Raw genomic sequence first — 230686 nt, 5'->3', positions numbered from 1 at the left:
GAGAGAAAATAAACTATATGGTCTTTGGAATGATAATGGGCGTCTAATCAACTATTAGAGATAAAAACAGTTACCAAAGTAATTTGGTATCTTAATGATAAAGCATTAATGTTTCCTTTAAAAAGGATGTGTATTTATTAATATAACCTTTTGGTTCAATAATTTTTACTTTGTTACCGAACCCTGAGAGAAACTGATAAGCAAATTGATTTTCAGGTAATTCTATGTTCGCCATGTAAATCCTTTTAGTCTTCTTTACGACAGAATGTCTTCCATACCTTTCAATAAATTGATCTCTAACACTAATATCTATTTGTAATTTTACATTTGCCATAGTCGGTTTTACAACGGGTTGTTTTTCGTTTTTTTCTTTAATGGCATGATCAGGTCTAGGTGTAAAAAATCCTTTCTTCACTATATCTGTTATTCTCGTTAATTTAAATGTTCGATAGTCTTCACGTTCTAAACTATATCCAAATAAGTACCAGTGCATCTCAATTAGCTGTAACTTATAAGGTTCGACTACTCTATGCGTTATATTCCCTTTTTGATCCACATAATCAAACTCCATTAACCAATAATTTTCGATTGCTTGAATGACTAAAGACATTTCCTCATGTAATTGGCTTCTTCCTATCCAATCATAAAAGGTTAGATGTAGTTTAGGTGATAAATCCGCTTGACTCATCCCTCTAATTTTTTGTATCGTCATTTGAATGTCATCATTCTTTGTCAACTGCTCAAATCCATCTAGAGCTACAATAATATTCTCAATGTCTTTGTGATTTAATAAACGTTTATCAAATTTGTATTCTTCCATAAGTGCATAACCGCCCTCATGACCATATTTTGCATAAATAGGGATGTTGGCATAATTCAGTGTTTCCATATCACGTTGTATAGTACGTTTTGTTACATCAAAAAGACGACTGAACTCTGATGCTGAAACTACGTCTTTTTGTAGCAATATCATAAGAATTGAAATAAGTCGTTCAATTTTTTGCATAACACCCTCCCATATACGACATACTGTTGTCACCTATCCTCTATTATACTACTGATATACCAATAAGGAGGCAACAGCATATGAAAGCAATCGCTTATCTACAATTTAATGGAATTGCACAAGACGTGTTAGAATTTTATGAAACAGCATTACAAGGAACAGTAAAAAAGGTCAGCTTTGGTGCACTTCCTCAAAATCCATCTGCACCACTTTCGTTAGAAGAACAAGGCATGATTATGGAATCTCGCATTGAGTTTTCAGAAAACATATTAATGATTTCTGATGTATTACCTTCTATGCAAGCTGTAACAGGTGAAGTAACACAAGGAACGAATGTTATTATAAGCGTAATTGATGGAGACCAAGAAACGAACAAAATGTACTTTGATAACCTCTCTAAAGACGGAACGGTTATTATGCCGATCTCTTCTGTACCATGGTCATCTAGTTTTGGCATGCTAATAGACAAGTTCGGAGTTATGTGGAAATTCAACAGCGACGCAAGTCAATTTTTAGATAGTTTAGTCTAAAAATAGAAGTTCTAATATTTCAATCCATTTTTAAGGACATTATAAAAAGCTCAGTGAGGAAATATATCACTTAGCTTTTTTAATGTAATCATGTTCACCTAATATAAAAAAGCACCAAAGCTCTTATGGCTAAGATACTTGTCATCTTATTTATTTGTCTGCAATTGAGAGGAGTCGAACCTCCATGAGTTTAACCTCACTAAGCCCTCAATGCCATGGAAATGTGTGTCCCTTATCTAAGCTTTAAGAACTGGTTTAACGTACGTTCTGTATCATCCATGACTTCTTTGATTTTAAAAACGTGCGTTCAATATTCCAATGGTACGTAATGAAGAGTGGGAAAGCAAAAATAAAAAGATTATCGCGCTTTATAAGAAGATTTTAAGAAGTTGACAAAAGCAACTTTTTTTAAAAATTATAGATGGTTTAGTTAAAAAAAAGCAACTATTCTCTGATGTTGTAATCATGGCAAGGCTAAATAAAACCAAATGATGAACATAAACATCCTATTTGAAATAGCCGTAAACCTTAATCATCCGCTCAATCTATACCATTAAAGGAATTAAACACAAGGTAATTCGTTATTAAAAGATTTTAAAACAAATGATGTATATACCATCTGCGAACAATTAAATATTTCTGTAGTAAAGATGAAAATTTAAAAGTTATTAGACTGCATGATCTTAGACACTCTCATGTCGCTTTATTAATTGATCAAGGAGAAGAATATCATACAAAAGAAAGACTAGGACACGCATCTATTAGGACAACAATAGATGTATATGGACACTTATTTCCTAACAAACAAAAGGCTATGGCTGAAAAATTGGACGACATTATATAAAAATATCGATTTCAAACAAAAAAGTCCACTTACTTAAGGTGAGTGGACAAATTTTGGATAGATTCATTTAGAAGTTATAAAAAATAAAAATACCAAAGGTCTACAACCCTTGGTATCATTGATGCGGCCGAGAGGACTTGAACCTCCACGGGTTATTCACCCACTAGGCCCTCAACCTAGCGCGTCTGCCATTCCGCCACGACCGCGTGTATGATGTGCTCATATATTCATAAGTGCACTGTTTGAAAAAACAATGCGGGTGAAGGGACTTGAACCCCCACGTCATAAAGACACTAGATCCTAAGTCTAGCGCGTCTGCCAATTCCGCCACACCCGCGTGACAATGGTGAGCCATGAAGGACTCGAACCTTCGACCCTCTGATTAAAAGTCAGATGCTCTACCAACTGAGCTAATGGCTCATCTGCTATGCAGAAAAACATATAAAAAAATGGCTGGGCTAGCTGGATTCGAACCAACGCATGACGGAGTCAAAGTCCGTTGCCTTACCGCTTGGCTATAGCCCAACGAATCAAAAAACAAAACATGACCCGTACGGGATTCGAACCCGTGTTACCGCCGTGAAAGGGCGGTGTCTTAACCGCTTGACCAACGGGCCATAAAATAATGGCGGAGAAGGAGGGATTTGAACCCTCGCGCCGCTCGCGCGACCTACACCCTTAGCAGGGGCGCCTCTTCAGCCACTTGAGTACTTCTCCATTATGGCTCCGCAGGTAGGACTCGAACCTACGACCGATCGGTTAACAGCCGATAGCTCTACCACTGAGCTACTGCGGAATAATAAGACATGTTTCATTATATATATGCCAGAAAAATGTGTCAAGAATTTTTAAGCGTTTCATTCCTGCTCAATTTGCGACGGCTTTTATAATTTAACATATACTAATATAACAGTCAAGCCTTTTTCCATGCCATTTGTTTAACTTGGCAGAAAGCCCCCGACCTCTTCAAGTAGACCAAGGGCCTTGATGCAGCCTTCCATGAGATTAAGACAGATGAAACTTTCGCATCCACTTATAAAAAGTACTTCTTGGCACCCCTGCTAGCCTCGCTGCTTCTGACACATGACCTTTCGTTTTATGCAGTGCGTCTATCACTGTTTGCATTTGAATGCGTTCCCTGAATGTGAGTTCTTTTGGAGTCTCGGTACACTCTGCTGGATGCAGCTTCTGCTTTTTCTGATCAATCGCCTCTAATACTGAAGCATATTGTGATTCACCAATCCATCCGCCTTTAGGAAAGAGGACCCTTAGATGCTCAAACAGGTTAAAAAGCTCTCGTATGTTTCCTGGCCAATGATACTCCTGCAATTTCTGAAAAAATGATTCAGGAAACGCCGCATTCCAGTGGTGCTTCTTTTGGTAATAACGATATAAATCATGAATGTCTTCTTTTCTTTCTCTAAGCGGCGGGATATTGATCGGATAGACATGAAGACGGTAATACAAGTCTTCTCGTATTTTTCCTTCCTTCAGCAGTTCGTTCATATTACGGTGAGTCGCTGTAATGATTCGAATATCCAAAGGGATTTCGTGTGTCCCGCCGAGCGGTACGACTGCCCTTTCTTCTATCACCCGAAGAAGCGCTACTTGCATCGCATATGGGATTTCACCAATTTCGTCTAAAAAGAGTGTTCCTTTATGAGCTTGTTCAAATTTGCCTTTAGCTCCGTGACGTTTTGCCCCTGTAAATGCCCCTTCAGCATAGCCAAACAGCTCACTTTCTAACAGGCTTTCAGGAATGGCTCCGCAATTAACAGCAATAAACGGCCCTTTATGCCTTTCACTGGCGGAATGAATGGCTCTAGCGGCGAGTTCCTTCCCTGTCCCTGTTTCTCCCCAAATATACACATGAGCATCTGTTTGTGCTGCTCTCTTCATCGCGTTAAGCGTCTGTTGAAATACCTTACTTGTTCCTGATTCCCCGGGAAATTGAGCAAAAGAAACGGTGATGCTGCTTTTCGCTGCTTCTTCAAGGGAAAGTGACATGCCTAGCATCTTTCCGTCTTGCTCTGATTGAATGATCTGCTTTCCCCGGATAACAAATGGATAATCCTTAAGCCGCTCGACATCCATTCCATACCAGTCTGAAAATCGTTCTCTAATCGACCTGCTGGCAGAAACAATTTGCTTTTTTTCATTACAGACCACATACGGTTCGTCTGTTTCCACCTGCTGGAGACAATGAGTGATGAGCTCCAGCTCTCTCCTTTTTTGCTGGACTTGAATTTCTCTCTCGATGGCATAAGCAACCGTTGAAGCCATTCCAAGCATAAAAGGGTGCTTGTTATCCGTCATACAAGAGATGTCAATCACCCCTATGATTGTACCGCCTGCATCGCGAATAGGAGCGGCTGAACAACTCCAATGGTGAGAGGCGATAGAAAAATGCTCAGTTCCATTGATCGTCACTGCTTCTCCGATGACGAGTGCCGTTCCGATCGCGTTTGTCCCTACATCTGTTTCAGTCCAGCGTGAACCCTCCATAAAATTAATTCTTTTTGCTTCCACCATCGTTCTTTCGCTTCCTGTCAGACTTAGCACATAACCGTCTGCATCGATGAGTAAGGCCAGCATGTCAGATTCTTTTAATTGCTGACTGATTTTATTTAAGTAAGGAAGAGCCGCATTTAGGAATAATGAATATTTCTTTTTTTGGGCACTGAAACGCTCCTTTTCTAACAACGACTGTCCTTTATCTAAATACGGATTCACATTTGCCTGTTTACACCTGTGCCATGATTCTACCACTCTCTTATTCAGACGAGACTGATCAAGCAAACCTTCACGAACAAAACGTTTCCACGTATTTAAATAACAAGGCGTCGGACTCATTCCATCCTCTCCTCTAGGGGCTTTTTATTCATTATAGATAATTATAAAAGCGCTTTCAATTATCATTAGCTAACCCTAGAAGTCAATCGGATAGAAAAGAAGCCTTTTTCAGCAGTGCACCGCTCGTCCAATGGTTTGCAGCAAGGCTTCGTGTATCGCCTCTGAAAGTGTCGGATGTGCCGCAATAAACTGCTCTAATGTATCAGCGGTCAGCTCTGTATGCATCATCACCGCCGCTTGTCCAATCAGTTCTGTTGCATGCGGTCCGATAATTGAAACACCTAATATTTCTTGATATTGCGGTTCTACAATGACCTTTACGTGACCGGCTGGTTGATTTAAGATTAATGCTTTTCCATTTGCAGAAAATGCACATGTCCCTATCCGAATCTCCTCATATTGTTTTCTAGCACTCTCTTCATTTAAACCAACACTGGCTATTTCTGGAGAGGTGTATATGCACCTCGGAATCACTTGCTCATTGACCTTTACATGCTCACCTGATGCATGGGATGCCGCAACCGTTCCTTCATGAAAGGCAGTATGAGCAAGCTGGACCCCACCTGTCACATCACCGCACGCATAGATATGCGGGAGATTGGTTTGCATATGTTCATTGACGTAGATACCGTTTCTATCAAATGCAATACCAACCTGATCAAGATTCAACTCTCCAAGCCGCGGAGTTCTGCCAATGGCCACTAAGCAAAGATCCGACTGGATTTCACACTGCTCGCCTTGATTATTCTCCACCACTACTTTACTTGAAGAGGAATCAAGCTGCTTGACTGCGGCGGACGTCAAAATATCTACACCCGTTTCTTCGAGCTGCTCGTGAAGACATTGTGCAATATCACGATCTTCTTCAGGTAAAATGTGCACTGCCCGTTCAACCATGACAACCTTTGATCCCATTCTGCTAAAGATGCTCGCAAACTCACAGCCGATCACCCCGCCCCCAATGATACAAAGCGAATCTGGAATCGAAGAAAGTGACATAGCATCCTTGCTGTGAATAATCCATTCGCCATCAAAAGGTGCAAACGGTAAAGCAGCAGGCGCTGCCCCTGATGCAATAATGATTTGTTTTGCTTGAATGATTTCAGACTTTCCTTCACTTTCTATCAATAGCTCATGTGCTGATAGAAATGAAGCCTTCCCATTTACCACGGTGACTTTGTTTTTATTCATCAAGTAGCGAACACCATCAGTGAGCTGCTTGACGACAGACTGCTTCCGTTTTTGGACAGCATCCCATTGGATGGTAGGCTCATGTTCTGGAAGCTCAATTCCAAAATGTCCAGCCGATTTCACATGCTCATACATATCGGCGCTTTGCAAAAGTGCTTTGGTTGGAATACAGCCCTCATTGAGGCAAGTACCTCCCAGCTGACCTTGATCAATTAACACAACCTCCCTGCCAAAACGGGCGGCTGTTATGGCCGCCACATAACCTGCTGGTCCGCCTCCTATAATGACCAGTGTCATGGTACGTTCACCTTCTTCCTATAAAAGAATGGATATTGGTTCTTCTAAATGTGCTTTGACCGTTGATAAAAATGCGGATGCCGGTGCTCCGTCCAGTACGCGGTGATCAAACGTAAGACTGAGAGGCAGGATGGTCCCTTTGCACAATTCATCCTCTCGATAAACAGGGGTGTCATACATTGTTCCGACGCCAAGGATCCCCGCTTCCGGCGGATTCAAAATTGGCGTGAAATGCTCTACACCATACGCTCCAAGATTGGTCAATGTAAAGGTTGAACCTTGAATTTCATCATGAAGAAGCTTTCCTTCACGTGCTTTTTGACCATACAATTTAATGCTCTTCGCCAGCTCTATCAGCGTTAACCGCTCCGCATGCCGAATGACCGGTACAGCCAATCCGTTATCTAACGCAGCAGCAATCCCAAGATGAACATTCTCAAAGGTTTCCACAACTCCGTTATGATATTGACTGTTCATCGCAGGGTGTTCTAACAACGAAAGGATCGCTGCTTTGGCTACAAAATCGGTGATGGTCAACTTTGTATCGTAACGTGCTATGGCTGTTTCATTCAGCTGTTGTTGTAAGTTTGTAAGTTTTGTCACGTCCGCTTTCATCGTAATAGTTAATTGTGCACTTGTTTGCAGGCTTTCCATCATTCTTGAGGCAATTGTTTTCCGCATCATGTTAATAGGTTGATGCTCTGTTTCGTTTTGTTTTTTCTCTTCTTGTTTTTTCTCTTTCCGTTCAGGAAGCGCATGAAGCACATCCTCTTTCGTAATTCTTCCACCTGGTCCTGTCCCCACGAGCGTATCAATGTCTAGGTTTGCGCTAATAGCCATTTTACGGGCAACAGGTGAGATTTTCTTTCTCTCTTTCTTTGGTTTTGACTGGATGTCTCTATCTTTCTTTTCCTCCACTTGTTCATTTCCTTCACCGATATAGCAGATGACCGTGCCAGGCGGTACACCTTCTCCCTCGGGCACTTTTATATCCAATATGGTTCCTTCAGCAGGTGATTCGATCTCCATTTCAATTTTTTCGGAGTTGATGCTTGCAATGCTTTCCCCTTTATTTACGGTCTCACCGACCTCCTTATTCCAGACAGATACCGTTCCTTCTTTCATCGACATGCCCAATTTAGGCATCACAACTTCGACAGCCATCTCCCTCTCTCCTTTCTTTAGTTCAAGATCTTGTCATGGCTCTTGCCAATCATCTCTAATACGGTGTTCACAACTTTATCAGGTGTTGGCAGATATATATCTTCAAGAGGTGGTGAAAATGGTACCGGTGTATGAGGAGCCGTTACTTTTTTGATTGGAGCGTCAAGTAAATCAAATCCTTTATCTGCAATCAAAGAAGAGATATCTGCGGCAATTCCGCACCTTGGATTTGCTTCATCGACAATGACAAGTCGATTTGTTTTTTCTACTGAAGTCAGAATGGCCTCTTCATCGAGCGGCGACAAGCTTCTTGGATCAATCACTTCCGCTTCAATACCTTGAGCAGATAATTGCTCTGCCGCTTCGAGTGCTGTATGCACTTGTTTGCCTACTGCAAAGATGGTTACATCAGATCCTTCTCTCTTCACATCTGCTTTACCAAGCGGCAGTGTGTAATACCTTTCCGGCACATCTCCTGTGATATTGTAAAGCGTCTTGTCTTCAAAAAAGATGACAGGGTCCTGATCCTCGATGGCTGCCAGCAGCAGCCCTTTGGCATCATAAGGTGAAGAAGGCACAACTACTTTCAATCCAGGGATGCTTGTAAATAGTGCATACAAACTTTGCGAATGCTGGGCAGCTGCTCTAAAACCCGCCCCATGTGTCGTTCGAATCGTGATTGGCACCTCTGCTTTTCCGCCAAACATGTATCGGAATTTTGCGCCTTGATTCAGGACTTGGTCCAGACAAGTACCGATAAAATCATTAAACATAAGCTCCGCAATTGGTCTTAGCCCTGTTGAAGCAGCTGCCATAGCCGCGCCTACATAGCCAGCTTCACTAATCGGCGTGTCAAGGACACGCTCACGTCCAAACTCCTGAACGATTCCTTTCGTTACACCAAGAACACCGCCCCATGCTTCATCATCCTGTAAGTGATCTACATGAGCGCCACCCGCAACATCTTCCCCCATTAAAATGACATCTTCGTCTCTTCTCATTGCCAGTTTAATCGCTTCATTCAAAGCACTAGACATGCTGATTTCTCTTGTCATTTCCCTCTCTCCTTTCAGATTTATTAATACGAAACATACACATCAGTCAGCAATTCAGTATGATCTGGATATTCACTTTCTTCACTGAATCTCACGGCCTCATCTATCGCTTCTGCTACAGCCGCTTCAATACTTGATATCTCTTGATCCGTTAGCAGCTGCTGCTTTAATAATTCATTTTTAAAAAGAGTGATGGCATCTTTCTCTTCTTGATGTTCGGTTTTTTCTTGATTGGTTTTGTAGCGCTGGGCGTCTCCTTCAAAATGACCATAATTCCGATATGTCATGCATTCAATCAATGTCGGACCTTCTCCATTTTTTGCTCGTTCTATCGCTTGTTCTGCTGCTTGATAAACGGCTGTCACATCTTTTCCATCTACTTGAATACCCGGAATATCATAACTGGCGGCACGATCCACAATCGATTTGCAGCTTGAAGCATAGGAAAATGGCGTTGCTTCCCCGTAACCATTGTTTTCTGCGATGAAAATGACTGGCAGTTTCCAGATGGCAGCGAGATTGATTCCTTCGTGAAAAGTCCCTTGATTGTTAGCACCATCCCCAAAAAAGCAAACGCTTACATTATCTGTCTTTTTATATTTAGCTGTGAGGGCTGCCCCGCACGCAAGTGGAAAGCCGCCTCCAACAATTCCGTTGGCACCGAGCATTCCTTTATCAAAATCTGCAATGTGCATAGATCCACCTTTTCCTTTACAAAGGCCTGTGGCTTTTCCATAGATTTCTGCCATCATTCCTTTTAGATCACAGCCCTTAGCGATACAATGACCGTGGCCACGGTGTGTACTTGTAATACTGTCTTGTTCATTCAGATGAGCGCAGACTCCTACAGCAACAGCTTCTTCACCAGCATAAAGATGGACAAAACCTGGCAAGATCCCCTTTGTAAAAAGCGTGTGTACTTGATCTTCAAATTGGCGGATTTCCTGCATTTTTCGATACATCCAAACGGCTTTTTCTTTTGTGAGTGCCATTTCCATGATAAAACCTCCTATCTTTTTTGCTTGCACTTCTATACAAGCAAAAAGCGTGCCAACATCATGGCGCTTGAAAGCTTGGGTTTTTGAGCGATTCACACCGATCAAAAAAGAGACAAAATGAGACTTGCGTCTCTATTTGTCTCAATATGTCTACTTCATCTCACAAAAAAAGCATCCCATAAAGGTATGCTTATCACTCTGAACCGATTGTACGCTGCCATTTTAATTTTCCTTTGCAGACGCCGCACACATAACGAGAGGTATCAACTCGCCTTTTCCTGATAAAATACTGACCGCATCCTGTGCAGACATATTCTTGCCGTTTCTGTACACGCCGTTTATTTTGTACGGTCTTTAGCGGTGTACAAAAACGCGGGGCTCCTACTTGTTTTAATAACTCTTTAAAGGAACGGTCACGATGCTGATAGCCTTTTCCCTCAAGATGCAGATGATAATGACACAGCTCATGCTTGATGATCCCGATTAATTCTTCTCGTCCATGTTCCTCTAGGTATCGGCGGTTCAGTTCGATATTGTGTGTTCCAAGTAGATACCGCCCGCCTGTCGTTTTGAGACGGTCATTAAAAACAGCCTGATGGCGGAATGCCTTACCAAAGAACTGCTCAGAAATATGCTCTGTTAACTGCTGTAACTCTCTCTCCTTCAATCAAGATCGTTCCTTTCTATAAAAACATCGAACGGGACAATTTCCCCTTTGCATACATTGAAGGTACACCCACTGTTTCGATCAAAGGAGGAATGGGCGATGCCCAACTGGCTGAAAAATCAGATGCAGAAGGCTTTTTTCGAAAAAAATCATTACCAAATCAAGTTGTTGAATCAATGCTGGTACTTCTACAGAAAAAAACATTCAGTCGCATCAAGGCACACCCCATCCTGAGGTGCGCCTCGTTTTTTGTTTACTCTGGTTTCAGCATGGAGAGGGCAACGCGGCCTTTTGTCTGGTCAACGGAGTCCACCCATACAGTCACAATGTCACCAACTGATACAACGTCAAGCGGATGCTTCACAAAGCGGTTGCTGAGCTTGGAAATATGGACAAGCCCGTCCTGTTTTACACCAATATCAACGAATGCGCCGAAGTCTACAACGTTTCTCACTGTACCTTGCAGCTCCATTCCTTGCTTCAAGTCCTCTAATTTCAACACATCTGTTTTTAAAAGAGGTTTTGGTACTTCATCGCGCGGATCACGCTCAGGTCTTGTCAGCTGATCGACGATATCTTGTAGTGTAATGATACCAATATCAAGCTGCTCTGCTGCTTCGTCCAGCTTGACCTCTGCGATTTTCTCCTTTAACTGGTCTGTGCCAAGATCATTTGGTGTCATCTTGATCATGCGTAAGAACTGTTTTGTTTCTTTATAGCTCTCTGGGTGAATGCCTGTCCGGTCAAGTGGATCTTGTCCGTCTGCAATGCGCAGGAAACCGATACACTGCTCATAAGTCTTTGCCCCAAGTCTTGGAATGTCCTTTAGCTCTTTTCTGCTTGTGAATCTTCCAATCTCTTCGCGGCGCTTGATGATATTCCCTGCGACAGCTTTTGAAAGACCTGACACATATTGCAGCAGCGCCTGTGAGGCCGTATTGACGTTCACACCGACTTGGTTGACGACCGTCTCTACCACGAAGGTTAACGAGCTGTTTAATTGTTTTTGGCTCACGTCATGCTGGTATTGGCCCACTCCGACAGACTTCGGATCAATTTTCACGAGCTCTGCTAAAGGATCTTGTAATCTTCGAGCAATGGATATAGCACTTCGTTCTTCGACTTGCAGGTCTGGAAACTCTTCTCGCGCCAGTGCAGACGCAGAGTATACACTTGCCCCTGCTTCATTCACAATCAAATAGGAGACCGGCTGATCCAGCTCTTGAATGAGGTCTGCAATGAATTGTTCGGTCTCTCTTGAGGCTGTTCCATTTCCAATCGCAATGACTTCAATGTTAGATGATTGAATGATCTCTTTCACTTTTTGTTTCGCTTCCGCTTTTTTCTGTACAGGCGGGTGCGGGTAAATGACGCCTATATGATGGACTTTTCCTGTATCATCCACGACGGCTAATTTACAGCCTGTACGAAACGCAGGGTCCACTCCAAGTACACGCTTCCCTTTCATCGGCGGCTGAAGCAGCAGTTTTCTTAAGTTTTCAGCAAAAATATGAATCGCTTGTTCCTCTGCCTTTTCTGTCAGCTCTTTGCGTATTTCTCGTTCGATGGAAGGCTGAATGAGGCGTTTATACGCATCGTCAATTGCCGCTTCGATAAACGGTCTCGCCGTCGTCTGTTTGCCTTTTATGACTTGTTTGTCGAGATAGAAACGAATATTTTCAGCAGGTGGCTCGATGGCTGCCTTTAAGATGCCTTCTTTCTCTCCACGATTGACCGCTAGTACGCGGTGAGGCACTATCTTTTTGATGGGCTCTTGATAATCGTAATACATTTCATAGACATTTTTCTCATCGCTCTCGATGTCTTTTCCTGATGTGACCAGACTTCCCTTTTGGTACGTTTCGCTGCGAATCCATTTCCGCATATCAGGATCATCTGCCAGCTGTTCAGCAATGATGTGCTGCGCGCCTTCAAGTGCCTCTTCTACACTTGTTACTTCTTTTTCTTCGTTGATAAAAGAAGCGGCCTTCTTCTCGATCTCATCGCTTGGCAAGGTGAGTATATATTCTGCCAGCGGCTCGAGCCCTTTTGCTTTGGCTACATTCGCCTTTGTTTTACGTTTTTGTTTGAATGGTCGGTATAAATCTTCGACCTCTTGCAGTTTATGAGCTTGTTCAATTTTTTGTTTTAATTCATCCGTCAGTTTGTCTTGTTCTGCGATTAAGCGAATGACTTCTTCTTTTCGGTTCATGACATTTTGGATATATGTATAGCGCTCTGAAATGGTTTGAATTTGCACCTCATCCAGAGAGCCTGTCTGCTCTTTCCGGTAACGGGCAATAAACGGGACGGTGTTACCATCCTCTAAGAGCTTGATGACACTTTCAATTTGTTTTGTTGAAAGCTTTAATTCTGTTGCAATTTGTTTCAATAAAAAGTCAGATGTCTTCATACTTTGCATCCCCTCACTGTGTCTTCTCTTTTAGTGTATCAAAAAAATCGGCAAAACAGAAAAAAGGTCAGCTATTTTACGTGAGCTGACCAAGTACATAGGTGAGATCGTCCTTTTTGTCTTGTGTGTATGTTTCAAGCTGTTTGGCAATGTCTGCAACTGAATGACTATGCTTTAAACACATTCTCATGTTTGGCACATTCAGTCCGTCTGAATACATAATGAATGTCGATCCTTTTTCGTAGGAATAGGTGTATGTTTTATATTTTCTAGGTTTCCCTGATAAGTATCCTGATGTCGGAAGTGGATAAATATAGTCGCCAGAAGGGGCATTCAAGATGAACCGAATATTACCAACCGAACAATAGGTAAACTGCTGCTGGGAAAAATTCACCTTTAATATGGCTACAGTGGCTCCGCGTTTATTTTTCATCGCCTGATTGCATCTGTCGATGAGGGTCGTCATATCCTCATGTCCATATTCTTCGACAATTTCGCTGACTAAAGAAGATGATTCATTGGCGAACTGACCGCTGCCTAATCCGTCTGCCACAGCACAAATTAGTTCTTCATCATCTGCTTTAATAAAAAAACTGTCCCCGCAGCATGATTTCCCTTCTTTATTCGATTGATAGATAATGGCATTCACATGCTCATGCTGTTCAATCTGCTTCATTACCCTAGCTCCATAGACGCATCTTCTGATAATGCATCTCGTAGCTTTTTAACTGCCTTCCGTTGCAGTCTCGATACATGCATTTGGGATATCCCTAGTAAATCGCCTGTTTCTTTTTGACTCTTATTTTGCAAATAAGTCAGATTGATAATCTCTTTTTCCCGATCTGTCAGAACATGAAGCACACTCTCAAGCATCATTTTTTGGTTTACACGTTCGTAGCCCTCTTCCTGTGAGCCAACAACGTCTAAAATGGTGACTGTGCTTCCTTCAGAATCAGCCTCTACGCCTTGGTCAACAGACAGTGCTTGATAGCTTTTGCCCATCTCCATGGTTTCCAGTACTTCTTCCTCTGTCACATCTAGGTATTCTGCAATTTCTTGGACTTGCGGTGATTTTTGCGTCTCTGTTGTTAGATGATCAACAGCCATCTTGATTCTTGGTCCAAGCTCTTTGATTCGCCTTGGTACATGGACACTCCATGTTTTATCTCGTAAAAAGCGTTTGATTTCCCCGATGATGGTTGGAATAGCAAAGGCTTCAAATGATTTACCGACTAGCGGATCGTATCGCTTAATGGCGCCAAGTAAACCAATCATTCCAACTTGTCTGAGGTCCTCATGAAAGCTTTTTCCTTTTGAATATTTTTTTGCCAGCATATCAACCAAGTTTGTATAGCATTCGACCAGCGTGAGCTGCGCCTGCTCATCTTGGTTGGATTGATAGCTTTGGATAAGGCGATCCACTTCATCTTTAGTTAGTTTCATAGTTTTGGATGGTTGTGTCATGGTCAACTCGCTCCCTGTTTAAAAACTTTGTCATCGCAACGGTAACTCCGGAGTTTGCTTGCACCTCGACTTCATCCATCAATGTTTGCATTAAGTATAAACCAAGACCTCCTTCTGCCAATTGATCCACCGTATGAGCAGATGTATACGGCCCTAGGTCTTCCTGCTTTTGCTTAAAGTCAAAGCTACCGCCTTTGTCCGCGACAATGATTTCTAGACGATCTTCGTAGACAAGAAAGCGAACAGCTACCTCTCCATCTTCGCCATTTTCACCTTTGTAGGCATGCTGAACTGCATTTGTACAGGCCTCACTGACCGCAATTTTTAAGTCCTCAATCTCTTCATAGGCATAACCCATTCGACTTGCTACGCCTGAAAGAGTCAGGCGGATGATGCCTACGTATTCTGGTTTCGCTGGGATTTTCATCTCGATTAGATCTACTGATTCGTTCATTGTACCCCACCCTCTGTCTTTGCAGAAATGTCAATGATGTCCTTTAGTCCAGTAATTTCAAACAACCTTACAAGCCGATCTGACAAGTTCTCAAGCTTTAGTGTTCCACCTGCTTTTTGAGCCGCTTTAAACAGCCCAACAAATACACCTAATCCTGTACTATCCATATACGTAACATCCTTCAAACAGATCTCAAGATGCTCTCCCGCCTCGGCTTTAGGCATGAGTGTTTCTCTTAGCTGAGGAGCAGAGTACACATCAATTTCTCCGCTGACACTAATTTTCGTTTTTTGATCTATTTGATGCTCTTTCACTGTCATATTCATTATGCATTCACCTCGAAATTCTTGTTTCCTAGAATTTTATATACCCGCATCTTCACTTTCTAAACCTTTCTTTTGAGCACAAGTAAAGTGAAGTCATCGTGAAGCTGAAAATCTTGTAGCTTGAGTAAGCTGGCATAGATGGCATCGACCATTTCCTGAGCTGAGTAGGGTAGGTGCTCTGCTATAAGCGCTTTGATATCCTCCCGCTCTAAAAAGCCGTCCTCCGACTTAGATTCTGTAACACCATCGGAGAATAAGATCACCATATCTCCTACGTCCAAATGCTTCTCATACTGCTTATAATCAAAATCTGGTGCGATTCCAAGTACAAGCCCTTTTGCATCTAAATCGTAAAATTTGTTCTCTTTATTGCAATAGAAAAAGCCCGGCTCATGACCAGCCGATGCATATTTAAATTCATGCGTTTCTTTATTATAACTGCCATAAAACATGGTGATAAACATACTTGGGTCTACGTTTTGCTCGACAACACGATTAAGGGTTTTCAGCACTTTAGTTGGACCGCTCCCTGACTCTGGCAAGGAATCCATCGCATATTTAATCATCGACATACAAAGCGCAGCTGGGATTCCCTTTCCAATGACATCTGCGATCGCAATATTAATCGTATCGTGATCAGTGACGAAATGGTAATAATCTCCACTCATCTGTTTTGCCGGTACACTGATCGCCCCAATATCGAACGTATCTCCTTCTGGAATTTTCGTTTCCAGAAGGGTTTGCTGAACATTTGCAGCAATTTCAATTTCAGATTTAATTTCTTGCTGAATGCCTCTAAGTGTTAAATGTTCCTGATAGGCAAGTCCGTACCCAATCATGACTTCAATTAAGAAGTCTAGTGAATGAAAAACATCTTCCGGCAAATCAGGGTAAAGCTCCTGAATCACTTTTCGGTGAACACTCACTATTTCTTCAGGAGGTATTTGATGCTCAATGGTTTTACGGCTAAATTTTTGAGCTTGATAAAGCGATGTTTCAGTTAAATCACTGATATAACGACTGAGCAGCTGATGGTACCGCTGCTCCATTACCTCCTTAAAATCCATGGTTTCCCTCCTAGCGAAGCCACTTAACAGCTTGTATCTCCGTTCCTTGTTCTGGTGCAGAATCTAATTTAAATTCATCCATCAGTCTTCTGACGCCCGGCAAGCCTGCTCCGAGTCCGCCTGATGTAGAAAATCCGTCTTCCATCACTTTACGTATATCCATGATGCCAGGCCCCTCATCGGCTGCGATGACCTTAAGTCCACGCTTTCCGCGCTCCATCACTTCTTCTATACAAATCTGACCTTTACCAGCGTATAAATAGATGTTTCGAGCTAATTCTGAAATGGCCGTCGTAATTCTTGCTTGGTCAACTGTTCCAAAACCAAGTTCTTTTGCAACATTGCGCCCCAATTGTCTTGCTGCGACTATATCCCATTCCGTCAATATTTTCACACAGGATTGGTCTTTCATATCTATTCCCCCAATTCCCGCTTCAGTGTCTCAAGCCCTTGTTCAAGATCTAGTGCTGTTTGAATTTCTTCCAGCGATATACCAAGTTCAATAAGCGTCACAGCGACTGCCGGCTGTATTCCTGTTAATACAACTTTTGCCCCCATGAGCTTGGACATGGTGATCACATCGCCTAATACCTTTGCGATAAATGAATCAATCATATCGACGGATGTTAAGTCAATGACAACACCGTTTGCTCCTGTTTCATGAATTTTATTCAGTAAGTCTTCTTGAAAGTGAAGAGCTGTTTGATCATCAAGCTCCCACTGTATTGAGATCAGAAGACAATTATATAATTTTAAGATTGGAATCTTCGGGTGATTTCTCAATTGGTTATCCCTCCAATGAAACAATTTTTCGATTTGTCATTTCCAAAGCAGTTTGAATTCCTTTTTGAAGGGTATTCTTTGTTGTAACCTGAGATAAATCAATTCCAAGGTTAACGATCGTTTGGGCTATTTCTGGGCGAATACCGACAAGTAAACACTTCGCTCCTACTAATCTCACAGCCTCTGACGCTTGAATGATATGGTGGGCCACCATTGTATCTACGACAGGTACCCCCGTGATATCAATCAAGACGACCTGTGAGCGATGTTTGACGACACCATTGAGCAGATTCTCCATAATTTTTTTCGCACGATCTGTATCAATTGTTCCAACAAGTGGCATGACGGTGATGTGCTCAAATACAGGAATAAGCGGGGCAGAAAGTTCCTGTAGCGCCATTTTTTGAAGGCTGACGGTTTTTTCCCATGAGATGGAGTACTGGTTTAAGATCTCGTTATGGATGGGTGTGATGAATCGATCGATTTGCCAAATGAGGTCATGACTTTCTTGTGTTGTATCTTTGTCATCGTTCATTTTTTCATATAAATGTGTACGGATTTCCGTTAGACCGTTTGCCAGTAACTTAAGTGATATACCCATTTGAACAATTTTTAAAGCAAAATTTTGCACTTTTTCTTCAAAATCCTCACTATACCCCTCTGAAAGAGATGTAATGATTAGTTGAACATATTCCGAACAGATGGTTTCATACATTTTGTCGTTCAGCATCATGTCCGTTTCTTTTTCTCCGAGTCGTTTTAAAATGTCCGTCCACTCATTTTCTAATTCCTTTTGATGCTTTCTTGCAAAAGCTAACACGATATGATTCGACATGTTTTACCCCCTACTTACATTTAAAACTCTTCTTTAGTCTGTCTTCATTATAACGTTAATAAAAATTGAACACAAAAAAAGTTGCTCCCAGTAGAGCAACCATATCTCACCATATTAAAAATCAATAAGAGCCAAACTAACTTGTAAGGCTTCATCAACCTTCTCCATCATCTCATCATCAAGATGTGTGATTTTATCTGTCAATCTTTGTTTATCGATTGTACGAATCTGTTCCAAAAGAATGACAGAATCTCGTTCAAAGCCGTAGCGCTTTGCATTAATTTCGACGTGAGTCGGTAATTTCGCTTTTTGTATTTGGGCTGTTATGGCTGCAACGATAGCAGTCGGGCTAAAGCGATTTCCAATGTCATTTTGAATCACCAATACCGGGCGAACCCCGCCCTGCTCGGAGCCAACAACAGGAGATAAATCAGCAAAGTAAACATCACCGCGTTTAACAATCAAATGTTTAACCCCCGCTGACTAATCGCTCAACTGTATTCTCAGCCTCAAACTCTGCGTATTGTGCCTCTGAAGAGATATTCAGATTAATTTTCGCCATCTCCATGTAGCCGCGTCTCATCGATTCACGATTTTGTCGAATATTACGTTCACGAATATACGTTTTTGTCGCTCGGTAGATCAATTCATTTCTTGTTACCTTATCCTGCTCTGCTACTCGTTCGATCTCAGACATTAAAGCCTCCGGCAGTCGAATCTTCATTTCATTTGTTGCGCTGGATTCAGACAAAAAACATACACCTCCACAAAACTTACGGATACCGTATCGATCCATTCCAAGACTAATCATACCATTATTCAATGCACAAGCAAAGCTGTTTTTTCATGAATTCTTATTAGAACATGAAGCGGCTCGCCACCCGTAAATCAAGATGATAATGGAGTTCCTCTTTCCCATTATACGCTTTTTTCCGAAAATCATACGGTATTTCCAAAATCTCTAAAAAAGGGAGAATGTTTACCCTACTTTTGTCGAATAAAAAAGAACGAAGTCAGTTTGACTATCGTTCTTTTGAATGTTGTTTATAAAAAACTTGGCCCGCCTTGAAGGAGCGGATTCCGCACATGCACTCTTTCGCCGTCCTCTAAATATACTCTTGGGACGCGGTGGCCAATCGAGCAAGTGACTTCATAGTTAATGGTTTCAAGCCTTTTGGCGATTTCATCGACTGATACCATGTCTTCTCCTTGCTTACCAATCAAAACGACCGGCTCGCCTACTGGAAGCTTCTCATTCAGTTCAATCATGAATTGATCCATACAAACCCTTCCTGCGATCTTCCGGCGTTTTCCGCCAACAAGCACTTCCGTTGCTGCCAGCTTCCTGATCCACCCATCTGCATAGCCGACTGGAACCGTGCCGATCCACGTATCTTGATTGGCTGTATACGCCGCCCCGTAGCTGACACTCTCACCGTCTTGAATATGCTTTACATGGGCAAGCCTTGTATGAAGAGACATGGCTTCTTCGAGCTTGAAAGGCAATTCATCTTTGATTTCTTCAGACGGTGACAGCCCGTACATACTGATGCCGAGGCGAACCATATTAAACAAAACGTCTTTAAACCTTAAACCTGCAGCACTATTGGCGCAATGAACGAGCAGCTTGTCCGTATGAAGCGGCTCAAGCAGTGTTTGAAAGGTGTCGACCTGCCGATCAAAGTAGGCTTCATCCTTTTCATCTGCTGTCGCAAAGTGAGTAAATACGCCTTCCAGCTGTAAATAAGAGTGCTCGCTGACAAGCTTTTTCACTTCGTTCACTTGCTCTATCGTTTTCACACCTAATCGGTTCATTCCGCTGTCTATTTTCAAATGAAAACGTATCGGTTGTCCCATCTGCCCTTTCACCATTTTGGTGACGTCTCTCAGCCAATCGATGGAGTAAGCGGTCATGATGACATTGTAACGAGCGGCGACTTTGACATATTCCGGCGGTACTGCGCCGAGTACAAGTATTGGTGCTTTGATGCCTTTATTTCTTAAAGAAACCGCCTCATCTAAAAAGGCGACGGCTAATACGTCTGCTCCTGCTTTGAGAGCAGCTCTCGCCACTTCTATATCTCCATGTCCATATGCATTGGCTTTCACCACAGCCATCAGTTGAACACTTTGACCGATATGATTTTTCATATGTGAAACATTATGCTTGATTGCTGATAAATTAATTTCTGCCCATGTGTCTCTATAAAAGGCATTTGTGTCCATCCGTCACACTTCCCTATTGAATGATTCAATCCCCTCATATGATACTAAAAATCAAGAATAATGTGAAACAAATCAAAGAACATCAGCCCATGCATAGGGCTGATGTTTCATTTCTAAGGCTCTCGCCTGAGGTATTTATTTAGCTGACTGGCCTTCTACACTCTTTGCAACCATCAAGAGCTCTTCCTTCGATAGATCACTTGAAGAAATCAAGTAGTCCACTCCGTCAGATGTCCATGAAAGGGATTGATCTGTGAGAACCCCAACTGTCATGCCAAGGTCGACTGGCTCACCGTTCATTGTCACAGGCGTAGATGCTTCAGCGACTCTCGCTTTTTCCTGAATGAGTGTGAAGGATTTCTTTCCGCCATACGTCATGACATAACGCTTACCTGCATCTGTCATCATTTCTTTCTCTTCCATCTTCTTCACACCCTCTGGCATGTCAACTGGCGTTTTCACCGCAAAGCTGTCAGATGGGTCTGCACTTGTGGCAACATCCATTTGAGAGAGTGTCATGTTTTTCTTCTCATCAAATGCATCTTTGTCAAAGGATTTATTGAATTCAAAGTGAGAGAATTCCACTTTCACCATTGGCTTTTTGTCGCTATCCAGTACTTTCACACTGGCAGGCGCCATTGTTTTTTTATGAAAGGTAATCTCTTGGGTAGGCAGCATTTGGTTGTGCTGATAATTAGTTTTGGTTTCAAACACATACTTTGAATCTTTCGCTTTGAACTGAGCGGCACTGTCATTTTTAATGTCCTTCACGAGTGACTCAAATAAGTAGACCTGACTGCTATTATTTGGCCAATCACTGTGGAAACGGAAGCTCTTGTTCAATGAAGGTGTCAGCACAAACACACCATTGCCATTTCTTAAAATGACTTGACTCTGATCCTTTTTCGGATTTTCTAAATAGACACGGTAAAGTTCCGGCTTCTTGTACCAAATTTCTACTTGATACTCCTGCGGGTCATTTCCTGTCTCAATGGTCATTTTTGCTTTGGCTTTGTATGATGTCATTTCCCCTGCCTTTTTGTTTAAATCTCCAACGATATCCTGCTGAGATTTTTGACCGCATGCGGAGAGAATCAGTACAAAAAGGATTCCCGTTACAAGCAAAACAAAGCTTTTTCTCACCCTTTTCAACCCCTTCGTTAATTGTGTTAAAAGGAAGAAACCGCTTGTTTGACTTTAACAGTACGCCTCAAGAGTTAACTGCGTACCGCGAACCATCAAAGCCTGTTAGCAACTCGCCCTTCCTTATCGCACTACCCAATATATGAAGGGGGGACAAACAATATGCAGACTAGCTTGACAACCTTTCAATTAAAACTTGTGCAGCAGCATATTCTTTCGTGTGAGTGATGGACACATGAACCTGGTCACCCTTCGTCTTTTCGCTTTTGATGAAAGGTTTTCCAAGTTCGTCTTTCTGGATCTCCATATCATGAAAGCTTAAATGCCGGCCGATTCCCGTTCCGTATGCTTTAGCGAAAGCTTCCTCTGCTGCAAAACGTCCTGCCAAAAATTCCAGCTGCCTCTTTCCACTGAGTGTGTGAAAGATGTCCTGTTCACTTAACGTTAAAATCCGTTCTGGTAAACGAGGCTGTCTACTAAGCACGCGCGCGAGCCGGTTGATCTCTACTATATCAATACCTATTCCTTTGATCATGAGGTACCTCCTATGAGACTCGTACTAATTTGGATGTTCTCTTCATAAACGTGTTACTATAAACTTACCATTATCTAGTCAAAAGGGGTTTGTTATGTTTATTCGAACGGAGAGCTTTCAACAATTTATTAGATCGTATCCAATCGTCACAACGATCCTTGCTTTGCAATTTGGTCTATGGCTTCTATTTGCGCTTCCTATCCCTCTTATACAGCTTGGTCACGACCATCTCGTCGGTTTCAATTATGGTGTAGCTGCTGGAGAATGGTGGCGGCTCGTCACACCTATTTTCCTCCACGGAAGTCTGACCCATATTTTGTTCAATTCTATGTCTTTGTTCTTATTCGCTCCAGCGCTTGAGCATTTGCTTGGGAAGGTTCGATTTCTCATTATCTATCTTGGTGCAGGGTTCATTGGCAATCTCGGAACCTATTGGGTGGAGCCTTTAGAGTATGTACATGTCGGCGCGTCTGGTGCGATCTTCGGTTTGTTTGGCGTTTATTTATACCTTGTTCTATTTAAACCGCATATGATGGACCGCGGCAATTCTCAGGTGATCTTAACGATTCTTGCAGTCTCTGTCATCATGACGTTCGTCAACTCGAACATCAATATCATGGCTCACTTATTTGGATTAATCGGTGGCATGCTCCTAGCACCTCTTACGCTATTTTTCCATTCAAAAAAAAGACGCTACTAACCTCATAAAAAATGTCGATCACTCCTATGAACAGGAAGCGGATCGACATTTTTTGTTTAAGAAGATTTATTTTTTTCATACGAATACCAATCCATTACACGTGCTGCATCTTCTTCCTCAAGGTGATGCACACCAAAGGAATCAAGCAGCGCAGAGGATTTCACAAAGGTGTGAATACTCGCCACTCGGCCTTTCTTTTGGAAGAAAGATTGCGTCATCGTATAGTTTTGCATTCGTTTTCTCAAGACAATGCCAGTGGTTTTGCCAATGCCTCTTGATGTCAGTTGAATCAATGGATCTTTGATCTTATAGCCTGATTGTTTATAAGCTAAATAACCAAAAAACAAAGCAATAGGCAGCGGAATAAGTGCCAAATACCCCCATGGCGGAAAACGGACAGATAGGATTACGCCGACAAGTAATGGCACAAAACCGAAAGAGATCAGGTAGCGCTTGAGCGAACGTTTTGGCACCTTTTTCAGTTCAGCTTCTGGCGCCAAATGATAATCATCTGTGAATTGAGATAGCAGTTCGTTGATTTTTTTCTTCCGAATCAGTGGAAATAAGACGGAAGAGGTTTCTTTTTCTGTAATAGAACCTCCTGCACTCACAAGCATCACCGTCGCAAAGCCAAAGGGTTCACGAAGAATATTTTCTTTGATTTTCACTGCTTGAATTCTCGCAAGCGGAATGGTCATTTGGTGCCTCTCGATGAGCCCTCTTGTGATGATGATGTCTTTCCCTTTTCGTTTCGCGGTGAAATTCGCATATTGAAGGGCTGTTACCCCAACACTAAGAATCCAAGCAATCAATACGGCAATAAATATGAGAATCGCATAAATCTCAACACTCGCATGACTTAAAAAAGAAAACCGCTTGAGGAAACCGTCCAAAGGAAGAATTTCATCTATTTGTGTGTAAATGGCGAGGCACCCAGAAATAATGACTCCGATCCCGCTGGAAGTGGTCGCAGCCAAAAGCAGCTCTGGTACACCCATTCGGTAGGAAACATTGATTTCTTTTTCTACAGGTTGCTGCGCTGTCAGAGGATCATGCGGGACATCCCCATTTTCATCCATTTCTTCTTGCTGCAAGCTTTTCTTCCGGTTGAAAATCGATTGCTTTAATTGTTCCGCTTCTGCTTTTGTAATCGCCGTCAGACTCACTTCCGGACCGTCTGTTCCGCCAGCTGTTTCGATTTGGACCCGCACCAAACCAAAAATCCGTTGGAAGATACCTTCACTTGTATTCACCGTTTGAATTCGCTCTAACGAAATATATTTTTTCTTTTTTGTGATGACGCCCGATTCCACGCGAAATTCATCCTCTTCCATCCGGTAGGTAAATCGCCTCCATGCTAAAACGGTTGAAACAGCTTTCCATAAAAGAAGCACACCAAGAAAGATAAATGCATAAAAACGAATGCTCGAATTCGAGTTCACAAAAATAAGCACGAAAAAAGGGATAATGAAGTTTTTAATCATGGATACGGCATCTGATATAAAATCAATGAACATCGAGATTGGATGTACACGTTTTGGTTCAGACATCATCTTCCGTCACCCTTGCTAAACGAGATATGTAATCACGAAGCTCATCTGCTTCTTCTAATTCTAGCGCCGGTATATCATGAACTGTGGCAGCAGTCGATATTTGAACAGATGCCAAACGGTAGCGCCTTAAGAGCGGCCCTTGTGATGTATCGACATGCTGGACACGCACCATCGGTACAATCACACGTGTAACGCGAATGAGTCCATGCTGAATTTCAATTTCATTTTCGAATACTTCGTAGCGCCAGATGCGATGACGTATTTTCGGTATAAGCCAAATGCCAAAAATAACCTGTAAGACCCATAAACCGGCGAGGATGGCGCCAATCCAATATGGCCACTGTAGATAATAACTAGCAACAAATACCCCAATGATGATGAGTAAGAAAATCAATGAGATAATTCCATTTTGAAGACGCCATACCTTTAAACCATTTAAACTAATTTGACGTTGCGGCTGTTTTCTCACATTCTTCCCCCATTCTCTTACTTTTCTATCAATATATTACGAAAGAAAGCCTAAAAAGTTTCAGTAAACCTGTTAAAAAAAGCGAATCCTGCAAAGGATTCGCTTTTAAATTAGCTATTATAAGATTTCTTTTGACGGCGATCGCTAGAAGAACGATTGCGGTCATTTGAAGAACGCTTTTTATCACCGTAAGATGAACGACTTTTTCCGCGATAGCCGCCTCCGCCGCCACCGTCTCTACGTTTAGAAGAGCTGCGGTTGTTACGATTGCGTTTTGAAACCATTGGTGCTTCATCTGTCAAACGAACAGGCGTTGCATCTGGCTCTTTTGTCATCATTTTGATGGCAGCCGCAACCACTGTGACAGAATCATGATCTTCTAGCAATTCAGCAGCAGCTGTCATGTAGAAGTTTAAGTTGTTTTCACTGATGATTGTGCGCAGACGATCAATGGTTACTTGTTGTTGTCCCTCGATTGCCTCATCTAGTGTTGGTTCTTTCATACGATCCATTTTACGTTTAGTTGTTTGCTCAATCGCACGAAGCATATCTTTTTCACGCGGTGTGATAAATGTCACCGCCATACCTGTACGTCCAGCACGTCCAGTACGTCCAATACGGTGTACGTAGCTTTCTGGATCTTGTGGTACGTCAAAGTTATACACGTGTGTTACGCCTGAGATATCAAGTCCACGTGCTGCAACGTCTGTTGCTACAAGCACATCGATTGAACCTTCTTTGAATTTACGAAGCGCAACCATACGTTTCGCTTGAGTCAAGTCACCATGAATTCCTTCAGCTGTATAACCTCTAAGGTTAAGTGCTTCAGTCAATTCGTCAACGCGGCGTTTCGTACGGCCGAAGACAATTGAAAGCTCAGGTGATTGAATGTCAAGAAGACGAGTCAATGTATCAAACTTCTTACGCTCATGGATATCCAAGTAGAACTGTTGGATGTTAGAGACAGTCATTTCTTTCGCTTTTACTTTTACGTGTTCTGGGTTTGTCATGAAACGTTCTGCAATGCGCTTAATTGGTGCAGGCATTGTCGCAGAGAATAAAAGTGTTTGGTGTTCACTTGGTACATTTGAAAGGATCGATTCAATGTCTTCGATGAAACCCATGTTTAGCATTTCGTCTGCTTCATCAAGCACAACAGTTTCAACATTTTGAAGACGCATTGTACGACGGTTAATGTGATCGAGTAAACGTCCTGGAGTCCCTACGATGATATGAGGATTTTTCTTGAGCGAACGGATTTGGCGACCGATATCTTGTCCACCGTAAATCGGAAGTACACGCGCACGCTTGTCTTGGCCAATTTTGTATAGCTCTTCAGATACTTGAATCGCTAATTCTCTTGTTGGCGCAATGATAATCGCTTGGATATTTGGAGACGCTGGGTCAATTTTTTCTACAAGAGGAATACCAAACGCTGCAGTTTTTCCTGTTCCTGTTTGTGCTTGTCCAATGACATCTTTATTCTGAAGACCGAGAGGAATTGTTTCCGCTTGAATCGGTGTTGCTTCTTCAAATCCCATGCGGTTAATAGCTTTCATGAGACTTTCGCTTAATTGAAAATCTTGAAACGTTATAGTCAAATTATTCAAACTCCTTCTAATTGCTGTTTCAGTAATCTCGTGAATGATCATTAAAAACTGCCCTTACCCGAAAGGACAGGTCCATTATATACAAAGCCCGAATTACCCTACCTTATATCTTACCATTACACTATTTGTTTTTCAACAAGACAGAAATGGATATATCTACTGTTCCACAATGACAGATTCACCATCACTTTGATCGCCATCCATCCATTTCCACTTTTCGAACAGTTGAATTTTTCCGTTATCCAACTGCTTAGGTGTAGAATTGCAAGACCCGCTTCTCATGCTGCCGTCTTTGCTGACATGGTGGTATCTAAAATGAAGTGTTCCATCCTCATTTACAGTTCCTACAAGTACACCAGATACAATACTGCCGCCTTGATATGTGCCCGTTAATATATTCCCGTCCTGACGATATTGAAATATGGTGCCTGCCGATACTTCTCCGTTACTCGAATTAGACTGCGGGACAAAGGTTTTTCCGTCGTATTGAAACAACCGAATCAGCCACCTTTTCTTTCCTATTGTACCATAGGCTTGTCACTCATTCGACAAAAATGATGCAATTTTTAACAAGTGGGATTCAATTTATATTAGTTTAGCCACATTTTCGCTTTTCTATAGATTAAATTGTTTTTTTTAGAAATTGCTCTACTTTTTCAAACAATTGCTGTGCACACGGCTCGTGACAAACATGATGTTTACAGTCAGGTAAATAAAACACTTCTTTCTGACGAGACGGGATTTTATGATCAATAAATTGTGCACTTGAAGCTGGCACAATCCCATCGCTTTCCCCTTGAACAATTAACACAGGGAGGTGTAGTTTCTCAAGGGAGCTCTTCGTTTGCTTCACCAGCTTCATAAATTCAACAGCGGCTGACAGCGGTGTGCTCGTTAGCTTATGACGGTATCTATCATACAAAGGGTTCGTATCAATCAGCCCAGACAATGATTCTTTCACCAACTGCCTTGTGTCTTGAATCATTTGTTTTGGATTCACATATTTCGCCGCAGCACTTAAAAGGACGAGACGAGCAACTGGATACTTCGCTGCAAGATAAGAAGCAATCATTCCTCCCATGGAAAACCCGATCAAAAAAATGGTATCACATGTTCTGTAAAGAGAAAGAAGTTCTAATTCAGCTGTCGCAATCCATTCTTGATAGAGAATACCTTTTAGCTGAAGTTCATCTCCATGCCCCGGAAGCGTGACAGACTGAACGTTCCAATCTGTCTTCTGCTTTAAATATTGCGCTAGCGGTTCCACTTCATAGGGGGCGCCAGTGAATCCATGTATACATAGACAGCCAATCATTCTGTCACCTTCTTTGCCGCTCACTTTTTATAGCGCAGTAATGACTTCTTCTAATCTCATGCCGCGTGAGGCTTTGATGAGAACAACATCGTCAGGACCTGCTACATCAGCAAGTTTTTTCTTCAGTTTCTCTTTGTCCATAAATGAGGACACGCGCGCGTCACCGAATGATTTCTTTGCTCCTTCAGCGATGAATGCACCTAGGCGGCCATACGTCATCACATGATCAATGAATTCAGGCTTGATGTAGCGGCCTAGTTCATAATGATACGTTTCTTCCTCGCTGCCCATTTCGAGCATGTCTCCAAGGACAAGAATCCTATTTGCAAAGCCGTCCATATCTCCTACAAGATCAATGGCAGCTTTCATGGAAGTAGGACTTGCATTATACGCATCATTGATAACAGTGATTCCTTTTTCTGTTTTAAACAGTTCAAGACGCATTCCTGTTAACTTTGTTTGCATGAGTCCTTGGGCGATTTGTCTTTCATTCAGTCCGAAATGCTGGCCTATGGCAATGGCAGCAAGGGCATTCTTTACATTATGTTTCCCTAATACAGGAATGAGAAACCCCTGGGCATACCCTTCGACCTGAAATTCAGTTCCTTCTGCAAGCTGGTTGATATGCGTTACCTTGATATCACAGTCCTCTGCTTCTCCAAAGGTTTTCACTTGCTGCGAAAGTGCAGTCGCTCTCTCGCGGATCAAAGGTTCATCTCCTAAATAATAAAAGGTACCATCCTTTTTTAGCCCTTTTGTGATCTCACATTTTGCATCAGCAATGGCTTCTCTTGATCCTAAATCTTGCATATGAGATTCTCCGATATTGGTGATGACTGCTGCATCAGGCTCAGCTAGGTTTGACAAGAACTCGATCTCGCCTTTTGCACTCATGCCCATCTCCAAGACAGCTATCTCTGTACCTTCTGGCATCGCAAGAATAGTGAGCGGAAGACCGATATGATTATTAAAGTTACCGTCTGTTTTATGAACTTGATACGTTGTTTGTAAGACGGAATGAATCATATCTTTCGTTGTCGTTTTCCCGTTACTTCCTGTAATACCGACAACACGAGGGTTTTCTTCTTTTAAATATGATTTTGCCAATTGCTGCAGTGCTGCCAGTGTATCGTCGACAAGAATGACAGGTACACCGAACGGTGGATTGGCTTCTTTTTGATTCCAAAGAACGGCTGCGGCTCCAAGCTCCACTGCTTTAGAAGCAAATGTGTGACCGTTAAAATGTTCTCCAATTAAGGGGATAAACAATGCACCTTTTGATACTTTTCGTGTATCTGTCGTCACTCCGTAAATTTGCTCTTCGCCAAAAGCTTGATTAGATAGTGTCCCACCAGCCATTTGGGCGATTTGATTCACTGTACGTTTGATCATGATTTTTTCGCCTCTCTTTCTCATTTCACGTTTGAAGGAAAAGAGACACTACCTAAGGATAGTGTCTGCTTGTTGCTCACATTAAAAAGTCGTTTTAATGGTTTGTTTTTCTTGATGGCGTTCAATTGCAAGTGACACTAGCTTTTCAATTAGCTCTGGATACTCTACACCAGTGTGCTTCCAAAGAAGCGGGAACATACTGAATGGTGTGAATCCAGGCATTGTATTCACTTCATTGATCAACACTTCGCCTTTTTCTGTGAGGAAGAAGTCTGCACGAACAAGACCAGAACCATCTAGGGATTTAAATGCCTTAATCGCCATATCATGAATCGTCTTGTATTCATCTTCTGACACACTCGCAGGAATGATCAAATCTGTATCGCCATCTTCATATTTTGCTTTGTAGTCATAAAAATCTGTTTTAGGTGCAATTTCACCAACGACAGAGCACTTCGGCTCGTCATTTCCTAATACACCTATCTCGATTTCTCTTCCTACGACGCCTTCTTCTACGACCACACGACGATCATATTGGAAAGCCAAGTCGAATGCGGTTTGCAGCTCTTCTTTGCTGCGGCATTTGCTTATTCCAACACTTGATCCCATGTTGGCAGGTTTCACAAAGCATGGATAGCCAAGTACTTGTTCTACCTGTTCTAAGCTGTCTGCTGTGGCTTTCTCATAGTCTTTTTTATTGAAGGAAAGGTGCTTTGCTTGTGCAAGTCCTGCTTGAGCAAAAACATCTTTCATCATGACTTTATCCATACCCGCGGCAGAAGCAAGAACGCCGTTGCCGACATACGGGATATTTAGCAGTTCAAGTAATCCTTGCATCGTTCCATCTTCACCATTTGGCCCGTGCAACAATGGGAAGACAACATCAATCTTCTCATCAGCGGATGTAGGCTGTGGAAACATGCTCTCATTTAAAGAAGTTGGTAAAAACGTCTTTGCGTTCTGTTCAAATTGAAGCATTCTGACGTTTGATACTGGTTCAGTGAGTTTTTCTCCTCTTAGCCATTCGCCCTCTTCTGTAATATAAATTGGATGTATATCGAACTTCTCAGTGTTAAGTGCTTTTGTAACTGCAAGGGCTGTTTGCAGTGATACATTATGTTCGGCTGACTTTCCGCCGTAAATCAATCCTAAACTTATTTTCAATGGATACTCCCCCCACTAAAATTCATCTTTACTATCTTATCACTTTCAAGCAAAAATGCTCTAATTAATTTTTGTTGTTACGGAATTGAAATGATTTGTAAAGTTGTAAGCGCCTCCCGAGCATTTGTATGTCATTCGCCTTTATTTTATATTAAAATGTCATTGAAAAGGAGTTGTGACAAATTGAAAAAAATCACAAGTACTGAACAATTCAATGAAATCATTCAATCTGACAAAGAAGTCATCGTTAAATTCTTTGCAACATGGTGTCCTGACTGTACAAGAATGGACATGTTCATTCCAGACATCTTAGAGGCGTATGCTCACCATGAATGGTTTGAAATAAACAAAGATGATTTCCCTGAATTAGCAGAAACGTATCAGGTCATGGGTATTCCAAGCCTGTTAATTTTCAAAAATGGCGAAAAAACAGGTCATTTACACAGTGCAAACGCAAAATCACCTGAAGAAGTGACAGAGTTTCTTCAAGGGCACGTTTCTTAAATCGTGAAACGAAGGACATCAGCAAACACTTGCTGGTGTCTTTTTTTCTCTATCTCTTACATCAAATCTCTTCATAAGACGAATTGTTCAGTCAAAACGTTTCAATGAGCGAAAGAATGTTTTATATAGAGGCTTCTCTTACGACAAGAAATGACAGAAATTATTTCCTGGGAAAGAATGAGCGTCGACTAGGCTTCGAATTTGTCGATTACATGAATTTTCTGAATATAATCTTTACTTCCGGCATTGTGCTTTGTATAATAGAGGTGCTAATTGAAAATGATTATCAATTTCATCTATGTAGAATCCTATAGACGTCTATTCTTATAAAGGAGCGATGAGTCACATGTCTAAGAAGAAAATCAAAACGTATCAGCAATTGATTGAAGAAAACAAGAAAGCCATCATGCGCGATCCTAAAATGATGGAAAGTATATACGAAACCATCGACAAAAAGCATCAGAAGCAGCTTGCAGCTGCTGGACGTGAATCATAAACATAAGGGGGAGCAGTCAAAGCTGGCTGCTCCTCTCTTTTGTCTTTTTCAACAAAAAAAGCCGATAAAATCTATGCTGTGATTTTATCGGCTTTTGTTTTAATGTGATTTCGCTACACGGTCCTGCTTCATTCCTAAATAAATGAGCATATATGTGAGATAACCCATAGTCATTGTTAAACCACCGAAGAAGAACTGAGAAAAGACAGGCTCCTCAAATGTTGTGACAGCTGCAAGTATGATCCAGCTCGCATATAAATAAACCATGAACCATTTCATGTTTCTTTTAAGTGTATACAGAAAGAAAAGACCCGCTAACGAAAAGATCCCCAGCGCTAGTCTGAAATAAATAAGATGATCAAACTGGAAGGCAAAAGACACAAACGAAAACGACAGCAGCAACAAAATGGGTAAAGCCGTAATGAAATTTTTCACGATAGTGCCACCTCCAAGACTCCCTCTTATTATAAGACAAAATCAGCCGGTTATCGTGAAATGCAGACTCGTTTTCACAAAGATGTCACGAATTTTTCTTGTTATTTGACACAATTTTTACACATTTACATCACGCTTCCAAAAAAGAACCCAAGCCGTGCCAACAAAGAAAACAAAATGCGCCCCTACCATAAATAGAGAAAACAAAGGGCTCATGCCTTGGAACGGCGGCGGTCCTTGAAAGCTGTACTGAGTAAAGTCTGTATTAGCAAAAAGCAGGATTTTCCCCCACTGATTTTCTAAAAGAGACATAATAGGCACAAGTGATTTAGCTGCATATAAAACAAAAAACGAGGTCACAAGCGCAACGAGGCTGTTCCTAAACAAGCTGGAACACATAAAAGCGAAGCTTGCCATCATGATCACTTCCACCCACTGAGATCCGATAACAGCAAATGTATGCTCAAATAATCGTCCCGTACTTTCATCAAATGCAGTACCAAAGAAAATAAAGCCAAATAGGAAAGCAATGACATAATAAAAAACAAACAAATAGATGACCGTCAGCACAAGTGTGATGTATTTTGACAGGAAAATTTGCAGCCTTGTTTTGGGCCGTATCAATAAAAACTTGATCGTTCTTTTTTGAAATTCTGTTGAGATCAAGGTCGCGCCAATGACAACCGCGAGCACCTGTAAAATAAACACGACGTTTGTGGAATAAGCAAAATAGTTGGCGACAGTGTCTTGTCCACCAAAGCTGGAGATGACTCGTTTCAACGCTAGAGCCATCGCCAATTGAAACACAACAATCAATCCAAGTGCAATGAACGTGATCTTTTTCCTCGTAATTTTCTTATGCTCATTCTTGATGAGTTGAAGCATCTGCCGTCCCGCCTTCCGTCCATTTCATAAATGCCTCTTCAATTGATGGCTTTTGAGGCGTCATTTCAAGTACAGCAAATCCAGCCAGAACAAGCTGTTTGTTCAGCTCAGGCACTTGGTCTTTGTTCAATTGAAGTAATACATGCGCTCCGTTTCGTTCATATGTATAGGCATGTGTATCAAGCCACGCAGCCGCCTTTTCCACTGGCTGAATATTCATGAGCATCTGTTCTTTCCCCTCTATGTCTCGAAGCATGGCACTGGCTTTGATCTGTCCTTTTTGAATGATGATCATGCGGTCACATAGCTCTTCAACCTCATGCAATAAATGTGTGGCGAATAAGACGGACGTTCCTTCTTCTCTTACTAGCGTTTGCAAGTGCTCCCTGAATTCCTTCATACCTGCAGGATCAAGTCCATTTGTCGGTTCGTCTAAAATGAGCAGGTTCGGCTGATGTAATATGGCTTGTGCAATCCCAAGCCTTTGTTTCATCCCCAGTGAATATGTCTTCACCTTCTGATGAATGGCGTGCTCCAGACGAACTCTTTTCACCACTTCCTGTATTCGTTCCTCTGTCACTCCATCGTGCATCGCCGCATACAGTTCAAGGTTTTCGAAGCCTGTTAAATAAGAATAAAATTCGGGATTTTCTATGATTGCACCAACAGATGACATCGCATGTAGGAAATCCTCATCCTGTGAATATCCATTGATCATGATTCGGCCATTGTTTTTTTTCATCAAGCCAACGATCAAACGAATCAAGGTTGTTTTTCCAGACCCATTTGGTCCTAGTAAGCCGACGATTTCCCCTTTCCCTATTTCTATAGATATATCTTGTAAGATCATTTTCCGGCCAATTCGTTTATCGACTTTCTCTACTTTTAGAACAGCAGATTCCAACGTGGTTCCTCCTTCTGATGTAAAACCTAAAGCGGCAAATAAGACCGCTCATTCTGTTAAAAGTATATCACGCAAGACAAGGGACTCCATGAAAAAAAGGCTGATCGAGTCAGCCCTTCTTTTACATTACATGGATAGGTTCGGTGATGCTGCGTCTGTCTCGTGTTTTTTCTCCGTTTCTGTCACAATCACCGCACATGCGGCGTCACCTGTAATATTGACAACGGTTCTTGCCATATCTAATAAGCGGTCTATGCCAAGGATGAGCGCAATGCCTTCAACCGGCAGATTCACAGAGTTCAGTACCATAGCGAGCATAATGAGCCCAACTCCTGGCACACCAGCTGTACCGATACTTGCTAAGACAGCCGTTAAGACAACCGTCAGCATTTGGACAAGCGTCAGTTCAACTCCATACACTTGCGCGATAAAAATAGTCGCGACCCCTTGCATAATCGCTGTGCCATCCATATTAATGGTTGCACCAAGCGGCTGTACAAAGCTTGAAATCGGCTCCGGCACCTTCAAACGTTTCTGGGCTGTTTCCATCGAGACTGGGAGGACTGCGTTACTACTTGACGTACTAAATGCGACAACCATTGCTGGAGAAAATCCTTTGAAAAATGCCATCGGATTTCGCTTCGCTAAAATGGCGACAGTTGACCCATAAGTTAGGAAGAAATGCAGCACGAGCGCAACTAACACGACCGAGAAATAAAGGCCCATCGCTTTCATCGCATCAAATCCCTGACTGCCAATGGCAGTTGCGATCAAACCGAATGTTCCGTACGGTGCGAACTTCATCACTATGCCGACAAGGTACATCATTAATTCATTTCCTTGTTCAAACAGCTTTAGCAAACCTTCCGTCTTCTTCCCAAGCATGGCAATGCCAAGACCTAAAAATACACAAAAGACGATGATTTGAAGCATGTTTCCTTCAACTAAAGATTGGACTGGATTGGTTGGGATGATGTTGAGTAGTGTTTCTGCCATTGATGGGGCTTCCTCTGCGGAATAATCAGCTGCTTTCGTATCAAAATGACCGAATGCTCCCGGCTTGATTAATAAGGCTAATGAAATGCCAATGATGATGGCAAAAGTAGTAGTAAGCAGGAAATAAGTAATGGTTTTTACGCCGATTCTGCCAAGCTTTTTCGGATCACCTAGACCTGCTACACCTAGTGTGATGGAAAAGAATACGATCGGCACCACTAACATTTTAATCAGGTTTAAGAAGATTTGACCTAGAGGCGTAAATAGATAAGGGTCTAACACTTTGAATACATTTGGAGCAAAAATGTTAAGCAATAGTCCTGTGATTGCACCTACAAACAAGGCAATAATAATTTTCGTCGCTAGCTTCAATAAAATCTCCCCTTCCTCGTCAAAAAGACCCACGAGAGAGTTTTCTCGTGGGTCTGCGTTCCTTACATATACCACCGTTTACTCTCTTCACGCCGATGAGGTTAGCTGACGGGTTAGGACGAAGAGATGTCCTTTTTTCTCCACAGAGAAAAATTCACCCCAAAAACATGGGTCCCCCATTCCTTTAGAAGGATTAAGCGTGTGGTTATTATGATATTTTCATACTATTTATACCTTATTTTCGGAAAATTGTAAACAGGTTCATATGAACTTTTTAATTACTTTCTTCCTTATTCGTGACCTCCAAAATATCTAAAATGAACACAAAGATCGGGATACCAATAATCAGTCCCCAAATGCCGATGTAGTGTTCAGAGAAGATCAGCACAACAAATGTGAAGAAGATAGGGAGTTCTGTTTTTGCTGACATGAGCTTCGGGTTTAGGAAATAGGCTTCAATGGCATGGATGATGACGATCACAAGCACGATATACAGGACATACATGCCGCCTCCAAGCGTATACGCAATGATGCTGAGTGGAATAAGTGAGATAACCACACCTGCCACAGGGATTAAGCCTAGCAAAAAGACCATGACCGCTAATCCAAATAATTGCGGGAATCCCATAATACCTAGCGCAATGGTTGTTAAAACACAGTTAACAGTTGCAATAATAAACTGTGCTTCGAGTACCTTTCCGAACGTTCTGGAAAATTTACGTCCAAAGAAGGCGATTTCGTTATAGAACACAGAGATTTTACTCGTTTTGAACTTGTTCATGAATTGAATGAGGCGTTCCTTTTCGAACAGGAAGAACATGCTTAATATTAAGGACATAATGACCTGGATACTGAACGTACTGAAATCAGTTAAGTATGTATAGAGGAAATTAAACCCTTTCTCAAAGTAAGCTGATATTTTAAAATCTCCGAATACGTTCGTGATGACATCAATGAAGGGTAAATCTTGTGGATGATCTGCAATTTTCTTTCCTAAATGAAATAGCTGCTCCACCTGTTTGGCGATGATTGGCACAAACACGAATCCGCCAACCGTCAATCCACCAGCCAAAAGAATATACAAAATGGTAATAACCGATTTCTGCCCTATTTTCAGGAAGCGACTTAAAAAGCCTCTAATGACCTCTTCTAACCGATTCATCAAAAAGGTGAATATGAAGGTCAAGAGAATTAAATTCATCATTCCTCTTAATAAATATAAGGCTGTGGCTAATACTACAAATACAGAAAACCGCTTAACACCGGGTTTTTCGAACAATTTTAAAAATGCTGCCATTTCGTTATACACCTGCCAGGACTAAAGTCTATTTTTCATTGGATCTGATATACATTATATCGGATCTTTCTGTAAATTATATAACAAAAGGTCAATGAGGTCTTACGATTCGCACTAAATTTATCAAGCTTTCATGTTTTTTCTTTTTTTACACAAGAAAAAACCGAACCCCATGTAGACATAAGGTTTCGGTTTTTGGTTGTTTTTATACTATACAGCTTGCTTCATATTGCGCATTTCTTGAAGGGCTGTTTTGCTCTTCGCTTCGTCAAATTCACCTTCACTTTTCGCCACAACAATTGTCGCGATTCCATTTCCAATGAGGTTTGTGATGGCTCTTCCTTCGCTCATGAATCGATCTACTCCAAGCAGAAGTGCAAGCCCCTCTAGCGGAATGACCTGTAGTGCAGCGAGTGTAGAAGCCAGCACGATAAATCCGCTTCCTGTCACCCCAGCCGCTCCCTTTGATGTGAGCATTAGAACAAGGATAATGGTGATTTGCTGGCCGATAGACAAGTCTACACCAAACACTTGCGCTAAGAAGACCACAGCCATCGATAAGTAGATCGAGGTTCCGTCCAAGTTAAAGGAATACCCTGTTGGGATGACAAGACCCACAACAGACTTAGAGCACCCGTAGCGTTCCATTTTATCCATCATTCTTGGCAGCACGGATTCTGATGAGCTTGTGCCAAGAACAATTAAAATTTCATCCTTGATAAATCGCAGGTAACCAAACAGGCTGAAGCCATACATTTTACAAATGATATTCAGCACAACGAAGATGAACAGGAACATAGTCAAATAAACGGAGAGCATCAGACTTGCGAGCGGTTTAATCGACGCCAAACCAAAGTGACCGATTGTATAGGCCATTGCCCCAAATGCACCGAGCGGAGCTGCACGCATGATATATCCAATGATTTTAAAGAAAACAAGTGACAGCTTATCAAGCCACTCAATGATTCCTTTCCCCTTCTCGCCAAGTGCAGCAAGCGCAACACCGAATAAAATAGAGAAGAATAAGACCTGTAAAATATCACCCTTTGCAAAAGCATCTACCATGTTAGATGGCACAATGTGTGTGACAAATTCCATCCAGTCGATACCCTGTCCCCCGTTTTGGGTATACTGTGAAACATCCCCTTTTTCAAGCTTGCTATAGTCCAGACCTGCACCTGGCTTCATGATATTGACGACAAAAAGACCGATGACCAAAGCAAGCGTCGTGACGACTTCAAAATAAATAAAAGCTTTTCCCCCAACTTTTCCAACCTTTTTCATATCCCCCATCTTGGCAATACCAAGAACAATGGTTAAGAAAATAATTGGTGCGATGACCATTTTAACGGCATTGATAAAGGTGTCACCAAGCGGCTTCATTTCTTTTCCGACGTTTGGCCAAACCATCCCGACAATGATCCCGATAATGACAGCTGCAATCACCTGAAATGTCAGGTTCTTCAAAAGCCTCTTCATAAAAAATCAACTCCCTCACCCTTTGATGTAAACGCTTAACTGTTATCTGTAGCTAAATGATAGCGATTTCATCAAAGGCTGTGAAGCTTATGAACATATCGTACATTTTGGTCTTTTTGGTCTCTTAGTCAGAATGTACGATATATTTATTGACAGGCCGGCCTACCCCGCCATATTGCATATCTAATTTCAGCTCGCCTTCTTTCACTAAGAAGTCTAAATACCGGCGTGCCGTGACACGTGCAATGCCGAGTGCATTGGCAACTTCCTCTGCAGACTGCGGACCTTCCTGCATGCCCATATAGGCTTTAATTTCATTCATCGTATGCACATTCAGCCCCTTAGGGAGCCAAGTATCCTCCTGCTTAACAGCAGGCTTTCGTATGATATCATCCAGCATCTCTTGAGAAAATTCTGTTGCTGTACGAATTTTAGATTTAAACGCTTTATAGCTTTCAAGTGATTCTTTCATACGTTCGAACTTAAATGGCTTGATGATATAATCTCGTGCACCATTTTGAAGCATGGTGCCAATCGTCTCTTTGTCCTTTGCCGCAGAAATAACGATCACGTCCACCTGTATCTTTTGCTTTCTAATGTCTTGAAGCGTCTTTACGCCATCTTTTTTTGGCATATATACATCGAGGACAACAAGGTCTGGACGAATTTCTTTGATGAGCTGGATGCCCTGCTCCCCATTACCTGCGATTGCCGCCACTTGAAAGCCAGGAACACTCTTAATGAACTCCTTATTCACTTCTTGCACCATCGGATCATCTTCAATTAATAGCACCTTAATCTGAGTCATCTGTCTCTCTCCTCTATGATCATTGGGAATTCGATTGAGAAGGTGGTACCAATGCCGATGCTTGATGTGACTTCTACATTTCCCATCCCTTTGTCGATAATCGTTTTTACAATATACAGGCCATAGCCTGTTCCGCCTTCTTTGCCGTGTGTGAAGCCTTTATCGAAAATAGAAGGAATCATTTCCTCTTCAATCCCGGAGCCATTGTCTTCAATTAAAATCGCGAGGACATCCTCGGTTTGATCAATACTAATCGAAATGCGTTTTGTGTCTCTTTCAACAGTATCATAAGAGGCAAAAGCATTCTCGATCAGGTTGCCAAGCAGCTTTGTCATATCATGCTGATCCAGCCGCTCAGGGAAATCACACAGACAGCTATGTTCGTCTATTTCGACCTTTATGCCTAGCTCCTTGCCCCTTCTGATTTTACTCATCAATAATCCCGCAACGGCATCATGCTGTATGACGCGGTGAAGAAAGTCCAGCACATGTTCCTGTTCTTCCGTCGTTTGAAAGGCTAAATCGAGCGCCTGATCGGGTTTACCAAGCTGAATTAGCCCGGCAATCGTATGAAGCTTATTCATATGCTCATGATTTTGTACCCGCAGACCGTCAACAAAGTTCTTAACTCCGGTTAGCTCCTCTGCCAATTTTGCCGCTTCTGTCCGGTCCTGAAAAATGGCGACCGCTCCGATAATTTTCTTTTTCATGACAATCGGAATCCGGCTGCTCATAATCCGCTTTCCGCTCATATGAATTTCTTCATTATAGACAGGCTCAGCACGATCAATGATCTCTGGAAGTCTTGTGTCAGACAGCACATCCCAAATATTCCGGCCTACGACATCCCCTGTCACGCCAAAGATTTGCTTCGCCTTTTCATTAAAAATGGTGATCATGTGCTGATTATCAATGGCGATGACCCCTTCATTAATAGAGTGAAAGGTTGCGGTGCGCTCCTCTAGCATTCTGACAATCTCATGCGGCTCCAGCTTAAACATTTGCTGTTTAATATGACGAGCGAGTAAAAATGAACCTACAAGCCCAAAGCTGAGCGTCAGCAAAAGGATCATGAGGATATCCCGCTTCATTTCTCCTAATATATCGATCATACTTGGCAGCGTTCTCCCTACAAGGACGACCCCTGTTTGATTAAATTGGTCATCCTTCACTGGATAAAAGGCTCTGATGGCTGTCCCAAGCTCTCCCTCTGCTTCTGAGAAATAAATATGCTCGGCAAAAGCAGGCTCTTCATCTGTCCCCTCCGAACGCTGGCCAATCCTTGCGTTCACTGGATGCGTTAATCTCACATGCTCCATATCCATGACGACAATGTAGTCAGCGTCTTGAATAATCCGAATCTCTTCGATGGCATGCTGTAATCGGTCACGTTTCTTTGTTTGATCAGCTAACGCCTGCTTTACCTCATTCATCTCCGCAACTGTTCTCGCTGTGTTCATGAGCCTTTTTCGAAGCTCTCGTTCCTCTGTTTGCTGGATTCCCCCAACAAGGACAATTCCTCCGATTAAAAGGGCGAAAATGACAACGAAATATGTGAGGATGGTGAGCTTCCATCTAATAGATAATTGTTGTAATTTCAATCGATTTCTCATCATTTTTTTCACCTGTATCTTTACGAATTCTTCCTCGGTCAAGTATGCTTGACATAAGGGGGATCGGACGCATGAAGAATTTACTCGCCTATACACTATTGCTCTTGATCGGTTTTGTAACCGCTTTATACTTTGGTTTTTATCATATGATGCCAAAGGCAGCGACGACCTTTGACGATGAACAAACAGGGCTGAAGGATCAGCTTGTGTTCAAATTTAGCCATGTCGTGGCAGATAATACACCAAAAGGACTTGCCGCAAAGAAATTTGCTGAGCTTGTGCACGAAAAATCCGATGGGAAGATCACCATTCAAATTTTCTCCAACGGAAGTCTTTATTCTGATATAGAAGAAATTAATGCACTCAAAGAGAATCAAGTTCAATTTATCGCACCATCTACCTCGAAGCTCGGCATGCTATCCTCTGAGTGGCTGGCACTTGACCTTCCTTTTGCTTTTTCTAATTATGATGCGGTTCAAGAAGGCTTGCACGGTGCAATTGGACAAAGATTGTTTGGCACCCTGCAAAAAGACGGGCTAAAGGGAATGGCGTATTGGACAAATGGCTTTAAGCAAATCACCTCTAATAAGGGTCCAATCAAACAGCCTAGTGATTTAAAAAACCAATCTCTCCGCATTATGCAAAGCGACATGATTGAAAAACAATTCAAACTTCTTGGCGCAAAGCCCTATCAGGAATCGTTTAATTCGACGTTTCAGCTATTAGAAACAAAAAAAGTAGATGGTGAAGAAAATACCATTTCAAATATTTATTCAAAAAAATTCTATCATATACAAGACTATATGACGATCAGTAATCACGGGTATTTAGGCTATGTGGTCTTAACAGATCAATCCTTCTTTGATCGCCAGACACCTGAAACGAAACGAATTTTACTTGAAGCGATGGAAGAAACAACAGCTTGGAATGAAAAACATGCAGAACAGATGAACAAAGATCAGCTGGAGGACATTAAACGGGAATCGCAGATTGCCATTCATGAATTGACGCCAGCAGAAAGACAAAAATGGATGAAAGCCCTCGATCCTTTGTATGAGGAAGCCGAAAAAACCATTGGTTCTACCCTAATCAAACAGATACGTGAGCTGCGTGCGCGTTATGAACATTCTCCGATCCATGCTTTTCAAGAAGAGGATAAGACCAAATAAAAAATCCCTTTGAGAAAGGGATTTTTTATGCACCAGATTCACTCTGTTCTTGCTGCGTGAGCTCTTCTAATCTTGAGACAATTCTTCGCTTTCGGTATTGCATCATGCCTGTTTCGGCAATACTTTTTAGTTGTGAGCGGTTGGAAACTGCGCCAAATAAAATCCCTGCTACGGGAACAAGCTGAAACAGTTTCTTCCAGCCAAATGAATCTCGGTAATTATAGACTACCTCACGCCATCCTTGGATTTGTGAGAACATGTTTTCGTGTTTCCCTTCGGAAGCATGATAGCTCCTGAGTTCTTTTAATATCGATTTCTTCCCAACCACATCAGCAGAGGTCAACTGTAAGCATTTTATGATGAAGACCCGCTCTTCCTTGTTTTTAGGATCATAGCCATAGGTGACGGCAATATCCTGTAGTGTTTTAAGGGAGAGACCAAGTACCGCAGGAATATCTGCAGCCAGTGTAAACATACCACCGACACCCGTTGTCGCCCCTTGTACCGTGGCGAGATTCGTCCTATTTTTCCCCATATGTTCACTAATCGCATCCATGATTTCAATTGGAGCTTTTTCTATATCTTCTATACGCTGAATCGATTCGTCGGCACATTTCTTTTGAAATTGATGGATGATGCCTTTTTCTGATGTCAAATAGGCACCGCCTGATTGAATGTAATGCCCCATTTCATCTAGCAGCACACCGATTTTTTTCTGGATAAAGGCAGGCGTCAGCTTGTCCAGCATTTGAAATGGCAGGCGGCTGAGTTTCTCCCAAAACCATACCTTTTGCTGATCTTTCTCCCACTGTTCAATCTGCTTTAATTGTGCTTTTAGCCACTCTCTTTCCTCCATGCCTTTTTCCTCCTTAGATGCTGCTGAAGTATTTGTTTGTTATTATACACAATCCTTTTCCATCATACGTATAGAACATTGAATCGGTTTCGAAAGGTTTGAAACTTTTTCAAAACGGTTATTGCTTAATACACAAACAAAAAGAGGAGTGATCAACATGTTAGGATTTCTGATTTCATTAGTTGTGGCGATTGTCATCGGCCTTATTGGCAGTGCACTCGCTGGAGGTAGTGTACCAGGAGGATGGATCGGTTCAATGATTGCAGGACTTGCAGGTGCTTGGATTGGTCATGGATTACTTGGAACGTGGGGTCCTAGTTTGGCAGGCTTTGCGATCATTCCAGCAATCTTAGGTGCAGCGATCTTTGTCATCATCTTAAGCCTGATCTTCCGTAGTGTGGGATCAAGGGTATCTTAAAAAAACAAATAACAGAGGAAGCAGTAGGGACACCGTCTATAAAGGCGGTGTTTTTGTGTTAGATTGACAAGGTATCTATTTTTTTCACTTACATATGATAAACAAACCTATTAGTTCAGATAGTTGACTTTTCATGAAGATGGGCATATGATGATTAAAAATTGCATCAAGGAAACATTTTGTGCCCAAGCAAAACTTTGTAGAATCTAGGTGATGACATATGACAAACAAATACATCGAGGCACAGGCACACATGTCAGAGGCAGCTGAGCGTGCACTTGAAGGAAAAGTCAAGGGATTTAGAAGACTCCTTCCTTTTCTCGGTCCTGCTTTTATCGCAGCCATTGCTTATATTGATCCAGGAAATTTCGCCACCAACATTGCGGCTGGCTCCAAATATGGATATCTCCTTTTATGGGTCATTCTCATATCAAATCTCATGGCTTTGCTCATCCAGTCTTTATCCGCAAAGCTTGGAATTGCGACAGGCAAAAACTTACCTGAAATCGCACGTGAAGAGTTTCCAAAGCCCGTTTCGATCGGTTTATGGATTCAGGGAGAGCTCGTCATTATTGCCACGGATTTAGCTGAGTTTATCGGTGCGGCACTTGGTTTATACTTGCTCTTTCGAATCCCGCTGCTTGAAGCATCCATTATCGCGGCTATCGGTTCATTTGCGATATTGGAGCTGCAAAGACGAGGATATCGAGCATTAGAAGCAGGTATCACAGGCATGTTGTTCGTTGTCGTGATCGCTTTCGCTGTACAAACCTTTGTCGCCAAACCAGATATCGCAAGTGTCGCTGGTGGACTGTTCATTCCAAAATTTGATGGCGCAGACAGCGTGCTGCTTGCAGCTGGAATTTTAGGTGCCACTGTGATGCCTCACGCAATCTACTTACATTCAGCTTTAACCCAAAGAAGAGTCGTCGGCAGAACGGAAAAGGAGAAAAAGCAGATTTTTCGCTTTGAGTTTTTAGATATCCTCATTGCGATGATCGTCGCCGGGGCCATCAATGCCAGCATGTTGATTGTGGCAGCCGCTTTATTTTATAAAAATGGTCTCTTTGTTGAAGATTTGGATGTTGCGTTTCAGCATTTTGGTACACTCGCAGGGCCTGTATCAGCCATCTTATTTGGTGTAGGTCTGCTTGTAGCAGGACTATCCAGCTCTTCTGTCGGTACATTGTCAGGCGACATCATTATGCAGGGCTTTATTCAATACCGGATCCCGCTGTATGTTCGCCGGCTGATTACCATCATTCCTCCTATTGCGATTATTGCATCTGGAGTGAATCCGACCTCTGCGCTTGTGATGAGTCAGGTCGTCTTATCGTTTGGGATTGCTTTTGCTTTAATTCCGCTCATTTTATTTACAAGTAAAAAACGAATTATGGGTGAATTAACGAATGCCCGCTGGGTGACAGGAATATCTTGGGTGATAGCAGCTCTTGTTGTAGCACTTAATCTCTTCTTAATTGTAGATACGTTTATGTAAAAGAGCGTGTTGAGCTGTCTTTTTCTTTCCATTTGGTTATGGTAGAATTCCCCTGAGAGGATGTGGGTACATGTTTGTTTATCAGGATCAAGAGATATCCATGCGGCTGCTTGAGCCAAGAGACGCAAGAAGTCTGTATTTGCTCATCCAGCGGTCGAGAGAGCATTTACGTGAATGGATGCTTTGGGTGGATTCAACGCAAACAGAGGAAGACAGTATGGCGTTTATCCAAGGTGCGATGCAGCAAGCGATGCAGAACAACGGTTTTCAAGCGGGCATTTGGTCACATGGAGAACTTGTCGGCATCATTGGCACCCATCAAATTCATTGGATCAATAGAACCGTTTCAGTCGGCTATTGGCTCGGAGAAGGCCATCAAGGAAAAGGCATCATGACAAAAGCATGCCAAGCAGTCATTCGCTATTTATTTGAAGAGTGCGGGCTGCATCGTATTGAGATTAGGGCTGCTGTCGATAACCAGAAAAGCAGACGCATCCCAGAGCGATTATCCTTTTCGCTTGAGGGAATTTTAAGACAATGTGAATGGCTGGGCAATCGCTTTACCGATCATTGTGTGTACGCCCTTTTACAGCCTGAATATATGAAACAAAAAACGCATTCGATGAATCAGCCCACTTAATTGTGTCGATTGCATGAATTATTTTACAAAGTGAAGCTTTGTAGTATCCGTTGTGATCGGCATCTGATAAAATAGAAGGAAAAATCGAGGTATGATGTATGTCTCTTATTATTTTATTTTACTTATGGATTGTCCCTTTGTTATTTGGTATTTTCTTCTCCTTCCTAACAAAGAAAGCCACCTACAAACGCCGCTTTGTCCCATCCTATAGCATGATAGGACTCAGCATCGTTTTTCTCATTCTGGCACTCGTCTTTTCAGCCAGCCATTTTCTATTTATTTGCGGTATGTTCCTATTTGCCACCACCCTTGTTGGCACAGGCATTCCCTTATTCTTAGCCTTTGGAAAAACACCATCCTAAACAAAAACCACCTTTTCACGATGGAAAGGTGGTTTCTTTTTATTGAAGAGGCATTCGGTATGTCATTGTGGCATTTGGATGTTCTTCAATCGTCTTCATCATGTCTTGAAGGATCTCGGCTGCGCGATCATTTGAGTCATACTTGCCGAGCATCTTTGCCCAGGAAGTACTCCCCAAGATCATCCCTTCAATTTTTTTGCCGCTTACTGAGACTTCTTGGACATGAATCAGCGTTTGTTGGTTTTGTGTGAGGATCCATAGCATGGTTGTTTCTCCTTTTTTGTGGTGGTTGGATTAGTTTAACATATGATTTCCAATTATGTGTGGGGTGATTTGGTTTGCAACTGCAATTGCAGTTTAAAAAACCTTGATTTTATTAGAAAAATCAAGGTGAGTGTTTCATTCTGGCTTATTATATTTCTCAATGTATTGCTGAATGCCTGAAAATATCAAATCCTTTATTAATTCCGGGTATTGATTGTAATACTTTCTAATTTACCATCTAATATAAACGTAATTCCTTCTACGAGTTCACCCGGATTTTCATTTTCAAATTTCTCGGACATGATGCTTATTAGATGATCACTCATTTTTTTCTCCTCCATTGCTTTCAAAAAAAAAGAAACAAATCCACTTTATTCTTTTATCATATCAATCTTTACATGCATTTAAAGAAAACGATGGACCATTAATCCATCGTTCTATTTAAGCTCTCTAGTTATTTAAAAATTAATCTTCAATATAGCTTTCTGCTAGATCAATATCTTGTGTCATCTCTAATTCAGGATATTTTTCATCCAATTTACGCAAACATTTAATTAATTCCTTACTTTGTAAAACTTCTGATATGTCTTCAAACACTTCACTTATCCAATATAAATCTTCTTTACTGCAACGATCTAAATATTCTAACGTTCTCTCTTCGTTTTCCCCAAGAATTTCTATTATTTCATCCCAACTTTTCTGTATACCATAATCATCATTTAAATCTAATTTTTTTCTTTTATCTAATACTGTCCTTAATGCATTCTCAATATCCATATTGTTCCTCCATATTAAGGTTGTTTTGTAGCATCAGGAAAAATAGTTCCTACTTCTCCATTGGTTTTAATAACTCCAACCCTTACACCTTTATACTCACCAAAAATAGTCACTCCATTTTCCACTTTTGAAAAATCAGGTGATTTAACAATTTTGGCACCCGCTGCCGCAATATCAGATTCTGTCCAGTTTTCTGGGAACCAAGATTGGTTGGAGCCTGTTCGTTTTGCTTTCACCTTATGATCAGGTACATTCCCTATCCTAACACCGTTCTCATATACTTTATTTATATTATATTCTATATTATTTTCTTGTAAGAATTTTATATTGCTTTGTCCATGTCCCCCACCCTTCATTTTTGAAATATCACCTGTTTTAGGGTTTGTTGTGAAATCTCCTTTATTAGAATGATTAATGCTATTTTCAGGTATTTTATTTAAACCACTTGTTCTCTTAATCCCCATCTTCCCATTGAACCCCTTCGCCCCAAACGGCAAAAGCATTCCCAGAGCCGCATTCATACTCGCTTCCTGCTGTTCTTTTGAGATCTTATTCCCAAACATATCACGCCCTGTAATCGCTTCGCTGAAGCCGTTGGTGGCGGTGAGACCATATAAGCCTTTTTGAGAAGTTTTCAACGCATCAAAAGACTTTTGCGATGTCTTGTAAATGTCGACTGCTCTGACTGCGGCTGATGTGGCTTGAGTTGTTTTATAGACGGCTTTTCCACCTTTGAAAATACGACCTGCCCATCCGACGATTGGGATATAACCTGCTGCTGCCATGCCGCCTGCGGCGACGCGCTGTCCTGCGGTGAGCTCTTCACCTGTGATCGGGTCAACACCTGTTGCGGCACGTTTTGCATCGTTCACACCTGTCAATTCATTGACGATATTTCCGCCATAATCAAGTGCTTTTTCATACCAAGGACGGTTGGCGAGTGCTTCCTGTTCCTTTGCGATCTCGCGGGCTTTCTGTTGTTCTTTTTTAATGTTGAGATATTCGGAAGTTTGCTTCTCAATATCGCTTTTTGCCTTGTAGATTTCGCTATTTTGATACGCTTTCTTGTCAAAATTCATCGGAGAAATCGCTTTTCCATCATTTGTGGCATTCATCATTTCCGTATACAATGCCATTGTAGCTTGCTGCTCCGTTTCTGACAAAGCATATTCATCTTTTAAATTTTGATCAAGCTCTCTTAGGTCTTTCACTGTCTTTTTTCGCTCGTCTTCCGCATCTGCAATTTTTTCATCAAAGGTTTGACTATCAAATACTTCTAAAGAAATAAGGTCGTCGATGTCTTGAAAAATCGTTTTAAGCGCCTTTTTTTGATCCTTCACAATGCTTTTGGCATTTTTGATGCCCATATGTACAGCGTTGTCTAAAAAGTGTTCTTCTACGAAGGTTTCGCCGCCAAAACTCGTATCATCAAGTGTCCCAGAAACACCTTCATGAAAGGCTTTTTGCTTATCAATGAAGCTGATAAACATATCTACATTTCCAGCCAGTTCTTTATAAAAGCTTTTAATGTTATCGGCACCTTTTCCAGTGAAATCATCACCGAGGTTAGCCACGCCTTGAAGTGCCTTTTTTAAATCTACCATTTGTTCACGGAGTTCCTGGTAGTGTTTTGCCCTTGCATCCATGGCACTTGTTAGTGCTTTTGCATCAAGTATCTTGCCCAGAAGAAGTCACTCCCTCCATTATTGATCATAAAGTCTATTTTACCTTTCTCAGCGAATTGGAAAAATAGGCTTTAAGTTACAAAAATAATTTCCAAATATTTTAATAGAGATGAAGGCAAGTGACAATTGAAATGTTTTTCCTAATCATCACAAAAAAAGTCAGCCCTCTTTTCAGAAGACCGACTACTTTGTGTTTAGAAAAAGCGTTTGAGGCTTTTCTTGAGTGGAGGGATATCCAGCTCACCTTTTTCAAAGAATTTTTTCAATAAATATTTACTGAAGCCTGCTGCTTGGGTGTAAGTGATTTTCCCAGGTAACGGAGGTTCATTGGCGACAGCGACATCAATAATGACTGGTTTATCGGATTGAAGAGCTGTATCAAAGGCTGGAGATAATTCTTCATGTGATGACACGGAGATTCCTTTGCCGCCACACGCTTCTGCAAACTTAGCAAAATCAATATTCTCCAGCTCTATACCATAATTTATGTTTCCTTTTACCTGTTGTTCATATTCAATCATCCCTAAATTGTTGTTGTTTAAGATTACGACAACGATCGGCAGCTTATATTTTACAGCTGTCACAAAGTCTTGCATGACCATTGTGAATCCTCCATCACCACAAACGGCAATGGCTTGTCTATTCGGTTCATTCAATTTAGCTGAAATCGCACCAGGTAAACCGCAGCCCATTGTGGCAAGCCAGCTGGAGATAATGAAATCCTGCTGTTTCATTTCAAAATGACGTGCCATCCATACCGTCACATTACCAACATCAACTGAAAGAATGGCATTGTCCTCGACTGCTTCTTCTAGTCTAGCAATGACTTGCTGTGGTTTAATTGGTGAAGTAGCAACAGATTTTTCTTTATCCATTTCTTCTCGCCACTTCATCATATGCTCTGTACAAGCTTCAAGAAAGCCACGCTGTTCTTTATATTCAATGTAGGAAGTTAGTTCATGCAAACCACTCTTGCTGTCGCTCACAATTCCCACATCTACCGGATACCTTTTGCCGATTTGATCTGGTTTAATATCTAGTTGAATGGCTGACGTGTCCTCTGGTAAGTAGTCTCTATATGGAAAGGAGGTGCCAAGCATAATTAAGAGATCACATTCTTCCATCGCTTCATATGCCGGCTTCGTTCCAATTTGACCTAAGTTACCTAAAAAGTATGGATGCCTGTCTGGCACAACCCCTTTTGCAGGAAGCGTGATGACGATAGGAGCAGCTGCCTTTTCTGCAAATGAAAGAAGCTCTTCTTTTGCATGTCTTAATCCTTTACCTGCTAAGATGACTGGCTTCTTCGCATTGTTAATCAGCTGAGCTGCCTTTAGCAATTGATCTTTCTTCGCCCGTACTTCTCCCTCAACATAAAGAGGAGATGTATAGACGGGTTTACGCTTTATTTTTTGAGAAAATAAGTCATCCGATACGGTGAGAACTGCCACACCTTTATGGGTATAAGCTGCTTTGATGGCTTGATTCAATAAGTCAGGCAGCGCCTCTGCTGTCTGTACCTGCTGATTAAAGACAGCGACATCGTCAAACATTCGCTCCAATTTGATTTCTTGGAATGCGTCTCTGCCTACTTCGGCCGAAGCAACCTGCCCTGCAATTGCTAAAACTGGTGCACCATCTGCTTTTGCATCATACAGCCCATTTAATAAGTGGACAGCACCCGGCCCAGCGATTGATAAGCAGACACCAAGTTTACCTGTTAGTTTGGCATCAGCCGCCGCTGATAGTGCTGCCACTTCTTCATGTCTCGTTTGGATAAATTTTATTTGGCTTGATTCATGCCTAAGTTCTTCAATCAATTCGTTTATACTATCGCCGGGCATTCCATAAATATGTTTCACGCCCCACTCTTCCAGTAGCACTGTTACTTCTTTTCCTGCGGTTCTTTGCGGCATGTGAGAAAACTCCTTTTTTCTTACTCCATACCACCGCATCCTTTTGATCAAACGTTTCAACCTGCTTCTGCTACTTTTTAAAATGATAGGGCAGGGTTGCCACCACAATATCCCGCTTCCATAATAGGCGGAATCTTAATAAAAAGGCAGATTGATTATGCAAAATGGTGTGCCATCTTTTTTTCGGTATAAATTGTGGCACGAGGACCATCACTTTATATTGATGGGCATTTGCTTTTGTCTCAACTGTCTCAAGAAATTTATCTAGTGGGTGAATGAGGCTTCGATAGGACGAATGCAGCATCACAAGCCGTACACCGCTATTGAGTTTTTCCCAATCTTCTTCAATTTTCTTATCCTTTTCTTTATCAAAGGATACATGAACCGCTATGACTTGCTCTGATAAAGATTTTGCATACTGAACAGATTGTTCAACAACACGTGTGACTCCTGCTATCGGTACGATGACCACATTTCCTTTAATCTCAACTGGCTCTGTTTCATTCAATAAACGCAGTTGTTCTCCAACAGACAAATAATGCTTTTTAATGGAATGAAAGATAAATAAAACAATAGGCAGGAAAACAAATATTGGCCATACGAGATGGAACTTGGTCAAAATGAGAATCATAAAAACTGTAAAAGAAATCAGTGCTCCGACAATATTGATTGGCATTTTCGTTTTCCAGCCCTGCGGTTTTTCACGAATCCACTTCACACACATGCCGGTCTGCGACAGGGTAAATGGAATAAACACACCGACAGCATATAGCGGGATGAGATGTTCTGTCTTCCCATCAAACAACCAGATGAGCAGCATAGAGGCTACGCCTAGAAAGATAATGCCATTAGAGTAACCAAGCCGGTCTCCTCTTACAGTAAACATACGCGGCATATATTTATCCTTTGCTAAATTGACAGCCAATAACGGAAAGGCTGAAAAGCCGGTATTTGCCGCTAATATTAGAATTAGCGCTGTGACTGCCTGAATCACGTAATAGAAAAACGTACGTCCAAAAGTGTCTGACGCAATTTGTGATACAACCGTTTCTTCTGGCTTTGGCGAGATGCCGAAACCAAATGCAAGCAATGTGACTCCCACAAATAAAACAGCTAGCAATCCACCCATCATCAACAATGTTCTCGCTGCGTTTTGTGCAGCTGGTTTTTTAAAGGATGGAATCGTATTTGAAATGGCTTCTACTCCAGTCAGAGCAGAACAGCCAGATGAAAAAGCTTTTAATAACAAAAATAATGTAATGCCTTGTACGTGTGTGCCTACCGCTGTATGTTCAGGTGCTGGCGGTACGCCGCCTGTTAATAATTTAAAACCGCCTACTCCAATTAATATAAGGAGTGAAAATACAAACAAGTATACAGGATAAGCCAGAATAGATGCCGATTCTGTTAATCCACGGAGGTTGAGCACCATAATCACGATGACCAATACAATTGAGATCAAGACATGATATGGATATAGTGTTGGAAAAGCCGATGTGACGGCATCGGTCCCCGCTGAAATGCTCACTGCTACAGTCAAAATATAGTCTACAAGCAATGATCCGCCAGCGATCAATCCCGGTTTTTCACCTAGGTTTCTGCTAGAGACGATATATGCCCCGCCGCCTTCTGGATAAGCATAAATGATCTGGCGGTAAGACAGAATTAACGCCATTAAAAGAATTAATACACAACCTGCAATCGGGAGTGAATACCAAAATGCTGCTGCACTAACGACAGAAAGAACAATTAAGATTTGTTCTGTACCATATGCAACTGATGATAATGCGTCTGATGACAATAATGCCAACGCTTTGATTTTTGATAGTTTTTGTTCTCCTGCTGCCTGTGATTTTAATGGTTTACCAATTAAAATACGCTTCATCAAACTGTACATGTGATGCCCGCTCCTTTAGTGTCAAACGATTTAAGTTGCAAAAGATGGATCGCCAAAAAGACACAGAGGCAATAGAATGCCCCTGTGTCTATTGTTTAGATCACAGGTTGGTCTTTGCTCTCTTTAACGCTTACGAGGTTAGCTGACGGATTCGGGCGCATGAGACTTTGCCCTACCTTAAAAGGATTCACCCCACATGGTGTTTTATACCACCAAAATTGGTTCCCCCGCTCATCGAAATGATTCAGCGATTGGTCTTTTATAAAAGAGATCATACTCCCGTTTGACACCAAAGTAAAGAGATTTTTTCGAGGTCTTTTGACCGTTTATTAATCAGTCTTTTTGCGGTTTTTTCGTACGAAATAAACAATCATCACAACGACAAAAATGATCAGTACAGCGATACATGCAAAGTAAATCCAAGAATCACCGACGCCTTGCTTTTCACCTTTTTTAAGATCATTTTTTGCATTGCTGACTGTTTGGTGATTAGAGAACACATCTTTGTTTTTGCTTTCTATTGCAACTGTTGCGGTCTCAGTATTTGTTTGAAGGAATCGAATCACTTCATTTGATATATCAGCGTCAGCTGCCGTCATTCCTGAAAAAACGGTCATGGTTTGTTCTTTATTCCATACGGATGGCTGCGTCCATACAATACGAGCTGTTGTTTCGTTGATCATGCCAAATGAGGATACATCATATTGACCCTTTTTCGCTGGAACGATGAGATCATCTGCTTTTTCTTTTAAAAGAGAGAATGTTTGGATGCCTCCGATGAAAATGAGAGAGTTCTTTTTCAATTGTTCATTTGTCACATTCGATGCTTCAATTAAATGATATTGAGCAGCTTCCGGCTGACTAAATGATTCGGTCAGCATAGCCATTTGATTGATTGAGGCTTGATTGATTTGATCTGGCATAATGATCAATGTGTTTCCTTGCTCCGTTTCTGAAGTGTAAGGAAGCGGCCATGCGGCTAAGTCCGGTGTATCACTAGTTGTTCCTTCTGGTATTTGAAGAGAGCTGTTCTTATCAATGTAAATCCAGCCTTCTTCATCTGTATGTCTACAGGATTCCATGTTTTTAAAACCTGTTGTGACAAACTGTAAGTCCACATATTCGTTCTTTTGAAGCACTTGTGAATCTACTGGAATCGACACATGGTAGAACCCATTCTCATCTTTGTTTCCTAGTTTTGTTAACGGTACGTCGTGCGGTTCGTTATTGATCATCACTGTTAGACGCTCTGCTTTGTTCGCTGGATCTGATTTTTTAAATGATAGATTTAGTTTTGCACCTGATTTTTGTTGAGCCATTAATGCTTTCGGATAATAGTAATGATCAGATGCTGCCTTTTTGGTTCCAACTTTGACATCATCTGCGCCAAAATCTATTAAGGAAATATGATGAGATGGCTTAGAAGCACTAGCTGTCACCTTTTGCAGCAGCAAGTCGGTTCCAGTGAGCTGACCTGTCAGTTCTGGCTGAGTCAAGACATTGATTTTTTCAGCAATTGTCTTTGGCTGCTTAGCAGTGACAAATAAAATGGGCTGTTCTTTTTTCTTTGCTGTCAGGGTTCTCACCGCTAACGTAAGTTGATCGCCTTCTGTTTTAATTCCAGCCGCTTGCTCGAGCGATTTCATTCGTCCATTCCAGCTTCCTTTTGCTCCAACAGCAATAGTTGGGTGCGTAATTTGCTCGACGTCCTTTTCTTGAACGAGTTTGAGGTCTGCTAGGCGGTCTTTGTTTTTCAACGTACGATATACTTTCATAGCCGCTTCTAATTCAGCCGCTTCTGGTTTATTTGGAATCACAATATCTGTTTGTTCTTCCTGATCACCTGATGGAATAAATGGTGAAGGGAAGCTGTCTAACGTCACGTCTTTCGTTTGAACTCCTTTGAACGCCAGCTCACTTTCAGGATATACTTTCAGCCAATTGGCAGGCGTCTCTTGGTTGATACACACACCTTCTTTTAACACACCATAAAATGCGAGCTGAATTTGATGAGATCCTTTTTTCAGTTGCGTTTTGTTCAATTTGATTTGAATCGATTTTTTTGGGTTTTTCCCCGATACAGGGATCGTTTTTTCAATCTCTCCATCGATCATCACTGTGAAAGATGATGGCGATATTAGTAATGGTGAAGCCTCTATATTTAATGTAAGAGTGCTAGACTCTACTTTTTCTTTCTCCATTTGATAGGAAAATTCAGTGCGGTCTTCTTGACCATACAAGGTCACCACATCTTCTGATAGATGCTGCGTTTCTGTTTGATTTCCTTTTGATGAGTGAACCCAATCGTCTTTCACTTGTATTCGATTGGATTGCGCCATTGCTTGACTTGCCATGAAAAAAGGCTGAATGGCAAGGGATAGCGCTAATATTAAAAACATCCATTTGACCGATTTCAATTTGTCACCCGCTTTTCTTTTGTTGTTGATCGTAACGCTCTGTTTTGTACCATTTCACTTCTTGTTTCAATAATCGGCTCTTCACCTCTACACATAAGGAGTACACGACAAGCGCAATCCATACTTGAGAATAGGTGAAGTACATGAGGACCACAATGAGAATATTTTGTTTGGTGAGCTCTGTTTTCTCAATACTTAATGTAATCATCACTTCTGTTAGAAAGAGGAAGAAGGCTAATCCCCAAAGGATTAGTGCGACAGCCCCTACAGATAAATGAAGATCAACAAATAGGTTTACAATAAAGATGCCATTTGAGAGCAGAACGCCGAAGAAAAATAAGAAATACGTAAAGAAGAAATAAAACAAATCGAAAACCATTCGTTTTCGTTTCAGCTTCATAAACTGCCTTAAAAATTTAAGGACAACATATTGATTCCCTCTAGCCCAGCGCGTTCTTTGCCGCCACCAGACCTTCCATGTCTCAGGCTCTTGTTCCCATGTGATCGCAGCTGGAAAAAATCGAATCACATATCCCAGGTTATACACACGGATCGTTAATTCGGTGTCCTCGGCCAAAGCTTGGACATCCCAGCCGCCGAGCTCTTCTAAAATGTGCCGGCGGATGGCGAAGTTGGTACCTGGTATTGTTGCAATACCAAACCATTTCCATCTCCCGCCCTGCGCCATCCATTGGAAACAGATGGTCTCAATATTAATAAATTTGGTCAGCAAATTTTTGGTTGCATTGATCACCCTGAATTTCCCGACAACAGCGCCTGCTTTTGGGTCATTTAATAATCCAAGAACCAAATGATAGACAGCCTTTGGTTCAGGCATGTTATCTGCATCGTATACGCAAATCACTTCTCCTGTTGAAGCCTTCAAGCCTTCATTCAGTGCAGTGGATTTTCCCTTCCCTGCAAATGGCGGCTTCGTTTCAATCATATGGACATGATCATATTGCTCACTGAATGATTGCACAATCTCTCCTGTGCGATCAGAAGAATTGTCATTAATCACAATGATTTCAAGGAGGTGTTTAGGATAAGATAGCTGAACCATCGCTTTTAATGTCTGCCGAATGACGACCTCTTCATTATGAGCAGGAATCAGGATACTGACGGTCGGCAGCTCTTTCCCTTGTTTTGTCCATTTAGGCAGCACTTTTTCATAGGTGAGGTAATGCTGAAAGCCGCCCTGCATGAGAAACATGTGGTATAGAAGCATGATCCAAATGAGCATTAATGAAAGATAAAATAAGACATCAGCCACCTAATTTTCTCTCCTTAAAAATTCGTTTTTTCATTGTCAGTCTTAAATACAATGTGTATAAAGCAAATGCCGCAATAAACAGCATGACCACGACCGTGAGAATTCTCAGCATATTTTCCATGCCACTTCGTTTGACTGTTTTTGTTTCGGCGATGTTGGATTCCTCTACTTGAATATGTCCATTCCCAGATGTTTGGATTTTTACATGTGCAGTTTGGACCGTCTGTTTTGTTTTCTTTACATCCAGCCATTCGCTAGAAGGGATTGCCTCCATCTGTGTGATCAAATCCTGTAACCCTGCTATCCCTAACTCCACGTCATAGGACAGCCCGATTGCGGCTGATTGCAGATGCTGCACGGATTGAATCGTCTGTTCAGTTAAAACATTTGAACCTTCTTTGTCAGACACTTGCTCAACTTGCTGCTGAGGATATAAGGTCATGCCGTGTAACATGGCAGGAGACGTCACGAGCGGCGATGCACCGGCTGTTTTCCAAGTGCGGTCTGACAGCTGCACCTGTCCAAATAGACTGGACACATGCTTTGAAATTACTTCATAACCTTTTTGTGATATCGCATCATGCGGCACCTCGAACGCAAGAGGATATAAGCCTTGCCTAGCAAGAAGCTCAATGCCCTTTGTCAGTTTCTTTTCTGTATAGGCGACTTCTTGCTGCTGATTCAATTTGGTATACGTATGAAAGTCTTTTTCATTTGGGAATTGGCTTTTACTTTGTTTCTTCTCTGCATTTTTTGGATCATTTGTCGTGATGGGCTGATCATATTTTGCATCCCAGAACTCAAATCCCTGACCAGATTCCTCCGTTCGATACGTACGGCTAAAGCCATGAAGAATGATACTCGCTCCATTTTCTTGCAATTGTTTTAACACATTCACGAGCTTCGGGCGGTCGCTCAGTGTGACTTCATCACCTGTTGCTCGATCTATCCAAACAGGGGTCACTGCAATTTGATAAGGAATATGCTGTGCGGATACGTATTGTCCAAGTTCTAGTAGCTTCTTCTCGTCACTTGCTGGACTGATGTTCCCGAGCATTAAGTATTTTGTCTTCATTTGCACAGAAGATGGCATGTATTTTTCTAGCACTTCTGCAAGAAGCTTGTTGTGTTGCACGACATCTAAGATACCGATATATGCCGTACCTTCTTTTGTCTGGGTCACAAATGGCAGATCAGATTGACGTTTCTTCACTAGAAATTCATTTTCCAAGTCTGTCCCTCGAACCGTTAACACATTGATCCTTCTCTCTAGCTGACGGTATGTCTGATCATGTGTATGTTTCAATTGACTGATATGATCTTGTTTGTGAAAAGTAAGCTTGGAGAATGGGCGAAGCTGTTCCGCATTGTATCCAATGGCGATGAATTGCTGTGATTCGTTCATCGCACGAATGGTTTGTTTTGACAGGGTTCTCTTTATTTCTCCAAGATAAATGACTTGCTGAAATTCATTCATCCTCTTTTCAGCCAAATGTTCATCAGATACAATCGTCATCTGTTTTGAAAAATGACCGGCGAGTAGCTCCAGCATATGAACGGCTGGAGTCACTTCCCCCGATGGTGTGGAATAAACGATCAGTGTATTTGGCTGCGTGACGAGCGCATCGGCTGAAGCCATGTGTTTAAACGAAAGAATCGAAAAAAGCGTGATCATCAAACAACATTTCATCAAAGAATTAAAGTTCATTCATCATCATCTCTTTTTCTAGTTCTTCTAAAAACTGCTCTGGCGTACGATAATCCGAGCTGCTTGTTAAATGACAGACATGAAATGTCAAGGTCACTTCACGACCGTTTAATAGGACATGCGTTTGCAGTTTATCCTTTAGCTTATCAAGGACAACTGACACATTTTCTTCTGGTGTATGGGTTAGCAGCAAGCCCATTCGTTCTTCAGATAACCGAAATTTTTTATCGGTTTCTCTTACGCTTTCGCGTATCTTGAGACTTAATTGCTGAAATAGATGCTGCATTTCTTTTTCTCCATATAACGATTTGAATTCCGCTGCGTAATTCATATGAAGAAGGATAAAGACAAATGGCTGTTTGTACCGTTCTGCCCGTTTCATTTCCTCGGATAATTCGAGCTTCATCCGCTCAGCATTGTCAAATCCTGTTGTCGAGTCAATCGCCACAAATTGTTTGATGGCCTGCTTTTGTTGTTCAATGGTGTGACGCAGCGTATTGATCCTTTCATGCAAGCTTCCCGCTGAAATAGCGAAAAAAAGAAGTGCTACGCCCCAAATTACTACATCTTGCAATGTTTGATTTGAAAAAAGGGAATTTTCATGACCAAGCTCTGTAAAGAACATGACGCTTCCTATAAAGAACAAAAACAGTAAGGTGAAAATTAATGCTGGTAGGATACCAAATAAAATACCACAGCCTAACACGACAAATGTCAGTGCGATGATCATAAAGCTCTCCGCATCTTGTACGTTAAGGTAGCCCATAAACAAAATAAGGCCTGCAAACGTGAGGAGCAGAGAATAGTACAAGCGATACGTGTTACTGAACAACCGATTCATTTAGAAGCTCCCTTTCTGCAATTAAAGGCAATAAGTTATCAAATGAGTGTGTCTCTTTTTCGTTCATGTATCCTCCGTAATAAGGCTTGAGAGGATCTTGAGTTTGTAATTCTTTCATGCGGTGATAGACAGTCTTTGCGAATTTCAGCTCGTTTTGTTTAAGGGCATACAAAATGACGAGTGCATATACCGAAGGCGATTCATATGTGACAGATGGCTTCAATGTGCTCAGTTTGTATCTTCCGTACAGTTTGCCTTCTTGTTTAAACGACGTTTTAAGCCATTTCATGATCTCGGACGTATTCACCTTTGCATGATATGCATGTAAAGCTGTATAAAGTTGATCGATCATATTGATTTCTTGATCGAATGAATAGGTTTTTTTCTTTATGTCATAGGATTTAGGAAAGAATCCTTTTTTTCTCGATGCTTGTTTTAGAATGGCTAATTGGTTACTGGTCATTTGTTTCGTGAATATTTGGAGGGATTCCAATTCTTTGATTGCTTTTGGGTCTATATATGAGAGTGTGATTGTATGTGAAGTTCGATTGGTTGATGCATCATAATAATCGGACAATATGCCTTTGAACATGTTTTTTTCTTTTAACGCTTGAGCGATTTCTTTTGCTGTCGTTTGATACGCTGACTTCTTCCACAAATGATTTGCCTTTTGAAGTGCCGTCACTACACGTAAATCATCGACTAAAGCATTGGCCTTATTTTTTTGATCGGATTCAATTTGCCAGCTGAGAAGATGATGGTCTAGTAAAAATTGATCTTGCAGAACATCAAATTGTTGGTCAAATGAATTTTGATCTTTTTTTCGAACAAGATAATCCATCCAAAGTCCAAGTGATTCAGATAAGTAGATGTGCTGCTCTGCAAAAGAGGTGCGAATCAAGCCTTGATCTGTCATTAAGTGGTGAGTGATAAAATATTCTCCAGGCAAAACGGGCTGAGATGATACTGGATCAGCTGATTCTTTCTGCTGTTCCCAGGTACATCCGCCTAGTAGAATGACAATGAGTAAAACAATTGCTGTACGATATATGCGTGTATGCATTCGTGTCCCCTTTCAATTCCGCGTTCTCTAAGCATCTAACGATTTATTATAGAGCGTTTTTGTTTAAATTTAAATGAATATTTTATGCCAAATTACGAGCCTTTTCGCATATTTATTCCCATTTTCAGAAAAACAATATGTCTATGTACTTAATAATACTGAAAAACCCATGCGTTTCCGCACGGGTTTTTATAGAACTATTGATCTAATTTTAACTTCTTTAATTGTTCAGCTAGTGCGTTATTAATTGGTTCTTCCACTTTCTTTTGTTTCTTCATATATTTAGACACATCGTGCTTACTGGCTTTCTTTTGATTGGATTGAGATTTGCGTTTTTCGAAGACAGACAGTTTTTCTCTATGGCCGCATACACAAGCAAAGATTTTGCCATCGCCTTCTCCGCGCAGCTCGAGCTTTTTATGACAGTTCGGGCAGCGTGCGTTTGTTTTCTTCGCCACATTTTTACGATGGCCGCATTCTCGGTCCTGGCAAACGAGCATCGTGCCATGTTTTCCATTCACTTTCAGCATGAGTTTACCGCAGTCTGGACAATGGGTGCCAGTGACATTGTCATGCTTAAAGGTCTGGTTCGTCTGTTTGATTTCAGATACAGCTTGTTTGGCATATGACTTCATTTCACTCATGAATTGAGAAGCTTTCAATTGCCCTTTGGCGATTTTAGAAAGCTTTTGTTCCCATTCCGCTGTTAATGCAGGAGACTTTAAGTCCTCAGGCACTAACGAGAGCAGCTGCTTCCCTTTCGATGTGATGAAAATGTCTTTGCCCTTTTTCTCGATTAAGAAGCTATTGAACAGCTTTTCAATAATATCGGCTCTTGTTGCTACTGTTCCTAGTCCACCTGTTTCACCAAGGGTTTTCACTAAGTCCTTTTCCTCGTTCTGCATAAATGCCGCTGGGTTTTCCATAGCAGATAATAGGGTCGCTTCATTAAAACGTGCAGGAGGCTTCGTTTCTCCTCTTGTCTCTTTCAGCTGTCGTACATCTAGTGACTGTCCTTCTGAAAGCAGCGGCAAATGTTGATCTGCCTCGGCTGATTCCTCTTCTTCATATGAGTCATCGTACACGGCTTTCCAGCCAGCTGCTTGCACGGTTTTCCCTTTTGCTGTGAACGTTTCACTGCCTATTTTGGTGATGACCGTTGTTTCCTCATACTCGAAAGGATTCATGAGTACCGCAAGGAAACGTTTGGCAATGAGGTCATATAATTTACGCTCTTTATCGCTTAATACTCCTGGGTACAGCTCTTCCTCGGTTGGAATAATCGCATGGTGATCTGACACTTTGGCATCATTGACGAAGCCTTTGTGCGCTTTCACACCTGATTGTAAAATCCGGTTCACATGCTGGGCGTACGGTCTGACGTTCATTCCTTTTAAACGATCTTTCAATGTAGGAACGATATCCGCTGAAATAAATCGTGAATCTGTACGTGGATATGTTACGAGCTTATGCTGCTCATACAATCGCTGAAGCGTAGATAATGTTTCTTTGGCTGAAAAACCATAGCGTTTATGTGCATCACGCTGCAATTCAGTCAGATCGTACAGTCCCGGCGCGAAAGCTTTTTTCGCTGTTTTTTTCAACGCATCAACCACTGCTGGTTTTCCTTCGCAGGCTGTCAAGCGTTCTTTGATCACACTCTCTTGGAATGTCCGGTTTTGCTTTGTTTTGGCATCCTGCCATGTCAAAGTCAGTCCATCTACTTGTGCAGTCAATCCATAGAACGGCTTCGGCTGAAATTGCTGAATGTCTTCTTCTCGTTTGGCGATCATGGCGATCGTTGGTGTTTGCACCCGTCCGCAGGAAAGCTGTGCATTGAACTTCGTTGTCAGCGCTCTTGTTGCGTTGATGCCGACAATCCAGTCTGCCTCTGCGCGTGCAACGGCTGAGCGATACAGGTTATCGTATTCTTTGCCGTCTTTTAATCGTTTGAAGCCTTCTTGAATGGCTTTGTCCGTGACAGATGAGATCCATAATCGTTTCAAAGGCTTTTTCACATGCGCTTTTTCAAGAATCCATCGAGCGACAAGCTCCCCTTCACGTCCAGCATCTGTTGCGATGACAATGTCTTTGACATCTTTCCTCGCAAGCTGCGCTTTCACTGCTTGGAATTGTTTGCCTGTTTTTTTCATCACCACAAGCTTAAGCGGTTCGGGAATGATTGGTAAATCCTCTAAACGCCAGGATTGAAATTCTTTTCCGTAGCCTTCTGGATCAGCCAGTGTGACCAAATGGCCAAGCGCCCACGTCACAATGTATTGATCTCCTTCTAAAAAGCCATTTCCTTTTTTATGACACTTCAGTACACGTGCAAGATCACGTCCGACTGAAGGTTTCTCTGCTAATACAACTGTTTTTGACACTAGATTTCACATCTCTTTCTTCTATCCATCCTTTTATTATAGCAGACGTGGAGATGCGGTTCTAATGACGGATTATTTCTTCAATCGTGTGATGATTTCGTTTGTGACTTCTTGCGTTTGATAGGCGCCACCGATGTCTGCCGTTAAAAAGCCATCTCCTGTGACTGATTCGATGGTTTCGAGCAGATGTGTGCCCAGTTCTTCCTCTCCGAAATGATCCAGCATGAGTTTAGCGGTCCAGATTTGACCGATTGGGTTGGCGATTCCTTTTCCCGCAATGTCTGGAGCTGATCCGTGTACAGGCTCAAACATGGATGGGTATTTACCATTTACATTAATGTTGGCGGCAGGCGCTACGCCAATACTTCCCATAATGGCGGCCCCAAGGTCTGTCAAAATATCACCAAACAAATTACTGGCCACAATCACATCGAATTTTTCTGGTCTTGTTACAAAGAAGGCTGAGAGCGCGTCAATGTGCTGCGAGTCTGCTTTCACCTCTGGATAATCCTTTGCTACGTCTTGAAACACTTCATCCCAAAAAGGCATGGTATGAACGATCCCATTCGATTTGGTTGCACTCGTCACATGCTTTCGCCTTTTTTCTGCTAATTGAAAGGCAAAACGCATCGCACGCTCTGTCCCTTTTCTTGAGAACACTGCATTTTGAACAGCAAGCTGATCTTCCCCTTGATACATACGGCCTCCAATTTCACTATATTCACCTTCACCGTTTTCTCTGACAACTAGAAGATCGAAATCCTTTGGCTGAGCAAGCGGTGAGCGAATGCCGCTCAGCTGTTTTGCAGGTCTGATGTTTATCACCTGTTCAAATTCCCGCCTAATCTTAATAAGCAGTCCCCAAAGTGATACGTGATCCGGCACTAAATTGGCATCTCCGACAGCCCCTAAGAAAATGCTGTCAAAGGCTTTCAATTGATGTAATCCATCCTTTGGCATCATCTCGCCATGCTCTAAATAATATTCACAGCTCCACGGAAAATCCTGAAAGGTAAAAGACAGACCGCCATGCACTTCTGATACCGCTTTCAATACTCGTATGGCTTCAGGTACAACTTCCTTCCCAACCCCGTCACCTGGTATCGCCGCAATTGAAACATGCTTCATTTATTTCTCCCCCTTTATTGTCGGTCGACCGTCGACCGTTTAAGTTTGAGTTTACTAGAGAGTGCATGTTCTTTCAATGGATAAAGGCGCTTTTTTGATCAAAGCGCCTGTTTATCCTGCAAAAGCATCGAGAGTTTCTCCTTCTTCCTCTTCGTACCTTTTTTATCTGAAAGCAGCAGTCCGCCTAAGGTCAGAGCCGTTCCAAGTACAGACATGAGGGTCAATCTCTCATGAAGAACGATCATTGAAATGACCATCGTAATAATAGGAACGCCATAAATATACACACTCGCTTTCACCACACCGAGTGTTTTCACTGAAAAACTCCATGTGAGAAAACAAATAGCTGATGCGAACAGGCCTAAAAACAATAAGTGAAAGGCAAACGACGGGTTCGTCAATCGCTCCCAGTCTATACGAATTTTAAAGTGCCAGATCAGGGGAAGCATCCAGAGTAAGCCGTAAAAAAAGACACGTCTCGTCACTTGAATGATATGGTATCCATATTGATTGATGATTTTCGATAAAATAGAATAGAAGGCCCAGACAATGGTCGCCGTTAATGCTAGCGCATCACCGATTGGATTCAATTGGAACGTCGTCATTCCATTAAAGCTAATCAGGACAATTCCTGTCATCGCGATGAAAAAGCCTATGAAAAACCGGCGATGCAAAGGCTCATCTTTCAATAAAAAATAAGCCAATAAAAATGAGAAGAATGGTACAACTGAGCTGATGACACCTGCATTCGAAGCAAACGTATAGGTGAGTGCGACATTTTCTAAAAAATAGTATAAGACCACACCACATAACCCTGCGAGCGCAAACATCGCTTCATGCTTTTTACGCTGCACCTTCATAGTGACCGGATAGATCATCATCAGAGCGAGATATCCAATAAAAAAGCGGAAAAATAATATTTCTGTTGGAGAAAAAGCCGTTAACAATATTTTGGTTGAGATAAAGGTTGATCCCCATAGAAAAATGGTGAACATGGCCGCTAGATGACCAAGAAGCTGTTTATTTTTCATCTGCTGTTACCTGCTTTGTGAAAATTTGCTGATATTGCCCTGGTGTGAGCCCAATAAATTCTGAAAAGAAATGACTCAAATGACTTTGATCAGAAAAACCGGTGGAGACTGCCGCATCTACAGGCTTCACTCCTTTGGCGAGAAGCTCCTTCGCATAATTCACTCTCACTGTTTGTAAATAACGATACGGCGTGATCCCTCTGTACTTTGTAAAAGCGCGCAGAAGTGAGTATTTATTCATGGAGACAAGCTCTCCTAAGTCGTCTAACGATATATTTTCCGTAAGGTGTGTTTCAATATATTGCTGTACGTCTTGGACTTTTTGTTCGGCGGCATGTACTACTGACGCTTTTTCCTCTGATGTATCAGCGTAGGCTTCAATCAGCTGCTTCATAAAGAAATAGAACGTTTCCTGTTTATTCAAAGCTGGGGCTTCTTCTGTCATCATTTGATGAAGATCATATAACGGCTTTGTCAGTTCACTTTGTGAAAACACAGGAGCTTTAAAATGCGGCTTGTGCTGAAACATCTTCTCTATCACATCTGCTTCAATATTTAAACAACGATAATCTAGTGTACTGTGATCAATCTGCTCGCATGCATGATTGTCATATGGATTGAAAAGAAGAATGTCTCCCTTTTCAATGATGTATTCTTTATTTTGGCAGATCAAACGTCTTTGACCATCCTCAATAAATCCAATCACATAGTATGTATGAAAATGATTCGGGAACTTTTGCATGATGCCATGAAAGCGATACGCCTCTATTTGCAAGTCCTGATCAAAATGTACCGTTCGTTCCTCTTGTGTTTTCATGTCGATCACCTCTTTCACTGAACTGATCATCAGTGTAGCACACCCTTTTTCTCTTGAATTGTACGATATTGACTTTTCCGATGCAGGCTTGCCTAGAGGGAAAAACTTGGATAACATGAGACAAAAGATGATGTGTAAATGAGGGAATGACAGGATGAATTCATTCGAGATGGAAAGACCAGCACCATACCATATGCAATTTTATGAACAGCTGAAGCAAATGATATTTGATGGACAGTTTCAGCCAGGGGAACGCATCAATGAGACACAGCTTGCCAAACAATTTGGTGTAAGCCGATCACCAGTGAGAGAGGCAATGAGACTTTTAGAAAAAGATGAGCTCTTGATCGCTGATCATCGGTCAGGCTACTCTGTCTATACGTTAACGGAAAAAGATGTCGAGGAGCTTTATCAAATTCGGATCGCCCTAGAAACGCTTGCTGTTGAGCTTGCATGCAAGGAAGCCGCGCAAAGAGAGCTGGAGGAAATTGGGCATGTTCTCACGCAGGCAGACGAAGCAATCAAGCAGCAGCTGGCATCTAAAGACATCGTCCAGTTACATGAAGCCTTTCATCAAAAAATCATTCTAGCGAGTCACAATCACCGCTTATGTAAACAATTGAATCATGTGAATGCACTCATTCATTTTTGCCGCATCTTTCATTTTAGCGGCGGGGCGCGTGCTGAGACGATTCAAACAGAGCATGCTGCCATTTATTCTGAAATGAAAGAGCGCCGCTCCACAGAAGCCGTTCAAGCGATGACGAATCATTTGTTACATGATGTGATGCACTTAAAGCAAGTACTCTCTGAAACAAACACGGATTAAGTGATTTTTCCTTTTTCCCATTTTTTAAGCATTACATGAACATATTTTGAATTTTTCGTAGATTTTAGCATGTCCAGACGATCTTTCGTTTATATTAGAAGATGAGAAACTAGCTTTTATACAGGAGGATTTGTTTATGCATACAAGTATTAGCCGTCTTCGAAAGGCGGGTTTTATTGAGGGTATGTCTCTTTTAACCCTTCTTTTAATTGCCATGCCTCTGAAATATTTTGCGGATATTCCGATGGCAGTCACCATTGTAGGCTCTCTTCATGGCGCATTGTTTGTCATCTATATGCTGATTTTGGCATATGTGACCTTTAAAGTTCGCTGGCATTTGAAATGGTCGATCGCTGGTTTTTTTGCGGCGTTCATTCCTTTCGGCAACTTCGCCTATGATAAGGTGCTCCGCCAGTATGATACAAAAGCTTAATCAAAAAGGGCTAAAACGAAATTCGTTTTAGCCCTTTTTCTACACACTGAATTATTTTTTAAATCGAGGCATATTTCACTATGGCTGCTTGACGCGTCATTTCGTGATATGCCACCCATAATTCATCACCCGGCAGTACGCTAGTGATTGGATCGATTGGCTGTTTCACTTCATACATCATGCCATCTCGCTCAATCTGAATGATCGCTAGCGGCTGGTTGCCGATGACACCAGCAAATGCGACATGGGTCACTTTTGCACTTCCTTGTTTCTCTTGCATGAGACTGATTTCTTTATCCAGCTCTTCTTGTTTTGTCTGCATCGTGATTTGAGTTCCTGGCGCGACCTCCATATGATCAGGGATGAATTGACTGACCGTTTTTGTGATGGACTGATCTCCGCTAGAAACCGTCACATCTAGCATGATCGGCTTCTGACCATGAATCGTGACTGGATATTGCTTCACCCGCTGGATGGTTCCTGTTAATGTCGCGTCTTTCCCCGATCGATTCCGCACTTCATGGCCATAGGCTGCCATTTTCAACTGACCGCTAATGTCGACGAGGTCGGCTTTTTCTCCTGTTCTAAATTCAAAACCAGCGGCTTGAATCATCGGAATGGTATACCTTTCCTGATCTGCTTCAAATGTAAGCGATAAGACCGTGCCTCGTCCTACGGTTCCATATGATTCTATATTTCTTAAAACAGCGCCTTTGATGAACTTTGGCTCACTTGTCTGTGAGAAGTCCCCCTCTTTTAAGAGCATCGCCTTTTTCTTCTTCGGATTGTAGAGAATGGCGATACGCTGACCCGGCTGCGGTATTTGGGTGTAGGATACAACCGTTTTAGCTGCCTTCTCGATATTTTCCCCATCATATTGAAATTGCAGCTGCATTTTGACAAGCGGCTGTTCGTTGATGTAGGTACCCGTTTCTTTGACAGATACAATATTGGCTTCTAATGTGACACTGTCTTTCATCTTGTTCTTTCTCACCAGTCTCAAAATCGGCGGCAGGAAGATGGCTAGCACAAATAACAGCAGTGGAATAAACAGCCATATCGCCCAGTTAAGAATGAGCGGTCCGCCTTTCATGACATATTGCATAAAGGTGTCAACAGACGTTTGGTGAGCAGGACTGGCGTTTTCGATTGAGATCATTTTTTTCAAAGGAAATTCCTTTAGCTCTTTGCTCTTCGTCTCAAATGCACCCGTTAATTGATTGTCGATTGAATAATAGATCCAATCGCTTTTCACATTTTTATTGAAAGAGAGTCCTTCTCTTTGTAACGTTTCATATAAAAACGACTGCAAAAGCTTGCTGACGGACGTTGTCTTATTCGTGCGGTGGTTATAAATATAACCAGTCAGCTTGCCTTTTGCTTCGTCCTTTGCTGTAGAGCCTGCAAGAAGAACTTCTTCCTCATTAAGCTGGTAGATAAGGGTTTGATAAATCGGTTTTGGTGTTGGGACGACTTCCCCAAGCCTTCCCTCTGCATTCACTTTCCTTGGTCTTTTTGGATAGTTAGATTCGACAGCGACTGCAAAGTTTTGGGATGTTCCGATCGTTTTTTCCAGCTGCTGCTCCACTTTATCTTCAATGAGGCTAAACGGTTCAGCGTTTTTGGAGACATAGACCCCAAGCTGATTCTTATCGTTTGAGACTCCGCTGACATATGCCTTCTGGTCATTTTTCAAAGTCAATTCAAATATAGGAATAGGCGTCTGTCCTCTAAAGGAATTCATGACAACATCCATAGAGACTGGCCTTGCTGGCAGCTTTAGCTCGCTTAGATTGTGCACATGAAACTGACCATCCTTTAGCTCACCAAGGACTGCAGCGGCGCCTTCCATTTCTCCTGTAAACACAAGCCGTCCATTCCATTGATATGTATTCGTTTTTAAAAACGAGGGTATCTGTAGATTTTGCTTAACGAGCTCTTTCTTTTCTCCGCTTGGCGTTAGTTTCTCGATCAACAGCTGCCCGTCTTTATTTTTTAAAGCAAGTAAGAGATTGTTACCTTGAATGGATGGCAGCATTTCATTAAACGAATCGCTTGCTGTCGTCCATTCACTGATTCTTTTTCCTGATTGAGGATCATACATTCCAAAATGGAGCTGCTGGTCTTTTGATACAGCACTCACCACTCGTTTTCCTTCATCAAATGTAAATATTCGTTTGACGTCATATTCCGTCACTTTCCCTGCTGACAAATCATCTTGGTAATGGTTCCACACCAAGACACTAAGAATGATCGCTGGAATAAAGAAGACAATATATCTGAGAAAAATCACTGGTATTCTTTTCACTTGATCGCTTCCTTTCATGAGGTTCCTTTATCTTATACGTCAGTGCAACGAGAATGTTTCATGCTAGAAGAATACCATTCCAGCCTTTAAGTTCCATATTTTACAAACTTGGTAGTTTGCGATAAAATCTAATCAGATTCGAAAAAAGGATGTTATCACAATGAGTAAGCTATCATCGATCATTCTAGCGGCTTGGCTGCGTGTTCCCCGTTGGTTCAAGCAATGGGTGCTCGTATCCATTTCCATTTTCTTTTTTTATATGTGTTTTGTAAAGGGGCTGACTAGCTGGCATACCTTGCCGCCCATCACTTTACTATCATGTGTCATCGGTTCTTTCTTCATTTGGCTGTTATGGCTAAAAGGTCAAAAAAATAAGTGAAAGGGGGAAAATCATGAAAGAATCCATTAGTTATTTTGCTATCTCTTTTGTTCTGCAATTGGTTTGGTTTGGCATTGTGCACCCAAATAGAGGCGTGACACTCTTGGACATGTTCATTTTTTCTATTTTGTTTGCGGTGATGTTCTTTTTTATTCAGAAGATTTGGCGTTATCAGAAGAAAGGAAGAAGTGAGTGATCATGAAATGAATCCAATGAAAAAGGCTGCCAAATAGATGGCAGCCTTTTTCTTGCTTTTTTCATGCAAATAAATAATCAATGTGTGATCTCCGTTACGGAGTGTATGAATTAAGATTCGATCATATCAGTGTGTCATATGTGTTCCGAGTGAACCTACGTTTGAAAGTAAACGCCATGGAAGTTCTGGATAACAAGACAACGAAAGCCCTACCTCTCATTCGTCCTTACGGCTCCGAAGCCGTGCCAGTGTGAATTGTAAATCAAAACGTCTTTTTTCCACTCTTCCGCTTTTATAGGGGGCGGGTGCAGAAGGAAAAGAATAAGTTTGTTCGCTTTGACAGCGTCTCGTTCTTATCTAGTAGAAGCTCTATTGCTTCTCATTATGTCATAGAAAAAAGAAAGTTTACTTTCTTTATTTATTTGCTTATTTCAACACTTAATATAAAACTATAACACATCCCCCCATCTTACGCAAGTGTTAAAGTGATAATTCAGCTGGAGTACGGTTTCCTTCATTCATGTAACGAATAGATGTTGGATCAATCTTCAGAATCACTAGGTTCGGATCATCTTTTCCTTTAAACCATTTCTCCATCTCCTCAGACCAAAGGCGGTCGATCAGTTCTGGATCATCGGTTAATGTGGCGGTACCTGCGATTTCTGCATACGTGTCACCGAATCCTTCACCTGAATAACCAATGAGAATATGGACATTCGGGTTTTTTTCAATTTCGTCTGCTTTATGTGTTTCTTTGCTCGTTGGTGTATATAATGTCAGTCCCTCATGGAAAAAAGTCATGTAGCGGGTATGCGGCTTATCCTGTTCAACGGTCGCCAGTGTTCCGACCTTTTGTTCATCTAATAGATTGAGTACCTTTTGTTTTAATTCTTCTTGTGACATATCGTTTCACTCCTTCAAATTTCATCCGTACTCTTAGGTTTCCACGACAATCCATTCATTAAACAAAGAAATGTGTTTTTCATAAAAAGAGATCTTCTGGCTGATGCTATAGAAAACAGGCTCAATGAAGGGAGAAGTTGAACATGCATCATGAAACGATGTTCCATTTAAGTTCACTTGTCATTGCGGCAGTTGTTGTGGGCATTATCGTATGGTCTGTCTCATCTGTGCAGAAAAATCGCAAGAAATACTAAACACACCGCCCAATCAGGTGGGCGGTGCGCTATTGATCATGTATTCATAAAGGAACCACCGTTGACGTGAAGTGTTTGTCCTGTCATATAAGACGATTCGTCAGAAGCAAGCAGCACATAGCAGCCGACATGCTCTACAGGCTGTCCTGGTCTTCCCATTGGGGTTTCTGCCCCGAAGCTTTCCACACGATCCTCATCAAATGTAGATGGAATGAGCGGCGTCCAAATTGGACCTGGCGCTACACCGTTCACCCGAATCCCATCCTTCACAAGCGACTGAGCCATAGAACGCGTAAAGCCATTGATGGCGCCTTTTGTCGCCGTATAATCAATCAGCACTTTGTTGCCTCGATATGGGTTAATGGATGTTGTATTAATAATTGTACTTCCTGGTTTTAAGTAATCCAGTGCTTTCTTCGTAAAATAAAAATAGGAATAGAAGTTGGTTCTAAAGGTTTGGTGAAGCTGTTCACTAGATATATCCTGAATCCGTTCTTTCGGATGCTGTTCAGCCGCATTATTCACTAAAATATCTAATTGCCCAAAGGCTTCAACTGTTTTTTCTACCGCTTTCTCGCAAAAGACTTCGTCACCGACATCTCCTGCAATCGTTAAACATTTGACGCCTTCCTGTTCTACGCGCTTTTGCGTATCCTTTGCATCCTCATGTTCATTTAAGTACACAATGGCGACGTGTGCCCCTTCTTTTGCATAGGCAACAGATACAGCACGTCCAATTCCACTATCTCCGCCTGTAATCAGTGCGACTTTCCCTTTGAGCTTGCCAGACCCTTGATATGATTCATCCTCAAAGATCGGCGCAGGATTCATTTCCCTTTCACTGCCTGGCTGCTGATCCTGTGTTTGGCGCGGAATGCCATTTGTTAAATATTCACGTAAATCCATGTGTAAGCTCCTCCTTGATTTGTTGATGTATCCTTTCATTACCACCTCACTTTTTCACTCAAACATCCCGGTGCGGCACAGATGCGTTTTGAAAAACGGCATGTTTCAAGATGGATAAAATCGGTTACTAGATCATTAAAAAGGAGCGTTCTCACATGCTGTCAACCATTTCGAAAACCTTTAGCAAACCAAAAGGCTGGCTCGGAAGCATTGCAGGTTTCATTATGGCAAATGAAAATAAAGCACTGAATCAGTGGGCGATCCAACATTTAGATTTGTCAGATGGTGAAAACATTTTGGAAATCGGCTATGGACCCGGCTACAGCATCAAGCATATGCTTAAGCATTATGAAGGTCTCCATATAGATGGACTAGATGCTTCCTCCACCATGCAGGAGCAAGCAAAATCCCGCGTCAGCAAACGGTCAAAAGACAAACAAGTCCGGCTGTATGTAGGAAAAATCGAGAAAACACGTTTGCCGGGAGAGCAGTATGACAAAGTACTGTCTGTGAACAACTTTACGATTTGGGATGATCCAAAGACTGGCCTACTCAACCTTTATCACACGTTGAAACCCGGCGGAAAACTCGTCATTGTGATGCAGCCAAGAGAAAAAGGTGCTGATGCGAGCCGGACAAAAGAGATGGGTGAAAACATATTGAATGATTTACAGTTTGCGGGGTTTGACCATTTTTCTGTTGAGTATGAGGAAATTCGTCCAACGCTTGCTATCTGTGTCACAGCCAAAAAGCCGAGAAGCGAATAAGCTCTCGGCCCAGCGTGTAGACAAACCCTCGCATTCTTTGTCAGGTCTGCGCTTCGGTGCTCACGAATGTCAAATTCGCTTCGCTCCGGTGCTCGCCCTTCCTAGACTGCAAAGGTTTTCTATCACGCTGAAAAGAAGACAAAGGGCTAAAATAAAAATCATTTTAGCCCTTTGTCTACAATCTGAACCGAGAAGCGAATAAGCTCTCGGCTTTTTTCTTACCACTTTGCCTCTTTGACAAATTGATAGAACAGCTGATGCAATTTCTGTTCAATGTCTTCCTTTAACCCATGACCATAAAGCGTCATGCTTTCCTCACTTTCAATGATGGATGAACTGATCAGACTAAACATTTCTGACCCTTCCTTGCCTAGCTCTAGCGGCGCCAGCATCATGAGCATTCGTGACATCTGCTGCTGCCCGCCGTCCATGCTTTTGACCTCGTATGCCTGATCAAGATCATAAATATGAAAGATGGGTTCCTTGATGAACGTATGCTTTAAATGAAAAAGAGCAAATTCTGTACCAGGAATCCCTAAACCACCTTGCTGTTCACGTTCTAGTAAACCACTTGCTACCTCATCCGCATGTGTGATAAATCCTTCCTCTTCAAGCTGACGAAGCAGCTGACTGATTGTTGCCTCATGCTGCGGCATCGCCTTTCTATTGTCGATGGTGAAATGGGACAAGATGCTGCGAATCACAGACATGTAATTCGTCACCTGCTCTGCAACCGCTATCATATTAATGGATTCTTGTACCGGTTCTTTGGCAGCTTCTTTCATCCTTTTTTTCTCGATCATATAAGGAATCTTTCGTTTAATATGAGCCTTCACACGCATAGCATCATCCTCGTTTAAGAGCGGACTGACCATGATGTAATCGATATGCTCATATGGGATAGGGACGGTCGAGACAATCATGTCATAGCTTGATGCATCGATTTCTTTTAGTTCCATCAAGGAAGACAGATCGAATTCGGCGATCTCTGGCAATTCTTTTTTTAACCGAGATGCGAGCATTTTAGAGGAACCGATCCCGCTTGAGCACACGACCAATGCATGAATGTTCGTTTCTTCTTTTTTGATCTCAAGCACTGAGCCAAAGTGAAGCACAATAAAGGCGATTTCATCCTCAGGAAATTCGATCTCTGGAAAGAAACGTTCGACTCCTTCTTCAATCGCCATGAAAAGTAAAAAGTAGTCCTTTTTAATTTGTTGTGTAAGTGGATTGTAGATTCTCATCTTTTCCTTTAAACGGTTCATGGCAGGTTCAAGATGAGAAACGAGTCCCTCATACAATGAATCATTCTCATTTAAATGGTAGCCGGTTTTATTTGAAATAAAATCAATGAGCTTCTTCGTTCTAATCGCGATATCCAGTTCGATTTCATCAATACGGTATTCTGCCCCAAAGCTGCGGTTTGCACTGCGCAGATGGATGGTCATATATCCGACCTCTGCTTCAGGGATTTCGACATTAAACATGCGTTCAAGTGCTCTTGCGATTCGCAGTGATGATTCAAATTCTTTCGTCCGCTTTAGTTCAAGCAGCTCTTCCTCTTCCATTCGAATGGTTTCGCCAAGCTGAATCCGTTCGATAGCATAGGTTAAGTGAACAACAAGCGCAATATAGGCACTATCAGATAAAGAGAGTGACAGTCGATTTTTCAAATGAAAGAGAAGTCTTTCTACCTTGAGCAGCTGCCCTCTGCTGACAACGCCAAACACTTTTTCCGTCGCTTTCGTTCGTTGCTTGATATTCATTTCAATCGTTTCTAAAAATAATTGAATATCAAGCCGGTCGACAATGAGGTTGCCGACAATCTTTCGTTTTGCTTCCTCCGGTCCTTTTAATTCAATGCCATACCCGCGTTTTCGGATCAGCTGCAAATCGTATGGCGCGATCCACTCCGTCAGTTCATCTAAGTCATAGCTGATCGTCGCATTTGTGACCTGCAAATCGGAAGCGAGTGTATATAATTTCACCGGTTCCTTTGCTTCAAGCAGCGCACATAATATTAAGAGCTTCCGTTCATCAGAGCTATATTCAATTTGATCCTCATTTGACATATGAGCAAGAAGCCGCTGTTTATCCTCCTGTTCACCGACTGCCTTCAAGCCTTTCCCCGGCTGTTTATCTAGTGAAAGATCATAATTCTTTAATATGAGTTTAATCGATTTTAGTTCTCTATGAATCGTTCTTGTACTCACCTGAACAGAATCGGCTATCTCACGAATCGTGACATAACGATTTTGCTGAATGATGTATTTGATGATCTTCTGTTCTCGTGCCGTTATGTACATGAAATGCCTCCTTCTGCAAAAATAGGTCTATTGTCGTACCCTAATATAAAACGCTTTCAACAAAAGATGCAATCTTAAGTTGATCTGACTTTGGCACATCAGCTGTGACAAAATTAAATACAACGTCTGATCATACATTTCTCCAAAATGACGGTCCATAATCCTTTTGATGAAATTGAACCTTTTGTTCATGAAAAGGCAGTGAACCCCCAGCTTTTAAAGAATACGTCGGATTGTATATTGGAGAGCCAAAGCAATAATCCATTGTTCCTTCTTCCGGACGGAAGATGACGGTTCGCATTGTTCCAAACAGCTCCTCATAATTGTGCACAGCCAGACCATCAGGATATTCTGTCTGAAACAGCTTAACAAGAGAATCACTTGTTTGTTGTTCTTTTAATGCCTCTATTAGCATGTCATATCTGACAACAGAATGATGTTTCGTCACCCCTTTTGCTGTTTGATCAGCAATTGGATGATTTGTGGCTGCAATATAACCTTCCTCCGGTCTTCTCACCATTTTACGGCCATCAATGATTTCAATCACAGCCGCTTCTCCTTTTCGATCGGCAAGCATGAGGTGGACATTTGAGGCAACGGGCATTTCCTGAATAGAGCGAATGGCTTCCTCAACCGTTCTACAGTTTTCCAGAACAGATCGAATCACATGATACACTTGCAAGCCGGCAACTGCTGGAGGCTTTAAACCGGGTTCATTTCCAACCGGCGGACCACATGCAGAGAATGTGACAGAAAGACCATGCTCATTCATCCCATCAGATCTGCCAAACAAAAGCAGCGACGAGCCTGTATGATATGCCAAGCCCTTCACATGTGTCGTCACAAGACGCATATCATCAAATATCGGAGAGAAATCATAGTTACGCAGCATGACCGTTTGTTGACCTGCCGCCATATTCCCCTGCCTCACGCAGTGGGAACAGCCTGGCTGTAGATGAGATGAATAGAAAAAGGTCAAATAGCGCTCATCTAATTGCAGTTCATCACAAAATCCAGCAATCTCTTCTTCTAACTGAGGAAGATAAGGGCGCATCAGCTGCTTCGTTTCTTTCACAGCCTCTTTTGCAAGCGGTTCTGTTCGAATGTATTGTGTCTGTAGCCATTGCTTTTTCTTCATCCAGACAGCCTGCTGTTTTCCCACTTCATAAGCGGTTCCTGTCATTTCTTGAAAATATGCACTGATTTCCTCCATGCCTGCACACCTCTTTCGCTTTCGTTTCTTTTATCATATCGAAACCCTCCTTCATTTAAAAGGATGAAAAAAACTGCAATCCCAATGGATTACAGCTGTTTACAGGATTGTTGAAACAATGCTTTTGCCATTGCTTCATATCCTTTATGGTTCGGATGAAATTGATCAATCGATAAGTACTCATTTTCATGTCCTTCAAACGCCCGGTACACATCCACAACCTCTACATGCGGATTTGCAGCAAGCGAGCGAAGCTGATGATTGTATTGCTGAAGCCACCGCCCGGCTATAGGTATTTGCGGAAAAGGATTATATAAATTCATGAGATACACGCAATAGGGCTGCTTCTGCCCTCTTTTGATCTGAGCGATTTCTTGAATCATTTTGCTGAAATTTGCTTGGCAATGCAGCGTCGCTTGCAGCAATTTCTTTTCATCTTCACCCTTTTCATACTGCTGAATCGCTTGAACAAGGTCATTCCCACAGCCTGTGATGGTGATGATGTCAGCTGCTGCAATAGCACGCCTCACATCAGATCGTTTGAACAGCTGTAAAATCTGATCTGTTGTTAACCCTGACTTTGCAAATACAGACAGCTCGACTGGCGCACGTGTCTTTTTTTCAAGCATCCACTGATACCGCTCTCCGAAGCCTCCACCAAATAAACGTGCCCCCACTCCAACTGTTAAGGAATCTCCAATCGCAACATAGGATCGTCCCACTCTTATCCCTCACTCTCTCCTGCCTTCTCTTATATATACGAAATCGGAGAACAGATGCTTGTAGCAGATGACTTAGAGGCATTCATTTTTTTCATGAGACGTCTTTACAAACTCTTTACTTGCGAGATCGACTGATTTTTTGTTCAATAAGAATAGGTTGAGATCATGAAATTTGCACCTGCATGCGTTCCAGAAAAATTGACAAACTTTTTATCTTGATTTCGAGACTTTATACCTTGACTTCAAACTACATTGTGATTACAATAAAAATATCAGTTTTTATGTAACTGTGCTTGTTACATCTTTTTCGTAGCATTCCACTATGATTAAAGATGCCACATATTCAGTGTATCTTTGGGATACGCTAAAAAAATCACTGAAACAGAAAGGATTGAATGAACATGGCAAAAGTTTTATACATCACTGCACATCCGCATGATGAAACAGTTTCTTACAGTATGGCTACTGCTAAAGCATTTATCGAATCTTATAAGGAAGCAAATCCAAGTGACGAGGTTGTACATATCGATTTGTACAAAGAAAACATCCCTCACATTGATGCAGATGTATTCGCTGGCTGGGGCAAGCTGCAATCAGGTGCTGGTTTCGATACACTTTCAGCTGAAGAGCAAGCGAAAGTTGCTCGCCTAAACGAATTAAGCGATCAATTCGTTTCTGCTGACAAATATGTATTTGTTTCACCACTTTGGAACTTCTCATTCCCACCAGTTCTTAAAGCATACATCGACTCTGTTGCTGTAGCTGGTAAAACATTCAAATACACGGAGCAAGGTCCTGTTGGATTATTAACAGACAAAAAAGCTCTACACATCCAAGCACGTGGCGGATACTACACTGAAGGTCCTGCTGCTGAACTTGAAGCAGGCCACCGTTACCTTGGTACAATTGCGAGCTTCTTCGGAATTCCTTCTTTCGAAGGTCTTATCGTTGAAGGTCACAATGCTGAACCTGCGAAAGCAGAGCAAATTAAAGCAGATGCAATCGAACGTGCAAAAGCTTTAGGTAAAACTTTCTAATAAACTGAACGCGAAAAGCCAATGATCTTAACGGTCATTGGCTTTTTATTTATCTAGATGAAAGCCTAATTCTCTGGAGATACCGCTCGCGGCTTTTTTGACTTGTTCAATTAAGTATGGAAGACGTTCCTTTTGATAACCTGCTTCAAACCCAGCAATACTAATTCCTGCTGCGACTTCCCCAAGGTGATTGAATATAGGTGCTCCAACCGCAGCTGTATAGTTTTCAAGCTCCGAATAACTTAACGTATACCCCCGCTCATTTGATTCTTCCAGTATGTTTCGAAGAACCTCTTTATCTGTAATGGTTCCGATTCCGATTTTCCCTAGCTCAATCGAATCGATATAGGCGAGTCTCTCGTTCTCTGGCAAAAAGGAGAGAATACTTCTTGCACAAGCACCCGCATATAAAGGAGAGCGCCTGCCGACGGCGGTGTAGAGACGAACAGGCTGCGTCCCTTCAATTTTATCCACGTAAATGGCTTCGTCTCCTTCACGAACGATGAGCTGTACAGCTTCTCCCACTTCATCCCGCAAGCCTTCCATAAATGGTCTTGCAATTCTCCGAATATCAAGGCGATCTGCCACAAGCTGACCGTATTCTAGAAACATCAGTCCTAACCGATAAGCACCTGAATCTTGCTTTTCTAATAACCCCATATCGGTTAAAGAGCTCGCCATGCGGTGCACAGACGTTTTCGGCATGCTGGAAAGCTCGATCATTTCATTTAACGTTAATTGGTCACGAGCGATAAACAGCCGCAAAATCTCCATTGATTTCACGACGGTTTTATTTGTATTTTGCATGGCCATCCCCTTTTCTAAACGAATGCTTCCAGCTTGATTCTAGCAGCAAGCTCCTTCAGTTCTGCTTCTTGCTTAAATAGCGCCTGCTCCGCGTCCTGATGGTCGATTCGCTTAAAATACAAATTCGCCCCGGGCATCGCTTGTGCTATGAGCGGCAGATCGACCGTCGCAACTTCTCCAATCCGCGGGTATCCGCCTGTTGTTTGCCGATCTGCCAGCAGAATAATCGGCTGACCGTCAGGAGGAATTTGAATAGAACCAAAGGCAACCGCCTCTGAAATCAATTCAAGCTTTTCTTTTAAATAAACCGGCTCCCCCTTCAAGCGGCAGCCCATGCGATCTGATTGAGGCGTGACCTGGTAAGGCTGTTCAAAAAAGGTGTGTTGAGATGTTTCTTGAAAAAAAGAAAGGTGTCTCCCTGGCAGCACCCGAATCACGGGCGATTTCCGCAGCGGCAAAAAATGTGTATGACTTACAGTCCAATCGGGTGCGCTGTACGCCGACTGCTTCAGATTGCTTTTGAGTCTATCAGACAATCGATCCGCTACGATTAAAGGCTTTCCAATGGACAGGATGTCTCCTTTTTCAAGCGGACGTCCGTTCAGTCCACCGATTCCTGCTCTCACATAAGTGCTTTTGCTCTCCATCACCGGCTCTACATCGAATCCGCCTGCCACAGCAAAGTAAGCGCGGCAGCCTCTTTTACAAGGTCCAAAGGTGATCGTGCTTCCTGCTCGAATAAAAAGCGGCTTCCATAAAGGGGCTGGCTCTCCATCGATGTCGATCTCCACATCAGCGCCAGTCACTGCAATAAGCGCATCCTTGTGACATGTCAACACAGGACCCGGCCCCATTAATGTGATTTCCAGTACGGCTTCGTTTTCCTCGTTGCCTGTGAGAATGTTGGCAATTCTAAGCGAGAGCGCATCCATGCCGCCGCTCGTTAAGACGCCATACTTTTGATAGCCTTTCCGCCCTTTATCTTGAATGGTTGTGAACATTCCTGGCTTGATGACATGAATACTCAACGTTCTGCCTCCTTCATGCTGAAAAATTCCTTTTCAGACATTTGGACAAATCTGACCTCGTCCCCTGCTCTCAATAGACTCGGGACTTTCTCGTCTGGTCGAAAGAGTGGCAGCGGTGTTTGTCCAATGAGCTGCCAGCCGCCAGGTGTGGAAATGGGGTAAACGCCGGTCTGCTTTCCCGCAATGCCGACAGATCCTTTTGGAATGGACATTCTCGGTGTTTCCCTGCGCGGGGCTACGATCTTTTCAGACAGCCCGCCTAAAAACGGAAACCCTGGGGCAAATCCAATCATATAGACAAGATACGTCCCTGCGGTGTGAATACGCACGACTTCTTCTGGTGTTAAATGATTGATCCGGGCGACTTCTTCTAAATCAGGACCCAGCTCTCCCCCGTAGCAGACCGGTATGTCGATGGTGCGGCGCTTAGCCTGAACCCCCTCCTGCCATTTCTCTTCAAGGAGTGTTTCAATATAGCTTTTCACCCATTCATAGGGGGACAAATCTTGTTGTTGAAGATGGGCAGATTGATAAACGGTATAAGGCTCGTAGAAAACAGTCACGTTTGTAAAGGCTTGAACAGCTTCCACATATCCGGCAAATGGATGCTGTTCAATACAAGAAAACAGCTGCACAACACGCTCATGAATTTCTTCACATATGTCTGCTCCTGCTTGAATAACGATCGCTGCATCTCCTAACGGGTGGAAGGTGATAGAATTTTTTATTGTTGAAAATGCCACTTGAGGACCCCTCTCTTTCTAAAGCACACCAAGCTGTTGATCTCGTTGATCTGTGATGAACATATGCCCAGGTGCATGGGTAATCGCAATGTCTGGTTTTGTATGCATGACAATGGCTTGCGGCGTCACACCACATGCCCAAAACACCGGGACCTCTCCTTCTTTGATCACAGATGGTTCTCCAAAGTCCGGCTGATCCACATTGTCAATTCCGATCATCGCTGGGTCACCTATATGAATGGGGCCACCATGAACTGACGGGAACCTAGACGTCACTTGTACACTTCTTGTGATCTGATGCGCCGGAATGGGTCTCATGCTGACGACCATCGGGCCATGAAATGCCCCCGCCCTTTCACAAGCGATATTCGTTTGATACATCGGAACGTTATGGCCGTTTTCAATATGGCGAACAGGGATATCATTCAGCATGAGCGCATGCTCAAACGTAAAACTGCAGCCGATGAGAAAGGCAACCATATCGTCCTCCCAATAAGCAGAGATATCTGACACCTCTTCTTGAAGAATCCCTTTTCGGTAAACACGGTATTTAGGAAAGTCCGTACGAATATCCGCTTGAGGTGCAGACCGTCTCGGCACTGGATCACCCGGCTCCAGCACATCAAGCAAGGGGCATGCAGCCGGATTGCGCTGACAAAACAACAGGAAATCAAAGGCAAGTTCCTTTTTGACGATCATTAAGTTGGCTTGAGCATATCCCTCTGCTAGGCCTGCCGTTGGCCCTGTGATTTCTTTTTTACGAATCAACTCTCTGATCTGTGAAGGCTCATATGTTTGATAGATATTCATTCGATTCAGCTCCATAGTTTTGGAATTTCATTGATGATGGTATATCCGCCCATCATTGCCATGATGACAACTACAAATGCGCCTGATACTGTCAAAAAGAATGGATGTCGATAATCCCCGACAATGTCTTTCTTATAAGCCGCTACCAGCAAGGTGCCAAGCGCGAGCGGTAAGATCAATGCATTGATTGCCCCAACTAATATCAATATGTTCACAGGTCTTCCGATCGTAATAAAACAAATGGTCGAGAGGGCAATAAAGCCGATGATAATGCCACGTTGATTTTGCTCAATTTTTGGCGAGAAGGTTTTAAAGAAGGACACTGATGTATATGCTGCTCCAATGACGGACGTAATTGCCGCAGCCCACATAATAATGCCAAACATTTTATATCCGATATTTCCTGAAGCTAGTTGAAATACAGAGGCAGGCGGGTTAGATGGATCAATCTGCAAGCCTTTTGCGACAACTCCTAATGTAGCAAGAAAGAGTGCTACACGCATGATGGACGTAATGAGGACACCGAAAATAGAGCTTTTCGTCACTTGGGGCAATGCTTCCTTCCCCTTAATACCTGCATCCAGCAAGCGGTGTCCGCCAGCGAAGACGATATAGCCGCCTACTGTTCCGCCTACAAGTGTCACAATGGATAAAATATCAATTTTCTCTGGGACAAATGTTCTCACTGCCGCTTCTCCAACTGGCGGTGCTGTTGAAATCGCCACATACAGCATCAGACCAATCATGACAAAACCCGCTATCTGTGTGAAACGGTCCATCGCTTTTCCAGCCTCTTTGATCACAAAGATCAGAATAGCAATAGCAGCACTGACCCCTGCACCGATTCGCGGATCGACTCCGAAAATGACCTGAAAACCGAGACCAGCACCAGCGATATTTCCGATGTTAAAGGCAAGTCCCCCAATGACAATCAAAACGGCCAGGACATAGCCGAGACCCGGCAGAACCATATTTGCAATATCCTGCCCTCGTTTTTCTGACACAGCGATGATGCGCCATACATTGGTTTGCGCAAAAATATCTAACAAAATAGAGATGAGAATGACAAACCCAAAACTAGCCGCCAGCTGCTGTGTAAAGACAGTCGTTTGTGTTAAAAATCCCGGTCCGATGGCGGACGTCGCCATTAAAAAGGCTGCGCCCATCAGCATAGACCGGTTCCCCTTTGGTGCCTTCGTGTGCTTGACTTCCTCTTTTTTCATGCTGTTTCCCCCTTTGATGACGATTTTTATTGAAAGGCTTTGAGATGAATGCTCGCTTCTTTTAGCTTTGATGTAATAGTTTTGGCAAATTGGAGCGCATGGATGCCGTCTCCGTGAATACAGACAGTATCCGCTTTAAGCGAAATGTCTTCCCCTTGAACGGTATGAACCTTCCCTTCTCTCACCATACGAACGACTTGCTGAACGGCCAGTTCATCGTCTTCAATGAGTGCGTGTGGTTCGCGGCGGGATGTCAGCGTCCCGTCTGATTGATAGGTCCGATCAGAAAATACTTCATGCGCCACTTGAAGACCCATTCTCTCACCTGCTATCGCAAGTTCACTGCCTGAAAGCCCGTATAATACAAGACTTGGATCGACATGATACACAGCCTTCGCAATCGATTCAGATAATTCAGTATTTTTAGCTGCCATGTTGTACAGGGCGCCGTGTGGCTTGACATGCTGCATCGTGCCGCCTTCTGCTTTGAGAAAGGCTGATAGAGCGCCAATTTGATAGACGACGAGATCATAGGCTTCCTCTGCTGAAATCGCCATTGGACGTCTGCCAAATCCGACTAAATCTTGCAGACCCGGATGCGCGCCAATTCGGACCCCTTTATCCAGTGCCATTCTGACGGTTTTTCTCATGACTGTTGGATCTCCTGCATGAAAACCACAAGCGATGTTGGCTGAGGTGACATATTCTAAAATTTGTTCATCCGAACCGATAGTATATTGACCAAAGCTTTCTCCCAAATCACAGTTGATATCTACTTGATACATAGGATCCCTCCTTGTTGTTCCGAATAACGGAACATAAAGTCCGAATATTCGAATTTATATTGATTATATCAATTTTGGATAGATTGCACATGACATTGTCAGAAAACATAACAATAGAACTAGGACATAAAAAAGCGAGAGGATATCGCCTCTCGCTTTTTCATCATGTTCTTTATTTAGACAGCACCCAATGCTGGATGGCTTTTGCTACACCGTGTTCTGTGTTAGGAGCTGTAATCCAATCAGCGGCTTCTTTCACCACTTCTTGCGCATTTCCCATCGCAATACCTAATCCGGCTTCTTGGATCATAGCCATATCATTTAGGCTGTCGCCAAGTGACATGACATTGTCCATCGTACAGCCAATGCGTTCTGCTACCTTTGCAAGAGCTGCCGCTTTGTTAATGCCAGCTGCGTTGACTTCGATATTGGTTGGACTTGAATTTGTGATTTCTAGATGCTCGTTTGTTTTCAATGTATTGAGTACTTCCTCTCGAACGTCATCATCATGAATATCAAAGCCAAATTTCAACCATTCATGGTCATGAATTCGTTCTGGGAATTCACCTCTCCACACCTTATCCACAGTGGAAGCCCAGTAATCGGTTTCGTACCTATTTTTTAGATCCCACATCATTTGGACATGATCAGGATGCAATAGATCTCGTTCGATCAGCTGGAAGTTTGAATCCCAGATTTCACTTCCGTTTGCTGTCACAAGGTAAGAGGACAGCTTGAGCGGCTCAACCAGCTCTCGGCATGTCATCAGCGTCCGCCCTGTGCTAATCACCACATGGACCCCTTTTGCTTCAGCATCTTTAATGGCTTGTTTATTTTCCTCTGGAATGACGTGTTCACTGTTTAACAGCGTGCCATCCATATCAATGGCAATCAATCGGATGTCTTTCTTATCAGCTTGAATGGACAAATTGAGTACCCCTCTTTGTATCATTTTTTGTAACTATCTTTATTTTAATATAAAGAGGGAGATGGCACAAAGGGACGAGTTTGATCCCATAGAAAAAAGACCTTGTTACAGGTCTCTTCGCATTGGCTTAGCGTTCACATGCAATCCCGTCTTTATCACGGTCAAGTCGCTTATTTTTTTGGTAAAGTGCTTTTGACACATACGGCTTGTACTTTGTTTTGCCGCCTTTGTTTTTCGTGTTTTTGCTTTTCGCTACGCCGCCTTTATAGACTTTGTTCAGCGCTTTGCAGTTTTTGTAGGACTTGACTGTTTTTGCATCTGCAGTGTGGGTGTCGACTTGTGTAACGCTTAGTAAAAGACCTAAGGACAAGACAGCCACCATGATTTTTTTCAACATGTAGAATCCCCCTATTTTTTCTATTTTTACATTTTTATCATATGTCACCACTTTTTGTTTTTCAAGACTATCGAGCTAAATATATTGATTTTTTTGGAATAAAACATGCTTTATATCCTATATGGTACACTGAGTGGGAAACCTTTCCGGTTTTGACACGTATATGAAGAGAGGAGTTTTTCACATGAAAATGAAATATACCATTCTATATGTAAACGATGTTGAGGCAAGTATTCATTTTTATCAACATGTACTTGGCTTTCCTATGAAACTTAGGGTTGAATCCTATGTTGAGTTTGACACGGGGGACGTGACATTATCGATTAACTCGCGTCAGGATGTCAAAGATGCACTTGGATTGCCTGTCCCTGAAGCAAATCAATCCTCGCAAACGTTTGAGATTGGATTTGTTGTGGATGATGTGGAACAAACCATTGCATCAATGAAGAAAAAAGGGGTTTCGATCATCAAAGAACCTGCAAAAAAACCATGGGGTCAAACCGTCGCTTATGTCGCTGATCCTGATGGTCATTTCATTGAAATATGTGATGCCGTCTCCTAATCCTGTTTAAAGGAGTGAACCAGTATGAGAAAAAAACATGCCTTTATCGCCGGTGTTTGCTCAATGATTGTGATTTGCAGTGCCGCTATTATTTTGCAGCACCATGAGTGGATAGGATGGGTCAGTGGTGGAATCTCTATTATCGGGATCATGATGTCTGGGCTTCTAATGGGGGCTTGGACAAGCGGAGATGAAACAAGAGCCGCCTATCATTCTGAAACGAAAGAACACCGCATGTGGCGTCTGGATACGGCCTTTCTCATGATGATCTTTGCACTTCCGCACATGGCAGTGTCGATCTTTTATTTTTTAATGTAACACTTGTTAAAAGGAGTTCGTCATATGGCTGTTTTTATTTTATTCGTTGTATTTGGCTTCCCTATTCTTTCTGTGCTGATTGGCATTTTTGGCACAATGCTTTTGAAGAATGTTTGGATGCCGACTTTGATTGTCCTGTTAGCCAGCGTCATTCTCATGTACACATACATTGGCGGGGATGAATCCTTTCTCATTTGGGTCATCATCTACACCGTCTTTACGTTGATCGCTGCATGGATGACAAAGCGGTTTCGGTTCAAGTAAAAAAGAACAGTTTGCACTGTTCTTTTTTTGATCATATATCGGCGCACCATAGCTCAATTTCAATTTTCAGCTCAGGCCATCCTAAAGCTGATACATAAGCAACCGTCATTGATGGGTAAGCTGTTTTGAAGATCGTATCCCACTGAGGATATAGATGATCCCAGTCGATTTCTTCTGTTGCCCATATATTGACCTTGATGACATGCTCTTCATTCAATCCTTCTGATTCAAGGATTTTTTTGATATTTTCAAACGTATTGGTTACCTGGTCGTTTAAACTTGATGGTACCTGTCCATCGATATCTGTTCCGACTTGACCCGATGTAACAAATAATCCCGCGCCCTTTGGTACTCTTGTGATATGACTATAGCTGCCAACGGGCTTCGGCATACTTTCTGGGTTTTTTCTTGTGATTTTTTCCATATGATTTCCCTCACTCACTTTGATTTTTCTGCTAGATTTCTCTTCATGTAGACAGACTTCACCAATTTCTATCTATCCTAAAAGAAAACAGCAGTGGAGTATCCATAGCCACAAGGTAAGAACATCAATATTTTCTTTTTCATGACCGGAACACTCCCTTTTGATTGCGTGAGCAAGGTTTTGATTAACTATATAGTACCTGAAACGAGACGTTCAGTCAAAATGGTTTATAGACGATAGCGCGCAATATCGTGATTCAATCGTATGCTTAGTTCATTGAGCCTTTCTGCTGCTTTTGCCACATTAGAGATGGCTGTCACTTGTTCGTCTGTGGATGCGGTGATCTCTTCGATCGCAGCGGCATTTTCCTGAGAAATATGGGCTGCGCCTTGCATGGCTTTTGTGATGAGGTCGTTTTGCTCTAGTAATGCATTCAGCTCTTTTGCCATTGCGTCTGTTTCAACGATGGTTTGTGAAATCGACGTAGAGATGGCATTGAATTCATGTTCTGTTGCATGTACCGCGTCATCTAACTCAGCGAAACGATCCATTGTGTTTGACATCATGTCGGCTGTTGCCGTCGTTTCTTCTTTAATGCCTTGTACCATTTGCTGAATTTGCACAGCTGATTGTTTTGTCTGCTCTGCTAAATTCCGCACTTCACTCGCCACAACCGAGAAGCCCTTGCCGTGCTCTCCTGCGCGTGCTGCTTCTATGCTGGCATTCAGCGCAAGTAAATTCGTCTCATTTGAAATACTTTCAATCGTATCTGTAATTTTAGAGATATCCTGTACTTTTGTACTTAATTGCTCAATGCCTGCTCTAATGCCTTGAGACGCTTGAATGGATTGTTCATTTGATTGTTTTAATTGCTGAACAATTTGCTGGCCCTGCTGCGAAGATTGATTCGATTGGTCAGAGATTCGTTTAATTTGGTCACTTTGTTCTTTGACGTTCTCAATCGATTGATTGAACTGGGTCATTTGTTGATTGGCTACATCAAGGTCAGATGCCTGATGAAGCGTTCCAGTCGATATGTCACCAATCGCTCGGCCAATCTCTTCACTGCTAGCTGAGGTTTCTTCAGATATTGCTGATAAATCTGTGGCTGATTCGACGAGTTGACTGCTCGTTTCCTGTAGACCGCTTACAAGTGTCCGGAGTTCTCCTGACATATGATTAAAGCCTTTTGCCAGCTGTCCAATTTCATCTGTTGTTTCTTTTAAACTCGTGCGTTCAATATTCCCCGCCGCAATTTCTTTTGAAGCAGCAGTGACTTGCTTGAGCAGTCTGACCTTTCCTCGAGCAGCTAAATAAAAGACGCCAAGGCTGAGAAGAGCGACACCTGCTGTAATGAGCATGATATAGAGCTTCATCTGCTCTAATTCTTTATAAAATTCATCCTGAAAGACGGCAATGCCGATACTCCAATTCCAGGGCGTGAACTGGCTCATATAGGCAAGCTTTTGCTTTTCTTCCCCAGTGGCATCGTCCTTATCTAAATAGGTCACATAGTGTGCATCCTCGCCTTCTGATTTGGCTCCAGCGACCATTTTTTCACGATTGGTCGTGTTATCTGGAATGACGCCAATGTCATTGACAGGATGGACTTGAGAGGAATAATCTGCTCCATATGCGACAAGATAGCCTTTATTTTTATAGATAAAATCTGACTTTTGAAATTGGTACCCTTTCCCGTTGTCATTTTTTGGCCCGCTCAAGTAAATGCGGGCTTGTTCCTGTGCCTGTTCAATCGTCAGTTCTTTTTTCTCTACACGATCATTCAACTGTTCAAGTGTAGCCATTGCACCGCTGACGATGTGCTTTAAATCGGCTTTCCCCGCATCAATTAAGACATGTTTCGCTAATAAATACCCCGTTGTCCCAACAAGTCCGCCGGTTAAGATCGTGATGACGATAATGGCAGACATTAATTGAAAAAAGACACTCCTTGACGCAAACATTTTCCTTTTCATATACAAATTCCCCCTTACTTCATATATCGACAAACGGGGTAAAGTATTAAAAAGTCATCAAAAAATCCCTTTCACTCGTTGGAAAGGGATTTTCTAATTATCGATCTGTTTCTTTAAGAATGGCTTGATAGAGATCATCTGCTGGCGTGAGGCCACATACTTCTTCCAGCACACCTTCAATGCCTTTTTCTTTTCTTAATGCCTGCAAACGAACCGCTTCTTCGTCTTCGGCGAAGTCATAAGCGAGAGCTGCAGCAATGCCTTTGATTAAGTACACTGGCTGCTTGATCTTTTTCGCCGGTCCGATTAAACGGTCATCTGCTCCTAGCTTTCTAAGAGGAGAGCGTGCGACGCGAGTGACTTCGTCGGAGATAAAAGCATTTTCGAATCGTTTGATGATTTTTTGAATATACGCATCATGTTCTTCTTTTTCAAAGCCATATGTGTCGATTAAATAACTGCCCGTTTCGTGCAGTGCACCTTCAACCACCTGGCGAATCTCTGGTGTATCGACGGCTTCTTTAATCGTTTGAACGCCTTGCTGATACCCGACATAAGCCGCTAGTGCATGTCCTGTATTGACAGTAAAGAGCTTGCGCTCAATATACGGCGTCAAATCTTGTACAAAGGTCGCTCCGTCAATTTGAGGAACGTCCCCAATAAAGCCAGTCTCATCAATGACCCATTCGAAAAATGGCTCGACTGATACTTTTAAAATGTCCTCATGGTGCTGAATCGGCACAATGCGGTCCACAGCAGCGTTTGGAAAACCAACTGTTTTTGATAACGCTTCTTGTTCCTCTTCTGTTAGATGAGAGAAAACGGCTTCTTTTAAATGAGAGCTGCCTCCAATCATATTTTCACATGCCACGATGTTGATGATATGGTCAGGCTTTTTCTGTTTCAATCCTTCAGCAATCGATGAAGCAATGATCTTCAAAACGGTTGGTCCAACAGCTGTTGTAATCAAATCGGCTGATGCCACCGCCTCTGTTAATGCCGCTGGGTCTTGTGCAGAATTGATCGCTGTCACTGGACCGACTACTTCTTGCTTCTGACCTGGTGCTGCGAGTTCAACCGTGTATTCTCCTCTTGCATTCAGCTCGTTGATGACCGCTTCATTTACATCAGTGAAGACAAGCTCAAAGCCTGATGTTTTTAACAAAGAACCGATAAACCCTCTGCCAATATTCCCTGCTCCAAAATGAAGTGCCTTCATGTTAGTTCACCTCGTTAAAGATGGCGATCAATTCATCCTGATCCTTTGCATGGATGATGCGTTCTACATTTTCCTCTTCTGAACAGACAATCGCAATTTGAGAAAGAATATCGAGATGTTCGTTGTTTTTACCTGCGATGCCAAAGACGACTTTGGCGATATTTCCTTCGCCGTATTCAACGCCATCTGGAATTTGAATGATGGAAATCCCAGAATGAAGGACAGCTGCTTTCGCATCCTCTGTGCCATGAGGAATCGCAATCCCGTTGCCCATAAATGTAGACGAGATATTTTCTCTTTCAAACATTTTGTCAACATAATCACTTGTGACATAGCCATTTGCCACTAGGACTTCGCCTGCTTTTTTAATGGCTTCTTCTTTCGAGCCTGCTTGTTCGTTTAGAAATATATTGTCTTTTGATAGTACTTGTTTCATGAATGATCACACCTTTTTTTAGAATGGAAAATCAGGAAAACAACCAAAACGGGGAGTTCAATGAAGAAAAATTGAACTCAACCCGTTTCGCCATGTTATTTTTTCAATTTCTCAATTAGCTCATCGTATTTCGGGCTGTTTAAGAAATTATCAACTGAGATATGCACAGCGCCTGGCAATTTTGCCTTGGCTCTGTCTGTTAAATCTTTATGAGTGAAGACCACATCAGCATCATTTGGAATGTTGCTGATGGATGTGTTTGTCACATCAATATCAAGCTCTGCCTTTTTGACTTTATTCTTTAAGATGGATGCGCCCATCGCACTTGAGCCCATTCCTGCATCACAGGCAAAGATGATTTTGTTCACATCATCTGGATTGACATCACTTGGAGATGCTGCTTGCTCATTTGCTTCAGCGTCTTCTTTTTGTGCTGTAAGAGCAGAGGCGGCTGCGCTTTTCTTCCCTTTCATGTCCTGCATTTTTTCTGTTGCTGCTGTTAAGTCTTCGGCAACTGCTTTTGAAGCTTTTAAAATCACAGAAGCGACAAGGAATGAGACGACGGTAGCCACGACAACACCTGCTAGAACAGCAAGATGTCCGCCTTTTGGTGACATCAGCATGAGAGCGATAATACTTCCTGGTGACGGCACAGCCTTTAAGCCTGCATTTAACAGGGTAAAGGTCAGAACGCCGCTCGCTCCCCCTGCAATCACCGCCAAAATGAGCTTTGGTTTCATTAAGATGTACGGGAAGTAAATCTCATGAATTCCTCCTAAAAATTGAATGACAATCGCACCCGGTGCAGACTGCTTTGCATTCCCTCTTCCGAAGAACATGTATGCAAGTAGAACACCTAAACCTGGCCCTGGGTTTGTTTCAAGCAAGAACAGAACGGACTGCCCTGTCTTCGCCGCTTGCTCTACTCCTAAAGGACCTAATATCCCTTGATTAATCGCATTGTTTAAGAACAAGACTTTCGCTGGTTCAATGAAAATACTTGCCAGCGGAAGCAAATGTGCATTCACAATGATATCTACACCTGCCGCAAGGGCTTTATTTAGACCAAGTACCACTGGTCCGATGGCGTAGAAGGCAATCGCGACAAGAATGGCACCTAAAATCCCTGCCGTAAAGTTATTCACAAGCATTTCAAAGCCCGATTTGATTCGATCTTTGAAGAGCTGATCAATTTTCTTAATCAAGTAACCGCCAAGTGGTCCCATGATCATGGCACCTAAAAACATTGGAATGTCCGAACCGACAATGACCCCAATCGTCGCGGTTGCACCGAGTACCCCGCCTCGATGGTCGTATACGAGTTTACCGCCTGTGTAACCGATTAAGAGCGGCAGTAAGTAGTTGATCATTGGGCCAACAAGTGAAGCTAATTGTTCATTTGGCCAATAGCCACTCGGAATGAATAAGGCCGTAATGAGTCCCCAAGCGATAAATGCTCCAATATTCGGCATAATCATGCCGCTTAAATAGCTTCCAAAGCGCTGTACTTTTACGCGGAATCCGCTTTTTTCCTGCATCTATGAAAACTCCTTTCTTCTTTCCCTTTATTTAGGGCTTTATAGGTCAAAAGATATAAGAACAAGTGTCAGTGAAGCCCTTAACCTTATCGTAAAACGCTTTCACTTTCCCTTCAATTGAAACTAAATGTCACTTTGTCACTTAGTGTGTGACAAAATTGAAATATGATGTGAATTCTCTGTCAGAGCATAGGACAAATAGAGTAAAAAAGTTGATGTGCCGTGGTTTTGACGCAAAATTCATTGGAATTTCACAACTTTCAAATCGTCACTTCTTGTTTCCTCTTCTTAAATCGAATAGGCTTATACATGATCAAACCTATTCAATCAAGAAATGTCTGCGCAGACATGACACAGAAAAAGTGAACCATCTTGCTGTTTGTTTCGTTTACCTTTTAGAGTGAGCGGCACAATAGGAGGAGCGGTTTTTTCTGTGACTCACAGTTTACTGCCGCTTTCTTTCTGATACATGAGACATTTTCATAGGTAGAAAGGCGGTTATACACTTGTTGAAACATAGTAAGTGGCTTCTGCTCCTTATCGTTACGTTTGCTTTTTTCATTCCAAAGGAAGCATTTGCCCATGCATACGTCGTCAGCTCGAATCCAGCAGCAAATGAAGAGCTGGAGAAGCAGCCTCCTTCGGTCTCTATCACATTTAGTGAAGGAATCGAAAGTGGATTTCATGCCATTAAGGTGCTAAATGCAAAAGGTGATCGTGTGGATCAAGGTGATACGGTCATCAAAGATCAAAAAATCATGGAAGCTGCTTTAAAAAAGGGTTTACCAAAGGGAATTTACACCATTCAATGGAATGCGGTATCAGCAGACGGGCACTCTGTCTCTGGCATGATCCCGTTTAGTATTGGCAAAGCGGATGGCGGTTTTGACCAATTAGATCAAGGTCAAACGAATGAATCCATCGATGTTGCCTCAACCATTGACAAAGCCTTTCTTTATACGTCGTTTAGCTTATTTCTCGGGACCATTTTGTTTGGACTGTTTTGGTTTAAAGCAGCCATTTCACCTGTATTAGCGAAACGAATGAAATGGCTTTTGACATTGTCACTGGTCATGATGGGCGGAGCACTCATGTTCCAGCTGCCGATTCAAACAAAATCAGCGGCAGACGTGTCTTTTTGGGGAGCATTTCAGCCAGCGCTTTTACAAGAAACCATTGCATCGACTTCTGGCGGTAGTTTGTGGATGATGCTCATGGTGTCATTTGTTCTTCTAACCATTTGGAGCCTAGTTGCGATGAAAAAAGGGGATTTCACTTCTTTTCGGGTATGGTTGTTTCCACTGCTCCTATTCGCAGTACTTCTCTGGCTGAAGGCACAAATCGGACATCCAGCAGCAACGGATAATAAAATACTGACAACGTCACTTGATTTCATCCATCTCGTTTCTGCATCAATCTGGGTCGGTGGTTTAACAGCCATTGTGCTTTTATTGTTGAAGAAGCTGCCAAATGAAGATCAGCCGCTCTTACGAAATACGTTAACAGCGTTTCACCCTTGGGCACTGCTCTCTGTTGGACTCATTGTGTTTTCAGGATTTGTAAATGCGATCTTTATTTTGCAATCGTTTGATGCTCTTTTCGAATCAGCATACGGACGAACCTTTTTAATCAAGCTTGGCTTATTTATCTTGATGGGCCTTCTTGGGCTTGTCCATTACTTGATGCTAAGATGGGAAAAGAAACAGAAACAAAACGTTTCGTTACGAGCTGAGTGGATCATCGGAATCGCTATCTTGTTATTAACAGCTGTATTCACCAATATCCCGAGCCCTCCTCCGCCTGCACCTGAGCCGTTCTTCGGCGCAAACCAAGTGGAGCATCGTGACATTGTGTCCATGAGCATTACCCCTAATGCCCCGGGCAAAAACACATTCGAGGTCGCATTTACAAAGAAGGATGGACAAACGATTACTGATATTCAATCTGTGTCAGCCAAGATCCATAAAGTCACCTTATTCGGTGAAGAGAAACCGAGTGAATTTCAGCTGAAACGATTAAAAAATGGTCATTACTCTGCTGAAAACCTCTTGTTAAATGAAAAAGGCACTTGGAAAATTGACATCCATGCGTTAACTGGTTCTTTTGAAAATATTGATACCACATTTATTAGAAGAAACTAAAAGGAGTTCATACCATATGAAAAAATACGTTAAAGCTTTATTACCAATGCTTCTCGCTTCATTTTTATTGGCGATTCCTGTAAGTGCTCACGTCACAGTCAAACCTGATACGTCTGCGACAAATGCGTGGGAAACCTATACGTTAAAAGTTCCTTCTGAGAGTGACAGCCCAACGACTAAGGTTGTCTTGACAATACCTAAAGGCGTCGAATTCCAACAATATGAGCCAGTCTCTGGATGGAAAACGTCAACTGAAGAAAAAGATGGCAAGGTAACAAGAGTGACTTGGGAAGCAACGGGTAAAGGCGTGCTTGCCGGACAGTTCCAGCAATTCGTTTTTGTAGCGAAAAACCCTGAAAAAGCAGGCGAAGCTGCATGGGATGCGTATCAATATTATAAGGATGGAACGGTCGTTGAATGGACTGGCGATCAAGATGCTGATAAGCCGCATTCGATCACAAACATTGTCGCATCTAATACGGTAACGGATTCACATGGTCAAGAAAAACCAAAAGAAGAAAAGGCATCTGAAACAGCCTCCAATTCTTCTTCACCACTTGTGCTAGGGTTGTCCATTGCTGCTCTAGTCGTAGCACTGATTGCGCTTGTGCTTGCTTTTAGAAAGAAATAATTGATTCGTAAGCGATCGTTTTCACGGAAACGATCGCTTTGTTTCTTTCCACCTTGCCTGAACACGAGATGCAAGGCTTTGCCTGCAAGCTTGGACGATCAACCTCCATTTTCCCAACCTATTATTACCAATATAGGATTGAATAGGATGATGACGCATGCCATAATGAGACACATGACCACCTAGGAGGCTATAAGATGAACCATCTAATTATATTTGCTCATCCCCAGCAAAGCTTAAATCAAACCTTATTAGATCTTGTTGTCAGCACTCTTTTGAACAATGGTCATAAAGTGACTGTTCGTGATGTTTATGCTCTTGGTTTTTCACCAGAACTAAGCATCTTGGAAAAGGCTGCGATCAAACGGGGTGATCTCCCAATTGCCATTCAAACAGAGCAGAAGCTGATTCAGCAAGCAGATGTCCTAACGTTTATTTTCCCCATTTGGTGGACAGGCTTACCCGCTATGCTAAAGGGCTATGTAGAACGCGTTTTTTCTGAGGGCTTCGCTTATCAAATCAATGAGCATGGGGCTATTGAAAACCTGCTTCGGCACAAAAAAGGTGTCATTATCAACACGCACGATGCTCCAAGGACCTTTCTTGACTCTAACCGGATCGTTTCCGCTTCCCACCGAATGACATCAGATACAGAAGTCTTCAATTTTATTGGTGTTGAGCCTGTTGAACGACTTTTGTTCAGCAGCATGGAGCAGGCACCAGCAGATTACATCCACGACATTCTGAAAGAAACAAAAGAAACGGTGGAGCAGCTTTTTCCGCCGGCTGTTTAACATAAAAAAGACTGCCGAGATTCCTTATTCGGACAGTCTTTTTCACGTCTATTCGTCTAAACCAATGGATACATATTTGGTTTCTAAATAAGGTTCGATCCCTTCGATGCCGCCTTCACGGCCAATTCCGCTTTCTTTCATTCCTCCGAATGGTGCTTGAACAGCCGATGGGCCGCCATCATTCCAGCCAATAATCCCGTAATCAAGATTCTCTGAGATGTAGAGGCCGTTTCGATAATTTTCTGTAAAGAAATAAGCTGCAAGACCAAAAGGTGTATCGTTCGCTAATTCAATCGCTTCATCTAGCGTTTTGAACGTCGTAATCGGTGCCACTGGTCCAAAGGTTTCTTCATGCATGATGTTCATGGAAGGGTCCACATGTGTGAGAACCGTTGGCTGGACAAAATAATACGACTTGTCATCATCGAAATGCGTATCTCCGCCGACAAGGATTTTCGCCCCTTTATCGACTGCATCTTGAATTTGGCTGACAATTTTATCAAAGCCACGCTTGTTGATAATTGGGCCGATGGATGTGCCCTCTTCAAAGCCATTTCCCACTTTCAGCTTTTCGACCTCTTTGCTGAAGCCTTGAGCAAATGCTTCATGAATGTCTTCATGCACAATTAAGCGGTTGGCACAGACACAGGTTTGTCCTGCATTACGGAATTTAGATGCCACTGCTTGTTTGACAGCTAGTTCAAGATTGGCATCTTTGTCTACGATGAGCGGGGCATGACCACCAAGCTCCATTGATACGTGCTTGACTGTACTTGCACTGTTTTTGATCAAATGCTTTCCGACCGGCGTTGAGCCTGTGAACGTGATTTTGCGAATCAATGGACTATCTGTGAATATTTCACCGACTTCTTTTCCATCTCCAACCACCCATTGCAGGGCATCCTCTGGAATTCCGGCTTCGTGGCCTAATTTTACAAGTTCAATAGCCGTCAGCGGCGTATCTTCGGCAGGCTTCACAATAAAGGTACAGCCCGCTGCAAGTGCTGGTGCTGCCTTTCTCGTGATCATGGCTGCTGGGAAATTCCACGGTGTAATGGCCGCAACAGGTCCAACTGGCTGCTTTGTGACAAAAAGGCGTTTGTTCGTCGTATGTGACGGAATGGTTCTGCCGTAGATTCGTTTGGCTTCCTCTGCGTACCATTCAATATATCCAGCCGCATAAACGATTTCGCCTAATGCTTCTTGATACGGCTTCCCGTTTTCTTCCGTGATGATTTTTGCGAGCCTTTCTTTATGTTCAATCATGAGATCAAACCACTTGCGAATGATATTGGCACGTTCATGCGCTGACGTTTTTGCCCATGCTTTGAATGCTTGATGTGAGCGAGAAATGGCGTCTTCGATCTGTTCTTTTGTATGCTGAGCAACTGAAGCAATTTCTTCTCCTGTTGCAGGATTATACACTTTGAGTTCGTTTGTCATGCTCTACCGTCTCCTTCGTTCTTGGATTCATTACATATAGTATATACCCAATGAGTGCCCAACCTAAAAGCAATATCCATTCAGCTGGCCATGATAAGGAGGCCGGCATCCCTGGAAAATAAAATGAAAGAAACAGGAGACTCAGCCCGATGGCTAAAACGCCTGTCGTTCGCCAATACTTAATGCGGTACGGACGCTCAAGTTCTGGTTCTGCTTTACGAAGTTTCATAAAGGCAATGGACACAATTAAGTAACCGACGATGATCCCAACACCGCCTGCATTGACAATCCATACGAGAGCAGGGCGCCCTAATAATGGAGCGAAAAAGGCCAAAGCACCAAGAAATAAAATGGCATTTGTCGGCGTTTTATACTTTGGATGAATATACGCAAACCATTTGGAAATCATGCCTCTTTCCGCCATCGCGTATAGAATACGGCTTGCACCGATAATAAAAGCATTCCAGCTCGTCACAATCCCTGCTACACCGCCAATGACAAGCACTGTCCCAAATGCTTGATGACCGAGAAGCTGCACCATGGCATCTGCTGTCGCCAATGAAGAGGCTTCAAGCTGTCCTTTTGATAGCCCCGCAGCTACCCCAAAGACAATAAGTAGGTAAAATACGACCGCACTCACGATGGAGATAATTAAAATTCTCCCAATGATTTTCTTTGGCGCATTAATCTCTGCTGCTACTTGCGGAATCACATCAAAACCAACGAATAAAAAAGGAATCATGACTAACACGGCCATAAGCCCGCCAACCCCGCCTTGAAACATTGGCTCAAGGTTTGCAAAATCTCCATTAAAAGTCGCGCCGCCTAAAAGGAGAAAGCCTGTCAAAATAATCGCTACTGTGAACACAGACTGAAAAATGGCTGCGGGCTTTGCCCCAATGTAATTCAGTGCTGTTAAAAACAGTGCACCGCCAGAACCAATCAATACCCATGTGAAATAAACGTCCCATCCCCCTATATTCCATAGGAAGCCAACATGCTTTGTTGGAATCACATAATCAATAACTGTCGGCAAGGCAACAGCCTCAAACGTAATGACGGACACATAACCAAACAATACGCCCCATGCTGAGACGAACGCTGATTTCATCCCAAATGCCCGCTGGACAAAGACGAGCCCTCCGCCTGTCTCTGGAATCGCAGACGAAAGCTCAGCATACGTCAGTCCAATAAAAATGACGAGAATACCGCCTATAACGAAGGCAATCACACTGCCTAAAAATCCAGCTGTTAAAATCCAATCTCCCGAAAGTACAACCCAGCCCCATCCAAGCATTGCACCAATGGATAAAAACAGTACGTCAGACTGCGACATGGTTTTTGCCATTTGTTGTTTTTGCATACAACCATCCCCCTTTGTTGTTTAGCGTGCTTTGAAGGCGTCCTCGATGATCCCTAGTCCTTCATGAAGCAGCTCATCTGTGATGACAAGTGGTGTTAAAAAGCGAATAATATTCCCATTAATCCCTGCCGTTAATAAGAGTAGTCCGTGCTTGTTTGCATAGACTGCAATCGCTGCGGCTGTTTTCTTATCTGGTGTACGCGTTGTTTGATCTTCCACAATTTCAATCGCCGCCATTGCCCCTAATCGGCGTACTTCCCCGATGAATGAGTACTTACTTCTCCACTCATTCGCTTTGTCCTCAATGACTTGTCCGATGTGCTCAGATCGTTGATTTAGTTGTTCTGATTCAATAATATCAAGAACCGCTAGTGCTGCCACGCAGCCTAATGGACTTCCTGCATATGTTCCCCCTAGCTCCCCTGGATCTGCCGCATCAAGCAGTTCTTTTCTGCCGACGACACCGCTCAGCGGCAGGCCAGCTGCAAGTGATTTTGACACCGTGATTAAGTCAGGCACCACATCAAAGTGCTCAATCGCAAAATATTTCCCTGTTCTCGCAAAGCCTGTTTGGATCTCATCTGCTACAAAGACAATCCCGTGCTGCTGACAGAATGAAGCGACATGCTGAACAAAACGCTTCGATGGTACAATGAATCCGCCCTCCCCTTGGACTGGCTCCATGACCACACACGCAACGGTTTCTGGTGCAACGGCAGCGACGAAGAATTGATTGAATTGATCAATGATGTACTCATCGTAGGCTGCATCGCTTAACCCTTCTGGCTTCTGATAGTAATACGGGTATGGCGCTTGATACACCTCTGACGCAAATGGTCCGAACCCAAATTTATATGGCTTGACCTTACTCGTCATGCTCATCGTCATATTCGTTCTGCCGTGGAAGCCTCTTGTAAACGAGACAACGGCCTGTCTTTTCGTATATTTACGTGCAATTTTCACCGCATTTTCAACGGCTTCTGCGCCTGAATTGAGAAAAATGGCTTTCTTGTCATGATCGCCTGGTGTGAGGCGGCATAGCTTTTCAGCTAATTCAATATACGATTCGTACATCATCACGTTGAATCCTGGGTGAATCAGACTGTCTGCCTGTGCTTTGACGGCTTCCACAACCTTTGGATGTGAATGCCCTACATTTAACGTACCGATAGCACCGGCAAAATCGATAAAACGTTTCCCATCGATATCGAACAGCTCGGCTCCCTTCCCTTTTGCTGCAAGATGACGGTTGCCATTACTCACGCCTCTTGCGACATATTGATCTCTTTTCCCCTGCCATTCCTCTGTTGAAAAACGGTTTGTTGTCGTTTGACTCATTGTCATCCATCCCCTTTATGTCTTTTTTATTATTCTGAATATTTTTTGGTATGATAGAAAGTACCAATATCATTTTTTTCATGGTACCAGAGAGGAAGGAATGACAAGATGCTGACAATTCAACTAGACCAAACAGGGGCAAACGGATTTATTTATCATCAAATTTACACGAAAATTAAAGGTGAAATTTTAAATCGAAACCTTCAGCCGCATGATCAATTACCTTCCAAACGAGAGTTAGCCGATACTTTAAATGTCAGCGTCAATTCAGTGAATGGCGCATATCAGCAGCTGCTTGCCGAGGGATATTTATATTCGGTTGAACGCAAAGGTTTTTTCGTGGAATCACTAGAAACGTTTCATGAATCAGGTCAGCTGAAACCCTCTACACTCCCAGCAGATTTAAAGGAAGAGCCGATTGCACGGGACGATTGGTATTCCTTTTCACATATCTCAGTCGATACCACTCATTTTCCCTTTAAAAGCTGGTTGAAAAGTGAACAAAAGGCGATCAGCCTCCACCAAGAAGCGTTTGGCGAGCTTCCGCATCCACAAGGTGTGTACGAGCTTCGGGAAACGATTGCCCGGTTAATCGGGCTGGCAAGAGGAGTCAAATGCTATCCAGAACAGCTCATTTTAAGTGCAGGCACGCAGTCGCTTATCCATTCGTTATCAAGTATTCTTCCAGCCGATCAAGTATACGGGTTAGAAAACCCTGGCTATCGCCGGCTCTATCAAATGCTAAAAAACAATCATCACCGAATTGAAACGATAGGCATTGATCAAAAAGGAGTGCGGATGAGTGACATTCAGAAGAAAGAGCCGAATGTGTTGATCATTACCCCTTCACATCAATTCCCAACAGGGGTGATTATGCCAATTTCCCGGCGGATTCAGCTCTTAAACTGGGCAGCCGATGAGCATGACCGTTATATCATTGAGGATGATTATGACAGTGAATTCAAGTATGGGACTGACAGCATTCCAGCGCTGCAAAGTTTGGATCGATATGACAAAGTCATTTATATGGGGACCTTTTCAAAATCATTGCTACCAGGCTTAAGGCTAAGCTACATGGTGCTCCCGCAGCATTTATTAAGACGCTATAAGGAAGAACAGCACTTTTTCATTCAAACGGCCAACCTTTTTACACAACACACCCTTCTTCATTTTATAAAGGATGGGGCGTATCAGCGGCATATTAAAAGAATGAATGGTTTATATGAGGAAAAGCGGAAGCAGCTCATTGAAGAGCTCGACACGGTTTTTGCTGACAACGTGCGGATTATTGGGGAAAATGCTGGACTTCATTTTATCGCAGAGTTCCGTTCAAACCGCACGCAGCATGAGATTTTACAGCGAGCCAAAGAAAGAAAGCTGAAAATGTATGGAATGGACCGTTTTACCCTTGATGAGCAATTACCGGGGCATCAGGAAGGATTTGTTCCACTCGTTCTTGGCTTCTCTCATATGCGACCAGAGGATATTAAGCCAGCGGTAAAACGACTGTATGAGTCGATTTATGGAAAATAAAACAGCCAGCTGCTTTACTAGACAGCTGGCTTACCACCGCTCTTTATCTACGGCTAAAATGGATGACACGAGTCCAGGAAAAGCGGTCTCGATGTCTTCTTTTCTTAAAGAATAGTAGCGGTGTTTTCCGTCAATTCTCACTTTCACGATGCCTGCCTCCCTCAGCACTTTGAAGTGATGGGAAAGCGTAGATTTGGCAATGTTCATTTCATATGTGCCGCATGTCCTCTCCCCCGTTTCCGCTAAACAGCGGACAATTTCTAAACGGACAGGATCAGCCAAAGCGTGCAGCACAGAAATCAGTCTCATGTCTTTTTGGGTTGGATAGATTGGATTATTCATACGATAAATGTATCGTATTTTGTGCCAACATACAATTTTCTTACTCGCCTCATAAAGTAACGATACATCCTTCGCAAACGACTATGACCATATACAAGCTTTCTTGAAGGGAAGGACCTCATTTGACACGAAAGATATGGACTTACTTATGTATGATGTTACTCGCCATTTGCTTATGTGGATGCCAATCCGTCCGGTATGCCGAATCTAAACCACCTAGTGCAGAAGAGTTATTAGCTCTCGATGAACAGGCAGATTTATTTCAATGGGAAAAAACTGTCTATGAAGCAAATGTAGATTGGACCCATCAACTAACCGTCACTAAAGATCAGCAATTAGGTGTGATTCAGAAAACAGCTGCCGAACATTTTAATCACGGCACAGCTTCCCAGCTGAAAAAAGGGACAGCGATTTACTCTGTAAAGGAGCGAAAAGACCTTTTGATCGCTGAACTTAACGGACAGATCATCATATATGCCGCACATGCAGAAGGATAAAATACCTGTCATAAGATAGGTGTTTTTTAAGTTTCTTTTCTTGTCATAGGTCATTGGTTTTGTTATCATTGCAAAAGTGACCACTCGGTTTCCATTGTGACCATATGGTTTTGCCGATTCGGAAAGGACTTATGAAGATGAATGAAAAGCAAGAAGAGATTTTGCGGGTTTCGAAGAAATTATTTTCTCAAAAAGGCTATATGAGTGTCTCCATGCAGTCAATTGCCGATGCCTGTAAAATATCAAAAGCGTCTATTTATAAGCTGTTTGATTCAAAGGAAGATCTTCTATTAGAACTGATTAAATACAATCAGTGCAAAATGAGAGAGATTTCTCAGATCATTCATTCAGAAACGACGCTGTCCAAAAAGGAAAAATTCACAAAGAAGATCAAGCTTGAGCTTGAAGAGTTTAAAGAGAATCATAAATTTTTGAATATGCTGTCCTTTGAAGCTTTTTCACAGCATTCACCCATTGTGATTAAGCATTTACGTGAGACACGATCCATTATCATGCAGCGGCACAGAGACATTATTTTAAGCACATATGGTGAATCTGTTGCGCCTTACGTCTGGGATCTTGTCATTGTCCTCAACGGATTAATGAGAGAATTCATTTTAATGCTGGCGATTGAGCGCAAGAACATCCAATTAGAAAATGCCGCCGAAATGATTATCGGCGTGATGGACCGTGTGTCGAAAAAGCCTTGCTCTATTGAGCCTGTGCTAACAGATCAGCTGATGGACTCTTATTTGCTTTCCACACAGGACGAATACGATGAAGAAAAGCTTATCATCTCGTACTTAACGAAGATTAAACAAGAGCTTCACACACTGGTAAACGGGGAAGAAAAGGACGATTTCCTCTCTGCGTTTGAACTGCTAAGTGAAGAATTATCAAAGGACCAACCGAGAACCTTTTTAATCAGCTCACTACTCGATTATTTAGGCAAAAATAGCATTTTATCACAAAACGTGTCACAGCTGAAAAGCATCATCTTATAGATAAAGAAGGGATAACATGAACCAATCTACAACATCGTATAATCGATCTGTGATTGTGGGGATTTTCCTCGTTGGGGCATTCGTCGCGATTTTAAACCAAACGCTGCTCATACCAGCGATCCCACATATCATGGAGGAATTCAATATTGATGTCAGCAAAGGACAGTGGCTCACCACAGCCTTTATGCTGACAAACGGGATTCTCATCCCGATCACGGCTTTCTTAATCGAGAAATTTTCAAGCCGTTCTTTAGTTTTAACAGCGCTTAGCATCTTTACAGCCGGTACAATTCTTGCTTCATTCGCAACGAATTTCCCTGTATTACTTGCAGCGCGTATTGTGCAGGCAGCTGGCGCAGGAATTTTAATGCCGCTGATGCAAACGATCTTTTTAACCATTTTCCCGAAAGAAAAACGCGGGCAGGCAATGGGCATGGTCGGACTTGTCATATCTTTCGCACCAGCTCTTGGACCGACACTTGGCGGCTGGATTGTTGATTCCTTCAGCTGGAAGTTCTTGTTCTATATTGTTCTGCCAATCGGTATCATTGATCTCATTCTTGCTTTCTTCTTAATGAAAAATGTAACGCAGCAAAGAGAGACACGTATTGATGTTTTATCTGTCATCTTGTCGTCCTTCGGTTTCGGCGGACTGCTTTACGGATTTTCTAGTGTTGGCACATATGGCTGGACGAGTGCCACTGTCCTCATTTCGCTGATTGTCGGTGCTGTGAGCTTGTTCTTCTTTATTCTACGCCAGTCGAATTTGACAAGACCGATGCTTGAATTTGGTGTCTTTAAGTTTGCCATCTTTAGCTTGACGACCTTTCTTGGGATGCTTGTCTTTGCTTTATTGATTGGGACAGAGACGATTCTGCCGCTCTATACGCAGAATGTCAGAGGGTTGTCTGCTCTTGATACAGGACTGATCTTATTGCCAGGTGCTCTCTTTATGGGGCTCCTCTCACCAATTATTGGACGGATTTTTGATAAAGTCGGCGGAAAAGGGCTGGCATTAGGCGGGTTTACGATACTTACCGTGACGACCTTGCCATTTATGCTGCTCACCCTTGATTCATCGATCGCCCTCATTACGGTCGCTTACACGCTTCGCTTAATCGGGGTTGGGATGATCATGATGCCGCTGACAACAGCAGGTATCAACTCTTTACCGCCTCATTTGATCCCGCATGGGACAGCGATGAATAATACGATGAGACAAATGGGCGGTTCCATTGGGACGGCTGTGCTTGTCTCCATCATGAGCAGCTCTGCTGCAAATGCAGAATTAGCCAGCCCATTAAAATCAGCCGTTCATGGAATGAATACGTCATTCTTCATTTCTGGTCTGATTGCGGTCATTGGGCTTGTCCTCTCCTTTTTCTTAAAGGAAAAACGCAATAATAAAGTGATGAAGCAGGAGCTATCTTCCTCATCATCTTCTTCATAAGAAAAAGAGCTCGGCATATTGCCGGCTCTTTTTTCATATACTCACGCTATACCGTCCTCTCTGAAAACACATTTGTATTTCTAGTGAAGAAAAACCTTGATAATTTGAAGAAAAGAGTTGATAATAGGAACTATTCAATTTGTGAGAAAATTTTTACTATAGGAGATGTATGCATTGAAGGTCGTTAAATTTGGTGGCAGTTCACTTGCATCTGGCAAGCAGCTGCAAAAGGTATTTGACATTGTAACAGCAGATCCAGCTCGAAAAGCAGTCGTTGTTTCCGCACCAGGAAAACGGCATTCAACGGATACGAAGGTCACCGATCTATTAATTAGCTGTGGTGAGCAATATTTACGTTTAGGCGAAGCACACGATTTACAGGAAGCCGTCATCAAGCGGTATGCCTCGATTGCGGATGAACTCGGCTTAAGTCATAACGTGATTGACACCATCCGGCAAGATCTAGATGCTCTTTTACAGGCTGATACGTCTCATCCTGAGCGATATCTTGATGCCATCAAAGCTAGCGGTGAAGACAATAACGCAAAACTCATTGCCGCCTATTTCCGCTATCAAGGTGTCGAAGCTCACTATGTGAATCCAAAGGAAGCTGGTTTATTTGTGAGCGATGAGCCTGGTCAAGCGCAAGTTTTACCGGAGTCATATGATCATTTGTATAAATTAAGAGAGTGCTCTGGCATCATCATATTCCCTGGCTTTTTTGGCTTTAGTCTATCGGGAGACATTGTCACCTTTTCTCGCAGCGGCTCCGATATTACCGGTTCCATTTTGGCAAACGGTTTGAAGGCAGATGTGTATGAAAACTTTACAGATGTGGATGCTGTTTACGCTGTCAATCCAACGATCGTTCATGAGCCAAAGGAGATTACAGAGCTGACGTACCGGGAAATGCGCGAGCTGTCCTATGCTGGTTTTTCTGTGTTCCATGATGAAGCCCTCATTCCGGCCTTCCGTGCAGGCATTCCAGTACAGATTAAAAACACCAATAATCCTTCGGCAAAAGGCACAAAAATTGTGAACCAGCGGGATCATACAAATGGACCCGTTGTCGGAATCGCTTCAGACAGCGGATTTTGCAGCATTTATATTAGCAAATATTTGATGAACCGAGAAGTCGGATTTGGGCGTAAGGTGCTGCAAACATTAGAGGAATATGGGCTTACGTATGAGCACGTCCCTTCTGGCATTGATGATATGAACATTATTTTAAGGCAGGATCAGCTGGAGGAGCAGCATATTGAACAAGAGCTACTCGATCGCTTAAAGCTCGTGCTTGATGCAGATGAGGTCGTGTTAGAGCCGAATCTCTCCCTCATTATGATTGTAGGAGAAGCGATGCGTCACAATGTTGGCACCACAGCAAGAGCAGCAAAGGCGCTGTCAAAAGCGAAGGTCAATATTGAAATGATCAATCAAGGATCTTCAGAGGTCAGCATGATGTTTGGCGTCAAAGCGGCTCAAGAAAAAGAAGCCGTTCAAGCGTTGTATGAGGAATTTTTCTCTATGTCTACCGTCCCTGTCTCTCTTTAATCAGCAGGCTGCCAGATCCCAGGATCGGCAGTCTTTTTTGTTCTCACCCGATTCACATGGATTCGCGCATTAAAGTATATCTATTTCTCGTTTGATTTTGTATGATAGAGACAAACCAACTATTGTTCCGGCCTATGATCGGAGCTACAAGGAGTCCTAAAACAATGCCTCGTCAACAACTATTAAAACAGTTTCGCAATTTTCATGATGCTTCTACGAGTATTCTAAATATGATGAGTCAATTCACTGATGTGAATACACTGTTTATTGCTAAAAACGATCAAACCACCAATCAGATTGTCAAGGTGCTAAATCATGACGAGCAGCTTCTTGAAGAAGGAGAAGAAATTCCTTACGAGAAGACATTTTGCAAGCTGGCGGTTGATCATCAGGATACGCTTGTGATCCCTGATATATCATTGGATGATCGTTCTAAATACTTAGAAGTTACGAAACGTCTTCAAGGCGGATCATTCATCGGAGTGCCGATTGATTTTACAGATGGTACGAACTACGGAACGATTTGCGGGCTTGATTTAAGACCGCAGCAATTCACAGAAGAGCATGTGCATATGTTTGAAACGATGGCTTCTCTATTAAGCTACGTCCTCGAACTAGACCGTGCCAACCGGCAGATTCAGCAATTATCTGTACCGATCGTCCCAGTTGTTGACGGTGTCGCTGTGCTTCCTCTACTTGGTGATATCGAGGAGACACGTGCTCAGCATATATTAGAAACCATTTTACAGGAAAGCTATAGGCTGTCGCTCTCTCATTTGGTCATTGATGTATCGGGAACAAAACGCCTGAATGAACAGAGCATTCAATATCTGGTCAGCTATGCACAAACGCTGAGACTTTTAGGGATTTCGGCTGTTTTAACAGGGATTAAGCAAGATCTTGCTTTAAGTGCGATTCAATCGAATATTTCATTTAAAGACATCACCATTCGGAAAGACTTGCCGCAGGCACTTGCTCATATTGGGTTGACGTTTACCAAAATGGATTAAGAAATGATATATACAAAAAGGGCTAAAATGATGTTTATTTTAGCCCTTTTTCTTCTTTTTAAATCATGCCAACTGCTGCAAATAAGAAGAATCGTTTCCGTCTTCAATAACTTGTAAAATCTCCTGTGCATGCGATTCGTCAGTGACACTGTTTAATTTTTGCATGATGTCTTCTTTCGATAATGCGTGGCCTGGTGCGCCCCGCGGAATATCGACTCGTTCGCTAATGATGGTGCCATCAGATAAGGTAAGCTTCACAATCGTAAAGCGATCTTTTGGGACAGCGTCTGGATGGGGTTCTATCGTTTGATCATATCCTCTGCTCACCCGCTTCATCCATGTGCGCATGTGTGATGGAATGGTTTTTTTCGTAAAGTGATCCAGCGTGAGCGTCTGTCCAAACACGGCAAGTGCGATCACATATTCAACACTGAATCGTCCTTCTTCTCCAGTCGAAGGTGCCCGCTCAATAAGCGCTGCATCTCCGCCAGGCGGGAATAGGACCTCTACTTGTTTCACCTGCTCCGGTAAGAAAGGATGCTCTTTCATTAAGGATTGGATCGCATCGGCTGCATGATGCGCAGCTGAACAGAACGGGTATACTTTGAACCACAGCCCCGGCGAGACAATACGCCACGTTGTACCATACCCCTCTAGTAAACGACTTTCCGCACGCTCCTGATCTCCATAGAGAGAAAAGAAACCAAGCGTGCCATCAAGAACCGCTTCATTCCCGCCGAAACCTGAACAAGCTAAATCCATAGACCAGACAGCTGTTTTAGCCGCTAAGCCGGCTTGTAATGGTTTCATATCAGAGCCGAACTGCTTTCGCATTCCGGCCGATTGCGCTCCGGCAAAGCCGATTGCCTTCGTCAGCTCTTCCTGAGAAACTTGTTTTAAATACCCAATGGCACATACTGCCGCAATGGCTCCAAGGGTTCCGGTATTATGCCAGCCCCGTTCATAATGCGCCTTGCCGATGGATTCGCCAAGCCTCGCCATCACTTCAACACCGGTGATGTAGGCTGCTAAAAATCGATCGCCAAACCCTTTGCCGTCTGATAGCTGTGATAGCAATGCTGGAATGATGACTGCACTTGGGTGTCCTCTCACGTCTGAATGGACATCATCATAATCAAGGGCGTGGATCAGGTAGCCGTTCAGCATCGCTGCGGATTGACGGCTGACCTTCTTCCCTTGTCCAATGACAGGAATTTGAGCTGCTCCGCCTTCTTGTTCCACCAGTGCCATGAGCTTTTGAATTCCTTCATCCTCTTTCGCAGCAAGCGCTGCTGCCGCAGCATCTAACAGACCATTTCGAGCCATTTCTACCGCCCGCTGGTCTTGAAGTGGATGAGCAGACAGTACAACCTCTGCCAGTTGTTTTGTTAGTTCCATGATCGTGACTCCAATGCCCGAACAGCAAGCTCGGCAAAGAAGGCAGCGGCAACAGGGAGTGCGCCTTCATTTAATGTAAAGGCAGGGTGATGCCATTCCTCCGTACCGCTTGTCCCCATCCATACGAAAAAGCCTGGAATGTGTTCTTGATAAAGGGCAAAATCTTCTCCGCCCGGTGACTGCTCTGCCTGAACGACTGTGAGATCCAGCGCACTTGCCGTTTCTTCGACCACCTTTGTCAAACGATCGTCATTCAACACAGAAGGCAAATACGGATGCCATTTCACTTCACCTTTCGCCCCAAATCCCTCGGCAATCCCACTCACGATTTGTTTCATAAGCTCTGGAATCATCGCTCTTACTTCAGGCTCAAACGTCCGAACGGTTCCTTCCATCTCAACACGATCAGGAATCACATTCCATGATGTACCACCTTGAATGCGTGTGATACTGACAACTGCATGATGCAATGAGCTGATGCGGCGGCTAACGATTTGCTGAAGAGCACTTGTGATCTGCCCGCTGATGGCAATCGGGTCCACCGTATGATTCGGAATACCTGCATGACCACCCGTTCCTTTTATATTGATTTCAAACCGGTCTACACTTGCCATCAACGCTTTTTCTCTAATGCCTATAGTGCCAACTGGCAGGTCAGGTTTGTTGTGCATACCAAAAATCGCATCCACTCCATCTAAAACGCCTGCCTCTATGACATGTTTCGCTCCTTGCGCGACTTCCTCAGCCGGCTGGAACAAAATGCGGACCGTTCCTTTGATCTCGTGTTTCCGTTCTTTTAATAAAAGAGCCGCTCCAAAGATAGAAGCTGTATGGAAATCATGTCCGCATGCATGCATTTTGCCCGGTACCTTTGAAGAAAATGGTTCGCCAGATGCTTCTTCAATCGGAAGTGCATCAATATCGGCTCTCAAAGCAATTGTCGGCCCCTCTTGTTCTCCTTTGATTTCACAGACAACACCTGTTTGAAGAGCTGGAAAATCGAGTACGGTGATCCCTTCCTCTTCTAACCAGCCACGCAGTTTTTTAGTCGTTTCATGTTCTTCAAATGCCAGCTCTGGATGCTCATGAAGCGCTCGGCGAATGTTAATTAAACGTTTGTTTAATGCTTCTTTTCCTTTTGATTTCACTGATACTCACCCCTCTAAAGAGTAAAAAGCAGCTTATGCTTCTTCAGCCGCTGCTTCTTTTTGGATAAATCGTTTTGTCCGTTCATTCTTCGTTTCATCAAATAACTCAGTTGGTGTGCCCTGTTCAATAATATGACCATCCGCCATGAAAATCACATGGTCTGCCACTTCTCTTGCAAACGTCATTTCATGTGTGACGATGATCATCGTTGTTTCTTGAATCGCAATGGATTTAATGACTTGAAGCACACCTGAGACAAGCTCTGGATCAAGTGCTGACGTTGGTTCATCGAGTAGAATCGCATGTGGATCAACGGCTAATGCGCGGGCAATCCCAATTCGCTGCTGCTGTCCGCCAGATAACGTGACTGGATAGCTGTCAGCCTTTTGCTCTAACCCTACCTGCTTCAGCAGCTTCATTCCAATCTCATTTGCCTGCTGCTTCGTCATTTTTTTCGTCACAAGCAGTGATTCTGTGATGTTTTGCAGTGCTGTCTTGTTTTTAAATAGATTATAGTTTTGAAACACCATGGCCGTTTGTTGACGCAGGTGATGGGCTTCTTTTCGTGTATATTTAGACGCATCGAGCTTCGCATCGCCAATTTCAATCGTGCCTTCATCTGGTATTTCTAATAAATTTAAGCAGCGCAGCAAGGTGGATTTACCGGAGCCAGAAGGTCCGATAATGGCCACAACCTGCCCTTTTTGCACGTCGAGATTGATTCCGTCTAAGACGACAAGGTCGCCGAATGATTTCTTCAAATTGGTGAGCTTGATCATGTCCACACCTCCTTAATTCCGGTAAGGTTTGCTAATTTTTCGTTCAAATAGGTCTTGAAGGAAGCTATAAATGATGGTCATCACCCAATACACAATCCCTACGGCTAAATAGGTTTCAAAGTATTTATAGTTCGCCGATGCAATCATCTTCCCTTGTGCAAACATTTCTGCCACACCAATCGTAAAGGCAAGAGATGTTTCTTTTAAAAGACCGATAAAGGTATTCCCCGTCGCTGGAATCGCATTTCTAATTGCCTGCGGGAAAATAATTCTGACGTAAGACTGCCATCTTGTCATGCCGACAGATAGACAAGCTTCCAGTTGCCCTTCATCTACAGAATTAAGGGCCGCTCTGAAAATTTCTGCTAAGTATGCTGAGTTTTTAATACTTAATCCGATAATGACCGCTGTTAGGGCATCCATTGAGGTCATCGCAGGGAATAGCTGCGGAAGACCAAAATAAATGAGAAAGAGCTGAACCAAGGTTGGAACCGCTCTGAAAAAAGAAATATACAGCTTGGCAAATTGGTATAAAACAGGTATCCGGTTTTTCGTAATGAGCGCGAATACCACACCAATGATAATGGCAAATACCATGGAGACAATCGCCATGAAGATCGTTATCGGCAAGTATTGGATCAATGTCGGAAAAACGGTCACCATATACTGCCAATCAATTTTGTTCATGTCTGCTCTTCACCGCCGCTGTCGTTATTTTTTAATTGGCACTGTGACATCGTCTTTGAAATACTTCTCAGACAATTTCTTAAGTGTCCCGTCTTCTCTTAATTCTTTAATCGCTTTGTTAAATTCTTCTCTTAGCTTGTCATGCTTTTTATCTTTGGCAAATGGGTAGCCTACTTCTTCATACACAATTGGGTTGCCAACGATTTTGAGTGGCAGACCTGTTTTTTCAATTTGAGCAAGTAATACACTGCGTCCGTTGACATAAGCATCTACGCGGCCATTTGCCACTTCATTTAAGACACCGTCTTGCGTTTCATATGTTTTAATATTGATTTTTTTGTCCGGATCTTTGCTTTCTAAGTTTTTGGCGTGGTTAGAGCCAAGAACCGCCGCCACTGTTTTTCCTTTTAAATCATCAAGACCTTTGATGTCGTTGTTGTCCTTTTTCACGATGATTTGTGTTCCTGCATAAGCGTACGTATCAGTGAAATTAAACGTTTGTTTACGCTCATCTGTGACTGCGACTTGGTTTGACACTGTATCCAGCTTACCAGACGTCAGCTGTCCCATGAGTCCGCTGAATTCACTCAGCTGCCAGTCTAGTTTGTAGCCGAGCTTTTTCGCAACCGCTTCAGTTACTTCGACATCGAAGCCAACAAGCTTGCCATTGTCTTTATAGGCAAACGGATAGCTTTGTCCTGTGGCACCTACCTTTAATACTTTTTCATCTTTGCCTTCACCCTGATTGCCCCCGCCGCAAGCTGCTAAAACTGCCAGCATTGCTGCAAATAGAACGACTAGCCACTTTTTGTTTTTCATGTTCGTATACCCTTCTTTCCTTTTATGGTTGTGTGACATCTGATCTTAGTTGTTTTTTAAAATAAACCGTGATGTGCCCCTTGCCTAAATCCTTTTCTCCTGCTCTGACGTAGCCTTTGCGCTCATACATGTCTATGAGCCACGGATGCTTATCAGCTGTACCTAGAGATACGTATGGCACCTTCAAGGTATCCCTTAACACTTCGGTTTCCACCCATTCCAGCAAGACAGAGCCTGTCCCTTTTTTGGCGGATGGTTCTGAGGCAAACCACCAAATGTGAGGGACGCCGAACGGGCCTGGCTGTTCTCCCCAAGGCATACGGAGCGACAAGGTGGATAGAAGCTCTCCGTTTTCTTCCATCACATAGCAAAGATTCTTTTGTACATTTTTCTGAACGAGAGCAAAATCAGCATGTGCTGCTTGGAACTGGATGCCGAGCTCACGAATTGGCTCATAGGCTCTTGTTGTCAGTTCAAGCAGTGCCTCTATATCTGCCTCTGTTGCCAGACGAAACGTGTATCCCAACGTTAGTCACCTCACCCTTATGTCGTGTAGCGATTTTTTGGCTCAGTTAATCCTAGATTTTCTCGTAAAGTTTGTCCTGTATATTCTGTTTTGAATAAGCCTCTTTCCTGAAGGATTGGGATGACGCGGTCTACGAACATATCCAGCCCTTCTGGCAATAGCGGCGGCATGACGTTAAAGCCGTCTGCTGCTTCTTCATTGATCCATGTCTCCATCACATCTGCGAGCTGCTGCGGTGTACCAATGAAAATATTATGACCACGAGAGCCGGCAACCGATTGATAGAGCTGGCGAATGGTCAGGTGATCCTTTCTCGCCATATTCATCACGAGATCAAAACGGCTTTTTACCGCATTTGACGTACTTGGATCAATCTCTGGAAGCGGTCCGTCTAAAGGATACTGAGACAGATCAATCCCACCTAAGTAGTTTTGCAGAATGCTCAGCCCAATCTCAGGAACAATCAGCTCCTGTAATTCTTCATATTTCGCTTTGGCTTCTTCCTCTGTATCAGCAATAATCGGGAAGATGCCCGGCATAATGCTGACGTCCTCTCTAGCACGGCCAGCAGCCTCTACTTTCTCCTTCAAGCTTTGATAAAATTCCTTCGCTTTTTTGAGATCGTTTTGTGCTGTGAAAATGAGTTCAGCTGTTTTTGCTGCAAGCTTTTGACCATCTTCGGATGATCCTGCTTGAATGATCACTGGCTGCCCTTGAGGCGTGCGTGATACATTGAGAGGACCTCGTACTGAGAAGAACTCTCCTTTATGCTGGAGCTCATGAAGCTTACTAGATTCAAAGAATTCTCCCGTTTCCTTGTTTCTGACAAGGGCGTCTTCCTCCCAAGAATCCCAAAGACCTTTCACGACCTCGACGAACTCTTCTGCTCGCTCGTATCGTTTATGGTGGGCTAAATGCTCTTCTCCGCTAAAGTTTTTCGCTGTTTCTTCAATAGAAGATGTGACCACATTCCATGCCGCTCTTCCGCCTGATAAATGATCAAGGGAGGCAAACTGTCTTGCAATATGGAAAGGCTCACTGTATGTAGTGGATGCTGTTGCTGCTAAACCAATTGATGAAGTAGACTCAGCAATGGACGAAAGCAGGGTAAGCGGTTCAAATCTCGTCAGTACATTCGGATGAGAGGTTTGGTTAATGGATAAGCTGTCGGCTAAAAAGAGTAAATCTAGCTTTCCTTCCTCTGCTTTTTTCGCTAATTGTTTAAAATAATCCAGGTTCATGGCTGCATCTGATACGGCATTCGGATGTCTCCAAGAGGCAACATGATGTCCAGTTCCTGCGATGAATACGCCTAGCTTGAGCTTCCTTTTCGGCTGTGACACTTGTTCTTCATCCTTTCTATATCCTGATGTATCAAACTGAAGTCCTCGTAAGATACATTTTTCTGATTGAATTAATCGGTTTTATCAATAAAAAAAGGGCAAATGTTGCGAAAAATGAAAAATAATTATTACTATATGCCCTTTTTACAGGATTGTCAACCGCCTTCTGAACCTCCAAAATTAGGGATTTCACCCGTTTATCACGATGTATCGATTTCAATATTCCCAATGAGCCGATCTGTAGTATGTGTCATCAATTGGCTGCGTTCCAGCATGTTATGGGCGATCACGGAATGAGTGGAAGATATGGTGCGGACGGCAATCGCTTTTTGAGGAGATAAATTAATGATGTTATTCCGCAGCACACGGGCTGAGGCGGCTTGATCGATAAAGATCGCCGTCGGCTGTCCGATCGAACGATTTAAATAAAAGCGGTTATCTCCGATTTGTGGTGAACCGTTCTTAATATACATCACGACATATAAAGATGATTCTTCAAAGGAATTGTCTTTGATTTCTAATGGACCCGTCGTGCTGCTGTATACGGCGTAGTTTTGGTAGTGCTTAAAGCGATTTTGCCAAATGAAAGCCTTTGCATTTCCAGTGACACTGATCGTATACGAAGACCCTAGCTCTGGGTGTCCTTCTTGAATAAAGAGGTTGCCGTTAACTCCAGCTTCTCCTTCCTGCACCCAGATCCCTCTGCTGAAATCTTTAAATTGATTGTGCTGGATCAGGATATTCGTTCCTCTCACCATCGCTCCATCAATCACCGAGTAAATCGTATTGTTTGAAAAGACGACGCTATCCGACTGATAGATACGCAGCGCTGCGCTTCTTTGCCCTATATTCGTCCCCGATTCAATATGATTTCCTTCTATTAGAATACGGTTCGCCATATAAACGGACAAAGCCGCATCTTCAAATAGACTGATCTTATTCCCTGTAATGTGAACACTATCGCCCCTCACATCAATCCCTTTTTCAAATCCCTCAATCATATTGCCAATAATGATCACATTGTTTTCCGTTTGACCAAAAGAGACTCCTAAGCTCGTAATCCCAGCTTTTGTGACGCCTCCTCCTACTGCACGGATCAAATTGTTGGCAATGATGGTTTCGGTGGCAAAGCCATAGGAGATACTGCTGTCTGTGTGATTGCCTTCAATGATGACACCATAGCCGTTGAAGTTATAAATGGAGCTTGCGGCACCACCTCTTACAATGTTGTTTCGAATTTGAATATTCAGTGGTTCCTCCATATTAACCGCATTTTCTCCGTAGCCTTCAATATCAATGCCCATTCTCGGCTCGACTCCGTCAACTCCTGCTCTCTCCAGCAGGCAGTCCTCCACAATGACTCCATCACAGCCTGTAATCGAGATATTGTTTCGTCTTGAATCTGTGATGTGGCAGCCAGAAATGTGAATAGATGAAGCAGGCGAGTACGATTCAGCTTGTGATAATAAACCGTGAGGACTGACAATGATGCCGTCTCCCGTACAATTCTTGATTTGTACACGATTCACTTCCACATCAGAGGCCCCTTCAATACATATCCCAAAGCCCCATTCATGGGTTTTTCGTTCAGGGGGAAGCGACTTGTACACATGCTCATGGCGATCCCCTTCGATTCGCCCACCCCGGATGGTCACATGCTGAACCTTTCCTATATAAAAGGCCGCATACCCCCACGAATCATTTGGTTTCACCTTAATTACGGCATCCGGCGCCATCTCAATGGTCATATGACTTGGCACACGTATACCCGCACCCCGGAAAGGAAAAAATTGATCACCTCTGTACACAGCATCGATGACATACGTGCCGCTCGGCAGCCAGACATGGGAATACCCCTGTGCTTTCGTCCATTCTAAGCATTCATTAAGCCTCGCTGTACAGTCCGTTTTCCCATCCGCCACTACACCAAAATCTTGAACATTGACAACAGGTTTTTTTAGATCAGATTCATTCAATTCCCCCAATCTAAACCCCTCCTTTTCACACATGTCCTCTTGTCATCCTATGCATGTGTAAAAGGTTTGCTTGTACAATCCTTCAAATTTTAAATAAATTCTTCCAATATAACTTTCTGACCATTCTTACTTGAAAGAATTTTTCGTTTTTTGAGTCTTTACGCCTATTTAACTAACATTTTCCTGTTTTAGAATAGTTTTATATTGACACAAGAACTATACAAGAATATCATTTTTCTCATATCTCTTTTTTTAAGAAAGGATCTATGCCATGTCAACAATTGACCACGATAAAATTGTTAAAAGTGTTCCTCAAAAAGGTTTTTTTGGACATCCTAAAGGACTTTACACACTGTTTTTCACTGAATTTTGGGAGCGTTTCTCTTATTACGGCATGCGTGCACTGCTTATTTACTATATGTACACAGAGGTGACAAAGGGCGGTCTTGGTTTTGATCAGACGACAGCCAATTCGATCATGTCTGTCTACGGTGCGCTTGTCTATATGTCAGGCATTATTGGCGGATGGCTCGCCGACCGAGTATTCGGTTCGTCCAGTACGGTCTTTTATGGCGGGGTTTTCATTATGCTTGGACATGTCATTTTGGCTTTGCCAAGCGGTGCAACAGCGCTCTTTATTAGTATGGGGCTGATTATTATTGGGACAGGTCTTCTGAAGCCGAATGTTTCAAACATTGTTGGCGACTTGTATTCCAAAACAGACCCACGCAGGGATTCTGGCTTTAGTATTTTCTACATGGGGATCAACATGGGCGGTTTTATTGCCCCATTAATTGTCGGAACACTCGGTCAAAAAGTGAACTTCCACCTCGGATTCTCACTTGCTGCCGTTGGGATGCTTGTTGGTCTGATTACATTTGTGATCACGAAAAAACCGAATCTTGGTCTTGCCGGTACTTATGTAACAAATCCGTTATCAGCTACTGAACGCAAGAACTTCAAAATTTTCGGAACATTAATTGCCATTGTGCTCGCTGTTTTTGTCGTCATTGGCATTCAAACAGGCGCACTCACGATTAATCTATTCACTTGGTTTGTCAGTGTCCTTGGTGTGCTCATTCCGATTGTGTATTTCATCGTCATGTATTTCAGTAAAAAGACGAGCCCAGTGGAGCAATCCAGGGTTCTCGCTTATATTCCATTGTTCCTTGCTGCGGTGATGTTCTGGGCGATTCAAGAACAAGGCTCAAACATTCTAGCCACATATGCAGATCAACGAACAAACTTGAATTTCCTTGGGATGACACTTGCCTCTTCGTGGTTTCAATCATTGAACCCAATCTTTATTGTGCTGCTGTCTCCTGTGTTTGCTTGGTTGTGGATTAGACTTGGAAAGAAACAGCCGTCTACCCCGATTAAGTTCTCACTTGGCCTTCTGTTTGCAGGATTATCCTTTATCATCATGATCATTCCTGCCTACATGTCTGGTCCGAATACACTTGTGAGCCCATTATGGCTCGTTCTGAGCTTCTTCCTCGTCGTGATCGGAGAGCTCTGCTTATCACCTGTTGGGCTGTCAGCGACAACAAAGCTTGCACCTGCTGCCTTCTCAGCGCAAACAATGAGCCTTTGGTTCCTTTCAAATGCGATGGCACAGGCGATCAATGCCCAAGTGGTCAAACTGTTTGATAAAGTGCCAGAAACCGTCTATTTCGGTATCATTGGATTGCTCGCCATCGTTTTATGCGGTGTGATGCTGCTCTTAACACCAGTGATTAAGAAAGCGATGAAAGGTATTCATTAAATAAAAAAAGAAGCCTCCCCATTGGGTTGGCTTCTTTTTTCTAGTTTAAAACCGGATCTCATCATCTCCATGAATTTGCAGCTTAAGCGGTTCACTTTTCGCCTGATGCTTTTTCACATAGCGGTGATAGACGACATACCCAATGATCATGAGAGGGACGCCGACATATAACCCGATGCGCTGCTCCTGATCAAAGGCAAGGCTGACCAAAACAATGGTGTTGAGTGTGATCGCAATAATCGGCAGCACCGGATAAAGAGGGGTTTTAAATTTTAAGTTTTCCAGCTTTCCGCCTGCTTTAAGATATCTTCTGCGGAATAGCATTTGTGATAAGGTAATGGTGATCCAGCCAGTCTGGGCACTCATGCCGGCAATGGACACGATCCAGGCAAAAACTGTTTTCTCTGCAAAGAACCCGGATAATAGCGAAATCCCTGTAAACAAGAACGTGAGCAGTAAGGCATTCATCGGAATACCGCGCTGATTCACGCGTCTAAATGCTTTTCCTGCCATTCCTTCTTTCGATAAGGAATAGAGCATTCTCGTCGATGCGTACAAGCCAGAGTTGGCAACAGATAATAAAGCGATGATAATGACAAAGTTCATGATATCTGCCGCAAAAGGAATGCCCGTTCTCTCAAATACAGTAACAAACGGACTTTGCAGCACACTCGCTTCCTTCCAAGGCACCATACCCGCTAAGACGAAAATAGATAGGACGAAAAAGACGAGTGTACGCCAAACAGTCTGATGAATTGAGCGAGGAACGGTTTTCTCAGGGTTTTCACTTTCTCCGGCCGCAATCCCGATCAGCTCTGTTCCTTGGAATGAAAAGTTCACGGTGATCATCGTGACCACAACGGCGAGCAATCCATTTGGAAACAGCCCATCACTCACAAAATGACTGAAGTAAGGGGCAGGTTCACCGCTCGTTGTTTCAATAAAACCAAACATCGCCGCTCCGCCTACACCTATAAAGAGTAAAATCGCAATAATCTTAATGGTTGAAAAGAAAAACTCCGACTCCCCGAACGCTTTCGCCGACCGGGCATTTAATAAGAAAAGACACAGTCCAAATACGAGACACCAAATCCACACATCCACTTGTGGAAGCCAGCGCCTCATCAGCTGTCCTGCTGATAAAAATTCCAGGGCGACCGTTGCTGCCCAGCCAAGCCAATAAATCCAGCCGACCGCAAAACCCGCTGCAGGGCTGACAAATTTCGTCGCATACGTATGAAACGACCCGGACACAGGAAGTGCAACCGACAGCTCTCCAAGACACAGCATGGTTAAATACATAATCAATCCGCCCACAATATAAGAAAGAACGGCTCCAACTGGCCCTGCTTGTCCAATCGTATAGCCCGTTCCTAAGAAAAAGCCTGTCCCAATGACACCGCCAAGTGAAATCATAAATAAATGACGGGAGGTCATCGCCCTTTTCAATTGCTCGGGCTGATTTTGTCCAACATCCACAATGATGCCCTCCTTCTTCTAAGATGATAACTTATCAAAACATGTCTCCATGTGATTCATTCCATTTTCAAAACAACCTACTAATTATACATCTTTTATAATAAATATGCTTCCTTCTATGGTCACTGTCTCAAAGTCTTTATTTTAATAATGTTCGCACAAATAAAAGATGAAAGGCTTTGTAGACATGAGAGGTTTGAAAGAAACGGGTTGCGGGCATAAAGTTGGTGAGATTCGCTCAAGCTAGTTTCAAATGCTTTACTTTTAGGTTGCTTCTCTGTAAGATCATATGTTGTAAATACCAACAAGAAAAGTGGGGAATAAAATGAAAAAAATGTTCTTTGCCATTATGTTAGGCGCTTGTGTTGCATTGATCACGGCATGTGGATCTGGTGCAAGCGACAACGCGAATAAACAATCTGGGTCTAAGGAATCAGGCGACCTTTGGAAATCCATTCAGGATAAAGGTGTTCTGACGATCGGAACAGAGGGAACTTATGCTCCTTTCACATTCCATGACAAAAAGACAGATAAATTAACTGGCTACGATGTAGAAGTCATCACAGAAGTAGCAAAACGTCTTGACTTAAAACCTGAATTCAAAGAAACACAATGGGACAGCATGTTTGCTGGACTGAATTCAAAACGTTTTGACGTGGTAGCGAACCAAGTTGGTAAAACTGGACGTGAAAATCAATACGAGTTCTCTGATAAATACACAACGTCTCAAGCCATTGTTGTGACAAAATCAGATAACAACGACATCAAGAAACTATCTGATGTAAAAGGCAAAAAAGCAGCACAATCATTAACAAGTAACTACAATAAACTAGCTACAGATGCTGGTGCTAAAATTGAAGGCGTTGAAGGTCTTGCACAATCGATTCAATTGATTCAGCAAGGACGTGCTGATCTGACGTTCAATGACAAGCTGGCTGTATTGAATTACTTGAAAACAAGCGGGAACAAAAACCTAAAAGTTGCATTTGAAACAGGAGATCCTCAAGAAACTTACTTTGCGTTCAGAAAAGGCAGCGGCGAAGTCGTTGACAAAGTGAATGGCGCATTAAAAGAAATGAAAAAAGACGGTACACTTGCTAAGATTTCTAAGAAATGGTTTGGTGAAGATGTTACAAAGTAATACCCTAGGAGTCGTCATTCCTTGGGATCTTCTTCAGCAATCTTTTTGGCCAATGGTGATGCAGGGGATTTATTACACAATCCCCCTCGCCATCATTGCTTTTATTATTGGTATTTTTATCGCGCTTGTGACAGCACTTGCTAGAATGTCTAAAATCAAAGCCCTCAGATGGATTTTTTCCATCTATGTGTCGGCCGTTCGCGGAACGCCGCTTTTTGTGCAATTGTTTATTATTTTCTATTTCTTTCCGACATTTAATATCACACTGGATCCATATCCAAGTGCCATTATCGCTTTTTCATTAAACGTAGGTGCGTATGCATCGGAAATTATCCGTGCATCCGTCCTATCTGTTCCTAAAGGTCAATGGGAAGCTGGTTATTCAATCGGGATGACGCATCGTAAAACGCTCGTCCGCGTGATTTTACCGCAGGCTGTGCGTGTATCGATTCCACCGCTATCTAATTCATTCATTAGTTTGGTGAAGGATACATCTCTTGCCTCCCAAATCCTCGTAGCAGAGCTTTTCCGTAAATCACAGGAAATTGCTGCGGCGAACTTGGATCAGATCTTGTTCATTTATATGGAGGCAGCCCTGATCTATTGGGTATTCTGCTTCATTCTATCGCTCGTTCAGCATCAAATTGAAAAACGACTTGATCGATATGTCGCAAGGTAAGGAGGGAACGACATGCTAACAGTCAAAGGTCTCAAGAAATCCTTTGGTGAAAATGAGATTTTAAAGTCAATAGATTTTACGATCAACAAAGGACAGGTTGTAGCCATTCTTGGCCCATCAGGTTCAGGAAAAACAACGATGCTTCGCTGTTTAAATGCACTTGAAACACCAAATGGCGGCTCCTTTACCTTCGATGATTTCTCGATTGATTTTTCGAAAAAAAATAAGTCAGCTGATCTGCTGAAGCTTCGCCGGAAATCGGGAATGGTGTTTCAAGATTATCACCTGTTTCCACACCGCACCGTGCTTGAAAATGTGATGGAAGGTCCTGTCCAAGTACAGCGCCGTCCAAAGGAAATGGTTCGAAAAGAAGCCATCCAGCTCTTGCAAAAGGTCGGTCTTGAAGATAAAAAAGACCTGTATCCATTCCAGCTGTCAGGCGGTCAAAAGCAGCGTGTCGGGATTGCCCGTGCACTTGCCATTCAGCCAGAGCTTATGCTTTTTGATGAACCCACCTCTGCGCTTGACCCTGAACTTGTCGGAGAAGTCTTAAAGGTCATGAAGGATTTAGCGAAAGAAGGCTGGACCATGGCAGTTGTCACACATGAAATCAAGTTTGCCCAAGAAGTGGCGGACGAAGTGATTTTTATTGATGGCGGCGTCATCGTCGAACAAGGTCCTCCAGAGGAAATCTTCAAACGACCAAAGGAAGAACGAACAAAACAATTCTTAAACCGGATTTTGAATCCAGTATGATGAAAAAAGGCTGTTCTCACGTGATGAGAACAGCCTTTTTTATATTTCCTTTTGCAAGCGAAGCGCCAGTAAATCTTGCAGGAGCAGTCTCGCTCCCTCTGGACTGATAACCACTCCACCCGATAGCACTTTGTTGGAGCCTGTCACTTCCCCTGTGACGATACAAGGTTTATCCTGCCAATACGGCTTCATGACAATTTGGTCTTCTTCTCGATAAATCTCCATAAAATCGCGCGGATGAATTTTCAACCGTTTTCTTATATCTGTCGGAAGAACAATTCTTCCAAAGTTATCTATATATCTTACATAGTCTTGATTTAACAAATTGACCCCCTCCTGCATCTCTAGATATAGGCGATTCCCTTTTTATCAAGGAATGAAGCGCTCTAATCGGTTAGTGAAAGGATAAGTTGCAGGCTGATCCAGTGGCTAAACACGCTTCCCATATATGATATATCTGTTTGGTGCAGGACCAATGAAAGAAAAAGGATAACATGTGGTGAGGATAAGTTCTTCCTTTTCCTGTTGCAATGTAATAATACTTTGATCATCTTTTTTCACAATCTTTGTTTTCTCAATTTCATAGGTAAATCGTCCATATGAAAGTTCAATGACGAGTTGATCCCCTTTCACCAGTTCTCCTGTTCGTCTAAACACAGTATCACGATGCCCAGATAAAACGATTTGTCCTTGTTCATTAGGTAAATAGCTTTCGTGATAATGACCAACGCCCTTTGCTAAATCCTCCGCTTCTGTTCCTTCTACAATTGGTAACTCAGCATTTAACTTTGGAATGTGCAAGAGCCCAATGGTTTCACCAGCCTTCGGGACAAAAGGGGAATCTGTTTGCCCCTTTTGCTGGATGGCTGCTTGTGCAGACTGGAAAGATTGATCTACTTGCCTTTGCCCATCAACGATCCTCATATATCCTATCATCACAAGACAAATACCTGCTGTGATCAATAGAGTTGAGATGATTTTTTGAAACATGGATAATTATTCGTTTCTTTTTCTTCTTTTCCATACAATAAGGGAGGCACCTATTAGCACAAGTGCAAATCCTGCTAGTAAAAGGTTGTACATCGCTGTTGCAGTGTTCGGAAGATGATGACCAGGTGTATCCGGTTCTGAATGAGAAGGCTGTTCTGGATTCCCTGGCACCTCTGGCACATGCGGCGGTTCTACCGTTGTGGAGTTTTCAGGTTTGTCTGGTTCGTCCACATTCTCACCCTTCACAACTGCGATATTTTGAATGGTTTTACCTTCATATCCTTTAGCGACCTTCGCTTCAAAAGTAACCGTATGCCAGTCCATATCTTTGATATCGCCAAATTGACCGGTTACTGTGCCTTTTGTGTAGTCTCCGTTGTCGTCATCTTTTGCATCTGTGACACCTTGTGCATCTACTTTTAATGACCCTTCGACATACTCAAGACCTTCTGGCAGTTGATCTGCGATGACTAGATCTTTGATGACACTATCTTCTACACTATTTTTTGTTTTGATGGTGTAAAGAAGGGTGTCGCCTACTTGAACTTGTTTTTCATCTGTATTACCTTTTGCTTTTTGAGAGATCTCAGATGTTTTTTCTGATTCAAGCTTTGGATCCTTTGGATCAATTTTTGTTTCGGTTGTCGGCTCATCTGGCGGTGTGTTTTCGCCTGTTACTTTTGCTGTGTTTTGAATACTTTTACCTGATTGGCCTTTAGCGATCTTCGCTTCAAAAGTAACCGTATGCCAGTCCGTGTCTTTGATATCGCCAAATTGACCGGTTACTGTGCCTTTTGTGTAGTCTCCGTTGTCGTCATCTTTTGCATCTGTGACGGCTTGGTCATCTACTTTTAATGACCCTTCGACGTATTCAAGACCTTCTGGCAGTTGATCTGCGATGACTAGATCTTTTATGACACTGTCTTCTACACTATTTTTTGTTTTGATGGTGTAAAGAAGGGTGTCGCCTACCTGAACTTGTTTTTCATTTGTATTACCTTTTGCTTTTTGAGAGATCTCAGATGTTTTTTCTGATTCAAGCTTTGGATCTCTTGGTTCAATTTTTGTTTCGGTTGTCGGCTCATCTGGCGGCGTGTTTTCGCCTGTTACTTTCGCTGTGTTTTGAATGCTTTTACCTGATTGGCCTTTAGCAACCTTCGCTTCAAAAGTAATCGTATGCCAGTCCGTGTCTTTGATATCGCCAAATTGACCAGTTACTGTGCCTTTTGTGTAGTCTCCGTTGTCGTCATCTTTTGCATCTGTGACGGCTTGATCATCTACTTTTAATGATCCTTCGACGTATTCAAGACCTTCTGGCAGTTGATCTGCGATGACTAAATTTTTAACGATGCTGTCTTCTTCAAGATTCTTTGTTTTGATCGTATAAAGAAGGGTATCTCCTACCTGAGGTGTCTTTTCATCTGTGTTACCTTCAGCTTTTTTCTGAATGCTTGCATCCTTTTCTGATGCTAGTTTTGGCTCACGAGGGTAAATTTCTGTTTTTGTTGTTGGCTCATCTGGCGGTGTGTTTTCACCTGTTACTTCGGCTGTGTTTTGAATGTCTTGACCAGCCTGTCCCTTTTCAACAGTGACTTCAAACGTCACTGTATGCCAGTCCGTGTCCTTCACATCACCAAAATAACCTGTGACCTTTCCATCTGTGTAGTCACCGCTATCGTCATCTTTCACATCTGTGACAGATTCTCCATTAATTTCAAGAGAACCAGCGACATACTTCAGCCCTTTTGGCAATTGATCTGAGATCACTAGATTTTCAACAAGACTGTCTTCTATCGTGTTCTTTGTTTTAATCGTATAAAGAAGGGTGTCCCCTACTTCTGGATGTTTCTCATCTTTGTTACCTTCTGCTTTTTTCTGCAAAACCGCTGATTTTTCTGATTCAAGCTTTGGATCACGCGGATAGATTTCTGTTTTTGTTGTTGGATCGTCTGGTGGTGTATTTTCACCTGTGACACTCGCTGTATTTTGAATGTCTTTACCAGACTGTCCTTTTTGAATCGTGACCTCAAACGTCACGGTATGCCAATCTGTATCCTTAATGTCACCGAATTGTCCTGATACGGTTCTGTTTGTGACATCCCCATTGTCTTGATCTTGCTCATCTGTCACCGCTTGTCCGTCTACTTCAAGTGAATTTGGCACATATGCTAATCCTTCTGGCAGTTCATCTGAGATCACTAAGTTTTTAACGAGACTGTCTTCTATCGTATTCTTTGTTTTAATCGTATAAAGAAGGGTATCACCGACCTCTGGATGCTTCTCATCTGTATTACCATCTGCTTTTTTCTGCAGGACGGCTGATTTTTCAGAAGTCAGCTTCGGGTCACGAGGATAGATTTCTACATTCGTTGTCGGCTCGTCTGGCGGTGTGTTGCCGGTTGTGACACTCGCTGTATTTTGAATGTCTTTGCCTGCCTGACCTTTTTCAACTGTGACTTCAAATGTCACGGTATGCCATTTCGCATCTTTCACTTCACCGAACGTTCCAGTGACAGTTCCACCTGTCATATCACCGTTGTCATCATCTTTTACATCTGTAACTGGATTCCCATCTATCTGAAGAGAATTTGGTACATAAGATAATCCTTGAGGTAACTTATCAGAAATCACAAGGTCTTCAATCACACTATCTTCAACAGCGTTACGGGCTTGAATGGTATACAGTAATGTGTCGCCTACTTCTGGGTGCTTCTCATCTGTATTACCATCTGCTTTTTTCTGTAAGACCGCTGATTTTTCTGATTCAAGCTTTGGATCACGAGGATAAATTTCTATGTTTGTTGTTGGTTTGTCTGGCGGTGTGTTTTCCCCTTTGACATTGGCTGTATTTTGAATATCTTTGCCAGCTTGACCTTTTGCTACTTTCGCTTCAAATGTCACGGTGTGCCAATCGGTGTCTTTCACATCACCTATTTGACCTGTAACAGTACCGTTTGTAAAATCACCTTTGTCTTGGTCTTTTGCATCTGTTACGCCTGCGCCATCCACCTTAAGTGAACCTGGAACATAGGCTAAGCTGCTCGGAAGGTTATCTGATATGGTCAGATTTTTAAGAATACCGTATTGCACCGTATTTTTTGCTCTAATTGTATAAAGCAAAGTGTCGCCTACTTCTGGATTCTTTTCATCTGTGTTGCCTTCTGCTTTTTTCTGTAAGGCAACAGATTTTTCTGATTCAAGGTTAGGAGGATATGGATCAAATTCGGGCTTCACCCTTGAAGCTAAGTCGTAAGATAATGAATCACCTGCAGTGCCCATATATGTTGTACTTAATGTTTTCGCATCAAGTGTGAAAAGAGTAGAATGACCGATAGAGTCATCTTTTCCTGATTGTAATAGCATTTGTCCATTTGGCAAAAAGCTAATTCCTCGTACTCCTCCCTCAATAGGTTTACCATCTGCATTTGTGATTGGAATCACTCGAATTACTTCAGCTGTTTCAGGATTCATTTGCGCAATGGACCCACTGGTATTAGATGCGAACCAAAGATAGCCATCCTTATCGACTACAAGGTCTCCGCCAATGTCTCCGCCAATGCCAGGGCCAACGTCATAACCGGCAATTTTCTTGGCCGTTTTTTGACCAGTTGCTAAGTCGTACGTTGCAAGGTAGGGTTCTCCACCAACCGCATACGAATGAATATATTTACCGTTATAAACAACGGCATTTGGCGCTCTTCCGCCTAAAACACCTACACGCTCTGCTTGTCCAGTGGTCGCATTTATTTTATAAAGAACTGGCTCTCCACTTGCTGTCGTAGTTGCATACACTGTGTTTTCTTGATCATTCACAGCAACACCGTTCACTACAGACGAATTAATTCCCTTCACCTGTACACTAGCCTTTACGTTTGTTGGGTTTTGCCCATCAAGCTGATAAAGAACTAACTTACCATTTCCAATCATGTAGGAATCTGTGTTATTGACAACCACCGTCCCAGCGGCTTTCGTAACAGGTGGTGAGACTGTTAATAAATTTCCAGCAATCAACACCAATATAAGAAATAATTGACTCGTTCTTTTTAATATATTCATTTTTTGACATCCCCTTTTCCCTGCTTTAATCATAATGGTATGTACCAGTTCACCTCCCACACTTTGGTAAAGAATATCAGTAAGATTTCAAAAGCCTCAACAGGACTAAATGACTATTTTCGACAAAAATAGACATTTTGAACTAAATACCTCCCGATGATTGATTTGCTTATGTTTTTCCAATAAAATAACCTTTTTCCATCCCGAAATTCCTCATCATCTATTTTCCAAACAGGTCTTATAATGTGAATTACATACAATCCTTTCTATTTAAAGATAAATATTCTTTAATTGGGTGATGCTTATTTTTTTGTCAGTATATATTGAATTTTTTTCATTTTATCTTAAAAAAAGGGAATGATTGGTTCACTTTGTTAAAAAAAACAAGTCGAAAGTCTTGCTCTTGTTTTGACCTTTTACGATGCGAAAAATTCTTTTTATAAGTAAGCGATTACAATTGAGCAAAGCCATTTAAAGGGGCGTGGGAGTATGTTACGATTGAATTCGAGTGTTTAAGAAAGAAGGGAAAGCTTTTGAAGCGGGAACATCTTTTACGTTGGTTTTTTTATTTTGTTGGATTGATCGTACTAGCTTTTGGACTATCGCTGACAGTGAAAGGAAAGATTCTAGGCATTGGTCCTTGGGACGCTTTCCACTACGGACTGTTTCAGCACTTTGGACTCACGATTGGACAGTGGTCCATCATTATTGGTGCACTCATTGTGACACTAACATCTGTTTTTACGAAATCATTTCCAAAGATCGGCGCATTACTGAACATGGTGCTGATTGGTATGTTTATAGATTTCTTTAATGCGGTATTGCCTGCACCACATGGGTATTTACCCGCTTTATATGTGTTTATTACGGGCGTTGTGGTTTCAGGTTATGGTGTTGGCATTTATGTCTCAGCGAATCTTGGCGCCGGGCCAAGGGATTCATTAATGCTGCTCATCTCAGCGAAAACAGGATTGAACGTGCAGTGGGTGCGAAATGGCATTGAGCTAACAGTGCTTTTATTTGCATGGATGCTCGGCGGGCCGATTGGCGTTGGCACGATTCTGACGGCTATTTTTACAGGTCTCGTCCTTCGATTCTCCTTACCGCAATCGACACGGCTCCTGCAGCTGCTTATTACAAAAACAGCAGAGAAACCTGTTCAGACGCTTATCCGATAAGAACAAGCCATTCTACATAAGGAATGGCTTTTCTTGTATTAAAATAAATAAACAGAATATTCTTATATTCATAAGAGGAAATCAACCCAACCCTTCCACTTCCTGTCATTTTGAGCTTTCGCTGAAAAGGAGGTCTGTTTCCCTTTTGTACGGCGCTCTCCAATGGTACAATCAATGTAAAAAATTAGAGGTTCATTATGAAGATTTTCGCTATCCAATTACAACATTTAGATGACATCCATGCACGAAAACAAATCGATCAATTGAAACCCTTTGTTTCAGCTGAAAAACGTGCTGCGGCTGAGCGCTTTCGCTTTTTGGTCGATGCAAGAAGGACCTTGTTAGGTGAGGTGCTGGTTCGTCAGATGATCCATGATATGTACGATCTGCCTTTTGATGAGATCGTTTTTGAAACAGAGGGCAATGGTAAGCCTGTCGTCCGTCACATTCCTTCTTTTCATTTTAATCTTTCTCACTCTGGTGATTGGGTCGTATGCGCAATAGATGATGCACCTGTAGGTATTGATATTGAGGAGATCAAACCGATTGATCTAGCGATTGCTAAACGATTTTTTTCAGCAGATGAGTATGAGGATTTACTTTCACAACCGGCAGAACGGCAGGAAGCCTACTTCTTTCATTTATGGTCAATGAAGGAGGCCTTTATCAAGCTGACTGGAAAGGGATTATCTTATGGTCTTTCGTCCTTTACAGCCCGCCTGTCAGAGGATGGACAGGCGACGCTTGCATTACCTGATCATGAAGCGCCCTGCTTTGTTCAAACATACTCACTCGATCCTACCTACCAAATGGCGGTGTGTACACGAAAGCCTTCTGCGGCTGAACGTGTTGAGATACTCTCTTGTAGTGATGTACTGTCTCGTCTTTAATATCGCCCAATTTGCTGAAATGCTGTCTTTATCAAATCGACTCCACGTGTGATTTGCTCTTCTTTCACATGCCAAATGTTCAACTGAAGAATGGGGTCTTTTTGATAAGTCGACAGATAATGGCGGTCGATTGACTGAATGGAAACAGATGCCTTTTTCAGCTGCTGAATGAGCTGGTTCATCGGAATTGACCGATCGAAACGTACATGTGTATGAGCAGCTGGCTCCTCTTCTCCCAGTTGATAAGCGATTTGATCGCTTTTCAGGCATGTCACTAGTTGTTTGGATCGGTTGCGATAGGTCGCCCGCATTCTGTCTCGATGCCGTTCAAACATCCCGCTTTTTAAATATATTTCTAAGGCTGCCTGTGACAGCATGGAGCTGTCGATGTCAATGAGCCGTTTGTGTTCGCTAAAAGGTCTAATCAGTTCCTCAGGTAAGACGACCGCTCCTGTTCGAAGTCCTGGAAAGATGATTTTGGAGAAGCTTTTTAAATAAATGACCTTCCCCGCCTGATCGTACGAATAGATCGGGTCTCTTTTTGCGTCGAATTCTAAATCGGCTATGTAATCATCTTCAACGATATAGACGTCATATGTCTCGGCAAGAGCTGCAATCGCTCTTTTCTCCTGCTTTGACAAGCTCGTTCCAAGCGGGTTTTGAAACCTTGGCATCGTATAGAAAAAACGAATCTCCTCTTCTCGAAAGATACGCTCCAATTCTTGAAGATCAATCCCCTTTTCCGTCCGCTGAATCCCCCGTACAGGCAGTTGATTTTTTTCTAAATATTGAAGGTATAGATGATAGCCTGGCTGTTCGACTAATATGGTCTGTTTGCCATTCGGAAAAGGGATGGTGCTTAAAATGGATAACGCCAGCTGAATACCAGAAGTCATAACGATCTGTTCTGGATTTGCAAACACTTGATAATCCATTAATCGCTTAGAAATGACTGGCAGCAGCGAGGGTAATCCGTTGGATGTGCCGTATATAAACAAGTCATTTTGATACAAATCGATGGCTTGGTTGATGCAGTGCTGGAAATCAACATATGGAAACACGACGGGATCAGGTGCAGATGAAGCAAAATCAATCCATGTGCTATCCTGTTTCCCCGCTGACTGCTTTGTTTTCACGACATAATAGCCACTTCTTTCTACAGAATACAGCAGATGTTCACGTTCTAATGTGTCTAGTGCTTTGATGACAGTGCTTTTACTCACTGCATATTGAGCCGCCAAATGGCGAATGGAGGGGATCTTCATGCCTGCATGGTATTCACCAGACGTCATCTTCTCTTTTAAGCTGAGAACAAGCTGATCATATTTCCTCACACCACTTCCTCCTTGTACCGGTACAGATATCATGTTCTCTTATTGTACACTTTAGATGATCCGATTACGATAGAAGAACAGAACCGGTCAATTCAACTGAAGCATGCATGCTCGTATAAGGAGTCAAATTGTGGACATTTCAAAACAGAAAGCGTATGCTGCCGCGATAGGCTACGCCACGATCATTGGTTTTTCATTTTTGTTTGTCAAAGTTGCATTAGAATCAGCAAATCCGATTGATTTATTGGCACACCGCTTTACAGTTTCTTTTGCAGCCGCACTATCGCTTTATCCATTTTTACGAAAGAAGATCCGCCTCTCCATTCAATGGCGTGATCTTCTCTACATCGTACCGTTTTCCTTGCTTTATCCTGTGTTGTTTTTTGCTTTTCAAGTATGGGGGCTGATGTATACCTCTTCGTCAGAGGCTGGTATTATTCAGGCAACGATCCCCATTCTGACGATGGTGCTTGCCGCGTGGTTTTTAAAGGAACGCGCGACATGGATCCAAGTGCTGTTTACCATTCTTTCAGTGTGCGGGGTGATGCTTCTCTTTGTCATGAAGGGAATTGATGTGAAGCATTCACACATGATCGGCTATGGACTGATATTACTTTCAGCCTTATCCTCCAGTGCATACAGTGTATTTGCCCGGGTGATTACACGGCGCTTCCATGTGATTGAACTCACTTTCGTGATGACATTCTTTGGATTTGTCTTCTTCAATGCCGCTGCGCTCATCCAGCATTCAGTAAACGGGACAATGCCGCAATTTTTCAGCCCATTTACACAACCATCCTTTGTATGGTCAATGCTCTTTTTAGGCATTCTTTCATCACTTCTCACGGCATATTTATCAAACTATGCCCTTTCTCAGCTTGAAGCGGCAAAGGTCAGCATCTTTAACAATTTATCTGCGTTTATTACAGTTGCCGCTGGGGTTCTCATTTTACATGAAACAATCGATTGGTATCATCTCATCGGAGGTGTGCTGGTCATTGGCGGAGTGATTGGCGGGAATGTGGTGAAAAAGCGGAATTCATAAGAAAAAGCGGTCCCTTTAAGCAGGACCGCTTTCTTTTAAAGTTTCATTAATTGTTGTTTGCTTGCAACGTCAATCACATGTCTCATCTGTTCTGCGAAGGGCTCGAGGTGTGTGTTGATATACATGTGCCCTCCTTCGAAATTGGTGCGTTCGATGGTTTTTGCCCATGGCAGCCAGCCATTTGCATCTTTCATGCATTTTTCATCTTTTGTTCCATTGAATAAATAAACGGGTGTTTCGATGATGGATTGATCTTTGTGCTGGAAGGTTTCCAGCGCCTGATAGTCTGCACGTAAGGACGGCGTAAAGTAATCCATCATTGGTTTGTTCTCTAATAATTCCTTTGGAATCCCGCCCATTTCGGCAATATGCTGAACAAATGCTTCATTCGATAAATGGGTCAGGATCTGTCGTTTTGTTTGCGGCGGCTGAATAGCAGAGATCACGACTGCTGCAGGATCGATTCCTTCCTTTTCTAGCAGCTGAGCCAGTCTATACACAACAAGTCCTCCCATGGAATGTCCGAACAGGATAAACGGGCGGTTCAAGTTGCCCGAGAGCCCTTCTTTGTATAGCTCAGCCAATCGGTCAATGCTCGTTTCGAGCGGCATGAGATTGGTTCCATGACCTGGGGGCTCTGCTGCTGTTACTTCGGCAGTGCCTTTTAGCTGTTCAAAAAGCGGGCGGTACGAGGCGGAATAACCGCCTGCAAAAGGAAAACAAATAAGTTGAATAAGGTCTGATTTTTTTTCAAAGGTTTTAAATAAATGGTTCATATGTTCTTACCCCTTTATCATCGTTTGAAGAATCCGTGCCAGTTCATCTGCCTGCGGCCTTTTCATCATGGTGACATGGTCTCCTTTGATGTGATAATACGAACATGATCCTTTCGTATAAGCCTCCCAGTCTGAGAACTTCTTCTGAAAATCAATGGCGTGATCACTGCTTTGTACAATATAAAACGGCACATCGAATGGTTCTTTTTCTAATTCAATGGCTTGTGACATGATTGTATTATGCGTTTGCATTTGCAAATATTTATCTAAATACTGATCATTCATAAATTGATGAACCACTTCATCCTTTTCTGCCTCTTTGAGTATTTTTTGCTTCACTTCTTGGAAGCTCAGCCCTTGTAATGCTTCTGGCTGGATGCCGACAAGATTCCCCATTCCAAGGACAAGCGCAAGCATTTTCACTTCTTCTTCGTTCATATCCGCATGGAGCGCCTGATCTGCCTCATCTCTTAACACAGGGACGGTATCTAAAATGATGAGTCCTTTCGGCGCTTTTCCTGCATGGCAGAGCCGCTGATTCATTCCGTAGGCAAGGTGCCCGCCCATTGAATGCCCTGCTAGATAGTCAACACCAGGTCGATAGAAGGTCTCAATGGCTTCAACAAATATGGACACAAGCTCTGTGTAATGGAGGAATTGCGGTTCTTCATCCTCATATAAGCCAGGAGACTGCAAGGCGTACACAGCGCCTTGATGTGTCATCAGCTTAGCCACATCGATATAGCCCATCACCGTTCCACCGGCAGGCGGTGCAAAGAAAATCCTCGGTACGGCTGGATCGCCTTTTTTCAGCTCAATCACGTAGTCCTTTGGAGACCTTTCGACGTGCTCTCCGGCCTCTGGCATTGCGTCCACATGTGCGGCTAGCTGAGCCGGCGCTGGATGCATGAAAATCCATTTTGGATCCACATGAATCCCCTGTTCTTTTAATTTGGCAACAGCTTGGATACTCATAATTGAATCGCCGCCTAAATCAAAAAATGAGTCATGTATGCCTACTTGTTTGACACCAAGCACGTCCTTGAAAGCTGTGACAATCAGCTGCTGCGTTTCGGTGACTGGTTTGTCCTCCCCTTGAGAAAGAGAGATCGTTTCTGCTGGGTCTGGCAGTGCTTTTTGATCAACCTTTCCGTTTGTTGTGACTGGCATTTCGTCCATTACAACAAAGTAACTTGGAATCATGTAGCCTGGCAGGCTTTCCTGTAAAAATGCTTTCCAGCCTGAAACAGGATTCTCTCCGTCTGTGACAAGGTAGGCCGCCAGCCGTTTTGAGCTGCCATACGTTTTGGCGATGACTGTACATTCTTTTACTTGTGGATGCTTGAGGAGAGCTGTCTCTATTTCTCCACATTCAATCCGGTAGCCTCTAATTTTCACGAGATTGTCTTTTCGGCCGAGATATTCAATGGTGCCATCTGAACGCCATGTACCAAGATCACCTGAACGATACAGCCTGTCTCCCCCTAGTTCAGGGAATGGATTGTCTATAAACCGTTCATGCGTCCGCTCTGGATCATGAAGGTAGCCTTGTGCCAGCCCTGTGCCGCCGATATAAATTTCTCCTTTGACGCCTGCTGGCACTGGGTTGAGCGCATCATCTAGTATGACAACAGTTGAATTCGATACTGGGACACCAATCGGAACTGACCTTGCTCCCTCTGGCATGTGCGTGACTTGATGTGTTGTGGCTAAGGTCGTGTTTTCTGTAGGACCGTAAGCATTGATGAGTACACCCTCCATATGTGGCAGTGCCTTTCGTGCATGCTCACTGGACATCGCTTCTCCGCCAACGAGTAATGTGCGGTAGCCTGCTACACTTTTTGGATCGTGCTCCACCAGCCGATTGAATAAAGCGGTTGGCAGACAGTTGGCTGTCACTTGATGCACTTTGATCAGCCGTGATAATTCATCCATATTCAGTGCGGCATATTTCGGAATCAGAATGAGCTGACCGCCATTCAGCAGCATGCCCCACAACTCAAATGTAAAGGCATCAAAAGCATAGTTTGAGAGCTGAAGCATCTTATCATCTGGACCTAGTTTTATATAGTTTGTTTTTCGAACCAGACGGACAACTCCTGCATGGGGGAGCATGACGCCTTTTGGTGTACCTGTTGAGCCTGATGTGTAGTTGACATAGGCTAACTGGTCTTCTCCAATGATTGATTGTTCTCTTTGATACACTGCATCTGTTACTGGTAATGGCTTGTCCATCTCAATCTTTGTACCTGTAAAGTCTACTAGACGCTCTATTAAATGAGATTGAGTGATGATCACATCACTTTGCGTATCGCGAACAATGAGGCGGATTCGCGCATCTGGATATTCTGGTGACATTGGAACATATGCAGCACCAGATTTGACAATGCCTAGCACTGAGACAATCATGTCAAAGGAACGATCAAAAAGCATCGGTACAAGTGAACCTGGTCCAACTCCTTTTGATTGCAAGTAAGCAGCAAGCTGTGTTGCCTTCTCATCCAACTCTTGATACGTCATGTGCTCTTCCAAATAAGACAAGGCAATGCGGTGCGGATCACGCTGCACCTGTTCTTCAAACAGCTCTTGAATGGTGCGCTTTGGATATGGCGTAGCCGTTTGGTTTTTCCCTATGATCATCGCAGCCTGTTCCGCTTTGTCCATTAAGCAATAATCAAAAAATGTACGTTCAGGCTGAGCTGTCATACCATCTAGCAGATGAAGATAATAATTCATATAACGATGAATGGTCTCTTGATCAAATAAATCTGTATTGTATTCCACATGGATCGACAGCTGATCCCCCTGTTCAAATACATGTAAGGTGAGATCAAATTTAGACACTGTATGATGAACCATCACATGTTCACTTGTCAGCCCTTTGAGATTGACATGGAGCGAATCTGTTACATAACCCATCGCCACTTGGAAAATAGGCGATCGACTTAAATCTCTATCTAATGAAAGATCATCGACAAGCTTATCAAATGGATAACGCTGATGCTCGAAGGCTTTTAATGTCATCTCCTTCACGTTTTCCATGACATCAGCAAACGTATCTGCTGTGGAGATATCCTGTCTCAGTGCGAGTGTATTCACAAACATTCCAACAAGCTTCTCTGATTGCTTGGCACCTCGCCCTGCGATCGGCGAACCAATGATGATATCTGTCTGTCCTGACAGCTTGTGAAGCAGGACGTAGTACGCTGACAGCATCGTCATGAACAGCGTTGTGCCCTGCTGCTTGGACAAAGCCTGCAAACGGCGGATAAGCGTATCTTCCAAGACGATTTGCTCTGTAGCGCCGTTAAATGTTTGAACTGGCGGGCGAGGACGGTCAAACGGCAGCTCTAACACCGGAAGATCATCTTGTAAATGATCGAGCCAATAGGCTTGGTCTACTTGATGATGCATTACTTGCTCATTTTCCCAATGGACATAATCTGTCCATTCGATTTCTAGCGCTGGGAGCTGCGGCGCTTCATCTGCAAGCAGCCCGTCATATGCTACTTCTAATTCCTGAATGAGCAGACTGAGCGACCATGCATCTGAAATGATATGGTGCTGCGCGCAAAGAAGATAAAATTCTTCATTGCCCATATCCACAATCGTCCACTGCGCAAGAGGCTCTCTTTCTAAATCATAAATGCGGTTCGCTTCTTGCTGAATAAGCTGCTTGAGTCTTCTCGTTCTTGTTTTTTCATTAAATAATGAGAAGTTCGCAACTGTGACAGATGGTGGAAGGTCTTCACGTATCAGTTGAACCGGCTTGCCGCCAAGCGATTGAAAAGTTGCGCGTAGTGCTTCATGACGTTTCGTTAAGAGACCAATCGCTTTTGTTAACGCTTGAATGTGCAATTGTCCTGTCAGCTTCCAAGCACCTAATATATTGTAATGATGGCTCTTTTCCAATGTGGATAAGAACCAAATACGCTTCTGAGCATGTGACAGCTCATAGCTTGTTCGCTTTTCCAGCTTTGGAATATTGGCTTCCTGAACAGCAGGTGCCTCTTTGATGTCATCAACCATTTGCGCCAAATGTGCCAGATGCTTGCTTTCAAATAATATTTTTAAAGGCGCCTTGATTGAAAACTCATGATTGATCCGAGAAATGGTTTGAGTCGCCTTTAATGAATGTCCGCCAAGGTCAAAGAATTGATCCTCTTTGTACACACGATCAACGTCTAAAATGTCCTCCCATATGGCAGCAAGCATTTGCTCTGTTTTCGTTTCTGGCAATTGTTTTTCAAGGGGTTGTCCATTTTTGTGATGATTCAGCTTAACGGCTTCATGATCAATAGAGCCATCTAGTTTTTTCGGTATTTCCTGTACTTGCTGAATATCCCAGTCACCTTTTGTTCCGCCTGCGATATCTTCCACATGCACTTCTTTGCCAGGCTGAACTGTGTAAAAAAGCTTTTTCTCAAAAGTCGGTATTGGCGCTGGCTGAAGATACGCTGCGATTTCTGGATTGGCTCCATCTAGTCCGATAAATAGATGCGCTTCATTCAGCCGAGCACCTAGACATAATGAATGGAGACCTTGCTTCTTTCCAATCAATTGAAATCCCTTGCGGACGGTAAGGGCTGCGCCGGTATGTCCCTTAGACAAACCGAGATTATCCCACATACTAAAGTTTAAAGAGATCGCCCGTCTTCCTTCTTGAAAGGTGAGCGTGTGCGCAAGCCCATCTAAAAAGCTGTTGGCCGCAGAGTAAGCCCCGAATGTTGTACCGCCAAAAAAGCCATTTACTGATCCAAAAAAGACGAGTGGTACTGCCGGATCATGCTTGAAGGCTTCCTGCAGGACAAACGCTCCGTCTGCTTTCCCTGACAGTTCCTTTGTAAAATCCACTTCTGACGTATGCGCCAATGTATACTTATCCGCATGCTGAAAATGCTCTGACACATTGCCAGCACCGGCTAAATGCAGCACACCCCGGATGGTTTGACCAAAATGTTTTTCTGCTTTGTAAATCGCCCGCTCCATGTCAGCTAAATCGGTCACATCCGCTTGTACATAGATAACGTCACCGAGACTTTTTAGCTGTAAAAACGCTTCTTTCTTTTCCAAGCTGTCTTCCAAAGAAGTCCTTCCAATCAATACAAGCTTTAGGCCAAATTGGAGCATCTGCTTAGACAGTTCAAATCCAATACCGCCGAGTCCTCCGGTCAGCAAATAAAGTCCTTCATATTCTAAAAATCCTTCTGTTTGAGGTGCGTTCATCATATCGACTTTTTCCAGCTTTGGTACGAGCCTGTGCCCTTTTCGGTATGCCACCTCTGCTTTTATATGAATCGCCGACAGCTCATCAGCAATGTGCTTTGCATCCTGCTCCACTTGCTCCGCTTCAATATCAATATGGGACACCTCTGCTCCTTCCCATTCTTGCGGGATGGTTTTTAATAAACCAACGAGCGACGTTTTCTCCACATGAAGATCGTCTTCAGGCCTTACAAATTGACCACCCTTTGTCACCACAACAAGCCGGACAGGCTCTTTGTTTTCTTGCCTCCATGCTTGATACAAGTACAAAATCGATTGATTGGACCTCGCATGCATTTCTGTGAACTGCGCAGGCTCAACAATGGCTTCTTTGTCTGCCACATTCCACAAATGGAGTATGCACCCTGTCTTTAATTCATCTGCTTCAAGTGCTGCAACGAGCCTGACATAATCCCCCTTGATTCTCGGGTTCATCTGGTACATCCCTTTGGAGAGACGCAAAAATTCATGTCCTTTTTTCACAGAAACATAGGGCTGATTTCTTTTTTCAAAATGGGCGTAAAGTGATTGGTAAAGCCCTTTTTCATCCTCGAAAACGAGTACATGATCAGCAGCAGGCTGAGACGGACCAATATGCTCCTTTACCCAAGTGCGTTTGAAAAACCAATCTGGCAGTGTTTGTTCATTTTCAGAAGCAAGGTCCAGTGCCCTTTCAATGTCACGGAATATCCCTTCTTTTAGCGCCGCGCCTAACTGAGCACGTTGGATCTTTCCACTTTCTGTTTTCGGAAATTGGTCTTTTTTCACTGGAATGATGTGATCGGGCTCTATGCCAATTTTACGAATGATGGCCTCTCTAATCTGCTGAATCATCGTGATTTGTTCCTCTAGCGAATCCTTTTGTGTGACAAAGAAGACGGCAAGCGTGTCGTTGCTTGATTCGGGATTGTAGATGCCGTACGCAGCGGCAAAGGTGACTTCCACCCCGTCCACCTCTTCCACAACTGCTTCAATTTCGTAATTCAAATAGTTGGCTCCATTGATGACAATGATATCCTTTTCCCGGCCTGTTAGAACAAGACGCCCTTCGTGGATAAATCCTAAATCCCCCGTGTGAAACCAGCCATTTTCCGCAAATACCTCTTGATTGGCTTCCTCATTTTGATGATAGCCCATCATAATCGTCGGACTCTTCACCTGCAAGCGCCCGACCTGATCTTCTGGCAGCACATGATGATGCTCGTCTACAATCCGAATCCATACAGACGGAATCGGTGCACCGACTTCGGTAAACGTCATTTTGTGCGGATGATCTTGCGCCACGTATTGAATTTCACCTGTTAACGAAGTCTGATCAATCGTCAGCTGTCCATCCTGATCACCATGCCGCATGAATTTCTTTGATTGAACAATGGCTGAGGATGTTTCAGACATGCCGTACGCCGGCACCATCGCATGACGGCTTAATCCGTGCTGGCCCATCATATGCATGAAGCGCTGCGTCACTTTTGGCACAACCGCTTCGGCTGCATTCATGATATAAGTCAGTGTGGAGAGATCCCAGCTCCCCTTGCGAATGTCGTCCTCATATTCATTCATCATCGCAAAAGCAAAATTCGGTGCCCATGTCCTTGTGACGCCGTATGTTTCTACCCAATCCAGCCACACCATCGGCCGCTCGATAAATTGATCGATGGATGGACTAATCTGCTGGCAGCCAAAGTAGACGTCATGCACATGAAACATGACAATGCCTCCTACATGATCAAGCGGCATCCAGTTAAGCGACACATCCTCATGCGTAAAGCCATTTGTCTGCTCAAAAGAGATGATTCGAGATAAAATACTTTGATGGTTGTGACGAATACACTTTGGCACACCCGTACTACCTGAAGAGAGCAGCTGAAGCACAGGCTCATCTGGCTCTGGCTCATAATGCTGTTCATCAGGTTCACACGAGAGCAAGGTTTCGATTGTTAAAATAGGTATGTCTTTTGCCTCAAATGACTCACGCAGCCCAGCAATGTCCTCAGCACTTGCTTCATTCGTCATAATAAACGGTTCATTTTGCAGCCGAAACACGCCTTTCAGCTTGTTCACAGCTTGATTCGTTTCATCATAAACAGGCGGTACAGAAACCGGAGTCGGAATGATACCACCGAGAATACAGCCCCAAAACGCAGTGATGAAATCTTGATGATCTTTCAATTGTAGTAACACTTGATCGCCGTTTGTCAGGCCTGCTTTCCTTAAACCAGACAGAACCCGTTCTGCGTTTGTGAGTAACTCAGGATAGGATTGGGTCAACGTGCGCCCGCCTTCTTTGATGTAGGTCACCCCGCGGTCAGGTGACATAAAGGCTGATCGAATCAACACCTCTGTCAGTGTGACAGGTGTGCCTGGTTTTTTGATGACATCCCCGCCATACACAAGTGCAGGCGGCTTTTCATGAGAAGATGCTTGCTTTGTTTCGCCCTCTTCATCCTTCGAGATCGATTCGTTCCCTTGCGCACGCTGCCGATTAGGAAACAGATCATCTAGGTGATAAGGCGTTTGTTTTTCTGTCTGACTTTCAATGAGAGCAGCCGCTTCCTCTACTCCATCTATAGCTTTCGTACGATCTTCTATCTTTCTCAAACTCTCTTCATCAATGATGTCAATCGAAAGCAGTGCTTCTGTATCGACCGCTCCACTTTCTGTCCTTGGCAAGGAAGGCAATAAGACGAGAGCGGCTGGCACTTCATCAGGGTGAAGCGCGCCTGTCATTAGATCCTCTCTTGCTAGCGAAGGGTCCTTCGCCTGTGCAAATAGCACAAGCGAGAGGCTACCTTCTTCATTTTTCTTCGGGATGAATGCACATTCCTTTAACGGAAAATGAAGCATCACGACCTGTTCTAATGCTTTGAGATCGATTCGTTTTCCGTTGATTCTGACGATATGATTTGCTGCATGTCCTTTTCTTCTACTCATTAACATCGTTCTTCTCCTCCTACACCCAATCCAAAATCTGAATCTTGTTTTTTTCAGTCCAAACGCCGACATCCCCTGTCGGATAGAGGTATTCGCCTGTTTGATGTTTGAATGGATGCGGAATTTTATGCGTCTCCATCCAATCGGCAAGCTCTCCGCAAAGTGCCTTGATATCCTTTGCACCGATAAAAATATCTCCAGGAAATCCTACCGGCATGAGCTGATGCTCTTCGCTCAGAACATAGATTTCCGTCTCACACGAAGGATCATGAATAACTGAATAGACCTCTTCTTGATCTGGGTACAGCACGCTGACTTGTGCATTTTTCGCCCAATCGGTGATCATCCGCTCTTTTTCTTTATTTGTCACGATCGTGAAGGAAGAGAGTGGTGTCTCCACTTGTTCTGTCATGGCTTCAAGTGTATGGACCAGCTGCTGCATCAGCGATTGTATTTGTTTTTCTTTATATTGATTGAAGCGGTATGTGACCCGAAGCTCCAGCGTATCTCCCGGGACAGCCACAAGGGTCAGGTCATAGTTGGTTTCTTCATGACTAGCTATGTCTAAGATCCGTACACCATACGGCTCTACAGATTCAATCGGGTAGTTTTCAAACACGACAATGCTGTTAAACAATGATTCTCCATTCGGAATTTGGGTCATCTGCTGAATATCTGGGAGTACGGTATACTCGAATTCTCGCATGTGAAAAACCGTTTCCTGCGTCTGCGTAAGCAGTTCGGCAATGGTCCTGTCTGGTGTGATCGGCAAACGAAGCGGCAAGGTGTTAATAAAGAGCCCTGTCATGCTTTCAACCTCTGGTAAGTCCGCCGGCCGGCCAGATACTGTGACACCGAACACGACATCCTCTGAGCCTGAATGAAGGTGCAAGAGCAGACCCCATGCCGCCTGAATCAGTGTGCTCATCGTGACCTTCTGTGTCCCTGTCATTTTCTCCAGCTTCTGCTGCATGTCAGGCGTCAGTTTGATACTAATTTGATCAATACCTGCTCCTTCATCCGAGGCTTGCTCTCCGTCTCCTGGAAGTGGTGTGGCTTCCTCTACTCCTGACATATAATGTTTCCAGAACTCTTGTGCCTTCTCTTGATCCTGCTTTTGCAGCCACTCAATAAAATCTTTATATGGACGCACAGCAGGAAGGTTCATCTCTCGTTCATCCACAAGCGAGCGATACATTGAAAAGGATTCCTCAATCAAGCCGAACAGGCTCCAGCCATCAATTAAAATATGATGAAAGCTAAAAACAAACGTGCAAGTTTTCTCGTCACGATGGAACAAAGCGATACGAATGAGCGGTTCAGCCGTATTTTCCAAATCAAAATCCTTTGAACGATCGGATTGTAAATAACGCTCAATAGTTTTCTTCTGATCCATTTCACTCAGGTGGCGCACATCGTGCTGAGTGAGGTGAATGCTTCCTTCTGATTGAATCAATTGGACAGGCTCCTTTAGCCCCTCCCAAGCAAATCTTGTCCGTAAAATCGAATGACGTTCCACAAGCAGATTCCATGCTTTTTCATAGGCTTCGCCGTCCGTTAAGCCTTCGAGTGTCATATGCACCTGACCAAAATACGCCTGTGATGCTTGATCTAACAGTGCATGAAACAGCATCCCTTGCTGCATCGGAGATAATGGATACACATCTACCACATTGTCTGGAAGCTCATCTATTTGCTTTTGCGTCAGCTGGACCATTGGAAAATCAGATGGCGTAAAGCCGCCTTTTGCCTCTACACAATGCGTCAAAATGCCCTCCATTTTTTCTTTAAATCGTTCAGGTAACTGACGCACCTCTTCCTCCTGAAGCAGTTCACGATTGATCATAAAATTCATCTGAAGCTGACCACTGACAACGTATCCGTACACATCGATCAAATGCTGTCTTTCTGCTTTTGGGTCATGTACATGTCCATTTCGTTCATCTGCTATATACAGATTTGCCTCACCATCTATTTGATCTAATTGTCCAAGGTAATTAAAGCTCACCTGCGGCGCTGCCGTTTTAAGTAAACGTGATGCGGTCATGTATTGAAGTAAGCCATAGCCGATCCCCTTTTGCGGCACAGCTCTTAAGGTTTCTTTGACATCTTTAATTTGTCTCTCAACATCGGTTTGAATAAAAGGAATAAAAATAGGATAAGAGCTTGTAAACCAGCCGACTGTCCGTGACAAATCCATCTGTTCAAATAAATCCTCGCGTCCGTGTCCTTCTAACGTAATCAGTAGTGGCTTTCCAACAGCTTGCGCAAGTGCTGACAGGAGTAAATCGTTGACCTCTGTTCGGTACGCTTGTGATGCGTGCCTTAGTAAAATGTCTGTTTGATCCTTCGTCAATTGAATAGTCAGGATCTCTGCATGTTCTTCTATATTGAAAAGCGCAGGTGGTTGAAAAGGAGAACCTTCTTCCTCTTGATTCATGATCTTTTCCCAAAAAGGAACCTGCTCTTGTAATTGATCGGTTTGTGCATATCCATAGAGTGCCTCTGCCCACTGCTGATAGGAAGCGGTTTTCTTTGCAAGCGTGATCTCCTGCCCTGCCGCAACCTGCTTTAACCCATTTAATACATCTTCCTGTATGATGCGCCACGATATTCCATCCATCACAAGATGGTGGGCTGCGATAAAGAGTTCAGACGTACGATCACTTGTCTGAAAAAGAATAAATTTGATCAATTCTCCTCTCTCTAATGACAATGTTCCTTGACAAGCGCTTGTCTCCAAGCGAATTTGCTCTAGCGCTTCCTCGTGAGAAATATCCGTCAAATCAACGAAAGTGACACAAGGAATGATGCCAGGCGCACGAACGGTTTGAATCCATGTACCGTCTGCCGCTTTTGTATAAATGGCTCTCAGCATATCGTGATGATCGACAAGCTTTGAAAGAACTTGTGTTAACTGCTCGGGTTGTATCGATTGCTTGAATTCAATATGCGCTGATAGATTCCAATAATCTTGGTTTGTCATCGATTGTTCAAGGAACCAAGATTGGATTGGAAGCAGACGAACATTTCCTGTAACAGGTGATTGATCATAGGACACAGATACATCTGCTTTTTTCATAGCGCGTGCCAGCTGTGAAATGGTCTGTTTTTCAAATACATCTCTCGGCTGTATGATGTAGCCTTCCTGTGCTAGGCGTGCCACCATTTGTATGACAATAATAGAATCTCCGCCAAGCTCAAAGTAGTTATCATGAACACCGATTGAAGGAGTGCCAAGAAGCTGAGTCCACACCTTTTCCAGCACTCGTTCTTCCTCACTGAGTGCCTGATCTGCTGGTTTGTCTGCTTCTTCCTGTCTCCACACTGGCGGCGGGAGATGCTTTTGATCTACCTTGCCGTTTGGCGTGAGCGGCAGTTCCTCGAGCTCTATGAATAGGCTCGGTACCATATAATCTGGCAGTCTATCTTTTAACTTGCGTCGAAGGTCTTGCTGAGTCCATTCACCTTTTTGGACAAAGTAACCGATCAGGCGCTTATGACCACTCTCGTGCTGATGCGGAATAACCGCACATTCTACGATGTCTTCAACACTCAGCATAGCGGCTTCAATTTCTCCGCATTCGACGCGATGTCCGCGTATTTTCACTTGATGATCCATTCTTCCAAGGCAGTCGATGATGCCATTTGGGAGCCAGCGGCCCATATCACCTGTTTTATATAAACGCTCTCCTTTATGGAAAGGATGCGGGATAAATGATTGCGATGTTTTTTCTTCATCTCCAAGGTAGCCGAGTGCCAGCCCTGTTCCGCCAACGTAGATTTCTCCAATGACACCCTGCGGAACCGGCTGCAGCTGGTCGTCTAATACATAGGCTTGTGAATAAGCAATTGGCTGACCGATAGGAACGGTCGTCTGCCCTTCGTCTAATGAACGAATGTGATGCACACAGGAGAACGTCGTATTCTCAGTTGGTCCATAGCCGTTTAAAAGCCCTTCCGGTAAATACGGCAGTGCCTTGCGGATATGAGCAGCTGAGAGCGCATCACCACCGACCAATAATGCATCGAATCCAGATAAAGCTTCTGGATGTTCTTCTGTCAATCGGTTGAACAGCGGCACCGTCAGAAATCCTGTTGTGATCTTGTATGATGTCAGTGTATCAGCCAGTGTATCCATTGATAAAACTGTATTTCGATCGGTCAGGATCAGTCTTCCCCCGTTTAGCAGGGCTCCCCATATTTCATACGTAAAGGCATCAAAGGAGAAGCTAGCGATTTGTAAAATACGTGTATGTTCATCAAGGGTGACATAATCTGTTTCACAGACAAGCCGGATGACTGCTTGATGCGGGATCAATACCCCTTTTGGCTGTCCAGTTGATCCTGAGGTGTAATTGATATAAGCGAGTCCATCAGGTTTTAAGGCAGCAGGTATGAGTTCTGCTTCTGATAAAAATTCTTCATATCCTTCATCAAGACAAATGAGTTCGGTTTGACTGATGGACACCTTTTTCAGCCATTTATTTTTTGTCAGTAACAGCTGAATACCTGTATCCCTCAGCATATAATCAATGCGGGCATCTGGATATTCAGGATCAATTGGCACATAGGCGCCTCCTGCTTTCACAATCGCCAGCACCCCAAGAATCATTTCAGGCGACCTGTCGATAAGCAGCCCTACTGGTTCATGCGGCGTCACACCTCGCTGCTGTAGAGAAGCCGCAAGCCGGTCGACTTTCTCTTGTAACACACGATACGTCCACTGCTCTTCCCCGAATTCGAGAGCGATGGCATCGGGTGACTTTCTCACCTGCGCTTCAAACCGTTCCGTGATGAGAAGCGGGCCTGCAGGCTGATCTGTTTTGCCGCTCCATTCATAGAGCAGCTGATGCTTCTCTTTTTCTGGCAGGTAATTCATTTGTCTAATCGGCTGTGCTGGATTTTCACAAATACGCTCAAGCAGCTGCTCGTAGTACCGAAGGAACCGGTCCATCGTATCGTCAGAAAATAAGTCCACATCATACTCCAGTTTTAGTTGAAGACCCTCCGCTCCTTCAAAAACAAACAGGGATAGATCGAATTTGGCGGTATCGTTATCTTCAATGGCTAAAACAGATGTCGCCTCCCCCATCGGAGAAGCCTCAAGAGGCAGATTTTGCAAAACGAACATGACCTGAAACAGCGGCTGTTTGCCAGCCTCACGTACAATATTCAGCTCATCTACGACCATCTCAAACGGCACATCCTGATGCGCATAAGCGCCCATTGTTGTTTCTTTCACCCGTTCTAATAGGTCAGTGAAAGCAGGATTCCCGCTATGATCGATCCGAAGTGCCAGCGTATTGACGAAAAATCCGATGAGCTGCTCCATCTCCGTCCGATTTCTCCCAGCAATGACTGACCCAATCACAAACTCATCCTGTGAAGACAAACGGTGCAGCAAGGTAGAAAAGGCAGTCAGTAACGTCATATAAAGGGTGCTGTCTGTTTTTTTAGAAAGAGCTGCCAGCTGCTCAGACAGCGACTGCGACAGGTGGTATTTTTTCGTTTTTCCCTTGTAGGATTGAACGGCTGGCCGCGTGTAGTCATATGGCAAAACCAAATCTTCTACAGGAACAGCAAATTGCTCCTTCCAATAGGAAACCTGCTTTTGCAGCGTCTCTCCAGTCAAATACTCCTTCTGCCATAGGGCGTAATCCGCATATTGTATTGGCAGCGGCGAAAGATCAGGCTCTCTCTTGTCAATCATCGCTGTATACCATTCAGACAGCTCTCTTGCGGCAATCCCAACAGACCAGCCATCTGACACAATGTGGTGAATGGACATTAGCAGCAAATGATCTGTTTCCGACAGGCGAATCAGTTTTACCCGAAAGAGCGGATCATGCTCTAAGCGGAAAACTGTGCTTGCCTCTCTTTTTGCCCACTCAGCCGCTTTTTGTTCTTTTTCTTCCTGTGACGTCAGATCTGATAGATCCACCACTTCAAGCTCTGGAAGGGTCATATGCTCATGGATGATCTGCACCGGTTCATCGCCGCTCATGGTAAAGGAAGTTCTAAGCGCCTCATGCCTTTGCACCAATTTCTGAAGACTGCGCTGAAGCACCTTCACATCTAAAGATCCATTCATCCGAAAGGAAATTGTATTATTGTAAAATGGCAGATCAGGCTGTAATTGATAGAGAAACCACTGTCTTTGCTGGGCATAGGACATCGGAATCTTCTGACCCTTTGCCATTTTCCGCACCTGTACCGCTTCATCCACTTTTGCATGCGAATCGATCCATGCCGCTAATTCCCCAAGTCTCGTATGCTCAAAAAGAACAGTGAGAGGCACATCAAATCCCATTCTTTGTCTCACCGCAGACAGCATTTGCGTCGCCTTGAGCGAATGACCCCCGAGTAGAAAGAAATGATCACCACAGCTGACATTTGAGACATCAAGCAGCTCGGACCAAATGCTTGCCAAAAGTTTCTCCGTCTCCGTTTGAGGCGCTCTGTCCTCGGCTTCCTGTCCACTATCCTCAATGAGTGCTTTGAAATGCGCTTCATCCGGCATGCCATCCTCTGATTCTTTCCAATATTCCTCAGGAAATAGATGGACGGAATATTCACCAGATAGATGAGACTGCAAAGACGTATAAATGGACTGATACAGCCGTTCTTCAATGGCTTTTGTTTTGTCGGTTTTGAAAAAGACATACACGGCTTTCTCTGTTCGGCTCTTCGCATGGAGCATCTCTTGAATGTCCTGCTTCGACCGATCTAATCCCATATAAATGAGAGGTGCATCAGTCATCAAACATGCCAGCATCGTCTGCAAGCCCGCCCGCTTCGGAATCGGAAGATAGCCTCTTTCTTTTAACATGCCTTTGATCATTGAACCCTCGCTCATGCCGATCTCATCCCACATGCTAAAGCTAAAGCAGTAAGGCTTCACGGTAGATGTCAGCCTCTGATAATGAGCAAATTGTTCAACGAACTCATTGGCAGCGCAATAAGCGCCTACGGTCATCCCGCCCTTTAACGTTCGTGCTGATGAGCTAGAAAGAAATAAGACATTATGCCGTTTAGAAGCCGCTTCATGAAGCGCAATCGTGCCATATACCTTTGCTTCGTACATCGCATGTAAGGACGCAGACGTCATGTCCGCAAGCAGCTCTTCTTGAATGATGCCAGCGAAATGAATCACACCATGCAGCCTTTTTCCATGAGCCACCTCTTGTCTCGAGATAAGGGCTTCAAGGGCTTTTGCATCCGTCAAGTCCACTTCTTCATAATGAACAGTGCCGCCGCGTTTTTCCGCTTGTTTCTCAAGTGAGGTCAATACGTCTTGCTGCTCCGCACTTAAAACCTCTCGTGCCTTTCTTCCAAGCAGCACAAGATGCGCGTGATAGGATGTTAGAAGATGTTCACTTAGCATCCGTCCTATTCCGCCAAGCCCGCCTGTCATCACGTAAAGCCCCGATGATTCAAATGGCGGTTTTTTCCTCTTTTGTTCCCTTTCCAGATGAAGCGGCGCTATAAGAGGAATATAACGAACACCTTCACGATAAGCAGCGACATGCTGACTTGTGCCATGGATGAGCTCTGTCATGATCGCCGATACATGAGAATGACCAACCGATTCTGTGAGAGAAAAATCAAGACATCGCACCTTGATAAACGGCCATTCATGCTGAACAGCTGTCATCAATCCCGCTGTTGTTGCTTTTTCCACATGATGTACTTTGTCTTCTGGCAAATTCATCGCATGAGCGGAGACAAAGGTCATCTCTACAGGTTCCTCATAGGCGGCGATCGCTTTTGTTACATACAATGCACTCATGCTGCCAGCTTTCTGCGCTTCCTTCGCCATTGCCGCTTGAAGTGTGTCTTTCTTGTTTGTGTAGTTCCAAAGGTGAATGATTTGTTTCACCGAAACGCCATACGAACGGAGCGTCTCAAAGAGTTGTTCGTAGTCTGACGGCCGATTCGGGTGGATGATGAAGTGAGTGGGTGTGAGTTGTGTGAATGCTTGACCCGGTTCAACCGTGATATAGGTTTGTTCATGGTTTGAGAGGAATTTCAATTGATCTGCCAGCCCTAACTCATCAGCAAAGATCACCATGTCCCCTTCTGTTTGCTTTTCCGTTTCATGAAGCGGAGCGGGTGTCCACTTCTTTTGATAACTCCAATCAGGCAAGGTGTGTTCATTTTCAAGTCTGATGTCCAGTTCCTTGATGATTTCGTCAAATTCACCTTCCTGCCACCTTGTCTTGAGCTGTGCCCTTTCTATTTTTCCAGAGCTTGTTTTCGGAAAGGCATGCTTCTGGACAGGAATAATCCTTGATGCATAAAGACCCATTTTTGTCGCAATATGGGTTTTAATGTGCTGGCTAGCCCTCATGATATAAGCAGGCTCATACAGCTTCGGTGTAAAAAAGAGAATCAGTTCATCGGATGCAGATGCCTCCATCCGAACGGAGCAAGCTGCCACAAAGCTTGTTTCTACGCCGGGTACTTCCTCTGCCATGGCTTCAATTTCATAGTTGTGATAATTTTTCCCGTTGATGATGATCATGTCTTTTTCTCTACCGGTTAATGTCAGTCTTCCTTCATGCAGAAAACCTAAATCACCCGTGTGGAACCAGCCCTCTGTTTGAAAAACCTCTTGATTCGCTTCGTCATTCTTGTAATAGCCCTTCATTGTCGTCGGCCCTTTGATTTGCACGCTGCCAATATGATCTTCGGGAAGAAGCTCGTGCTCATGGTTGACGATACGAATCGTGATACCCGGAATCGGTTTCCCGAGCTCTGTAAAGCTGACGGTTCCAGTTTCGCGTGCCTCTGCTGGTCTTAGCTGCTCTGTCAGCGATGTTTCCTCAAAGGTCAGTACCCCGCTGTTTTCATCTCCCCGCTCAATCGCAAAAGAGAAGACCACGGCTGATGAGATTTCTGACATGCCGAAAGCTGGTCTGATGACGTCTCCTTTTAAGCCGTGCGGAGCGAGCAGGTGTAAAAACCGGTGAATCGTCTTCGGTACGACCGCTTCTGCCCCATTGATCATACAAGTCATAGCAGAAAGATCCCACGATCCCGAAGAGATTTCTTTCTCATAATCATTGATCATCGCAAATGCGAAGTTAGGTGCCCATGTCTTCGTTGCACGATAGCGGTCCATCCAGTCAAGCCAGCGCAGCGGCTGAGCGATGAAGTCATCTGTTCTTGCTCGAATTTGCTCACAGCCTGTGTACACATTGACAAGATGGAACATGACAATGCCGCCAATATGATCTAATGGCATCCAGTCTAACGAGACATCCTCTTGTGTAAACCCATTGGCTGCCACTGTTCCTTTGACATTCGCCAGCACACTTCTATGAGAATGCTCTACACATTTGGGCATCCCCGTACTTCCAGACGTTAAGATAAAAAAGACGGAATCATCGGGCGTGACTGGGTGTGCTTCTAGACCTCTTTCTAAAGTAAGCATTGGTTCAACGGCTGCCACACGTAATTGATCTGTATGCCACAGTAAAGCCAAGCCTTGCACCTCATCAATCAGCGAGTCATCCGTGAGAATGAGCGGATGCTCCAGCAGGTCCCAAGCGTGATGAAGCTTCTTCACTGAGGCATTCATTTCCCGATAGGTCGGGGCTGCCGACACAAGTGTTGGGACAAATCCGCCTAACACACATGCCCAAAAAGCCGTGACCATCGCATGATTCGATGAAAATTGAAAGAACACAGGATCTCCTGGCTCAAGCCCTATTGCCCTTAAACCCGTCAACACCCGCTCGGCATCCTCCTTTAACTGCGCGTAGGATTGCGTGAGCTCGTTTTCACTATTGATGATATAAGTCAGCCCATTTGTTGTTTTGGCTGCCTCAGTTAGAGCGTCCTGCAAGGTTTGTGCTCCTGCACGAACATCTATATCCCCTCCATAGGAAATGGCTGGGGGCATGTCCGCTAAAGCAGGTGAAGCCATTTGCGTTTGTATCCATTCAGCTGCGGCCTCCTGCTCCATGTGTTGGTCTAGAAATAAATGAGAGAGGTGATATGGCCGTGGTCGAATGGTTTTTTCACGAGAAAAAACAGCGAAGCGTTCGATTTCGTTGGTTTGTAAAATGGTTTTCTGTACATCTTGTAAAATCGTATCCATTGATTCATGTACATTCGATTGATTAATGGTTGATGGTTTCATATGAGTTCCTTCCCTTTTTTGTCAGGCAGGGCTGCCAATGTGCACCCCTGCCTCATCTAAAGTTCACAAGACTGTTTCTCTATTTTTATGATGGACTATTTCTTTAATTAGCTGTGCATTTCGGGCGGCACATTCTTTGTTTTTGAACATATCGGCGTGCTGACCATAGCCTTGATATTGTCGATAAGCGCCGGTCGTCGCAGTTTCCCAATGTTCCATCCATTCTGGTATCGCAATGTTTTCTTCGGATTGGATGAAATCAATGTTTGCTTGTATCTCTCCTTGGTTCACCCCCTTAACAAAAGTTTCATAGTAAGCCCTCGTTTTTTGAGCAAGCGCGTCTTGAATGAGCTCCGCTTGGGCAAGTTCACTTTGCTTCGACTGATGGACGATCGCTGCAATATCGTCATCAATGGATCGTCCTTCTAAATCACTTTCTCCTATTTTCTTATAGGAATCGATCATGATGACTTTTTCGACGGTCCGCCCTGCTTGTTCGAGCGATTGAACAAGCTCAAAGGCTAGGTAGCACCCGCCAGAGTAACCCATCAAAGTCAGCGGTCCTTCAGGCTGAAGGTGCTGGATATGCTGAACGTATTGCGTGATTCGGTGATCAGCTTCAATAAAGTCAAAGGCGATCAAACGAACACCATCGAGCGTTTTTGCGGCTTCCTGATAGATAAAGCCATAGCCTGGTAATGGGGGTAGAGCAAAGACTGTTGGCGTTTGAGATTCATTGAATACAAGATAGCCGGCTGCTTCCTGATCCTGCTGTTGAATATAACGGCTGATTGCTTCAATGGTAGGCGTCTCAAACAGCAAGTGAATAGGCACCTGAACATCGAATTCCTTCGACATCTTGGATAAAAGCGACATCGCTTTTAATGAATGCCCGCCAAGCTCAAAGAAATGGTCATCTGTGCTGATATCTTCTCGTTCAAGCACTTCCCGCCACATCACAAGTAGCTTTTGTTCTACCTCATTTACCGGAAGCTTCACATGACGGTTTCCTTGAGGCAACGCTGGCTTTGGCAGCTGACGTTTATCAACCTTTCCATTTGGCGTAAGTGGTATTTTCTCAAGTCTGATCAGGTCATGAGGCTGCATGTAAGCCGGAAGTTTTTCCTTCAGCCCTGATTTGATCACATCCAGTTTATCCTTCCACTCCTCCTCACACGTCATATAGGCGAGCAGCCTTGTATGCTGCGTGTTATGCTGATCAGCTATAAGAGCCGCTTGTTTTACACCTGGATGCATGAGAAGGTGGGCTTCAATTTCTGACAGCTCAATTCGGTGACCGCGAATTTTCACCTGATCATCCACTCTGCCTGCATACTCAATCAAACCGTCCGTTCGAAAATAAGCCAAGTCTCCTGTACGATACAGCCTTTCTCCCGCAGCGAATGGATGCGCGATAAAGGCTTGTTTTGTCAGATCAGGACGATTCAAATACCCCTTCGCAAGCCCTTTGCCGCTCAGACAAAGCTCTCCGACCATTCCAATCGGCTGAAGCTGCCTGTGCTGACTCAATATATACGCACCCGTCTGGTTGAGCGGCTTTCCGATTGGAATCGAACGGGCTTCCATCGGCAGAGCCTCATCGACTGGATAATAAGTGGCGAATACTGTTGATTCGGTTGGGCCATAGACATTGATGAGTCTGCCTTTCCCCATGACAGCAAAGGCTTTCCTCACATGCTGTACCGATGCCCGCTCTCCTCCGAATAGCACCTTGCGCACACTACGCATCCAGTCGGTTTCTTCATCAACAAGGAGATTAAATAATGCCGTTGGAACAAACATGACAGAAATGTTTTCCCTTTTAATCAATCCCGTCAGCTCGCCCATGTTTAAAATGGTCTCTTTGTTCGGCAAGACAAGCTTCGCTCCGTTTAAAAGTGCGCCATACACATCAAATGTAAAGCCATCAAATACGCTGTTGGATAATGACAGCAGTGTATCTGTTTCTGAAATGGTTAAGTAGTTTGTATTTTTGACCACCCGGGCAATATTGGAATGGGTCGTCATGATGCCTTTTGGCTGACCTGTTGTACCAGACGTATACATGATGTAAGCCGTATCGTGTAAGCCTGCTTCAAGCGGCAGATTCTCTGAGCTCATCAGTGAAATTTCTTGATCATCTGCAAACAGATACTTTCCATCAAACGCAAGTCCCTTCACTTGACCGATAAAGGATGAGTGAGTCAGTAGATGCGTTGCCCCGCTGTCTTTAAGCATGTATTGAATGCGGCTTTCTGGATAATCGGGATCAATTGGCACATAGATTGCACCTGCTTTTAAGACAGCAAGTAGACTGACAATCAGTTCAGGCGTGCGGCCCGCTAAAATGGCGATGACCGTTTGATGCGTGACCCCATTTTTTTGCAAATGTCTTGCCAATCGGTTAGCTTGTTCATTCAGCTCCGCATATGTCATCGTGTGCTCACCTGCTGATAATGCGACCGCATTCGGTTGTTTGCGGACATTATGCTCAAACCATTTCGACAAATATAGCTGGTCATGCTCAAGCTCGGGCGCATTCCATTCCTCAAGAATCAGCTGCTTTTCCTGTTTCGTGACAAGTGTAAGTGTATGAACCGATTGATCAGGATGCTTGATCGCCTCGCTCATCAATAAACTCAGCTGCTCCTTTAACCGTTGAACAAATTGAGGATCAAATGCTTTTTTGTTAAAGGCCAGCTTCAATTGCAATTGTTCTCCTGGTGATGCCAGCAAATTGAGATCATAGTTCGATTTTTCATACACATTCATGTTTTCCACAGTAAATCCTAACCGCGCCTCTTGCTCGTCCTTCTTTGCGGCTGGGACATTTTCAAACACGACAATATGATCAATGAGTGGCTGATGACCTGTCTTTGCCTGAATATCATAAATCGGAATATATTGATGCGGCTCGGCTGCAAGAGACTGCTGCTGCGTTTCTGACAGAAGAGAACGGAATGTCATATCATCTGTCAGCTGAATTCTTCTTGGGATGACATTGATGAACAAGCCAACCATTCTGTCAACACCAGCTAAATCTGCCGGACGTCCCGACACAACCGTGCCAAACAGCACATCATTTGACCGCTGATATCTGCTCAGCAGAATTGACCAGACCGATTGCAGCACACTGCTTAACGTCGCATTTTGCTGGAACGCTAACTCTGATAAAGCAGCCGTTTCTGCCTTACTCATCGACCATTCCAATTCGCCTAATTCATGTTCATTCGTTTGCTTTCTCTGTTCTTTAAAGGTAGATTGCCCATCAAACCCGGCTAATGATTGCTGCCAATATTGAAGTGATGCTTGTTTATCTTGTTTTTCAAGCCATTGAATATATTCTTTGTACGGTTTAACCGGTTCCAGTTTGTAAGGGATGTCATGTAAAAGGGCATGATAAATCGCAAATAACTCCTGCACCACAAGCCCAAAGCACCAGCCATCAAGAAGGATATGATGATAGCTCCATATCCAGCGATAGCTGGCAGGGCCCGTTTGGAAAACTGTTGCCCGCATGAGAGCATCCTTCGAAAGGTCAAATCCTCTCAGACGATCCTGTTGTTTAAATGTCTCAAGACGTACAAGCTGTTCGTCTTCAGAAAGATTCTGCATGTCCACCACATCAAGCGTAAAAGGACGTTTCTTCAGCACAACTTGGACAGGGCGCTTCACTTTTTCGTGGAGAAATACGGTACGAAAAATATCGTACCGCTCCACGATGACATTCATGCTTTTCTCAAGTAAGTCATGACGCAGTGTGCCCTTTACGTTCATATCCATTTGCTCTACATAAAAGCCCTTTTCTTGGTGATGGAGGGTATGAAACAGCATGCCTTCTTGCATCGGTGACAGATAATACATGTCTTGAACTTGATCCCTTTTAAATGAACTCATCTATTTCATCCTCCCTTCCCGTTTTTATGACTGATCTCATGTTGTTAGGTCAATTTCTCCTCAAGCATGTCAAATATATCGTCCATTTCATCCATTTCAAGGTCACCAGCAGAGAAATCACTTGGTGTAAATTCTCGTTCGTGCTGCGTTAAACAATGAGTCATGATGGATTGGATTTTTTCTTTTAGCAATGCCATGAACTGCTGTATCGTCTGTTCTTCATATTCATCTGTACAATAGGAACACGACAACATGAATCGATTGTGTTGAACAAGACCACTGAGATTCAGCTTATAGACAGCTTCTGAATCAGGGCTTGCTTGTCGTCCCATATCATAGGCGGACGGTCCAAAGAGTTCAGTCGTCACTTCCTGATCAATCTGCCCAAGATAGTTCAAGCTGATTTCAGGCTGTACATGCTGTCCTGACGATTCAGTGGCTGTGAGGTATTTTAAAATCCCGTAGCCGATCCCTTTATTCGGGACACGCCGCAGCATCTCTTTCGTTCCTTTAATAGCCTCAGCTACGGTCTGATCCGGCTTTGCTTTCAGTACGACTGGGTACATACTCGTAAACCATCCAACCGTGCGGGAGACATCCAGCCCTGATAAAATATCCTCTCTTCCATGACCTTCAAGCTGCACATGTACATGGGATTCACCTGTCCACTCCTGAACGGCAAGACCGAGCGCACATAGAAGAATATCGTTCATTTCCGTTGTGTACGGTAGATGAATGTCTGTTAAAAGATGCTCGGTTTCAGACTCTGAAAGTTGCATCTGTACTGCTTTTGTTTGAGCCACTTTTCTTTTCGTTACTTTATGATCAACAGGTAAAGTGGTCATTGGCGTCCTGTCAATCTCATTCCAGTACTCACTTTGGCTTTTTAACGGCTTGGACTGTGCGTATCGTTCGATCGCCTCTGCCCATTCTTTAAAGGAGTGGGTTTTAGGCGGTAGGACGAGCGTTTGTCCTTGGGCTGCCTGTTGATAAAGAGACATAAAGTCCTCTAGTAAAATTCGGCATGAGACACCATCAATCACAAGATGGTGTGTCACGATAAGTAAGTGATCGCCATCTTTTGCACGGAAACAGATCACTTTCATGAGCGGACCTGTTTCGAGGTTCAGCTGACGCTGATACTCGTTGGCATAGATGGAAATGGCTTTTTTCACGTCGTGCTCTTTAGATACATCATGAGAAATAACCGCAATCGGTTCAGTGAGCTCCCGCTGATTGTATTGCAGGATGCCGCCATCCTCTTGCCTGTATACCATGCGCAGTGCATCATGATGTGAAAGTAATTTCTGCATCACTTGTTCTGTCATCAAAAGGTCAAATCCATTTGGCGCATGAAGCATCATCGAGAGATTCCAATGATGCTGGTCAGTGAATGTTCGTTCAAAGAACCAGCGTTGAATTGGAATCAACATGACTTCCCCTTCAACCGATGATTGGTCGGCTGTCAGTTGATCAGCTTCTTCGATATATGGGCGCAGCTCCGCAATCGTTGGGTATTCGAAAAGCAGTTTCATATCGAGCTTCCAGCCTGCTTGTGTGAGCCTGCTTGCCATTTGAATGCCTTTAATCGAATCTCCGCCAAGGAAGAAGAAGTGATCGTGAATGCCGACTTGGCTGACGCCAAGCACGTCTTCCCAAATGCCACAAAGTAGTGTTTCCACTTCGTCTCTTGGGGCTTCGTATGCTGTTTGGTTCGCTTCCATATTTGGTGCTGGCAATGCTTTCAGATCGACCTTGCCATTTGCCGTCATCGGCAGTTGGTCAAGCTTGATGATCCAAGAAGGCACCATATAGTCTGGCAACGTGCGTTTTAAGCTTTCTTTTAAGTCTTCTGTTTCATTCTCCGTGATGACATATGCGGCAAGGGCATCCTGTTCACTGGCATCTTTGACCGTTGTCACGACTGCTTCTTTGACTGAATTCAGTTCAAGAAGCTGAGCTTCAATTTCTGACAGCTCAATCCGGAAGCCGCGGATGTTGACCTGATGGTCTTTTCTGCCGAGATAGATTAGCTCGCCATCCTCCGTCCATTTCACTAAATCGCCTGTCAGGTACATGCGCTCACCTGGATAAAATGGATCTGGGACAAAGCTTTTCTCTGTTTCCTCTAGAAGATTCCAGTACCCTCTTGCCAGTCCTTTTCCTGCGATCACAAGCTCACCCGGTACGCCTGGCGGCGAGAGATCATATAACGAACCCATAATGTAAAAACGGGTATTGGCAATCGCTGTTCCGATCGGAAGCGTGCCTTGATCTGGCTCGATGATCCCGCTTGTCGCTACGACTGTGTTTTCAGTTGGACCGTAGTTATTCACGAGTTGATATGGAACAGGCTTTACCTGTTTCAGCTTGTCTCCTCCTGTTAGTAAGTAACGCAAGGAGTGATTGTCCATCGACATAAACTGCTCGCATAGCTGAGTCGGCAGGAATGCAATGGTGATATTTTCGTCATTGAAATACGCATTGAGCTTGATCATATCGAGACGAATCGCTTCATCAATGATGTGCAGCTCTGCGCCGGCGATCCATGTCGGGAACATTTCCCAAATGGAAGCATCAAAGCCAAAGCCGGCATATTTAGCGGTTCGATCCGCATTGGTCACTTGGAAAGCATGATTGTGCCAGAACGCAAGATTCACAAGGGACTGGTGCTCAACCATGACACCCTTCGGCTGTCCTGTTGTTCCAGACGTGTAAATCATATAAGCGAGATCAGTTGGTTTGACATAAACATGAATGTCTTGTGCTTCGCTTTCTACCGCATCTTCTATCAATAGGACATGACCTGTGAAGGAAGTTGGTGCAGTTAATCCTTTTTGCATGAGAAGCACCTCTGCCCCGCAGTCTTCCAGCATGTAGGCAATACGCTGATCCGGATAATCCGCATCAATTGGAACGAATGTCGCACCTGACTTCAGGACGCCAAGGACGGCTGCCGTCATGTCAAGGGACGGACGGGTGAGAATGCCGACGCGGTCTCCTCTTTTTATGCCGTTTGAGATGAGCCTTGAAGCGACTGTATTTGCCCGATTGTTCAGTTCCTCATACGTCCAGCTCGTTCCGCGGAAGGTCGCCGCTTTTTGATGAGGTGTCTGGTATGCCTTAGCCTCAATCAGTGCATGAACCGTTTGATCTGACGGTACATGTAGCACAGGGCCTGACCATTCATTGATCAGTTCTTGTTTTTCCTCTTCATTTAAGATCGAAAGCGATGAAATTGGTTCATTTAGCTTCGCCAGCATCTCGTCTATGATTTGTTCATAATATCGACTCCAACGCTGAATGGTCTTCTTTTTAAACAGCGCCGTTGCATATTCAAAGCGTAAGCCCACTTTGTTCTTTTCTTCGAATATACCGAGCGTTACATCAAATTTTGCATGAACTGTCTCTTGCTGTTTTTGCGAAAGCTTGAATCCATTTAGTTTCGGTAACGTCATATCACGGTCATCCGTTGTCAGCATGACACTAAACAATGGGTTGCGGCTAGTGTCTTTCGGAAGATCTAACTGTGCTACCAATTCCTCAAACGGAAATTCTTGATGTTCATAGGCTGATAGACTTCGATCTTTCATTTTTTCAAGCAATTGTGCTGTGGTTTCCTCGAGCTGCACTTCATGTCGAAGAGCCAGTGTATTCACAAACATGCCTGGAACCCGTTCGATTGAAGCATGTGTACGTCCTGCTGTGACAGCGCCTATGACGATATCTGTCTGCCCAGTTAATTTGGAAAGGAAAATAGCAAATGCCGTTTGCATGACCATGTTCATGCTTACACCTTTTTCAGCCATGAGTGCTTTAATGGTCTGCACCTTCTCAGGAGATAACCATCTATCGACTCGGTCTCCTTCAAATGACTGGACATGAGGGCGCGGAAAATCAAGTGGCAGTGCCAAATCTTCAGGTGGCTCTGCGTATTGCTCCAGCCAATATTGACGCTGTTTCTGGAGCAGCGCTTGCTGCTTTTCTTCCTGCTGCCACACCGCATAATCCTTGTAGTGCAGCTGAACTGGCGGTAACGTCTTTTTCTCATACAGCTCTGCCAATTCTTGAATGAGCAGACTGCGTGTGACACCATCTGCGATGATATGGTGCATATCCATCATGAACACATATTTTTCTTCAGAAAACTTCGCCACCTTTGCCCTCATTAATGGTGCTTGATGTAATGAGAATGGGGTGATGAATGCGTCTATGACAGGTTGCTCATGACCTTTCTCTACTTCAACAACCTCTAACGTAAACGGCACTCGGCGATACACTTTTTGAACGGGTACGCCGTCAATTTCTACAAAGGCTGTCCGCAATGATTCATGTCGTTCGATCAAGGCTTGCAGCGCTTCTTCTAGCTGCTTTACATCTAGACTGCCTTCCATCATCAATACGGCAGGCATATGGTAAGTCACTGCTTCTGGATGCAGCTGCTGCAACACATACATCCGCTTTTGAGCAGAAGAGACAGGATAGAAATCTTGCTTCTCCGCCGGCTGAATGGATGTCATGTCCGAGGAACCCACTTCTTCTAAATAAGCTGCCATCGCGCGTATCGTTGGCTTTTCAAAAAGGGCTTTGAGCGGCACATGCTTGTTCAGCTTGGCTTGCATTTTTGAAATGAGCACCATGCCTTTGAGGGAATGACCTCCCAATTCAAAGAAGTGATCATGCACACCTATTTGTTCAACCGCAAGTACTTCTGACCAAATATCGCAAAGTGTCTGCTCAAGTGCCGTTTTTGGTGCTACATGCACCGCGCGATTCATATGCACCTCGTGCGGAAGCGGCAGAGACTTCGCATCTACCTTTCCGTTTTGCGCGAGCGGGATGTGGTCGACTTTGACAAAGTACGTTGGGATCATATAATCCGGCAGTGTCTCCGCAAGCTTTTCTCTAAACGTCAGTGTTCCAATCGGTTCAGGCGACGTGTAATAAAGTGCAAGCTCTGGTAAACGGGACATATGAAGTACTTTGACATACACCTCTTGAATGGATAATCGTGCACGTGCGGCATGCTCAATTTCCTGCTTCTCAATACGATAGCCGCGGATTTTTACTTGATCATCTATTCTTCCGAGAAACTCTATGTCTCCATTTGCATGCTGTCTGACCAAATCTCCTGTACGATACATCCGTTCTTCAGAAAAATACGGATTTTCTAGAAAACGCTCTGCCGTTAATTCAGGCTGATTCAAATACCCTCTCGATACACCTTCCCCTGATATATAAAGCTCTCCAGGTGCGCCATAAGGAACGAGGCGCTGCTGCCGATTGAGTACGAGCGCTCTTGTGTGAGCAATTGGCTGTCCGATCACAGAGCGATCCTTGAGTGTGCCTAGCTCTTGTTTTGTGATCAGCTTGGTCACAGTTCCAATGGTTGTCTCTGTCGGGCCGTAGTGGTTCATCACAGCCACACATGGATGCTGTTCCATAAATGTCTCCACATCCTCAGAGACAATCGGTTCTCCTCCAAGTATGACAAGGCGTAAAGCGTTAAATGCATGATCCTTCGAATCTGCCATCATATGAAATAAGGATGGTGTCATTTTTATATAAGTCAGCTCTTGTTCATCAATTAAACGCATGAGTCGTACCGGGTCTGTATACACATCTTCACGAGGCACATACAGGGTTCCTCCTGCCTTTAAGACAGGGAAAATGCTTGTGTAACCAAGATCATATGCATAAGAAGAAAGAAGTGCCGTCCGATCGCATTCTTGCAATGTCACCTCATTTGTCAGCCAGTTAACGTAGTGTGATAGATTACGATGCGTGAGCTGAACACCCTTCGGTTTTCCTGTTGTCCCAGATGTGTAAATCACATACGAAAGTTGATTGGCTGATGCTTCCGGTAAATCTAACATGCGGCTTTGAAGTACTGCTTTTTCAACCTGCACGACCTGAATCGACTTGTGATGTTGATAGGACCCTGCAAGAGACTCATTTGTTACGATCACTTGTGCACCTGAATCTTCTAACGTGTAATTGATACGTTCCGCAGGGAAGGCCGGATCAATTGGCACAAATGCACCTCCTGCTTTCATCACACCAAGCATTGAAACGATGACATAGACAGAGCGATCAAGAATCAGCGCTACAGTCTTTTCTTTCTCGACGCCACGTATCTTCAGTTCACTGCCAAGCGCATTTGACATGTCTTCCAGCTCGCGGTAAGTGAGCTTCCGTTGATCATCCATCACCGCAATGGCATCTGGTGTTTCCTTTGCCTGACGTGAAAATTGGACGTGGAAAGGCTCATGATGATTTGTTTGCACTTCGTCTTTTTTCTCCAACCGCTCTATTTGCTCATGCTGTTCAAGAATAGGGAGCAAGCCGATCTGTTCCTCCGGGTGTTGGACCGCTTCATGAATAATCGCAAGAAGATGCGTTCCGAATCTGCGGACCGTCTCTTCATTAAATAACGCCGCTGCATAGTCAAAGCTCAGCTTTAATGCTCCCTCTCGTTCAAATGCTTCTAGAGACAAATCAAATTTGACTGAGTGATGCTGTATGGCATAAGGCGAAATGTGCAGGTCGCCGAGCTTTAGCGCGGGAACCTCCATGTTCTGCATGTTAAATGACACGCTAAAGAGCGGGCTTCGGGTTGTATCACGATCTAACGGAAGACGTGCAATTAACTCTTCAAGCGGATAGCTTTGATGAGCAAAAGCATCAACACTCGTTTCTTTTATTTCTTCAAGCAGCTGTAAAAATGTCTTTGTTTGCTCTGGTTTTCCGCGCATCGCAACGGTGTTGATAAACATCCCCGGCATGTCCTGTATATCAGGATGTGTCCGTCCTGCAACAGGGGAACCAACGATGATATCTTCCTGACCGCTATAGGTGGCAAGCAGCACCTGAAAAGCAGATAACAAGAACATGTACATGGTCGTATCTGTTTTCTGAAGCAGGTCATGAATCCGCTGAGTCGTCGCTTGATCACAGCCAAACATGAATCGTTCTCCTGAAAAATCACGTTCCGCTGGACGCGAGAAATCAGTTGGCAGCTCTAATACTGGCAAGTCTCCTTCGAATTGCTTCAGCCAATAGGCTTCATGCTCCTTCTGTTTCTCCGTATCTTCTTCACTTAACTGCCAGACAGCGTAATCTTTATAATGAATGGCTCTTTCTGCAAGAGCTTCGCCATCATAGGCCTTCGCCAAATCTTGTATGAACGTCTTCATGGAGCTGCCATCTGTAATGAGATGATGTGCTTCCAAGACGAGAAGATGACGGTTTTCACTGACCTTCAACAACTGGGCTCGTAATAAAGGCGCAGCTGTTAAATCAAATGGTGATTGATGTTCAGAAAGAAATGCCTCCGCCTCTTCTTCCTTGATATCATGAACAGGAAGGTCAAATCCCGTCCATTCATTCACTCTTTGAACAATATCTTCTCCATTCATATGAAAACTCGTTCTTAGAATTTCGTGCGTTTGGATCAACTGATCGAACGCCGATTTGAGCCGCTGATATTCGAGCGTTCCTTCAAGCGTTAAGACGATTGGAATATGATAATTCGTGCTGTCTGGTTCAAGTGTCTGCAAAATGTATAAACGGCGCTGAGCTGGTGATACCGGATACTCGTCCGCCTGCTCTGCTGGTAAAATCGGATGCCCCATTTCTTCTTGACCATCCTGATCGATATATGTTGCTAATGAACGAATCGTCGGCTTCTCAAAAATCACTTGAATCGGCATTTCCTTTTGAAGCACCTCTTGAATCTTCGCGGACATCATCATCGCTTTAAGAGAGTGCCCGCCAGCCATGAAGAAATGTTCATCTACTCCTACCGTTTTTCCAAGAAGCTCCTCCCAAATTTGAGCGAGTGCCTTTTCTGTCTCTGTCTCAGGCGGAATGATTTCCTTTTTCTCCTGATACGCTTCGTCCGGCTTTGGTAAAGCTTTTCGATCTACCTTGCCGTTCGATGTGAGCATAAAAGCATCCAGCTTCATCACATGGTGCGGCACCATATAAGCTGGGAGCTCTTGATTAAATAAATCTCGCACTTCTTCTTCTGTCATTGTCCCTGTGAAGTAAGCAGTGATTTCCTTTTCATCTGAGGAAAACGAATGGACAAGCACAACCGCATCATCTATGCCCTCTTTTTGCTGAAGCACTGATTCAATTTCACCAAGCTCAATACGGAAGCCTCGAATTTTCACCTGATCATCTGTCCGGCCGAGGAATTCGATTTGGCCATCCGCGCCATACCGAGCCAAATCCCCTGTTCGATACAAACGGCCTGACGGCTTAAAAGGATTTGCCATGAATACTTGATTGGTCAAATCTGGACGATGGAGATACCCTCTTGCGACACCATCCCCGCCAACATACAGCTCTCCTGGCGCTCCAATTGGCTGCAATCGTTGATCATCATCTAAAATATAAGCCGACGAATGGTTAATCGGCTGGCCAATTGGAATTGGACCCGTTTCATCTCCTCTTACTTCGTAAATGGTCGAGATGGTTGTATTTTCTGTTGGACCATAGGCATTCAGCAAAACAAGTGCTGGATGATGCTGTTTCACAAGCTCCGCACTCTTCACATTGATCACGTCACCGCCTGTAATTAATGTGGTTAATCCTTTGAACATTTGTGGCCGCTGCTGAGCGAGCTGATTAAATAATCCAGTCGTTAAAAAGAGCGTCGTGATCTGATGTGTTTGGATAAATTGTTCAAATCGATGAATATCCAATAAAGTATCGCGGTCAACAGGATACAGCGTCGCCCCACCCAGCAGCGTGGTAAAGATTTCAAAGGTAATGGCGTCAAAGCTGACGGCCCCTGTATGAGCCATACGATCCGACTTATTCAAGCCTAATTTCTCCTGAGAGCAAGCCAATCTCACAATATGCTGATGCTCAATTTGAACCCCTTTTGGCTGTCCAGTTGATCCCGATGTATACATGATATACGCCAAGTGAGATGGAGACGTCCTGACTGATACATCCATGTGTGAGTGATGAGGCTGACTCGTCACATGTACAGCCTTGATCTGTTCATCAACTGGCGGCTGACTATCAGCATGAAGCAAAATGGATGCGCCACTGTCCTCAAGCATAAATCGGATTCTTTCTTCAGGCTGCGAAGGATCAATCGGCACATAAGCTGCCCCTGCGTGCAGAACTGCTAAAATGGCAATCACCGCATCAGCTGATCGGTTCATATACACTGCAACAGCATCTCCTGGCTGTACGCCTTTCTCAATAAGACTGCCAGCTAAACGACTGATTTCTTGTCCGAGCTCCTCGTACGTGAATGTTTGATCGCCTTCAACTAATGCCAGATGGTCAGGCTGCGCCTTCACACGTTCATTGAGCAGCTCAGGAATAGACAGATGCTTCGGATAATCTCGCTCCGTCTGATTCCACGCTTTGATCTGCTGCTTCTCCTCTTCCGTGATACACGTCACGTCCTGAAGGCGTACTTCAGGGTTTTGGATGATTTGCTTCATGAGATTGGTTAGATGTTTCGATATGTTTTCAATGATCTTTTCTTCAAAAGCTATGGCGTTGTATTTGATTTTCAATGTCCATGTTTCACCTGGATACACAAGGATATTTAGGTCGAAATTCGTTTGTTCAAATCCGTCCTTTACATCAATGGAAAAACCAAGACGTGCAGACATGGTGTCACCAGACAGCTCCTGATCTAAAGGATAGTTCTCAAACCCAACCAAATGATCAAAAAGCTGCCCTCCAGCAGCTGTCTTCTGCTGAATGTCATAAAGCGGCATAAAATCATAGTTTTCCGCTTCCAGTGCGTGCTGCTGAACCTTTTGAAACAGCTGTTTAAACGTCTGTTTCTGATCCAATGTCACTCGAACGGGTATCGTATTGATAAACAGCCCTGCCATGCGCTCAATTCCAGATACACTTGGAGGTCTGCCCGATACAACGGTGCCGAATGTGACGTCATCAGCTGCATGATAGGTGCCTAAAAGAACAGACCAGACAGCCTGAAACAGGTTCGGGGCTGTCACTTGGCATTGTCTTGCTACATTTTGAATGGCTTGTACCGTTTGAGCATCCCATGTAAACGTCCATTCCTGATGGTCGTATTGTCCGTTCGCTTCTTTTTGCTGCAGCAGCCCTTGATGCTGAACCGCTCCATCTAGACGCTCCTGCCAATAGCTTTCCGCTTCTTGTTTATTTTGCTTTCCAAGCCACTGGATATAATCTGCATAAGGCTTACCCTGTGAGCGATCCGGCGTTCGACCGTTCCGAAAAGATTCATAGTAATGAAACAGTTTTTTCATTAAAACACCCATGGACCAACCATCCATGATGATGTGATGGTTGCTCCAAATTAGATGCCAATTTGTTTCATTTACTTGAAAAACAGCGACCTTCAATAACAGATCATTTGTTAAATGAAATCCTTGCTTTCTCACTTGTTTTTTATATTGATCCAATACCTTTTGCTGCTCTTGATGATTCAGATGTGATAGATCCTCTCGATACACATCGAGATGACGTTCAGCAAGTACAACCTGACGAGGCTTTTGTAATTGTTGATAAACAAAGGCTGTACGGAGAATGTCATATGTCCGTATGAGCTCATTGAGACTTTTTTCAAAAAGAGCGTGATCAAATTCTCCGCTTATTCCAAGCTCAAGCTGTGTGAAATAAGAGGAGGAATTAGGGTCTAGCATGGCATGATACAGCATGCCCTCCTGCATGGGTGTTAAAGGATATACCTTTTGAATCTTCTGCTTGCTCATATGTCCACCTCTTCGTTTGCTTAAAATATATCCATTAGCTTTTCAAGTTCATCCATCGTGAGATCTTCATCCCCTACATCACTAGGTGTCATCTGGGTTTCCTCCTGTGATACGCAATGTGAGATCAGCGCCTTCACATTCTTTTCAAGAAGGTCCTTGAATTGTTCCATCGTACGTTCTTCAAATTCAAGATGATGATAAGAAATCGTCACATGGAGCATGGCTTGTTCGACGAAACCAACAATATCAATTGCATGAGGTTTCTCTGATTCAGGACTCAGCGATTGTCCTGGATGCCACGTTGAGCGGCTTAACTCACCGCTGATCTGTTCATCAAACTGACCAAGATAGTTAAAGCTGATATGTGGCGCGAGCTCAAATGAGATATCGTCCTTCATCTTGTCAGGGGTTAAATATTTTAATATGCCATAGCCGACTCCCTTGTTCGGGATGTGCCTGAGTTCCTCTTTTAAATGCTTGATCTGATAAGAAAGATCGTCTGCATGCGACATATCCAGTAACACAGGATACATACTTGTAAACCAGCCAATCGTCCGTGATACATTGACCGCAGGGAGGATGTTCTCTCTTCCGTGTCCTTCAAGATGAATAAAGTGTCTGTCTTCACCAGTCCACTCTTTCATGGACAATCCGAGTGCTGTCAGCAAAATATCATTGATGTCTGTTTGATATGCTTCATGTACATCTGTCAGCAGACTGCGCGTTTCCTCCTCAGACAATGTAAAACGAATGGTCTGTGTATGAAGCATCCGCTGATCCTCCGTCACATGATCCTTTTGAAGCGGTGTAACAGAATGCGCAAGTACCTTTTTCCAATAAGCTCTTTCCGACAGCAACTCATCTGACATCGCGTATTCCGTCAGCTTCTGGGCATATTCTTGGAAAGAGTGTGTTTTTTCAGGAAGTGTCAGGATTTCCCCGCGCTTCGACTGTTCATAAAGAGCCATAAAATCTTCAAGGAAAATACGCCATGACACACCATCGATGACAAGATGATGTACAGCGAGCAGTAAATGATCCCCTTGATCCGTTCGGAAAATGGCTGGCTTTACTAAAGGTCCTTCCGCTAGCGATATACTCGCCTGCACTTCATTTGCCAGGTTTTCTACCTGCTGGATTTGCTGCGACAGTTCCCCTTGTACTTCTACCACATCAACAGCCACCAAATTTTCTTCGATTTTTCGATGACGCTGGATTACGCGTCCTTCTTCAAGCGGATACACCATTCGCAAGGCATCATGATGGATCATGAGCTGCTCCAACACTTGCTGAACGATGGTTTCATCCAAGCCATTTGGCGCTTGGAGCATAACTGATTGGTTCCAATGGTGCTGACTCGTAAAGTTTCGTTCGAAGAACCAGCGCTGAATCGGTGTGAAAATGACTTCCCCTTCGACAGGTGATTGGTCGGCTGTCAGTTGATCAGCTTCTTCGATATATGGGCGCAGCTCCGCAATCGTTGGATACTGGAATAATAGCTTCATATCAAGCTTCCAGCCCGCTTGTGTGAGCCTGCTTGCCATTTGAATGCCTTTAATCGAATCTCCGCCAAGGAAGAAGAAGTGATCGTGAATGCCGACTTGGCTGACGCCAAGCACGTCTTCCCAAATGCCGCATAGAAGCGTTTCGACTTCGTCTCTTGGCGCTTCGTATGCTGTTTGGTTCGCTTCTCTATCAGGTGCTGGCAATGCTTTCAGATCGACCTTGCCATTTGCCGTCATCGGCAGTTGGTCAAGCTTAATGATCCATGAAGGCACCATATAGTCTGGCAACGTTCGTGTTAGACTTTCTTTTAGGTCGGTCGTTTCTTCATCTGTGATGACGTAAGCGGCAAGGGCATCCTGTTCGCTGGCATCTTTGACCGTTGTCACGACTGCTTCTTTGACTGAATTCAGTTCAAGAAGCTGAGCTTCAATTTCTGACAGCTCAATCCGGAAGCCGCGGATGTTGACCTGATGGTCTTTTCTGCCGAGATAGATCAGCTCACCATCCTCCGTCCATTTCACTAAATCGCCTGTCAGGTACATGCGCTCACCTGGATAAAATGGATCTGGGACAAAGCTTTTCTCTGTTTCCTCTGGAAGATTCCAGTACCCTCTTGCCAGTCCTTTTCCTGCGATCACAAGCTCACCCGGTACGCCTGGCGGCGAGAGATCATATAACGAACCCATAATGTAAAAACGAGTATTGGCAATCGCTGTTCCGATCGGAAGCGTGCCTTGATCTGGCTCGATGATCCCGCTTGTCGCTACGACTGTGTTTTCAGTTGGACCGTAGTTATTCACGAGTTGATATGGAACAGGCTTTACCTGTTTCAGCTTGTCTCCTCCTGTTAGTAAGTAACGCAAGGAGTGATTGTCCATCGACATAAACTGCTCGCATAGCTGAGTCGGCAGGAATGCAATGGTGATATTTTCGTCATTGAAATACGCATTGAGCTTGATCATATCGAGACGAATCGCTTCATCAATGATGTGCAGCTCTGCGCCGGCGATCCATGTCGGGAACATTTCCCAAATGGAAGCATCAAAGCCAAAGCCGGCATATTTAGCGGTTCGATCCGCATTGGTCACTTGGAAAGCATCATTGTGCCAGAACGCAAGATTCACAAGGGACTGGTGCTCAACCATGACACCCTTCGGCTGTCCTGTTGTTCCAGACGTGTAAATCATATAAGCGAGATCAGTTGGTTTGACATAAACATGAATGTCTTGTGCTTCGCTTTCTACCGCATCTTCTATCAATAGGACATGACCTGTGAAGGAAGTTGGTGCAGTTAATCCTTTTTGCATGAGAAGCACCTCTGCCCCGCAGTCTTCCAGCATGTAGGCAATACGCTGATCCGGATAATCCGCATCAATTGGAACGAATGCCGCACCTGCCTTGAGAACGCCAAGGACAGCTGCCGTCATGTCAAGGGACGGACGAGTGAGAATGCCGACGCGGTCACCTCGTGTTATGCCGTTTGAAATGAGTCTTGAAGCGACTGTATTCGCCCGGCTGTTCAGCTCTTCATACGTCCAGCTCGTTCCGCAGAAGGTCGCCGCTTTTTGATGAGGTGCTTCAAATGCCTTAGCCTCGATCAGTTCATAAACCGTTTGATCTGACGGAACGTCTAGGACAGGACCTGACCATTCGTTGAACATTTTTTGCTGCTGCTTCGGTGATAATAGCTGCATTTGATCTAGCGATTGTTCTGGCGCTGATACCATTTGTTCCAATAAATGAAGGAAAAACTCCTTCCATTTTTCAATCGACGACTGTTGAAAGATAGAAGAATTAAAATCGAACACAAGCTCAATGTGATCAGCCGATTCGTTTCCAGTTAAGGTCAAATCAAATTTGGCGATATTCTCTTCGAATGGCTCCGGAACAATATGAAGTCCATCCATCGTTAAATTACGGATATCCGCATTTTCCATCGAGAACACCACATCAAAGATTGGATGACGGCTAGTGTCTCGAACCGCTTGTACTCGGTCTACCAATTCTTCAAATGGGTACAACTGATGCTCATTTGCCTCTAACACAAGCTGATGAACATTTGACGCAAATTCTGCGGCTGTCAGATGTCCTGCTGGCTTTGTTCTAAGTGCCAGCGTGTTCACAAACATACCAATGACAGATTGAATATCAGGATGAGTTCTGCCTACAATCGGCGAACCGATGATGATATCTTCTTGTCTCGAAAGCTTGCTTAAAAGGGTACTGTAGCAAGTGAGCAGCACTGTATACGTCGTACTGTTGAGTGCTCTGACCAGCTCATCCAATTTCGCTTTAAGCGGCCCATTGATTGTAAATGAGACACGATCTCCTGCGAATGTTTGCACTTTTGGTCTTGGCAAATCTTCTGGGAGTGCCAGTACAGGCAGTTCTCCTTCTAATTGCTCCAGCCAAAACGCCTCTTCAGCTCTTTTTTGTGCAGCAAACGTCTCGCTTTTTGACCAAACCGCATAATCCTTATATTGAACAGGTAATTCCTCTAGTTTGTCTCCTCGATACAAGGCTGAAAGCTCTTCAATTAAAATGCCCACAGATGCACCATCTGAAATGATATGATGCATATCAATCAGTAAATAATGGACATTTACGGAAGCAGAAACTAGACCTGCTCTGAGTAGAGGCGCCTTTTCTATATCAAAAGGACGGATAAAATCATTCATCAATTCCTGTATGTCTCTTCCGTTCCCTTCGATTGTCTCAATGTCTACGGAGATGTTTGGTTCAATCCGTTGAACAGGTTCATTCTGAACAAAATCAAAGCTCGTTCGGAATGCTTCATGACGATGGACAAGCTGTTCAATCGCTTTTTTAAATCGTTTTTCATCAAAAGCACCTTCTAGCTTTAAAGCAGCCGGCATATGATAGCTTTGCTCCGCATCGGTCATTTTCTCCAATACAAACAGTCTTTTCTGAGCAGATGTCACTGGATAATAGGCCGCTTCTTCTGCGATCTCCACTCGCTTGATCTCCGTTTGATCCGCTTGATCAACCGCCAAGGCAAACGCCTCTAATGTTGGTGATTCAAATAAAGACTTCAAAGTGAGCTCCACATGCATCTCTTCATACAGCTTGTTCAGCATTTTCATGCCGCGTAGCGAATGGCCGCCGCATTCAAAGAAATGATCGTTCCTGCCGATTCGCGGCACTTCAAGAACTTCCTCCCAAATCTGCGCTACGTGATGCTCTGTTTCGGTTTGAGGAGGGAAATACTCATTTATCCCCTGCTCACTTAGGTCAGGCACCGGCAACGCCCGCCTATCTACCTTGCCGTTATTCGTCAGCGGAAGCTCGTCTAATTGCATGAAGAATGACGGCATCATATACACAGGCAGTTCACGTCCTGCTTGCTCGCGCAAATCAGTTAATGAGACGGATCCTTCGGCTGTAAAATATGCACATAATGTGTCATTTGGGGCTGCAATGACGACGGCTTCCTTTAATTGCGGATGGCGCAGCAGCTGATGCTCAATTTCTCCAAGTTCAATACGCTGACCACGAATCTTCACTTGATGATCGATTCGTCCAATGAATTCAATCTCTCCATTTGACAGCCAGCGGGCAAGATCACCCGTTTTATACATGACCTCACCAGAGCGGAAAGGATTTTCCACGAATTTTTCACTTGTGAGTTTTGGCTGCCCATAATATCCTTTGACCAGTCCATCACCAGCGACACATAGCTCTCCTGCTACACCTGGCGGTTGCAGCTGTCCAAATTCATCTACAATATAAACAGCCGTTTGACTCACTGGCTTTCCGATTGGAATGGATAACGCCTGCTCCTCAATGTGATTCACTGGATAATACGTAGTGAAAATCGTACTTTCAGAAGGACCGTACATATGAACAAGCTTGCCTTCCCCTACCGTTTCAAGTGCAGTCATGACATGAGGTACGGAAGCACGTTCTCCGCCAAATAGAACTTTTCTGACGTTCTTCAGGCTGCCTTTTTTCATATCGATAAGTAAGTGAAAAAGAGCTGTCGTGATCATTAAAATACTGACTTTCTCCTTCTCAATCGCTCCAGAAAGCTCATTCATGTTTAAGATATGATCCTTTGGCAGAACAATCAGTTTCGCACCGTTTAATAAAGCACCAAACACATCGAACATAAAAGCATCAAATACATAGTTTGATAGGCTCATCACCGTGTCTTCATGATGAATGGCAAGATAATTTGATTGCTTCACTGTTCTCAAAATGTTCCGGTGTGTCACCATATTTCCTTTAGGTTTTCCAGTTGTACCAGATGTATAGGTCAAATTCGCCAAATCCTCTGGCAATACCCGAATGTCTATATTGCTGTCTGATTGCTGAACAATTCCACGATCTTCTGTTTCGATGATGGTTCCCTCGAAAGAAGCAAGCACCGAACGATGGCGCAGCACTTGATGTGTCAGTAAGAATTGCGCACCGCTGTCTGTTAAAAAGTGCTTCACGCGTTCATCAGGGAAATCAGGATCAATTGGTACATAGACGCCGCCCGCCTTAAGTACAGCTAGAACAGAGAGTACCATCTCATTAGACCGTTCAAAGAATAAGGCTGCTTTCATCCCTCTTTCAAACCCATGTTCACGTAAATAATGAGCCAGCTGATTCACACGGTCATTTAGTTCTTGGTAAGAAAGAATCACACCTCCACATTGGAGGGCAGACTTATGACCGTGCGCCTGCACCTGTGCTTCAAACTGCGTCACAATGGTTTCTTCTGACGGATAAGGCGTCGGTAACGGATTCCACAGATTCAGTTGAGCTTCTGCTTCTTGTTCAGACAGTAATCGATAAGATCGAATTGCCTCCTCCGGCGCTTGAACCATCTGCTTCAGCAAATACATATAATGATGAAGCATCTGCTCGGCTGTACTTCGTTTAAATAGCGCCGTACTGTAATCGAGGACAAAGGATAACCCTTGATCTGACTCCATCGCTTGCAGCGTTAAATCAAACTTTGCAATATGGAAATTGGTTTCTTCGATTTCAACTTGCATTTCTCCTATATGCTGGGCTGATTCATGATCTGGCATGAGTGTAAAAACGGTATCGAATAATGGATGACGGCTAAAATCCCTTGGCACATTCAGTTTTTCAAGCAGTCGTTCAAATGGATATTGCTGATGCTCAAATGCATGCATCGTCTTTTCCTTCACTTGCTCGATCAACTGCGACATGGTTTCATTCGGATCAACCTCGGACCGCAAAGCAAGTGTCTGGACAAACATGCCAATCATGTCATCCAAGTCTGCATGCACACGCCCCGCCGCCGGTGTTCCAACCACGAATTCCTTTTGACCCGTGTACTTCGCAAGCAATGTATAGTAAGCAGAAAGCAGAACCGTATACAGTGTCGTATGGTGTTTTGCCGCTAGCTCCTGTAATTGCCGCTTTAACGTTTCATTGATTTCTTTGATCACACGATCCCCTGCAAACGACTGGACCGCTGGGCGCTGATAATCGGTCAGCAGCTGTAAAGCAGGAAGATCACCCGAAAATTCCTGCAGCCAGAATGCTTCTTCTTTTTGAAAATCTTGTTGTTCTTGCCAAACAGCATAGTCCTGATATTGAAGCTTCAATGGGTCTTTGACCGATCCCTCGTAAGCATCTGACAGCTCACGCAGCATCAAATCAATCGAAAGACCATCTGAAATCAGGTGATGCATATCGAAAAAGAGCAGGTGCTCCTGATCATCTAATGACTTCAGGCCAATGCGAAGAAGTGGTGCACACCCAAGGTCAAAGGGTCTGACAAATTGCTGCATATTTTCTTCCATCGTACCGCCTGTTAGCTGCTCTATTTGAAAAGGCACGGATGGAGCTACCCGTTGACGCGGAACACCTTTCAACGTATGAAAAGACGTACGCAGCATATCATGACGTGTGATGAGTTTTTCAAAGGCTTCCGTCAGCTTCTCTTGCTGCAGTGTTCCTTTTAACCTCACAACAGCTGGCATATGGTATGCAGTGCTTTGCTCTAATTGACTCACCATATAAACGCGCTGCTGTGGAGGTGACAATGGGTAATGGTCTAAGGCAGGTGCTTTAGCTATCACCGTTTCAGAAGATGTTTCCGCTTGCTCAATGTAGGCAGCCAAAGCGGCAATGGTCTGCTGTTCAAATAAAACGGACAGCGGCACCTCCACCTGAAAATCTCGCTGCACATGTGTGAGTACAGTCATTGCTTTCAGTGAATGCCCCCCTCGTTCGAAGAAGGAATCATATATACCAATCTTCTCTTGACCAAGAATTTCTTCCCACAAACGTACAAGCTTCGTTTCGAGACCGTTTCTAGGCGCAGCATAAACAGCTTGAACGGCTTTATCTCCTTTTAGGGCAGCAAGTGCACGACGATCAACTTTGCCGCTGACTGTGAGTGGAAATGCATCGAGCTCTTTGAAATAGAGCGGCATCATGTAAGCTGGTAGCTGATGTTTGATAGCGGCTTGAAGTATGTCAACTGACACATTTTCATGACGAGCTTGATAGTAAGCACTTAACGCCTTTTCCCCGTCCGCTTCTTCGACAACAAGTACGACAGCTTGATCCACTCCATCTACCTGCTCCATCACTGCTTCAATTTCGCCTGTTTCTATGCGGTAACCCCTTATTTTCACTTGATCATCCATTCTGCCAAGATAATCAATTGTGCCATCCGGAAGCCATCTGACTAGATCCCCTGTTCGATACATCCGCTCATCTGGAGAAAATGGATCTGCCGTAAATACTTTCTCCGTCAATTCAGGCTGATTCACATAGCCTCGTCCAACACCTATCCCTGCAACGCACAGTTCTCCAGCAGCCCCCTGTACCTGTAATTGATCATGGTCATTTAAAATGTAAAGACGGTGATGACCGAGCGGCTTTCCGATCGACACATAACGCTGCTGTTCAGAGGATTCGCGCAGCTCACTTAGTTCTAGGCGATGAACCGCCGCATCGACACACGTCTCAGTCGGACCATACACATTCCACAAAGTAAAATCAGGCTCACTCATCCGAACCGCTTCGATAAGAGAATATGCTGCTTTCGCAGGCAATGCTTCTCCCCCAACTAACATATGCCTCAAGGACAGCCCATCTAATTCCGCTGCAAGTAAAAGCTGCACATGCGCCGGTGTTCCGTCCGCTGCCTCAATTTGATGTTTTTTATAATAAGCCGCTAATTGAACACCATTTCTCGTTGTTTCTCGCGGGATGGTATGAAGCGTATGCCCAAATAATAGCGCAGCAAAGATTTGTTTCACCGATGCATCAAAATGGAATGGTGCAAGAAGCGCCATTTGAAGCTCACTCGCCTCTTCATAAATCTCATGATGCAAGGCATGGACCAAATGATGCAGCTGAAAATGCTCAATCATGACGCCCTTCGGCTTTCCAGTCGTCCCCGATGTATAAATCATATAAGCCAAATCCTCTGGTACCGACTGATCTACAAGCTGAGGCAGCAGTTCATCATCTAATGCGATTTGCTGCTGCACGACCATTTTTTCCGAGAGGGCACGGTATGTTGAAACGAACGATTCCTCAGTTAACACAATGGAAGCACCAGAATCCTCCACAATATATTTAATACGCTCCTCAGGTAATGCCGGATCAATCGGTACATACGCCCCGCCAGCCTTTAATATGCCGAAGATCGACACCATAGCCTCTGCCTTCCGATCCATTAAGACAGCAACAGGCACATCACGCGAGACACCTTTCATTTGTAAAAAACGCGCCAGCTTTTCTGCCTTTTGAAACAGTTCTCCATAAGTAAATGCTCCATTTTCTGCTACAACAGCTGTTCGCTTTGCATACTTATTGGCTGTCTCATCAAACAGATGGTGAACCGGCTTTTCAGCTGGCTTTTCAAAAGGTTTTCTCTCAGATAATTGAAGCAGTTCCTTTTGTTCATCTGGTGGAAGTAAAGGGAGTTTGCCGATCAGCTGGTCAGGCTGGGAGACTGCCGCTTCTAGTATGATTAAGAATCGATCAAACATCTTACTGATTTCTTCTTCGGTGAATACATCTGTACGGTAGTCCAAATCAATGGTCAATGTATCAGTATCCCAGCGGTCCTTTACATGAATGGAAATATCATTCATTCCGCTCCCGCTAAAGATCGGTTCAGTAATGAAAGACAGATTCTCTTTTTTCTGCCACTGCATGACCTGGTATTCTAAAGAAATATCAAAAAGGCGTCCTGTAAACCCTTCTCTTTCTCGCAAATCATTCATGAGGAGATTGTAAGGGTACTTTTGGTGACGCAAGATCTTCATTTGATCCGCCATGACCTGTTTGACAAAATCAAGAAATGTTTGCGACCCCTGAACAGATGCACGCATCGGAATCGTGGAAACAAACATACCAATCATCTTTTTTTCTTTGGCGTTTGTTCGGTTGCCCATAAAGGTTCCAAGAACAACATCCCCCATGCCGCTAAAACGATGTAAATATACATAAACAGTGGACATAAACATCGAGAGCATACTGACTTTCTGCTCCTCACAAAACGCACGAAGTTTCTCCTTCAAAGAATCTGGAATATCCCCTGAAAATCGCTCCGCATGTAAACTCATCTCGTATCCCTTATGCGGTTTTAATGAAGCGAAATCTGGAATATTGGCAAATTGCTCATTCCAAAAAGCTTGGTCTTTTTGAAATCGTTTAGAAGTTTCATAGCTTTGCTCACTCATGATGTGGTCAACGAAGGAAATCTCCTCAACCGGTGAGATGTCTACCCCCTGCAGCATGTCCTGGTATAAGTCGATGATGCGATTTCCCATTAAGATAATGGAGATGCCATCCGCCACAATATGATGTGCTTTACAAAACAGCCAGCACTCTTGATCACTGATTTGAAAGACCGTAAATTCAATCAAGGGACTGTCAATCAACGGCATCGGCTCACGGATTTGCTCATTCGCCCAAGCCCTCACTTTTTCTTCACTCCAGCCCTTTTCCATGCGAATCGGCTGTTCTTCATAAGGCTTGATATATTGAACAGGCTCCTCCTGCTCATGTCGATACACCAGCCTCAACCGAAGGGAGTCAGTTTGGCGAATGTACGCTTGAAGCACGTCAACGACCAAAGATGGATCTAAACCTGATACCGATCTCAATCTGGCGAATCCACCCAAATTAGAAATACTTGTACCTGGATAAAATCTTTCCGTGTAGAATACTCGCTTTTGCGCATGTGTTAAGGGGTAATAAACTGTATTCATTTTCATCCTCCGCCTCTTCTATGTTTTCTCCACCAATGTGACACCCAGCACCCTCTATATCAAAAGAACCAAGTCTATTTCATTAAAATAGACAGAATACGGAAAGAAGCCCACCCCGAATAAAACGGAGGGACTCCCATTTTGATTCGGTAACCTGGCGACCTTAGTAAAAAAGCAACATTTACCTTAGGACATGGCTTTGCGTCTCTACGTTTCCATAGATTTGCCTTTTTCTTCTTTTCTTTTTAAATATTTTCTATATTACGTCCACTTTATATGAAATTATTGTTTTTTTCACCGAAAAATGGGTGTAAAGATTCATGCGTTATGCCGAATGAATCACATAATAATTTACGATATTTACCGAAAATAACTAATAATAGTTGCGTTCAACCGAAAAGAATCGACTAAATACCGCAAAAATTTCATGTTTTCCCTTAAATTTTGCAAATATGACCGAAAATGTAGGATAGAGGTCTCCTTCCACCCTCCACAATTTCTTAAATCTTAAGAACTATATTCCCTAAAAAATTGAAAATATTTACCGTAAAAACAACACAAAAAGAGCTGCCATTTCAAATGACAGCTCCCTTGTTTCTTCATTATATTTACATCACCTTAGACAGGCCAATTGTTTTTTCAATAATGAGCAACGCAATGATAGAAATGATAATAAATATGACAGATATCGCATTGACACTCGGATCAAAGGTTTGCTCAATGTAATTAAACGTCCTGACGGGAATCGTAATCGTTTGGGGAGAGGAAACGAACAAACTGATCGATATTTCCCCAAATGACGTCACGGCAGAAAATACCCCACCTGCAATAATTCCTGGCTTTATCAAAGGCAGCGTCACTCGAAAGAATGTGCGAATGGGTCCTGCGCCAAGATTCATTGAAGCTAGCTCAAGCCGCGGATCCAAATTCGAGACACTGACACCTACTGTTCGAACCACATAGGGAAAGCCAATGATGACATGACCTATGACAAGCGCCCACAAAGATCCCGTAAACCCCATAGCCGTAAACAAATAGAGCATGGCAATCCCTAACACTACTTGAGGAATCATAAGAGGTGACAAAATGAAGGCTTGAATCGCCTCTTTTCCCTTAAAGGAAAGCCTTGCTAAAGCATACGAAGCCATCGTGCCTAAAAGAACCGTGAGAGGCGTTACGATGAATAGCAAAATCACACTGATACGCAGAGACTCCATCCATTCTGGATTCGACACGACCTCTTGAAACCAACGAACAGAGAACGAAGTCGGCGGAAATTCAGGAAAGGCATTTGGACTAAAAGCAGATAGGACAATGACAAGAACAGGTATGGTCAAAAAGAGATAAACCAATGACCCAGCAGTCCAAATCAGGATGGAAAGCAAGCGATCACCTAATGATTTTTTACGCATGCATCCTCGCCTCCCAGCGCTTCAATAGATAGCTTAATAAACTGACCACCACAAGCACACAAACCAATAACGTAAAGGACATCGCTGCAGCAAGAGGCAAGTTATACACCTGCATGACCTGCTGATAAATAGACAGCGGTAGCAGCGGCTGCATTCTTCCGCCGACTAAGAGCGGAGTGATATAGCTCCCAGCCGCCAGCGAAAAGACAATAATAGCCCCAGTCACCATCCCTGGAATGGTCAATGGAAAGGTCACATGAAAGAAGGTTCGAATTCGTCCAGCTCCTAGACTCATAGAAGCCGATCGTAAATGACGATCCATATCAGTTAAGCTCGTCGCAATAGGCAGCACTGCAAAAGGCAGCATGACCTGGACATAAGCAATAATCACCGCATTCATATTCCACAGCATAGAGAGCGGCTTCTCAATCACATGTAAATCTAATAACATGCCATTGATCAGACCATTTTGTGAAAGAAGGACAATCCATGCAAATGTCCGAATCACAACGCTTGTCAAAAGCGGCGAGACAAGTAAGATATAGAAAAATGCCCGCAGACGCGGATGAGGTGCCTTGACGAGCACGTATGCCGCAGGGTATGCCATCAATAAACAAATCACCGTTGTCTGTAAGGCTACCCACACTGTACTTCCAATCGCCTTCACATACGCATCTGTCGTGAACACATGAATATATTGAGAAAAGCTATACGTTTGTAATGTGTTCATCATTGAATCCACATCACGAAAACTGAGCACGAACATCATCACAAGCGGCGCTAGAAGAAATACAACAAGAAACAAACACGCCGGCAGCAGCATGAACCAATGAAATCGCTGATTCTTTTTCTTGATACGCATCACGTATGCACCTTCGAATCTAGGAAAACGATATCTTCAGGCTGCCAATTGATATGAATAGCTTCTCCAGCTTTCGGCAGCTCTGGAAATGCTGCATCAGAAGCATGAACAATCATTTCACCGCTATCGAGCCCCACCACCAAACGTAATGAGTGACCAATATAACTGACATCAGTCAGCACACCTGATACATGGTTGGACTGAATGTCTTCCCGCTCAGAAGATATGTTGATTCTTTCCGGACGGAGCATGAGTAAATGCTTCTCCTTCTTCTCTTGGTGTGACGCTGCCTTTAATTGAACTTCCTGCCCGTTTGACTGGATTAAATGAGGAACGATAAAAGCAGCTTTCGCTTCATCATAGACCGCCTCAAATAGGTTCACTTGTCCGATAAATTCAGCAACAAATCGATTGTTCGGCTGGCGGTACACCTCTAAAGGCGTCCCAATCTGCTGGATTTTCCCCTCTCCTAAAATCCCAACCCGATCAGAAAGACTTAATGCTTCCTCTTGATCATGGGTCACGAGAATGGTGGTAATTCCGACATTCCTTTGAATATTTCGAAGCTCTGTCTGCATATTTTTTCTTAGTTTTGCATCTAGGTTGCTGAGCGGTTCATCAAGAAGAAGAACAGATGGCTGAATCGCAAGCGCCCTTGCAATCGCTACCCGCTGCTGCTGTCCACCACTTAATTGATGCGGCATACGTTTCGCAAATGCTTCTAATTGCACAAGAGACAAACTCTCCATTACCTTCTCTTTGATTTCTGCCTTCTTTTTCTTTTGAACCTTTAGCCCATACGCCACATTATCAAATACGGTCAGATGCGGAAAGAGTGCATAGCTTTGAAAAACCATACCCGTTTTTCTTTGATAAGGCGGTAAATTCGTCACATTCTGAACACCAATATAGACGACACCTTCTGTTGGCTCTAAAAAACCGCCAATGATGTTTAATAACGTTGATTTCCCGCAGCCGCTCGGACCAAGAAGGGAGAAAAACTCTCCCTCATTCACCGTAAGACTGACATCGTTAAGAGCAATCTGCTCGCCAAAATGCTGGCTAATATGTTCTAAATGGATTCCACTCATACGATCACCTATTTTCCTCCGCCTAATACTTCGTTCCATCGATTTGTCCAATTGCCCAGCTCCGAAGTTGCTGTTTCGTAATCTACCCAAGTCAGCTTGCTATAATAATTCTCTCCAACCTTGACCTTCCCCTTAATCTTGTCACCGTATTTCACATCAGAATTCGACATGCCATAATAAGATACTGCCGAGAAAGCCTCTTGAGCTTCTTTTCCACTTAAATAGTTTAATAGTTTGTAAGCCGCTTCTTCATGCTGACTTCCCTTCGTTAAAGCCCAGCTCGCAACTGCTGCAACAGCGCCTTCTTTCGGATATGAGAAACCAATATTCATTCCTTCTTCTTCAAGTGCAAATGCTCGTCCATCCCAATATGGAACTGCTGCGACGTCACCACGTTCTAACAAGGTTTGAATAGACCCTGGATTGTCTGGAAAAGCAGCTACATGCCCTTTTAATTGCGAAAGGCTTTTAAAGGCTTTATCAATATCCTTAGGATTTGATTCTGTCCCCCCTTGAGCATGGACAAGCGCAGAGAAAAATTGCAGCCCGGCTGAATAAGTCGGGGATGAAATCGCTACCTTCCCTTTTAGCTGACTGCTCCATAGGTCTGTCCAGCTGTTTGGTTCCTGCTTTACGAGGTCTTTTCGATAAGCAATTCCAAGCTGACCCATACTAAAGCCTGCTGCATATTGTTTTCCATCAACAGTGAGCTTCTTTTGAACAGAACGGTAAAGTTTTTTGACATTCGGTGCTTGATCTTCATCGATAGGCGCAAGAACGTTTGCTGCAATGCCTCTTTGAATCGTATCAGGCTGTAAAATAAGCAGGTCATACGGTGGATTTTTACCATTTGACGCTTTTAATTTTGTAAACCATTCAGAATCCGCACCAGAGACGGTTTGGACTTTAATTCCCGTATCTTTTTCAAACTTTTCGAGGATCGGTTTGATATTCTTTTCCCAATCGCCTCCGTATACGCCAACGATTACAGTCTGCTGCTGTTTACCTTGATCCTGTCCATTCCCACCACAAGCTGTCAGCAGTAGAATCATTGATAGAGCACCTGCAAAAATAGTGATTAATCTTCTTTTCATGATTCATTTCCCCCTTTTTGTCCATCCATATGACGAAGTGCTTGAATAATATCTTTCTTTGTTAACGGCTCATTTCTATGACTGAAATATTGATGAACTGCATGTTTATAATGTGTACGTTCATTGGCTGGGTAGGAACGCAGCCGCACAGCAAGCTCGCTGCTGGCTTCATCCGTCCATACTTTCTCATAAGCTTCTCTGTGTTCTCCAACATCCCACATGGTATTAGCAGGATGATTACCCTTTTCACGAAGCTGATTCGTTTGCTCCTCATCAATCTTCCATTCATTTTGGTCTACATACACTTTAACGCCATATTGCTGCAGCGCTCTTTCTTCACTTAATAAACCTGCTTCCACTTCATGAAGGACTTTTTCTTTCTCTCTTGCAAATGGATTTCCCCAGCCGCCTCCACTTGGTGATATCAATTGCACAATTTCGCCTTTTTCAAGACGTAGAACATCTATTTTCGGCTGGTCTTGTTTTTCACCTTTTGCTGTGACTAGCTTGACCTCACCGATAGCTCCCGCGCGGCCGCCCATTAGCCCCCAAGGCTGAAACTTCATCCGTTCCATCCCTCGTGCGGTCACCATGGATTCAGGCTTGATCATTTCAAATTCCAAACCAATCGCATGTCCGCCTCTGTTTTCTCCTGCTCCGCCTGTGTTTGGCAAAAGCTCATATCGGTGAACATGAATATCAATATGCTGTTCTAAGCTCTCAATGGGTGTATTCTTCAAAAAACCAGACGAATGATCGATGCCATCTACTCCATCCGTTCCATTTTGAGCACCGCCGCCTCCGCCTAATGGTTCAACAACAGACATTTTCCTGCCACCTGTTTGATTATCAGGAACGGAGAGAACAACAATAGCTGATTGACCTGCACCTGCTGCCGGCACCGCCTCAGGTAACAGCTTACCAATGGCGCCTAGCACGACATTGAACAGCCGCATCGTAATTGAATGCCGAATACCAACAGAAGCCGGGTATTCTGGATGCACTAACGTCCCTTTAGGTGAAATCACTTCAATCGGATATGTGATTCCGCCATTAATCGGTATAAAGGGATCTTTACTAATAATGTAATTAATCAATCCTTGATATAGGAAGGAATGCTTCTGACCATTGGTGACAAGGTTAAAAGCTGTTTTCACTTGCGGGTCACACTCAGAAAAATCAAGTGTCAGCCGCTTTCCTTTCACCGTTAACTTGATTTTCAACCGGATCGGCACATCCGAGATCATATCATCATCTAAATAATCAGCGAATTCACTCGTTCCGTCCGGAATGGCTTCAATGACCTTTCCTGCACGAACCTCAGATTGTTTCAGGAGGTCCATCATTCCTTGTTTCACTTCATTTATTCCAAATTTCCCGATCATTTCTTTTAACCGAATTTCTGCTGTATTTACTGCAGCAATCATTGCATTGATATCCCCATCATTTAAATGACTGGCTCGGCTGTTGGCTCTTAAAAAAGTACGAACGACCTGATTCTCTTTTCCGCCTTCATAAATTTTCACTGGCGGTATTCTTAATCCTTCTTGATGAACATCTGTCGCTGTCGGTGAAATACTTGAGGGCACAAGTCCGCCCACATCACTTACATGAACAAAAGACCAAGCATAGCTGACAATTTCACCATCTACGAAAATCGGCTTAATGATATGGACATCTGGCAGGTGAGTTGCTAAACCATCTGTCGTATAAGGGTCATTTGTGATGATAATATCTCCTGGCTGCATCGGTCCGCTCTCTTCAATCGCTTTTTTAAGACTCAGCCCTAAAAAGATCGTGACACCCACTGTCTTCGGATAAACAAAGAAATCTCCAGAAGGCGTGGCTAACGCTGTCGCAAAGTCAGCTGATTCTTTGACGAAAGTCGTAAAAGACGTCCGCTCAATGACATGTCCCATGCCAGATGCAATTGCATTAAAATAACTACGCATCATCTCAAGCTTTGCTGGATCAGTTCTCATGTAAAGCCGCCTCCCTTGAAATCACCAAGTTCCCTGATTGATCAATGCTGCCTGCCCAATTTGGCAGAATCAATATTGTCGTATCATCCTGCTCAATGATGGCAGGTCCATTAATGACAGAGCCTACTGACAAAGTATCTCTGTAATAAATAGCTGCTTCATATTCTTTTTCTTCCATAAAGATTCGCCTAAATTCATGTGGCTTCAAAGATTGTCCGCTGCTTTCATGAACAGTTGTGAAAGGCAGCGGCGGCGTCTCGCCTATGACTCGAACTCGTAAATGAGTAAACTCGATGTTCGCCTGATCATCTCTATGACCATATTGACGCTGATGTAGTTTGTGAAAGGCTTCAATGAGTTGATGGATATCTTGTTCTTGCTTCAGCCATTCAGCTGATAAAGGTAATTCAATCTCAAAGGCTTGTCCTTGATAACGTGCATCTGCCAATAATAGTATGGATGTCTGTTTAATATGCTGAATGTTCTGCTGACTGAACCAATCAGTCGCTTTTCGAGAAAGCATCTCATAATCTTTTTTTAGTTGATCTATCGAGTAGTCTTGTAAACATATTTTCTTCGACAGTACCGCATCATGAATAAAGTCAGCGTTCAGGGCACCTAATGCACATAATGTTCCTGGACTTGGAGGAACGACCACGTTTTTCGCATGAATTTCTCGCGCAAGGAAATTCGCTACAACCGGTCCTGCTCCGCCAAACGCTAGTAAACTAAAATCTCTTGGGTCAAACCCTTGCTGCTCCATGACATTGCTTAATTCTGTGTACATATTGGCGACAGCTACTTGAATCAGCTGGTCAGCCGCTTCTTCTACCGTTTTGTTGAGCTGGTCAGCAATTGGCTGAAAGGCCTTTTCCGCCGCGGACAGCTGTAGTTGTAAATGTCCTCCGGCAAAACGCTCTTGATTGAGATAACCACATATGAGGAACGCGTCAGTTAAGGCGGCTTTCATTCCCTTTCCATACGAAGCTGGTCCCGGCTGTGAGCCAACTGATTCTGGTCCTGCTTTGAGAAGCCCTCCCTGATCAATCCATGCAACAGAACCCCCGCCTGCCCCTATTGAATACATCGCAACAGATGGAAGAATGATCGGAAAACCTGAAAGCTGATTTGACTGAGCCATCGTAGGCTGTCCATTTTGAATAATGGAGATATCTGCACTCGTCCCTCCCACATCAAACGTGATCAGATTGGATTCATTTGCAGCGGCTGCAATTCTTGCCGCACCAATGACACCAGCTGCCGGACCAGAAAAAAGTGTTTTAACAGGTGAAGTTGCTGCACTTTCTGCATCCATTAAACCACCATTTGATTGTGTAATGTATGGAGAAATTGGTACACCTTCTTCTTTCAAACGGCTTTTCAATGTTTGTAAATACTGTTTCACCTTTGGTTGGATATACAAATTGACAACAGACATCACAGTACGCTCGTATTCTCTCATTTGGGGCCATAATTCAGATGAAGTAAGGACTTCTAATTGCGGATAATGGTGTTTGATATAGGCTTTTGCCTGTAATTCATGAACTGGATTTTGATAGCTATGTAAAAAAGAAATGACAATACCTGCTAGCCCTTTAGACATGACCTGCTGGACAGCCTGATCTAATTGCTGCAGATGGAGAGGTTTTTTGATCGTACCATCGTGTATCAACCTTTCAGAGATTGGATATACATGCTTTCGTGGTATCAATGGTTCTGGCAAACGAGAATTGAAGTCATAAGGAATGGGTAATCGTAAACGCTGTAGTGACAATATGTCTTGAAAGCCTTCCGTCACAAAAAGGGCCAAATCTGCTCCTTTTCTCTGCAATAATGTATTAAGACCGATTGTCATGCCATGTACGAGATATTGGATTTTAGCTAAATCAACACCTCTGTCTTTTAGAAGTTTTAGCCCATTGATAATTCCCTGAGCTGGGTCGTCAGTCACTGTGGGTGTTTTGAGTTCAGTTAGCGCCCCTGTTGCTTCATTCATCAGCGATAAGTCAGTAAATGTTCCGCCTATGTCTATGCCAAGCCGATAAGAGACATCCGCCATTTGTACTTCCCTCCTACAATGTAAATAGAACGATATTTTGATAAATTACGACATTTTTTGATATTTGACTCCATATTATTAAAGCATATCGGTCTAGTCAATTTTATTTTTTTAAAATTTCTGTGTGTTAAATTCTTGAAATTAGCCCAAAAAGCAGTGATAAAGCCATTTTGATAAAGCATAATCTTTTTATGAACTGAAAAATTAAAATTTTTATGAATTTTTACAAATGTGAAAAGCAAGAAAACGAATAAAAACCGTTTTTCGAACTTTAAAAGGCGTTTTTTCAAAACCAGGAGAAATTGGTAATTAATTCTGCTATACTTCTGTTTACAAAATACGCAAACAAGAAAGAGAGCTAGCATCTATGAAACTTCTTAAAATCATTCTCTTGCTTTTACTGATCGTCGTTGGTGTAGCAACAGGCTATATTCAGCTGGAGCAAAGTAAACAAGAGACGACGAATTCATCTTATGACAAGACCATTCACTTCCCATCAGAACGTTACCCTGAAACCGCGAAGCACATAGAAGAGGCAATTGATGAAGGGCATTCATCCGTATGCACGATTGACCGTAAACATAGCGATGAACAAAGAGAACAATCACTTCATGGCATCCCAACAAAGCGCGGGTATGATCGGGACGAATGGCCGATGGCGATGTGTAAGGAAGGAGGAACAGGAGCTTCAGTCAAATATATTAGTCCTTCAGATAATAGAGGAGCCGGCTCATGGGTCGGTCATCAATTATCGGATGATCCTGACGGCACAAGAATACAATTTATCATCGATTAACGCCATTTCCCTTTTCTATCTAAAAAAATTTCCTCGTAACTGCATTCAGGTATTTCAAACATTTTTTTCATGCCGATAATCCTTAAGGAGGTTTATCCTACCTTATACCTAAAGGAGTCAAAAAGCATGAAGAAAAAGGGAAAACTGAGGCTTGGTGCCAAAATTTTGCTGATCTTTTTAAGTGTCATCATCATCTTTTCAGCAATTGTTGGTTATGTGGTGAATCGCGAAATGACAGAAAACATCAAGCACATGGCCACTGAAAAAGCAAAAGGTGATTTAAAGCTAGGCTATGCCTACCTAGATGAAAAAGTAGCAGGCTCGTGGCAGATAAAAGATGGAAAGCTTTACAAAGGAAATACCCAAATCAATGATCATGATACATTGGTCGACCATTTAGCAGAATACACTGATGATACCGTCACAATTTTCCAAGGAAATACCCGTGTCGCAACAAATGTCATGTTAAACGGAAAACGAGCTGTCGGTACACAAGTTTCACCAGAAGTGAAGGCCACTGTATTAGATAAAGGTGAAAACTATTACGGCACAGCAAATGTTGCAGGGAAAGACTACCAAACGGCTTATATGCCGATCAAAAATGATGCAGGCGAAACGATCGGTATTTTTTATACTGGCGCCAACCAAAGCATGATTTCACAAATGCTTCAGTCATTCTACATTCAATTTTTCATAGTTCTGTTGTTAAGCCTAATCGTTGCTGTGATCATTGTTTCTATTTTCACAAAGCGGATTCAAACCCGTCTCAAGCGTATGGCTTCTGCCATTAAAAGTGCAGGTGAAGGAAATTTAACCATCAATGTGACAGATACAGCAGGCGACGAACTGTCTGATCTGGCTGATCATTTCAATAAAATGCGGGAAAAACTAAATCACACCATTCTTAATGTGATGAACACGTCTGAATTAGTGGCAACCTCATCTGAACAGCTGTCAGCTAGTGCAGAAGAAACAAGTGCAGCATCCGAAAAAATCACCCATAGTATTCAGGAAGTCGCTCAATCATCAGAAGAACAGTCAGCTCAAATGACAACAAGTGAGCACACGATGATTCAAGTATCTAACGAGTTGGCAAACATCACGGAAAATGCGGGGCAAATGGCTTCAAGAAGTCAATTTGCACAAGAAATCGCCCTAAAAGGTGTACAGAATATTGGGGAAGTAAACTCACAAATGACATCTATTGCAAAATCAATAGAGGAAAATGGGACAGCCATTCAAGCATTAGAAACACGTTCGGCTGAAATTGATCATATTTCCCATGTTATTACAGACATCGCTAACCAGACCAACCTGCTTGCTCTTAACGCAGCAATTGAAGCAGCACGAGCAGGCGAGCATGGGAAAGGATTTGCAGTTGTCGCAGACGAAGTAAGAAAGCTCGCTGAAGAATCTCAATCATCATCAAATATGATTTCCCATCTCATTTCTGAAATCCAAAAAGAGATGACTCATTCAACTAATGCGATTAAACGAGTAAGAGAGGAAGCGGCTCAAGGGACTGTACTTATTTCTCATACAGAAGAATCATTTATTGATATTCAGCAGTCAATGAGAGAAATGGCAGATGGTATCAAGCATTTATCTAGTGCATCACAAAAAATCGTAGCTTATACAAACGATGCGAAACGATCCTTTGCCACTATTACAGAAGGGGTTAAACTAACAAGTGAACATTCACAACAAGTAGCCGGTTTAACAGAAGAACAATTTGCCGCAATGGAAGAAGTAACTGCTTCATCAGAAGCTCTTGCCCATTTAGCAGGAGATTTAAAAGCAATGGTTTCACAATTTCACATCTAGATTCCTCTTATAGAAGCGCAAGACGGCGACAATCGTCTTGCTGCCTAACATTCTCTTCAAGAATCACTCTTTCAACCATTCACATTCCAACGAAAATCTATGTATAAAGGAGTTTTTTAAATGAATAACTTAAACCAAGCCTATTCCCTATCTATCTCCTATCACCAAATCACCGTATACACCGGAAGCAAAACACCACCTGTGATTGACTGGTCAGATGATGACATTCTTCAAGGTTTCGCCATAGGAGATCACGGTGTATCCTTTGAAGGGGTCAACAACGGAAATGCATCTGTTACCGTAACTTTAAATAGCAATATGCCCCCAGCTTCGGCTGATAGAACGGTCACAGTGCCTTTTACGCATGCAAGCGATCAAGTTTATATCACAAGCGTCATGGCTCAGGTGCTGTCTTTCCCTATTCCAAAGGGAGACTATCAGCTCACCTGCTATACTTCTCAGCAGGCTGATCAAGACCTTTATCATATGAATTTCCAAACGGTGTAGGTCACGACTGATCGTACAAATCAAGCCACTTTTCCGCAAAGTCTACTGATTCTCTCACCGGTAATAAATATGAACTGGCAAGCCCGATTTGACCGTGATGATGAGTGCCTCCTGATAGAAGAAAGTCACGGCCGATCTGCTCAAATAATTCTTCTCTTGTGATAATATCTTGGTATTCTTTCCATACCCTCCATCCATTTTCTAAGATGGGAGCTCCTCTTGTCATGAGGTCTTGCTGAGGGATGCGATATTCAGCCAGATGGAAAGCTGTCAGACTTTCAAAAGATGTACCAATCAGCAGCACCTGAGCCTGAACATCATACATGCGGGCTAGAGGCGAATGTTCTCCTAATCCAAAAGAAAGTGCGTGGTGTTTCAGAAGCTCATGTTTCTTTTTCCCCCAGGCCGTGAATGAAAAATGAGGATGATTGCTTCTCGCCACGCCCGGGTATTTCCAAAACGTTTCCGCTACCTTTCCCATTGCTGTTGGCATCGAGTAAGCTGGATCAAATGCAGGCATCGTGTCTTTGATCGATTTCCACCATGAAAAAGGAACAGGCGGATCGATCCAATCAGCGGGCTCAGAAAGCTCTAACGTTTGTGCCGGCATGATTAGTGTCCCCTCTTCTGTTAAGGTTTCCATCAATGCTTGTATGAGGGCAACAGCGCCTCCGTTTACCCATCCAATAGATGATAAAGATGAGTGAACACATAAAATCATGCCTTTTTTCACACCAAGTTGAACCAAGTCTGCTTTGATTTTTTCCTTTGTCACCGGTCCAGCTTGATTTTCGATTAATTTTTTCATCGTTTCCTTATCCTCCTGCGTCTCTTTTCTTACTGCTGAATGAGACGCTTAACCGCAATAGACAGTTTATAATTTGCGTAATTTGTCAGCTCCGTTAAAAACAGATCCAGTTCATCATGACTGGAGAAATGACCTTCAGCCATATAACAGCCCTCACCACTTATTTTAAATAAATTCTTGATCTCTTCCTGTCGGTCGAGAAAGGACAGAAGCGGTTCGTGATGATGACTGCGGGTATAGAGCTGCATAAATGTTTGAATGGTCTTTTGCGTCCGCCAGTCAATCGAAATGGTATATGCTTCAATCACACCCTCTTCTTCAAGCTTTAACACACGATTTGCAACAGCTTGACCCGTTAAATGAACTTTTTCACCTAGCGCTTTCATAGTTAATCGGCTGTTTTTTGAGAGCTCTTTTAATATATCCAAATCGGTTTGGTCTAACATTGGCTCACCTCTTTCAAAAATCAAGTCCTTCTGATGAAAGACTTTCATTACCCTCTGTCACATGGAACTCTTTTAATATACTGTAAACTTAAGCAGAAAAAAAGGAGGCCTTTTCATGAAAATCACACTCATTCGGAATGCTACTTTCTACCTTGAATATGGTCAGGCAACTTTCTTCATTGATCCCTTTTTAGCAGCAAAAGGAACATATCCACCGTTTCCTCATACAGCCAATCAACATTTGAACAATCCGATTGTTGATCTGCCTGTAAACATTGACATAGACAACATGCTACACCCAGATGCTGTCTTACTCACTCATTTGCACGTGGATCACTTTGATGACGAGGCGAAACAAAAATTAGACCAAGACCAACCCATTTATACGCAATCGGATAATGACAAAAAAGAAGTTGAAGAGGCTGGTTTCCAGCATGTCACATGCATTGAAGATGAAATAGACATTTATGGTGTTCATATTCAGCGGACAGGTGGACAGCATGGGACAGGAGAAATTGCAAAGCGGATGGGACAGGTCAGCGGTTTTGTTTTCTCTCACCCTGATGAACCTACCCTTTACATTGCAGGTGATACCATTTGGTGTGATGAGCCGAAGGAGGTTATCAATACTTGCAAGCCAGATGTCATTGTGGTCAATAGCGGAGCTGCTCAATTTTTAGAGGGCGATCCGATTACGATGACGAAGGAAGACATTTTAGACGTTCACCGTTCTCACCCAACTGCACAAATTGTCGCTACTCACCTTGAGGCAGTGAATCATTGCTTACTAACAAGAGCCTCTTTACAAGCTTACATTCAGGAGCATCAAGCAGCACAAGCCATTTTTGTCCCAAACGATGGTGAAAGTCTCTCCTTCTGAATAGATTGATAAACAATAAAAAACCGGCACCTCGCTGCCGGTTTCATCCTTATGGTCGATGGTGCTGTGGTTTTTTCAGCAATGGCACAAATCCGTTGTTTTTCAAATGATTGTAATGCTCATCCATCCGTTTCGTAATATGTGTACCTTGTTCCTTTGTTAACACACCATATTGGACGTACTTCTCAATCACTTCTTTTCGTTTAGAAAGAATTTGCTGCTCAAGCGTTTCAATTTGTTTTTGTTGTTCTGTCGTTAGTTTTACTTGATGCGTTACTGGACGCTTTTCCATTTGGGGTGTTTCTCCATGAGCTGTTTCCATATAAAAACCAGACAACAGCATCATCGATAATATGATCAATCCACTTATTCTTTTCATCATTTTATTCCCTCCTTTATTCGCATTTATTTTGTGCACACTTTCCTTTTTTATACATATTCCAACACACAAATTGCACATAATATTCTTACTTTTTCGCTTTTCTTCTGAAAACGTTGTCCTAACAGAAAAAGCGTGCTATGTTTTGTTTTGTATAAAAAATAGAGGAGGATTCTTAAATGAGTCGTTTTTATCATAGAAAATCGATCTGGGTAATGCTTGTTGTGTCTGCTTTCATACTTGTCTTGTCTGCTTGCAGTCAATCAGGCTCTTCTCAGTCTGGAGATTCAAAGTGGGATGAGATTCAAAAGAAAGGGAAAATCGTGGTTGCTACTTCAGGCACCCTTTATCCAACGTCATATCATGATACCGCTAATGGCAAGGATCAATTGACTGGTTATGAAGTGGAAGTGGTCAAAGAAGCATTTAAACGCCTTGATGTGAAAGTAGAATTTAAAGAAATGGGCTATGATGGCATGCTGAGCGCCATTAATTCTGGTCAAGTGGATGCCGCTGCAAATGACATTGACATCACAGATGACAGAAAAGATAAGTTCGCCTTTTCAACTCCTTATAAATATTCTTATGGCACGGCGATCGTAAGAAAAGATGATTTGTCTGGCATTAAAACGTTAAAAGATTTAAAAGGAAAGAAAGCAGCTGGTGCTGCCACAACGATTTACATGGATGTCGCTCGCAAGTACGGTGCGAAGGAAGTCATTTATGATAATGCGACAAACGAGCAATACTTAAAGGATGTCGCTAACGGTCGTACAGATGTCATTCTAAATGATTATTACTTGCAGACACTAGCTCTAGCTGCATTCCCGAAATTAAATATTACGATTCACCCTGACTTAAAATACATGCCAAACGAACAAGGTTTTGTGATGAAGAAAGACAACACAGAGCTTCAAAAAGAATTAAATCGTGTCTTAAAAGAAATGAAAAAAGACGGAACCATGAAAAAGATTTCCGAAAAATTCTTTAATCATGCAGACGTCTCAAAGAAAATAAATGCTGATGTCGAAGATGTCGACATTTCTAAATAAGGAGCCACAAGCGTGGGAGATATTCATTTAGAATATATATTTAATCCTGCACTGGCAAAGGCGTCATTTCCATTTGTCATGAAAGGCATCTGGCTGACGCTGCTCATTTCCTTTGTGAGCATGTTTTTTGGCACCATTCTTGGCTTTTTTATTGCGCTTGCCAGAATGGCGAATACGTGGATGCTTTGGCTGCCTGCACGGCTGTATATCTCATTCATGCGTGGCGTGCCCATTCTGGTGATTTTGTTTATTCTTTATTTTGGATTTCCTTATATCGGCATTGAGTTTACAGCGGTCACTGCTGCCATTATTGGATTCAGCTTCAATAGCGCTGCCTATATTGCAGAAATCAATCGGGCGGCCCTCTCATCTGTTCCAAGTGGACAGGTGGAAGCTGCCAAATCACTAGGGCTCAGCTATTGGCAAACGATGCGCGGTGTCATTTTGCCTCAATCCGTCCGCATCGCACTGCCACCATTGACCAATGTCATGCTCGATTTAATCAAAGCCTCCTCACTGGCTGCGATGATTACTGTACCCGAGCTTTTCCAGCAAGCAAAGATCGTAGGTGGGCGCGAATTCGATTATATGACCATGTATATTTTGGTCGCCCTCATTTACTGGGGCATTTGCAGCGTAGTCTCATTGCTTCAGGACTTTTTAGAAAAACACTATGCAAAATATCTGTAACAAAAAAGAGCAGATCCAATCGACCTGCTCTTTTTTATATTCAGCTTTAATGTATTAGCCATAACCACGCATATAACCCCAGTAAAGTAAGGATCAAGGTTGGGATGGTCAGGATGATTCCGGCTTTCATGTATGCACCCCAAGAGATATGGACGCCTTTTTTCTTAAGAACATGAAGCCACAGCAATGTCGCCAATGAGCCGATAGGGGTCATTTTCGGACCAAGGTTGGAGCCGATGACATTGGCATAAATCAGTCCGTCTCTCATGACGCCTGCTGTATCTGTATGACCGATTGCTATCGCATCAATCAATACGGTAGGCAGATTGTTCATGACAGAGGACAGCACTGCGGCAAGCACGCCCATAAACATCGTTCCCGCAAGCAAGCCATGCGATGCTCCTTGTTCGATCCATGCCGCCAATATTTCTGTGAGACCGACATTCTTCAGTCCATATACGACGACATACATGCCGATTGAGAAAAAGACAATGGACCACGGTGCTTCTTTTACGACACGTTTTGTCGCCACTTGCGGACTTCTTCTCGCCAGCCACAAGAAGACAAGGGCAATACCGCCCACAATGATGGAGACCGGAACCCCAATGAGTTCCCCTGCAAAATAACCGACAAGCAGACAGCCAAGTACATACCAAGACAAGCGGAACATGCGGATATCCCGGATTGCTGATGCCGGTTCCTTCGCCTGTGATACATCGTATGTTTTTGGGATAAGCTTTCGGTAAAACACATAAAGCACTAGCATGCTTGCTCCAAGCGACACAAGGTTTGGCACGAACATGTTTGCTGTATATTCTAGAAACCCAATATGAAAATAGTCGGCTGATACGATATTGACCAAGTTACTAATAACAAATGGCAAAGAGGTTGTATCTGCAATAAAGCCGCTCGCCATCACAAAAGGCAGGATCATCCGCTCATCCAGCTTTAACGCTCTCACTACAGACAAGACGATCGGGGTCAAAATCAGTGCCGCTCCATCATTCGCAAAAAAAGCAGCCACGACAGCGCCGAGCAATGTTAAATAAATAAACATGCGGACACCGTTCCCTCTTGCGGCTTTTGCCATATGCAGTGCAGCCCATTCGAAAAACCCAATTTCATCTAAAATTAACGAAATAATAATGATGCCAATAAACGCAAATGTTGCGTTCCATACTATCTGCGTCACTTCCCACACATCGCCCAGATGAACGACACCAAAGGCAAGTGCAAGAATGGCGCCTCCACATGCTGACCATCCAATGGTTAAACGTCCTGGCTGCCAAATGACAAGGACGAGGGTCAGGATGAAAATCAAAATGGCCAAGGTGACTGCTCCCAAAGGTGGCCCCCCTTTCATAAAATCCTTATCTATCATACAACGAAACACAGCCGGTGTATGCCATTTTCACATGAAAACCCGCAGGTGATCCCGGGCACCTGCGGATTCGATGACTATTGATCTTTTTTCATCAGCATTAATTCAATAAATAACTCACATCGCTGGCTGAAGTGACTTAAATCGATTGAGGTCATATCAAAGATTTGTTTCATTCGATAATTTAATGTATTTTGATGAATAAACAACTGCTCCGCGGCTGGCTTTAGCTTGCAGTTATTCAATAAGTAGACTTCAAGCGTTTTTAAAAATGAGGTTTGGCTGTCACGGTCTTTTTCTTTCAAACGTAATAAATCTGGATTGAAGTCATTTTTCTTTTTTTGATGACTGTAAATTGAGTCTAAGAACCGGAAAACCCCCAGATTCTCGTAATCATATGGAATCAGCTCTTGTCCCCCCACAATTTTCACAGCCTTCACGACCTCTATCGCTTCAAATCGACTTGTGCTCATTTTCATGACATCTCGATATTCTCTTCCCATCCCAATATACAATGGAGAAGGATGGGCATGCGCTTTCGATTTCAGGTGAGCGATGACGTCAGCCGCAGTCGCTTTCGGTGAGTGCCGGTCTGACAAGCTGCCCAATATCACGACAATGTCGGCTTGAACGGAGTATACGTGATTCACCTTGTCTTCTAGCTGCAAATACGTCCGAATGACGTCCTTTACATCTTCTGCCGTCTCACTTTTGTTATCGGCAGCGTGTACGACCATGACAGTAAATACCGCTGGCAGCGGGATGCTTAAATTCTCAGCCTCCCACTTCAGTTCTTCTTCTGTATAAAAATGATCATCCATGACCTTTTTGAAAAATTCTTCAATCTTGCCTTCCTTTTTCTCCAGCTGTTTCTTATTCTTATAAATCACTTTTCCCACTTGAAAGGAAGCTTCATGCAAAAATTGCAGCTCCTCCTGCGTGAGGGAATCCTCAATGTCCTGCACCCAAATAAAGCCTACAACCTCTTGTTTGTGCTTGGCGCTCACAGCCACCCGCCGATTAAACCCGAGCTCGTCATGACCACTCACATAAAAAGGCTTTGACTCCTTGTGAAGCCGCTCGATGACCCCTGTTTTCTTTAACCAATCGACTACAGACCCCGGACATTCCTTTGAGAAAATCGTTTGCTGATTGACTGGGTCAAACTGCTGAATGCTGTAAGAATTATAAGCAAGGAGCTGACACTCTGTGCTTTCTAAAATGACTGGTTTTTTTAAATACCCGCTAATAAATGCAATTAACTTATCGACATCAAAAAATGTATGAAGCTTTTCTAATATCTCTTCCATCCCGATTGCTCCCTGATTAAGTAATACATTTATCATACTTCTTTCCGGACAGATTTGCATAGAAACAAGTCGTAGACAAGCAAAAAAAGCATGAACCCGTGTGCACAGGTTCATGCTTTTCCAACTTAAAACATTTCACTAATCGTTTTTGCCTGCATGTGTAGAGCTAGGTAATCTGGACCGCCTGCTTTTGAATCGGTTCCTGACATTTTGAATCCGCCGAATGGGTGGTATCCCACGATGGCTCCTGTGCAGTTACGGTTAAAGTAGAGGTTCCCTACGTGGAACTCCTGCTTCGCACGGTTGATGTGATCACGATTATTGGTAATGACAGCACCTGTCAAACCATATTCCGTGTTGTTGGCTACTTCAAGTGCCTCATCAAAGCTAGATACTTTCGAGAAGGCCAAGACAGGTCCAAAGATTTCTTCTTGCATCAAGCGAGATGTTGGCTCAAGATCTGCAAAAATGGTTGGGTGAATGAAATATCCTTCTGAATCATCACTCGTTCCGCCAGTGACTAAGCGGCCTTCCTGTTTGCCAACCTCGATATAATCCGTGATCTTGTCAAAGGACGCTTGATCAATGACAGGTCCCATGTAGACATCCGCAGAAAGAGGATTCGCTGTTGTTTTCGTTTCTGTGATTTCCTTCACTCGCTCGATCACTTGGTCATACAGCTTCTCGTGGACGACTGCCCGAGATCCAGCTGAACATTTCTGACCTGAAAAACCGAAGGCTGATGTGAAAATGGCATTAGCCGCTAATTCGACGTCTGCATCCTCATCTACAACCACTGTATCCTTACCACCCATTTCAGCAATGACACGCTTTAAATGCTGCTGACCTGGCTGTACTTTTGCCGCACGTTCAAAGATACGTGTCCCTACTTCTCTTGAGCCAGTGAATGTAATCAGGCTTGTTTTCGGGTGATCGACTAAGTAATCTCCAACTTCAGCTCCGCTTCCTGGTACAAAGTTCACCACACCCTTTGGAAGACCTGCTTGCTCAAGCTCTTCCACAAAACGTGCCGCAATGACAGGAGTTGCACTTGCAGGTTTTAAGACAACTGTGTTCCCTGTAACGATTGGTGCTACTGTTGTTCCTGCCATAATGGCAAACAAGAAGTTCCACGGCGGAATGACGAGCGTCACGCCAGTTGGTGTGTATACGTATTGATTGTGTTCCCCTTCGCGGCTGTTCACTGGTTTGCCTTTCACCAGCTCCAGCATTTGACGAGCATAATATTCAAGGAAGTCGATCGCTTCTGCTGTATCTGCGTCCGCCTCGTTCCAAGGCTTACCTGCTTCTTTGACAAGAAGGGCTGAATACTCATGCTTTTTACGGCGAATGCTTGCCGCAGCACGGAATATGACGCTGGCTCTTTCTTCTGGAGACGTATAGCGCCAAGTTTCAAATGCTTTCGCCGCAGCCTGAACCGCTTGTTCTGCCTCTTCTTTCCCGGCCTTTGATACGGTTCCAACAACTTCATCCTTTTTCGCTGGATTGATCGAGACAATTTGGTCTTTCGTTTCGATTCTTTCGCCATTAATCACGAGCGGATAGGTTTGACCCAGTGATTCTGTTACCTTTGCTAATGCTTGTTCAAACGCTTTACGGTTTTCTTCCTGGCTAAAATCCGTGAATGGTTCATGTTTGTAAGGTGTTGTCATCTTTGTCACGCTCCCGTTTCAAATTATTTTTTCGTCATTCCTTTTAAAGCAAAGGCAATGTTTGCCGGCCGTTCTGCAAGACGTCTCATGTAGTAGCCATACCACTCTCGTCCATACGGGGTATAGACCCTCATTTGATAGCCTTCCTTCACAAGTGCCTGCTGCGTTTCTGATCTCATGCCATACAGCATTTGAAATTCGAACTGACTTGTCGGTATATTGTGTTTTTTTACAATATTTTTCGTGAACTCGATCATTTGATCGTCATGTGTCGCAATGGCTGTATAGTTCCCTGTAAGTAATTGCTTTTCGATCAGTTTCTTGTAATTCTGATCAACGTCTTTTTTGTTCGGATACGCCACTTCGGCGGATTCCTTATAGGCACCCTTTACAAGTCGTAAAAATGGTTGCAGCTCATTGAGGTCATCAAGATCCTTTTCTGTTCTGTACAAATACGCCTGCAGGACCGTACTAACATACTCATATTGAGATTTCATCTCTTTAAAAATGTCCAGCGTTTTTTGACAGCGCTGTTCATCCTCCATATCGATTGTCACCATGATACGGTGTTTTTCTGCCGTATCTAAAATACGTTTCATATTGCGATACACAAGGTCATCGTCAATATCCAGTCCGAGTGATGTCATTTTGAGTGACACGTGGGAATTGAGCTTGGCCTCTGCAATCCGCTGAATGGTTTGAATACACTCATCCGTCCGCTCATTTGCAATCTCTGCCTTTGTGACAAACTCACCAAGGTGATCGACTGTTACAGCCATTCCTTGATCATTTAATCGTTTAATGACAGAGATAGCGCTCTCAAAATCTTTCCCACCGATGATTTTCTTAGATGCAACAGCACTTCCCCAATTACGAGCAATATGGTTCAAGAGACTGCTTTTTGACAAAAACAAGAAGAAATTTCTTGTGACCGACTCCATAAAGGGCACCTCCCACTCTTTGTAAGCTATGTCTTTATTGTAAGGCTCATAAGCTGTCCGCTACAATATTTGAAGATGACAAAAATTCTGACTTTTTTTGTGGTTTTATCACAATAAGAGATAAAAAAGAGCCTGCCGCTATCCGGCTGGCTCTTCCCTCCTACGCCCATACCTCATCAAGGGTAGACTGCAGCAGCTCATTTAATTCTTGCATCAGATTATCTTTCGGTTGATTGTAGCTTTTCACCAATTCATCAAAACGCGCCAGCTCTTTATCAATAAATGGGTGGACATGAGCGAGACGGTTCTCTACATCCATTTCTTCTCCGTCCATTTTACGTTTGAGCAGTTCGTGAATTTCTGCTAAAAGCGGGCCTTCCTCCACTAGCTCTTTGAGCAATTCATGAAAGTCCATTGGTGGAACTGTCCGGTAACGCTCAATCCACTGACAGGCAAGCAGCGGACGAAGCACATAGAAATACTTCTTGATTCGCACCTGCTCTCCTCGTAAATGCCGACTCTCATTCCGCTTCGCCATATTGAGGTAATGATACATCAAAGCCGCAGGGTAAAACGCTCGATCTTTTAATTCTCTTAGCTGCTTTGCCAAAGAGAAAGATTCAGCATAGATGATATCAGAAGACAGCCATTCCATAATGGACGGATTTGATTTATTGAATAGGCGCAGTGCCTTTCTAAGCTCCCAGCCGCTGATATCAAGCATGTCATCAATCGGCCGTTCAATGACATCACGATGCTCTTCCATCACCCAATACCATTCTTTCCGGGGAACATATAAAAAACGAACATCATAATCACTATCGGTCGAGGGAAATCCCCATGCCCTGCTGCCTGATTCGACCGCGAGGCAAATCTTTACGTCATACGTTTTTTCAATGTTTTTCAGCTCTTCCTTAATTCTCTCTCTCAAGCGTCCATCAACTCTTTCTATAGAATTCTGCATGACTTCTTCACGTTTTGGGAAAATACGAATAAGACATATATGAAAAAGGAGTTGGATCTGATGTCTATATCTCGCATTATGAAATGGATCACTGGGATTTTTGAAGCCTGCCTTGCTATCCCTGTGATCGGAGGTCTATTCGTTATCAGTAATGGCTATTCACCGCTCATGGTCATGCTTATTCTGCATATTATCACACTCGTCTTATCGAAGCGAGACCAGGGACCAATGATTGGAAGTATCATTGGAATTGTCACATCCTGTCTTGCATGGATTCCGATTCTCGGATTCATTCTTCATATCATCACTGCCCTTGCTCTCATTATCACCGCGTTAGTGCCTGATGAAAAAACGAGACAGAATACGAGCTATTAAAAAAGAGGCCTCCTAGAGAGTGGCCTCTTTTCTTTTAATTCGTTAAATGCTTTTGTAAGAAGGCAAGCTTCTCTGTTTGAAAAGCCGGGATGTACTCGTGTCCAAAATAGCGGTACACCTTTAAATCTTTATCTGTTTCTAAATGGTTGTATACCGCAAACACAGTAGATGGGGGGGTGATTTGGTCGATCAAACCGATTGCCATCAACGTGGGCTGTTTCACCCATCCGGCTAAATTGATTAAATCAAAATAGCTTAACGTCTCAAATACCTTTTCTTCCGCTTCTGGATCGCTGTTTCTGCGAAAGTATGAATTGATTTCTAAATAAGGCTGCTCCAATGCCACATCTACCGCACGTTCGAAATTTGATAAGTACGGATAATCTGCCACGACGACCTTCGGAATGTCTGAAAGTGCTGCAGCTGCAACCGCTAGTGCACCACCCTGGCTGCCGCCCACCACGCCGATTCGGTGTTCATCCACTTCTGGGAAGGACTGAATCACGTCGAGCGCTCGAACCGCATCTAAATAAACACCCCGATAATAGTAGGTCTCTTTCGATAAAATACCTTTTGTCATCCATCCCAGAGACTGCCCTGCTGGTGTCACTGTCTTATCTTCACTGCCGCCTTGACCGCGGACGAGCATGCCAAATGTCGCATAGCCATGCAGTGCCCAATTGACGATGTCATGAATGTCGCCGTCATAGCTTGCATTATAGCCATGAAAACGAACGAGTGCTGGATGCGGACCTGTTTGATCTGGTACCGCATACCAGCCTTCAATTTGAGATTGACCAAAGCTTTGAAACGTCAGGCGGTACACCTTAACGCCCTTTACTGGATAATCATAAGGTTCAAGTGCTGGCTCTGCCTCCACTTGGTTCAGTTCTTCAAGCGACGCCTTCCAAAAGTCTGAGAAATCAGGACGTGCTGTTTTCTTCGGTTTATACTTTTTTAGCTCATCTAACGGTAAATCAAACAATTGCATATCCTACTATCCCCCTTTGTTTTATTAGTTGTGTGTATCATATCACTGTTTTCTTGACGAAGAAAGACATTTTCATTACAAAAGACAAAACCTTCTGACATTTCTATTGGCAAAGAAGATTGAAACCTTTATGATAAAGAAACTGGCTTGAAAACTAGAGATTCTCAGTCAAAAAAATCGATCGATCCATTCATGGATTTCACATTCGTAATCATGAATAAAGGAGGAACCTGTATGAAAATCGCCCTTGTCCAGATGGACGTACAAATTGGAGAACCTGATGTGAACTTTCAAAAAGCAGAAGCATTTTTAGAAGAAGCGATCCGCGAGCAGCCTGATCTGATCATTTTACCCGAAATGTGGAATACTGGTTACGCTCTTGAAAAAGCCGATCAGCTGGCGGATGTAAACGGTGAACGAACAAAACAGCTTTTCTCTTCCTTTGCCCGTAAGCACCAAGTCGTTCTCATTGCAGGAAGTGTATTGAACAAGCGTACAGAAGATGAGAGGATCACCAACACGATGTATGGATTTAACCGCCAAGGTGAGCTTTTAGTCGATTATGACAAAATTCATTTGTTCCGCTTAATGGATGAGCACAACTATTTAACCGCTGGTGATCAGCTTGGTTTATTTGACTATGATGAGGATGTGAAGATCGGGGCGATGATTTGCTACGACCTTCGCTTTCCGCAGCTTTCCAGAACACTTGTCAACAAAGGGGCGAAGGTGCTTATCAATACGGCGCAATGGCCGTCAGCAAGAGTGGATCATTGGCGCAGCTTGCTTATCGCAAGAGCGATTGAAAATCAGTCATTTATGATTGCTGTTAACAGAACAGGCACAAGCAGAGACACTGAATTCCCTGGACACTCCATGGTGATTGATCCACTTGGCCGTACTTTACTTGAAACAAACCATGAGGAAGACATTTATTATGCGGACATTGACCTTCAGCTAGTGGATGAAGTGAGACAGCAGATTCCTGTGATGACAGATCAGCGTCTGGATATTTATTAAAAAGCAGGGTGCTCCCCTGCTTTTTGCATTTAATTAAACGTTTGTTTAAGCTTTTTGATAAAGGTCCATTAGGGCTTGAGCTGCTTTCGTTAAATACCTTTCTTCCACATATGCAAACACAAGAGTGCGGGTTGGGCATGAATCAATTTTCAAATAAGTGACTTCGTTTCTGTCCTCTTGTGCCACCATTTTCGGCACAACTGTCACACCTAGTCCATTTTTGACCAATGCCTGCGCTGTTTGAATATGACTTGTTTCAAAGGTTATCTTCGGCTGAAAACCATGTTGAAGACATAGTTCCGTGACCACTTGCCGAAAGCCGTATCCCTCTTTCAGCATAATGAATGCTGCGTCTTCCAGAAGGCGAAACGGAACAGCCCCTTTCTGATTTGCTTGATTGATGATATCGTTCAATTCCGCCTGTAACCAAGGTTGAGCAGATGGCGGTACTGCAAGAAGAAGCGGCTCTGTCAGCATGTGTTTCGTTTTCAATGATTCATGCTCGACAGGCATAGATAAAATAGCCAAATCCAGCTGACCAGCCAATAGAAGTTTTTCTAGCTCACGAGGTGATTCTTCTATTAGTTGAACGTGAACATGGGGATACGTTTGACAAAAGGTTTTTAATAAACCAGGCAAGACATATCCCCCTGTGACAGCTGGCGCTCCAATGTTCAGCTCTTTCCCCACCTCATAAGCTGCTTCTCCCATTTCACGCAGCAAATCATCTCTTTCCTTCAAAATGTTCTCAGCCCTTTTAATGAACCGACTCCCTTGAGGGGTGGGTGTGACTTGTCCATACTTTCGAATAAATAGGGGGGTGTCTAATTCCTCTTCCAGTTTCTTTATTTGTTGGCTTAAAGAAGGCTGTGCAATGTGAAGCTGGTCCGCTGCTTTTGTAAAACTTTTCTGCCGGTACACTTCCATGACATATTCCATCATTCGTATATCCACTTACATCACCTCATAGGTTTTAACTATTCATGTCATATCTTTTATGTCTTAGACAAATAACAAAAGGAATTTTACGATACAGAGACAACAAAAGGGGGAGAAGAAATGAATCCATATGCTAAAGCTGAAAACCAATTCTCACAAAATGCCGAGAACTATCGAGATTCACCTATATTTTCAGCCGGAGAAGAGCTGGAATGGATGAAAGCGACAGTAAATGCGAAAGGTCATGAGCATTTACTTGATATCGGCTGCGGGGCAGGTCATACCGTTTTTTCCTTTTCAAACACAATTTCTAAAGGCATCGGCATTGATGTCACGCAAAAAATGATCGAGGTTGCAGCAGCACTTGCAAAAGAACGCCAGCTGGAACATATTACTTTTGAACGGGCAGCCGCAGAAGCATTGCCATTCGCTGATGAATCATTTGATATCGTGACGTGCCGGTTTGCCGCTCACCACTTTCCAAACCTTCCCGCAGCCATGTCCGAAATCAGCCGGGTCTTAAAAAAAGGCGGCGCATTTCTGCTCGTCGACCATTATGCACCTGAGAATGCGGCACAGGATTCATTCATTAATCACTTAAATAGACTTAGAGATCCTTCTCATGTGCGAGAAAGCTCATTATCAGAATGGGAAGAGCTTTTCGCTGCCAACAAACTGACTCAAAAAGAGGTTCGTTACTGGGATCTGCAAATTGATTATCAGGACTGGATCACACGTGGACGCACACCAGAAAATGTCCAACAGGAGATCGTTTCCCATCTTCAAGCCGCAGACCCTGATACAAAGCAGCTATTTCAGCTTCAATTCGATGCACAGCAGCAGCCTATTTCCTTCTGCTTAAAAGCTGCACTCATTCAAGGAATCAAGAATTAAACTGATAGAAAAAGTCTACCTTCGTCGGTAGACTTTTTTATTTCGAATATACATCTTCACTGTCTCACAGGTATTGCTTTTCATGTTTGTGACACGTCCCTCCTCACAACAAGGAGTGCTACATCGTGTTTCTATTATAAGATAAAAGAACGGAGATAGGTTAGGCATTTTAAAAATTGTACGTAGATCCTCTGAATAAAAAAAGAACCTACCCTCTTTGGAATAAGTTCTTCACTGCGTGCGTCAATCACGGTGCAATATCCTCTAATACTTTCTCACGCGTTTCGATCATTTTAAAAGCAAGAATTGCTCCCACTACAGTCACACTTGCGAAAAGAATAAAAATAGTTGAAACACCGCTCACCTCTAAAATAAAGCCTATCATAATAGGAGCAATCGCTGAGGCCAGCCTAAGCCAAGCAGTAGCAAATGCCGTTCCAATCACCCTCATACGTGTTGGATAAATTTCAGGTGTATATAAATAGAGAAGAACTGTAATTGTCCCCATCATTCCGTAAGCAGCGGACCCTAAATAGATCACACTTTCTGGAGAACTCGCTCCGCTGATCCATAAAGCCGTTAATAAAGCACCTGTTACGATAAATGCAATGGTTGCCCAGCGCTTTCGTCCTACTTTATCAATTAAAAATGCACAAGCGAATACACCTACGGTCTGTAAAATATTTGTCAGAGAGGCTGCCCTTAATGAATCTCCAACTGGCAAATTGTAAACCGTATTATAAAGACTTGGTAACCAGTTATTTAAACCATTCGATACAAAGTAGGCAGAAAACCATAGTCCCCATACGATCAATGTTCTTTTACGGTAAAAAGTTGAAAAAAGCTCTTTCCAATCGCCCTTTTCAGTACTATTATATACTTGTTTTACAGGCATTCGTTTGTCAGTACTAGCTTCAATTTCTTCAATAATTCTTTCGGCCTCATCTAATCTGCCTTTCGAAATAAGCCATCTTGGAGATTCACGTAACATAAAAAAGAATACAAAGACGATTAGACCTCCAATGCCTCCAATTAAAAACATCCACTTCCACCCAAAGCTAGGTACAACAAATGCGCCGATTTGAGCTGAGATCATTAACCCTAAAGGAAAAATCATCTCATAAAGCATAAAAAATCTGCCTCTCCCTTGAGCCCGGGATAGCTCATTGATATATGAGGCTGCTACCGGCACCTCTCCCCCTACCCCAATTCCTTGTATAAAACGAAAAATAAACAGTGCCATAAAATTACCTGAAAACACACATGCAATACTCATGACGGACATGAGGAGTATAGTCCACTTTGCACTAAAAACACGGCCACGCCTTTCTGCTAACCATCCAAAGAAAATGGCACCAATCGCTTGTCCTATATAACCAGACCCAATAAGAAGACCAATTTGAGCAGGTGATAAACTCCACATGCCGATGAGAACTGGGAGAACAAACGCTAAAGACAGAGCATCAAAAGCATCAAAAAAGGTGGCAGATCCCATAATGATACGAGGCTTTAAATGCCATCTAGAAAAAGGTACACTTTCCATTCTCGTCAATAGTTGTGAAGCTCTATCAACAACTTGCCCATCATGAGAATTTGAATTTCCGCTGACTTCTAACGTCATGATATCTCCTCCTTATTAGAGGAAATGATGCAAAAGTACATGCCGAAGAGCGCTAAAGAAATCGCTTACATTTTAAATCAAGAGACATTCTAGAGCGTTCATACGAGTTTTCAGCATCTATCATTTCTTTTTTGGCGTTCCCGTGGTGCCCCGATCTATGTAGTACATAGGGAAGATATGTTCCATCGCCTCTAACTGTTCTCCTTCTAATACCTGTGTTAATAAAGAAACAGCTTTTCTCCCCATTCCAACTAAATCTACATGAACTGAAGATAAAGAAGGGGTTAGAAAACTTGCAATGGGCACATCATCGGCACCAACGACTGACAAGTCATGAGGTATGGACACATTTGCGTGATCTGCAGCTTTCATGACCCCCATCGCCAAAAAATCTGAAGAGCAAACAACTCCAGTCATGTGCTGGTTTCCTTGGAGAAATTGAGAAACCACTTCTACTACTTTTCCCCCATCAAATTCATCTAGCTCAAACACAAGTTCTTTGTTCATTGTTAACCCTAAATTTTTAAGTGTGCGCTCATATCCCTTGTAGTACCTCACACTATGCATCGAACTCATTGGACCATTGACCAGCCCAATGGTTCGATGACCTTTCTCAAATAAGGCCGTTACGGATTGACACACACCTTCTTCATCATCTGGCCTGACACATGGGAAAGGAGAATCCTCTAAGTAACTTCCAACAACAATAATGGGAATAGCTAAACTTTTTAACCAATCCATACTCAATTCTTCATTTCTTGGAGAAAATAAAATGGCACCATCTACAGCCTGTGTTTCAAGTAATCGCTGCTGCTGTATAGATGTAAATGACATCAACATATTGAATTCAGTTTCATCTAATTCCTTCGCAATACCATCTAAAATCGTCGAAAAAAATGGATTATTCAAAATATATGAACCACGCGGAACCACGACAGCTATATTGCCAGTCTTTCTTTTAACGAGCCCTCTAGCTCCTAAATTAGGGCGATAGCCTAACTCATCAATCACTTGTTTGATTCTTTCAGCCGTTTGAGCACCTACTCCTGGTTTACCACTTAATACTCTGGAAACAGAGGCGATAGACACTCCAGCTTTCAATGCGACATCTTTAATACTTACTGACACATTTCATACCTCCGGGAGTCTGTTGTTTTATACACTATTATAACCTGACTCACCTTCATCATGAAATCAATGGTCTGTTATCTACCGACGTTTTCCTTAAGCAAACCAACACTTTGAAGGCCCTGGCGAATTTCTTCTTTTTCCTCATCAGTTAAAGGTAATACCGGCTTCCTAGCAAGCGAGCTACTGATCAAACCTCGCTGATACATCGCTTCCTTCATGCGCAGATGAGAAGTAGATGAAGGTTCATCCATTTTATACACAGCATGCTTTAATTCAAAGATTCTATCGTAAACTTTATTAGCCGCTACAAGGTCTTTTTCTTCCACACATTTCACAAGTTCAGCGATCAAATCTGGCACGAAACAGCCGAAACCTACAAGTGCTCCATCAATGCCTTGAACCAATGTTGGCAATAAATATTCATCATGACATGTGAGTAACGATACATCTGGTGCATGTTTTTTCAATGCCCGTACATCGACCTCGTATTGTGCCATGTCTCTTTGACCAATTTTAAACGAAACAACATTCTCAATTTCCGACATTTCTAGTAATTGACTGGTTGTATATGAGGTTTTTGTCCATGTTGGATATTGATGGACAATGATTGAAATGTCAATCGCTTCTGCAACATCTTTAAAGAATTGGACAGGTGATTCAGGCTGCATACCGAATCTTAGCCATGAATGTGGCGGCATGAGAAGTATACCTTCACCACCAGCTTCTTCAACGGCTTTTGCATGCTGGATCGCTTCAATTGTCCCTTCTGCAGAAACCCCAGAAATGACAGGTACTTCCCCTTTTAATTCGTCGGCTGCAATGCGCACTGCTTCAGCTCGTTCATGTGGCAGTAAAGTCATAATCTCGCCAGTATGTCCATTGACAACGATCCCGTTAATCCCTTTGTGATCCGCCACCCAACGGACAAGCTTACGAAAAGCAGGTTCATCAATTGAATAGTCATCTTTAAAAGGAATTAAGACAGCCGGGAATACACCGCTCCATTTTTCTTTATTTTTCATAAACAAATTCCTCCCCATTCGTTATAGTAAACGTTTACGGTAAGCGTTTACGTAAACTATCATAGAATGATATTGCCGGAGGTGTCAACATTATTTTTTTAAAATTTTAATAATTCAAAAAACTATTGTTGAATTTTAGATACTATTTTATTTTTCCAAAAAATAAAATAAGGGATAAATTTTGTTTACCATATCAACCAAAAAAACCCTCATCTTCATGAACTGGTTGAAGTATGATACCTCTTTTCCCAAACGTCAATACACCAAAAAAAGGATAAATAAATTTTACTGTCAAAACATCATCCTATCTACGAAGAAAAAGACATCAATAGAAAAAAGTCTACCCTAAACGGTAGACTTTTTTTATTTCGAATATAAATCCCAGCCAAGCTTGAGTGTGTCCACAATATAATTGGCGACTTCCTCAGCCTCTAAATGATCTGTTTCCACCCTGGAGTTATGAAGAGAATAAATCTCCCGGCGTTCTTCAAACAGCTCTTTCATTTCATCAAGCGTCCGGTTGTGAAGAACAGGGCGGTTTTCAATTAAAATATCAAGCCGCTGCTTCCAATTCTCCCAAGATAGGTCAAGGAAAAGAACCGTACAATGCTTCAAGCAGGCACGTTTGATTTCTTCCTGTTTGAATGCACCGCCTCCAAGTGAGACGATCTTGAGTTGTGTATGTTCGCATAAATCGACGATATAATCCTTTTCAGCCTGTCTGAAGAATGCTTCTCCTTTTTGCTGAAACATCTCTGGAATCGTCATGTTGTATTTTTTCTCAATCTCCTGATCGACATCAATAAAATCTCGATATAGCTTTTTGGCAACTAGCTGACCAATGGTTGTTTTCCCAACACCCATAAAGCCAATGAGAACAATATTCCGCTGTCTTACAGGGATTTCTCTATTGATTTTCATGATCGTGACACGTCCTCCTTACGACAAGGAATGCTACATAACGTTTCTATTATATGATAAATGGAGCGCGAAAAGATAGGCAATCTTAAAAATTGTGTTTGACGACGTAGCCGAGCTGTTCAGAAAGCCTCTGTGCCTGTTCTTTCACTTTTTGCTGCAGCTGGGGAATGACTTCTTCAGTAAACCGTTGGGTTGGACCAGATATGGATAAACAAGCCTTCACTTCCCCATGAATGTTAAAGACTGGTGCCGCTACTGCCGCAGATCCTACCTCTCGTTCATCGATGCTGCAAGAAGTATACGTGTCAAGAATATGTTTACATTCCTTTTGCCAGTCATCTCTCATCACATGATCAGCCTCAGACGCTAATACTTTTTGTTGAAATTCTTCACTTTGAAATGCCAATAATACCTTTCCGCCTGCACCTGCGTATAACGGCAGCTTCTCACCAACCTTGACAAGATGTCGAATCGATTGCAGCCCTTCCGCCTGTTCAATACAAACCCTGCTTGTTGCATCCAGTACATACAGGTTGACGGTTTCTTTTGTTTCATCACGAAGTGCGTACATGAGTGGTTTAGCCAGTTCTCTCAATTTAATGGACTTCCCTGCAATGTATCCAAGGAGATAAAGTCTTTGACCCAATCGGTATTTCATTGTGTCTGGATTCTTTTCCACAAAATGATTCATTTCAAGTGCCTTGAGCAGTCTCGTTGTAGTAGACATTGCTAAATTCATCTCTTTTGAAATTTCCGTTAGCGTCAGCTCTTGACGTTCTTCACTAAAACAATAAAGAATATCCAAAGCGCGCTGAACCGTACGCAGTCCTGATTCTTCTTTTGACTTCTTATCAGCCATGTTCACTTTCTCCTTTTCCCCTTTGATTTCTTATCGACATAAACGATCGATTTTGCTATAATCCATTTTAAACGTTCCACTAAAAGAAAACAAATTCCACCAGTCGGAATAAAAACGATTGGAGAGGTTTGATGGAGGAGATATTTGAATGTACCTGCTCGTTTTTACACTTCTTATTAGCCTATATATTGTTCATCAACTATTTCCCGCTCCCATACTCTCCTATTTTGTTGGTCTGCTGGCCGCTGCTTCGCTCATCATTTCTTTTAAGAAAGCAAGTGGGCTTTATTTGAAAACAGGTGCTATGTTTCTCATGATTGGCTTGTTCTTATTTTTCTTATCCGACGAGCCATTGCACACGTTTTTTCTTCACTTTCATTCCATGCTAGGCTTGCTTTCTCTATTTTTCATGCTGCCTTTTATTCATTCTCTCATACATGTTGGACATTTCGATACACAATTAAATAAACTGCTCACACTGCATACAACGAGCACAAACCAGCTTTATCGCAAGAGTTCATTTGTCACTCATATTCTTGGCATGTTTTTAAATATCGCGACGATCCCCTTACTATATACATCGCTCAAACCGTCGCTGGATTCCCTAAAAGAACAAGTGAGACAACATCTTTATACACGTAACCTTTTAAGGTCATATGCATTATGTTTAAGCTGGAGTCCTGTTGAAGTGCTCGTAAGCGTCACCATTGATGCAACCAAACTCAAATATTATCAAATCGCACCCGTTACTTTTGGTTTAATGGTCATCGTGCTGGCGACAGATTGGATGCTCTTCTCTCGTCAAAGCAAACGATTCCCAAACATCATTCAGTCCGCAGAAACAAACTCCAATCCTCGTCGAATTAAGCGAAAAACCCTTCAGCTTGCTTTCATGCTGCTGAGTTTTATGACAGCCGTCTCACTTGTCGATGCATGGATTGGGAAAGGCTATTTATTCGCTGTTGTGCTAACCATTATTCCATTTGCTCTATTATTCTCTTCTGTCATCAAAAAAAGAAAACAATATATCGCCGTCTCTGTCCCTCATTGGAAAGAAAGAACCCGTCAGCTCTCCAACTATATGTGTCTATTTTTAAGTGCTGGCTTCTTTGTCGATATGCTGCTTGCCACAAACAGTATGCAGCCGATTCAAGCATTTATTGTCAGTATATCAGACGATGCCATTTTGGTTTATTGTGTCATTGGGTTATATTTTCTGATCACCGCTCTTTGCGGTTTTCACCCGCTCGTCTCGCTTGCTTTGTTAGTCAGCATGATGGCACCTGTCATCCAAGAACTTCCTGCTCTTCCCATTGCCATCATGCTTATCGTTGCTGGAACATCAACTGTCATGTTTAGTCCTTTTAATGTTTCTGTCTCCCTGTTAGCTGATTTGATGAAGGTCAACCCTTACCGTATCACTCGCTGGAATATATGGTTTGCTGGCTTTTATATCAGCATGGGTATCGCATGTGCAACGATCATCACTATTATCTTTTATTCATAAAAAAGAGAACTCAACTTGGTTTGAGTTCTCTTTTGCTTTCTCACTCTGGTTTTAATTGAATACGTTCAATTTTCCCTACGATAAAAATGTACGACAATGCCCCGCCTAATGCGACTAAACTGACGAATAAAATACCCCCGTTGTATGAGCCTGTCGCCGACACGATGAATCCGATAATAAGCGGAGTGATGATCCCAGCTAAATTAGCAAAAAAGTTAAATACACCGCCAGCCAGACCAACCATTTCCCTTGGTGCCACTTCAGACAGCATCGTCCAAGAGATATTAGACAGTCCTTGTGCAAATGAAGCGATGGATAAAATGGTCAGCACAAGCGGAATATTCGTTGTAAAGTTCGCTAAAACAATGGTACTCGTCAGAAGCAAGCCAATCACTACCGGCAGCTTCCTCGCTACATTAACGGATACGCCCTTTTTAAGCAGCCAATCAGACACATAACCTCCAAACAATACCCCAAAGAATGCAGCAATATAAGGAAGAGAAGCCGCAAAACCTACCTTAAGAAATGCCATATTTTTCGCCTCTGCTAAATAGGTCGGAAACCATGTTAAAAAGAAAAAAAGTGTAGACGCTACAGAGAATTGGCCAATATAGAGCCCAATCAATTTACGATATTTTAGAAGGGCGGCAAAGTCTGCCCATTTCAGCTTCCCCTGTGATGCTACTGTCAGTCCATCGCCTTGCCGAATCAATTCTAACTCCTCTTCATTCATCTTCGGATGCTCTTTCGGTTCGTGATAATACTTGTACCAAAAGAAAGCAAATATGATACCGAGCGCACCTGCCGTAATAAAGACGGTTCTCCAATCGAAAGTCGTCATGATCCAAAAAAGAAGAGGTGTCGCAAATGCAAGACCCACATACTCTCCAGCAGTATAAACACCTGTCGCAAAAGCCCGTTCCCGCCTTGGAAACCATGTGGTGACAATGCGGTTATTCGCAGGAAATGCGGGAGATTCTGTAATCCCAATAAACAAACGACAGCCGAATAAAAAGGCAAAGCTGTTCGCAAACGCCTGCAGGCCTGTGAAAATAGACCAAGTAATGAGTGATATCCCATACGTTACCTTTGAGCCAAATTTATCGAGAATAAAACCGCCTGGTATTTGCATCGCTGTATATGTCCAGCTAAATGCTGAAAAAATGAGGCCTAATAAGGCAGGATTTAATTGCAATGAAGATTGAATAGCAGGTGCAACAATGGATACACTGGCTCGATCAATATAATTAATGGCGGTAATAAAAAACAACAGAATCAATATGCCAAAACGGGCTTTCGTTGGCTTCATATAAGCGGGCCGCAATTCATTCCCCTTCAGTTCTGAATGCACTTTCATAACCATCCTCCTTTGTTTCCGCAGCGTGCGGTTCGGTTGAGCGCCTTAAATAACCCCTTTTTCCTCCAATTGTTTACACTCTTCTTCTGTTAAGCCAAGCATATTTGTTAAAATCTCATAATTATGTTCGCCTAAATCAGGTGCAATGTGCCGGATACTTCCGGGTGTTTTTTCAAACTTTGGAATGATCCCAGGCACCTTTACTTTTCCAAGACGGGGGTGATGCACCTCGACGATATTCTCTCGTGCTTTAAATTGCGGATGCTCGAAAATATCCTGAATACTTAAAATTGGGCTCACAGGAACGCCATGAGTATCTAGAATTTCTAATACGTCATCCCTTGTTTTCGACGCGATCCATTGAGAGACGATCGCATCCATCTCTTTGTTATGCTTCAGCCTAGATGCATTGACCGCGAATTTTTCATTCTCTAATAAATCTAATCGATTCATCGCCTCTGCCAATCGATTGAAGGTCGAATCCGTACTCGTCACAAGAACCAAATAATGCCCATCCTTTGTCACATAGGTGCCGGCAGGGCTTGAATGACCGCTTAACCCCGGTGAACGCTCACGCACCTTCCCAAGCTTGTCATATTCTGCAACCAAAAATTCTAACATACGAAACACAGATTCATAGAGGGCCAAATCCACCATTTGCCCAGTTCCTTCTGAATGTGTATCTCTGTAATACATCGCTGTCACAGTAGCAAACGCCACATATATGCCTGCAATATAATCTGTTAAAGAAAAGGAAGGACTGACTGGATGCCGGTCTGGAAACCCTTGAATATATGTAAATCCGCTAAACGCCGTCGCAGGTGTTCCAAATCCGGCCTTGTCCTTAAACGGACCCGTTTGTCCATAACCCGATACACGAATCATAATTAATTGAGGGTTGATTTCTTTTAATACGTCGTACCCCACGCTCCATTTTTCGAGAGTTCCAGGGCGAAAATTTTCAATCAACACATCGACCTGACCTGCAAGCTTTTTAAAAATGTCTTTTGCTTCGTCTTTGTGCAGATCCAGTGTTAGAGATTTCTTATTCCGTGAGAGACCTGACCATCTAAGTGGTTCACCTTCTGCAAAAGGGCCAACATGCCGCAGCGTATCGCCTTTACCAGGAATCTCGACTTTGATGACCTCTGCACCAAAATCCCCTAGAAGCACCGCGCCATAGGGGGCAGCGATCATCGTAGAGACGTCTAATATTTTCATTCCTTCGAGCGGTGTATTCATATTCATTGCTTGACTCCCTTTCATTCAAGTGATGAAGGGCTAAATAACTTTCTATTTTAGCCCTTGTCATCTTTCTGATTGACCCGGAAGACCCTGATGATTCAAAAGGAGGGCTTACCGGAGCAGTTTGTTAATCCTTCGGAAGCTGCCCTTGCGGTGTGTAAAGCCAAATCAGCCATAAAGGTTCATCTCCTGTATTTACATGCTGGTGCGAGACACCGTCTGGAATGAACATGAAATCATTTTGTTTAAAGGACTGCCTTTCTCCATCACAAATGACTTCGCCAGATCCTTTAATCACATAATCAAATTCCTCTGAACCTGGGTGATTGTGCACTGAACTTGCTTCTCCCGGTTCAAAAATGGTGAGACCTGCCATCATATGCTCGGACCCAACAGTATCTGGTGTAATGGTTTGAAATACCTTTCGAATCATTTGCTCCTCTGGATGATCTAAACCTAACCATAATGGGTTCCCATCTTGAAACGGATTCAATACTTTAATTTTCATTGTTACTTCCTCCTCGTTATGTTTAATTCACGCTGACATGTGAGCGCTTTGAATTTGGTGAATAAATATCATTAATATTCCAATGTCCATCCGTAGGGACAGGATCATTTTTCATTGCTACATCGATGACGCAAGGCTCTTGAGATGCAATTGCTTCAGCTAAAGCTTCTTTGAATTCAGAAGCAGAGGTGATTTTAATCCCCTTCATCCCATAACCTCTTGCAATGGCAGCAAAATCCGGAGAATAGCTTTCTCCACCTTTTCTGAAAACAGTACCGTACGTCGTTTCATAGTGCGCCATTTGCAAGCCAGCTATTGTTCCAAACGCACTGTTATTCATCACAATCCACACAACAGGAATGTTCTCTTCAACGGCTGTTGCGAGAACGGATGGATTTTGACCGAATCCGCCGTCCCCAACGAGTGACACAACGACACGGTCAGGCTGGGCAATCTTTGCCCCAAGTGCGGCAGGTGCTCCAAATCCCATCGTTGCAAAGCCGCCTGGTGTTAGAATGGTCCCTGGCGTGAGCACAGGAAATTGCTGTCCGACCCCATTTTTATTCCAGCCAACATCCGTTGTAATAAAGGCATCTGGCGGTAATACTTCTCGTACTTCCTGCAAAATACGCTGCGGCTTCATTGGGAAGGATTCATCTTGAATGTTCGTCAGGTTGCTCGCCTGAAAATCCTTACGATATGCCGCAATTTCCTTTTTCAATTCAGGTCGATTCAGCCCTTCTGGCAGTCTTTCTCTCGCCACTCGATTGAGTACAGTCAAGGCCTGCTTCAGATCAGCTACTGCTCCAATGTCAACAGGATAGTTACGTCCAATTTCATTCGGATCAATGTCAATATGAATGAGCTTGGTTGATGGGAAACGGAACGTATATTCTGATTCCCACGAACTCGCATCAGCTTCAGCAAAACGGGTGCCTAAAGCCAATATATAGTCCGCCGCTTTGCACTGATCATTGATAAATTTTGTCCCCCAAAATCCTGTCATTCCAAGGGTCATTGGGTGATCATCTGGCATGGCTCCTTTCCCCATCAAAGAATGGGCGACAGGGATACTTAGATGATCAGAGAATGCCTTTAATTCTTCAGCTGCGTCAGCTAGTAAAATGCCTCCCCCTACATATAAAAGCGGCCTTTCTGCCTGCAGCAATCGATCTAATATCCGATTGGCCGTTTGATCATCAATTGAAGGCTTTTCAATGGTGTGTGTATGATGGTTGATTTGTTCAAACAGGGACACATCTAGGTCTTTTGAGAACACATCCATTGGAACAGATATCAGCACTGGGCCAGGACGGCCACTTTCAGCTAACTGAAATGCTTTTGATAAAATCTCTGGAAATAATTCTGGAATATCGACTCGCCATGCTCTTTTCACAAACGGCCGGTAAATTTCGTATTGAGAGGCATCGGAATGAAGATTGATCTCTTGATGTGGGTGCTTTCCGTAGTAATGACTCGGGACATCTCCTGCAATGACAACCATTGGAATGGAATCAAGTGCTGCATTCGCTACCCCTGTTGCCGCATTGGTGAGTCCAGGACCTAGATGACTGAGAACAACAGCTGTCTGTTTCTTTGCTCGCGCATAACCATCTGCTGCATGTGCCGCTATCTGTTCATGTCTGACATTTACAAATTGAATCGAGCTTTTTTCAAGCGCTGATAAAAAAGCAATATTCGTATGACCGCAGAGACCAAAAATATGCTCGACTCCCCGATTCTCTAAATACTGAATAACCTGTGTAGAAATATTCTTCTTCATGTTTCTCTCCTCTCACGGTGCAGCTATGAATCTGCTACTCTCTTATTCTTTGAAAAACAATAGATAGAACGCTGTTCAAATCCTGTATTGCCACTTGCCCGGGAGCTGAGCTTTCTTTCCCTACAGCAAAGGTCATGACAGATCCAAAAAGTCCACCAACCATTCTTGTAAAAGCCCCATATTCCCCCATTGCCATCGAAATAACGGGAATCGACAGCTGCTTGTTCGCATGGCTGGTCGCAGAGAGCAGTGTTAATGCATCCTCATAGGAATGCGGCATCACTGCAATCTTTGCGATGTCGGCGCCGACTGATTCTGCATTGACGAATAGCTGCACGAGACGATCCAACTCAGGGGTACGCTGGAAATCGTGATACGACACAATTAAGGTGACCCCATTACTTTTAGCCGCCTGACTGACTTGCTGTAAATGTGTCACATCATGCATCAATTCATAATCAACGGCGTCCACAAGCTGTGTGGAACAAAGCTCGACAAGCAGAGAAACCTTCTCATTTTCTGAGAGTGATATACTTTCGCCGCCCTCCTTTTCAGAGCGGATGGTGAATAAAAATGGTATGCCCTTTGCCTTTTCTACCATTCCCTTAAGGGTTTCTATGACTTGTTCCTTGTCATGAAGGTGATGAAAAAAATCCGCCCGCCACTCTATCACATCAGGCTTCTTCTCAGTTAATACCTCGACCTCATGAAACAATTCTTCCTTTGTTTGCCCGATGAGCGGCGTACAAATCATTGGCTGACCGCCTGTCTGCACACTTTTTACCTTTTGCTGAAATGCATTCACATCCAAACGCCCCTTTCACAGACCCTGTGGAAGCACGATCATTTTGGTTTCGGTCATCTCCTCAATAGCGAAACGCGGACCTTCTCTTCCAAGACCACTTCGCTTAATTCCTCCATAAGGCCAATGATCCAGTCTAAAATTTGATGTCCCATTGATGACAACACCGCCAGTTTCAAGCTCTTTTGCTGCGTGTAACGCAACATCCAGCTGATTCGTAAAGATCCCTGCCTGCAAACCATATCGACTATCATTTGCTTCTTTAATTGCCTCCTCCAGCTCCGCATAAGGGAGAATGCTGACAACTGGGCCAAATACTTCCTCACAGACGACCTTGGCCTGTTTCGGAGGGTTCAGCAAAATAGCCGGTGTGATGCTCGCTCCATTTCTTTTTCCCCCACATAAAAGCTGTGCCCCCATACTCTCTGCCTCTTGTATCCATGTCTCAACACGCTGCGCGGCCTGTGCATCGACCATACAGCCGATATCACTCTCACTGGACAGCGGATCTCCAACGACAAGCTGCTCTACTTTTTGTTTTAATACCTCAGTAAACGACGGCATTATTTCCTGGTGGACATAAATTCTTTGAACAGAAATACAGCTTTGACCAGAATTACTAAAGCCTGTCTTGGCACAAAGGGATGCGGCTTGTTCAATATCAGCATCGTGATGAACAATCGTCGCGCCATTCCCTCCGAGTTCGAGCAATACTTTTTTTAATCCCGCAGAGGTTGTAATATGCTCTCCTCCGGCAGCCCCACCGGTAAAAGAGATGAGATTCGTTCTTTCATCAGTGACTAACTGTTTCCCAGCCTCGACCCCGCCAATCACAAGCTGCAAACTTGCCTCAGGGAACCCTGCTTCGAGAAGGAGTTTGACAAACGCTGTAGCAACAGCTGATGTTTGCGGTGCAGGCTTCAAAATAATGACATTCCCTCCCGCAAAAGCTGGACCAACTTTGTGACAAATTAAGTTGAGCGGTGCATTAAAAGGAGTAATCGCCAGCACAACTCCGACTGGTATTTTAAATGTCATGGCCATTGCTCCCTGCCCACGCGATGATACATTGCCTGGAATGGTCTCACCTACTAATCGATTCGCTTCTTCCGCCGACTGCGCTAGCGTCTCGATTGATCGTGAGACTTCATCTCTTGTATTTTTAAGCGGTTTGCCTAATTCTAACGAAATCAGTTTTGCGAAATGGTCTTTTTGTTCTTCAAGCAAGGTGGCTGCTTTCGTTAGAAGCTTTGAGCGTTCGATTGCCGATATTCCCGCTATTTGTTTTTTAGCATGCTGCGCAATAGAAAGTGCCTGTTCTATGTCTTCTGATGAGGCGAGATATGATGTACCGATCCTTTCTCCTGAGTAAGGATTGATGATATCTGTTTTCACACGATCGGTATCCATCCACTCGCCGTTTATATATGATAACGCTTTCAAACTGCTCAAATTTTCTCTCCCTCCTTCAAGTGCCGCGTTCCATGTCCTGCATAACGAACCAATCTTTCTTCGTTTGGACAAGGTCCCTTCACGAGGGCTCCCTTTGTCAGCTCCTCATATGCATGCGCCACGATGCCCATTCCTCTGGATAAGGAAAAAATGCCTTTTGCTGCTTCTGCTGGAATGTTTAATTCACATTGGATTGCAGCAGATACACCGTCTATATTCATCGTGATTTTCTTCCCTTTCAGGTGTTCAAGCTCATGTCTAATCGCTTCGGCTAACCGTAAATATATCCCACTGATAAGACCTTGCTGGACATATGTGTGACTTAGCTCATATAGACGTCTAACCCTCGGATCATCATCATGAAGCTGATGGCCGATCCCCGGGATTTTTTCCTTGCGAGTTAACCATGTGTGACATACTTGCTTGGCCGCAGACTGTATATCCTTTTGATCATCGTAGATCGCTTTGGCTTCGTATAACATACGCATGGCCTTCTCTCCGGCTCCGCCATGAATATCACCTAATAAATTCACCCCTGTTGCAACAGAGGAATTAAACGAAATGCCGCAAGTCACCGCCATTCTGGCAGCTGCAATAGATGGCGCTCTTGGTCCATGGTCCGCGCCTGCGACAAGAACACTTTCAAAAAGAGCTGCTTTTGAATCATCCAATAATTCACCAACAAGCAGTAAATAAAGCATTTGTGGATACGACAGTTCGCCAATCAGTTCTTCAATCGGATAACCTCGAAGTTCAATTGAATTTTTTTGAATATGACTAATCTCAGTTTCCCACCAAGCGCCTCCCTCTTTGTAGATTTCCAGTGCACTTCGATTTTTCATTGTGTCAATCATTCCTTTAGCTTCTTATTTGGAGGTGAACCACCTCTTTATTCCATTCAGTGGAATCTAATTTCACTTTTCGGAATGTGGTTTCATTGTAAGCGTATTCTTTTTCTTCGTCAATCGTTTTTTCTGAAAATACTGTAAATAGCAGTGAAATTAAGTGAATCGAACTAATTATGATTGTTTTTTTTGATCAAAAAAATCTTTATTTAGTTAAATGGACTTGAGTAGATCGTTCTACTAATTTAATGAATTTTTGGTTATTTTGTCAAACCCATTTAAAAATTCAACATAAAAAAACCTCTCCGTCTACTGGAGAGGTCGCTTTTTTATTTCCACCAGTCATCAAACATGGAAGCGGGTACTTGGCGTTTATGCTCTGATTGAACATAGCGCTTTTCAATCGCTTCTGCTGCTTGTTCTGACACGGGCTTACCTTCTAAGTAATCATCAATTTCATTGTACGTAATGCCTAGTTCTGTTTCATCCGTTTGCTGAGGTTTGTCATCAAGCAGATCGGCTGTCGGTTTCTTTAAGTATAGGCGCTCTGGTGCTTGCAGCGCTTCTAGCAGTGTCCGGCCTTGGCGTTTCGTCAGACCTGTGAGCGGGAGAACGTCTGCACCGCCGTCACCATATTTCGTGAAAAACCCAGTGACTGCTTCGGCTGCATGATCTGTACCAATGACAAGTAATCCTTCTTCTCCTCCGACAGCATATTGCGCGATCATTCGCATGCGTGCTTTGACATTCCCTTTATTAAAATCAGACAACGGTCCGCCTGTGTCTTTTTGATATTGTTCACTGAATGCCGTCACGGCAGGCGCAATATCATATTTCCACGACTTGTCCGGCTGAATAAATGATAAAGCGAGCTGGGCATCATCTTCATCCTGCTGCACGCCATGCGGGAGACGCACCGCAATAAAGACTGCCTCTTCCTTTCCTTCTTGACGCAGTTCAGATGCAGCGAGCTGTGCAAGACGGCCAGCGAGCGTTGAATCCTGTCCGCCGCTAATCCCGAGAACGAATCCTTTCGCGCCGGTTTTTTTCAAGTAGTCCTTTAAAAATCCAACCCGTTTTTCGATCTCCTGCTTCGGGTCAATTGAGGGCTGCACATGCAACTCTTGGCTGATCTTTTTTTGCAAACTCATACACTTTTCCTCCTAAGCATCCTCTACATGAAGAGAACAGGTTTTACTCTAAATTCATTGATTTGACAACGTTTTTTGAATCTTCATTATACCATGTTTTCAGGAAGAACATTTTGTAAGACGTTCCCCTATTTCATTAATGATCAAACATTCACAAATGAAAAAGACCCCGTCTATACGGACTTGCCTTTTTTTCAATCAATTTCTACCCGTATAGATGTACAGCTTGCGCCATTACACTTCCCAATATCAGCAGGGCATGCGGATACGGCTACAATGAGATCCATTTCGGCTCGCAGACGAATGTAATCACCAGGAAGCGATTTTGGCTGCTCCACAGACAGCTTTCCTTTTTCATCAATGACTGTATTCATAAAGGCATTAAAAGGATAGTACATATCCTCCTTCGGAATCCCAAATGATTCGAAGGCAGTCCTTAAATTATCGTAGCATGTATGCATGACCTCTAAATGCGTCCGTCCGTATAAAAGCTGGTACATTTCTTGCCGGCAGGCGGGCATATATAAATCATGGCACTCGACTGTATCTTCAATGACCGTAAACATCGGTTTGTATAAATTAGAATAGAGCTTATCGCCTTTTTTCACTTTGGACGAAAATAGGCTGTCCATTGTCGCGCCTTGGTCAAATTTTTCATAAAAATCCTTTTCGTGATAGGCCATGACATCTGCTACTTGCTGGCCTTCAACATCAACCACCCGCATACATTGGCCTTTTCCTAAACGAAAGCCATGTCCATCCTTTGGTAAAATCACGTATTCTCCGTTCAACACCTGCACTCCTTTCCTTGACAGTATGCCCAAAACGTCCCCTTGATCATGTATAAAAAAAGGAGCCGGTCACAAGCTAATGTCATTGAAACAGAAAGGTGTTGCACATGCATTGAAAGAAGAACAATCTCTATCTTGGTGGCAGCTTTCTCTCATCGGAGTAGGCTGTACAATTGGCACCGGTTTCTTCCTTGGTTCCAGCATCGCCATTACAAAGTCCGGTTATTCCGTCTGCATTTCTTTTTTGCTTGCTGCGATCGGAACCTATCTTGTCTTTAAGCATTTGGCTGCAATGACAGCCGATAATCCTGATAAAGGGTCATTTTGTTCCTATGCTCGTAAAGCATATGGACGCTGGGCAGGGTTTAGCAATGGCTGGGTGTATTGGTTTGCAGAAATGCTGATTACAGGAAGTCAGTTAACAGCAATTTCTCTTTTTACCCGCCACTGGTTTCCATCTGTTCCGCTTTGGGTGTTTTCTGCGATTTATTCCGCTCTTGCTCTACTCGTGATTATCATAGGGCTTTCTTCTTTTCAAAAGACAGAAAATGTCCTTGCGGTACTGAAGACAGCGGCGATTTTTCTATTTATGATCCTTGCTGTGCTTGTGTTATTCGGTATTCTGACAGATCATAAACCAACCCTTCACCTCCCAAACAAAGATCACGAATGGATGCCGCTCGGTCCGCTTGGTCTTTGGAATGGATTGATTTACGCGTTTTATGCATTTGGGGGAATAGAAGTCATGGGGCTGATGGCGGTTCATTTAAAAGACCCGAAGGATGCAGCAAAGTCTGGACGCGTCATGCTGATCATTCTAGCGGTCATCTATATCGTCTCAATTGGTCTTGCTCTCTTGCTTGTCCCGGTGACAGCCTTTAATGAAAACAGCAGTCCATTTATTACATCATTAGAGCCATTTCATTTATCAATCTTTCTTCATATCTTTAATGGCATTTTCATTATTGCTGGCTTTTCGACATTGGTTGCCTCACTCTATGCAGTCACGACGCTGCTTGGCACGATGTCGGAGCATCAAGATGCACCTGCTTGTTTTAAACAAAAAGACCCATCTCATGTCAGATGGTCTTCAATTATCTTAACTGCTGCTGGATTAATTGTCTCGATTTTGCTTGCGCTCTTTTTGTCCAAACACATCTACGAGCATCTCACAACAGCAGCCGGCCTTACCCTTCTGTACACATGGGTATTCATTCTATTCTCAAGTAAAAAGCTATCAAAGCCATCCACTCGCCAAACGTGCGAAATGATTCTTGCACTGCTCCTGATTGGAGCCGCCGTTTCAGGCACATTAACTGAGGCAAGCGGAAGACCTGGCTTTTTTATCAGTCTTGGGATCATTGCAGTGATTGCCATCATGGTGCTATTTATGAGGAAAAAGTGGAAGCAGCAGGATCAGACCGCATCATAATTTCATCATGTTTTTTAATGCAGTAAATGGACATTTGGCGGAGGCTGGTTTCTCCGCCTCATCATCTGAGAGGAAATATTGTTTCCATTCCAGATTTTTCTGATCACCATACCACTTTAACGCTGGATGAACATCTACTTGATCATATGCCTTGAGCCTTTTCCGAACAAGTTTGCTCATTTTTTGCCCGAATGTGGTGGATCCGTTCATCTTCTCAAACACCCATCTTGGTTGAAATGCCCACATCACATAAGGAAAGTGACGACTTTTTCTGAGCTTGTGAGCCGGTGTTGCGCATAAAATAAAATAGGGTTCCCCATGAAAACAAAATTCCCATTCATGATTCTCAGGATCTGTCGGAATGTCCTTTGGCCATTTCATTTCATCCTTTTCATGCAATTGCTGAACGAGCGACCAAAACTGTTCCTCATACTCTTCGAGCGAATATTCCCTCAAATCCTGCGGTGTCTCAAAAAAGCAAACAAATGAGGCATATTGACCCGTTTCTTTCGAACAACTTTGATATTCTCTCAAGAGCTGGGCCAATTCATCAACCGCATCCTCTTCCCTCGGGTCACCAACAAACCCATACCGTAAATGATCAAGAAAAAACCCCTGTCTTCCGGGTACACATGGGAATGTATCTGCCTCATCCCCTACCATCTCTCCAAATTGCGTAAAAGCGTCCTGCTTCCATTCTTCTAGAGATCGTAGATTTTGATCAAGACAACTTTTTGCATACAACTGGGCCATTTCCTTCCACCTCGTTTTAGCGTCTTCTCCATAGCCTATGAGAAAAAAAGGCTGTGGTGACTGTCCCTAAGCGACTTTCCTTGCGCATTCCAGAGGTGGATATTCTCATTCAAATTCAGCATGTATGTGCGTCTTTCACTCCATGCTGCTTCTTTTAATAGAGCACTTTTGTATCATCCCTATGATCGGTTCTTCATCAAAAAGACAGAATCGAGCACCCAATAAATGAAGGCTGAGCAAAAGCTAAACAGATAGACTTTGTAGCTAATGAACACGACCAGTCCATAATCAATCCATAACGCTAACGCAGAACAAACCACCCACGCCGCAAGAAAATAAATAAGTAAGTCTCGGCCTCGGAACCTTCTAGGATACCGGTGTAAAACAAGCTGAATCGGTGTAGCAAACACTACATAAGCGATTAAAATGAGCAGACTTGTCATTTCCACATAACCAAAGCCTGATTCAGTCGGGATAAATAGCATGGTATATACGAATGTTGCTGTGATGACTGATAAGATCAGCATGCACAAATAGTTGAATACTGGAAGAAAAATACGCATGGCAAAGCTCCTTGAATCCATTTTATATCTCACCATTATTCAAGAATGTGTTATGTCTGTCAATCCTTACAAAAAAAGCAGACTGACATGAGTCTGCTTTTCTACCCAATCAACGCCATGATCCCTTGATACCCGAAATAAGCGCCGAAACCAAGTAAAGATAAGCCTGCAAGCACGGATAAGCCATGTAAGACACGTTCACTTAAATAACGCCGAAACGAACTAGCAAGCAGTGCCATACTGAAATCCCAAATCAGCATGCCGATAAAAATAGCCATACTATACATGAGCAATTGGGATGTCCCATATTTTTCGATCGTATTGGCCAAAATACTGCCATAGATGCCAAGCCAAAATAAAATACTGAGCGGATTGGAAAGAGAAATGAAAAACCCCGTCATAAATGACTGACCCACCGAAGTGTTTCCTCCATCCTTTTTCGGACTCTCCTGCAAATTGATTTTACGCAGGCTCTCAATGCCGGTATAGGTCAGAACAAAAAAGCCGAACAGCCACAAAAAGGTTTTCACAAGAGGTGCGGTCAAAAGCTGGGCGACACCAAAATAAATGAGGAGCATATAGACAATATCCGCAGCCATTGCCCCCACACCAAAAATCCACGCGTGCCAAAATCCACTTTTAATCCCTCTGTCGATTTGAGCTGCATTGACTGGCCCAACAGGCGCTGAAAGTGACAACCCTAAAAAGATATAACCAAAAAACACCGCCACATAGACGTCCTCCTTTTGATGCTGACTTGTACATATTATTCAAACGTTCTATGGTTTAGTACAAGTCCTTTGCCATCTTTTCAGGTGGATTCAAGGAGACATTGGATATTGCTTAACGATCGGCTTTCAGCGCCGATTGTTGCGGCAGGACCGTTTCCTTTTTCGTAGCACGTTTCATTTGAATCGCAGCTGCAAACAGAAGAACAGCTAAGAAGGCGAAAACAAAGACGGCACTTGCTGCTCCTGCCCATTCAAGACTAAAGCCGATCAAGAAGGACAAGCAGGCTCCGCCTAAACTTGCGGCTGCAATAAAGTAGCTTGTGGCCTCGTCGATGGCATTTTCAATCATTAATGCAGATGCAGTCAGTGCGATTGGGAACATACCAGCTGCACACAGACCGATGAAAAAGATGAGAAGCAGCTGGGCGGCAATGTGGGTTGTCATGGCAAAGACCACGAGCAGCAGAATCATGAGTGCTGCGCTTAGCTTTAAAAAACGCAGCGGGTGCAGCTGATCTGCTTTTCTCGCAATCACGGTTCTGCCGATAACAATTGCTGTCCAAAAGGTAGAGACCGCAAAGAGACCCCAATTGTCTCCTCCCTTCTCCAGCATGATCGACGGCAAAAAGTTCGCAAAGTTCGTTTCAATCCCTGCGTAGAAAAAGGCAAAGCAAATCATGATCACCACAATGATTCGATTGTTTCGATCAACAAGTAAGGACGGTTTTCTTACCCCATTGGAAGGAGCAGTCATCTGTCCACTAGGCAATTTGTTCATGAAGGCAAGCCAGAGCATAAGGAAGAATGTCAGTGCACCGACTTGAAATAAAAACACATAGTGCCACGTCTGTTCATTGACAGTTAGTAAAATCACAAGTGGAAATAACAGTGCTCCTAACCCAAAGAAGACCTCCATGATGCTAATTCGCTTCGCACTGTTTGCCATCGAAATCACATACGCTCCGGCTGTTGTCTCAAGACTGCCTGCCCCGCTCCCAAGAAAAAAACCTGCCAGCACAAGTGTTGACCAGCCAGGAACCAAAAGCCCAAGCAGAAGTGACCCGATCATCAGCAAAAGACCCATGGTCAGAACAGCGCCGTAGCCTTTTTTCCTCACAAGGATGGGGGATAACAGAACCCCTGTCAAAAAACCAATAAACTGAAAAAAGATTAAAGAAGATAATTCCCCAGGACCCTTATCGTAACTAGACAGTAAATAAGGAGTTAAGCTGCCAAAAAACACATGAATGGTCCCAATAAAAAAATAAAAGACACAGCCAAAATAAAATACTTTTTTCATCTTTTCACTTCCTCTAAAAAGGAGCGGAGTTTTGACATCCTCCGCTCCACCTCTTTAATATGTCTGGGCAGACTCGACAGCCTCTTCCCTCTCGAAGCACGTATTAAGCGCTGCTTGCGCGCGATACCCGTCTACAAAATCAGCGACTTTCATATGAGATGGATATGGATCTGTATTCACCCAGTGCATCAGCTGATCACGGAACGTATCAGACCATCCGTAAAATTCGTTTGGCGGATCTGTCAGCAGGGTTTGCGGCATTTGATGACGCTCCACACACAAGCCATCGCTGATCTCATATTCGTTTTTCATGTTCGTATGGTATTTGAATACCTTGTCATGACCAACGACTTCTACACTAAATCCGCATTCCTCCGGCTGCGTACTTTTGGATGTGACCAAATGAAAGAACACTTGATTCTCCATCTGACCGAAAATTTCGGTATGATCATCCACCTGTACCTTTTTCTCTTCCTTTTCCTTTACATGCGTCAGCATCTTGGTATTTAAGGAGTCTTTCTTCATGTCACTGCCAAATAAGTACCAAAGCATATCAATTAAATGAATGCCAAGATCTCCTAATGCACCGCTCGTACGCAGACTCTCCCCGCTGTCTCTCCATGAAAATGTCTTTCTTCTGAGGGCACTGTTTTTCTTAAAATGAGTCCTGACAGTTAAAATCCGACCTAATTCACCATTGGCAATCAAATTCTTCAAAATATTCACAAAGGATAAGTAACGATAGTTAAAGCCCATACTGGCTTGAACCTGGAACTGTTTGGCTGTCTCCACCATTTCCTTCGCTTCCTTCAGCGACACAGCCATCGGCTTTTCACATAAAATGGGCTGTCCTGCTCTTAGTGCCTGAAGGGCATGGTCTTTGTGACAAAAATTCGGGGAAGCAATGATCAACCCATCAGATGCATCTGCTAAAGTTTCGATACTTGAATACACGCGTCCGCCATACTGTTTAATGAATCCCTGTGCAACTGACTCGTGTAAATCATAAACACCTGATAACTCTGCACCTTTGATCGTTGATAATGCTCTTGCATGTGCTTTTGCAATATTCCCTGCTCCAACAATTCCAATTTTCTTCATGAATGTGCCTCCTCATGTTTATACATCACTGTTTTCAGTGTTTCATAGATTCCTTTTGCATACCCATGATGACAAATTTGATGATGGTGCCGCTTGGCTTCGGCCGTCGCATTTTGGACGAGGAAACCGTGCGTGACGGATTGAAGCATCCGCAAATCGTTCCCACTATCTCCAAAGGCAAAGCCTTGACCTTTCGATAAATCATATTGCTTCAGCATAAAGCGGACAATTTCATCCTTCCCTGTGCCGACTGGTAAAAAATCGACATCATAGCAATCAGCAGGGTCTCCTGCAAGCGGATTGCATTTGTTGATGTTGACCGCCACCCCGCGCTCTTTGGCAAGTGTTTGGATGAATGATAGATGATGAAGATCTGTCCGTTCATCCTGCTCCTGATAATAGAAATTCTTCTTATACCCTGAGCTGCCCAGCTGCGTTTGCGGTCTGAGATGAATTCCCTTTTCACGTATGGTTTCGAGGATGTCTTCAATTTTTTCATCTGAGAAGCCCTGTGCATCCAGCCGCTTCATCCACTCCGCATCTGGCTGTCCAAAACGAGCATACGATGTATACACAATCTCAGTCCCTAAGTTCGACGCAATAAAATGCGGGAATTGATAAAAACCGCCTGTTTCCATTTTACTTGTGACAGAATCGAGGCTACTTCCCGTGACCCAGCCAAGCATGAGCTGTCCTGCTTCACTCTTTTCTGCCACAAAGGCTTCCAGCCGCTTGACATCCTCTCTCTGCTCATCGGTCATTTTGTGAGAATAATAGGTTTCATCAAAGTCACAGAAGACGATCCACTTCGGATTATCCGGCTGATTCAGCAGCTTTTTATTGAATGGAAGACTTGATAACATGATGAACCCCCTCGATGACCTTCTCCTGATCTTGCAGCGGCATGCCTGGATACAACGGCAAGTGAAGTAATTCCTGTGCTGCTTTTTCCGTTTGTGGAAGTGTCGTTTGTTTATACTTTTGAGAAACAAGATTTGTTTGATGCTGATGCGATAGAATTGGGTAATAAACATCCGTTTCTATGCCCATTTTCAGCAATTTTGCTGCAAGCTCATCTCGCTCTCCCTTCATCACTCTAATCGGGAACAGATGCCAGACGTGATCATCCGTTAGCTTCGGAAGCTTCAAGTATCCTTCTTCCTCAAGCGTTTGTAGCTGGTCAATGTATCGCTTTGCTAAGTAGAAACGTTTAAAGTTTTGTAATCCTAAATACTTCATACGTTCGAGTCCGATCGCTGCCTGCAAATTATCAATTTTCGAATTAAAGCCATAGTCACTGCGTTTGACATTTTTCTTTCCTACTTCAAAGCCGTGATAGCTGATCTCCATGCATTTTTCCGCTAAGGCTTCATCATTTGTCGCGATGGCTCCGGCCTTGCCGCAGACACCAAGATTTTTGTATGGATTAAAGCTGAGAACAAGCCCATCTCCATATGCTCCAAGGCCAGTGCTCCCGATCGCCTGGCAGCCATCTTCAATGATTTTTAGCCCATGCTTTTTTGCAATCGCCGAAATGGCCTTCATATCCGCTTGTTTTCCATATAAATGAACCGGAAGAATGCATGCCGTTTGATCTGTGATATGCTTCTCTATTTCACTCGGTGCCAAGCAGTAAGTATCTGGATCAATATCGGCATAGACTGGAACAGCACCAATCGCAAGCACTGCATTTTCTGTTGCAGCAAAGCTATTCGCTGGCAAAATGACCTCATCTCCTGGAGTGACGCCTGCTGATATAAGGCTGATCATTAGGGCATCTGTTCCACTTGACGTGGCAATGACATATTTCTTCCCTAAGTACTCAGCGAGCTGCTTTTCAAACGCCGGGATATATGGCCCTGAAGTAAAACGGCCAGAACTCAATACTTCTTTCAGCACCTGCATAATGTCATCGATCTCATCCTCTGAAATCAGTTTATCGACTGGCAGGAACGGTATCTTTTTTTCCTTATTTTGTTTATAATGGAAGAGAATTTTTTCCAATCCTGTGTGCCCTATATCTTGCTCGAGGAACGTCACCAGCTTTTCATTTGCTAGGTGCTTTTCAACTGAATCAGACTTTACTTGAACACCTTGATTGATCATATCCAGCAAAGGAAGATAATCCTTGCTTTTACCTGATATCTTCGTCAATATTTGCATTCCATTCCCTCCAATTAATCAATTCCATTTGTTAATATTTAACTTGTTTCACATTGTAAATGATGTTATCGATTTCAGAACAATAACTTTGTGTAAAGGATTTGTTAATATGTGTACAATTTATGAAATTGCCAAACGCTGCGGGGTTTCAACCACCACCGTTTCCAGAGTGCTGAATCATCATCCATATGTGTCAGAGGAAAAGCGCCAGCTCATTTTACAGGTGATGAAAGAAATGGAATATACACCGAGTTCAGCGGCTCGCACCCTTCGTTCACATCAGACAAAAACCATTGCTGTGTCTGTCCCGGCTGTGGACCATCCTTTTTTTGCACAATTCATTAAAGGAATTTCAAAAGAAGCACTGGATCAAGGCTATAAAGCCATCGTGCTTCAGACGTTTTATCAGGAATCATTAGAGCTTGAAGGGCTTCAATTATTAAAAAGAAGAGAAGTAGATGGGGTCATATTAGGGGCATTAGAAAATCCGTGGGAAAAGATCGAGCCATTTTTAACGAACGGCCCTATTGTCATGGCGAATGAATATCATCAAACAGCAGACATCCCGATTATTGGATACGATGAGCGGGAAGCTGCCTATAAAGCAGTTGACTACTTGATTCAGTCGGGGCGGAAATCGATCGGGTTTTGCTTTGATACAGAAAGCAGTGAAGCACAGAAACAAAGGAAACAGGGCTATCTCGATGCTCTTTCTGCACACGGCTTGCCGCTGCATGACGATTGGCTGTTCGGCGAGGCCTTCACCATTGAAGACGGTTTTCGCTTAATGGATGTCATCCATGACATGAAGAATGCACCTGATGCCATTTTCACCGGTAATGATCAAGTCGCAGCAGGACTCATTAAACAGGCTATTTCATATGGTTATCAAATTCCTCAGGATCTAGCGGTGATTGGCTATGACAATCAAGACATTTGCGAGGTGACGGCTCCAACGATCACCACAATCGACATCCCGATCGTAGAGCTTGGCCAGCGGTCTGTGCAGCAAATAATCGAGATCCTGCAAGACCAAAAACCATTACAGCGTGAACATATCCAGCTGCCTACCCGGCTCGTGACAAGGGAATCGACATAAACAAAAAAGACTAAGAGCTGTCTCAGTCTTTTTTGGTGACAAAGGGCTAAAATGATCTTTATTTTAGCCCTTTGTTTTCCTTTTTTCAGCGTGATAGAAAACCTTTGCAGTCTAGGAAGGACGAGCAACGGAGCGGAGCGAATTTGACATTCGTGAGCACCGGAGCACAGGCCTGACAAAGAATGCGAAGGTTTGTCTACACGCTGTGACTGAGAGCTGTCTCAGTCTTTTTTTAAACCTATATAAATTGAGCAAGAATGAATGTCCATATACACACTATGCCGAGCAGGATGAAGCTGTACTTCACAGTCTTTTGGAAGAGCTCAGATTCTTTACCTGTTTCTCCAACTGCTGCTGTAGCAATGGCGATAGATTGTGGAGAAATTAATTTCGCCATGACCCCGCCTGTTGTATTTGCTCCGATTAACAAACCTGCTTGAGAGCCGATTTGAGAAGCAGTAACTGCTTGAAGGTTACCGAATAAGGCGTTGTTACTCACGACAGATCCTGTAATAAACACCCCGATCCAGCCAAGCACTGGGCTAACAAGCGGGAACAAATCGCCTGTTTTGGCAAGTGCAAGCCCAATGGCTGAACTTAGTCCAGCGAAGTTCGCCAAGTTGGCAAAGCCCATGACAAAACAAATAGTGAGAACTGGTACCCAAAGCTCTTTCACTGATGCTTTTAAGCAGGCAGCGCCTTCTGTTAATGTAATATGTCTGCTAAACAAACCTGTCAGCATCACCGCAATTAGAATGGCAGTACCCGTTGCACTGATCACATCAATTTTAAAGATCGCATCAATAGGTGTTGCTGTTTGTGCAATTGGTGGTAATTTTACAATTTGCTGATGCAAAAATGGCATTTTCACTAAAATGGTTGTCCAGTTGAGCGGGCCTCCTACAGCAAACAATGCTTTAAATGCTGGCAGACTCCATACCGTAATCACGGCAGTTAAAATATAGAATGGAGACCATGCTTTCAGCACTTCAACGCCGCGATACGTTTGTTTCTGTTCAATGTCTGGTGCCCCTTCTTCACGATAAATATGTTTCGGCTGCCATTTTCGAAGAAATAAAGCCAAAATCCCCATACTTGCTAAAGCTGAAATAATATTGGCAAGCTCAGGACCCATTGTCACCATTGTGACAGCTTGCAAAATGGCATAGCTTCCACTCACAACAAGCAAGGCAGGGAGCGTTTCTTTAATCCCTTTGAATCCGTCCACAATGAGAATGAGTAGGAACGGAATACAGAATGAAATAAACGGAATCGTAAACACAAGGGTTTGAGATAATGCCAGCGGCGTCATATTGCCCATTTGCGCCCCTGTAATGACTGGGATACCCACAGCACCAAATGCGCCAGACGCAGCATTGGCAATTAAGCAGAGCATCGCAGCTTTCAGCGGTTTAAACCCAAGCTCTGTTAAGAGAGCGGCACTAATCGCAATCGGTACACCAAACCCAGCGGCTCCCTCTAAAAATGCGTTAAAACTAAAACCAATTAATAAGAGCTGAAGACGTTGATCTTGAGAGATTCCTGCAATACTAGAACGAATAACATCGAATTTACCAGATTTCACAGCAATTTTATAGAGCCACACCGCCATGATGACGATATATCCAATCGGCCACAGCCCATTAGATATACCGAGCAGCACAGCAGATAATGCTTTTTCAATTGGCATATGAAAGAAGAAAACCGCTGTTACAAAACTGACGATTAAGGTAAAACAAGCGGCTAAAACACCTTTTAACTTAAATACGGTTAATGCAAGTAGGAAAAACAAAATTGGAAGCATTGCTACCAATGCACTCACGAACTCATTACCAAACGGATTATATATTTGCTGCCACATAGTGATTCATCCTTTTCTGCTCAGATAGGTTGCTTTTGATTAAAAATGAGGAGCCAAAATCTCTTTTAACACATTCACACTGTGCGCGAATTGTTCTTTTTCTGTATCATTCAGTGCAAGCTCTATCACTTCTGTTGCGCCATTTCGATTCACAAGGGCAGGTACACCAATGTAGACATCTTCTGCTCCGTACTCTCCATCTAAGTAAGTGCTGACAGTCAAAATACTGTTTTCATTGTGCAGAATCGCTCTTGTTATGCGGGCCAAACTCATCGCTACGCCGTAGTAAGTAGCGCCTTTTTTCTCAATGATTTGATAAGCGGCATGACGGACATTTTCCATCATCTCATCTAAATCTTCTTGTTTGTATTGATCATTTTTCTTCATTAATTCTGTAATCGGTACACTTCCGATATTCGCATGACTCCAAACAGCAAGCTCTGTATCCCCATGCTCTCCAATGATGTACGCATGCACATTGTGTGCCGCTGCGTCAAAGTACTCACTAAGCATGTATCTAAATCTTGCAGTATCAAGTGTAGTTCCACTGCCAATCACTCGCTCTTTTGGCAGTCCACTGAATTTCCAAGTCGCATATGTTAAAATATCAACAGGGTTTGTGGCGACTAAGAAAATACCATCGAATCCACTTTTCATCACATTGTCTACAATGCCTTTAAATATATTTAAGTTTTTTTCAACAAGGTCAAGTCTCGTTTCACCTGGCTTTTGGTTCGCTCCAGCACAGATACACACAATGTCCGCATCCTTACAATCCTCATAATCTCCATACCATGTGTTCACCGGATGCGGAGCAAATGCTTTCCCGTGGTTTAAATCCATGACGTCACCCATTGCTTTATCTTGATTCAAATCGATGACAACCAATTCATCTGTGATCACTTGATTTATTAATGTAAAGGCATAACTGCTACCTACAAAACCTGCTCCAATAAGTGCTACTTTGTTTACTTTTTCGTTTGTCATTTATCTCATCCTCCTGAGTAAAACTAGGTTGTTTTCTGTTTGTGAAGTATTTCACATTCTTATTGTGCAACACTTCACAAACTTTTGCAAGGGTGTTTCTGAAAAAAAATATGTAGCGAATTTGTGAACACACTTATTGTGCTTTCAAAGCGCTGTCTCCATGCATATTTCCACAAGAAAAAAGCTGCCAAGCCATTGTCAGCAGCTTTATACATGTTAATAAGGTCCCCAATTGATCATCACGCCGATGCAAATAAAGACAAGGCCAATGACAAACCAAATGAGCGCAAGAGGCACCATAAAACGAAGCCACTTCACATAAGGAATACCACTAGCAGCAAGCACAGCCATGAGCACACCTGACGTCGGATTGATACAGTTAACCACCCCTTCACCAAGCATCACCGCTTCTACAGCGACCTGTCTTGTGATGCCCATTAAGTCAGCCAGCGGCGCAAGAATTGGAATAAAGACAACCGCTTCTCCTGATCCTGATGAAATCAAAAAGTGAAGAAGTGCACTCGCAATATACATCCCGATCGCACCAGCAATTGGACTAAATCCTGTCAGCATACTCGCCAAGCCATTAACCACAGTATCAAGCAGCTTACCGTTTTCCAAAATGACAGAAATGCAGCGTGCCATCCCAACAATGAGTGCGCCGTAAACAAGGCTTTGACAGCCGACAATAAACGTTTTCGCAATATCATTAGCTGCTAATCCGCCAAGCAATCCAGCAGCAATGGCCATGAAAATGAAGACTCCTGCCATTTCCTTATCGGTCCAGCCAAGCTGAAGCGCGCCATATAAGAAGCCCCCAAGAGACAATCCACACACTGCTAAAATCAGCTTATGCCTGCCCGTAAATGCAGGCTTGTCCACAGATTCTGCATCAGATCCGCCAAGTCCCTTCGCAGGAAACCATTCATCTCCAAGAAGACTTCCCTTCTCTTTATTCTTTAGGCGTCTTGTATATAAATAGATGTACACAATACTAGATATAAGAAAACAAAGATAAATAATGACACGAAGACCAATGCCAGAAAAAATCGGCAGCTCTGCAATCGTCTGAGATAACCCCAGTGGAGATGGAGACAAAATGGTTGCGTTAAACCCGGCATAACAGCCGATATAAATGACCGCAGCTCCTGCCACAGCATCCCATTTCAAGGATCTTGCCACAATGATCCCGATTGGAATAAATCCTATAACAGAGTTCACGACAATTCCGGTCGTTCCAAGCACTGAAAATAATCCTCCAACAATACAAATAAACAATAATTGCTTTGTTTGAAATCTGCTGATGACATGGTGAATCATTCCGTTAATGGCACCTGTTTTCTCCAAAATGGCTATGGTTCCACCAGTAAATAGAATGAGAAAAATAATAGAAGAAGACCCTACCATCCCTTCCTGAATGGCTGTAAAAAAGCCCACTGGACTTACGGGTGATTGATCAATGCGGTGATAGCTGCCAGGAACAGCTGTTGTAATTTCCCCTGACGTCTTTCGGTCAAATTCACCTGCTGGCACAAAATACGTTGCAACGGTACAAATGAGCGCAATGATAAATAAGAGAACATACGCATCCGGCATTTGAAGTTTTCTTTTTTGTTTCTCTGGTGGTAATACTGCTGCTGTTTTCATGTGTCAAAACCCCTTTGTCCCGATTGGAATTTCACTTAATTTTCTGAATAATCAAATGATGTGTTATATTATAAACACTGATGATATTTAAGATCAATATTATTTCACTAAAAGAATATTTTGACAGATTTTCTGTCAGCAAGGAGGCTATTCATGACAACTTTGACAAACGACATGCAGCAAACGGTGAAAGACATCTTTGATCACCTGCACGCCCACCCTGAAATCAGCTGGGAAGAAACGAATACGACGGCTTATCTTGAGGACTTATTAAAGAAAATGGGCTGTCAAACTCGAACATTTGACGACTGTACAGGAGTGATCGGTGAAATGGGAGAAGGTTCACCAGTGGTCGCTGTGAGAGCCGATATTGATGCACTTTGGCAGGAAGTAGATGGTGAGTTTCAAGCCAAT

The 230686-nt window shown here is 43.3% G+C and carries 183 protein-coding genes, 7 tRNA genes, 1 pseudogene and 3 riboswitches (2 of these 194 only partly in view); of the genes and pseudogenes, 50 read left to right on the top strand and 141 right to left on the bottom strand.

What is annotated here, in order from left to right:
- A protein-coding gene (locus MHB83_RS07615; protein ID WP_310427616.1) for a YdeI/OmpD-associated family protein crosses the window boundary here: on the top strand, window positions 1–58 show its end. The gene continues 446 nt to the left of window position 1, outside the view; the window shows 58 of its 504 coding nt (coding positions 447–504); the start codon falls outside the window, past its left edge; its stop codon occupies window positions 56–58.
- Window positions 59–91: 33 nt separating this feature from the next.
- On the opposite strand, the gene MHB83_RS07610 is transcribed toward MHB83_RS07615, so the two are convergent.
- Window positions 92–1006 (bottom strand): YafY family protein, encoded by a 915-nt coding sequence (locus MHB83_RS07610; protein ID WP_342496782.1) that lies wholly within the window; start codon window positions 1004–1006, stop codon window positions 92–94.
- An 80-nt stretch (window positions 1007–1086) separates the two neighbouring features.
- On the opposite strand from MHB83_RS07610, the gene MHB83_RS07605 reads away from it, so the two are divergent.
- Both MHB83_RS07605 and MHB83_RS07600 read left to right on the top strand, forming a co-directional pair.
- On the top strand, window positions 1087–1536 hold the full coding sequence (locus tag MHB83_RS07605) for a VOC family protein (RefSeq protein ID WP_342496781.1): 450 nt from the start codon (window positions 1087–1089) through the stop codon (window positions 1534–1536).
- Between the two features lie 610 nt (window positions 1537–2146).
- Window positions 2147–2380 (top strand): annotated as a pseudogene (locus MHB83_RS07600) (site-specific integrase); the annotation flags it as partial.
- A gap of 122 nt (window positions 2381–2502) precedes the next feature.
- Here the strand turns inward: MHB83_RS07600 and MHB83_RS07595 are convergent.
- From MHB83_RS07595 to MHB83_RS07535, 13 genes are all read right to left on the bottom strand, one after another.
- Window positions 2503–2586: transfer RNA gene (locus MHB83_RS07595), tRNA-Leu, on the bottom strand.
- A gap of 48 nt (window positions 2587–2634) precedes the next feature.
- Window positions 2635–2717 (bottom strand) — tRNA-Leu (locus MHB83_RS07590).
- 7 nt (window positions 2718–2724) lie between these two features.
- Window positions 2725–2800 (bottom strand) — tRNA-Lys (locus tag MHB83_RS07585).
- 30 nt (window positions 2801–2830) lie between these two features.
- Window positions 2831–2905, bottom strand: a tRNA-Gln gene (locus MHB83_RS07580).
- Window positions 2906–2925: 20 nt separating this feature from the next.
- A tRNA-Glu gene (locus tag MHB83_RS07575) sits at window positions 2926–2997 on the bottom strand.
- A gap of 9 nt (window positions 2998–3006) precedes the next feature.
- Window positions 3007–3097 (bottom strand) — tRNA-Ser (locus tag MHB83_RS07570).
- Window positions 3098–3101: 4 nt separating this feature from the next.
- Window positions 3102–3176 (bottom strand) — tRNA-Asn (locus MHB83_RS07565).
- Window positions 3177–3385: 209 nt separating this feature from the next.
- Window positions 3386–5233 (bottom strand): sigma-54-dependent Fis family transcriptional regulator, encoded by a 1848-nt coding sequence (locus MHB83_RS07560; RefSeq protein WP_310026144.1) that lies wholly within the window; start codon window positions 5231–5233, stop codon window positions 3386–3388.
- 108 nt (window positions 5234–5341) lie between these two features.
- Window positions 5342–6721 (bottom strand): dihydrolipoyl dehydrogenase, encoded by a 1380-nt coding sequence (gene lpdA, locus MHB83_RS07555; protein WP_253621827.1) that lies wholly within the window; start codon window positions 6719–6721, stop codon window positions 5342–5344.
- Window positions 6722–6739: 18 nt separating this feature from the next.
- The gene (locus tag MHB83_RS07550; protein WP_050945566.1) at window positions 6740–7885 is read right to left on the bottom strand and encodes a dihydrolipoamide acetyltransferase family protein; all 1146 of its coding nucleotides are present in this window, start codon (window positions 7883–7885) and stop codon (window positions 6740–6742) included.
- Window positions 7886–7902: 17 nt separating this feature from the next.
- The gene (locus MHB83_RS07545) at window positions 7903–8940 is read right to left on the bottom strand and encodes an alpha-ketoacid dehydrogenase subunit beta (RefSeq protein WP_106036124.1); all 1038 of its coding nucleotides are present in this window, start codon (window positions 8938–8940) and stop codon (window positions 7903–7905) included.
- 23 nt (window positions 8941–8963) lie between these two features.
- A complete protein-coding gene (locus tag MHB83_RS07540) occupies window positions 8964–9938 on the bottom strand; it encodes a thiamine pyrophosphate-dependent dehydrogenase E1 component subunit alpha (protein ID WP_050945564.1) in 975 nt (324 codons plus the stop codon).
- Window positions 9939–10131: 193 nt separating this feature from the next.
- Window positions 10132–10605, bottom strand: a complete 474-nt coding sequence (locus MHB83_RS07535) for a SprT family protein (RefSeq protein ID WP_003214448.1) — start codon at window positions 10603–10605, stop codon at window positions 10132–10134.
- Window positions 10606–10704: 99 nt separating this feature from the next.
- On the opposite strand from MHB83_RS07535, the gene cmpA reads away from it, so the two are divergent.
- Window positions 10705–10839, top strand: a complete 135-nt coding sequence (gene cmpA / locus MHB83_RS07530; RefSeq protein ID WP_012009003.1) for a cortex morphogenetic protein CmpA — start codon at window positions 10705–10707, stop codon at window positions 10837–10839.
- A gap of 19 nt (window positions 10840–10858) precedes the next feature.
- On the opposite strand, the gene MHB83_RS07525 is transcribed toward cmpA, so the two are convergent.
- From MHB83_RS07525 to acpS, 14 genes are all read right to left on the bottom strand, one after another.
- Entirely contained in the window at window positions 10859–13018 is a 2160-nt protein-coding gene (locus tag MHB83_RS07525; RefSeq protein ID WP_342496780.1) for a Tex family protein, read from the bottom strand.
- A 76-nt stretch (window positions 13019–13094) separates the two neighbouring features.
- Window positions 13095–13694 (bottom strand): PP2C family serine/threonine-protein phosphatase, encoded by a 600-nt coding sequence (locus tag MHB83_RS07520; RefSeq protein WP_003214034.1) that lies wholly within the window; start codon window positions 13692–13694, stop codon window positions 13095–13097.
- Window positions 13694–14482 (bottom strand): RNA polymerase sigma factor SigB, encoded by a 789-nt coding sequence (gene sigB, locus MHB83_RS07515; RefSeq protein ID WP_003214304.1) that lies wholly within the window; start codon window positions 14480–14482, stop codon window positions 13694–13696. The genes MHB83_RS07520 and sigB overlap by 1 nt, the downstream gene beginning before the upstream one ends.
- Window positions 14448–14936: an anti-sigma B factor RsbW gene (rsbW, locus tag MHB83_RS07510; RefSeq protein WP_003214356.1), complete on the bottom strand. Its 489-nt coding sequence runs from the start codon at window positions 14934–14936 to the stop codon at window positions 14448–14450. Before rsbW ends, sigB begins: the two co-directional genes overlap by 35 nt.
- Window positions 14933–15262: an anti-sigma factor antagonist gene (locus MHB83_RS07505; protein ID WP_003213847.1), complete on the bottom strand. Its 330-nt coding sequence runs from the start codon at window positions 15260–15262 to the stop codon at window positions 14933–14935. Before MHB83_RS07505 ends, rsbW begins: the two co-directional genes overlap by 4 nt.
- A gap of 59 nt (window positions 15263–15321) precedes the next feature.
- Entirely contained in the window at window positions 15322–16329 is a 1008-nt protein-coding gene (locus tag MHB83_RS07500; RefSeq protein ID WP_003213895.1) for a PP2C family protein-serine/threonine phosphatase, read from the bottom strand.
- 10 nt (window positions 16330–16339) lie between these two features.
- A complete protein-coding gene (locus MHB83_RS07495; RefSeq protein ID WP_003214085.1) occupies window positions 16340–16741 on the bottom strand; it encodes an anti-sigma regulatory factor in 402 nt (133 codons plus the stop codon).
- Window positions 16742–16743: 2 nt separating this feature from the next.
- Window positions 16744–17112: an RsbT antagonist protein RsbS gene (gene rsbS, locus MHB83_RS07490; RefSeq protein WP_003214235.1), complete on the bottom strand. Its 369-nt coding sequence runs from the start codon at window positions 17110–17112 to the stop codon at window positions 16744–16746.
- 4 nt (window positions 17113–17116) lie between these two features.
- Window positions 17117–17947 (bottom strand): RsbT co-antagonist protein RsbRA, encoded by an 831-nt coding sequence (locus tag MHB83_RS07485; protein WP_003214372.1) that lies wholly within the window; start codon window positions 17945–17947, stop codon window positions 17117–17119.
- A 114-nt stretch (window positions 17948–18061) separates the two neighbouring features.
- A complete protein-coding gene (gene ndoA / locus MHB83_RS07480; protein ID WP_003214169.1) occupies window positions 18062–18412 on the bottom strand; it encodes a type II toxin-antitoxin system endoribonuclease NdoA in 351 nt (116 codons plus the stop codon).
- 4 nt (window positions 18413–18416) lie between these two features.
- Window positions 18417–18698: a hypothetical protein gene (locus MHB83_RS07475; RefSeq protein WP_003214273.1), complete on the bottom strand. Its 282-nt coding sequence runs from the start codon at window positions 18696–18698 to the stop codon at window positions 18417–18419.
- Window positions 18699–18991: 293 nt separating this feature from the next.
- The gene (alr, locus tag MHB83_RS07470) at window positions 18992–20173 is read right to left on the bottom strand and encodes an alanine racemase (protein ID WP_342496779.1); all 1182 of its coding nucleotides are present in this window, start codon (window positions 20171–20173) and stop codon (window positions 18992–18994) included.
- A 135-nt stretch (window positions 20174–20308) separates the two neighbouring features.
- Window positions 20309–21325, bottom strand: coding sequence for an outer membrane lipoprotein carrier protein LolA (locus tag MHB83_RS07465; RefSeq protein ID WP_106030172.1), 1017 nt, complete (start codon window positions 21323–21325; stop codon window positions 20309–20311).
- 160 nt (window positions 21326–21485) lie between these two features.
- On the bottom strand, window positions 21486–21851 hold the full coding sequence (acpS, locus tag MHB83_RS07460) for a holo-ACP synthase (RefSeq protein WP_342496778.1): 366 nt from the start codon (window positions 21849–21851) through the stop codon (window positions 21486–21488).
- 94 nt (window positions 21852–21945) lie between these two features.
- On the opposite strand from acpS, the gene MHB83_RS07455 reads away from it, so the two are divergent.
- Window positions 21946–22551, top strand: coding sequence for a rhomboid family intramembrane serine protease (locus tag MHB83_RS07455; RefSeq protein WP_342496777.1), 606 nt, complete (start codon window positions 21946–21948; stop codon window positions 22549–22551).
- Between the two features lie 56 nt (window positions 22552–22607).
- Here MHB83_RS07455 and MHB83_RS07450 read toward each other — a convergent pair whose 3' ends face one another.
- The 7 genes from MHB83_RS07450 to MHB83_RS07420 all read right to left on the bottom strand — a co-directional run bounded on the left by MHB83_RS07450 (window position 22608) and on the right by MHB83_RS07420 (window position 30054).
- Entirely contained in the window at window positions 22608–24104 is a 1497-nt protein-coding gene (locus MHB83_RS07450) for a PH domain-containing protein (protein WP_342496776.1), read from the bottom strand.
- Window positions 24094–24573 (bottom strand): PH domain-containing protein, encoded by a 480-nt coding sequence (locus MHB83_RS07445; RefSeq protein ID WP_003214135.1) that lies wholly within the window; start codon window positions 24571–24573, stop codon window positions 24094–24096. Before MHB83_RS07445 ends, MHB83_RS07450 begins: the two co-directional genes overlap by 11 nt.
- Before the next feature lie 110 nt (window positions 24574–24683).
- Window positions 24684–26174 (bottom strand): DEAD/DEAH box helicase, encoded by a 1491-nt coding sequence (locus tag MHB83_RS07440; protein ID WP_003214093.1) that lies wholly within the window; start codon window positions 26172–26174, stop codon window positions 24684–24686.
- 165 nt (window positions 26175–26339) lie between these two features.
- Complete coding sequence (locus MHB83_RS07435) at window positions 26340–26678, bottom strand: hypothetical protein (RefSeq protein ID WP_003213982.1); 339 nt, start codon at window positions 26676–26678, stop codon at window positions 26340–26342.
- Window positions 26679–26805: 127 nt separating this feature from the next.
- Window positions 26806–27498 carry an alpha/beta fold hydrolase gene (locus MHB83_RS07430; protein ID WP_003214409.1) on the bottom strand — a complete coding sequence of 231 codons (693 nt, stop codon included), beginning with the start codon at window positions 27496–27498 and terminating at the stop codon, window positions 26806–26808.
- Window positions 27499–27525: 27 nt separating this feature from the next.
- Complete coding sequence (gene murF, locus MHB83_RS07425) at window positions 27526–28890, bottom strand: UDP-N-acetylmuramoyl-tripeptide--D-alanyl-D-alanine ligase (protein WP_226804678.1); 1365 nt, start codon at window positions 28888–28890, stop codon at window positions 27526–27528.
- An 81-nt stretch (window positions 28891–28971) separates the two neighbouring features.
- Entirely contained in the window at window positions 28972–30054 is a 1083-nt protein-coding gene (locus MHB83_RS07420) for a D-alanine--D-alanine ligase (RefSeq protein ID WP_340865555.1), read from the bottom strand.
- Window positions 30055–30237: 183 nt separating this feature from the next.
- Between MHB83_RS07420 and MHB83_RS07415 the strand changes: the two genes are divergently transcribed.
- Window positions 30238–30558 carry a thioredoxin family protein gene (locus MHB83_RS07415; RefSeq protein WP_034663973.1) on the top strand — a complete coding sequence of 107 codons (321 nt, stop codon included), beginning with the start codon at window positions 30238–30240 and terminating at the stop codon, window positions 30556–30558.
- Between the two features lie 346 nt (window positions 30559–30904).
- The gene (gene fbpB, locus MHB83_RS07410) at window positions 30905–31054 is read left to right on the top strand and encodes a Fur-regulated basic protein FbpB (protein WP_003214266.1); all 150 of its coding nucleotides are present in this window, start codon (window positions 30905–30907) and stop codon (window positions 31052–31054) included.
- A 99-nt stretch (window positions 31055–31153) separates the two neighbouring features.
- Here the strand turns inward: fbpB and MHB83_RS07405 are convergent, their stop codons facing one another.
- From MHB83_RS07405 to MHB83_RS07370, 8 genes are all read right to left on the bottom strand, one after another.
- The gene (locus MHB83_RS07405; protein WP_003214381.1) at window positions 31154–31489 is read right to left on the bottom strand and encodes a hypothetical protein; all 336 of its coding nucleotides are present in this window, start codon (window positions 31487–31489) and stop codon (window positions 31154–31156) included.
- 117 nt (window positions 31490–31606) lie between these two features.
- Complete coding sequence (locus tag MHB83_RS07400; RefSeq protein WP_284905685.1) at window positions 31607–32374, bottom strand: ABC transporter permease; 768 nt, start codon at window positions 32372–32374, stop codon at window positions 31607–31609.
- A complete protein-coding gene (locus MHB83_RS07395; protein WP_050945542.1) occupies window positions 32352–33278 on the bottom strand; it encodes an ABC transporter ATP-binding protein in 927 nt (308 codons plus the stop codon). The genes MHB83_RS07400 and MHB83_RS07395 overlap by 23 nt, the downstream gene beginning before the upstream one ends.
- Before the next feature lie 126 nt (window positions 33279–33404).
- Window positions 33405–34646: a dicarboxylate/amino acid:cation symporter gene (locus MHB83_RS07390; RefSeq protein ID WP_034620244.1), complete on the bottom strand. Its 1242-nt coding sequence runs from the start codon at window positions 34644–34646 to the stop codon at window positions 33405–33407.
- Between the two features lie 76 nt (window positions 34647–34722).
- Window positions 34723–34856: riboswitch (cyclic di-AMP (ydaO/yuaA leader) on the bottom strand.
- Window positions 34857–34920: 64 nt separating this feature from the next.
- Window positions 34921–35943 carry an AI-2E family transporter gene (locus MHB83_RS07385; protein WP_050945541.1) on the bottom strand — a complete coding sequence of 341 codons (1023 nt, stop codon included), beginning with the start codon at window positions 35941–35943 and terminating at the stop codon, window positions 34921–34923.
- A 210-nt stretch (window positions 35944–36153) separates the two neighbouring features.
- Window positions 36154–37422, bottom strand: a complete 1269-nt coding sequence (gene dctP / locus MHB83_RS07380) for a C4-dicarboxylate transporter DctP (protein ID WP_050945540.1) — start codon at window positions 37420–37422, stop codon at window positions 36154–36156.
- 124 nt (window positions 37423–37546) lie between these two features.
- On the bottom strand, window positions 37547–38230 hold the full coding sequence (locus MHB83_RS07375; protein WP_342496775.1) for a response regulator: 684 nt from the start codon (window positions 38228–38230) through the stop codon (window positions 37547–37549).
- Window positions 38227–39831, bottom strand: coding sequence for a sensor histidine kinase (locus tag MHB83_RS07370; protein ID WP_342496837.1), 1605 nt, complete (start codon window positions 39829–39831; stop codon window positions 38227–38229). Before MHB83_RS07370 ends, MHB83_RS07375 begins: the two co-directional genes overlap by 4 nt.
- A gap of 83 nt (window positions 39832–39914) precedes the next feature.
- On the opposite strand from MHB83_RS07370, the gene MHB83_RS07365 reads away from it, so the two are divergent.
- Complete coding sequence (locus tag MHB83_RS07365; protein ID WP_137055552.1) at window positions 39915–41012, top strand: DctP family TRAP transporter solute-binding subunit; 1098 nt, start codon at window positions 39915–39917, stop codon at window positions 41010–41012.
- Window positions 41013–41037: 25 nt separating this feature from the next.
- On the opposite strand, the gene MHB83_RS07360 is transcribed toward MHB83_RS07365, so the two are convergent.
- Window positions 41038–41868, bottom strand: coding sequence for an EcsC family protein (locus MHB83_RS07360; RefSeq protein ID WP_126741652.1), 831 nt, complete (start codon window positions 41866–41868; stop codon window positions 41038–41040).
- Between the two features lie 157 nt (window positions 41869–42025).
- On the opposite strand from MHB83_RS07360, the gene MHB83_RS07355 reads away from it, so the two are divergent.
- From MHB83_RS07355 to MHB83_RS07340, 4 genes are all read left to right on the top strand, one after another.
- Window positions 42026–42286: a GlsB/YeaQ/YmgE family stress response membrane protein gene (locus MHB83_RS07355; RefSeq protein ID WP_003214275.1), complete on the top strand. Its 261-nt coding sequence runs from the start codon at window positions 42026–42028 to the stop codon at window positions 42284–42286.
- A 220-nt stretch (window positions 42287–42506) separates the two neighbouring features.
- The gene (locus MHB83_RS07350; protein ID WP_003214137.1) at window positions 42507–43784 is read left to right on the top strand and encodes an Nramp family divalent metal transporter; all 1278 of its coding nucleotides are present in this window, start codon (window positions 42507–42509) and stop codon (window positions 43782–43784) included.
- A gap of 70 nt (window positions 43785–43854) precedes the next feature.
- The gene (locus tag MHB83_RS07345) at window positions 43855–44424 is read left to right on the top strand and encodes a GNAT family protein (protein ID WP_310026086.1); all 570 of its coding nucleotides are present in this window, start codon (window positions 43855–43857) and stop codon (window positions 44422–44424) included.
- Between the two features lie 98 nt (window positions 44425–44522).
- Complete coding sequence (locus MHB83_RS07340; RefSeq protein WP_003214365.1) at window positions 44523–44786, top strand: hypothetical protein; 264 nt, start codon at window positions 44523–44525, stop codon at window positions 44784–44786.
- A gap of 39 nt (window positions 44787–44825) precedes the next feature.
- On the opposite strand, the gene MHB83_RS07335 is transcribed toward MHB83_RS07340, so the two are convergent.
- The 15 genes from MHB83_RS07335 to MHB83_RS07265 all read right to left on the bottom strand — a co-directional run bounded on the left by MHB83_RS07335 (window position 44826) and on the right by MHB83_RS07265 (window position 63987).
- A complete protein-coding gene (locus MHB83_RS07335) occupies window positions 44826–45050 on the bottom strand; it encodes a hypothetical protein (protein WP_003214145.1) in 225 nt (74 codons plus the stop codon).
- Between the two features lie 197 nt (window positions 45051–45247).
- Window positions 45248–45376 carry a hypothetical protein gene (locus MHB83_RS07330; RefSeq protein ID WP_262983117.1) on the bottom strand — a complete coding sequence of 43 codons (129 nt, stop codon included), beginning with the start codon at window positions 45374–45376 and terminating at the stop codon, window positions 45248–45250.
- A 139-nt stretch (window positions 45377–45515) separates the two neighbouring features.
- Entirely contained in the window at window positions 45516–45827 is a 312-nt protein-coding gene (locus MHB83_RS07325; protein WP_106030165.1) for a hypothetical protein, read from the bottom strand.
- 14 nt (window positions 45828–45841) lie between these two features.
- Window positions 45842–47473 carry a T7SS effector LXG polymorphic toxin gene (locus MHB83_RS07320; protein ID WP_342496774.1) on the bottom strand — a complete coding sequence of 544 codons (1632 nt, stop codon included), beginning with the start codon at window positions 47471–47473 and terminating at the stop codon, window positions 45842–45844.
- 233 nt (window positions 47474–47706) lie between these two features.
- Complete coding sequence (locus MHB83_RS07315) at window positions 47707–49428, bottom strand: pyruvate oxidase (RefSeq protein WP_342496773.1); 1722 nt, start codon at window positions 49426–49428, stop codon at window positions 47707–47709.
- Between the two features lie 70 nt (window positions 49429–49498).
- On the bottom strand, window positions 49499–51325 hold the full coding sequence (locus MHB83_RS07310) for an APC family permease (RefSeq protein ID WP_212046400.1): 1827 nt from the start codon (window positions 51323–51325) through the stop codon (window positions 49499–49501).
- Between the two features lie 112 nt (window positions 51326–51437).
- A riboswitch (cyclic di-AMP (ydaO/yuaA leader) is annotated at window positions 51438–51585 on the bottom strand.
- A 69-nt stretch (window positions 51586–51654) separates the two neighbouring features.
- A complete protein-coding gene (locus MHB83_RS07305) occupies window positions 51655–53742 on the bottom strand; it encodes a cellulose biosynthesis cyclic di-GMP-binding regulatory protein BcsB (RefSeq protein ID WP_342496772.1) in 2088 nt (695 codons plus the stop codon).
- A gap of 4 nt (window positions 53743–53746) precedes the next feature.
- The gene (locus tag MHB83_RS07300; RefSeq protein ID WP_113386728.1) at window positions 53747–55015 is read right to left on the bottom strand and encodes a glycosyltransferase; all 1269 of its coding nucleotides are present in this window, start codon (window positions 55013–55015) and stop codon (window positions 53747–53749) included.
- The gene (locus MHB83_RS07295; RefSeq protein ID WP_340988844.1) at window positions 55008–56723 is read right to left on the bottom strand and encodes a DUF2334 domain-containing protein; all 1716 of its coding nucleotides are present in this window, start codon (window positions 56721–56723) and stop codon (window positions 55008–55010) included. Before MHB83_RS07295 ends, MHB83_RS07300 begins: the two co-directional genes overlap by 8 nt.
- Window positions 56713–57564, bottom strand: coding sequence for a GGDEF domain-containing protein (locus MHB83_RS07290; protein WP_034620220.1), 852 nt, complete (start codon window positions 57562–57564; stop codon window positions 56713–56715). Before MHB83_RS07290 ends, MHB83_RS07295 begins: the two co-directional genes overlap by 11 nt.
- Window positions 57545–58627, bottom strand: a complete 1083-nt coding sequence (locus MHB83_RS07285) for a glycosyl hydrolase family 8 (RefSeq protein ID WP_106036112.1) — start codon at window positions 58625–58627, stop codon at window positions 57545–57547. The genes MHB83_RS07290 and MHB83_RS07285 overlap by 20 nt, the downstream gene beginning before the upstream one ends.
- 197 nt (window positions 58628–58824) lie before the next feature.
- Entirely contained in the window at window positions 58825–61011 is a 2187-nt protein-coding gene (locus MHB83_RS07280) for a DNA topoisomerase III (protein WP_003214040.1), read from the bottom strand.
- 72 nt (window positions 61012–61083) lie between these two features.
- Window positions 61084–62139, bottom strand: a complete 1056-nt coding sequence (locus MHB83_RS07275; protein WP_342496771.1) for a tartrate dehydrogenase — start codon at window positions 62137–62139, stop codon at window positions 61084–61086.
- A gap of 98 nt (window positions 62140–62237) precedes the next feature.
- Window positions 62238–63170: a DMT family transporter gene (locus MHB83_RS07270; RefSeq protein WP_342496770.1), complete on the bottom strand. Its 933-nt coding sequence runs from the start codon at window positions 63168–63170 to the stop codon at window positions 62238–62240.
- Complete coding sequence (locus MHB83_RS07265; RefSeq protein WP_106036163.1) at window positions 63160–63987, bottom strand: AraC family transcriptional regulator; 828 nt, start codon at window positions 63985–63987, stop codon at window positions 63160–63162. Before MHB83_RS07265 ends, MHB83_RS07270 begins: the two co-directional genes overlap by 11 nt.
- 154 nt (window positions 63988–64141) lie before the next feature.
- Here MHB83_RS07265 and MHB83_RS07260 point away from each other — a divergent pair, with 154 nt between their 5' ends.
- Together MHB83_RS07260 and MHB83_RS07255 are read left to right on the top strand one after the other, a co-directional pair.
- Window positions 64142–64816: a GntR family transcriptional regulator gene (locus MHB83_RS07260; RefSeq protein ID WP_065098821.1), complete on the top strand. Its 675-nt coding sequence runs from the start codon at window positions 64142–64144 to the stop codon at window positions 64814–64816.
- A 136-nt stretch (window positions 64817–64952) separates the two neighbouring features.
- The gene (locus MHB83_RS07255) at window positions 64953–65249 is read left to right on the top strand and encodes a DUF3817 domain-containing protein (protein WP_003214125.1); all 297 of its coding nucleotides are present in this window, start codon (window positions 64953–64955) and stop codon (window positions 65247–65249) included.
- 58 nt (window positions 65250–65307) lie between these two features.
- On the opposite strand, the gene MHB83_RS07250 is transcribed toward MHB83_RS07255, so the two are convergent.
- Window positions 65308–67557, bottom strand: a complete 2250-nt coding sequence (locus tag MHB83_RS07250) for a hypothetical protein (RefSeq protein WP_342496769.1) — start codon at window positions 67555–67557, stop codon at window positions 65308–65310.
- A gap of 160 nt (window positions 67558–67717) precedes the next feature.
- Between MHB83_RS07250 and MHB83_RS07245 the strand changes: the two genes are divergently transcribed.
- Both MHB83_RS07245 and MHB83_RS07240 read left to right on the top strand, forming a co-directional pair.
- Entirely contained in the window at window positions 67718–67936 is a 219-nt protein-coding gene (locus tag MHB83_RS07245; protein ID WP_251191103.1) for a hypothetical protein, read from the top strand.
- Between the two features lie 13 nt (window positions 67937–67949).
- Complete coding sequence (locus MHB83_RS07240) at window positions 67950–68132, top strand: hypothetical protein (protein WP_003214089.1); 183 nt, start codon at window positions 67950–67952, stop codon at window positions 68130–68132.
- Window positions 68133–68612: 480 nt separating this feature from the next.
- On the opposite strand, the gene MHB83_RS07235 is transcribed toward MHB83_RS07240, so the two are convergent.
- On the bottom strand, window positions 68613–69035 hold the full coding sequence (locus MHB83_RS07235; RefSeq protein WP_003213986.1) for a pyridoxamine 5'-phosphate oxidase family protein: 423 nt from the start codon (window positions 69033–69035) through the stop codon (window positions 68613–68615).
- Window positions 69036–69325: 290 nt separating this feature from the next.
- Window positions 69326–70195: an SDR family oxidoreductase gene (locus MHB83_RS07230; protein ID WP_212046389.1), complete on the bottom strand. Its 870-nt coding sequence runs from the start codon at window positions 70193–70195 to the stop codon at window positions 69326–69328.
- Between the two features lie 155 nt (window positions 70196–70350).
- On the opposite strand from MHB83_RS07230, the gene MHB83_RS07225 reads away from it, so the two are divergent.
- A complete protein-coding gene (locus tag MHB83_RS07225; protein ID WP_342496768.1) occupies window positions 70351–70962 on the top strand; it encodes a class I SAM-dependent methyltransferase in 612 nt (203 codons plus the stop codon).
- Between the two features lie 218 nt (window positions 70963–71180).
- Here MHB83_RS07225 and MHB83_RS07220 read toward each other — a convergent pair whose 3' ends face one another.
- The 3 genes from MHB83_RS07220 to MHB83_RS07210 form a co-directional block, all read right to left on the bottom strand.
- The gene (locus tag MHB83_RS07220) at window positions 71181–73268 is read right to left on the bottom strand and encodes a BglG family transcription antiterminator (RefSeq protein WP_342496767.1); all 2088 of its coding nucleotides are present in this window, start codon (window positions 73266–73268) and stop codon (window positions 71181–71183) included.
- Window positions 73269–73398: 130 nt separating this feature from the next.
- Window positions 73399–74481, bottom strand: a complete 1083-nt coding sequence (locus MHB83_RS07215; protein ID WP_342496766.1) for a C45 family peptidase — start codon at window positions 74479–74481, stop codon at window positions 73399–73401.
- An 89-nt stretch (window positions 74482–74570) separates the two neighbouring features.
- The gene (locus tag MHB83_RS07210) at window positions 74571–75203 is read right to left on the bottom strand and encodes a GDSL-type esterase/lipase family protein (protein ID WP_340865538.1); all 633 of its coding nucleotides are present in this window, start codon (window positions 75201–75203) and stop codon (window positions 74571–74573) included.
- A gap of 401 nt (window positions 75204–75604) precedes the next feature.
- Here MHB83_RS07210 and MHB83_RS07205 point away from each other — a divergent pair, with 401 nt between their 5' ends.
- Window positions 75605–76240, top strand: coding sequence for an FMN-dependent NADH-azoreductase (locus tag MHB83_RS07205; protein WP_003214444.1), 636 nt, complete (start codon window positions 75605–75607; stop codon window positions 76238–76240).
- A 45-nt stretch (window positions 76241–76285) separates the two neighbouring features.
- On the opposite strand, the gene MHB83_RS07200 is transcribed toward MHB83_RS07205, so the two are convergent.
- The 8 genes from MHB83_RS07200 to MHB83_RS07165 all read right to left on the bottom strand — a co-directional run bounded on the left by MHB83_RS07200 (window position 76286) and on the right by MHB83_RS07165 (window position 82961).
- Entirely contained in the window at window positions 76286–77047 is a 762-nt protein-coding gene (locus tag MHB83_RS07200; protein WP_050945516.1) for an IclR family transcriptional regulator, read from the bottom strand.
- Window positions 77048–77061: 14 nt separating this feature from the next.
- Entirely contained in the window at window positions 77062–78075 is a 1014-nt protein-coding gene (locus MHB83_RS07195; RefSeq protein WP_342496765.1) for a biotin-dependent carboxyltransferase family protein, read from the bottom strand.
- Entirely contained in the window at window positions 78072–78818 is a 747-nt protein-coding gene (gene pxpB, locus MHB83_RS07190; protein WP_342496764.1) for a 5-oxoprolinase subunit PxpB, read from the bottom strand. Before pxpB ends, MHB83_RS07195 begins: the two co-directional genes overlap by 4 nt.
- Window positions 78819–78836: 18 nt before the next feature.
- A complete protein-coding gene (locus tag MHB83_RS07185; RefSeq protein ID WP_212046382.1) occupies window positions 78837–79628 on the bottom strand; it encodes a putative hydro-lyase in 792 nt (263 codons plus the stop codon).
- A gap of 5 nt (window positions 79629–79633) precedes the next feature.
- Window positions 79634–80851, bottom strand: a complete 1218-nt coding sequence (locus MHB83_RS07180; RefSeq protein ID WP_050945512.1) for an NRAMP family divalent metal transporter — start codon at window positions 80849–80851, stop codon at window positions 79634–79636.
- Window positions 80852–80877: 26 nt separating this feature from the next.
- Entirely contained in the window at window positions 80878–81636 is a 759-nt protein-coding gene (locus tag MHB83_RS07175; RefSeq protein WP_003214363.1) for a 5-oxoprolinase subunit PxpA, read from the bottom strand.
- Between the two features lie 172 nt (window positions 81637–81808).
- A complete protein-coding gene (locus tag MHB83_RS07170) occupies window positions 81809–82564 on the bottom strand; it encodes a Cof-type HAD-IIB family hydrolase (protein ID WP_012008941.1) in 756 nt (251 codons plus the stop codon).
- A gap of 127 nt (window positions 82565–82691) precedes the next feature.
- On the bottom strand, window positions 82692–82961 hold the full coding sequence (locus tag MHB83_RS07165) for an excalibur calcium-binding domain-containing protein (RefSeq protein WP_003214076.1): 270 nt from the start codon (window positions 82959–82961) through the stop codon (window positions 82692–82694).
- Between the two features lie 184 nt (window positions 82962–83145).
- On the opposite strand from MHB83_RS07165, the gene MHB83_RS07160 reads away from it, so the two are divergent.
- Genes MHB83_RS07160 through MHB83_RS07150 form a run of 3 tightly spaced genes read left to right on the top strand, consistent with a single transcriptional unit; the run spans window position 83146 to window position 84105 of the window.
- A complete protein-coding gene (locus MHB83_RS07160) occupies window positions 83146–83523 on the top strand; it encodes a VOC family protein (protein WP_310026043.1) in 378 nt (125 codons plus the stop codon).
- Between the two features lie 24 nt (window positions 83524–83547).
- Window positions 83548–83841 carry a DUF5316 domain-containing protein gene (locus MHB83_RS07155; protein ID WP_137055614.1) on the top strand — a complete coding sequence of 98 codons (294 nt, stop codon included), beginning with the start codon at window positions 83548–83550 and terminating at the stop codon, window positions 83839–83841.
- Window positions 83842–83865: 24 nt separating this feature from the next.
- Window positions 83866–84105, top strand: coding sequence for a DUF2651 family protein (locus MHB83_RS07150; protein ID WP_003214096.1), 240 nt, complete (start codon window positions 83866–83868; stop codon window positions 84103–84105).
- Between the two features lie 31 nt (window positions 84106–84136).
- Here the strand turns inward: MHB83_RS07150 and MHB83_RS07145 are convergent, their stop codons facing one another.
- From MHB83_RS07145 to MHB83_RS07125, 5 genes are all read right to left on the bottom strand, one after another.
- Window positions 84137–84529: a RidA family protein gene (locus MHB83_RS07145; protein WP_034664057.1), complete on the bottom strand. Its 393-nt coding sequence runs from the start codon at window positions 84527–84529 to the stop codon at window positions 84137–84139.
- Between the two features lie 227 nt (window positions 84530–84756).
- Window positions 84757–86505: a methyl-accepting chemotaxis protein gene (locus tag MHB83_RS07140; protein ID WP_310026036.1), complete on the bottom strand. Its 1749-nt coding sequence runs from the start codon at window positions 86503–86505 to the stop codon at window positions 84757–84759.
- A 97-nt stretch (window positions 86506–86602) separates the two neighbouring features.
- Window positions 86603–87724: a mannitol-1-phosphate 5-dehydrogenase gene (locus MHB83_RS07135; protein WP_310026034.1), complete on the bottom strand. Its 1122-nt coding sequence runs from the start codon at window positions 87722–87724 to the stop codon at window positions 86603–86605.
- 1 nt (window position 87725) lies between these two features.
- Window positions 87726–88160: a PTS sugar transporter subunit IIA gene (locus MHB83_RS07130; protein WP_012008933.1), complete on the bottom strand. Its 435-nt coding sequence runs from the start codon at window positions 88158–88160 to the stop codon at window positions 87726–87728.
- 95 nt (window positions 88161–88255) lie between these two features.
- Entirely contained in the window at window positions 88256–89698 is a 1443-nt protein-coding gene (locus MHB83_RS07125; RefSeq protein WP_342496763.1) for a PTS mannitol transporter subunit IICB, read from the bottom strand.
- A 506-nt stretch (window positions 89699–90204) separates the two neighbouring features.
- On the opposite strand from MHB83_RS07125, the gene MHB83_RS07120 reads away from it, so the two are divergent.
- The 3 genes from MHB83_RS07120 to MHB83_RS07110 all read left to right on the top strand — a co-directional run bounded on the left by MHB83_RS07120 (window position 90205) and on the right by MHB83_RS07110 (window position 93264).
- The gene (locus tag MHB83_RS07120) at window positions 90205–91839 is read left to right on the top strand and encodes a copper resistance CopC/CopD family protein (RefSeq protein WP_342496762.1); all 1635 of its coding nucleotides are present in this window, start codon (window positions 90205–90207) and stop codon (window positions 91837–91839) included.
- Between the two features lie 16 nt (window positions 91840–91855).
- On the top strand, window positions 91856–92470 hold the full coding sequence (locus MHB83_RS07115) for a DUF1775 domain-containing protein (protein WP_003214390.1): 615 nt from the start codon (window positions 91856–91858) through the stop codon (window positions 92468–92470).
- A 197-nt stretch (window positions 92471–92667) separates the two neighbouring features.
- Entirely contained in the window at window positions 92668–93264 is a 597-nt protein-coding gene (locus tag MHB83_RS07110) for an NAD(P)H-dependent oxidoreductase (RefSeq protein ID WP_003213835.1), read from the top strand.
- A 48-nt stretch (window positions 93265–93312) separates the two neighbouring features.
- Here MHB83_RS07110 and MHB83_RS07105 read toward each other — a convergent pair whose 3' ends face one another.
- From MHB83_RS07105 to gabT, 3 genes are read right to left on the bottom strand one after another with little or no spacing between them, the layout of a single operon-like run.
- On the bottom strand, window positions 93313–94707 hold the full coding sequence (locus tag MHB83_RS07105) for an NAD-dependent succinate-semialdehyde dehydrogenase (RefSeq protein WP_050945507.1): 1395 nt from the start codon (window positions 94705–94707) through the stop codon (window positions 93313–93315).
- Window positions 94682–96070, bottom strand: coding sequence for an APC family permease (locus MHB83_RS07100; protein WP_342496761.1), 1389 nt, complete (start codon window positions 96068–96070; stop codon window positions 94682–94684). The genes MHB83_RS07105 and MHB83_RS07100 overlap by 26 nt, the downstream gene beginning before the upstream one ends.
- Before the next feature lie 21 nt (window positions 96071–96091).
- A complete protein-coding gene (gene gabT / locus MHB83_RS07095) occupies window positions 96092–97408 on the bottom strand; it encodes a 4-aminobutyrate--2-oxoglutarate transaminase (protein ID WP_050945505.1) in 1317 nt (438 codons plus the stop codon).
- A 108-nt stretch (window positions 97409–97516) separates the two neighbouring features.
- Here gabT and MHB83_RS07090 point away from each other — a divergent pair, with 108 nt between their 5' ends.
- The gene (locus tag MHB83_RS07090) at window positions 97517–98941 is read left to right on the top strand and encodes a PLP-dependent aminotransferase family protein (RefSeq protein ID WP_342496760.1); all 1425 of its coding nucleotides are present in this window, start codon (window positions 97517–97519) and stop codon (window positions 98939–98941) included.
- A 30-nt stretch (window positions 98942–98971) separates the two neighbouring features.
- On the opposite strand, the gene MHB83_RS07085 is transcribed toward MHB83_RS07090, so the two are convergent.
- Window positions 98972–99283, bottom strand: a complete 312-nt coding sequence (locus MHB83_RS07085) for a metalloregulator ArsR/SmtB family transcription factor (RefSeq protein ID WP_137055605.1) — start codon at window positions 99281–99283, stop codon at window positions 98972–98974.
- 122 nt (window positions 99284–99405) lie between these two features.
- On the opposite strand from MHB83_RS07085, the gene MHB83_RS07080 reads away from it, so the two are divergent.
- The 5 genes from MHB83_RS07080 to MHB83_RS07060 all read left to right on the top strand — a co-directional run bounded on the left by MHB83_RS07080 (window position 99406) and on the right by MHB83_RS07060 (window position 104795).
- Window positions 99406–99780 carry a hypothetical protein gene (locus MHB83_RS07080; RefSeq protein WP_050945499.1) on the top strand — a complete coding sequence of 125 codons (375 nt, stop codon included), beginning with the start codon at window positions 99406–99408 and terminating at the stop codon, window positions 99778–99780.
- Between the two features lie 137 nt (window positions 99781–99917).
- Window positions 99918–100784 carry a TetR/AcrR family transcriptional regulator gene (locus tag MHB83_RS07075; protein ID WP_342496759.1) on the top strand — a complete coding sequence of 289 codons (867 nt, stop codon included), beginning with the start codon at window positions 99918–99920 and terminating at the stop codon, window positions 100782–100784.
- Between the two features lie 16 nt (window positions 100785–100800).
- Complete coding sequence (locus MHB83_RS07070; RefSeq protein WP_050945497.1) at window positions 100801–102234, top strand: MDR family MFS transporter; 1434 nt, start codon at window positions 100801–100803, stop codon at window positions 102232–102234.
- 174 nt (window positions 102235–102408) lie between these two features.
- The gene (locus MHB83_RS07065) at window positions 102409–103785 is read left to right on the top strand and encodes an aspartate kinase (protein ID WP_268459625.1); all 1377 of its coding nucleotides are present in this window, start codon (window positions 102409–102411) and stop codon (window positions 103783–103785) included.
- Window positions 103786–103949: 164 nt separating this feature from the next.
- Window positions 103950–104795: a GAF domain-containing protein gene (locus MHB83_RS07060; RefSeq protein WP_003213998.1), complete on the top strand. Its 846-nt coding sequence runs from the start codon at window positions 103950–103952 to the stop codon at window positions 104793–104795.
- Between the two features lie 63 nt (window positions 104796–104858).
- Here the strand turns inward: MHB83_RS07060 and MHB83_RS07055 are convergent, their stop codons facing one another.
- From MHB83_RS07055 to MHB83_RS07020, 8 genes are all read right to left on the bottom strand, one after another.
- Complete coding sequence (locus MHB83_RS07055; protein ID WP_251191128.1) at window positions 104859–106193, bottom strand: MmgE/PrpD family protein; 1335 nt, start codon at window positions 106191–106193, stop codon at window positions 104859–104861.
- Window positions 106184–107341, bottom strand: a complete 1158-nt coding sequence (locus MHB83_RS07050) for an amidohydrolase (RefSeq protein WP_310026004.1) — start codon at window positions 107339–107341, stop codon at window positions 106184–106186. Before MHB83_RS07050 ends, MHB83_RS07055 begins: the two co-directional genes overlap by 10 nt.
- A gap of 33 nt (window positions 107342–107374) precedes the next feature.
- Window positions 107375–108121, bottom strand: a complete 747-nt coding sequence (locus MHB83_RS07045; protein ID WP_044140499.1) for an amino acid ABC transporter ATP-binding protein — start codon at window positions 108119–108121, stop codon at window positions 107375–107377.
- Window positions 108122–108133: 12 nt separating this feature from the next.
- The gene (locus MHB83_RS07040; protein ID WP_003214174.1) at window positions 108134–108808 is read right to left on the bottom strand and encodes an amino acid ABC transporter permease; all 675 of its coding nucleotides are present in this window, start codon (window positions 108806–108808) and stop codon (window positions 108134–108136) included.
- A 24-nt stretch (window positions 108809–108832) separates the two neighbouring features.
- Window positions 108833–109627 (bottom strand): amino acid ABC transporter substrate-binding protein, encoded by a 795-nt coding sequence (locus MHB83_RS07035; RefSeq protein WP_050945492.1) that lies wholly within the window; start codon window positions 109625–109627, stop codon window positions 108833–108835.
- Between the two features lie 22 nt (window positions 109628–109649).
- Entirely contained in the window at window positions 109650–110153 is a 504-nt protein-coding gene (locus MHB83_RS07030; protein WP_342496758.1) for a GNAT family N-acetyltransferase, read from the bottom strand.
- A gap of 17 nt (window positions 110154–110170) precedes the next feature.
- Window positions 110171–111496, bottom strand: a complete 1326-nt coding sequence (locus tag MHB83_RS07025; protein ID WP_268459619.1) for an LLM class flavin-dependent oxidoreductase — start codon at window positions 111494–111496, stop codon at window positions 110171–110173.
- Between the two features lie 200 nt (window positions 111497–111696).
- Window positions 111697–113481: a right-handed parallel beta-helix repeat-containing protein gene (locus MHB83_RS07020; protein ID WP_310026001.1), complete on the bottom strand. Its 1785-nt coding sequence runs from the start codon at window positions 113479–113481 to the stop codon at window positions 111697–111699.
- Between the two features lie 262 nt (window positions 113482–113743).
- On the opposite strand from MHB83_RS07020, the gene MHB83_RS07015 reads away from it, so the two are divergent.
- A complete protein-coding gene (locus MHB83_RS07015) occupies window positions 113744–115237 on the top strand; it encodes a peptide MFS transporter (protein ID WP_044140493.1) in 1494 nt (497 codons plus the stop codon).
- 45 nt (window positions 115238–115282) lie between these two features.
- Here the strand turns inward: MHB83_RS07015 and MHB83_RS07010 are convergent, their stop codons facing one another.
- Window positions 115283–116674, bottom strand: coding sequence for an amino acid permease (locus MHB83_RS07010; RefSeq protein WP_050945663.1), 1392 nt, complete (start codon window positions 116672–116674; stop codon window positions 115283–115285).
- 367 nt (window positions 116675–117041) lie between these two features.
- Here MHB83_RS07010 and tcyA point away from each other — a divergent pair, with 367 nt between their 5' ends.
- From tcyA to MHB83_RS06995, 3 genes are read left to right on the top strand one after another with little or no spacing between them, the layout of a single operon-like run.
- The gene (gene tcyA / locus MHB83_RS07005; RefSeq protein WP_003213831.1) at window positions 117042–117857 is read left to right on the top strand and encodes a cystine ABC transporter substrate-binding lipoprotein TcyA; all 816 of its coding nucleotides are present in this window, start codon (window positions 117042–117044) and stop codon (window positions 117855–117857) included.
- Window positions 117844–118536 (top strand): amino acid ABC transporter permease, encoded by a 693-nt coding sequence (locus MHB83_RS07000; protein WP_034325166.1) that lies wholly within the window; start codon window positions 117844–117846, stop codon window positions 118534–118536. The genes tcyA and MHB83_RS07000 overlap by 14 nt, the downstream gene beginning before the upstream one ends.
- Window positions 118537–118548: 12 nt before the next feature.
- Complete coding sequence (locus tag MHB83_RS06995) at window positions 118549–119292, top strand: amino acid ABC transporter ATP-binding protein (protein ID WP_050945488.1); 744 nt, start codon at window positions 118549–118551, stop codon at window positions 119290–119292.
- 39 nt (window positions 119293–119331) lie between these two features.
- Here MHB83_RS06995 and MHB83_RS06990 read toward each other — a convergent pair whose 3' ends face one another.
- The 3 genes from MHB83_RS06990 to MHB83_RS06980 all read right to left on the bottom strand — a co-directional run bounded on the left by MHB83_RS06990 (window position 119332) and on the right by MHB83_RS06980 (window position 124338).
- Window positions 119332–119616 carry an AbrB/MazE/SpoVT family DNA-binding domain-containing protein gene (locus tag MHB83_RS06990; protein ID WP_050945487.1) on the bottom strand — a complete coding sequence of 95 codons (285 nt, stop codon included), beginning with the start codon at window positions 119614–119616 and terminating at the stop codon, window positions 119332–119334.
- A 105-nt stretch (window positions 119617–119721) separates the two neighbouring features.
- Window positions 119722–120282 carry a class D sortase gene (locus MHB83_RS06985; protein WP_050945486.1) on the bottom strand — a complete coding sequence of 187 codons (561 nt, stop codon included), beginning with the start codon at window positions 120280–120282 and terminating at the stop codon, window positions 119722–119724.
- A 6-nt stretch (window positions 120283–120288) separates the two neighbouring features.
- A complete protein-coding gene (locus MHB83_RS06980; protein WP_342496757.1) occupies window positions 120289–124338 on the bottom strand; it encodes an isopeptide-forming domain-containing fimbrial protein in 4050 nt (1349 codons plus the stop codon).
- Between the two features lie 533 nt (window positions 124339–124871).
- Here MHB83_RS06980 and MHB83_RS06975 point away from each other — a divergent pair.
- Window positions 124872–125516: a YitT family protein gene (locus MHB83_RS06975; protein WP_044140485.1), complete on the top strand. Its 645-nt coding sequence runs from the start codon at window positions 124872–124874 to the stop codon at window positions 125514–125516.
- Between the two features lie 197 nt (window positions 125517–125713).
- Window positions 125714–126406, top strand: coding sequence for a 4'-phosphopantetheinyl transferase superfamily protein (locus MHB83_RS06970; protein WP_050945484.1), 693 nt, complete (start codon window positions 125714–125716; stop codon window positions 126404–126406).
- Here MHB83_RS06970 and MHB83_RS06965 read toward each other — a convergent pair.
- Complete coding sequence (locus MHB83_RS06965) at window positions 126403–127740, bottom strand: PLP-dependent aminotransferase family protein (RefSeq protein ID WP_253621861.1); 1338 nt, start codon at window positions 127738–127740, stop codon at window positions 126403–126405. The two genes, MHB83_RS06970 and MHB83_RS06965, sit on opposite strands and share 4 nt — an antisense overlap.
- A 130-nt stretch (window positions 127741–127870) precedes the next feature.
- On the opposite strand from MHB83_RS06965, the gene MHB83_RS06960 reads away from it, so the two are divergent.
- A complete protein-coding gene (locus MHB83_RS06960; protein WP_310025989.1) occupies window positions 127871–128785 on the top strand; it encodes a DMT family transporter in 915 nt (304 codons plus the stop codon).
- Window positions 128786–128820: 35 nt separating this feature from the next.
- Here MHB83_RS06960 and MHB83_RS06955 read toward each other — a convergent pair whose 3' ends face one another.
- The 12 genes from MHB83_RS06955 to MHB83_RS06900 form a co-directional block, all read right to left on the bottom strand.
- On the bottom strand, window positions 128821–129561 hold the full coding sequence (locus tag MHB83_RS06955) for an alpha/beta fold hydrolase (protein WP_050945481.1): 741 nt from the start codon (window positions 129559–129561) through the stop codon (window positions 128821–128823).
- A gap of 6 nt (window positions 129562–129567) precedes the next feature.
- Entirely contained in the window at window positions 129568–137763 is an 8196-nt protein-coding gene (locus MHB83_RS06950) for an amino acid adenylation domain-containing protein (RefSeq protein ID WP_342496756.1), read from the bottom strand.
- A 13-nt stretch (window positions 137764–137776) separates the two neighbouring features.
- Window positions 137777–147907, bottom strand: coding sequence for a non-ribosomal peptide synthetase (locus MHB83_RS06945; protein WP_310025984.1), 10131 nt, complete (start codon window positions 147905–147907; stop codon window positions 137777–137779).
- A gap of 63 nt (window positions 147908–147970) precedes the next feature.
- Entirely contained in the window at window positions 147971–151804 is a 3834-nt protein-coding gene (locus tag MHB83_RS06940; RefSeq protein WP_342496755.1) for an amino acid adenylation domain-containing protein, read from the bottom strand.
- Window positions 151805–151848: 44 nt separating this feature from the next.
- Window positions 151849–162543: an amino acid adenylation domain-containing protein gene (locus MHB83_RS06935; protein ID WP_342496754.1), complete on the bottom strand. Its 10695-nt coding sequence runs from the start codon at window positions 162541–162543 to the stop codon at window positions 151849–151851.
- A 20-nt stretch (window positions 162544–162563) separates the two neighbouring features.
- Complete coding sequence (locus MHB83_RS06930) at window positions 162564–173270, bottom strand: amino acid adenylation domain-containing protein (RefSeq protein ID WP_342496753.1); 10707 nt, start codon at window positions 173268–173270, stop codon at window positions 162564–162566.
- A 145-nt stretch (window positions 173271–173415) separates the two neighbouring features.
- Window positions 173416–173508: riboswitch (cyclic di-GMP riboswitch) on the bottom strand.
- 370 nt (window positions 173509–173878) lie between these two features.
- Window positions 173879–174682, bottom strand: coding sequence for an ABC transporter permease (locus MHB83_RS06925; protein WP_003214190.1), 804 nt, complete (start codon window positions 174680–174682; stop codon window positions 173879–173881).
- Complete coding sequence (locus tag MHB83_RS06920; RefSeq protein ID WP_003214329.1) at window positions 174675–175544, bottom strand: ABC transporter permease; 870 nt, start codon at window positions 175542–175544, stop codon at window positions 174675–174677. Before MHB83_RS06920 ends, MHB83_RS06925 begins: the two co-directional genes overlap by 8 nt.
- The gene (locus MHB83_RS06915) at window positions 175544–176635 is read right to left on the bottom strand and encodes an ABC transporter ATP-binding protein (RefSeq protein ID WP_342496836.1); all 1092 of its coding nucleotides are present in this window, start codon (window positions 176633–176635) and stop codon (window positions 175544–175546) included. Before MHB83_RS06915 ends, MHB83_RS06920 begins: the two co-directional genes overlap by 1 nt.
- Before the next feature lie 8 nt (window positions 176636–176643).
- Window positions 176644–177729, bottom strand: coding sequence for an ABC transporter substrate-binding protein (locus MHB83_RS06910; protein ID WP_050943226.1), 1086 nt, complete (start codon window positions 177727–177729; stop codon window positions 176644–176646).
- On the bottom strand, window positions 177726–179711 hold the full coding sequence (locus MHB83_RS06905; RefSeq protein WP_212046225.1) for a hydantoinase B/oxoprolinase family protein: 1986 nt from the start codon (window positions 179709–179711) through the stop codon (window positions 177726–177728). The genes MHB83_RS06910 and MHB83_RS06905 overlap by 4 nt, the downstream gene beginning before the upstream one ends.
- Window positions 179701–181770 (bottom strand): hydantoinase/oxoprolinase family protein, encoded by a 2070-nt coding sequence (locus MHB83_RS06900; protein ID WP_050943229.1) that lies wholly within the window; start codon window positions 181768–181770, stop codon window positions 179701–179703. The genes MHB83_RS06905 and MHB83_RS06900 overlap by 11 nt, the downstream gene beginning before the upstream one ends.
- 367 nt (window positions 181771–182137) lie before the next feature.
- On the opposite strand from MHB83_RS06900, the gene MHB83_RS06895 reads away from it, so the two are divergent.
- From MHB83_RS06895 to MHB83_RS06885, 3 genes are all read left to right on the top strand, one after another.
- The gene (locus MHB83_RS06895; protein ID WP_003214307.1) at window positions 182138–182566 is read left to right on the top strand and encodes a NucA/NucB deoxyribonuclease domain-containing protein; all 429 of its coding nucleotides are present in this window, start codon (window positions 182138–182140) and stop codon (window positions 182564–182566) included.
- Between the two features lie 126 nt (window positions 182567–182692).
- Complete coding sequence (locus MHB83_RS06890; protein WP_342496752.1) at window positions 182693–184390, top strand: methyl-accepting chemotaxis protein; 1698 nt, start codon at window positions 182693–182695, stop codon at window positions 184388–184390.
- A gap of 120 nt (window positions 184391–184510) precedes the next feature.
- Window positions 184511–184897: a competence protein ComJ gene (locus tag MHB83_RS06885; RefSeq protein WP_050943233.1), complete on the top strand. Its 387-nt coding sequence runs from the start codon at window positions 184511–184513 to the stop codon at window positions 184895–184897.
- 1 nt (window position 184898) lies between these two features.
- On the opposite strand, the gene MHB83_RS06880 is transcribed toward MHB83_RS06885, so the two are convergent.
- Together MHB83_RS06880 and MHB83_RS06875 are read right to left on the bottom strand one after the other, a co-directional pair.
- Window positions 184899–185705, bottom strand: coding sequence for an AAC(3) family N-acetyltransferase (locus MHB83_RS06880; protein WP_050943235.1), 807 nt, complete (start codon window positions 185703–185705; stop codon window positions 184899–184901).
- A 29-nt stretch (window positions 185706–185734) separates the two neighbouring features.
- Entirely contained in the window at window positions 185735–186151 is a 417-nt protein-coding gene (locus tag MHB83_RS06875) for a winged helix-turn-helix transcriptional regulator (protein WP_003214483.1), read from the bottom strand.
- A gap of 115 nt (window positions 186152–186266) precedes the next feature.
- Between MHB83_RS06875 and MHB83_RS06870 the strand changes: the two genes are divergently transcribed.
- On the top strand, window positions 186267–187031 hold the full coding sequence (locus MHB83_RS06870; protein ID WP_003213935.1) for an MBL fold metallo-hydrolase: 765 nt from the start codon (window positions 186267–186269) through the stop codon (window positions 187029–187031).
- A gap of 49 nt (window positions 187032–187080) precedes the next feature.
- Here MHB83_RS06870 and MHB83_RS06865 read toward each other — a convergent pair whose 3' ends face one another.
- Window positions 187081–187410 carry a YckD family protein gene (locus MHB83_RS06865; RefSeq protein WP_050943461.1) on the bottom strand — a complete coding sequence of 110 codons (330 nt, stop codon included), beginning with the start codon at window positions 187408–187410 and terminating at the stop codon, window positions 187081–187083.
- A gap of 179 nt (window positions 187411–187589) precedes the next feature.
- Between MHB83_RS06865 and MHB83_RS06860 the strand changes: the two genes are divergently transcribed.
- Both MHB83_RS06860 and MHB83_RS06855 read left to right on the top strand, forming a co-directional pair.
- On the top strand, window positions 187590–188462 hold the full coding sequence (locus tag MHB83_RS06860) for a transporter substrate-binding domain-containing protein (protein ID WP_050943239.1): 873 nt from the start codon (window positions 187590–187592) through the stop codon (window positions 188460–188462).
- 12 nt (window positions 188463–188474) lie between these two features.
- Entirely contained in the window at window positions 188475–189152 is a 678-nt protein-coding gene (locus MHB83_RS06855; protein WP_003214368.1) for an amino acid ABC transporter permease, read from the top strand.
- Window positions 189153–189198: 46 nt separating this feature from the next.
- On the opposite strand, the gene MHB83_RS06850 is transcribed toward MHB83_RS06855, so the two are convergent.
- The 5 genes from MHB83_RS06850 to MHB83_RS06830 form a co-directional block, all read right to left on the bottom strand.
- The gene (locus MHB83_RS06850) at window positions 189199–190497 is read right to left on the bottom strand and encodes an arsenic transporter (RefSeq protein WP_050943242.1); all 1299 of its coding nucleotides are present in this window, start codon (window positions 190495–190497) and stop codon (window positions 189199–189201) included.
- Between the two features lie 113 nt (window positions 190498–190610).
- Window positions 190611–191843, bottom strand: a complete 1233-nt coding sequence (locus MHB83_RS06845; protein ID WP_342496751.1) for a helix-turn-helix domain-containing protein — start codon at window positions 191841–191843, stop codon at window positions 190611–190613.
- 125 nt (window positions 191844–191968) lie between these two features.
- Window positions 191969–193516: an L-glutamate gamma-semialdehyde dehydrogenase gene (gene pruA / locus MHB83_RS06840; RefSeq protein WP_342496750.1), complete on the bottom strand. Its 1548-nt coding sequence runs from the start codon at window positions 193514–193516 to the stop codon at window positions 191969–191971.
- A 23-nt stretch (window positions 193517–193539) separates the two neighbouring features.
- Window positions 193540–194457 (bottom strand): proline dehydrogenase, encoded by a 918-nt coding sequence (locus MHB83_RS06835; RefSeq protein ID WP_012008867.1) that lies wholly within the window; start codon window positions 194455–194457, stop codon window positions 193540–193542.
- A 160-nt stretch (window positions 194458–194617) separates the two neighbouring features.
- A complete protein-coding gene (locus MHB83_RS06830; RefSeq protein ID WP_253621873.1) occupies window positions 194618–195421 on the bottom strand; it encodes a nucleotidyltransferase domain-containing protein in 804 nt (267 codons plus the stop codon).
- Between the two features lie 60 nt (window positions 195422–195481).
- Between MHB83_RS06830 and MHB83_RS06825 the strand changes: the two genes are divergently transcribed.
- On the top strand, window positions 195482–195796 hold the full coding sequence (locus tag MHB83_RS06825) for a hypothetical protein (RefSeq protein WP_012008865.1): 315 nt from the start codon (window positions 195482–195484) through the stop codon (window positions 195794–195796).
- A gap of 34 nt (window positions 195797–195830) precedes the next feature.
- Here the strand turns inward: MHB83_RS06825 and MHB83_RS06820 are convergent, their stop codons facing one another.
- Window positions 195831–196787, bottom strand: a complete 957-nt coding sequence (locus MHB83_RS06820; protein ID WP_050943250.1) for an acetylxylan esterase — start codon at window positions 196785–196787, stop codon at window positions 195831–195833.
- 234 nt (window positions 196788–197021) lie between these two features.
- Between MHB83_RS06820 and MHB83_RS06815 the strand changes: the two genes are divergently transcribed.
- Window positions 197022–197807, top strand: a complete 786-nt coding sequence (locus MHB83_RS06815) for a carbon-nitrogen family hydrolase (RefSeq protein ID WP_342496749.1) — start codon at window positions 197022–197024, stop codon at window positions 197805–197807.
- Between the two features lie 45 nt (window positions 197808–197852).
- Here the strand turns inward: MHB83_RS06815 and MHB83_RS06810 are convergent, their stop codons facing one another.
- Complete coding sequence (locus MHB83_RS06810; protein WP_342496748.1) at window positions 197853–198749, bottom strand: LysR substrate-binding domain-containing protein; 897 nt, start codon at window positions 198747–198749, stop codon at window positions 197853–197855.
- A gap of 117 nt (window positions 198750–198866) precedes the next feature.
- Between MHB83_RS06810 and MHB83_RS06805 the strand changes: the two genes are divergently transcribed.
- Entirely contained in the window at window positions 198867–199640 is a 774-nt protein-coding gene (locus tag MHB83_RS06805) for a methyltransferase domain-containing protein (RefSeq protein ID WP_342496747.1), read from the top strand.
- Between the two features lie 247 nt (window positions 199641–199887).
- On the opposite strand, the gene MHB83_RS06800 is transcribed toward MHB83_RS06805, so the two are convergent.
- The 5 genes from MHB83_RS06800 to MHB83_RS06780 all read right to left on the bottom strand — a co-directional run bounded on the left by MHB83_RS06800 (window position 199888) and on the right by MHB83_RS06780 (window position 205194).
- A complete protein-coding gene (locus tag MHB83_RS06800; protein ID WP_106035951.1) occupies window positions 199888–201261 on the bottom strand; it encodes an MFS transporter in 1374 nt (457 codons plus the stop codon).
- Window positions 201262–201381: 120 nt separating this feature from the next.
- On the bottom strand, window positions 201382–202389 hold the full coding sequence (locus tag MHB83_RS06795) for a LacI family DNA-binding transcriptional regulator (protein ID WP_003213988.1): 1008 nt from the start codon (window positions 202387–202389) through the stop codon (window positions 201382–201384).
- Window positions 202390–202466: 77 nt separating this feature from the next.
- Entirely contained in the window at window positions 202467–203414 is a 948-nt protein-coding gene (locus MHB83_RS06790; RefSeq protein WP_003213849.1) for a dihydrodipicolinate synthase family protein, read from the bottom strand.
- A 363-nt stretch (window positions 203415–203777) separates the two neighbouring features.
- Entirely contained in the window at window positions 203778–204335 is a 558-nt protein-coding gene (locus tag MHB83_RS06785; RefSeq protein ID WP_003214270.1) for a shikimate kinase, read from the bottom strand.
- A gap of 85 nt (window positions 204336–204420) precedes the next feature.
- A complete protein-coding gene (locus tag MHB83_RS06780) occupies window positions 204421–205194 on the bottom strand; it encodes an IclR family transcriptional regulator (RefSeq protein WP_253621876.1) in 774 nt (257 codons plus the stop codon).
- 148 nt (window positions 205195–205342) lie between these two features.
- On the opposite strand from MHB83_RS06780, the gene MHB83_RS06775 reads away from it, so the two are divergent.
- Window positions 205343–206701, top strand: coding sequence for a hypothetical protein (locus tag MHB83_RS06775; protein ID WP_050943263.1), 1359 nt, complete (start codon window positions 205343–205345; stop codon window positions 206699–206701).
- Window positions 206702–206741: 40 nt separating this feature from the next.
- Here MHB83_RS06775 and MHB83_RS06770 read toward each other — a convergent pair whose 3' ends face one another.
- From MHB83_RS06770 to MHB83_RS06730, 9 genes are all read right to left on the bottom strand, one after another.
- On the bottom strand, window positions 206742–208058 hold the full coding sequence (locus MHB83_RS06770; protein ID WP_050943265.1) for an MFS transporter: 1317 nt from the start codon (window positions 208056–208058) through the stop codon (window positions 206742–206744).
- A gap of 45 nt (window positions 208059–208103) precedes the next feature.
- Window positions 208104–209306 carry a CoA transferase gene (locus tag MHB83_RS06765; RefSeq protein WP_342496746.1) on the bottom strand — a complete coding sequence of 401 codons (1203 nt, stop codon included), beginning with the start codon at window positions 209304–209306 and terminating at the stop codon, window positions 208104–208106.
- Between the two features lie 124 nt (window positions 209307–209430).
- Complete coding sequence (locus MHB83_RS06760; protein ID WP_003216877.1) at window positions 209431–209811, bottom strand: cupin domain-containing protein; 381 nt, start codon at window positions 209809–209811, stop codon at window positions 209431–209433.
- 22 nt (window positions 209812–209833) lie between these two features.
- A complete protein-coding gene (locus MHB83_RS06755; protein WP_251191157.1) occupies window positions 209834–211594 on the bottom strand; it encodes a thiamine pyrophosphate-binding protein in 1761 nt (586 codons plus the stop codon).
- Window positions 211595–211628: 34 nt separating this feature from the next.
- On the bottom strand, window positions 211629–212405 hold the full coding sequence (aroD, locus tag MHB83_RS06750) for a type I 3-dehydroquinate dehydratase (protein ID WP_050943268.1): 777 nt from the start codon (window positions 212403–212405) through the stop codon (window positions 211629–211631).
- 9 nt (window positions 212406–212414) lie between these two features.
- The gene (locus MHB83_RS06745) at window positions 212415–213848 is read right to left on the bottom strand and encodes an aldehyde dehydrogenase family protein (protein WP_050943270.1); all 1434 of its coding nucleotides are present in this window, start codon (window positions 213846–213848) and stop codon (window positions 212415–212417) included.
- Window positions 213845–214702 (bottom strand): citryl-CoA lyase, encoded by an 858-nt coding sequence (locus MHB83_RS06740; protein ID WP_080772930.1) that lies wholly within the window; start codon window positions 214700–214702, stop codon window positions 213845–213847. The genes MHB83_RS06745 and MHB83_RS06740 overlap by 4 nt, the downstream gene beginning before the upstream one ends.
- A 320-nt stretch (window positions 214703–215022) precedes the next feature.
- Entirely contained in the window at window positions 215023–215844 is an 822-nt protein-coding gene (gene nadE, locus MHB83_RS06735) for an ammonia-dependent NAD(+) synthetase (RefSeq protein ID WP_044139266.1), read from the bottom strand.
- 194 nt (window positions 215845–216038) lie between these two features.
- Entirely contained in the window at window positions 216039–216635 is a 597-nt protein-coding gene (locus tag MHB83_RS06730) for an urea carboxylase-associated family protein (RefSeq protein ID WP_050943273.1), read from the bottom strand.
- 79 nt (window positions 216636–216714) lie between these two features.
- Here MHB83_RS06730 and MHB83_RS06725 point away from each other — a divergent pair, with 79 nt between their 5' ends.
- Complete coding sequence (locus MHB83_RS06725) at window positions 216715–218067, top strand: amino acid permease (RefSeq protein ID WP_050943275.1); 1353 nt, start codon at window positions 216715–216717, stop codon at window positions 218065–218067.
- Here the strand turns inward: MHB83_RS06725 and MHB83_RS06720 are convergent.
- The 7 genes from MHB83_RS06720 to MHB83_RS06690 form a co-directional block, all read right to left on the bottom strand.
- Window positions 218062–218820 carry a YqcI/YcgG family protein gene (locus MHB83_RS06720; protein WP_050943464.1) on the bottom strand — a complete coding sequence of 253 codons (759 nt, stop codon included), beginning with the start codon at window positions 218818–218820 and terminating at the stop codon, window positions 218062–218064. The genes MHB83_RS06725 and MHB83_RS06720 overlap by 6 nt on opposite strands.
- A 179-nt stretch (window positions 218821–218999) precedes the next feature.
- Window positions 219000–219383 (bottom strand): UPF0715 family protein, encoded by a 384-nt coding sequence (locus MHB83_RS06715; protein WP_050943277.1) that lies wholly within the window; start codon window positions 219381–219383, stop codon window positions 219000–219002.
- Window positions 219384–219484: 101 nt separating this feature from the next.
- Entirely contained in the window at window positions 219485–220114 is a 630-nt protein-coding gene (locus MHB83_RS06710) for a LysE family translocator (RefSeq protein ID WP_310025929.1), read from the bottom strand.
- Between the two features lie 112 nt (window positions 220115–220226).
- On the bottom strand, window positions 220227–221414 hold the full coding sequence (locus MHB83_RS06705; protein WP_342496745.1) for an MFS transporter: 1188 nt from the start codon (window positions 221412–221414) through the stop codon (window positions 220227–220229).
- A 54-nt stretch (window positions 221415–221468) separates the two neighbouring features.
- On the bottom strand, window positions 221469–222515 hold the full coding sequence (locus MHB83_RS06700) for a Gfo/Idh/MocA family oxidoreductase (protein ID WP_212046236.1): 1047 nt from the start codon (window positions 222513–222515) through the stop codon (window positions 221469–221471).
- Window positions 222512–223378 (bottom strand): HAD-IIB family hydrolase, encoded by an 867-nt coding sequence (locus MHB83_RS06695; RefSeq protein WP_342496744.1) that lies wholly within the window; start codon window positions 223376–223378, stop codon window positions 222512–222514. The genes MHB83_RS06700 and MHB83_RS06695 overlap by 4 nt, the downstream gene beginning before the upstream one ends.
- Complete coding sequence (locus MHB83_RS06690) at window positions 223353–224678, bottom strand: DegT/DnrJ/EryC1/StrS family aminotransferase (protein WP_003217022.1); 1326 nt, start codon at window positions 224676–224678, stop codon at window positions 223353–223355. The genes MHB83_RS06695 and MHB83_RS06690 overlap by 26 nt, the downstream gene beginning before the upstream one ends.
- Window positions 224679–224787: 109 nt before the next feature.
- Here MHB83_RS06690 and MHB83_RS06685 point away from each other — a divergent pair, with 109 nt between their 5' ends.
- A complete protein-coding gene (locus tag MHB83_RS06685) occupies window positions 224788–225777 on the top strand; it encodes a LacI family DNA-binding transcriptional regulator (protein ID WP_137055227.1) in 990 nt (329 codons plus the stop codon).
- A gap of 238 nt (window positions 225778–226015) precedes the next feature.
- On the opposite strand, the gene MHB83_RS06680 is transcribed toward MHB83_RS06685, so the two are convergent.
- The 3 genes from MHB83_RS06680 to MHB83_RS06670 form a co-directional block, all read right to left on the bottom strand.
- Window positions 226016–227638 carry an L-lactate permease gene (locus MHB83_RS06680; protein WP_137055225.1) on the bottom strand — a complete coding sequence of 541 codons (1623 nt, stop codon included), beginning with the start codon at window positions 227636–227638 and terminating at the stop codon, window positions 226016–226018.
- Window positions 227639–227677: 39 nt separating this feature from the next.
- On the bottom strand, window positions 227678–228625 hold the full coding sequence (locus MHB83_RS06675; protein ID WP_003217251.1) for an L-lactate dehydrogenase: 948 nt from the start codon (window positions 228623–228625) through the stop codon (window positions 227678–227680).
- A 216-nt stretch (window positions 228626–228841) separates the two neighbouring features.
- Window positions 228842–230272, bottom strand: a complete 1431-nt coding sequence (locus tag MHB83_RS06670) for a YfcC family protein (RefSeq protein WP_137055223.1) — start codon at window positions 230270–230272, stop codon at window positions 228842–228844.
- A 153-nt stretch (window positions 230273–230425) separates the two neighbouring features.
- Here MHB83_RS06670 and MHB83_RS06665 point away from each other — a divergent pair, with 153 nt between their 5' ends.
- Window positions 230426–230686: the 5' end (the start) of a M20 peptidase aminoacylase family protein gene (locus MHB83_RS06665; RefSeq protein ID WP_106032920.1), read on the top strand. 867 nt of this gene lie beyond the right edge of the window; only the first 261 of its 1128 coding nucleotides appear in the window; it begins with the start codon at window positions 230426–230428; the stop codon falls past the right edge of the window.

The organism is Bacillus sp. FSL K6-3149 (assembly GCF_038630515.1).
GTDB lineage: Bacteria > Bacillota > Bacilli > Bacillales > Bacillaceae > Bacillus > Bacillus pumilus.
This window is presented reverse-complemented; position numbering and strand designations above follow the sequence as displayed.

Coding starts and splice junctions, on each gene's coding strand:
- MHB83_RS07610 (WP_342496782.1), bottom strand. CDS start 1,006: ATGCAAAAAATTGAACGACTTATTTCAATTCTTATGATATTGCTACAA.
- MHB83_RS07605 (WP_342496781.1), top strand. CDS start 1,087: ATGAAAGCAATCGCTTATCTACAATTTAATGGAATTGCACAAGACGTG.
- MHB83_RS07560 (WP_310026144.1), bottom strand. CDS start 5,233: ATGAGTCCGACGCCTTGTTATTTAAATACGTGGAAACGTTTTGTTCGT.
- lpdA (WP_253621827.1), bottom strand. CDS start 6,721: ATGACACTGGTCATTATAGGAGGCGGACCAGCAGGTTATGTGGCGGCC.
- MHB83_RS07550 (WP_050945566.1), bottom strand. CDS start 7,885: ATGGCTGTCGAAGTTGTGATGCCTAAATTGGGCATGTCGATGAAAGAA.
- MHB83_RS07545 (WP_106036124.1), bottom strand. CDS start 8,940: ATGACAAGAGAAATCAGCATGTCTAGTGCTTTGAATGAAGCGATTAAA.
- MHB83_RS07540 (WP_050945564.1), bottom strand. CDS start 9,938: ATGGAAATGGCACTCACAAAAGAAAAAGCCGTTTGGATGTATCGAAAA.
- cmpA (WP_012009003.1), top strand. CDS start 10,705: ATGCCCAACTGGCTGAAAAATCAGATGCAGAAGGCTTTTTTCGAAAAA.
- MHB83_RS07525 (WP_342496780.1), bottom strand. CDS start 13,018: ATGAAGACATCTGACTTTTTATTGAAACAAATTGCAACAGAATTAAAG.
- MHB83_RS07520 (WP_003214034.1), bottom strand. CDS start 13,694: ATGAAGCAGATTGAACAGCATGAGCATGTGAATGCCATTATCTATCAA.
- sigB (WP_003214304.1), bottom strand. CDS start 14,482: ATGACACAACCATCCAAAACTATGAAACTAACTAAAGATGAAGTGGAT.
- rsbW (WP_003214356.1), bottom strand. CDS start 14,936: ATGAACGAATCAGTAGATCTAATCGAGATGAAAATCCCAGCGAAACCA.
- MHB83_RS07505 (WP_003213847.1), bottom strand. CDS start 15,262: ATGAATATGACAGTGAAAGAGCATCAAATAGATCAAAAAACGAAAATT.
- MHB83_RS07500 (WP_003213895.1), bottom strand. CDS start 16,329: ATGGATTTTAAGGAGGTAATGGAGCAGCGGTACCATCAGCTGCTCAGT.
- MHB83_RS07495 (WP_003214085.1), bottom strand. CDS start 16,741: ATGAAAGACCAATCCTGTGTGAAAATATTGACGGAATGGGATATAGTC.
- MHB83_RS07485 (WP_003214372.1), bottom strand. CDS start 17,947: ATGTCGAATCATATCGTGTTAGCTTTTGCAAGAAAGCATCAAAAGGAA.
- alr (WP_342496779.1), bottom strand. CDS start 20,173: ATGGACACAAATGCCTTTTATAGAGACACATGGGCAGAAATTAATTTA.
- acpS (WP_342496778.1), bottom strand. CDS start 21,851: ATGATCAAAGGAATAGGTATTGATATAGTAGAGATCAACCGGCTCGCG.
- MHB83_RS07455 (WP_342496777.1), top strand. CDS start 21,946: ATGTTTATTCGAACGGAGAGCTTTCAACAATTTATTAGATCGTATCCA.
- MHB83_RS07450 (WP_342496776.1), bottom strand. CDS start 24,104: ATGATGTCTGAACCAAAACGTGTACATCCAATCTCGATGTTCATTGAT.
- MHB83_RS07430 (WP_003214409.1), bottom strand. CDS start 27,498: ATGATTGGCTGTCTATGTATACATGGATTCACTGGCGCCCCCTATGAA.
- murF (WP_226804678.1), bottom strand. CDS start 28,890: ATGATCAAACGTACAGTGAATCAAATCGCCCAAATGGCTGGTGGGACA.
- fbpB (WP_003214266.1), top strand. CDS start 30,905: ATGTCTAAGAAGAAAATCAAAACGTATCAGCAATTGATTGAAGAAAAC.
- MHB83_RS07400 (WP_284905685.1), bottom strand. CDS start 32,374: ATGCTTCAACTCATCAAGAATGAGCATAAGAAAATTACGAGGAAAAAG.
- MHB83_RS07385 (WP_050945541.1), bottom strand. CDS start 35,943: ATGGCAGCATTTTTAAAATTGTTCGAAAAACCCGGTGTTAAGCGGTTT.
- dctP (WP_050945540.1), bottom strand. CDS start 37,422: ATGAAGAGGCTTTTGAAGAACCTGACATTTCAGGTGATTGCAGCTGTC.
- MHB83_RS07375 (WP_342496775.1), bottom strand. CDS start 38,230: ATGACTCAGATTAAGGTGCTATTAATTGAAGATGATCCGATGGTGCAA.
- MHB83_RS07365 (WP_137055552.1), top strand. CDS start 39,915: ATGAAGAATTTACTCGCCTATACACTATTGCTCTTGATCGGTTTTGTA.
- MHB83_RS07360 (WP_126741652.1), bottom strand. CDS start 41,868: ATGGAGGAAAGAGAGTGGCTAAAAGCACAATTAAAGCAGATTGAACAG.
- MHB83_RS07355 (WP_003214275.1), top strand. CDS start 42,026: ATGTTAGGATTTCTGATTTCATTAGTTGTGGCGATTGTCATCGGCCTT.
- MHB83_RS07350 (WP_003214137.1), top strand. CDS start 42,507: ATGACAAACAAATACATCGAGGCACAGGCACACATGTCAGAGGCAGCT.
- MHB83_RS07345 (WP_310026086.1), top strand. CDS start 43,855: ATGTTTGTTTATCAGGATCAAGAGATATCCATGCGGCTGCTTGAGCCA.
- MHB83_RS07340 (WP_003214365.1), top strand. CDS start 44,523: ATGTCTCTTATTATTTTATTTTACTTATGGATTGTCCCTTTGTTATTT.
- MHB83_RS07335 (WP_003214145.1), bottom strand. CDS start 45,050: ATGCTATGGATCCTCACACAAAACCAACAAACGCTGATTCATGTCCAA.
- MHB83_RS07330 (WP_262983117.1), bottom strand. CDS start 45,376: ATGAGTGATCATCTAATAAGCATCATGTCCGAGAAATTTGAAAATGAA.
- MHB83_RS07325 (WP_106030165.1), bottom strand. CDS start 45,827: ATGGATATTGAGAATGCATTAAGGACAGTATTAGATAAAAGAAAAAAA.
- MHB83_RS07320 (WP_342496774.1), bottom strand. CDS start 47,473: ATGGATGCAAGGGCAAAACACTACCAGGAACTCCGTGAACAAATGGTA.
- MHB83_RS07315 (WP_342496773.1), bottom strand. CDS start 49,428: ATGCCGCAAAGAACCGCAGGAAAAGAAGTAACAGTGCTACTGGAAGAG.
- MHB83_RS07310 (WP_212046400.1), bottom strand. CDS start 51,325: ATGTACAGTTTGATGAAGCGTATTTTAATTGGTAAACCATTAAAATCA.
- MHB83_RS07295 (WP_340988844.1), bottom strand. CDS start 56,723: ATGAACTTTAATTCTTTGATGAAATGTTGTTTGATGATCACGCTTTTT.
- MHB83_RS07290 (WP_034620220.1), bottom strand. CDS start 57,564: ATGAATCGGTTGTTCAGTAACACGTATCGCTTGTACTATTCTCTGCTC.
- MHB83_RS07285 (WP_106036112.1), bottom strand. CDS start 58,627: ATGCATACACGCATATATCGTACAGCAATTGTTTTACTCATTGTCATT.
- MHB83_RS07275 (WP_342496771.1), bottom strand. CDS start 62,139: ATGAAGCATGTTTCAATTGCGGCGATACCAGGTGACGGGGTTGGGAAG.
- MHB83_RS07270 (WP_342496770.1), bottom strand. CDS start 63,170: ATGAAAAATAAACAGCTTCTTGGTCATCTAGCGGCCATGTTCACCATT.
- MHB83_RS07265 (WP_106036163.1), bottom strand. CDS start 63,987: ATGAAAACACAAGAGGAACGAACGGTACATTTTGATCAGGACTTGCAA.
- MHB83_RS07260 (WP_065098821.1), top strand. CDS start 64,142: ATGAATTCATTCGAGATGGAAAGACCAGCACCATACCATATGCAATTT.
- MHB83_RS07255 (WP_003214125.1), top strand. CDS start 64,953: ATGCATACAAGTATTAGCCGTCTTCGAAAGGCGGGTTTTATTGAGGGT.
- MHB83_RS07245 (WP_251191103.1), top strand. CDS start 67,718: ATGAGTAAGCTATCATCGATCATTCTAGCGGCTTGGCTGCGTGTTCCC.
- MHB83_RS07240 (WP_003214089.1), top strand. CDS start 67,950: ATGAAAGAATCCATTAGTTATTTTGCTATCTCTTTTGTTCTGCAATTG.
- MHB83_RS07235 (WP_003213986.1), bottom strand. CDS start 69,035: ATGTCACAAGAAGAATTAAAACAAAAGGTACTCAATCTATTAGATGAA.
- MHB83_RS07230 (WP_212046389.1), bottom strand. CDS start 70,195: ATGGATTTACGTGAATATTTAACAAATGGCATTCCGCGCCAAACACAG.
- MHB83_RS07225 (WP_342496768.1), top strand. CDS start 70,351: ATGCTGTCAACCATTTCGAAAACCTTTAGCAAACCAAAAGGCTGGCTC.
- MHB83_RS07220 (WP_342496767.1), bottom strand. CDS start 73,268: ATGTACATAACGGCACGAGAACAGAAGATCATCAAATACATCATTCAG.
- MHB83_RS07215 (WP_342496766.1), bottom strand. CDS start 74,481: ATGGAGGAAATCAGTGCATATTTTCAAGAAATGACAGGAACCGCTTAT.
- MHB83_RS07205 (WP_003214444.1), top strand. CDS start 75,605: ATGGCAAAAGTTTTATACATCACTGCACATCCGCATGATGAAACAGTT.
- MHB83_RS07200 (WP_050945516.1), bottom strand. CDS start 77,047: ATGCAAAATACAAATAAAACCGTCGTGAAATCAATGGAGATTTTGCGG.
- MHB83_RS07185 (WP_212046382.1), bottom strand. CDS start 79,628: ATGAATATCTATCAAACATATGAGCCTTCACAGATCAGAGAGTTGATT.
- MHB83_RS07180 (WP_050945512.1), bottom strand. CDS start 80,851: ATGAAAAAAGAGGAAGTCAAGCACACGAAGGCACCAAAGGGGAACCGG.
- MHB83_RS07175 (WP_003214363.1), bottom strand. CDS start 81,636: ATGTATCAAGTAGATATCAACTGTGATTTGGGAGAAAGCTTTGGTCAA.
- MHB83_RS07165 (WP_003214076.1), bottom strand. CDS start 82,961: ATGTTGAAAAAAATCATGGTGGCTGTCTTGTCCTTAGGTCTTTTACTA.
- MHB83_RS07160 (WP_310026043.1), top strand. CDS start 83,146: ATGAAAATGAAATATACCATTCTATATGTAAACGATGTTGAGGCAAGT.
- MHB83_RS07155 (WP_137055614.1), top strand. CDS start 83,548: ATGAGAAAAAAACATGCCTTTATCGCCGGTGTTTGCTCAATGATTGTG.
- MHB83_RS07150 (WP_003214096.1), top strand. CDS start 83,866: ATGGCTGTTTTTATTTTATTCGTTGTATTTGGCTTCCCTATTCTTTCT.
- MHB83_RS07145 (WP_034664057.1), bottom strand. CDS start 84,529: ATGGAAAAAATCACAAGAAAAAACCCAGAAAGTATGCCGAAGCCCGTT.
- MHB83_RS07140 (WP_310026036.1), bottom strand. CDS start 86,505: ATGAAAAGGAAAATGTTTGCGTCAAGGAGTGTCTTTTTTCAATTAATG.
- MHB83_RS07135 (WP_310026034.1), bottom strand. CDS start 87,724: ATGAAGGCACTTCATTTTGGAGCAGGGAATATTGGCAGAGGGTTTATC.
- MHB83_RS07130 (WP_012008933.1), bottom strand. CDS start 88,160: ATGAAACAAGTACTATCAAAAGACAATATATTTCTAAACGAACAAGCA.
- MHB83_RS07125 (WP_342496763.1), bottom strand. CDS start 89,698: ATGCAGGAAAAAAGCGGATTCCGCGTAAAAGTACAGCGCTTTGGAAGC.
- MHB83_RS07115 (WP_003214390.1), top strand. CDS start 91,856: ATGAAAAAATACGTTAAAGCTTTATTACCAATGCTTCTCGCTTCATTT.
- MHB83_RS07110 (WP_003213835.1), top strand. CDS start 92,668: ATGAACCATCTAATTATATTTGCTCATCCCCAGCAAAGCTTAAATCAA.
- MHB83_RS07105 (WP_050945507.1), bottom strand. CDS start 94,707: ATGACAAACGAACTCAAAGTGTATAATCCTGCAACAGGAGAAGAAATT.
- MHB83_RS07100 (WP_342496761.1), bottom strand. CDS start 96,070: ATGCAAAAACAACAAATGGCAAAAACCATGTCGCAGTCTGACGTACTG.
- gabT (WP_050945505.1), bottom strand. CDS start 97,408: ATGAGTCAAACGACAACAAACCGTTTTTCAACAGAGGAATGGCAGGGG.
- MHB83_RS07090 (WP_342496760.1), top strand. CDS start 97,517: ATGCTGACAATTCAACTAGACCAAACAGGGGCAAACGGATTTATTTAT.
- MHB83_RS07085 (WP_137055605.1), bottom strand. CDS start 99,283: ATGAATAATCCAATCTATCCAACCCAAAAAGACATGAGACTGATTTCT.
- MHB83_RS07075 (WP_342496759.1), top strand. CDS start 99,918: ATGAATGAAAAGCAAGAAGAGATTTTGCGGGTTTCGAAGAAATTATTT.
- MHB83_RS07070 (WP_050945497.1), top strand. CDS start 100,801: ATGAACCAATCTACAACATCGTATAATCGATCTGTGATTGTGGGGATT.
- MHB83_RS07060 (WP_003213998.1), top strand. CDS start 103,950: ATGCCTCGTCAACAACTATTAAAACAGTTTCGCAATTTTCATGATGCT.
- MHB83_RS07055 (WP_251191128.1), bottom strand. CDS start 106,193: ATGGAACTAACAAAACAACTGGCAGAGGTTGTACTGTCTGCTCATCCA.
- MHB83_RS07045 (WP_044140499.1), bottom strand. CDS start 108,121: ATGATCAAGCTCACCAATTTGAAGAAATCATTCGGCGACCTTGTCGTC.
- MHB83_RS07040 (WP_003214174.1), bottom strand. CDS start 108,808: ATGAACAAAATTGATTGGCAGTATATGGTGACCGTTTTTCCGACATTG.
- MHB83_RS07035 (WP_050945492.1), bottom strand. CDS start 109,627: ATGAAAAACAAAAAGTGGCTAGTCGTTCTATTTGCAGCAATGCTGGCA.
- MHB83_RS07015 (WP_044140493.1), top strand. CDS start 113,744: ATGTCAACAATTGACCACGATAAAATTGTTAAAAGTGTTCCTCAAAAA.
- MHB83_RS07010 (WP_050945663.1), bottom strand. CDS start 116,674: ATGACCTCCCGTCATTTATTTATGATTTCACTTGGCGGTGTCATTGGG.
- tcyA (WP_003213831.1), top strand. CDS start 117,042: ATGAAAAAAATGTTCTTTGCCATTATGTTAGGCGCTTGTGTTGCATTG.
- MHB83_RS07000 (WP_034325166.1), top strand. CDS start 117,844: ATGTTACAAAGTAATACCCTAGGAGTCGTCATTCCTTGGGATCTTCTT.
- MHB83_RS06995 (WP_050945488.1), top strand. CDS start 118,549: ATGCTAACAGTCAAAGGTCTCAAGAAATCCTTTGGTGAAAATGAGATT.
- MHB83_RS06985 (WP_050945486.1), bottom strand. CDS start 120,282: ATGTTTCAAAAAATCATCTCAACTCTATTGATCACAGCAGGTATTTGT.
- MHB83_RS06980 (WP_342496757.1), bottom strand. CDS start 124,338: ATGAATATATTAAAAAGAACGAGTCAATTATTTCTTATATTGGTGTTG.
- MHB83_RS06970 (WP_050945484.1), top strand. CDS start 125,714: ATGAAGATTTTCGCTATCCAATTACAACATTTAGATGACATCCATGCA.
- MHB83_RS06955 (WP_050945481.1), bottom strand. CDS start 129,561: ATGAACCATTTATTTAAAACCTTTGAAAAAAAATCAGACCTTATTCAA.
- MHB83_RS06950 (WP_342496756.1), bottom strand. CDS start 137,763: ATGTTAATGAGTAGAAGAAAAGGACATGCAGCAAATCATATCGTCAGA.
- MHB83_RS06945 (WP_310025984.1), bottom strand. CDS start 147,907: ATGAAACCATCAACCATTAATCAATCGAATGTACATGAATCAATGGAT.
- MHB83_RS06940 (WP_342496755.1), bottom strand. CDS start 151,804: ATGAGTTCATTTAAAAGGGATCAAGTTCAAGACATGTATTATCTGTCA.
- MHB83_RS06935 (WP_342496754.1), bottom strand. CDS start 162,543: ATGAGCAAGCAGAAGATTCAAAAGGTATATCCTTTAACACCCATGCAG.
- MHB83_RS06930 (WP_342496753.1), bottom strand. CDS start 173,270: ATGAATACAGTTTATTACCCCTTAACACATGCGCAAAAGCGAGTATTC.
- MHB83_RS06925 (WP_003214190.1), bottom strand. CDS start 174,682: ATGCGTAAAAAATCATTAGGTGATCGCTTGCTTTCCATCCTGATTTGG.
- MHB83_RS06920 (WP_003214329.1), bottom strand. CDS start 175,544: ATGCGTATCAAGAAAAAGAATCAGCGATTTCATTGGTTCATGCTGCTG.
- MHB83_RS06915 (WP_342496836.1), bottom strand. CDS start 176,635: ATGAGTGGAATCCATTTAGAACATATTAGCCAGCATTTTGGCGAGCAG.
- MHB83_RS06910 (WP_050943226.1), bottom strand. CDS start 177,729: ATGAAAAGAAGATTAATCACTATTTTTGCAGGTGCTCTATCAATGATT.
- MHB83_RS06905 (WP_212046225.1), bottom strand. CDS start 179,711: ATGAGAACTGATCCAGCAAAGCTTGAGATGATGCGTAGTTATTTTAAT.
- MHB83_RS06900 (WP_050943229.1), bottom strand. CDS start 181,770: ATGGCGGATGTCTCTTATCGGCTTGGCATAGACATAGGCGGAACATTT.
- MHB83_RS06895 (WP_003214307.1), top strand. CDS start 182,138: ATGAAACTTCTTAAAATCATTCTCTTGCTTTTACTGATCGTCGTTGGT.
- MHB83_RS06890 (WP_342496752.1), top strand. CDS start 182,693: ATGAAGAAAAAGGGAAAACTGAGGCTTGGTGCCAAAATTTTGCTGATC.
- MHB83_RS06885 (WP_050943233.1), top strand. CDS start 184,511: ATGAATAACTTAAACCAAGCCTATTCCCTATCTATCTCCTATCACCAA.
- MHB83_RS06880 (WP_050943235.1), bottom strand. CDS start 185,705: ATGAAAAAATTAATCGAAAATCAAGCTGGACCGGTGACAAAGGAAAAA.
- MHB83_RS06875 (WP_003214483.1), bottom strand. CDS start 186,151: ATGTTAGACCAAACCGATTTGGATATATTAAAAGAGCTCTCAAAAAAC.
- MHB83_RS06870 (WP_003213935.1), top strand. CDS start 186,267: ATGAAAATCACACTCATTCGGAATGCTACTTTCTACCTTGAATATGGT.
- MHB83_RS06865 (WP_050943461.1), bottom strand. CDS start 187,410: ATGAAAAGAATAAGTGGATTGATCATATTATCGATGATGCTGTTGTCT.
- MHB83_RS06860 (WP_050943239.1), top strand. CDS start 187,590: ATGAGTCGTTTTTATCATAGAAAATCGATCTGGGTAATGCTTGTTGTG.
- MHB83_RS06845 (WP_342496751.1), bottom strand. CDS start 191,843: ATGGAAGAGATATTAGAAAAGCTTCATACATTTTTTGATGTCGATAAG.
- pruA (WP_342496750.1), bottom strand. CDS start 193,516: ATGACAACACCTTACAAACATGAACCATTCACGGATTTTAGCCAGGAA.
- MHB83_RS06835 (WP_012008867.1), bottom strand. CDS start 194,457: ATGGAGTCGGTCACAAGAAATTTCTTCTTGTTTTTGTCAAAAAGCAGT.
- MHB83_RS06830 (WP_253621873.1), bottom strand. CDS start 195,421: ATGCAGAATTCTATAGAAAGAGTTGATGGACGCTTGAGAGAGAGAATT.
- MHB83_RS06825 (WP_012008865.1), top strand. CDS start 195,482: ATGTCTATATCTCGCATTATGAAATGGATCACTGGGATTTTTGAAGCC.
- MHB83_RS06820 (WP_050943250.1), bottom strand. CDS start 196,787: ATGCAATTGTTTGATTTACCGTTAGATGAGCTAAAAAAGTATAAACCG.
- MHB83_RS06815 (WP_342496749.1), top strand. CDS start 197,022: ATGAAAATCGCCCTTGTCCAGATGGACGTACAAATTGGAGAACCTGAT.
- MHB83_RS06810 (WP_342496748.1), bottom strand. CDS start 198,749: ATGATGGAATATGTCATGGAAGTGTACCGGCAGAAAAGTTTTACAAAA.
- MHB83_RS06805 (WP_342496747.1), top strand. CDS start 198,867: ATGAATCCATATGCTAAAGCTGAAAACCAATTCTCACAAAATGCCGAG.
- MHB83_RS06800 (WP_106035951.1), bottom strand. CDS start 201,261: ATGACGTTAGAAGTCAGCGGAAATTCAAATTCTCATGATGGGCAAGTT.
- MHB83_RS06790 (WP_003213849.1), bottom strand. CDS start 203,414: ATGAAAAATAAAGAAAAATGGAGCGGTGTATTCCCGGCTGTCTTAATT.
- MHB83_RS06785 (WP_003214270.1), bottom strand. CDS start 204,335: ATGAAAATCAATAGAGAAATCCCTGTAAGACAGCGGAATATTGTTCTC.
- MHB83_RS06780 (WP_253621876.1), bottom strand. CDS start 205,194: ATGGCTGATAAGAAGTCAAAAGAAGAATCAGGACTGCGTACGGTTCAG.
- MHB83_RS06775 (WP_050943263.1), top strand. CDS start 205,343: ATGTACCTGCTCGTTTTTACACTTCTTATTAGCCTATATATTGTTCAT.
- MHB83_RS06770 (WP_050943265.1), bottom strand. CDS start 208,058: ATGAAAGTGCATTCAGAACTGAAGGGGAATGAATTGCGGCCCGCTTAT.
- MHB83_RS06765 (WP_342496746.1), bottom strand. CDS start 209,306: ATGAATATGAATACACCGCTCGAAGGAATGAAAATATTAGACGTCTCT.
- MHB83_RS06760 (WP_003216877.1), bottom strand. CDS start 209,811: ATGAAAATTAAAGTATTGAATCCGTTTCAAGATGGGAACCCATTATGG.
- MHB83_RS06755 (WP_251191157.1), bottom strand. CDS start 211,594: ATGAAGAAGAATATTTCTACACAGGTTATTCAGTATTTAGAGAATCGG.
- MHB83_RS06740 (WP_080772930.1), bottom strand. CDS start 214,702: ATGATTGACACAATGAAAAATCGAAGTGCACTGGAAATCTACAAAGAG.
- nadE (WP_044139266.1), bottom strand. CDS start 215,844: ATGAGTTTGCAAAAAAAGATCAGCCAAGAGTTGCATGTGCAGCCCTCA.
- MHB83_RS06725 (WP_050943275.1), top strand. CDS start 216,715: ATGTCATTGAAACAGAAAGGTGTTGCACATGCATTGAAAGAAGAACAA.
- MHB83_RS06720 (WP_050943464.1), bottom strand. CDS start 218,820: ATGGCCCAGTTGTATGCAAAAAGTTGTCTTGATCAAAATCTACGATCT.
- MHB83_RS06715 (WP_050943277.1), bottom strand. CDS start 219,383: ATGCGTATTTTTCTTCCAGTATTCAACTATTTGTGCATGCTGATCTTA.
- MHB83_RS06705 (WP_342496745.1), bottom strand. CDS start 221,414: ATGAAAAAAGTATTTTATTTTGGCTGTGTCTTTTATTTTTTTATTGGG.
- MHB83_RS06700 (WP_212046236.1), bottom strand. CDS start 222,515: ATGAAGAAAATTGGAATTGTTGGAGCAGGGAATATTGCAAAAGCACAT.
- MHB83_RS06695 (WP_342496744.1), bottom strand. CDS start 223,378: ATGTTATCAAGTCTTCCATTCAATAAAAAGCTGCTGAATCAGCCGGAT.
- MHB83_RS06690 (WP_003217022.1), bottom strand. CDS start 224,678: ATGCAAATATTGACGAAGATATCAGGTAAAAGCAAGGATTATCTTCCT.
- MHB83_RS06685 (WP_137055227.1), top strand. CDS start 224,788: ATGTGTACAATTTATGAAATTGCCAAACGCTGCGGGGTTTCAACCACC.
- MHB83_RS06680 (WP_137055225.1), bottom strand. CDS start 227,638: ATGTGGCAGCAAATATATAATCCGTTTGGTAATGAGTTCGTGAGTGCA.
- MHB83_RS06675 (WP_003217251.1), bottom strand. CDS start 228,625: ATGACAAACGAAAAAGTAAACAAAGTAGCACTTATTGGAGCAGGTTTT.
- MHB83_RS06670 (WP_137055223.1), bottom strand. CDS start 230,272: ATGAAAACAGCAGCAGTATTACCACCAGAGAAACAAAAAAGAAAACTT.